Raw genomic sequence first — 230,686 nt, forward strand, 5'->3', positions numbered from 1 at the left:
GCTAAATAGCGTTCGTGTTCAGAGGATAAATCAATCCCCCAAGAAACAGGGAATTCAAAATTTTTGCCTGATTTTAATAAGACGTCAATGGCATCTGTGTAATCAATTTGTGCAAAATCAGAATGAATAAAATTTTCTAAACGGCTGATAACAGAACTATCAACGTGTTTTTCAAAGAATTTAAGATCATCTTTACGCTCATCTAATACGGCACGGAACACATATTTAAGCATTGCTTCGGCGAGTTTTGCGTTATCATTCAGATCTGCAAAAGCAACTTCAGGTTCAACCATCCAGAATTCTGCCAAGTGGCGAGTGGTATTAGAATTTTCCGCACGGAATGTTGGGCCAAAGGTATAGATTTTACTTAATGCACAAGCATAAGTTTCCCCATTTAGCTGACCAGATACGGTTAAAAAGGCTTCTTTACCGAAAAAATCTTGCGAAAAATCCACCGCACCTTGTTCGGTACGTGGTAAATTTTCTAAATCTAGGGTTGAAACACGGAACATTTCCCCCGCACCTTCAGTGTCAGATGCCGTAATCAGTGGCGTTGCTACCCAATAAAAACCTTGTTCGTGAAAGAAGCGGTGAATGGCTTGAGCCAAACAATGACGAACACGTGCGACTGCACCGATGATATTAGTGCGAGGGCGAAGGTGCGCCACTTCACGCAAATATTCAATACTGTGGCGTTTAGCCGCCATTGGATAGGTATCAGGATCTTCCACCCAACCTGTTACTTCCACCTTTTCCGCTTGTAATTCTACTGCTTGTCCCTCTGCTGGGGATTCCACCACTTTACCTGTAACAATCACCGAGCAACCCGTGGTTAAGCGTAGAATTTCTTCTTGATAATTCGCAATATCATTATTGACGATCACTTGGATAGGGTCGAAACAAGAACCATCATACACCGCAAGGAAAGAAAGCCCTGCTTTAGAATCACGACGGGTACGCACCCAACCTCGCACGGTAACCTGATCACCGATTTGAATTTCGCCTTGTAATACCTCTGCAATAGGGGCAATTTGTGTCATATAAACCTCAATCAAAAAATTTAGCGTAAAAACCCGCTTAGTTTACCGCAACTCAGGAAATTTGCCAAAATGAATTATTCAATTGTTTTTGTGAACTTGCCCACAAAATTGAAGTAAATAACTTGTTTTTAGGTGGCAACCTGATATAAAAAAACAATAATTTCATTTCAAAAATTTAATCCGTTGTGGGGCGTTATGATCAAGGAAAGAAAACAAGATAAGTATGTCTTAAAATTACAACAATTAGGGAAAGTGTATCGGCTAATTGAACAATTTGAAGAAATTTCGCGGATTGATCTTTCAAAGCTTTCGCATTTAGCACCAGCGACGATCACCTCTTTAACCCGTCAGCTTATTAATGAACGATTAATTATTGAAAAAGCTGTGCGAAATACAGAAAACCGTGGACGTCCAGCAATTGGTTTATGTGTATCGCCTTTTTTCTGGCAGTCGTTATGTGCGGTGCTGAGTGAAGATCGTTTTGATATATTTCTTTGTGAATTAGATGGTACACCGTTGGCAGAACATTCTTTCCCGCTACGCAGTGAAGAATTTGCACAATTAGATCGCGTTTTAGTAGGGTTCGTGCAAGCGTTTTTAGAAAAAACCAAACTCGAACCTTATAAAGTCATCACCTTTTCCATTGCCGTAACTGGGGAGTTAGATAATGAAGAGCGGTACGTTTATCACCTTGGCAATCGCCAGCTAACACTTGATCTGAAAGCCTTATTTCACCCTTATTTTAAAATGCCTGTTATGGTAACGGATTATTTCCAAACGTGGTTGTTTGCCGAAAGCTCGGTGGGCAGTGTGATTGGTTGTGATCACGTTTTATTTTTACAACTTGATGAACGAGTCAATTTAAGCGTATTATCACAAGGTGATGTGTTACGATGTAACAAACAGCCAAAGATGAATATTGATAAGCTCATTACGCCAACGTTCAACCCCATTCAGCATCAACTCAATCCTCACTTACCTGAAACGGAACGTCATCAAATTATCAATCAGCTCACACACCAAGCTATTTATAAATTGATTGATTTGGCGTATCCCGACAATCAACAAGTGAATAATATTGAAAAAATTCACTTTTTATGCAAAAAAGCACAAGGTAATGAGGCAAAAGCGATTGATATTATTCACCATATCGCGGATTTAACGGCTTATCATTTAATGTGTTTAGTTAATATGTTTTCCTCTAAAAAAGTGATGTTAAACACCTGTTTATTGAGTGCAAAAGAGATTTTCTTAGCGCGCTTAAATCAACGTTTATCCCTTTATCATTGCAATGTGGAAGTGGTAACAAGCCGTTATAAATGGAATAGCCCTGAAGTCTTAACTGCAGCAATTAAGCAAGGGATTTATGATGGCAGTTTGCTGGGTGATCTACTGAAAAATAAAGAAAAATTGTGTTAGCTCAATACTCTCATTATGAAATTCCTTTAGAATTCCAAACAAATGGGATCATAAGGAAAAAATGATGAGCTGCTTTTTTGTTACAGGAACGGATACCAATGTAGGAAAAACGGTATCCAGTCGTGCCATTATCCAAGCCTTGCAAAATCAAGGTATTCAAATTGTAGGTTATAAACCGATTGCGTGTTGCCAAGAGGATTGGGCTTATCGTGAAAGCCCAATAGAAAGCGATTATGGACAAGAAAATAATTCTGATGTCCTAACCTTAATTGACGCCACAAAAGAGAATGTAACCTACCGAGACGTGAATAGTTATAGCTTTTCCCACAGTTTGCCAATGCTAAGTGAAGACGGAGAACGCATTGATATAAAAAAAATTAACGCCGATCTCACCGCACTTACTCAGCGTTATCAATCTGTGCTAGTGGAAGGGGCATTTGGTTGGCTTACCCCAATGAATAAAGAATATAGCTTTGCCAGTTGGGCAATCTCGCACAAAATGCCAGTCGTGCTTGTGGTTGGCATTAAAGAAGGCTGCATTAATCACGCCTTGCTGACGGCGCAATCCATTCAACAATCAGGCTTACCCTTATTAGGCTGGATAGCCAATCGCATTAATCCCGGTTTAGCCCATTATGCAGAAATGATTGAAATGCTCAGCGAAAAAATTGACGCCCCATTACTTGGGCAAATTCCCTATGTTCATCGTCCTGAAGAACAAGAACTAGGGCATTACATCACTAATCTTGAGCGTTTGACTTATCTGCAAACGGAATGGGTGAGGTAAACGAATATATAATTTATAAACATAGGAGAATTTTATGAGTAACAATAGTAAAATATTTATTGATTTAAATATAGATGCTAATAATATCATTAGCAATGATGAAAGCTTTTTGCAATATAAGGCATTAGATAAACTAAAAGGTATACTAATGTCAATAAATAAAAGTTCAGAAAGTAATGAAGCTTTATCAAAAGATAAAAAATATTTAGAAAATATTTATTTACCAAGAAGAAATAACACTATATTTATTGACGGAGAACGAGGTGCAGGAAAAACAACATTTCTAAAATATATTTTTACTACTGTATTTGATATGTTTTCTCAGTCAGATGAACAATTAAAAGGAATTGTTCCATGTGCTTTTATTGATCCTACAACAATAGTAAGCCAACAACATATTTTGACTGATATTATTGCTAAATTACATAAGTTTGTAGACTCATATAATATCATCTCCATTAATCAAGCATGATTTTGATAATGAATGGCTTAAAGGATTACAAGAAATTTCTAATGGAATAGAACAACTTTCTATTATTAATGATAAGAAGGATACATCTTGGTTTTTCTCGAAAGCTTTAAATAGATCAACCAGTGGTCAAGAATTAGAGAAAAAGATTCATGATTTAATAAATCTTATTATAGAAAAATATAATATAAAACTCTTAATGATAGCTATAGATGATATAGATACTAGAACCGATAAAGCCTATGAATTATTAGAAACAATTAGATGCTATCTGACTCATCCTAAATTGGTTGTTTTAGTATCAGGAGATATAAAATTATATAGTTACATAGTTGGAGTAAATAAAGCTAATGAAATAAAAGATAAAACTATAAGTCGCCCATTTGAAGGAAATATGCTTTATCAATTGGAACAACAATATATTATAAAAACACTTCCAATTCATCAAAGAATAAAACTAATGAACTTACATGAAATAAATAAAGAGAACAAGTATAGTATTTACTTAAAAACAAGTATGGAACCCAATAAAGAGGAGCTTCTAGTTTCATTTCTTAAAAATGAATTAAAAAAATATCTTTCAATACATGATGACTATATCGGGGAAATAAATAATTTTATTTTGAGTCAACCTATAAGAACTATTGTACAGTTGATCAAATATCTATTATCAAACAATGATGTTAGTTCTTTTTCAATGGCAATAAAAGATATATTTTTGAGTGACTTACTAAAAGAGAAAATAGGTGTAAATATTTTAGAAAACTTTCCTTCTTCTATTGTAAATATAGCTTCAAATATATTTAGCGTTATATATGAGCATAATGATATGGATACGGGGTTTTATTGTCGAGTTGAAGGAAATGATTCGAGCTATAATATTGCTAAAATTTTCTTGTCATCTTTAGTTTCTTCTTATTCAAAAAGTAATAGTAGAAAAGAGGATAGTGTTTCAATGGCAATAAATTCTATGTTGTTACTAGGTTCTCCTGCAAATATTTATTTATACTTTGTTGAAAGTGAAAATTACACTAAATACTTTGATTACATTGGTTTAAATAACAACTCTAGCACAAGAAACATTATGGAAAAATATAGTGGTATTGTATCACCTAAAATGAAAAGCCATCAAGGAGTTTTAAATGGAATCATCAGACTTAATAGACGAGGAAGTAATCCAGGATTGAAAAGAAAACATCTATCATCTTTAGAGAGATTTTCTGAGCATATACCAGATAATATTATTGATTATATAACAAAAGAAGCATTTTTAATTTCTTCTAATAGGATACGAATTCATACAGAAACTAGAGATTGCGTATCTATATATGCTTTCTTAGCTTCAATAGCTGAATTACTAGAATGTAACGAGGAAAATGAACTAAAAGATAAGCTTGGAAGATTAAGTGCATTTAATACATATTCTGGATTCTTGCCAGAAAGATATAATATAGATGATAGTAATGAAAATGATGATGGAGACAATGAAGATAATGAAAGTAATAATACTCAAAATAATGAATATGAGGACACCCTCATAAAATTATTACTGTCCTGGCGTAAAGATACTAAAACATTAGAATTTAATTATTCATCTTTATGTTTAGGTAAGATATGGGCAAGATTATTCTACTCTATAAATAATATTTCAGATAATGCAAAAAGAGAATACAAAAAAAGAAGGTTATATACAAGTGAAATATTTGCTAGATTTATTTGGGGTGTTTGCAACTCTATATTAATAGAGGAGAGCCGTTATTCTAATAATAGAAGCAATGATATTTTTAATATTATGACCAATGCTAGTAATGTATCAACATCTATCAAGCATTTTATTAATAATTTAAAGTCTATAAAAAACGTACTAAATAACGACAAAAATAGTAGGCTAGAAGATAAATTCAAAGAGTATCTCCCATTAACATATTCTATTGTAAATTGTCCATTAGTTTATCCATTTTTATATATGACAGAAGATAAAATGGCAAATGAAATACTTGAAGGAATCTTGAAGATAGATGAAAATATGAAAAATCATTTAGATAACCTAAAGCTTGATAAACTTGATGAATATGGTTTACCACCAATATCAAAACTGGCAATATCAAAGATAGCACCAGTTTCATTTAAGTATAACGAAAAATAGAGGAAGAAATAAATGTTAATAAATGATTTTATTCTTTCATCACAATTAGTATATAAATCGTTATGTGAAGATCTATTAAGTTATATTTTAGATGAGAGAGGAGTTGAAAGCATTAATATTTTGGATGGGAGAGGAGTTGAAAGCATTAACATCAATAAAATAAAGTTCATCACCTATAACCATTTAAGTATCTACTCCAATTTTAACGATAGAATTTTTTCTAGTTATTGGGATAGTCTATGCTGCAAATATAAAAAGAGAACCTGTTTATCACTAGCTTTACTATATGAAGTAAAAGATTTTTATGTAGAAGAAGATTCTTCCATAAAGTTAAATCTTTTTTCTGATTGGCAAAACTGGATGTCTAACCATTCATTTTTGCCAATATTAGCGCTATGTAATCTATGCAATAATAGGAGTAATATTAGAGGACTTAGAGGAATTTTATCACCTAAGAAACCTATCGTTGAATATTATATTAATAATGTAGGGCTTAATGATCTACATATCCATTTAAATGGAACAACAACAGCAGAATTACTATGGAGTTGGGCATTAGAAACCCCCTCTTCTATAAGAAATTATTTAGAGGAAAACTTTAATAAGGAACATGTTTTTTTACATTATGGTTCAGATTATTTTCTAAAAACCCCAAAGTCATACCATAAGTTATTAGTTATATCTAAGACTATAAAAAAATTAATTATTTTAATTATTAATGAAAATTATAACAAAGAGTATAATCATCTAATTGATCTACTAATTAAAATATTAAAATATGAGGATTATTTCGATGTTTTTTTGAAGATAATTTTAAATACTATGAAGAGGAAGAGTTGTTTTTTAAAGAGTTAGAATTTCATAGGATAACGATAAATTATCTTAAATCCGGAAAAAGTGAGTCTAGGAGAAAGCTTTTAGACATACTTTATTTGATATATATTGTTTCTATGAATTGCTTTAGAAGCATTTCATTACAATCTGTATATAAAAAAGGATTTGATAACTTCCAAAAAATTGCTGATTCTGGAGCTAGAGAAGGATATGAAAAAGATTACTATATTAGATATATTCAATTACATGGACCAGATGTTTTTTCTAAAAATTCTGATTTAGCAACTATAGAAGGTAGATTTTCTCCTAAAAGCAGCATTGAGGAGAATGAGTTTCTAATCTATAATATTTTAAATGGATTTGTAAAATATGCTAGAGGGAAAAATGGTTTATTAAAAAAAGAAGATTTAAATAGTTTAATTGATAATGTATTAAAAATAGATAGACCAAAACTTAGATTAGTATGCCACTTTATAAAAGGAAAATGGAATTATCATAATATATCTAGCATACCTGATATGAATTATCATTTTAAAAATATTAGAGAAAATCTAATAGAAAAAGGGAAAATTTTACAAGAGACTTTTGTTAAATATCCAAAACTGAAAGATATTATTGTTGGAGTTGATGCTGCAGCTAACGAGATGGACACTCCTCCAGAAGTTTTCTCACCTCTATATAGATTTTGTAGAAGAAATTTTATTAAAAAATTTACATACCATGTTGGAGAAGATTTTGAACATTTAATGACAGGCATTAGGGCTATTTATGAGTCAATAGTTTTCTTAAACTTGAAATCAGGTGATAGGATAGGTCATGCTACAGCAATAGGATTGATTCCTAGTGATTGGATTAAAGCAATACCTAGAGAGGTATTTATATCTAAAGGAGTATGGCTAGAGAATTTATTATTTGCTAGAAAAGTAGCTATATATTTGAATATTGATAATATTCAAATATATAAACTTGAGTATGAAATTAATAAGCTTTCTAAAGAAATATTTGGCGATGACTACAGTAAAAAAATAGATCTTTTATTACTAGACTCTTTCTTTGAGCATAGATATCTAAATCCTGAGATTGTTAATAATTTTTTAGAAAATAAAGTTATATTAGATCTATATGAGATTTCATTAGTCAAATCAATCCCAAGAGATACATTATGTTTATTAAGAGATAGATGGTTTAATGTAAAAACATTTACTAAGTATGAAGAAAAAGAAAAAGTATGTTCTGATTTTTTCTCAGAGAATTTTCTTGTTAAATGTCAGCAATATGTTCAAAAATTAATATCGGAAAAATCAATTGTTATTGAAAGTTTAATTACAAGTAATGTTAGAATTAGTATTTATAATTCAATAAAAGATCATCATATATTTCGTTGGCTAAGAATAGCCAATAGAAAAATAGAAGGAGATTACCCGATGATAATTGTTCTTGGTTCAGATGATCCTGGGATATTTTCTACAGATCTTAGGAATGAAATATATCATATATTTTCCATTCTAAAATATGAATTTGATTATTCTGATGAAAAAGCCATATCTGTTATTAAAATGCTAAATAATAATGGATTTATATATCATTTTAATAATGATGAATCCCCAAGGTTAAATATAGAAGAAAAATTTGAAAATGGTTTTTTAACTTAACATCAATTAATACCTTACTAAGGTATAAAAATAATAGGATAATTAGAATATAATTTTAGAGCCGTACTGTATTAGTCTCTTCTTTGGAGTAGGAATATAAAGCATTACAAATGCTCTATGCTATTCACCGTTTCTAATACAAAACGCCCCGCACTTTCGTTTTCAGCTTGTTCATAACGCACAATACTAATAGAGGTATTTGCCAAGCGTGTTACTCGCGGGTTTTCACGGTGGTTTTGCCAAGTTGAGCCGTCAAATAAAGCGAGCAATAAATGTAGTGTATGACCGTGAGAAACCACCAAAATATTGCCTGAATGATGTACTTGAATAATTTCATCAATGGCTTTCATTGCCCGTTTAGCTAATTCACCAAAGGTTTCGCCACGATTGCTTTTAGCCTGAAAACTGGCGGGATCTTTGGTCATTTGTTGATATTCTTCGTTTTGACGAAGGTGGCTCACTAATGCCCCTTCCCAAGAGCCAAAGCTATGCTCATTTAAGCCTTTATGTTGAAAAAAGGGAATATTTCGTTCGCCAATAATGTATTCTGCGGTATCCATCGCGCGTTTTAACACACTTGAATAGGCTGCAACAAAGGGAATATTGGCTAAGTGTTTGCCTGTTTTTATTGCCCCTTCAATGCCTTCGGCGATCAGTGGTGAATCGCCTTGTCCTTGTAATAAACCTTGTTTGTTCCAAACGGTACGTCCGTGGCGGATGAAATAAAAGGTAAGCTGTTTTTTCATTACTATCCTTAAAAACGTTGAAAATTTATACCGCACTTATAAAAGTGGGCTGAATAAGAAAAATAAACGTTCAATTACGCGTTGATAAACAGGACGTTTTACCCAATCTTTATAGGTTAATAATGAAGAACTTTGGCGGTAATTTTCTTGCAAGAGGGTAACTTCATTAGCAAAAGTTTGATCTTCCACTACCATTGTAACTTCAAAATTTAACATAAAACTGCGCATATCCATATTTACCGTTCCGACTAAGACAAGGCGGTTATCAATCAACACACTTTTGGTATGTAATAGCCCTTGTTCAAATTGATAAATTTTTACCCCAGCGGCAAGAAGATCTTCAAAGAAAGTACGGCTCGCCCAGCTAACCATTAAAGAATCATTTTTCTTTGGCAGAATTAGCGTCACATCAATACCGCGTAACGCCGCAATGCGTAATGCTTCGGCAATGCTATGGCTTGGCACAAAATAAGGCGAGGTAATCGTGATGCTTTTACGCGCGGAGAAAATCGCAATAGAAAGGGATTGCGCCATTAAATCATCTGGAAATCCCGGGCCTGTCGCAAGAATCTGTACGGCGTGAGAATTGTTCTTCTCTATGGGCAATAAAGGGCAATTAGGCAACTGCAATGGGATTTCTTTATCACTTTCAATTTGCCAATCCCACGCATACAGCCCATTTAGCACCGCTGACACCGCACCGTTAATACGCACCATAATATCCACCCATTGCCCAACGTGGCTGTCTTGTTTGAAATATTTCGGATCGACCATATTCATACTGCCTGTATAAGCAATCTGATTATCGAGTACTATAATTTTGCGGTGTTGGCGTAAATCAATACGACTAAAAAACATCCGTAGTAAATTAACGTGTAGCGCTTCGGTGATTTCAATGCCACTTTCTTTCATTTCACGGCAATGTTTACTTTTCAAAAATTGACGACTGCCTACACTATCAAGCAATATTCGCACTGTTACGCCGCGCTTTTGTGCGGCAATTAGTGCGTGTTGCACGTCTTCCACTAGGCCACCATTCCACCAAATATAAAACACCATATTGATGCTATGTTTGGCTTGATGAATATCATCAATAATGCTTTTTATGATACTTTCTGGCGTCTCTAAAATATGCAGTTCATTACCCAGCACACAAGGAATGTTTAAGCGACTTTTGGCTAAGTCAAAAATTGGGCGATAAAGCAGAGTATTATGGTGATTGATTAATTGTGGGCATTGTGAAAAATCGCCAAACCATTGATTAAATTTCGGTGCAAGTAAACGAAATGCCTTTGCGCGTTTTGTCCCTAATTTCACTTCGCCAAATACTAAATAGGCGATAATGCCTACCACGGGGACGAGATAAATTATCATCAACCAAGAAAGGGTAGCTGAAACGGATTGTTTTTTTATCACCAATCGCATTGTAATGGAGATCGTTAAAATCCAAATCAGAACAGGGATGAGATATGCTATAATCTGTTGAAAAGTAAAATTCATTTATTTTTAACCGCACTTTTATAAACGTCTAATTATGCCAGAGATCACAACGCCAATGTTTGACATTGTTTTTCAGCACGCTGATTTTATCATTATTCACAAGCCTTGTGGCATTTCCGTACATAAAGATGAGCAAGAGGTTGGTCTAACCACCTTAATGGCTCAACAATTAAATTTACCCCAAGTTTGGCTGGTGCATCGCTTAGATAGGGCAACATCAGGATTGTTGATTTTAGCATTGAATAAGCAAGCTGCGACAACCTTGTCGGGGCTATTTGCTAGTCATCGCATCGCGAAAACCTATCTGGCGCTATCCACTGAAAAGCCGAAGAAAAAACAAGGACGGATCATCGGGGATATGCAAAAATCGCGTAATGGGACGTGGAAATTATGCCAAAGCAAGGAAAATCCTGCCATCACCCGTTTTTCTTCGCTAAGCTGTGAACCCAATTTACGCCTGTTTATGTTATTTCCGCAAACAGGCAGAACCCATCAGCTACGAGTGGCAATGAAAAGTTTAGGAAGTCCCATTTTAGGTGATGAACGCTATGGCGGAAATAAGCAAAAATCCGACCGCACTTATTTACATTGTTATCAGCTTGAATTTACTTATGAAAACCAGCAGATTTGTGTGAAAGCCTTACCAAAAACAGGTGAATTTTTTACCGCACTTTCTGTGCAAGAAAAAATTCAACAATGGGAAAGGCAGAATAATTGCGAAAAGCCACAATAAAAACGTGATTTTTTAAGGCGTTAGTATTATCATTAAGAAATTTTTCAGATGTTATATTGTTATTAGAGGATAGGTATGCAACACCTTAAAGAAATTACCGAACAGGCAAAAGAAGCGATTGAAAAATTGCACGATAAAAGCCTTGAAACGCTAGATGCCATTCGTGTGGAATATTTTGGGAAAAAAGGGCATTTTACCCAATTAATGCAAGGATTGCGTGATGTGGCGGCGGAAGAGCGTCCTGCAATGGGGGCAAAAATCAATGAAGCGAAACAAAAAGTGTTAGATTTATTAAACACCAAAAAAGCACAGTGGGAAGAAGAAGCCCTTAATGCACAGTTAGCGAAAGAAAGTATTGATGTCAGTTTGCCGGGGCGTAAAACAGAATTAGGTGGCTTACACCCTGTTTCAATTACCATTGAGCGTGTTGTAAAATTTTTCTCTAACTTAGGTTTTAGTGTAGAAGTTGGGCCTGAGATTGAAACTGATTATTACAACTTTGATGCGCTAAATATTCCAGCTCATCACCCGGCCCGTGCCGATCACGATACGTTCTGGTTTGATGCAGAGCGTTTATTGCGTACCCAAACCTCTGGCGTACAAATTCGTACAATGGAAAAAATGCGTCCGCCAATTCGTATTATGGCACCGGGACGTGTATACCGTAATGATTATGACCAAACCCACACCCCAATGTTCCACCAAATTGAATTACTTTATGTGGATAAACACGCTAACTTCAGTGAATTAAAAGGCTTATTACACGATTTCTTACGCGCCTTTTTTGAAGAAGACTTACAAGTGCGTTTCCGCCCGTCCTATTTCCCCTTTACAGAACCTTCTGCAGAAGTCGATGTAATGGGTAAAAACGGCAAATGGTTGGAAGTGCTAGGTTGTGGAATGGTTCACCCAAATGTGTTGCGTAATGTTGGTATTGATCCAGAAGAATATTCTGGCTTTGCGGTGGGAATGGGCGTAGAACGTTTAACGATGCTACGTTACAATGTAACAGATTTACGTTCGTTCTTTGAAAATGATCTCCGTTTCTTAAAACAATTTAAATAATTGAAAACCGAATTTAATGTAGAGAAAGAATATGAAATTTAGTGAATTATGGGTGCGTGAATGGGTTAATCCTGAAGTTAGCACAGAACAATTATGTGATCAAATTACAATGCTTGGACTCGAAGTCGATGGCATTGAAGCGGTTGCTGGTGAATTTAATGGCGTTGTTGTTGGGGAAGTGGTGGAATGCGCTCAACACCCTGATGCTGATAAATTGCGTGTAACCAAAGTGAATGTTGGTGGTGAACGTCTATTAGACATTGTATGCGGTGCGCCAAATTGCCGCCAAGGGTTGAAAGTAGCTTGTGCTGTAGATGGTGCTGTATTACCGGGTAATTTTAAAATTAAGAAAACTAAATTGCGCGGTCAGCCTTCTGAAGGAATGCTATGTTCATTTAGTGAATTAGGCATTTCTGACGATCATAACGGTATCATTGAATTACCAGCCGATGCACCGATTGGTACGGATTTACGTGAATATTTACAATTAAATGATAACAGTGTAGAAATCAGCTTAACGCCAAACCGTGCCGACTGTTTAAGTATTGCGGGCATTGCCCGTGAAGTGGGCGTGGTAAATCAGCAAACAGTCAATACGCCTGATATTCAGCCCGTTGTAGCAACTATTACTGATAAAGCACAAATTGATCTGTTAGCGCCAGAGGCTTGCCCACGCTATTTATTGCGTGTGGTAAAAAATGTGAACGTTAAGGCGCAAACGCCTATTTGGATGCAAGAAAAATTACGCCGTTGCGGTATCCGTTCTATTGATCCAGTGGTAGATATTACCAATTACATTTTACTTGAATTAGGACAGCCAATGCACGCCTTTGATGCGGCTAAAGTGAGCCAGCCTGTACAAGTACGTATGGCGAAAGCAGGGGAAGAATTAGTCCTGTTAGACGGTACAACAGCCAAACTTCAACCCAATACACTTCTTATTGCCGATCAAAATGGTCCATTAGCAATGGCTGGCATTTTTGGTGGTGAAGCAAGCGGAGTAAATGGCGAAACAAAAGACGTTATTCTTGAATCCGCATTCTTTGCTCCGTTAGCTATTACAGGGCGTGCAAGACAATATGGCTTGCATACTGATGCTTCTCACCGCTTTGAACGCGGCGTTGATTTTAATTTACAACGCGATGCGATGGAACGAGCAACCGCATTATTATTAGAAATCTGTGGTGGAGAAGCTGGCGAAATTTGTGAGGTGGTCAGTGAAGTGCATTTACCTAAAGTGAAACAGGTTCAATTACGCCGTGAAAAATTAGATCATCTACTAGGGCATTATATTCCAACTGAAACGGTTACTGATATTTTGCAACGCTTAGGGTTACAAGTAAGTTATCAAGACGGTTTATGGACAGCGATTTCACCAAGCTGGCGTTTTGATATTGAAATTGAAGAAGATTTGATCGAAGAAGTCGCCCGTATTTACGGTTATAACAATATTCCGAATAATCCACCGTTAGCACATTTACAAATGAAACCAATGCCTGAACATTTATTAGAATTGGTTCGTGTTCGCACGGCATTTGTAGATAGTGATTATCAAGAAATTGTGTCTTATAGCTTTGTTGATCCTGAAGTTCAGCAATTATTATACCCACAACAAGAGGCATTAATTTTACCAAATCCAATTTCGCGTGAAATGTCTGCTATGCGTGTTTCTTTATTACCGGGCTTACTTACAACCATTGCTTACAACCAAAATCGTCAGCAAAATCGTGTACGTATTTTTGAAGGTGGATTACGCTTTATTCCTGATAGCCAAGCAGAAAGTGGTGTTCGTCAAGAATATGTCATTGGCGCAGCGATTGTAGGGGATAAACGTCCAGTTCATTGGGAGCATAAAGGCGAAAATGTGGATTTCTTTGATCTAAAAGGGGATTTAGAACGTATTTTATCGCTAACAAAGGCTGGAAATCGTTTGCGTTTTGTTGCAAAATCATATCCAGCGTTACACCCAGGACAATCCGCTGCCATTATGTTGGACGATAAAGAAATCGGTTATATTGGTACCGTACATCCAAAAGTCGTACAACAGCTTGGTTTGTCAGGTAAACCAATTGTATTTGAAATTGAATGGGCGGCGATTGCAGAAAAATCTGTGCCAAATGCCAAAGAAATTTCTCGCTTCCCAGCTAATAAACGTGATTTGGCCATTGTCGTGGATAGCGCAATACCGGCTGGCGATGTGTTAGAAGTCTGTCGTGAAGCGGGCGGAAAACAGCTTGTGAACCTGAGTTTATTTGATGTTTACCAAGGGGCAAATTTACCACAAGGTAAGAAAAGTTTAGCGATTAGCTTAACAATTCAAGATACGGAAAAAACCCTTGAAGAGAAAGAAATTAATGCGGTAATTTCAGCAGTATTAGACGCATTAAAACAACGATTTGATGCTTATTTGAGAGATTAATATTATGACATTGACCAAAGTTGAACTAGCTGACAGCTTAATTGAAAAGCATAATCTAAATAAACGTGATGCCAAATTATTGGTAGAAAGTTTTTTTGAGGAAATTCGCGTAGCGTTGGAAAGTGGACAAGATGTGAAATTATCGGGTTTTGGTAATTTTGAATTACGTGATAAAGCCTCACGCCCGGGACGCAACCCTAAAACAGGAGAAAGCGTACCTGTTTCCGCACGTCGCGTTGTGGTGTTCAAACCCGGTCAAAAATTACGTTCTCGAGTAGAAAAATCGAAGCCAAAGGCTTAAATTATTTATGTGATAAGAAAGCTATCTTTTTTTGGATAGCTTTCCTTTTATTTATTTTGTAGGTAAAAAATGCGTTTAGCTAAATTTATTTTAGTTTCCCTTGGTATTGCTGTCTTAGCAGCTTGTTCAGGGTCTCCACATTCAGCAAATCATTCAGATTCTGATGAAAAAATTTCTTATCAGGGACGACTTGATGATCCAATTATGACAATCGCCTTATTAAGTGAACATCAACGAGAATGGGCTGGCACGCCTTATCGTTTAGGCGGGCAAAGTCGCCGTGGTATTGATTGCTCTGGATTTGTGCAAAAAACATTTCGTGATCGTTTTAATATTCAACTTCCACGTACGACAAAAGAGCAAGTGAAATATGGTACAAAAGTGCCAAAATCGCAAATTCAAACAGGAGATTTAGTCTTCTTTAAAACAGGGCGAGGGCCTAATGGCTACCACGTTGGGATTTATGTTAAAGATGGTCAATTTCTACACGCATCAACTAAAGGGGGAGTGATTTATTCTTCCCTCAATAGCCCTTACTGGACGCGCACTTATTGGCAAGCGCGTAGAATGTAAAATTTGCATTTATAAAAATAGAGACATAGAAAAGTGCGGTGGAAAATGTTAATTTTTTTCACCGCACTTAATTTTTTACCCACTTTCTAATTCGCTTTACGTTTAATTCACTTCCTTAAACGCGATCATTTCATTTTGGCTAAAATCGGTTTGTTCTTCTTCATCTTGGTATAATGGGGTAGCAGGTAGATCTTGTTTATCAAAAGCAATATCGCCTTCCACACCGTCTAACTGTTGTCCACGTTGAATATCTTTGAAATTAAATAAATTTTTATCGCATAAGTGAGAAGGTACGATATTTTGCATTGCACTAAACATCGTTTCGATACGCCCCGGATATTGGCGATCCCAAGTCTGTAACATTTCTTTTACCACTTGGCGTTGCAAGTTAGGTTGCGAACCGCATAGATTACAAGGAATAATGGGGAATTGTTTGGCGATAGCATATTTTTCAATATCCTTTTCTTTGCAATAGGCCAGTGGACGAATCACAATTTGTTTGCCATCATCGCTAATTAATTTGGGTGGCATTGATTTCAGTTTGCCACCATAGAACATATTTAAAAATAGGGTTTCCAACATATCATCACGATGATGACCAAGAGCAATTTTGGTTGCGCCAAGCTCTGTGGCAGTGCGGTATAAAATCCCACGTCTTAAGCGTGAGCAAAGAGAGCAAGTGGTTTTGCCTTCTGGAATTTTTTCTTTCACAATGCCGTAGGTGTTTTCTTCTACAATTTTGTAATCTACGCCGATGCGTTCTAAATATTCAGGTAAGACGTGTTCGGGGAAGCCGGGTTGCTTTTGATCTAAATTTACCGCCACAATGTCAAAATGAATCGGTGCGTTAAGGCGTAAATTGAGCAAAATATCAAGCAAAGTGTAGCTATCTTTTCCACCAGACAAGCACACCATTACCTTATCGCCCTCTTCAATCATATTAAAATCAGCAATGGCAGCTCCTACATTACGACGTAGGCGTTTTTGTAACTTATTGAAATTATAGATTTGTTTCTTTGTTTTTTCGTTTTGAGAAGTTAAATTTTCACTCATTGGATTTATTATTCTGTCATATCAATTTAAAAAACTTGCGTATAGTAAGGGGTAATGGAATTTTTTCCAATAGGAATATACAAGATTAATTCTTTTTAGCTAAATAGCTTAAATAAAAAAACATAAAAAAGTACCGCACTTTAACTTTACTCAAATGAAGGTATAAATCGATCTACAAGATCCTTAAAAAATCCTGTATAATCAACTACAATTTTTGTCTAATTTTTATTTGCTTGTGAGAATACACAATGCTTGAAACATCACAAACAATCCCTGAATTGGTCTCTTGGGCAAGAGAGCGAGAATTCTCGCTTAATTTGCCGACTGATCGTTTGGCGTTTTTATTGGCTATTGCGATTTATAACAATGAACGTTTAGACGGTGAGATGTTAGAAACGGATTTAGTGGATATTTTCCGTCATACCGCATCAGCCTTTGAGCAATCCCCCGATAATATTGCTACCCGAGCCAATAATGCGATTAATGAATTAGTGAAACAGCGTTTTCTCAATCGTTTTAGTAGCGAATTCACCGAAGGTTTGGCCATTTATCGTTTAACCCCATTGGGCGTTGGGGTTTCGGACTATTACATTCGCCAACGTGAATTTTCTGCGTTACGCCTTTCTGTCCAGCTTTCTATTGTGGCAGATGAAATTCAACGCGCTTCTGAAGCGGCAGAAGAGGGTGGAGATGAACATCATTGGCGACGCAATGTGTTTGCGCCATTAAAATATTCTGTGGCAGAGATTTTTGACAGCATTGATTTCTCACAACGTGTGATGGATGAAAGTCAGCAAAGCATTAAAGATGAAATTGCAGAGTTATTAACCAAAGATTGGCAAGCAGCGATTTCAAGCTGTGAACGTTTATTAGATGAAACCTCAAGCAATTTACGTGAATTGCAAGATACACTCAATTCCGCTGGAGATAAACTGCAAGCACAATTATTGCGTATTCAAGATTGTGTGATCGGACAGCAGAATCTCTATTTTATCGATCAACTTATTATTGATTTACAAGCAAAATTAGACCGCATTATCAGCTGGGGGCAACAATCTATTGATTTGTGGATTGGTTATGACCGCCACGTACATAAATTTATCCGTACAGCAATTGATATGGATAAAAATCGTGTGTTTTCGCAACGTTTACGCCAATCTATTCAACATTATTTTGAAAATCCTTGGTATTTATGGACGGCACAAGCAGAACGTTTAGTAGATTTGCGTGATGAAGAGCTTGTATTACGCGAAGAAGATGCGCTAGGGGAGTTGCCAGAAGCATTACAATACGAAAGTTTGGCTGATTTGCACGAACAAATTGTTGAACATATGCAAGCTCTATTAATTGCTTATCGCGAAAATCATCGTCCTATTAATCTTAGCCTTGTGTTAAAAGAACAGTTAGATAATTATCCCGTCGAACGACATTTTGATGTAGCAAGAATTATTGTCGATCAAGCTGTACGGCTAGGAATGGCGAGTGGTGATTTAAGTGGCATATATCCACAATGGGAAGAAATAAATCAGGCGGGGGCTGAAGTACAAGCCCATATTATTGATGAATATAATTAAGAGAAAAAATGATGACAGATCAGTTACAAGATATAATTTCAGTAAAACAAGCTCAAGCCATTGCAAATCCTCTTTTTCCTGTTGTGGACAGCCAATTACGAGCGGGAAGACATATTAGTATTGAACAGCTGGATAATCACGCTTTTTTAATGGATTTTCAATATGAGTTGGATCAATTTTATCACCGTTATAACGTAGAATTAATTCGTGCGCCAGAAGGTTTCTTTTATTTACGTCCAAAAGCAACAACATTAATTGCGCGTTCTGTTCTTTCCGAGCTAGAAATGCTTGTGGGAAAAGTATTATGTTACTTGTATTTAAGTCCAGAGCGTCTTGCTCAACAAGGTATTTTTACCACACAAGAAGTTTATGATGAATTATTAAATCTTGCTGATGAAAGCAAACTGTTAAAAACCGTCAATCAGCGTTCTTCAGGATCTGATTTAGATAAACAGAAATTAGCTGAAAAAGTACGAGCAGCACTTAACCGCTTACGCCGTCTAGGAATGATTGCTACCGTAGGGGATCAACATAGTGGTAAATTTGTGATTTCAGAAGCGGTATTTCGTTTTGGTGCTGAAGTGCGTGCAGGTGATGATCCAATGGAAGCACAATTACGCTTAATTCGTGATGGAGAAGCGGCAACACCGCAATCCTTACAAGATGAGAAAAGAGCGGTACAAAATGACGCTGAAAATGTAGATGAAATAGAAGAAATTGATGAGGAAGGGGAAGAATAATGAGCAAAGCATTTGAATTTGAAAATGATAATTTAACCCTTGATAGTGAAGAAATGGAAAATCATCAACCTGAAGAATTAGACATTATTGAAACAGTGCAAGCAGAACAGCAAGATACACCTGTCTCCATTGCTCAAAATGTCGAGCGTGGAAAATTCCGCTCACTGACCCTCATTAACTGGAACGGTTTTTTTGCCCGTACATTTGATTTAGATGAGTTAGTCACGACCTTATCAGGGGGGAATGGCGCGGGGAAATCGACCACAATGGCTGGTTTTGTTACCGCGTTAATTCCTGATTTAACCTTATTACACTTCCGTAATACCACAGAAGCTGGGGCAACCACGGGTTCACGCGACAAAGGGTTGCACGGTAAGCTCAAACCGGGTGTCTGCTATGCAGTATTAGATGCAGTGAATTCTCGTCATCAACGTGTTTTAGTCGGGGCGCGTCTACAACAAGTTGCTGGACGTGATAAAAAAGTTGATATTAAAACCTTTTCTATTCAAGGGCTAAGTCTTGCACAAACACCAACAAGTGTTTTAACTGAAACGGTCAATGAACGTCAAGCAAGGGTACTAACACTTAATGAATTAAAAGAAAAAATAGAAAACCTTGGTGCACAATTTAAACAATATCATTCCATTACAGATTATCACGGAATGATGTTTGATTTAGGGATTATTCCTAAACGTCTGCGTTCTTCTTCAGATCGTAGCAAATTTTATAAACTCATTGAAGCCTCGCTTTACGGAGGAATTTCCAGTGCGATTACTCGCTCCTTGCGTGATTATTTATTACCCGAAAACTTAGGCGTCCGTAAAGCCTTTCAAGATATGGAAAGTGCATTGCGTGAAAACCGTATGACCCTTGAGGCAATTAAAGTTACGCAATCGGATCGTGATTTATTCAAGCATTTAATTACGGAAACCACCAATTATGTGGCGTCAGATTATATGCGTAATGCCAATGAACGTCGAGGCAATGTAGAAAGTGCCTTAACACATCGTAAGGAATGGTATTTAGCAAAATCAGAACGTGATTTATCACAACATCGCTTAGTGGATTTTAGCCGTGAATTGGCGGAACTTAACGAAAATGAGCAAACCCTTGAGGTTGATCACCAAAGCGCACTCGATCATCTTAATTTGGTGCTAAATGCGTTACGTCATCAAGAAAAAATCTCGCGTTATCAAGATGATGTAGAAAGTTTACGAGAAAAATTAGAAGAACAAAAATTTGCGGTAGAAGAAGCATCAGAACAGCACGAAGAAAGCCAAGCGCAGTTAGAACAATATGAACAAGAAGTGGATCAACTACGTAGCCAATTAGCGGATTATCAACAAGCACTAGATGCCCAACAAACCCGTGCGTTGCAATATCAACAGGCTATTCAAGCACTTGAAAAAGCCAAAACCCTTTGTGGATTGGCCGATCTTTCTACTAAAAATGTGGAGGATTATCACGCTGAATTTGTCGCGCAAGCGGAAGATTTGACGAATAATGTTCTAGATTTAGAGCAAAAAATGTCGATTTCCGAAATGGCGAAATCGCAGTTTGATAAAGCCTATCAACTTGTTTGCCAAATCGCAGGCGAAATGCCACGTTCTGCTGCGTGGGAAAGTGCAAAAGCATTATTACGTGAATATCCGAGCCAAAAAGTGCAAGCGCAACAAACACCGCAACTTCGTGCCAAATTACACGAGTTAGAACAGCGTTATCAACAACAGCAAAGTGCGGTGCGTTTATTGAAAGAATTTAATCAGCGAGCCGCATTAGAACTTGAAACCAGCGATGAAATTGAAGACTATTATGCGGAGCAAGAAAGCCTTGTTGATGAGCTAAATGAAGAATTGGCAGAACAGGTGGAACAGCGCTCAACCCTGCGTCAAAAACGTGAGCAGTTGAATATCCGTTACAATGAAAATGCTAATAAAGCCCCTGCGTGGCTTACCGCGCAATCAGCGCTAGAACGTTTACAAGAACAAAGTCATAGTCAGTTTGCTGATAGCCAAGACGTGATGAATTTTATGCAATCACTCTTAGTTAAAGAACGAGAATTAACCATCAAACGTGATCAGTTAGAGCAAAAACGTCAGCAACTTGATGAGCAAATTTCTCGTTTAAGCCAGCCAGATGGTTCTGAAGATCCGCGTTTAAATGTATTAGCAGAACGCTTTGGCGGTGTGTTACTTTCTGAGCTTTATGATGATGTGCCAATTGAAGACGCACCTTATTTCTCCGCGTTATATGGCCCTGCTCGTCACGCGATTGTGGTGCGCGATTTAGACGCTGTGAAAGCGCAATTAGCGCAACTTGAAGATTGCCCAGATGATTTATACCTTATCGAAGGTGATCCAAGTTCTTTTGATGACAGCGTATTGTCCGCCCAAGAGCTAGATTTAGGGGTCGTGGTTCAGGTGTCTAACCGTGAATTACGTTATTCAAAATTCCCTGAAATTCCATTATTTGGCCGTGCAGCACGAGAAAAACATTTAGAAGCCTTACAAATTGAACGTGATGAAGTATCGGAACACTATGCCGAATGTGCTTTTGATGTGCAAAAATGCCAACGCTTACACGAACATTTCAGCCAATTTGTTGGTTTGCATTTAGCTCTCGCATTCCAGCCCAACCCTGAAGAATTAATGGCACAAATTCGCCGTGAACAAGGGGAAATCGAGCGTGAATTAGGGCAGTTTGCTACCACTGAACAACAAATTCGCCTTAAATTAGACAATGCAAAAGAAAAATTACAGTTATTAAATAGACTGATTCCGCAACTTGGCGTCATTGGTGATGAAAGTTTATTAGATCGTATCGAAGAATGTCGTGAGCAATTAGATTTAGCAGAACAAGATGAACGCTTTATTCGCCAATATGGCGTGACATTGTCACAACTTGAACCCATTGCCAATACATTACAAAGCGATCCAGAAAATTATGAGCGATTAAAAGCTGACTATGAACAATCAAAACAACAACAAAAACAAATTCAACTACGTGTTTTTGCTTTAGCCGATGTGGTACAACGTAAAGCCCATTTTGATTACAAAGAAAGCGTTCAATCTGAAACCTCTGAATTAAATGAGCAGCTTCGCAATCGTTTAGAGCAAATTCAGCAACAACGTGAACAACAACGCGAACAAGTTCGTCAAAAACAAATTCGTTTTGCCCAATATAATCAAGTTTATATTGAGCTGCGTAGTTCCTATGAAGAAAAAAATAAAGTACTGAATGAATTGCTTGAGGAAATCAGTCAGCTTGGCGTACGTGCAGATGATGGGGCAGAGCAACGGGCGCAAACACGTCGTGATGAATTATCGCAACAACTTACCACGGTACGTAATCGTCGCCGTTATTTGGAAAAACAATTAACCTTAATTGAAAGCGAAAGTGAAAATCTTAACCGTCGTATTCGTAAAGCAGAACGTGATTACAAAACACAACGTGAATTAGTGGTGGCGATGAAAGCAAGCTGGTGTGTGGTGCTACGATTATCACGCAATAGTGATGTGGAAAAACGTCTAAACCGCCGCGAGTTAGCATATCTTTCTGCTGATGAATTACGTTCAATGTCAGATAAAGCCCTTGGTGCGTTGCGTACTGCCGTAGCCGATAATGAATACCTGCGTGATGCGTTGCGTTTATCTGAAGATAATCGTAAACCAGAAAATAAAGTGCGGTTCTTTATTGCGGTGTATCAACATTTACGTGAGCGTATTCGTCAAGACATCATTAAAACAGATGATCCGATTGATGCGATTGAACAAATGGAGATCGAGTTATCTCGCCTAACTGCAGAATTAACAAATCGTGAGAAAAAACTCGCGATTAGTTCCGAAAGTGTGGCGAATATTATGCGTAAAACCATTCAACGCGAACAAAATCGCATTCGTATGCTCAATCAAGGCTTACAAAATATTGCCTTTGGTCAGGTGAAATCGGTGCGTTTAGTGGTCAATATTCGTGATACTCACGCAATGCTGTTAGATGCATTATCCGATCGCCACAATGATTATCAAGATTTATTTTCAGATAACCGCATTACTTTCTCCGAAGCCATTGCGAAATTGTATCAACGCTTAAACCCACATATTGATATGGGGCAGCGTACCGCCCAAACTATTGGTGAAGAGTTGTTGGATTACCGCAATTACCTTGATTTAGAAGTTGAAGTGTATCGTGGCGCAGATGGTTGGTTACGTGCAGAAAGTGGTGCATTATCAACGGGTGAAGCTATTGGTACTGGGATGTCAATCTTACTAATGGTGGTACAAAGTTGGGAAGAAGAAAGCCGTCGTATTCGAGGTAAGGATATTGTTCCTTGCCGTTTATTATTCCTTGATGAAGCGGCGCGTTTAGATGCGAAATCGATTTCTACCTTATTTGAACTATGTTCTCGTTTAGATATGCAATTATTAATTGCAGCACCTGAAAACATTAGCCCAGAAAAAGGAACCACTTATAAACTGGTACGTAAAATCTCAGGTAATCAAGAACAAGTTCACGTAGTGGGATTACGTGGGTTTGGTGCAACACATTAAGTTATATTAAAGTGCGGTAAAAAATAAGGGTAATTTCTACCGCACTTTAAATTTCTTTCTTTTTACTAAGGATAGCGAATGGCTTATTTATTTCTTGCTATTGCTTGTAGTGTGGCTGTCTCCGTATTATTAAAAGTCGCACGGAAGTTTAATATCGTCATTGAACAGGCAATCGCATTCAATTATCTTATTGCCCAGTTATTAAGTTATTTTTTATTACAGCCGAATTTTCAAGGACAAGGCTTCACCGAGTTTATTGTACAAAATGAAAATAGTGCCATTTTCTTAGCCCTAGGTTTATTGCTACCGAGTGTATTCATTATTATGTCTAAAGCGGTTGAATTTGCTGGCATTGTACGCTCTGATGCAGCGCAACGTTTATCCTTATTTCTGCCTATTTTAGCTGCCTTTATATTATTTGGCGAACAGCTCAGTCAATCACGTATTATCAGTTTAGTTTTGGCTTTTTCTGCGTTATTTTGTTTAATCAATAAACCGTGCGAACAGCAACTTTCTGTCAAAGCGGGATTGAGCTTGCTTGCTGTTTGGTTAGGCTATGGTGTCATTGACATTTTATTCAAACAAATGGCCAAAATGGGGAATGCCTTTCCAACCACCTTGTTTATTGCGTTTGCCTTAGCAATGTGCGTGATGTTTATGTATTTATTGATTAAACGAACCCAATGGAATGGCGCAAGCTTATTAGCTGGAATTGTACTCGGTGGGCTAAATTTTATGAATATTCTATTTTATATTCGCGCCCATCAAAGTTTCAGCCAAAACCCAACGCTCGTTTTTGCTGGAATGAATATTGGTGTGATTTGTCTTGGTACGCTTGTAGGCGCAATAGTATTCAAAGAAAAAATAAGTAAAATTAATGGGGTAGGCGTAGTACTTGGTATTTCTGCCATTCTCAGCCTATTTTATTTAGAACCTTTTTTAACAAGGTAAGGTAATGCAAGATAATTTTAGTTTTTTTGTTTACGATTACGAAAGTTTTGGGGTTAATCCCGCCACGGATCGCCCTGCGCAATTTGCCGGTATTCGTACTGATAAAGATTTTAATATTATTGGTGAGCCTGTGATGTTTTATTGCAAGCAAACTAATGACTATTTACCTTCACCCACTGCGGTAATGGTAACGGGTATTACGCCACAACAATGCAACGAACAAGGTTTATCTGAACCAGAATTTGCCCAGCGAATTTTGCAAGAATTCTCACAGCCAAATACTTGTGTAATGGGGTTTAATAATATCCGTTATGACGATGAAATGACCCGTTATACCTTTTATCGGAATTTTATCGATCCTTACGAATATAGTTGGAAAAATGGTAATTCTCGCTGGGATTTACTGGATTTAGTGCGTGCCTGTTATGCCTTGCGACCAGAAGGCATAAACTGGGTTTATGATGATGAGGGAATGCCCTCGTTCCGCTTAGAAAATTTAACCAAAGCCAATGGGATAGAGCATAGCAATGCCCACGATGCAATGGCTGATGTGTATGCAACTATTGAAATGGCAAAATTAATCAAAGAAAAACAGCCAAGATTATTCCAATTTTTCTTTGAACATCGCGATAAAAAATCCCTTGAAAAAATGATTAACACCGCAGAAATGACACCCTTGGTTCACGTTTCAGGAATGTTAGGAAATTATCGTGGCAACACTACTTGGATTGCCCCTTTAGCCTGGCATCCAACCAATAAAAATGCGGTCATTGTGTGTGATTTAGATAGTAATATTGATGATCTGCTCAATAAAAGCGCAGATCAATTACGCCAGAATTTATACACGAAAAAAGCAGAATTGGAAGAACAAGGCATTTTGCCAGTGCCATTAAAATTGGTGCATATCAATAAATGCCCAATTTTAGCTCCAGCCAAAACCCTATTACCTGAAAATGCACAACGTTTAGGCATTAATCGTCAAGATTGCTTAGCAAACCTTGCTAGATTACGTGCAGATCTCAATATCCGTGAAAAAGTGCTACAAATTTTCACCGATGAACGGACATTTGAGCCAAACGATAATGTGGAAACTGAATTGTATAGCGGATTTTTCAGTCCAAATGATAAAAATAATATGGCTATTTTGCGTGATTTAGCACCTGAAAAATTGGCTGAACATAATTTGACGTTCCAAGATAAACGTATTGATGGCTTGCTATTTCATTATCGCGCACGACATTTCTATAAAACATTAACCAGAGCAGAGCAGTTACATTGGGATAAATATCGCCGCAGAAAGCTAGAACAAAGTGCGGTGCAATTTGAGCAAGAATTACAAACCTTAGCGGAAGAACATCAAAACAACCCTGAAAAATTAGCTTTATTGCAACGGGTTTATGAGTATGGCGTAAAATTACTGGGGTAACTTTGTGATGCTGTCACAATGTGATTGTTTTTCTAACATTACGTAGAATAAAAAATCGAGTAATCTAATTGCTCGATTTTTTTATTTTTCACGTAGCGTAATCATCTCTAATTAAGAAAATGATACTGCTAAATAAATTGGACATACTTATATTTCTTATTTAACTAATCAATATATCTGTTAAGTTCTCGCGAAAATACCTAATTTAGTAAGCTCATTAGCAACAAGAATAAATAACAGAGACAGATGGGATAGCTTCACATCAATTCCAAATTTTATTTATTAAAATTTTACTTAAATTAAAAGTAAAGAAAGATTTTTATCCAGCCTTCATCTTTAATTATTCTTTAATTTTCCTTTACATTTCATTCATTCCAGTGCGTAACATCTAAAATTTTAGTGTTACCGCGTTGCCAATGTGCTTGTTTTTACCTTGCTTAACTAGTAAAAGTGATCTGTGTGTAACTCTGTGATTTTATTTATCCGTAGTTTTCGCTAACCCGATAACCAATTTCGCATAATGTATATTATGTTAAATAATAGAAGTGTAAAAGTAACTTTTTATTACTCTCTTTTATCGGGCTTATGGCATCGCTAATATTTTATGTTGCGCTTTATTTATTGCAGCATTATCTTATTTTTTAGATTGCTGTGCTGTTATGGTGATGTGGTAATTTACCCTTGATTTCTACAATAGATAAAATAAATACTAATAAGATTTAAAATAACTAATATTGTGAAACTTATTAAAGAAAGAGAAAAATTCGAGTGATGCTTTTGTTACAGGGTTACAAAATAATTAAACAAGGTCGATAGAAATGAAAAAAAATAAGGTTTTTATAAATTAGGGATATAAAAAAGTGCCTGGACGATTTGTTTAATACAGGCACTTAAAAGACATTAGAGACAATAATAATTAATCAATAAAACGTAATTTTGGAGAGGATTTATTGCTAGATGATTTTTCTATTGGCTTGGGTTTATCAACAGCTTCAACGAAACTTAACGGCTGCTCATCTTGAATTTCATCTTGTTGGGCAAGATCACCTTCAAATTCCTCTGGTTCAAACATAATGCCATCACCACTTTCTCTTGCATAAAGAGCAATAAGCGCGCCCATAGGAATAAAAATTTCTTGTGGAATACCTTGAAAACGCGCATTAAATTGCACAAAATCATTGGTTAATTGCAAGTTTCCCGTTGCATTCATTGAGATATTTAATACGATTTGCCCATCTTTGACGTATTCAGCTGGTACTTTTACCCCAGCATACGTTGCATCAACCGCCAAATAAGGCGTACAATCATTATCTATAAGCCAATCATAATAAGCTCTTAAGATATAAGGACGTTTCGGTGAGAATTTACGCTCCATAACTCCTCTCTTTTATTTGTCATCCATTAGATTTTTAGGTGCAACTTCACCAACGGATTGCTTGAAAGAATCTCTTTGATACACGCGTTCCATATAATTTTTGATTGCTTTACTTCCCGCTCCTGCAAATTGAATACCTAGCTTCTGCATACGCCATAATAAAGGGGCAATATAGCAATCGACCAAGCTAAATTCTTCACTCATAAAATAAGGTGTTTGATTGAAAATTGGTGCAATAGCCAATAATTCTTCTTTTAATTGCTTTGTAGCCTGCTCTTTCTCAGACTCATCGCCTTGCTCAATTTGGTTTAGTAAAGAATACCAATCTTGCTCAATTCTTAACATTAATAAACGGCTTTTACCACGAGATACAGGATAAACAGGCATTAATGGCGGATGCGGAAAACGCTCATCAAGGTATTCCATAATAATACGAGAATTAAATAGCACTAAATCACGATCTACCAAGGTTGGTAATGTTCCATAAGGGTTTAATTCCATTAAATCTTCAGATACAGAACCTAGAGCCATTTCTTCCATTTCATAAGGCACGCCTTTTTCCGCTAATACAATGCGAACCTGATGGCAATAAATATCTTCTTGATTGGAAAAAAGGGTCATTATTGAACGTTTACTTGATGCACTACTCATTTTATTCCTCTGCTAACCTTTTGCTTATCTGTCATTTTAAATTAAGGGCAATATTTTACCATAAATTATAGGGAAATAGCTAAGTAAATTTATTCAATACTACTCTATCTTATTGATAACAAATTGAATTTTCTTGTAATGATTGGTTTAATAAATTTAGAAAAGAAAAATGGCAAGTGAAAACTTGCCATTTGAACAATATTTGAATAAGAAACGATTAACGTTTTGAGTATTGTGGGCGACGACGTGCTTTGTGTAAACCCACTTTTTTACGTTCAACGCGACGTGCATCACGAGTAACAAAGCCTGCTGCGCGTAATGCTGGACGTAATGTTTCATCATATTCAATTAATGCACGAGTGATACCGTGACGTATTGCACCCGCTTGACCTGAAATACCACCACCTTTAACTGTGATGTATAGGTCTAATTTATCAGTTAATTCAACCAATTCTAATGGCTGACGTACGATCATACGAGAAGTTTCGCGACCAAAATATACGTCTAATTCACGTTGGTTGATAGTAATTTTACCACTGCCCGGTTTGATAAATACACGAGCTGAAGAGCTTTTGCGGCGACCTGTGCCGTAGTTTTGATTCTCTGCCATTTTTCTCACCTCGTGATTAAATATCTAAAACTTGTGGTTGTTGTGCTGCGTGTTCGTGGTTAGGACCAGCGTACACTTTTAATTTACGATACATTGCACGGCCTAATGGACCTTTTGGCAACATACCTTTAACCGCAATTTCAATCACTGCTTCAGGACGGCGAGCAATCATTTCTTTAAATGTCGCTTGTTTGATACCACCTACATAGCCAGTGTGCCAGTAGTAAATTTTATCGCTTTCTTTTTTACCTGTTACGGCAACTTTGTCCGCATTGATAACGATGATATAGTCACCTGTATCAACGTGTGGAGTGTATTCAGCTTTATGTTTACCACGAAGACGACGTGCTAATTCAGTCGCTAAACGACCTAACGTTTTACCTGTCGCATCTACTACATACCAGTCACGTTTAACTGTTTCTGGTTTTGCTACAAAAGTTTTCATTAATTAATTACCAATAAAATAATATTAATACCCAGTGTTCAACATTGAACACAACCATTAATCTCAATCTGCACCCCTTCGAGTGGATCTCGATAAAATAATGTGCGGTGGGAAAGCCAACACATTCACAGGGTCGGGCGATTATACAAGAGCTTTAAGGAAAAAACAAATGAAAAAAGCACCGCACTTTGAAATTCTTAGTCCTTTTTCTTAGCAAGTTCGTTCACTTAATGTTTTAGAATGTTCTAGTTAAGGGGTTACCCTACCCCATTCCAAGAAAAAGCATCGAACAAGCGTTGCCATTGTTCATCTAAAGGTGCGGTGATTTTTAGCCAATTTTTTGCTATAGGGTGAATAAAGGTAAGTGTTTCTGCGTGTAGCATTAACCGATGCACGCCTGTATGTTCAGTTAAAGCGCGATTTTGATGTAAATCGCCATATTGAGTATCCCCTAAAATGGGGTGGAAAATATGCTTTAAGTGACGACGTAACTGATGTTTTCTTCCTGTGTGTGGAATTAACCTCACTAAAGAATAACGACTCGTTTGATAGCGCCCTACCCCATAAGGCATCTCTACTACCTTCAATCCTTCATAATCGGTGATAGCCTCTTGTGGTGCTTTATCTTGCTGAGCAAATTTATCGGCAATTTTATCCAATTGCACTTTCAGCGGATAATCAATCCTTCCCGGCTCTTTGAGATAACCGCGTACCACCGCTAAATAGCTTTTTTCAACCTGCTTCTGCTCAAATTGTTCGCACAGCAATTTGGCTATTTCAGCATTTAAGGCAAAAAGCAACACCCCAGAGGTTGGGCGATCTAAACGATGAATAGGAAAAACGTGCTGCCCAATTTGATCGCGCAAGGTTTGCATTACAAATTGGGTTTCGTGACGATCAAGCCAACTACGATGCACCAACATTCCAGCTGGCTTGTTCACCGCGATCAAATATTCATCTTGGTAAAGAATATCAAGTGCGGTCATTTTGTGCGTTACAAATTTCTTCGATGGCTTTCAACGGCTCAATTAAGCGTTGCACGGCAATAATATCTTGCTCTTTCAAAGCTTCTTCAATGTAAGGTACGATAGCCATTTTATGCGGTAATGGTTCACTGCTTTCGATAACGGCATACATTCTTGGAATAAACACCCATTGTAGCCATTCGTGTGCATTCATTGTATCAATACAAAATGGCTCAACGCTGTCAAAGGCGGTAGCTTCAGGGGGAGCAGCTTGCCAAAGCGCTAATTCTTCCATTGCTTTTTGTAATTGTTGTAACTGATATTTTGTTTGTTCACGCATTGTGGTTTCCTTAATTTGCTTTCTCATCTCATTCTGCCTAAAATGTGGCATTCGCCTTAGTGCAAAACTGAAGGTGTTATGATACCACAAAGCCAAATGCGAAAAAACGCAATCGCTTTCTTGATAAATTAAGGCAGAAAATGTATTTAATTGAGGCTTTTTTTACCCTTACCCAACCTAATAATGTGGCTTACCCATTGATTAATCAAGTGATTGAACAATGGCGCTATAATGGGCAAATTCTTGGGCGAGAAATCCCCCTTTTCCACGCTGAACTAGAAAACCAGCAAGGCATTGCAGTGCGTGTCGTTTGTCCTGAACAGCAAAGCTTGTTACCCGAATTTAATAATGTGGCGGTACAAACAGCGTTAGATAAAGCACAACGTGCCGGGATAAATTTCGATAGTTTCCAAGTTATTGCTGATGATTTAAATTCGGATCTCACCTATCAAGGTAAACGCCCTAGCTGGCAAGTGCTTTATACCACTTATTTACAATCTTGCTCGCCATTACACAGTGGGGAGGATAACTTGCCTATCCCACTATATAAATATTTTAAAAATACCCCGCACTTGAGTTTAGATCTCATTAAATGGCAAGAAAATTGGCAGGCTTGTGATCAACTACAAATGAACGGCACAGCATTAGAACAGCACGCCCTTGCGGAAATTTCCGATCTACATAGTCATTTATCTAAACACGGCTATGCCTTATGCCAAGAAATAGAGCAACACACGGGGATTCCAACCTATTATTATTTATACCGCATTGGTGGCGAAAGTTTACAAGCCGAACAACAACGCCGCTGTCCAAGCTGTAATCAAAATTGGGCATTAAAAACACCGCTCTTTGGTTTGTTTGATTTTAAATGTGATCAGTGCCGATTGGTATCCAACCTTTCTTGGCGCTGGCAATGAGGAAAAATAATGAATTACAATCACGAAAGTTTACACGCCTTAAAACTTGGGCAAGAAACAAAATATGCACAACATTATGACCGCACTTTACTACAAGCCGTACCTCGCCAATTAAACCGTGAGCAGCTTGGGATTGTGGAAAATCAACCTTTTACTTTTGGGGCAGATATTTGGACGGCTTATGAAATCTCTTGGCTTAATGCCAAAGGTGTGCCACAAGTTGCCATTGCTGATGTGGAAATTGATTTCCGCAGTGAAAATTTAATCGAATCAAAAAGTTTTAAACTTTATCTCAACAGTTTTAATCAAAGTCATTTTGATACGGCTGAGCAAGTGCAACAACACTTACAGCAAGATCTAGCAAATTGTGCGAATGGGCAAGTCAAAGTGCAGTTAAATTCTTTGCAAAATTACCACCGCACTTTTATTGACGAATTACAAGGCGACTGTATTGATGATCAGGATATTGAAATTCGTGATTACCAATTCAACCCTAATTATTTAGCAAATTGCACACAAGAGGCGAAACAGGTGGAAGAACAGTTAGTGAGCCATTTGCTCAAATCAAATTGTTTAATCACCCAACAACCTGACTGGGGATCCTTGCAAATTCATTATGTAGGCAAGCAGATTGATCGGGAAAAATTGTTACGTTATTTGATTTCATTCCGTCAGCATAATGAATTTCACGAGCAATGCGTTGAACGAATTTATTGTGATTTAATGCGCTTTGCTCAGCCAGAAAAGCTCACAGTTTATGCTCGTTATACACGCCGTGGTGGGCTTGATATTAATCCATTCCGCTCAAATTTTCAAAGCGTACCGCACAATATACGCTTAGCCAGACAATAGGAGGTTGCAGTGGCAAATATTCATTATGTTAATCCACGAGGGAGTATGGAACAGCTCTCACACCTTGAAGTGGAATTACTCACCAAGCAAGCGAAAAGCGAACTGTATCAACTGTATCGCAACTGCTCTCTTGCCGTGCTAAATTCTGGTGCGGTAACCGATGACAGCCGTAAATTATTAAATCAATATCCTGATTTTGATATTGAATTGGTGGCGACAGAGCGTGGTATCACCCTGAAGCTACATAATCCGCCAGAAAGTGCCTTTGTAGATCAACATATTATCCGCAATATTCAATATCATCTTTTTGCTGTATTGCGTGATATTGTCTTCGTAAATGTGCTAAGCCAACGGATTAATCCTTGTGATATCCAAGATAGCGTACACATCACCAATCAAGTCTTTTCTATTCTGCGTAATGCCAAAGCCTTGATCGTGGGTGAATTACCTAATTTGGTCGTGTGCTGGGGTGGCCATTCCATCAATCAAATTGAATACCAATATTGCCGTGCAGTAGGGCTAGAATTAGGGCATCGCGAATTAAATATCATCACAGGCTGCGGACCGGGTGTAATGGAAGCCCCAATGAAAGGGGCAGCGATTGGCCACGCAAATCAACGCTATAAACATAGTCGTTTTATCGGCATTACAGAGCCTTCAATCATCGCGTCTGAGCCACCTAATCCTATCGTTAATGAATTAATTATTATGCCGGACATCGAAAAACGCCTTGAAGCTTTTGTGCGTATGGGACACGGCATTATTATTTTCCCCGGTGGGCCGGGAACATTTGAAGAATTACTTTACATTCTTGGTATCAAACTCAATCCAGAAAATCAAGCGCAATCTATCCCATTAATCTTAACGGGGCCAAAAGAAAGTGCGGATTATTTTGCTACGATTGATCGTTTTATTGGCGAAACCTTAGGAAAAGAAGCACAATCTTTGTATAAAATCATCATTGATGATCCGGTGGCTGTAGCACGTCATATAAAATCAGCTGTTGAAGATATTCGTCATTTACGCTATGAAAATAATGATTCTTATGGGTTCAATTGGTCATTAAAAATTGATCCTGAATTTCAACAACCATTTATCCCTACTCACGAAAATATGGCAAATTTAGATTTGCATATGAACCAAAGCAAAGTTAGCCTTACCGCTAATCTTCGCCGTGTATTCTCTGGCATCGTAGCGGGTAACATTAAGCCTGATACGCAAGATCGCATTGCGGAATTAGGTAAATTTCAGCTCAAAGGCGATAAAGATTTAATGGAGAAAGTGGACACTGTGCTACAAGATTTCATTACCCAGCATCGAATGAAACTCCCAGACGGCGAGGCTTATGAACCTTGTTATGAAATTATTCGATAACTAGAAGTGCGGTATTAAAATACCGCATTTTTCTTTTTAACTCCGCAATCCTACCCCGCGACTGATCAGAGAATAGGCAATGGCATAAAGTGCGGTGATAAAAATGCCTAAAACGCTGAAGGTGTAAACAAGGCTGACATCTTGAATGCCAAGAAAACCGTAGCGGAAACCACTTATCATATAGACAATGGGATTAAATTTAGACACCACTTGCCAGAAAGGTGGAAGTAAGGAGATAGAATAAAATACACCACCTAAATAAGTTAAAGGGGTTAATACAAAGGTGGGAATAATGCTAATGTCGTCAAATGATCGAGCGAAAACGGCATTAATCAAGCCTCCTAATGCAAAGCTTGCTGTGGTAAGCAATAAGGTCGCAAGAATGACCGTCCAAGAATAAATCTGTAATGGGACGAAAAATAGCGAAACTAAGGTAACCAGAATACCAACACTCAATCCACGCGCCATTCCTCCTGCCATATAGCCTAAAATAATAATATGTGGTGAAGTGGGGGAAATCAGCAGTTCTTCCACATTGCGAGCAAATTTTGTGCTATAAAAAGACGAGGCAACATTGGCGAAAGAATGGGTTAAGGCGGACATCATAATCAGCCCCGGTACGATAAATTGCATATAGCTAAAGCCGTGCATTTCACCAATACGATTGCCAATAAGCTGGCCGAAAATCACAAAATATAACGTCATTGTAATCACTGGTGGCACAAGCGTTTGCACCCAAATTCGGGTAAAACGGCGCACTTCTTTAATAAAAATGGTTTGGAAGGCAACCCAAGCTAAACTCATTATTCCACTCCTTTATTCAGTGCTATTGAAACAAAAAGCTCTTCCAAGCGGTTAGCTTTATTACGCATACTCAATACTTGTACGCCTTGCTTATCAAGCTGTGAAAATAACTGATTTAAGCCCTGCTCTCTTTTTACCTCGATTTCAAGCGTATTATTATCCAGCCAAGTTACGTTGTAACCTATTATTTCTGGTTTATTTACTTGCGTGGCTAAATCAAACACAAAGGTTTCTGTTTCTAGTTTTGCTAATAACGCTTTCATTGGCATATTCACCACCAAACGTCCTTGCTGAATAATGCCAATATGACGACAAAGCATTTCGGCTTCTTCTAAATAATGGGTGGTAAGGATGATTGTTGTGCCTTGCTGATTTAACTCACGTAAGAACGCCCACATTGTACGGCGAAGCTCAATATCTACCCCTGCGGTAGGTTCGTCAAGAATAAGCAATTTAGGGTGATGCATTAAGGCACGGGCAATCATTAAACGACGTTTCATTCCTCCTGAAAGTTGGCGTGATTGCTGCTCGCGTTTATCCCATAAATCTAACTTTTTCAGCCATACTTCCGCGCGAGCCAACGCGTCTTTACGTGGAATACCATAATAACCTGCTTGATTAATTAAAATATCAATCACTCGTTCAAATTGGTTAAAATTAAATTCTTGTGGGACTAAACCGATATTCTGTTTTAGCTGGCTTGGATTATGATCTAAATCTGCACCAAACACCTTCACTTCACCAGCAGTTTTATTAACCAAAGAACAAATAATCCCAATAGTGGTGGATTTTCCCGCCCCATTATGACCAAGTAAGGCGTAAAAATCCCCCGCTTCAACACTGAGATCAATGCCATACAATGCTTTCACGCCGTTTTTATATTCTTTCGTTAATCCTTTGATTTCTAATGCTAACATTCAACGTTCCGTATAAAATTTATTGAAATTTTGCCCCGCACTTTTGAAATAAAAGGTAAACAAAGTGCGGTATACATTTTGCGGATTTCTATCCGTATTTTTAAATTCTACTGACATCAAATAAATCGAGGTTGATATTATCTGGTGTACCATAAAATTTGGCGAGTGCTTTACGCAAAATTTCTGCGCGTTTCGGTAAGCCTTTTTTGGCGTAGGTTTTTACTTGTTCATACACTGCTTGTTTAAATGGTTGTGTATCGCCGGGATCACCGCTTAAATTATCACTGCTGGCAATATAACGAAAACCTGCGGCAGTGGCTAAAATCCATTCTAACGCTTGTGGTTTCACCTCCACTTGCTCGAACTCACGCTGACGTTGTTCAGAACGCCCATCGGGTTCATACCAATAACCAAAATCTTCTAATTTACGTCGTTCTTTGCCAGCAATTAACCAGTGAGAAATTTCGTGCAAAGCGCTACTATAAAAGCCTCGAGCAAAATAAATGGCATTGTAAGGACAATGTTCATTGGCGGGCAGATAAAGTGGCTCATCGCCCCCTTTGACCAATTTGGTATTATATTCTTGCTCAAAGCATTGATTAAAAATGGCAATAATGTCTTCTAAACGATGCTCCATCACAACTCCAAAAAATAATAAGGCACAAAGTCTGTGCCTGAAAATTTGAAAACGCCCTATTTTAACATTTATGGCGGTTTAGTCACATTCATTATTTTAAAGGGCGGACACATCGGTCTGCCCGAAAAAGCGTTTATTTTAAGCCATCACTTCTTTATTGCAACGCTTCAACACGTCTTGCTAATGGTAACAATTTAAAGGGCGAACACATCGGTTCGCCCCTACAACAGTATAAATGAATGGTAACTGATTATAATTAAATGAATTTTCGTAGGGGCAGACCTATGTGTCTGCCCGAAAAAGCGTTTATTTTAAACTATCACTTTTTTGAAGTGCCTCAATACGCTTTTCCAACGGTGGATGGCTTAAAAATAATGAAGCTAATCCACCTCTTTTACCATTAATGGCAAAAGCAGCAAATTGCCCTTCCATTTGTTGTGGCTCGTGAAGTTGCTGTAAGCGGCGTAATGCAGCAATCATTTTTTGTTTTCCGACTAAATGAGCCGAGCCTGCATCTGCGCGATATTCACGGTAACGAGAAAACCACATTGCGATCATACTTGCCAAGAAGCCGAATACCACTTCTAGCACCATTGAAACTAAGAAATAAATACCACTGCTGCTTTCACCGTTGTCGTTACGATTGCTCGCCACCACATTGGCAATAAGGCGAGAAATAAAAATCACAAACGTATTTAACACTCCTTGCAACAAGGTCATTGTGACCATATCGCCATTTTGAATATGGCTGATTTCGTGGGCTAGCACTGCTTCTGCTTCATCTTTGCTCATTGCATTGAGCAATCCCGTACTTACGGCAACCAACGAATTGTTTTTGCTTGCCCCAGTGGCAAAGGCATTGACATCAGCAGAATGATAAATCGCTACCGTTGGCATCGGGATATTCGCATCACGTGCTTGAATAGAAACGGTATTCAATAACCAGCGTTCTTGCTCCGTGCGTGGTTGTTCAATCACCTGCCCATTCACTGATCTTAATGCCATTGTTTTAGATAAAAATAAGGAAATCAATGAGCCACTGAAACCGAATAGCGCTGCCATAATTAATAATCCGCTAGCATCTTGCGCACGGATACCCGTTAGGCTCAAAATAATATTGAAAACAATTAGCACGGCCATATTGGTGGCTAAAAAAAGTAAAATTCGCATCATAGAAAGTTCCTCATTGTAAGTATGTGATTGATTATCCAATAAATGATTAAAGGAATAACCAATATAATTATAAATTTTGTAATTTCAAGATTTAACGGTTCAGTTTTCCCACAAACTCATCTGTTTTTCTTCTTGTTGTTCAGGTAAATGAACGTGCAGACCAATTAATCGAATGGATTTATCCTGACGGCGTTGCCAAATTTGTGCCAATAATCTACGGAAATTTTCTTGATTAAAATCCACCGCACTTTTCTCTAAGGTAGTGATTTGAAAATCATCAAATTTTAACTTTACACCAATTTTACGCAATTTTTGCACAGGTAAATGAGGACAAGCACGTTGCACACGGCTAACTAATTGCTCATACAATTGACTTAGCACCGCTTCCCCTTGTTCTAGCTCCGTTATATTTTTCAACAATGTGGTTTCTACCCCGACGGATTTCCGCAATCGCTCGGGCTGGACTTCCCTTTCATCAATAGCGTGGCTAAAATGCCAAATACGCTGTCCGCTCTTGCCTAATTGATTGAGTAATAAATGCGGCTCAAATTGCTGTACATCAGCACAGGTTTTTAAGCCCATTTCCAATAAGCGTTGTGTGGTTACCTTTCCTACTCCCGGAATGGCACTGAGCGGAAGGTTGCGTACAAATTCCTCTACATCATTCGGTTCGATGACAAATTGTCCATTCGGTTTATTTTTATCAGATGCAATTTTGGCTAAAAATTTTAATGGGGCGATACCTGCTGAAGCCGTTAATCCTGTTTCGGCAAAAATGGCTTGACGAATTTCTTGCGCAATCCACGTTGCCGATCCAGAGCATTGTTCACAATCTGTTACATCTAAATAGGCTTCATCTAAAGATAAGGGCTCAACCAAATGCGTATAACGATGAAATATTTGCTGAATTTGTTGTGATACCTGTTTATATAACGGCATATTTACGGGTAATAAAATTAAATTTGGGCAACGTTTCAAGGCTTGTGCCGTTGGCATTGCACTGTGTAATCCAAATTTTCTTGCTTCATAATTACAGGTGCTAAGTACACCACGTAGCTCTGCCGATCCGCCTACCGCTATAGGCAGGTTTTTAAGATGCGGTTTATCCCGTAATTCAATGGAAGCATAAAAGCAATCCATATCTATATGAATGATTTTTCTTGTTTTTGACATAGTGCGATAAACTTCAGGACGACAGTAATGGATTAAAGTGCGGCAGAAAATAGGCAATATTTTACCTGTTTTTAAGACAAATCTAAAATAATAAAAGTGCGGTAAAAAATTAGGGCGAATTTCTCGCCCTAGTAAAAAGATTTAGCCAACCCAAACGAATTTAGCAATAAAGAGTAATGACACCACGAATACAGGTGCATTCACTTCTTTCCAACGCCCCGTACAGACTTTCATCACGCAGTAGCTGATAAAGCCAAAGGCAATGCCTTCTGTAATGGAATAAGTAAATGGCATCATTGCTGCGGTGATAAAGGCTGGTGTGGCTTCTGTTAAATCTTCCCATTGAACACGAATTAAGCTTGAAGCCATTAAAATTCCTACATAGACTAACGCGCCTGCTGTCGCATAAGCTGGCACAACACTGGCTAATGGCGAGAAGAAAATGGTTAATAAAAACAGCATACCGACCACAACGGCAGTCATTCCTGTACGTCCCCCTACGGAAACGCCCGCACCACTTTCAATATAGGTACTAATGGCAGACGTACCGATGTACGAGCCAGCAACCGCACTCACGCTATCCACATAAAGCGCTTGTTTCATTTTTGGAAAGCGCCCTTTTTCATCGCTGATGCCCGCTTTGTCCGTTACGCCCAGTAACGTGCCTGAAGAATCGAATAAATTCACCAATAAGAAAGAGAAAATGATGCCAAGTAAAGCCGTATCTAATGCCCCCATAATATCTACTTTGCCCACGACTGGCGCAAGACTCGGTGGCATTGAAATAACCCCGTGAAAGACGACACTTTCATCAAAAATTAACGCCAACGTGGTAACCACAGCGATTGAAATGAGTACACCTGAATAAATATTACGCGCGGCTAATACCACAATGATAAAGAAGCCTAAAATGCCCATTAATACTTGTGGATTATGTAACTCGCCCAATGCCACTAAGGTTGCTGGATTTGCGACAACTAACCCCATATTTTTAAAGCCAATGAGCGAAATAAAAAAGCCGATCCCAGCACCAATTCCAACGCGTAAACTCAAAGGAATAGATGCCATTAACCAATAGCGAATTTGGAATAAGGTTAAGATAAACAACCCAACGGAACCCCAAAAGATCGCCCCCATTCCCACTTCCCAAGAATACCCTAATTTCCCTACTACGACATAAGCAAAAAAGGCGTTCAATCCCATTGCGGGGGCAAGTGCGATAGGCAGATTGCTAAATAATCCCATTGCAATCGTACCAAATGCAGCGATTAAACAGGTTGTAACGAAGACCACTTGCTTATCCATCCCCGCATCACCAAGCACAGAAGGATTAACAAACACAATATAAACCATCGTGAAAAAGGTGGTGATCCCTGCGATGATCTCTGTTTTTGCGGTGGTATTTTTTTGATTTAACTTAAAAAGTTTTTGTAGAAAAGACTGATTTTCCATTTTTTAATCCGATTTAGTTGATAAAAAAGATGAAAAACGCAACTTAAAAGAGAGGTGTTTTTCCTGCCAATTCTAGCAGAACGAAAACGATTACGCGATAGTTTTTTTAGGATATAGCTGTCATTTATTTAAAATGAGCATAAGCAAAGTGCGGTAGAAAAAACGTAAATTTTTCCACCGCACTTTATCTTTGAAAGAAAATTAATAACCCGCCTGATAAACTAATTCCGTCAATTTTACCGCCATTAAAGCAAGGTTAAAGCGTTGTTCGTCTGCCACCGACCAAAATTCAATGCCATTTTCCACCGCACTTTGCTGTTGGTTAAGGTTGCTAATGTGCAGTTTTACCTCACTTTCACCATTTTCATTTTCGCCGTTTATCACAGGGGTGATCAAGGTATCAGAATGATAGCTGAGTAATGCATTTTGCTGCCAACTTTGCACTACCCTTTCTGGTTCTACGTCATAATCAAAAAAGGCACTGACTTGTTGTGCTAACCCATAGAAGACGGGAACCTGTACTTGGTGAAAAATCACATTATCAAGTTGAGGGAAAATTTTCTGCACTTGAGCGCTCAAACTAGCACGCTGCACCGGAAAGACGTCAAAAGCGAGGCGTTGTGCTTGTTCCTCTAAAGGAATACCATTTAATAGTCTTGCGGTTTGTCCGGCAAGCTGTGCCACTTTTTCATCTCCCATATAGGAAGCAGGTAATAATGATGTAATAAGTACCTGTTTTAGTGGATATTGTTGCAATAAATCAGCAAGTGGCAAGAGGCTTTGAGTTACTTGTGGATTAGGTAAAGCAACAATATTACGCTGACGTAATTCCATAACTTGCTGATCATTTACGGTAGGAAGAACAAGCGGAACATCAGGTAAACTGGCGCAGATCCCAAACAAATCCATCACCACACAGCCTGCATCTGCTGCTTTTGCTAAATGGCTTGCCGCTGACACTTCGCCTGCGAACAAGACATAATTGAAAGTTGTCCAATCCACCTCATCTGGCACTATTTGCACCACCGCTTTATTGTTAAAACGAATCCCCTGTTCTTCATTAAATGGAAAAATTTCCACGACGGATAGGTGGTCAATTTCAAGCTGGCTTTGTTCTAAACATTCAGCCAGTTTTTCGGCTAATTCAAATTCTGCGGCAATGGCGATCTTTAACATTTTTTCTCCCTTAATTTTAATAATCGGCGTAAAATAAGCCCTGCATTTTACCGAATTCTGATAGGAAAAGAAAATGACACCCGCTATTGATTTATTAAAAAAGCATAAAATCCCTTTTTTATTGCATAGTTATGATCACGATCCAAACAACCTCCATTTTGGTGATGAAGCTGCAGAAAAATTAGGCATTCCACCCGAACAATCTTTCAAAACTTTACTTGTGGCTGAAAATGGCGATCAGAAAAAACTCGCTTGTTTTGTGCTTCCTACGGCGAATAAGCTGAATTTAAAGAAAGCAGCAAAAACTATCGGCGTGAAAAAAGTGGAAATGGCAGATAAAGAGGCTGCCCAAAAAAGCTCGGGGTATTTAGTCGGAGGCATTAGTCCGCTAGGGCAAAAAAGAAAAGTGAAAACAGTGATTGCACAATCTGCGCTAAATTTTGAGCATATCTACGTATCAGGTGGAAAGCGAGGGTTAAGTGTGGAACTGTCTCCCCTGCATTTAGCCAAGATTTTGCAAGCAAATTTTGCTGATATTGTTGATGACATAGAATAAAAAAGGCTCAAATGGGAAAAGGGGTAACATTTGAGCCAATAGGGAAAATTAAGTCATTTATCTAGAAGGCAGAAGTATCTTGGAATAAACCTACTTTTAGATCTGTTGCTGTATAAATCACTCTGCCATCGACTTCAACTTCACCATCAGCTAATCCCATCACTAGCTTACGGTTTACCACACGCTTCATATTAATGCGGTAAATCACTTTTTTCGCCGTTGGTAAAATTTGTCCTGTAAATTTCACTTCACCAACACCTAAGGCCCTGCCTTTACCTTTGCCACCAATCCAGCCAAGATAGAAACCAACAAGCTGCCACATGGCATCTAACCCTAAACACCCCGGCATTACTGGATCACCAATAAAATGGCAAGCAAAGAAAGGCAACTCAGGGTGAATATCTAGCTCCGCTTCAATATATCCCTTACCAAAGGTTCCCCCTGTTTCATTCATTTCTACAATGCGATCCATCATTAACATTGTTGGGGCTGGGAGCTGTGGGCCTTGTTCGCCAAATAATTCACCACGCCCTGATGCCAATAAATCTTCATAGTTGTAGCTACTTTTTTTATTTGGTGTACAAGTGTTTGTCATTTTTATGTCCTCTAATATGTGATGATACTGGATGTATCAATTCGATAGCTATTCTATCAGGCTTTCGATGAAATAGATACAGCTAACACTTGTTCGCTAAACTTGTCCGATCAGTGGGTAAATAAGTGAATTTTAATAAAGAAAAAGGCGAACATTGCTGCTCGCCTAAAAAATTGGAAAAATCTTACCGCTCTTTTAACGAGACTTAATTTTTCCTCAGTTTTGTGAGCTGGTTTGGTAGAAAAGTGCGGTGTAAAAAATGTTAATTTTTTCTCCCCAATAACCAATGCCAAAAACCACTTTTTTGTTGCTCAGAATGGGCGTTTAAACGTTGATTAATAAGCTCGCTGAGTGGCTGATTTTGTTCATTATACGTGCTATCTTCCTCGGCTAATAAATGGCGTTTAAACAAAATCTCACAGGCTTGAAAAACATCATCAACCGCCCAAATTGAAAATTGCTGATTTTTCACCGCATTGATTACCTGTTCCGATAAACTCAGCTGATTTAACACCGCAGAAGGCACAATCACGCCTTGATTCCCCGTTAGCCCCCGTTTTTCACAAATGGCAAAAAAGCCTTCAATTTTTTGATTTACTCCACCGACAGAATGAACAAGTCCAAACTGGTCAATCGCCCCTGTAATTGCGATGGACTGAGGTAACGGTTGCAATGCTAAGGCACTGGCTAACACACAGAAACAGGCAAGCGATGCACTGTCGCCATCAATTTCACTATAAGATTGCTCAAAAACGATAGAGGCAGAAAACGGCAGTTGAGTCGGTAAATCCAAAATATTCGCTAAACAGACTTCAGCAATCATTGTACCTTTACTATGAATATTGCCTGCCAGCTCATTTTTACGTTCAACATCAATCACTTCTCCCTCACCAAGCTGAACAATACAGCTAATTCGTGAAGGTTCACCAAAGGATATTGGGCTACCGGGATACTCAATCACCGAAAGCCCATTAATTTGCCCGACTGCCTCACCTTGAGTGGCAACATAAATTTGTTCGCGCAGAATATCGGCATAGGTTTGCTGTTGTAAAAAGCCTTGTTGCTGTTGTTTTGCTTGAAAATATTGCTCAAATTGCACCGCACTTAATTCATCGGATTGTGCTAAGGTTCGGGTGTTGCTTAGTACTTCTTTTAGCTTTAACGGTGAAATATTAATGCAATGGCGATCTTCACTTTCTCGCACTAAAAGCTGATATAACCTATTTATTCCCTCAATGCTAAGCTGTATGCCAAGCTGTTTGGCATAAGACTGCACATAATTTTGCCATTGCTGCTGTGTTTGCTCATCATCAAGAGAAAAATAGCTTTCAATTTCGCCATAATCGGCAAGTTGGTAAAGATTTTCGTCTAATTCTTCTAATAAAGTGAGTTGCGTGCGATCGCCCAATAAAATCACTTTTAATGCCAGATCGTAACTTGGAATCTCACAAGGCAATGGTTTATAAGGGTGTAAAGACTGCCAATGAAAATGCTGTTCGCTCAAAAGCTGTTTTAATCGTCCCCATAAGCCTACTTGTGTTAATAAAGGTTCTGCGCTTAAAATCAGCACCCCACCATTGAGTTGATGGACCAAGCCACTTTGTAAATCAATCTGTTGTACGTTTTCTCGTACATTACCAAATAATCGCTGGTGATCATAATAGATCGCACTTGCCACTTGTTTTTTTGCTGCAAAATTATCTTCCAAGCTGGTCACATTTTGTAAGGTGATAGTAGGCAATCGTTGCTCAGAACCTTGTTCAATATGATAACGCACACCTTGCAACGGCAAATGTTGTGGTTGGAATTTACTGATGTACTTTTCCAGTAACGCCGCATATTCCCCTTGCTGATCGGCTTTTAACACGAGCAAAGTGCGGTCAGAATTTTGTAAGAATTGCGCAATGCTAGCTCGGGCGCGAGATTGTAAATCAAAAAAATCAATAGATTGTGAAAAATCTGCTCGTCCTGCTAATTCAGGACGCAAATTCTGCCAAGATAAAACTTGATTAAATAACGCAGGCAAAGTATGTGGCTCTCTTTGGGTAATGGTTGAAAAGGTGGATTATCGCATAATCTGCTAAGCTTGAATATCCCACAAGTAGCGGCTAAATTTAAATAAACGAGAAAAATCTCAATAAGAATTATTAGGCGGATTTTTGAATAACTTGAGTAAGAAGCTCTTTGATCGCAGTTATCTCGCTTGAATATGAAATGAGAAAAACAATAAATGCAATAATTGCTGTTGATGCTGCAATGACAAAACCCGCAGCTGCCTTATACCACTTACGCTCTTCAACAACTTTATCAAGTTTATTATTAATTTCAATTAATGTTTTTTCCATTATTTTGAAGTTTGCTTTGAGTTCTCCAATATCTTCTTTTATTTCACTTATTTTTCCCTCAATAGCGACAAGCTCCTCCTGTCTGCCTTTCAATTCAGTATAAGTTGAGGCATAAGTAGTAACAACAGTACCAATAACTGATGATAACTCATAATTCTTTTTCATTGCCTTATTCCTCCATTTTATGAAGTCTATCCTGCAACATCTTTATCATTTCATTCGTGCTTGCAAAAATATCTTTTTGATGTTCAGGTGCAATGCTATCAGAAGTAATCATTTGATTCTTTACATTTTCTAATAACTGAACAATATCCTGTATAACTTGCGTAGAATTTTGTTCAGTAGTAGATAATGGTAAAACGATTCCTCGTAAAACGAGATCTAACCCTAACACTCGGTTAAACAGAGAGATAGCGTTCCTCATTATAACGAGTAAATCGCTCAAACTCCGCTCTAGAAATGTAATCAGACATATGATTCCCCTTGATAATTCATCGCATTTTGCAATAAATAACATAGATTGTAAAGGATAATGAGCTGACCTATTTAACAAAACACATCCCATTAATAGAGGCAAATAAACAAAATGTACTAGCGAAAAAAATCAGAACAGCGTAAACTTATAGAGTTACCCCGTAACGGACTTGAGGAAATACGATGAAATACCAAAAGCTAGAAAATCAAGAAGCGCACTGGAAATGGCTCTATTTAACCAAAAAAGCCCGTGAAGGAGAGCAAATTACACGCTATGAAGAGCGTAGTTTACAGCAAGAAATGGTACGCCGTTTGATCGCTGTGCAAAATAATGCTGTACAAATAGAAGAATGGGTGAAAATGCATCTTTCACCTAATTTAGTCGTGAAATTAGATCAAGCGATTCGCGCGCGGCGTAAACGTTTTTTCAATGCGGAAAAGCAAACCACCAAGAAAAAATCAATTGATTTAGAATATTCTGTATGGTTAAGGCTATCAAGATATGCTAAGAAAATGAAAATGACGCTTTCTGAAACCATCACTTATATGATTGATGAACGGGAAAGTAAAGCGGCTTATGAACACCAAATGTCGGCAATGAAAGAAGGGTTAAAAGATTTATTGAAAAAATAGACCGCACTTTTAAGATAAGATAAGATAAGATAAAGCCTCCAAAAATGGAGGCTATTTTATTCGTTGAGTTAGTCGATAAGCCGGGTTCTGTCGTTGAACAATCATTCATCTAGGCGTTTATTCACACAAACGCTCAAGCAACCTACCCGAACTCTGAGCGGGCCACTCATTGAGTTCCTATTTGGTCTTGCTACGAGTGGAGTTTACCCTGCTGTGAAATGTTACCACTCACACGGTGCGCTCTTACCGCACCCTTTCACCCTTACCTGTGCTAAAAAGCCATCGGCGGTCTGCTCTCTGCTGCACTTGTCGTAGGCTTTCGCCTCCCAGACGTTATCTGGCACTCTGCCCTATGTAGCCCGGACTTTCCTCTCGTCTATTTGTCCCACTAGGTCGTTATAAACGGTTTAGGGCTTCAATAAACCAGCGATTGTTTGGCTAACTCGGAGCAAGAGTATAGCGGAATATCAAGGAAATGCAAGAAAAGCGCAATAAAATATCTTGCTAGAGTTCATAAAAAACTTACGCTAAAATAACCGCACTTTTGCTTAATATGAAAGAGGCAACAATGGATTATCTTAAAATCGCACAAGACACCCTCGCGGTGGAACAAAAGGCCTTGCTACAACTAAGCCAGCGTTTAGATGAGCAATTCAACCAAGTGGTAGAATTAATTCTAAATTGCGAAGGACGCTTAGTTGTCGGTGGAATTGGTAAATCAGGGCTGATCGGTAAAAAAATGGTGGCAACCTTTGCTTCCACAGGGACGCCCAGTTTTTTCCTTCACCCCACGGAAGCCTTTCACGGCGATTTAGGTATGCTCAAGCCCATTGATATTGTGATGCTAATTTCCTACAGTGGTGAAACCGATGATGTGAATAAACTTATTCCAAGTTTAAAAAATTTTGGCAATAAAATCATTGCATTAACCAGCAATAAACAATCCACCTTGGCAAAACACGCAGACTATGTGCTAGATATTACGGTGGAGCGTGAGGTTTGCCCGAATAATCTTGCACCGACCACTTCTGCCTTGGTTACACTCGCCTTGAGTGATGCCCTTGCCGTTGCATTAATTACCGCAAGAAACTTCCAACCTGAAGATTTTGCCAAATATCACCCAGGAGGAAGTTTAGGTAAACGCTTGTTATCCCGAGTGAAAGATCAAATGCAAACGAAATTACCTATTGCACAGCTTTCCACCTCATTTACCGATTGTTTAAGCATTATGAATGAAGGACGTATGGGTGTCGCAATTGTAATGCAAGACAATGAATTAAAAGGTATTATTACCGATGGTGATATTCGCCGAACGCTCACACGCAATGGTGCGGAAGCCTTAAGTAAAACCGCACAAGAACTGATGACCTCACAACCTAAAACCATCAATGCCAATTGCTATTTAGCGGAAGCAGAAAATGTGATGAAAGAACACAAAATTCATTCATTAATTGTGTTAGATGACGCTAAAAACGTGGTAGGTTTAATTGAATTTTCGAGCTAATACTATGATTTCAAACGAACAATTACAAAATATCAAACTTGTGATCACCGATGTGGACGGCGTACTCACAGACGGTTTACTCCACTATGATGCCAACGGTGAAGCCTTTAAAAGTTTCCACGTTCGCGATGGTTTAGGCATTCGTATGTTAATGGAAAATGGCGTACAGGTTGCCGTACTTTCTGGGCGAGACTCCCCTATTTTACGCAAACGCATTGCTGATCTTGGTATTAACCTGTTCTTTTTAGGCAAATTAGAAAAAGAAAGCGCCTGTTTTGAATTAATCAAACAAGCTGGCGTAACCCCAGAAGAAACGGCATTTATTGGCGATGATAGCGTGGATCTCCCAGCTTTTGCAGTATGTGGATTATCCTTTGCGGTAGGTGATGCGATGGATTATGTACAAGATTGTGCCGACTACGTGCTACAACGTCACGGTGGTCAGGGCGCATTTCGTGAAATGTCAGATATGATTATGCGTGCGCAAGGAAAAAGTGATGCTTTTGCTACCGCACAAGGCTTTCTCAAAACCGTAGAAAATATGGCACAGTAAAACAATCAAAAAGAAAAGTGCGATTAAAACGAGTCTATCCAAAAACTTAGATTGATTTAATTCAAGGACTGAGTTCTATACTACGCAGAACTGGGGACTTCTAATTTTGCTTGAATAAGCCCTCTTTTTAGATTTCAATTTCTTTACATTAATTACCTATTTCTTATTGGAAAAATCAGAGTAAAATCACGCTTAAGCAATCCCCTTACTTCATCGTAATAAGAGCAATAACTTCATCGTAATAAGAGCAATATTCACCTTGCTTTATTTTCTGTTTCAATCCTAATTTACGTGATTGTTTGTGCCTTCTTAAAAGATATTGTTATCCATTTTGAGTGTAAGGAAAATACAACGATAACCATAATTTTCTTAATAAATCTCAAAAACCTTCTCTAATCATTGCATTTTTATATTATTTCAATAAAAGAAAGTTCTCCGTGCTAATTTCAATAACATCAACAACCGAAATTAGTTCAACTTCTAAGCAGCTTATTATTTTTCACTACACTTTTTCTTTTCGTAATTATTTAGAAGAATTAGAGTTCATTAATAATACGATATACCCAGTTTTCTAGTGGATCTTTATATTTCAGCATTTCTGCCCGCATTTCTTCTAACATTTCCTTTTTCACTTGCTGATATTTGGGATCAGAAAATAAATTATGTAACTCTTCAGGGTCATTACGAACATCGTACAATTCTCCTACATCACTTGCATTAAAGACCAGTTTGTAATCTTTCCTACGCCACATTCTTTGTTCAAAATAAACAAAATGCCCCGCTAGTTGAGCGAGTAGCCCTTTGCGATCATTGGATTTGCTTTTTCGTAAAATGGGCAATAGGCTTTCTCCTTGAAAAGTTTCTGGAATGGTTTGTCCTGCAACATCAAAAACGGTGGAAGTCAAATCGTGCAAATAAACTAAATTATCATCTACTTCGTTGATACGTTGGGATTGTGGATCTTTAATAATCAGAGGAATATTATAGGTAGTATCAAACATAAACTCCCCTTTTTCGATCATTCTATGTGCGCCCATTGCATCGCCGTGATCTGCGGTGGCGACAATAAAACAATCCTGATAAAGATTGTGTTTTTCAAGGAAGTCAAATAAGTCACCAATGGCATCATCAATTAATGTGATATATCCCCAAAATTTGGTTATTACCTCTTTCCAGCGTTCTTCACTGGCTTCCCACATTCCCCACATTTTAGAAATCGTACGATAATGTCCCGGTTTTCCTTCTAAAGGCTTAAAGAAGCTCTGATCTAACACGACGTCTTTTGGATCATACATTGAATAATAAGGCTCCGGTACAATGCAAGGAGTATGTGGTCCCCAAAAATTAATCCAAGTAAAAAAAGGTTTGTGTTGTATTAGCGATTCTTGGATAAAACTTTTCGCTTCATCAATAATAAAATAAGGTAATGTCTGTTCTTTTGTGCCAGAAAGCAAACCACACAGCTCTTGAACGCGTAGATGAGGATTGTCACCAAAATAAGCTAAACTTACTTCAGGTGTTGGGAAACCTTTTTCTGCAAGCCATTCAGGATAACGATTTGGTTGAGTTGGCGCCTGATCGAAGACTAAATTTTTATAAACGCGACTTCCCGGGTAGCCATACCCGTCAAAATTATGCCCTTTAATACCGTAATCTTTTGGTACAGATCGCGTGCCGACGTGCCATTTTCCTGCTACATAGCAATTGTATCCTGCTAATTTACCGATATGAGGCTGTTCAGGAGGCACTTCCCCTATTCCGCCTTTTTCTCCATTACGAATAATGCCGTGTGTGGACGGCATTTGCCCTGTAAATAATGACGTACGTGCAGGTCCACATACTGAAGCTGGCGTGAAAGCGTTGTTAAAACGCACGCCTTCTCGCGCTAGACGATCTAAATTCGGCGTTTTGACAATCTGATGCCCATACGCACCGAGCATATCTTTTCTAACTTGATCTAAAAGAATATAAATTACATTTTTCATTGATTACACCTTTTTCTTATTTCGACCAATTACCACAAATAAAATCACTTGAAGAATAACGTAAGCCGCAAGCACCCAAAGTGGTTTCCCATTTTCTGAAGCAAGCCCAATAGGTGAAAGCAGTGCATAAAGTGAAACCAAACCTAAAGCAAGGGAGGCTACCGTAATATTAATATATTCCCAATTACTTAAATCGACATTGCTTTGGTTAGAGAGATTATCAGCATAAGGCGTTTTTCTGCGTAAGAATAACCCTAAGACTAGCATTAATATGACATCAAAAACAAATAGTGCTGCCATAACATATACAAAATTTACTTTTACATTAAACACCCAAACAATGAGGAAATACAAAATAATATGCACCAATAAAGCAATACGTGCGGCTAATCCTGATACGGTTTTATTAAATAGCCCGACAGCAAATAAAGCAACAATAGGAATATTGACAAAACCGGCAAAACGTTTAGTAAGCAAGAAAATACCCTCTGTACCAAACATTAATAAAGGACCAATAATGATCGTGATAATTGCCATTATTGCTGAAACCTTTTTCGCATAAACAATTAATTCGGTTTCACTGAAGGTTCTTTGCGTTAGTGAAGGTAATAAATCCTTACAATAAATGGTTGCTGCTGAATTTAAGAAGGAATTGAATGTACTTAAAATTGCACCAAATAATGCCGCAATAAAGAACCCTTGTAATACGGTTGGTAATACTCGATTGACTAATTCTGGATAGGACAAATCGATTGGATTTATTCCTTCCCCCAAAATATGAAAACTCAATAAACCCGGTAAATTTAAAATGGTAGGGAGTAAAAGCAAGAAGAGAGCTGCAATCAAAATCCCTTTCTGACCTGATTTTAAATCTTTTGCCCCTAATGCACGTTGCACAATCGCTTGGTTAGTCGTCCAATAAAAAAAGTTTACAATTAAAATGCCTGTAAACATAGCTGGCCAAGGTACCGCATCCGTTGCACTACCGATTGCATTAAATTTTTCAATATGGGTTGTTCCAACAATACGTAGCCCTTCAATGAAACTCCCATTTCCCAAATAAATTAGCGCAAAAATAGGGACTAATATAGCACCAATAACTAAGATAATCGCATTCGCCGTATCTGATACAGCCACCGCTTTTAAACCACCAAAGATGGCATAAATTGCGCCAATAAAACCAATTGCCATCACGGTATAAACAATAGATTCAGCGTAACTCATTCCAAATACGCTTTCTAAGTTAAAAATTTTATTAAACGCAATTGCTCCAGTATAAAGTGCGGTCGGAATTACGATAAATAAATAAAAAATTAAAAATAATCCAGACATAATCAAGCGAGTTTGGCGATCAAAACGACTTTCAAAAAACTCTGGAATGGTGGTATAGCCATTACGAATATATTTTGGTAATAAATACAGTGCTAAGAAACAAAGTGGAATAACCGATTGAACCGTCCAAGCTATAATGGAAAAATTACCTTTATAGGAATTCGCATTGACGCCGATAATTTGCTCTGTAGATAATGATGTTAATACCATAGAGCAACCAATAACTAAACCACTTAATCCCCGTCCAGCAAGGAAATATCCTTTTGCTGTTGATAAATCATCATTTTTGGTTTTTTGCCAAGCTACCCACGCAACTGCCCCTGTTACAAATAGAAAACTAAAAATCGTCAGCCACATAATAACTTCTCCTCCGTCAATTAACCGTAGATTTAGTTTACTTGGTGGGTAAGAAAGTCAATTATGATGATAGTCATAATTTCACTGTGATGAAGATCACAACTCAGCAAAATAGTTTAATAATAAAAAAGCCTTTCTAATGAAAGGCTTTAAAGAGATAAGAAATTTATTTTTTCTTTTTCGCTTTTGGATTTGGTAAATCTGTAATTGAACCTTCAAATACTTCGGCGGCTAAGCCCACAGATTCATGTAAAGTTGGGTGTGCGTGGATAGTTAATGCAAGATCTTCTGCATCACAGCCCATTTCAATAGCTAAACCAATTTCACCTAGCAACTCACCACCGTTTGTACCGACAATAGCACCACCGATAATGCGGTGAGTATCTTTATCAAAGATCAATTTAGTTAAACCATCTGCACAATCAGAAGCGATCGCACGACCTGATGCTGCCCAAGGGAATTTTGCAACTTCGTAGTTAATACCTTCAGCTTTACATTCTTTTTCTGTTTTACCTACCCAAGCTACTTCTGGCTCAGTATAGGCAATAGAAGGAATGACTTTCGGATCAAAATAGTGTTTTTGTCCTGCAATCACTTCTGCAGCGACATGACCTTCATGTACCCCTTTGTGAGCAAGCATTGGTTGCCCAACAATATCGCCAATCGCAAAGATATGTGGCACATTGGTACGCATTTGCTTATCCGTATGGATAAAGCCACGATCGTCCACTTCTACACCAGCAACATTGGCATCGATCAATTTACCATTTGGTGTACGACCGATTGCAACTAACACGGCGTCATAACGGCGAGTTTCATTCGCTGCTTTGCCTTCCATTGAAACATAAATACCATCTTCTTTTGCTTCAACCGCAGTCACTTTGGTTTCAAGTAATAAGTTGAATTTCTTCTCAATACGTTTTGTGTAGATTTGAACAATATCTTTATCGGCAGCCGGGATCACTTGATCAAACATTTCTACTACGTCAATATTAGAACCAAGTGCGTGATATACTGTACCCATTTCAAGACCGATAATACCACCGCCCATAATCAATAGATTTTGTGGTACTTCTTTTAATTTTAGTGCATCTGTTGAATCCCAAATACGTGGATCTTCGTGTGGGATAAATGGTAATTGGATTGGGCGTGAACCCGCTGCGATAATCGCATTATCAAAATGAATGGTTGTTTCACCTTCTTCACCCGCAACAATAATCGTATTAGGGCCTGAGAATTTACCATAACCATTTACGACTTGTACTTTACGCATTTTAGCCATTCCAGCTAAGCCGCCTGTAAGTTGATTGATAACTTTTTCTTTCCAACCACGGATTTTGTCAATATCGGTTTGTGGCTCACCAAATACGATACCGTGTTCCGCTAAAGATTTTGCTTCTTCAATCACTTTCGCAACGTGTAATAAGGCTTTAGATGGGATACAACCAACGTTTAAACACACTCCACCAAGGGTTGAATAACGTTCAACAATAACGGTATCTAAGCCTAAATCCGCACAGCGGAATGCTGCTGAATAACCAGCTGGGCCTGCACCAAGTACAACAACTTGTGTTTTAATCTCTTTATTCATTTTTTACCTCGTTAAATTCTTGCGATTTTTACACCGCACTTTAACTAAACAGCGTTTCCCATTATTAATGAGAAACGCTCAGGAAATTACATTACTAAACGGCGAAGATCGCTTAATACACCATTAATGAAGGTGATAAATCTTGCGCCATCTGCCCCATCAATCACACGGTGATCGTAAGAAAGTGATAATGGTAACATTAAGCGTGGTGTGAATTCTTTACCGTTCCACACCGGTGTCATTTCAGATTTAGACACACCTAAAATCGCCACTTCTGGGGCATTTACGATTGGCGTAAATTGTGTACCACCAATACCACCTAAGCTTGAAATGGTGAAACAACCACCTTGCATATCCGAAGCCGTTAATTTACCTGCACGTGCTTTTTTCGAGATTTCCGCTAATTCACGTGAAAGTTCGATAATGCCTTTTTTGTTCACATCTTTAAATACTGGTACAACCAAACCATTTGGTGTATCGACTGCGACGCCAATATTAACGTATTTTTTCAAGATCAAGCTTTGTGCATCTTCGGATAACGAGCTATTGAAGCGTGGATAAGCTTCTAAGGCTTTCGCTACCGCTTTCATAATAAATACAAGTGGGGTAATTTTTACATCAAGTTTTTGTTTTTCCGCAAGCACATTTTGCTCTTTACGGAATTGCTCTAAATCGGTGATATCCGCTTTATCCCATTGTGTAACGTGCGGAATCATTACCCAGTTACGGTGTAAGTTTGCACCAGAGATTTTTTGGATACGACCTAATTCCACTTGTTCTACTTCACCAAATTTGCTGAAGTCCACTTTCGGCCAAGGGAGTAAGCCTAAACCCGCACCATTTGCTGCACCTGTTGATGTTGCAGAGACAGAACCGCTTTCTACGGCTTTCACTGCCGCTTTCACATAAGCTTGAACGTCTTCTTTTAGGATACGACCTTTACGACCTGTTCCTTTCACTTTATCTAGGTTTACGCCAAATTCGCGCGCTAAACGGCGAACAACTGGTGTTGCGTGAGCAAAACTTGCACTCGCTGTAACTTCTGCTTGGTTAGCCGATTGCGCAGATTGCGCTGCTGGTGCTGGGCTAGCTGCTTGAGTTTGTACGGGGGCTTGTGCAGCTGGTTGTGCCACTGGCGCAGCAGCTGGTGCTGAACCTGCAACTTCAAAACGCATAATCAATGAACCCGTTGAAACTTTATCACCTGATTTCACTAAAATTTCTTTCACTACACCAGCAAATGGGGCAGGCACTTCCATTGAGGCTTTATCGCCTTCAACCGTGATTAATGATTGCTCTTCAGAAATACTATCACCCACGGCAACCATAATTTCAGTCACGTTGACTTCATCACCACCAATATCTGGAACGTGAACGTCTTGCACGCCACCAGAGACTGCTGCAGGAGCAGTTGTCTCCTCAACCGCTGGTTGAGTTGCTGGCGCTGCGGCAGTCGTTTCAAATTTCATCACTAATGACCCCGTTGAAACTTTATCGCCTACTTTAATAAGAATCTCTTTTACCACACCAGCTACAGGCGCAGGCACTTCCATAGAGGCTTTATCACCTTCTACGTTTAAAATAGATTGTTCTTCTGAAACAGAATCGCCTACGCTCACTAAAATTTCAGTCACGTTTACTTCATCGCCACCAATATCTGGAACGTGAATTTCAATCACAGAACCACCCGCACTTTGTGGAGCAGCTGGCGCAGCTTTTTCTTCCACGGCAGGTGTTGGTGCAGCAGCTGCACCTTCTAAAATAAACATCGGTGTACCTGTTGAAACTTTATCACCAACTTTTACTAATACTTCTTTAATGACACCCGCTTCAGGTGAAGGCACTTCCATAGAGGCTTTATCACCTTCAACATTAATTACTGATTGATCAACTTCAACCGTATCACCGGCTTTTACCATTACTTCGGTAACGGTTACTTCATCGCCACCAATATCTGGAATTTGAATTTCTTTAGCCATTTTCTTTTTTCCTCAAAACTCCCCTCACCAAAGCAAGGGGAGCGATGTTAATTATGCGTAAAGTGGATTAATTTTATCTGCATCAATGCCATATTTTGCAATAGCATCTGCCACAACTTTCTTATCAACTGTACCTTGTTTTGCAAGCTCAGTTAATGCGGCGATCACAACATAATGTGCATTCACTTCAAAATGTTCACGTAAGTTTTCACGGCTGTCTGAACGACCAAAACCGTCTGTACCTAATACACGATAACTTTGTGCTGGCACATAAGCACGTACTTGTTCTGCATAAAGCTTGATGTAATCTGTCGCTGCCACAGCCGGCGCATCATTCATTACTTGTGCAATGTATGGTGTTTTGGCTTCTGCTTCAGGATGTAATAAGTTCCAACGCTCTACATTTGCGCCATCTCGTGCAACTTCGGTAAATGAAGTTACGCTATACACATCAGAAGTAACACCAAAGTCATCTGCAAGCAATTTCGCTGCTTCACGAACGTGGCGTAAAATCGCACCTGAACCTAATAATTGAACTTTGCCTTTACCTTGTCCTGTTACCGTTTCAAATTTATAAATACCTTTACGAATACCCTCTTCTGCACCTTTTGGCATTGCAGGTTGCTCATAGGTTTCATTTAAGGTTGTGATGTAGTAGTACACATCTTCTTGCTCTGGACCATACATCCGGCGAACGCCGTCTTGAATAATCACAGGCACTTCAAACGCAAAAGCAGGATCATAAGAAATACAGTTTGGAATAACTGAAGATTGAATATGGCTATGACCATCTTCGTGCTGTAAGCCTTCACCGTTTAGCGTTGTACGACCTGATGTACCACCAATCATAAAGCCACGCGCACGTTGGTCGCCAGCTAACCACATTAAATCACCAACACGTTGGAAACCAAACATTGAGTAATACACAAAGAATGGAATCATTGGCACGTTGTTTGTGCTATAAGAAGTTGCTGCCGCAATCCAAGATGCAGTTGCACCTTGTTCATTAATCCCTTCTTGTAACACTTGACCATCAATGGCTTCACGATAGTAAGAAACTTGTTCGCGATCTTGTGGCGTATAGTTTTGTCCGTGTGGGTTATAAATACCAATTTGACGGAATAACCCTTCCATACCGAAAGTACGTGCTTCGTCTGCAATAATTGGCACAATGTGTTTACCCACAGATTTATTTTTCAACAATACGTTTAATGAACGAACAAACGCCATTGTGGTTGAAATTGGACGAGATTGGGCTTCAAATAATTGGGCAAACTCCTCTAACGCTGGCACTTCAAGCTCATAGGTAAAGCGTGGCGCACGCGTTGGTAAATAACCATTTAATGCTTGACGGCGCTCGTGAAGATATTTGTATTCTTCTGAATCTTCTTCAAACTTGATATATGGTAATTTTTCAATCTCTTCATCGGATACCGCAATATTGAAACGATCGCGAACGTGTTTAACGCCCGACATATCCATTTTCTTAACTTGGTGAGCAATATTTTTACCTTCCGCTGCATCACCCATACCATAACCTTTAATGGTTTTCACTAATAGCACAACAGGTTTATCTTTAACTTGTTTTGCTTTATTGAATGCGGCAAAGACTTTTAATGGATCGTGACCACCACGGTTCAATGCCCAGATTTCATCATCGGTCATTTCAGCCACTAATGCTTCAGTTTCAGGGTAACGTCCAAAGAAGTGTTTACGAACATAAGCACCATCTTTTGCTTTGAAGGTTTGATAATCGCCATCAACCACTTCCATCATTAATTGCAATAATTTACCTGAAGTATCACGTTGTAATAAACGATCCCAACGGCGACCCCAAACAACTTTAATTACTTCCCAGCCACAACCGTTAAATTGCGCTTCTAATTCTTGAATGATTTTGCCATTACCTGTTACAGGGCCGTCTAAGCGTTGTAAGTTACAGTTGATAACAAAAACAAGGTTATCTAATTTTTCACGAGCGGCAAAAGCAAGCCCACCACGAGATTCTACTTCGTCCATTTCGCCATCACCTAAGAATGCGTAAACAGTTTGATCTGCGGTATCTTTCAAGCCACGATTATGTAAATATTTTAAGAAACGTGCTTGATAAATGGCATTCAATGGACCAAGCCCCATTGATACAGTTGGGAATTGCCAGAATTCAGGCATTAATTTAGGGTGCGGGTAAGAAGAAAGCCCTTTTCCGTGTACTTCTTGACGGAAATTATCTAGTTGTTCTTCAGTTAAACGTCCTTCAACAAAAGCACGCGCATAAATCCCCGGAGAAATATGACCTTGGAAGAAAACTAAGTCGCCACCATTTTTTTCGGTACGCGCTTTAAAGAAATGGTTGAAACAAACTTCATAGATTGTCGCAGAAGATTGGAAAGATGACATATGACCGCCAAGCTCTAGATCTTTTTTAGAGGCTCTTAATACCATCATAATTGCATTCCAACGAATTGCACTACGGATACGGCGTTCAAGATCTAAATTACCCGGGTAGTTTGGCTCTTCCTCAACAGGAATAGTATTAATATAATCAGTGGTAACACCCGTTGGTAAAGAGACTGAATTTGCACGAGCGTGCTGCATTAATTGCTCAATAATAAACTGTGCTCTTTCAACACCTTCTTCACGAATTACTGAGTCGATCGCCAATAACCAATCATTGGTTTCGATCGGATCTACGTCATTTCTTAACATTTCTGACATAGTCTTTTCCTTATTTATTAAGTTGAAGTTAAGTTCAATTTCTATCTGAAACTGAACAACGAATGGATAACTAATACTTATATCTGGGCTATTTTACAACTATTAAAACCCGTTTACAAATATTTAACAAAGATTATAAAAAATATAAGATTTGTTGAAATGAGAAAATATTGCTAAGTCTATAGAAAGACAAAAAATTTATGAAAAAATTCCACCGCACTTTACATAATGGGTAAAGCGCGTAAATGGCTAATCATCTTTTTCTTAACTATTTTACAGATAAACTTGACCGGTGTTTAACCACATTTCTGCATAACAAAAAGCCCATTCACTTAATGGAATGGGCTTGATTATATGAGGTCTTTTATTTTTTCACGACAAGAACAACAGAATCACCCGCAACAACTTCACCTGTTTTTTTCTCAATATGGCTAACTTCATCCATATTAGAAATGACTACTGGGGTAAGTACAGATTTAGCTTTGGCTTCAAGTAATTCTAAATCTAATTCAATAATGGTATCACCACGTTTTACTGTTTGACCTTCTTCGGCAATACGTCTAAACCCTTCCCCTTTTAATTCAACGGTATCAATACCAAAGTGTACGAATAATTCCACACCATCGGTAGATTCCATTGAGAAAGCGTGGTTAGTTTCAAAGATTTTGCCTACAACGCCATCAACAGGGGCAACAAGTTTATTACCGGTTGGGCGAATTGCAATTCCATCACCCACAATTTTTTCTGAAAAAACCACATCAGGCACATCTTCAATATTCACAATATCACCTGAAAGCGGTGCATAAATCTCTACTTCAACGGTTTTATTGCTTTTTGAACCAAATAATTTATCAAAAAAACCCATTTTTAGTCTCCTACTAAGTGAATGTTTGGGCTATTCTAGCCCAAAACTTGAATAATTGGTATCTAGTTTAATGCTTTTTCTGCTAAAAAATCAGCCACCAATTTTTCAATATCTGCGGCAGTTGGTTGCGCTAAGGCTTTCTCTGCCAAGACTTTAGCATCTTGATAATTTACATTACGGATTAATTTTTTGATTCTTGGCACAGAAATGGCACTCATACTAAACTCGTCTAAACCCATACCGAGTAATAATAAAGTGGCTCTCTCATCACCTGCTAGCTCACCACACATTCCCGTCCATTTACCTTCTGCGTGAGAGGCATCAATCACTTGCTTAATTAAGCTCAATACAGATGGTGTCATTGGGTTATATAAATGAGAAATTAACTCGTTACCACGATCCACCGCAAGGGTATATTGTGTTAAATCATTAGTACCGATACTGAAGAAATCAACTTCTTTCGCTAAGAATTTCGCATTTACTGCGGCTGATGGGGTTTCCACCATTACACCAATTTGAATATTTTCATCAAACGCCTTACCTTCATTACGTAACTGCTCTTTTAATCGTGTAATTTCTTCTTTTAAGGTACGAATTTCTTCCACAGAAATAATCATTGGGAACATTACTGCTAATTTACCGAAAGCAGACGCTCTTAATACCGCCCTTAATTGAGCATGTAAAATTTCTTTACGGTCTAACGCAATACGAATCGCACGCCAGCCTAAGAATGGGTTCATTTCTTTTGGTAGGTTCAAATAAGGTAATTCTTTATCTCCACCAATATCCATCGTTCTTAATACAACTAAACGGCCATTCATTGCTTCAACGACTTCTTTATAAGCAATAAATTGTTCTTCTTCTGTTGGAAGTTGATCGCGATCCATAAACAAAAATTCTGTGCGATATAAGCCTACGCCTTCCGCACCATTACGATCAGCTCCTTCTACATCACGAATCGTACCGATATTTGCTACCACATCAACACGATGTCCATCTAAAGTAAGTGCTGGTAAATCTTTTAATTTAGCTAATTCTGCTTTCTCTTCCGCTAATTGGGCTTCTAAGGCTTTTAAGCGTTCAATTTCATCTTGGCTTGGATTCACATAAACACAATTATTCACCGCATCAAGAATTAAGAAATCTCCCGTATTTACTTGCTGCGTAACCGTATTTGTTCCCACAATGGCCGGCAATTCTAATGAACGCGCCATAATAGAAGTATGAGACGTTCTACCGCCAATATCTGTAATAAAACCAAGCACTTTGTCAAGGTTAAGCTGTGCAGTTTCTGATGGCGTTAAATCATAAGCCACAAGAATGGCTTCTTCGTTAATCTCACCCAGATCAACAATGTGCATACCTAAAATATTCTTGATTAAACGATTACCAATATCGCGAATATCTCCTGCACGTTCTTTTAAATACTCGTCATCAATTTCTGATAACATTGCCACTTGCTGATCAATAATTGTGCTTGCGGCAACACCCGCATTCACTTTATTAGAACGTAAATAATCAATGATTTCTTCTTCTAATTCTTCATCTTCCAAAATCATTAAGTGACCTTCAAAGATCGCGGCTTTTTCTTCACCTAATGAAGCATAAGCACGATCTTTAATTGCGGTTAATTGCTCAATGGCTGCATTGCGTCCTTCATAAAAACGTGCAACCTCAGCGTCAACTTGGTCGTCTTGAATTTTTTGCGTATCAAGTACGATTTTTTCTTCTTTTAAAACAAGCGCTTTACCGAAAACAATACCGGGTGATGCTGGAATACCTGAAATCATAATGACCTTCCGAACTAATAATTAAATTTGGCTATAAATAGAACAATAGCCACAAACGAACTTTTTCTAGGAAGTAAAATTTGTGGCTAATGATGTGATTACTCTAAAGTAGGAATTAATGCAACTAAATGATCTACTGCTTTTTGCTCATCTTCACCTTCAGCAGAAATGGTGATCACCGTACCTTGAGTCAAACCTAAAGTTTGTAATTTGAAAAGGCTTTTTGCACTTGCACTTTTGCCCCCAGAAGTTACTGTAATATCTGAAGCAAAGGCTTTTGCTTCTTTTACGAACTGCGCTGCTGGGCGAGTATGTAAACCATTTGGAGCAATAATTTCAACATCTTTTGAGTACATAGTAAAATCCTCTTAATCATTGTTTGAGTATAAATTTTGTTTTGACATCAAACAGCAACAACGGCTGTTCAATTATGTATTTATTTCATCTCTAAAAATAAATCTCGAAATAGTATTCAACTTAACACAACAATAATCAACCCCAATCACCATAAAATTTGAACTAAATCACAAAAAAACACTTAAAGCGACGGTTTTTTATGCGGTTATTAACCTTTATTTAACCATTGCCTTGACTGAAAAGTGTCTATGATCTTTTGTTTCTAACAAACTCTCAATTAAATTATGGTAGTTTTTAAATCTTACTGGATCAATTTTTCCTTGCTCTACAGCCTCACGCAAGGCGCATCCCGGATCATTCAAATGTTTACAATCCCTAAACTTGCAAGTACCTAACACGTATTGGAATTCGCGGTATCCTTTTGTGATTTGATCGGCATCTAAATGCCATAAACCAAACTCTCGAATCCCCGGTGAATCGATCAAATTTCCTCCTTGTGGTAAATGGTACAGGCGAGAAGAGGTTGTGGTATGACGTCCTAATCCCGATCCTTCACTCACAGTTCCAACCTGAGCATTAACATCAGGCAAAATACTGTTGATTAAACTGGATTTCCCTACGCCTGATTGTCCGACAAAAATAGATGATCCGTTAGACAAAAGTGCGGTAAGATTTTGCATATTTTCGCCAGTTTTTGCGGAAATCATCAGCGTTTGATAACCAATTTTTTCATAAATCTTAAGCTGATTTTCTACTGCGCTTCGCTGAGTTTGAGAGAATAAATCAGCTTTATTAATCACGATCACTGCAGGAATTCTCGCATTTTCACACACCACCAAATAGCGATCGACAATATTCCAAGACAAATCTGGCACAACGGCTGACACAATAATAATGCGATCAATATTGGCAGCAATAACCTTTAATCCATCATAATAATCTGGGCGAGCAATCTCGTTACGACGTGGATGAATTGCTTCAATCACGCCACTTACTCCTTGCAATTGCTCATTGCCCTCTCGCCATATGACATTATCCCCAACAACCACATTAGCTAAAGTGCGGCGTAAATTACAACGAAAAATTTGCCCTTGCTCATTTTCTACATCAGCGTGTAAAGAATAGCGCGTTACCACTGTACCTTCTTGCGTTGGACCTAGCATTTCATCTTGCCACTGAATTTCTTTACTTTCCTTCAATTTGTGACGTTGTAATGTTTTTGCGTTGTTAGAACGAATTCTACGTTGCTGATTGTAAGTTAATTTTTGTTTGCTCAAAGATAAATCCTTAAAGTGGAGTTGATTTTCGGTTAAACTATTCCGAACTCATCAAAATAACACTGATATAGGATACCCTAATGCAATTAGATAAACAAAACCTTATTTGGATTGACTTAGAAATGACGGGCTTAGATCCAGAAAAAGAACGCATTATTGAAATCGCCACCATTGTCACAGATAAAAATCTTAATATTCTTGCTGAGGGGCCTGTGCTTGCAATTCATCAGCCCGATAGTCTACTTGCCAAAATGAGTGATTGGTGTCAAAAAACTCATCGTGAAAACGGCTTAATTGAACGTGTAAAACAAAGCAAACTCAGCGAACGTGCTGCGGAATTACAAACTTTAGATTTTCTCAAAAAGTGGGTACCTAAAGGGGCTTCTCCAATTTGTGGCAATAGTGTGGCACAAGATAAACGCTTTCTATTCAAATATATGCCAGAACTGGCCAACTATTTTCATTATCGCCATCTTGACGTTAGCACGCTCAAAGAGCTTGCCTCACGTTGGAACCCAGAAATGTTAAAAGGATTTAGTAAGAAAAATACGCATCTTGCTTTAGATGATATCCGTGAATCTATTGCCGAGCTAGCTTATTATCGAGAGCATTTTATCAAAATGCCTTAGCCTATTTATTATTAAGGAAGAGGAGATTCTTGCTTTCTGATCAATAACTAAACAAGCAATCAACTTTTTTATAATTTTACTTGCGGGCGTAAAAATTTTTCGTATAATACGCCCCGTTCCTTACGGAATATGCGGGAATAGCTCAGTTGGTAGAGCACGACCTTGCCAAGGTCGGGGTCGCGAGTTCGAGCCTCGTTTCCCGCTCCAATTTTCTTATATCTTGCGGGAATAGCTCAGTTGGTAGAGCACAACCTTGCCAAGGTTGGGGTCGCGAGTTCGAGCCTCGTTTCCCGCTCCAAATTTTCTTCCTATTATAATTTAGCAAAATTAACGTAGTATTTTTATTCTATCCTTTCTAATCTGCTCTAATAATTTGACTAACAAAAAACGACAGCCCGAAATCGAACTATCGTCTTTTTATATCAAAATAACCTTTATATTAAACGCTATTTCCCATTCTCAACCCATTTTCCCTCAATATAATCAACACGCCATTTTGTGGCTTTACCATTTTTTTCTGACGTAACATATTGACGTTTTTCTTTTCGGCTAAAACGTACAATCGCTTCATAACCTTCAGGATCTTTCTGTGGTGCATCGGCCAAATATTGTAACTTCTCAGGTAAACGATCGCGATATTGTGCTAATTCAGCCACTTTTGCTGCACGAGTTTCACGTGATTTTGGAAAATTATGCGCAGACATAAACACGCCACTTGCCCCATCACGCAAAACAAAATAAGCATCTGAATTTTCACATTTTAACTCTGGGAAATGTACGGGCTCTTCTTTAGGTGGTGCAACTTCACCATTTTTTAAGATTTTACGCGTGTTATCACATTGGGTACAGGCCATATATTTACCAAAGCGCCCTAATTTTAAGTGCATATCCGCACCGCACTTATCACATTCAACAATCGGACCATCATAGCCTTTAATTTTAAACTCACCTTGCTCCACGAGGTAGCCATCACAATTTGGATTATTCCCACAGACATAAAGTTTACGTTGCGGATCAATAATATAGCTATCCATTGCCGTGCCACATTTCGGGCAACGTTTGCGTTCCATCAGCGCTTTCGTTTCGGAAGCTTCGTCCAGAACGTTTAATAATTCAGCTTCAGGAATTAAATTTATCGTGGTTTTACACCGCTCTTTTACTGGTAAGGCATAGCCTGAACAGCCTAAAAATACCCCTGTACTGGCAGTGCGAATTGCCATTGGGCGGCCACAAGTTGGGCATTTAATATCGGTTAGCACAAGGCTATTTGGCTTCATTCCGCCTTCTAGTTCATCTAATTCGGCTTGACTAAGTTGTGCGGAAAAATCTTTAAAGAATTGATTTAATTCTGTTTTCCAATTTTTTTCTCCGCTAGCAATTTGATCCAGCACATCTTCCATATTCGCGGTAAAATCATAGTTCATTAAATCAGCAAAAGATTGATTAAGCCGATCTGTCACAATTTCGCCCATTTTTTCTGCATAAAAACGACGGTTTTCTACACGTACGTAGCCACGTTCTTGAATGGTTGAAATAATTGCTGCGTAAGTAGAAGGACGACCAATACCACGCTTCTCTAGCTCTTTGACTAATGCTGCTTCGCTAAAACGTGCTGGTGGCTTGGTGAAATGTTGCTGTGGAATTACCTCTTTTAAATTTAGCTGATCGTTCACCGCAACATCAGGTAACACTTGATCTTCGGCGCTTTTACTCATTGCTGGTAACACCTTTGTCCAACCATCAAAACGCAAAATACGCCCTTTTGCTTTCAAGCTATAATCCCCTGCGGTTACCGTGAGTGTTGAGCTATCATATTGCGCTGCTGGCATTTGACAAGCAACAAATTGGCGCCAAATAAGATCATATAAACGCACCGCATCTTTTTCCATTCCTTGTACATCTGCTGCTAATATACGCACATCAGAAGGACGAATGGCTTCGTGTGCTTCTTGGGCATTTTCCTTGCTAGAATAAAAATTTGGCTTGGTCGGTAAATAGGTCTCACCATAATGGGAGCCAATATAATCACGCACCATATTTAACGCATCTTTACTCAAATTTGTGCTATCGGTACGCATATAAGTGATATAACCCGCCTCGTATAAACGTTGCGCTAGCATCATCGTTTTTTTCACACCAAAATTTAGTCGAGTGCTTGCTGTTTGTTGCAAGGTTGAAGTGATAAAGGGCGCTTTCGGTTTGGAGCTGGTTGGTTTGGTTTCTAAATCAGAAACGATATAGTCAGATTTTTGTAAAAAATCCACCGCACTTTGTGCTTGTTGCGCATTCTTCGGCTCAAATTTTTTACCTTTAAAACTGGTTACATCAAGGCGTAAGCCAATTTTCTGTGCGGTTTCCGTTTGCACCGCAACTTCCCAATATTCTTCAGGTTGAAATGCCTTGATTTCTCGTTCACGCTCAACTAACAGCTTTACTGCCACGGACTGCACTCGCCCAGCGGATAAGCCACGGGCGACTTTTTTCCATAACAGTGGCGATACCATAAAGCCCACCACGCGGTCAAGAAAACGACGTGTTTGTTGTGCATTAACACGATCAATATTTAAATGTTCTGGATGCTCAAAGGCTTGCTTAATAGCATTTTTCGTGATTTCATTAAATACCACTCGACTAAAACGCTTATCATCACCACCAATCACTTCACGCAAATGCCACGCAATCGCTTCTCCCTCTCTATCCAAATCGGTAGCAAGGTAAATATGATCCGCTTTTTTAGCGAGAGATTTCAGTTCTGCAACCACTTTTTCTTTGCCCGGTAAAATCTGATAGTTTGCTTTCCAGCCGTGATAAGGATCAATCCCCATTCGTTTGACTAAGGCATTACGTTCTTTTTCTTGCTTAATGGCTTGTTTTTCTTCCGTGCTTAATCCTTTGGTGGAAATTGGTTTAGCTTTCTCTCCCGTACTTCCCGCCGTTGGCAAATCACGAATATGTCCCACACTGGATTTTACAATATAATCTTTTCCTAAATACTTATTAATGGTTTTCGCTTTGGCTGGCGACTCCACTATCACTAAAGATTTACTCATCTTTTTCTTTACCTAATTTCTGCTAACTTGTGTAAAATTGCCCGATATATTGCGGACTATCTTATGTAAGGTCAATCATTTTTTTAAAAAAGGAAGCATAAATGGATAAACTGAATGCAATTTCTGTCTTTTGTAAAGTGGTAGAAACGCAAAGTTTTACCCAAACAGCAATTCAACAAAATATCTCTGTTGCGATGGCAAGTAAGCTGGTTTCCCAGCTGGAAGAACAGCTTAAAACGCGCCTGTTACAACGTACGACAAGAAAGATCGTTCCCACTGAAGCTGGGTTACTTTATTATCAACGTTGTTTGCCGATTCTGGAAGAGTTACAAGATGCGGAAGCAAGTATCAGTAATCTCGCGACTACGTTGCAAGGTAAGTTGCATATTTCTGTGCCACGTGATTTTGGCTTGCGTTTTATTGCCCCCAATTTGGGGTTATTTCTGCACGCCCACCCTAATCTTGAAGTTGATATTGAATTTAACGATCGTTTAGTGGATTTAATTACCGAAGGATTTGATCTCGCCTTACGCATTGGCAATTTGCAAGATAGCTCATTGGTGGCAAAAAAAATTGCTCGTTCAACAATGCATATCGTAGGTTCGCCAGATTATTTCGCAAAAAACGGCGTGCCACAGACCCCGGAAGAATTATATCAGCACAAAATAATGCTATATAAATCCAACAATAATCAAATATTTTGGGAATTTATTAATGGAACAAGAATTGACCGTTTACGCATTCAGTCTGATGTAATGTGTAACAGTGGCTTGGCATTGGCTGAATTAGCGAAATCAGGACTAGGCATTGTGAATTCACCGCGTTTTCTGATTGAAAATGAATTAACTTCGGGAGAATTAGTCGAAGTCCTTGCAGATTACCCACAGCATCAGATTGATTTAAACATTGTCTATCCTCACCGCCGTCATCTTGCGGCTAAAGTAAAAGCGTTTATTGATTTTTTAAGCCGACTTGGTTTATGCCAAGAAGATATTGCAAAATAGAACGCTCTCTCGGTAATAACGAAATAAAAAGTGCGGTATTATTTTTAAAAATTTTCCCCTTCTATTTACATAAAAGGGGAAACACATTTTTAATGCAACGTTCCGCAATTAATACAGTATAAATACTGCCCTTTTGGATCGTTAAATTGACTCAATTGGTTAAGTTGTTGTTTTACTTCACCGAATGGTTTTGCTAAGCCAAGGGAGCTGAATAATTGTTGTTGTACGCCTTTACCAAAGCCTTTCATCAATGTATCGAATAGAGAATCATTACGTTCGATTAACCATTCTACACTAAATTCTTCGGCAGGTTGCTCGCCTTGTTTTGCCTGAGCTAATTCTGTTGCCTTCGCTACCGCACGATCAAAATCGCCCAGTTCGTCCACCAATTTATTTTGCAATGCCTCCGCTCCTAACCACACTTGACCTTGTGCAATTTTATCCACCTCAGGTTTAGCCAACTGGCGACCTTGGCTCACAAGAGAAAGGAATTTATCGTAGCCGTGTTCAATTTCAAGTTGATAAATATCACCTTTTACTTTTGAAATACCACGAAAAGAAGACTGCTGGCTTAAAGGCGAGGTTGCCACGCCATCGGCATTCACGCCAATTTCTGCTACCGCTTTCTCAAAAGTAGGAACAATTGAAAAAATACCGATTGATCCCGTAATGGTATCCGCATCAGCGAAAATATAATCAGCAGTACTCGCAATCCAATAACCGCCTGAAGCAGCCATAGCCCCCATTGATACCACCACTGGCTTCCCAGCTTGTTGTAAATGGACAATTTCCTGACGAATAATTTCCGAAGCAAAGGCGCTTCCACCGGGGCTATTAATGCGTAAAATCACCGCTTTAATTTTTTTATCTTCATAAGCCTGACGCAACAACGTAGCGATAGTATCACCGCCAACGCCATTTTCATCAGTTTCACCATCAATAATAGCCCCTTCAACATTAACTACCGCAATACGATTTTCCCCCTCGCCGTCTATGCGATCAGGTAATGCAGCCAAATAGCGATCAAATGGCAATAGCTTTGCTTCACCCTCTGCATTTTTACCAAAAAGTGCGGTGAGTTTTTTCGCTAACGTAAAACGATCAGCGAGTTGCGTAACGAATTTTTGCTGTTGAGCATACGCGGTGAGATCACCATTTAACGCTTTCAAATGGGCAAAATATTGCTCTGCTTCAGGTAATATGTCAGCGACAGGAATTTGACGATTGTCCGCAATCAGCGTTTTATAATCCGTCCACATCGCACTTAACCAACGCTGCATATTGGCTTTTGCTTCTGGCGACATATCGTTACGCAAAAACGGTTCAACGGCAGATTTATAAGTCCCGACACGAAAAATATGTGGCGTAATTTTTAACTTATCAAGCAAATCTTTGTAATACAGATTGTCCACTGCCAAGCCTTGAATTTCCACCGCACCAATTGGATTGAGATAGATTTCATCCGCATAACTTGCTAGCACATATTGTTTTTGTGAATAACTATCTGCATAAGCAATCACAGGCTTACCACTTTGTTTAAATTCATTAATCGCATTGCCCACATATTTAATCGCGGGTAAATCTGCTCCTTCAAAGCGGTTAAGATCTAACACCAAGCCTTTAATGCGTGGATCATTGATCGCAGATCGAATGCTATATATCAAATCAAATGTTGAAATTTGACGTGGTACATATTGGGAGTCCACTTCTTTCAGCAAATCTTGCAAAGAGTGAATTTCTTCTCGGTTATCCGCTAAATACCCCTCTAAATTAAGTAATAATGCCCCTTCATCTGCACCAAGTGGGGCTTGTGTTTCTTTATTTGCATTTGTCAGCAAACCTACCATTGCAAAAACAAAGAGTACAAAAACAAGGAAGACTAAATTCATCACAACATTACGAATAAAATTTAATCCTCGCCATAGCATTGACCCTAATTTCATCAGCGACTTCATAAATTTCCTTATTATTTAACGTTATTTAAGAAAGCGTATCATAAACAGATTAACCAACAAATGCGACTAATTCTTTATAGCACTGCTATTTTTATCAGCGCTAGTTTATTTTCTCGATCAGGATCGTAAAACTTGCAAAAAAATCACCGCACTTAACATAATTTTGCTATGGTTGTTTTCAATACAAGGAGATGGTAATGCTGAATTTATTTAAACGCCCAATTGAAATAGAAACGGTAGAAGCTTGGGCAAAACTGTTGGAAGATATTGCCAAAGTTGCGATACTTGCTGTGCCTATGATAATATTCGGTCAAAATGGTGTACTCTTTAAGATTGCGAGTAGTTTCACATTAATGTTTGTGAGTTATGCTACACTCGTACTAGGAAAACAGTTACGAAAGCACAAATCTCAACTATCAAAGGAGGATTAAATGGAACTAACGATTGGACTACTTGTTCTATTAGGCATAGTTTTAGCTTTTGGTGCTGGCATTAATCACACCATAAAACAAGCAGAAAAAGAAGATAAAAAAAACTGATTCTATCAGCCCCTAATACGAAGGGGCTTTTTTACTACACGAATATAATACAAAAATTTATGCGATAATCCATCGCATATTGCATAACAAGAATAATCATAAAAGGACTGATTATGGATGCTTTAACCCTACTCACTTCACGCCGTTCTAATAAAAAACTCTTTGCACCGGCACCAAGCAAAGCGCAACTTGAACAGATTTTCCAAGCGGCATTACACGTCCCCGATCACGGAAAGTTACAGCCTTATCGCTTTGTGGTGATCGAAAAAGAGGGATTAACTCAATTAGGCGATTTACTAAAAAATGCGGTACAAGAATTTAATTTAGGTGAAGAGCGGTTGAAAAAAGCAGAAAATTTACCAAATCGTGCGCCAATGATCATTGCAGTGATCGCCAAAATTCAAAAAGATATTGCCAAAGTACCCGCTTGGGAACAAATGCTGACCGCTGGCTGTGCAACTTATGCAATGCAACTAGCGGCTAATGCACAAGGCTTTGACAATGTTTGGGTAACCGGCCCTTGGGTTGATGGTTCAGACTTGCGCCAAGCCTTTCATTGTGAAAATTCAGACAAAATTGTTGCATTCATTATGCTTGGCACTGCTGAAGAAAAAATCAACCGAGAATCCAAACAGATCAATTTGGAACAATTCGTCAGCTATTTATAGCATATGAAAAAGTAACAAAAAATCACCGCACTTAGAAAATGCGGTGATATTACTTATTTTCTAAACACTCTCACATTCCCAAACCCATTTTCTTTCAAATAAAGTGCTTGGAGTTTGCTCATTACGCCTCGTTCACAGTAAAGGACGTAATTTTTATGTTGGTCAAGTTCTGGAAATAGGGAAGAAAGTTTATAGAATGGGATTAAACGCACTTCTTGCCCTTCGAGTTCTAATGGGTTTTCATCTGTCTCTTCAGGGCTACGGATATCAATGACAATATCGTTTTCGCCTAATACAGAAATCGTATCCACTTCAACCACGTCTTTTTCCGTTTGTTCTGCAATTTGACGAATATCTAAATATTGTGCATTTTGCACCGCACTTTCTAACACGCTGAAATCAAAATGATTTTCTTCGCTAAGAATTTTTTCACGCACCGCTTTAACCGTTGGATTTTTTGAAATTACGCCACAAAATTCAGGCATTGATTTAGCAATATCTTCTGTGCCGATGTCTTTTGCCATTGCAATAATTTGTTCTTTATCGTGGGTGATAAGTGGACGTAATACTAAAGCCTCTGCGGCTTCATCAATCAAGCGTAAATTGGTCAGTGTTTGGCTGGAAACTTGGCCAAGCGCCTCCCCAGTAACAATGGCTTGAATCCCGAAACGCTCTGCCACTTTACTTGCGGCACGCACCATCATTCGTTTTAATACCACGCCCATTTGCCCGTTATCAATCTTTTCTAAAATTTCTGCTACCACAGGTTCAAAATTGATTGCGACAAAACGCACTTTGTGCGAGCCACTAAAGCGATGCCAAATGTGATAGGCCATTTGTTTCACACCAATTTCGTGTGCCGCACCGCCAAGATTAAAGAAGCAATAATGAACGCGCGAGCCGCGGCGAATCAGCATATAGCTCGATACCCCTGAGTCAAAACCGCCAGAGATAAGTGAAAGCACATCTTCTTGTGTACCAATAGGATAACCACCTAGCCCCGTATGGCGTGCTTTCACCAACATCATTTTGTCGTCTTCAATATCAATGCGAACAGTCACATCAGGGTTGCTGAGTTTCACTTTTGCACTGGCAATGTGTTGATTTAATCCGCCACCAACATAACGCTCCACATCAAGGGAAGAAAAATCGTGCTTTCCTTTACGTTTTACACGTACACAAAAGGTTTTATTTTCAAGTAGATGTGCAACATCTTGCAAAGTTTGTTGGAAAATATCTTGCACGTTGTTAAATGGTTTTTCTTCCACTTCAAGAAAATGGTGAATGCCCGGAATTCGCCCTAATAATTCAATTAATAATGCGCGATTTTCTGCATTTTTTGACCGCACTTCGATATAATCCCAGTGTTTCACCACGGCGACAGTATCATCATATTTATTCAAAATATTGCGAATATTCCCTGTAAGAATTTTAATAAAGCGTTTACGCACACTTTCACTTTTAATCATAATTTCAGGGAAAAGTTTAATAATAAATTTCATTAGAATACTTCTATTTCAAGCAAAAATTGGGCGATATTGTACAACATCTTTTGCAAATCCCCAATTTTTCTCGCTGTTTTCTCGGCAATGCAAGATAAACAAAAGTGCGGTGCTTTTTCTGTGATTTTTTGTGCAACAATCTCGCTATATGCTTTAACAAGTCCATAAAAATACAGTACAATGTGGCATTTATTCAGGTTGGATTTAGGAAAAACAAATGGCACGCAAACCAACAAAAGATGAACATAGCTTAGATTTTGAAGCCACCTTAACTCAATTAGAGAGCATCGTTGCGCGTTTAGAAAGTGGTGAATTACCCTTAGAACAGGCTTTACAGGATTTTGAAAACGGCATTAAGCTGGCGCAATTAGGTCAAGCGCGCTTACAACAGGCAGAACAACGCATTCAAATTTTGCTTTCAAAAAGCGATAAAGCAGAATTGAGCGACTATCAACATAACGAATAAGCAACCCAATAAATAAGCCACTGCTATGGATCAATTTGCACAGGATTTACAACAAGTTCAACAACGGATCAATCAATTTCTCGAACAACAATTTGAGCAAATTGATACGCATCCCTCCCCCCTTGCTCGCGCAATGAAATATGCCCTTTTGCTAGGTGGAAAGCGTGTGCGTCCATTCTTGGTGTATGCCACAGGTAAAATGTTAGGTGCAGAACTCGTGTATTTAGATTATGCCGCAGCAAGCATTGAAGCAATTCACGCTTATTCCTTAGTCCACGATGATTTGCCTGCAATGGATAACGATACGCTACGTCGCGGTCACCCAACTTGTCATATCGCCTTTGATGAAGCTACCGCTGTTCTTGCAGGTGATGCTTTACAAGCCTTTGCCTTTGAATTACTCAGCCAAACGCCTAATTTGTCAGCCGAACAACGTGTTGCTTTAATCGCAGAATTAGCAAAAGCCTCAGGCGTGCAAGGAATGTGTTTGGGGCAAAGCCTAGATTTACAAGCAGAACATCAGCAAGTCAGCTTAGCTGAATTAGAAAGAATTCATCGCAATAAAACAGGTGCATTATTGCGCTGTGCGTTAAAAATGGGCTTTCTTTGTTCCCCATATTTTGCCGATCAACAACTTTGCCAACAGCTCGAACGCTATGCCGATGCCATTGGGCTAGCCTTCCAAGTACAAGATGATATTTTAGATATTGAAGGGGAAAGCGACGTAATCGGCAAAACCGTAGGCGCTGATTTAGCCGCAGATAAAAGCACTTACCCGAAATTACTAGGCTTACAAGGGGCGAAAGAAAAAGCACAAGAACTGCATCAACAAGCCCTTAATGCTTTAGCGGAATTATCTTTTGATAGCTCACCCTTAAAGGCGTTGAGCGAATTTATTGTAACAAGAAAAAATTAATATATTGGACACCGCCTAAGCCTTATTCAGTTAAAGTGCGGTCGAAATTTAACCCTTTTTGGATTTGATTAACAATGGAAAAATATCCTCTTTTATCACTGATTAATTCACCGGACGATTTGCGTCTTTTAAATAAAGATCAACTTCCCCAACTTTGTAATGAATTACGCGGATATTTGTTAGAAAGTGTTAGTCAAAGTAGCGGACATTTGGCATCAGGTTTAGGCACGGTAGAACTCACGGTTGCCTTGCATTATGTGTTTAATACCCCATTTGATCAGCTTATTTGGGATGTAGGGCATCAGGCCTATCCGCATAAAATTCTCACTGGACGCCGCGATAAAATGTCCACCATTCGTCAAAAAAATGGACTTCATCCTTTTCCTTGGCGTGATGAAAGCGAATTTGATGTGCTAAGCGTGGGGCATTCTTCTACCTCAATCAGCGCTGGGCTTGGTATTGCCGTTGCGGCAGAAAAAGAAAATGCAGGACGTAAAACCGTTTGTGTGATTGGTGATGGGGCAATTACCGCTGGAATGGCCTTTGAAGCACTCAACCACGCCGGTGCATTGCACACCGATATGTTGGTGATTCTCAATGACAATGAAATGTCCATTTCCGAGAACGTGGGGGCGTTGAATAATTATCTTGCTCGCCTATTTTCTGGCTCTTTCTATTCCACCTTGCGTGAAGGCGGTAAAAAAATTCTCTCTGGCGTGCCGCCTATTAAAGAGTTTGTCAAAAAAACGGAAGAACACGTTAAAGGCTTTGTTTCCCCTATCGGCACAATGTTTGAAGAGCTAGGCTTTAACTATATTGGTCCAATTGATGGACATAATGTGGACGAATTAATTAGCACATTAAAGAATATGAGCAGCTTAAAAGGTCCGCAGTTCTTGCATATAAAAACCAAAAAAGGCAAAGGCTATGCCCCCGCGGAAAAAGATCCTATTGGTTTTCACGGTGTGCCAAAATTCGATCCTTCGAGCGGAAAATTGCCTAAATCCACCACTCCAACCTATTCACAAATTTTTGGCAACTGGCTATGTGAAATCGCTGAACAAGATCCAAAATTAATCGGCATCACCCCAGCTATGCGTGAAGGGTCAGGAATGGTGGAGTTTTCCAACCGTTTTCCACAGCAATATTTTGATGTTGCCATTGCCGAACAACACGCGGTTACCTTCGCCGCAGGCTTAGCGATTGCAGGTTTTAAACCTGTCGTCGCCATTTATTCGACGTTCTTACAACGTGCCTACGATCAGGTCATTCACGATGTGGCTATTCAAAATCTTCCCGTGTTATTTGCCATTGACCGTGCAGGCGTAGTTGGTGCAGACGGGCAAACTCATCAAGGGGCATTCGATATCAGCTTTATGCGCTGTATTCCAAATTTAGTGATTATGACCCCTAGCGATGAAAATGAATGTCGCCAAATGCTTTATACAGGCTATCAATGTGGTAAACCTGCTGCTGTACGTTATCCTAGAGGCAACGCTATCGGCGTTTCACTTGAGCCATTAGCAATGCTGCCTATCGGAAAAGGTAAAATTCTGCGTGAAGGGGAAACGATCGCTATTTTAAATTTTGGTACGTTGTTGCCAAATGCCAATGCAGTGGCTGAAAAATTAAACGCGACCCTTGTAGATATGCGATTTGTCAAACCAATTGATGAAACCTTAATTCAACAACTGGCTGACACTCACGCTTTATTGGTTACACTTGAAGAAAACGCGATTCAAGGCGGAGCTGGGAGTGCAGTGGCTGAAGTACTAAATTCTCAGCACAAAACTACCGCACTATTGCAATTAGGCTTGCCCGATTTCTTCATTCCACAAGGTACACAGCAAGAAATTTTGGCAGACTTGAAACTGGACGCACAAGGTATTGAAGCACAAATCACAACATTTTTACAAAAACGTAAAAAAATTTAAAATAGTTGTGAACTATTCCGCGCCTAGTGAGTCTTAGTAAATGCTAGTGCACTGCAAATTGCAGTTGTCTTTTTCAAACTAATTTTCTTATTTAAGACCTCTCCGCCACCTGATTTTCGTGTGGCGGTTTTTTTATATGCAAAACTTGTAAAAAAACCACCGCACCTATTTTTATAGTCAATGATCAGCTCGCGCCACTTTTCTTTTCTTCCAACATTTCCCAACGGGCAAATGCTTGTTCTAACGCCTGCTCTGCTTCAGCGAGTTGTTGGAGTTTGTCTGTGGTGTATTGGTGATCTTGCTGGAAAAAATTGGGATCAGAGACTTCCGCTTGAAGTGCGGTGATTTTTTCTTCCAAATTTTCCAATTTTTGCGGCAATTGTTCTAGCTCTCGTTGCTCGTTGTAAGAAAGTTTCACGGGGCGGTGTTTTACTGGCTTATGTGAAACCTTGTTAATTTCCAGCGTACTTTCTGCTTTTTTCTCTTTCGTTTTTTCCGCTTCTTTCAAGGCAAATACATTCGCTTGTTGCTGTTTCGCATCGTGGAAACCGCCCACATATTTGTTAATAATCCCATTGCCTTCAAAAATGTAGCATTCTGTTGCTGTGTTATCAATAAATTGGCGATCGTGGCTCACAATCAGCAACGTGCCTTGATAATCAGCCAGTAATTCTTCCAATAATTCTAAGGTTTCCACATCCAGATCATTGGTTGGTTCGTCCAAAATCAGTAAATTATTTGGTTTAAGCAATAATTTTGCTAATAATAAGCGGTTACGTTCCCCCCCTGAAAGGGCTTTCACTGGCACCATTGCGCGTTTTGGTGGAAATAAGAAATCTTGCAAATAACCTAAAACGTGGCGTTTTACGCCATTAACTTCAATATCTTGTTTGCCATCTGCAACGTTATCCATTACCGTTTTTTCAGGATCGAGATCAGCACGATACTGATCAAAATAAGCAATTTCTAATTTTGTACCACATTTAATATGCCCAGAAGTTGGCTGGATTTCTCCCAAGAGCAATTTAATTAACGTCGTTTTGCCTATGCCATTTGCTCCTACCAAAGCGATTTTATCACCACGTAAAATCGTCGTTGAAAAATGCGAAACCAGTGTTTTCCCTGCAATTTCATAACTCACATCTTCAACTTCAAAGACGATTTTGCCTGAACGGGTAGAATTATCCACTTGTAACTTGGCACTGCCCTGCACGTCTCTACGCTGACGACGTTCTTCTCGTAAGGCTTTCAACGCTCTCACTCGACCTTCATTACGGGTTCGACGTGCTTTAATCCCTTGCCGAATCCAGATTTCTTCTTGAGCAAGTTTTTTATCAAATAATTCATTTTGTAACGCTTCAACACGAAGGTTTTCTTCTTTTTCAATAAGATATTTAGCGTAATCGCCCGGGTAAGAGACTAATTGTCCACGATCAAGATCCACAATGCGGGTCGCCATTTTGCTGATAAAAGCACGATCGTGAGAAATAAAAATAATTGAACCAGTAAAGCTCAGCAAGAAATTTTCTAGCCATTCAATGGCATCGACATCAAGATGGTTAGTAGGTTCATCGAGCAGTAATACATCAGGATCACACACCAATGCACGAGCTAGCGCTGCTTTACGTAACCAGCCCCCGGATAACTCAGCTAATTGCATATTTGCTTCAAGCCCTAATTTCATTAGGGTTTCACGAATTTTATTTTCAAAACGCCAGCCATCTGCGTATTCAAGCTGAGTTTGAATTTCTGCCAAACGATTTAGCGTGCTTTCGCTATATTGCTGTTCAAGTAAATCAGAAGTGCGGTGATATTCTTTCAATAAATCAGCTAAATGAGCAATACCTTCTGCAACGTAATCAAACACGTTACCCTGTGCATTGCGAGGGGGATCTTGTTCAAGGCGAGAAATGACTAAATCACGCTCAAATTGCAGACGTCCGTCGTCCATCACCATTTCGCCTGCCAAAATTTTCATTAAGGTAGATTTGCCTACTCCATTACGCCCAACTAAACAAACACGCTCACCCGCTTCAATATATAAATCCGTGTGATCTAGCAAGGGATGATCACTAAAAGAAAGATAACCGTTGGTTAGACTAATTAACGCCACATTATGTCCTTATCTCAAAAAATATATTGCGGATTTTAACAGGTTTATGAAAGGGTTTATAGAGGAATAAAAAAGAGAAATCCCCTATTAATTAGTGAATTTCTCAATATAACTTAGCGTGTACTAGTTTAAAAACGGCTCTAACGCTACCACACAACGTTCTACCACTTCATCAAATGTCCCATCAATATCAATATGAATCACATCTGGCTCATCTGCTTGTGGCGTTTCCAGCGTATCGAATTGGCTTTTAAGCATTTCGGTTTTCATATAATGCCCTTTGCGATTTTTCATTCGTTCTAGCACTAGCTCAAAACTTCCCTCTAAGAAAAGGAATTTCACGCTTTCATTACCATCGCGAATTTGATCACGGTATTTTTTCTTCAATGCCGAGCAAACAATGATCCCCTGTTCGCTTTTTTGTTCTAGGCTGAATGCCGCATCGCGGATACGCTCAAGCCAAGGTGCGCGATCTTCATCATTAAGCGGTTGCCCGCTCCCCATTTTAATGATGTTAGCTCTTGGATGAAGATCATCACCATCAATCAATTTTAACCCTAAACGCCGGCAAACTTCCGTTCCTACGGATGTTTTCCCCGTGCTAGACACGCCCATTAAGATAAAACTCTTACCTTTTCCTTTTTCCATTTTCTTTTCCTTAACTATTAAATTTTATTTCTGATGCACTAACCATAGCAAAAAATGGTAAGTTTTAGTTACTGGTAACATCTTATTTTGTGATCTATTTCACAAATATTTAACAAAAATAACGCTTTTTTGCCTAATTATTTGAACTTTGATTAGAATTTCCCTAATAATATGCCTATCTATTTTACCTTACTAGCAAATTTTAATGTTACGGGTAAATTAGCAATTCGTTCCTCGCCCTTGGCGAAAAAATCAATCATCAAATAGTAAGGATTTTATATGTTGATTTTCACGTTGATCGCTTCAGTACTACTGTTGCTTTTATTAATTATGAAATTCAGAGTTCACGCCTTTGTTGCATTAATTATCGTGAGTTTACTCACTGCACTCGCCACTGGCGTTCCTTTCAATGAAATTCTACCCACCTTAACCAAAGGCTTTGGTGGCACATTAGCCTCTGTGGCGTTATTAGTGGGTTTGGGGGCGATGATCGGGCGCTTACTCGAAATCACTGGCGGTGCAAAAGTGCTTGCTGATACACTTATCAATAAATTTGGTGAAAAAAATGCCCCTTTCGCCTTAGGTGTGGCTTCTTTACTTTTCGGCTTTCCAATTTTCTTTGATGCCGGATTAGTCGTGATGTTGCCAATTATCTTTAGCGTAGCAAAACGCTTTGGGGGGTCTGTATTACGCTATGCCTTCCCTGCGGCAGGAGCATTTGCTGTTATGCACGCCTTTGTCCCCCCTCACCCAGGTCCTGTGGCATCGGGGGATTTATTAGGCGCTAATATCGGCTTATTAGTGATCGTTGGCTTAGTATGCGGTATCCCAACGTGGTATATCGCAAGCTACTTATTTAGCCAATATTTAGGTAAAAAAGTGATGGTTGATTTGCCAAAAGCGTTCTTAAATGCAAATGCAATCAACGAAACTGCGGTGTTAAATCCACCAAGTTTTGGCAAAGTATTGACCATTTTATTATTGCCATTAGTTCTCATTTTATGTGATACAGGCTTAAATACCCTTTCTGTCGCCGGTGTGGTTGATGGTTCTCAGGCTTGGGTGCAAGGCTTACGTTTACTCGGAAAAACCCCTGTTGCATTATTGATTACTTTAATCGTTACCATTTTGTTGCTCAAAGATCAGCGTAGCAATGAGCAAATAGAAAAAATTTGTGATAATGCCCTCGGACCAATCTGCTCTATTGTACTCGTAACGGGTGCTGGGGGAATGTTTGGTGGTGTGTTGCGTGCAAGTGGCATTGGTAATGAGCTTTCTGCGATGTTCGCAGATACAGGAATGCCAGTGATTGTTGCCGCCTTTATTATTTCAATGGCATTGCGTGTTGCACAAGGTTCTGCGACGGTAGCCCTTACAACCACATCGGCATTAATCGCCCCAACGGTTGCCGCAGCAGTCGGATTAAGCCAATTCGATCTTTGCTTTATCGTGATTGCAATTGCCTCTGGCGCAACCGTGTTCTCTCACGTTAATGACAGTGGTTTCTGGTTAGTCAGCCGTTTTCTAGAAATGGATACCAAAACCACATTAAAAACCTGGACAGTGCTAGAAACCCTCATCGGCTTTACTGGATTTGCCTTCGCCTTAGTGGGAAGTATTTTGCTCTAAGTAAAGATTTTTACTCAATCTTAAGTGCGGTGTTTTTTTCGGAAGTTTTTTCCCAAAAAGCACCGCACTTTTGTTACAATCAGTGATAATTTTTGTAACTCAAATTGGAGTAAAAATGACGAATTATAGTATTGATGTCAATCAGCAAAATCTCACCGAGATCTTACAGCAAACACAACAAACCCCACTCGCCTTACTTTTTTATGCCCCAAGCTATACAGATTCGGTTGCCTTTGTCAGTGTGCTTGAACGTTATGCGGAAAAATACCAAGGACAATTTTTATTAGGCAAAATTAATTGCGAAGCTGAACAAATGGTGGCAGCACAATTTGGTATTCAAGCACTTCCTACCACTTATCTCTTTAAAGATGGACAAGCGCTTGATGCCTTTCAAGGTGCCTTAGATGAAAAAACATTAGAACAGCACTTAAATCTTATTTTACCCAAAGAGGAAGAAATTAAATTCAACCAAGCATTAGATTTACTTGCTAATCAAGATTATGAACAGGCGATTCCACTACTCAAAGAGGCTTGGGAGCTTTCCGATCACAAAAATAGCGATATTGCCTTACTTTATGCGGAAACCTATATTGCAATGAAACGACTTGAGCCAGCGCAGGAAATTTTAAATCGTATTCCGTTGCAAGATCGTGATAGCCGCTGGCAAGGATTACAAGCACAAATTGAATTATTAATTAAAGCGGCGGACACCCCTGAAATTCAACAATTACAAGCAGAATATGCGAACAATAAAAGCCCTGAGATTGCCTTAAAACTGGCATTACAGCTACACCAAGCCCATCGCAATGAAGAAGCGTTAGACTTATTATTCAGTTTATTAAAACAAGACTTAGGCGCACTCAATGGGGAAATCAAACAAGAATTTTTATCTATTTTAGCGGCGATGGGCAACAATGATCCAATGACCAATAAATATCGCCGATTACTTTATTCGTTACTCTATTAATGTGTTTCCCTTATAATAGCAAACTCTCTTACTCAACGGATTAAATAGGAATTTTTATGTCAGAAATGAAACATTGCAAACTGTTAATTTTAGGTTCAGGGCCTGCAGGCTATACCGCCGCCATTTATGCGGCTCGCGCTAACTTAAGCCCTGTATTGGTAACCGGCTTACAACAAGGCGGACAGCTTACCACCACGACAGAAATCGAAAATTGGCCGGGTGATTTTGGCGATACCACCGGCCCAGAATTAATGCAAAGAATGTTGCAACACGCGGAGAAATTCGATACTGAGATTATTTTCGATCACATTAATCGTGTTGATCTTTCTTCTCGTCCATTTAAACTTTATGGCGATGTACAAAGTTTCAGTTGTGATGCGTTAATCATCGCAACAGGCGCTTCTGCGCGTTATATCGGTTTACCCTCTGAAGAAGCATTTAAAGGCCGCGGGGTTTCCGCTTGTGCTACTTGTGATGGTTTTTTCTATCGTAACAAGCCTGTTGCGGTTATTGGTGGAGGCAACACTGCTGTCGAAGAAGCTCTTTACTTAGCCAACATTGCCTCTGAAGTCCATTTAGTACATCGCCGTGATAGCTTTCGAGCGGAAAAAATCTTAGTTGATCGTCTGTACAAAAAAGTGGAAGAAGGAAAAATTATTCTGCATACCCACCGCACATTAGATGAAGTATTAGGCGACAATATGGGGGTAACAGGCATTCGTTTAAAAGATACCCAAACAGATGAAACCGAAGAACTCAAATTAGACGGTATGTTTGTGGCGATTGGCCACGCCCCAAATACCGAGATTTTTGCCGGTCAGCTAGAATTAAATAATGGCTATATTGTGGTGAAATCTGGCTTGGAAGGTAATGCCACTGCCACTTCGGTTGAAGGCGTATTTGCAGCAGGTGATGTGATGGATCATAATTACCGCCAAGCCATTACTTCTGCGGGTACCGGTTGTATGGCTGCCTTAGATGCAGAACGTTTCTTGGACAGCCAAGAATAAATCTCAGCGGTGTGTTATTGCTGTAATGCACCGCTTTTCTTTTTCATTATGACATCACTCATTAACTCTTTTACGCAGAATTATGGATAAAGCTCGCCAACGATACTTACAAAAATGGCTACGCGCCCAACAAAAACCAATAAAAACCTTACTTAGCCTAAATATTTTATTGGCTAGCCTTTCATCTCTGATTTTAGTGGCTCAAACCTATTTACTTGCTACCCTATTGCATCAGCTAATTATGGAACAAACCGCAAGAGAAAATCTAATCGGTTATTTTATCGCTTTAGTCATAGGCTTTGCCTTACGCGCAATAATTTTATATTGGCGAGAACGCTTAGGATTTAAGTGCGGTCAAAAATTACGTTATTTTATCCGCCAACAAATTTTCACCAAATTACATCAAGTTGGCCCTGCGATGATCAACCAAAAACCCGCAGGCAGTTGGGCAACTATTATGTTAGAACAGGTAGAAAACCTACATAATTTCTATGCTCGCTATTTACCACAACAAGCCCTTTCGGTGATCGTTCCATTGATTATTTTAATTGCTATTTTTCCACTCAATTGGGCGGCTGGATTGATTTTGCTTATTACTGCCCCACTTGTGCCTATTTTTATGATCCTTGTTGGGATCGCTGCTGCAGATAGCAGCCAAAAAAATATGCAAACCTTAGCAAAATTAAGTGGGCAATTTTTGGATCGTCTGCGTGGACTTGAAACCTTACGTCTATTTAATAAAACGGAAGAACAAACCGCCCATATTGAGCAAGCGACGGAAGATTTCCGCGAAACCACTATGGACGTGTTGAAAATGGCATTTTTATCTTCTGCGGTGTTGGAATTTTTTACCTCAATTTCCATTGCGCTGATGGCGGTATATTTTGGTTTTAGCTATTTAGGCGAGCTTGATTTCGGTTCCTATGGCACACCAATCAGCTTATTTATTGGTTTTTTTTGTTTAATTCTTGCCCCTGAGTTTTATCAACCTTTGCGTGATCTCGGCACTTATTACCACGACCGTGCCGCTGCCATTGGCGCAGCTGATGCAATTGTTGAATTTTTAGAACAGCCGATTTTAAATGAGGTAAAAACAAAGCAAAATGGCTCTTCAAATGAAGCCTTGATAAATGAAAATATCGCAATCCACGCCCAAGCTCTGGTGGTGTTATCGCCACAAGGCAAACCACTCACCCAAGCACTTAATTTTCATTTGCCCGCTCAAAGCCATACAGCACTGGTAGGGCAAAGTGGCGCAGGAAAAACCTCATTAATCAATGCGTTACTCGGTTTTTTAGACTATCAAGGTAGCCTAAAAATTAATGGCATTGAGCTTAATCAAATCAATAAAACCCAATGGCGGAACAGGATCGCTTGGGTAGGGCAAAACCCTTTATTATTACAAGGTACGATTCGTGAAAACTTGCTGTTAGGGGGCATTAAAGCCAGTGATGAGGAAATTCAACACGCCTTAGCACAAGCCCAAGCTTCCGTATTTACCGATAAATTAGGGTTAGATGCAGTAATCAAAGAAGGCGGTATTGGGCTTTCTGTCGGGCAAGCACAGCGTTTAGCCATTGCCCGAGCTTTATTACGGCATCGCCGTTTATTGCTCCTTGATGAACCCACAGCCAGCCTTGATGCACAATCAGAAAATCTGGTGCTTTCAGCTTTACAAAAAATTAGTCGTGAACAAACAACCTTGATGATCACCCATCGTATTGAAGATTTGAAACAATGCGATCATATTTTGGTTATGCAGAAAGGACAAATCATTCAGCAAGGTCGCTTTGAACAATTACAAAATGAAGGATTTTTTGCTGAGCTTCTTACCCAGCGTAAAGAGGATATTAATTAATGCGTACACTTTTACCATTTTTACGTTTATTTAAGCACGCCAAATTTGTCTTATTTTTAGGCTTAATCCTGATGATCACAGGACTTGCCGCCAGCATTGGCTTATTAACGGTTTCAGGCTGGTTTTTGGCAGCCACCGCATTGGCTGGCATTGGTACATTATTTAATTTTTTCTATCCATCTGCTAGCGTCCGAGGCTTAGCGATTGGTCGCACTGTTGCCCGTTATTTTGAAAAAATCGTTACCCACGACGCTACATTTAGAATTCTGGCCAAATTACGTGTGCAAGTATTTCAAAAGATCATTCCTCTTAGCCCAGCTGTACTAAATCGCTATCGCAACAGTGATTTATTAAACCGTTTAGTGGCAGATGTAGATACCTTGGATAGCCTTTATCTTCGCCTACTCGCCCCCTTTATCACCGCTTTTGTGGTGATTGGCTTGCTCACTGTGGGACTGAGCTTTTTTAACCTCTCACTTGCGCTATTTTTTGCCACTGTTCTCAGCACACTAGCTCTGCTTGTGCCAACCATTTTTTATTATTTAGGGAAAACATTTGGGCATAAACTCACTCGCGCACGCGCGACTTACCGCACGCGATTTGTGGAATATATCCAATCTCAAGCGGAATTATTGCTGTTTAATGCAGAAAAACCACTCAAACAAAAGCTAGATGAAACAGAACAACAGTGGCAAGGTTTTCAACAGAAAGAAGCAAATTTAAGCGGATTTTCCACCGCACTTATGCTTTTGGCGAATGGGATTTTGCTTACCCTTACCTTATGGTTTGCCGCTAATGCTGATTTTGGCAATGACCGATATAGTCCTGCAATTATTGCTTTATTTGCCCTTGCTGCACTGGCAGCTTTTGAGATTTTAATGCCTTTGGGTTCTGCATTTTTGCATATAGGGCAAATTATCGCTTCTGCTGAACGCGTTACTGAGATCACCGAACAAACGCCACTGGTGCAATTTAGTGGAGAAAAAACGGTGGAAAAACACACCGCACTTGATCTGTCTATTCAGCAAGTGAATTTCACCTATCCTGAACGCCAAGACCCTGCGCTAGAAAACATCACGCTAACTATTCCACAAGGGCAAAAAGTGGCTATTCTGGGTAAAACAGGCAGTGGTAAATCTACCCTGTTACAGCTTCTGGTGCGTAATTATGATCCGAATCAAGGGAATATTTTTCTCGCCAAGCAATCTATTGCAGACTACACAGAGCGCCATTTACGTGAACAAATGTGCTTTCTCACCCAACGTGTACACGTTTTTAGTGATACCTTACGCAATAATCTTCAATTGGCGAATCAACACCCCCTGCAAGATACCACAATGATTGAAGTGCTAAATCAAGTGGGCTTAGGCAAATTAGTCGAGCAAGAACAAGGTTTAGATCTCTGGCTAGGTGATGGAGGACGTCCTCTTTCTGGCGGAGAACAGCGTCGCTTAAGCTTAGCGCGTATTTTGCTTAATCAAGCCCCTATTCTATTACTTGATGAGCCAACAGAAGGGTTAGATCGTGAAACAGAACGTCAAATTCTGCGCTTAATCCTAACCCATTGCCAAAATAAAACCTTGATTATGGTAACCCATCGTCTTACTGCTATTGAGCAGTTTGATCATCTTTGCATTATAGATGAAGGAAAATTAATTGAACAAGGCAATTATCAAACCTTAATGGCAAAAGAAAACGGCTTTTTCAAACAATTAGTGGAAAGAATTTAACTAAGTAGAAAGCTTTAAATAAGGATTGAGAAACTGGAAAATCTCGAAAAAAGAAAAGCTGGGCGGAAACCTTCCCAGCTTGATCTCGGCACACGAACAATCTGACTTTGGCTGCTTTCTTCCGAACCTGACCGAGTAAACCAGACCTCGTTGCGAGGAACCGAGAAGGTTTCCATTACATCTGCCACTAAACCGCGACAGAACGCCCGCATTATGCCCTAAGCCCTATAGAATTGCAAATTTTTCATTATTATTTTTGTATTAACTGGCTAAATAAGCAACTTCTTGTAGTTTGATTTTAACGCATCGCACAGCCAGTTAAAAAACGTGGCATAACCGATTAAAATCAAAATAAGAGAAACTTACTACTCGACAACAACATAGTATTCTTTTAAATTGAAAAACAAAAAGGACTGCCCTACTATGTACGGAATTCAGTCCTTAAAAGCTCAAAACTAAACCACCCAAATTTTGGGATTCAGATCAGTCTTAGTAAAACGATCAAAACATAGGAATTACTTCGGTTGATCAGCTTTTTTACCATATTTTGCTGCCATTTCGTCTTGAAGTTTTTTCAATTCTTCCGTTGCAGCTGTTGTTTTTTCCGTTTTTGCTTGAATCGCTTTTGTCGCTTCTTCTGACGCATTATTCATTAATGCTAAGCCATCTTTTGCAAGCTCTGAGGTTAATGTTAACACAGATTGCATTTTATCTTTTAACTGTTTGATTTCAGCACTTTTAATATCTAACGTATTCAAGCTTTTCTGCACTTCTGCATTTCTTGCACTTAATGCATTCATTGCCTCAGCAATTTGTTTTTCATCGCCAGAAGATAGTTTTTCCATATATTCTTGCTGAAAAGCGACTTGACTTTGTTGATTCGCTAAACTCCATTCCACTAATTTTTGATAATCTGCTGCGGGATCAGCCTTATTACAAGCTGCAATAAAAAGAGCGAAAAGCACTGCTGTACCTAATTTAATGATTTTATTCATTGTATTTTCCTTTACATAATAAATAACTAATATAGCTAAAAAGTTTAACTATAGGATTATTCTCATTGAGAGAACGCTATTCTAATCCCTATACTAAGAAATTGCCAAGCAATATAATTAAAAACTTTGTAAAGATTTGAGCAATGTTTCACCAAATTCTTTACGCCATCCTTTTAATAAATCAGGTAAATCATTCGGATCTTGGTGTTTTATCCAGCACCATTTCATTAAACCTTCTAATCCTCGTTTACTTGAAATAGTCTCTATAGGCAACTCCGCTGGCGTGATTTCGTTTAATTTTTGCTGCAACATTTTTAATCCAGCGCGATAGCGTGGTTCATCAACCAAACGAACAATGGGGGAGGGATACGCTTCTTTAGGCGTGCGTTTTGCTTTCTCAACAAGCTGCAACATTTTTTTACCATTCACTCGCACTTCCATCGGCAATAATCCTAAATCAAGTAATGCCGAAGTGTGCTTAGGAAGATGTTTCGCCACAAGCCACAAATGTTCACTTTTTACAATAAAATTTAACGCCACATCACGTTTAATGGCTTCTTCTAAACGCCATTTTGCAAGAAGTTTTAACGCCATTAACGCTTGTTCATTTAATTTCCACGCATTGGGAATATCAAAATAAGCACGTTCAGGATCCCTTGGTTTACTAATTTTTTCTAACAATAATTCACATTCATTTTGTACCGCACTTTGCCACGGTGTTTGCAATAAATGTTGTTGCATTTTTTCATATAAAGGAAGGAGATACCAAACATCGGCTGCCGCATAGCGTAATTGGACATCGGATAATGGGCGTGCGAGCCAATCTGTGCGTGAAGCACCTTTATCTAGCTCTAACTGAAAATAATGATAGATTAAACTGGCAAATCCCATAGAATGACCAAAACCTAAAAATTGACTTACAACCTGTGTGTCGATTAATGGTGTAGGTAACTGTTTGAAATAGTGGTAAAAAATCTCAAGATCTTCTTTACTCGCGTGTAGAATTTTAATGACATTGATATCTGCAAGCAACGCAATAAAAGCGGAAAAATCATCAATGACTAAAGGATCGATCAGACTTACCTTCTCACCATCATAAAGTTGGATCAACCCCAACTTTGGATAAAAAGTTCTGGTACGAATAAATTCGGTGTCCAATGCAACGTAAGATTTTTCTCTCGCGCGTTGGCAAACTTCCTCCAATGCCAATGTTGAAGTAATTATTTGAAAGTGCGGTGGATTTTTGATTTCTTTTTTTATTGCTGACATAACCTTATTTCATTCATTTTTAATCACATCTCATAAAAAATACTGCAATGGCATTATGCATTGCTTTATTTCAAATGAAGATAAAATGAAGGCGAACTTTTTGTCCGCCCTTGATTTATTTTTATCGCTTAAACCGATTAATGCGATGGACGCTTCGCTAATTCTTCATCGCGTAACACACGGCGGAGAATTTTACCGACATTGGATTTCGGTAACTCATCTCTAAACTCAATATCTTTCGGGATTTTATATCCTGTAAGATGCTGTCTGCAATGTTGGCGTAGCTCATCACGTGTGAGGCTTTCATCTTTTTTCACCACAAACACCTTAATTGTTTCACCTGATACTTCGTGTGGCACGCCAATTGCAACCACTTCTGCGACTTTATAATTGAGCATAATCACATCTTCAATTTCATTTGGATAGACATTAAATCCCGAAACGATGATCATATCTTTTTTACGATCGACAATACGCAAGCTGTAAGAGTCGTCCATCACCACAATATCTCCCGTTGCAAGCCAGCCATCTTTCAGTACTTCAGCGGTTGCTTCTGGGCGTTTCCAATAACCTTGCATCACTTGATCACCTTTCACCCAAAGCTCACCCGGCTCGCCAAGTTGCGCTTGTTCGCCATTGTCTTTGATAATTTTAATGTCCGTATTGGGAACAGGAACCCCAATAGTGCCATTGTGTTTCACCACATTAATTGGGCAAGCAGCAATCAGTGGTGAACATTCTGTCATACCATAACCTTCAATAATGCTACAACCTGTGGTTTCGTGCCAACGTGTTGCGACAGATTGCTGAATTGCCATTCCGCCACCCACAGAAAGTTTAAGTTGTGAAAAATCAATTTCTTTGAAATTCTCATTATTTAATAAGGCATTAAATAAGGTGTTCACCCCTGTAATCGCCACAAAGCGATGTTTTTTCAGCTCTTTTACAAAACCGTCAATATCACGTGGATTGGTGATCAGAATTGCTGTAACACCCAATTCAATAAACAATAAACAGTTCACCGTCAGGGCAAAAACGTGATACAGCGGTAACGCCAAGATCGCTTTTCGTTCACGGGTATGATCGCCAACAAAAGGATAAGCAATCCATTTTGCCTGAAATACATTGGTAATAATATTGTGATGAGAAAGCATTGCCCCTTTCGCAACGCCTGTTGTTCCCCCTGTATATTGTAAAAAGGCAAGATCATTGCGTGTTAAATTAGGACGGACATATTGGCGATATTTGCCAACGGCAAGCACTTCACGGAAAGTAACGGCGTGCGGGAGTTTATATTTTGGCACGAGCTTTTTAATGTATTTCACCACAAAATTCACCAATGTTCGTTTGCCAAAAGAAAGCTGATCGCCCATTCGGGTTAAAATAACGTGTTTAACCGCGGTATTGAACACCACTTTTTCAAGGGTTGAGGCAAAATTCGATACTACCACAATCGCTTTGGCACCGCTGTCTTGCAGCTGATGTTCGAGTTCTCTTGGGGTGTAAAGCGGATTCACATTGACGACAATCATTCCCGCGCGTAGTATGCCGAATAAGGCAATAGGATACTGCAATAAATTAGGCATCATTAACGCCACAGGATCGCCTTGTTGTAACTTCAATTCATTTTGTAAATAAGCAGCAAAGGCACGGCTACGCTCTTCTAATTTACGAAAGGTCAGCACCTGCCCCATATTAATATAAGCGGCACGATCAGGATGTTCTCTCACGGCTTTATCAAACATATCTAAGATGTTTTCATAAGCGGAGGTATCCAGTTCCCTTTCTGCCCCCTCTGGATAATTGATAAACCAAGGCTTTTCCATTTGTTATCCTTATTATTTTTATTAAATCTTGTGGATTTTATCACTCGCTCGCGAATGTGCCAAATCCTGATGCGTTATTCACGCCCCGGCAACTTTTTCCAAGTAACTTCATTGCGTAAATAAACGGGTTCAATTTCCACCGCACTTATCCATTGTTTTTGCCAGTAATAAGGCAATGCCAACGGTAGCATTGCTCTAGCGGAAGGTAAAAGAATGTCTGACGCGGTTGCCCAGTCAAGCTGCGAAAGTGCTTCATAAGCCGCCCAGCCTGTGCCAACTTTACGCCACTCGCCTTGTCCCTGTTGTGCAAGTTCAAGTACCTGTTGTGCAGAACACACCTGTTCAGTAACCACCTCATTCCATTGTAAAAATTGATGAGAATCCAACCGCACTTGTTCTGCATTAAGTTGGCTGAAATACACCTCATTCATTCTTGCATCAATGGCACAGAGGACTTGCGTCGTGCCATATTGTTCATACGCTTGCTGAGCCATTGTCGTCAGATTAGAAATAGGAATCACTGGAAAATCAGCCCCTAATGCCAAGCCTTGTGCAATCCCTGCGCCGACACGCACGCCAGTAAAACTGCCCGGCCCACGCCCGAAAACTAACGCATCCACTTGATTGAGCGTAATACCAGACTGGTTTAAAATTTCATCAATCATTGGCAAAATACGTTTTGTATGGGTGCGTTGTGCCAATTCATCTAAATGCGTTATTTCTCCTTTGTGCCATAAGGCGACAGAACACGCCTCCGTAGAGGTATCTAAAGCGAGTAAAGTTGTCATTATTTTTTCTCTGTTAAAAATTGAATTACGTTGTTTAAATCTCGGGTTCGCGTTGCGTTTGGTAAACTTTTTAAAAAGGTTTCGCCGTAGGTACGCATCACCAAACGGCTATCACAAATAATCACCGCCCCTCGGTCTGTTATATCACGGATCAACCGCCCAACACCTTGTTTTAAGGTGATGACTGCCTCAGGAATTTGAATCTCATTAAAGGGATCTTTACCCTGTAAGCGACAATCTTCCATTCGTGCTTTAAGTAAAGGCTCATCTGGTGCGGTAAAAGGTAATTTATCAATAATCACTAAAGAAAGGGCATCACCACGGACATCTACACCTTCCCAAAAACTTGAGGTTGCCACCAGCACCGCGTGAGATTGGGTAGTAAACTGTGCTAATAATTGACTTTTTGCCGTTTCCCCTTGTAATAAAACTGTTAAATCACTGTGTTCACGAAAAAAATCTGCCAGTCCACGCATCATAGAATAAGAGGTGCAAAGGACAAAACAGCGCCCCTGATTTTTTTCGATGATCGGTAATAACATTCGCCCTAACTGCGTTTGTGTCTGAGATTGGTTCAATGCAGGCAGGAACCGTGGCACGCATAATAGGGCTTGCTCAGGGTAATTAAAGGGGCTAGGCAAAATTTTCTGCACCGCATTTTCAATCCCCAAGCGCTGACAAAAATGCTGAAAATTGCCCCCAACTTCAAGGGTGGCAGAGGTGAAAACCCAAGCCGCCTCTTTTTTACTGATCTGTTCACCAAATTTATCAGCCACAGTGAGCGGTGTGATATGCAAGCCAAAACCACGCCCCATTGTTTCATACCAATAACAATAGCCCACTAAATGGGTTTCTTGCAGGCGTTTTAACACCAACTGAATACTGGCAACACGTTCAAAAATGCTATCTAGAGTTTGTGAACGCCCGAGAGAAAGCTTCACTACTTCGGATAAAAAGGCTAATTTCTCTTGCAATAATTCTACGCATTTTTGCACCGCACTTTTATCTGCTGAATGCATTGAATGTTGTGCATATAACTCTCGCCAATTTCCTCGCCGATTACCTTCGCCCAATAATAGACGAAAATCTTGCACTACTTTAAGTAAAGTATCAGCCGCCACGCCAAGCTGTTTCATATCTTTTAATTCTGTACGATAAACAATATTGGCATCTTTGCATAAATCAAATAATTGACGTGAAGTGAGGGATATGCCGAAATATTGGCTCGCCACATCGGCAATTTGGTGGGCTTCATCAAAAATAATGGCTTGCGCATTAGGAATAAGCTCACCGAAGCCACTTTCTTTTACCGCCATATCCGCAAAAAACAAATGATGGTTCACCACCACTAAATCTGCGTTTAACGCTTTTTTGCGAGCGGCTGCCACATAGCAATCCGCATAATTAGGGCAATCTGAACCTAGGCAACTTTCGGTAGTACTGGTGAGCTGGGGCAAAATCGGGCTATCTTCCGCAATCTCCACACATTCGCTTAAATCCCCCGTTTTGGTGGCATTATTCCATTTTCGCACTTTAGCAAGATCCGCTAATACGGTGCGATCCCCTAACACACCTTGTGCAATAAGCTGATCTAAACGCTCAAGGCAAAGATAATTGGCACGCCCTTTTAATAAGGCGATTTTCCCTGTATAGCGCAACGCTTTTTTTATAGCCGGAAGATCACGATTAAATAATTGATCTTGTAAATTTTTTGAGCCTGTGGAAATAATGGTTTTCTTGCCGGCAAGTAACGCAGGCACTAAATACGCAAAGGTTTTCCCCGTGCCTGTCCCCGCTTCTACCACAAGCGCTTGCTTGTGCGAAATCGCCTCCGACACGGCTTGCGCCATTTCTAATTGTTCGGCACGCGGGCGAAATCCTTTAATGTGCTGACTTAATACTCCATTTTCGGCAAAGGCGTTGATGACAGTTTGGCTATCCATTCATTCAATTCGGGGTTAAGGGTAAATAAATTGGCGGCTATTCTAACAGAAAAATGCTATACAGTGTTGTACTGGATAGCGTTATTGTTCATTTACAAATCAAAAAATATTGAATGCGATATTTTGTGGTAACATAGCAAATCAATTTTTTTAATGGATAATAGAATGCTTTAATGGATAATAGAATGCAATTAAGACATAGTCTCAAACTCGGTTTATTAAGTGCGGTGCTTTTTTTGCTTATTTCTTGTAAAGATCAAACCGCCAATATCGGCAGTCAAGCACCTGATATTGCGGCTTTTGATTTGCAGGGCAATAAGGTGGAATTAAGCCAATTTGCAGGGAAAAAATTGCTGATCAATTTTTGGTCAGAAACCTGTGGCATCTGTATTGTTGAGATGAAATTATTACAGCAATTTTCCCAAAACTATCCCAATACATTACAACTTTTAGCCATTAATATTGATGGGGAACGTGGTAACACACAAGCGGTGGTAGAAAAAAATCAACTGACTCTGCCAATTGTCAAAGATCAGCTTAATATTACCGCTGAACGTTATCAGTTGGTTGGCACACCAACCTCATTCTTGCTTGATCCTAAGGGAAAAATCCTTTATAAATTTGAGGGTTTAATCCCAGAAAACGAATTACGAACATTCTTTGAGGAAAAATAATGAAAGGTTACGCTTCGACTCTACTTTTTATTGCAGGCACGCTATTGGCATTCAATAGCCAAGCCGATGAAAGCCTAGAACATACACAAAAGATTTTTAACCGCACTTGTGCAATGTGCCACGGTAAGCAAGGGGAAAAATCGGCATTAAATCAATCTGCAATGATCAATAACTTAAAAACTGAAGAAATTCTCACCGCACTTGAAAAACGCAAAGCGGGCGAAATTGTCGGTGCGGGGAATGCCGCAAAATCTCGTTTAAGTGAAGAAGAAATCAAAGGATTAGCGGAATATATTCCAACATTGAAAAAATAGTATTAAAAAAATCGGGCTACTTAGAATAGCCCGATTTTTTTACCTCATATTATTCCTTAGGTTTCGTACAGACCTTTAATAAGAAATACCCTCCTACCGCTGAAATCGCTGAGCCTAGCAAAATACCTACACGGGCAAAACTTGCCATTTCACTTGCCCCATCACCACCAAAGGCGAGTCCCGCCAAGAACATTGACATTGTAAATCCAATACCGCAGAGCAAGGCAATGGCAAAAATCTGTTTAAAATTAATTCCTTCAGGCAATTTCGCAATACGAAATAGCACCGATAAATAACTAAATAAAAAGACACCAAGCGGTTTTCCAAGTAATAATCCTAAGATCACGCCTAAAGTGAGCGGTGAGCTTAACGTCTCTATCCCCATTCCTGCTAAGGATACTCCCGCGTTGGAAAAAGCAAACAGGGGCAAAATAAAGAATGAACACCAAGGGGCTAAAATATGTTCCATATCGTGCAACACTTTTCTGCCATTTTTCCCTTTGAGTGGAATACTAAACCCAATGATAACGCCAGCTAAGGTGGCGTGTACGCCCGATTTTAGCACGGATACCCATAACACTAAGCCGACAATCACATAAGGCCCTAAATTGGATACTTTAAAGCGATTAAGCAAAATCAACCCCACAATGGCAATACTCGCTAAAATTAACGCGCGCGTACTCAAATCCTGTGAGAAGAACAAGGCAATCACAATAATCGCGCCTAAATCATCAATAATCGCCAATGCAAGCAAAAACACTTTTAATGCGAAAGGCACACGACTCCCAAGCAAACCTAATACGCCTAGTGCAAAGGCAATGTCTGTTGCCATTGGAATTGCCCAGCCATCTTGATATTGTGGGGTATCCTTGGTGACAAACCAATAAATTGCCGCTGGCACAATCATTCCTCCCAAGGCGGCAATGGCTGGGAAAATGGCTTTTTGATAGCTTGAAATTGCCCCCGTGAGCAATTCTCGTTTTACTTCTAATCCCACAAGGACAAAAAATACCGCCATAAAGCCATCATTCACCCACATCAAGAGTGGTTTGTTGATTTGTACAATGGAACCAAATTGGATCACCACTGGCGCATCAAGAAAGCTAAAATAAAAACGGCTCAAGGGCGTGTTTGCCAATAAAATGGCAAAGGCAGCGAAAAACAGCAATAACATTCCGCTGGCTGCTTCTAATTTCATAAAGTATCGAATGTATCGAACCATTAATCTCTCCTAGTCAAAATAACGGGCTTGAAAATAAACACCCAAATGGATCATTTCTTTGTAATAAGAAAAAGCAATATCATCAGTAAGTTTTTCTAACATATAAGGGAAAAATAGGTCAATAAAAATCGGAAAATTTCTCTTAGTTATTGAAAAATTTGTGATTTTTCACACATTTTTTAACCGCACTTTGCTTTTTAATTCCTGATAAAAATAAGGGGTAAATTCATTTCTATGATTTTTGCTTATTTATAAATAACTTAGTTTATGTCAAGAATTGGACGTAAAATTTAGTGCTTGCAGTTTCGTTAATAACACATTATCTTGTACCGCGTTTTCAATAAACCACTATATCTTGTGTTTTTACGCAACACCAACAAATCGGAATGTCTATGAATAAAGCTATGATGGTCACCAAACGTGACGGAAAACAAGAACCCATCGATTTAGATAAAATTCACCGAGTGATCACTTGGGCAGCAGAGGGATTGGATAACGTTTCTGTTTCTCAAGTAGAATTGCGTTCCCATATTCAATTTTATGAGGGGATTCGCACTTCGGATATTCACGAAACCATTATTAAAGCTGCGGCAGATTTAATCAGCAAAGATACGCCTGATTATCAATATTTAGCTGCGCGCCTTGCGGTTTTCCATTTGCGTAAAAAAGCCTATGGGCATTTTGATCCTCCGCGTTTATATGATCACGTTAAAAAATTGGTGCGTTTAGGCAAGTATGATCAAGCCTTACTGACCGATTATAGCCGTGAAGAATGGGACGAAATGGACGGCTTTTTAGATCACTGGCGTGATATGACATTCTCTTATGCGGCAGTCAAACAGCTTGAAGGCAAATATTTAGTACAAAATCGTGTCACAGGTGAGATTTATGAATCTGCCCAGTTCTTATATATTTTGGTGGCAGCAAGCTTGTTCTCAACCTATCCAAAAGAAACGCGCTTAGATTATGTACGCCGTTTCTATGATGCGACATCGACATTTAAAATTTCTCTGCCTACACCAATTATGGCTGGGGTGCGTACACCAACACGCCAATTCAGTTCTTGTGTGTTAATTGAATGTGGTGATAGTTTAGATTCCATTAATGCGACTGCCTCTGCCATTGTGAAATATGTTTCTCAACGCGCTGGAATTGGCGTAAACGCCGGAGCGATTCGTGCCTTGGGTAGCCAAATCCGTGGCGGGGAAGCATTCCATACAGGCTGTATCCCATTCTATAAATATTTCCAAACTGCGGTGAAATCCTGTTCACAAGGCGGGGTGCGTGGTGGAGCGGCCACCGTTTACTACCCAATTTGGCACTTGGAAGTGGAAAGCCTGTTAGTCTTAAAAAATAACCGTGGTGTGGAAGATAACCGTGTTCGTCATATGGATTACGGTGTTCAGCTTAACAAATTAATGTATCAACGCTTAATCAAAGGTGGCGAAATCACCTTATTTAGCCCTTCTGATGTGCCGGGGTTATATGAAGCATTCTTTGCCGATCAAGATGAGTTTGAACGCCTTTACACCCAATACGAACAAGATCCAGACATTCGTAAACGCAGTGTGAAAGCCGTTGAACTGTTCTCCCTATTAATGCAAGAACGTGCATCCACAGGGCGTATCTATATTCAAAATGTGGATCACTGTAATACCCACTCGCCATTTGATCCTTGCGTTGCGCCAGTGCGCCAATCTAACCTTTGTTTAGAAATCGCATTGCCAACTAAGCCACTTTCTCATATTCACGATGAAGAAGGTGAAATTGCCCTTTGTACCCTTTCAGCTTTCAACTTAGGGGCGATTGCAAACCTTGATGAATTAGATGAACTTGCAGATCTTGCTGTGCGTGCCTTAGATGCCCTATTAGATTATCAAGATTACCCTGTGATCGCGGCAGAACGTAGCTCTCTTGCGCGTCGCTCTTTAGGAATTGGCGTAATCAACTTTGCTTATTATTTAGCTAAAAATGGAGTGCGCTATTCAGACGGCAGTGCCAACGATCTCACCCATCGTACTTTTGAAGCCATCCAATACTATTTATTGAAGGCTTCAATGAACCTTGCGAAAGAAATGGGGGCTTGTGAGTATTTCGATCAAACCACTTACGCTCAAGGTATTTTACCGATTGATACCTATAAAAAAGATGTGGATACACTCACGCAAGAGCCATTACATTACGATTGGGAAAGCCTACGCCAAGACATTAAAATCTTTGGTTTGCGCAACTCAACACTGACCGCACTGATGCCATCAGAAACGTCATCGCAAATTTCCAATGCAACCAACGGCATTGAACCACCGCGTGGACACGTCAGCATCAAAGCGTCAAAAGACGGTATCCTCAAACAAGTTGTACCAGATTATGAAAACTTAAGTGAAAACTACGAGTTATTATGGGATATTCCAAATAATGATGGTTACTTACACCTCGTAGGTATTATGCAAAAATTTGTGGATCAATCCATTTCAGCCAACACCAACTACGATCCACAGCGTTTTGAAGAAGGCAAAGTACCGATGAAAGTGTTGTTAAAAGATTTATTAACCGCTTACAAATATGGCGTAAAAACTCTTTATTACCAAAATACCCGTGATGGCGCAGAAGACAGCCAAGAAGATCTTGATGACGGCTGTTCTGGTGGGGCGTGTAAAATCTAATTTATCAAGAGCGGTAATAAATTTAATTATTTTTCCACACAAAATATAAGCCACCTTTGTAAGGTGGCTTAATTAAGGGGATAATCCTCTTTCTTTTCATTATTGCTAGAAACCATATTATCAACCCAAATATTCATTCTCCTTTATAGATATTCATTGATGATCTCAAAAGGCTTTTTATCTAAGCTTTTTTCTATAAAAACGCAATCACAAAGCGTTTATAATATTTTTCATAAAAAAATCTGCACAAGAAACTCTCGTGCAGATTTTTATTTTTGATCAATTAGTATTAAATATTACTCATCAATACTACGCAATAACTCGTTGATTCCTACTTTACCTAAGGTTTTCGCATCAACTTTTTTCACGATTACTGCACAATAGAGATTATATTTACCGCATTTTGAAGGAAGGCTACCTGAAACGACCACAGAACCTGCTGGTACGCGACCGTAATGGATTTCGCCAGTTTCGCGATCATAGATTTTAGTAGATTGACCGATGAATACGCCCATTGAGATTACACAGCCGTCTTCTACGATAACGCCTTCAACCACTTCAGAACGTGCGCCTATAAAGCAGTTGTCACCGATGATGGTTGGGTTAGCTTGTAATGGCTCTAATACGCCACCGATACCTACACCACCTGAAAGGTGAACATTTTTACCAATTTGCGCACAAGAACCTACGGTTGCCCAAGTATCCACCATTGTGCCTTCGCCAACGTAAGCACCAATGTTTACATAAGATGGCATTAATACGGCATTTTTTGCAATATATGCACCTTTACGCACAGTAGCAGAAGGTACAACACGGAAGCCTTCTTGTTGGAAACGTGCTTCATCATAGTCTGCAAATTTAAGGGCGACCTTGTCGTAATATTTGGTTTCAGCACCATCAATCACTTGGTTATCGTTAATACGGAAAGAAAGCAATACCGCTTTTTTTAACCATTGGTGGGTAACCCATTCACCATCAATTTTTTCTGCAACACGGTATTTACCACTGTCTAAACCTTCAATGACTTCTTCGATAGCAGCACGCGTTTCTGTATCTACTGTTTTAGGAGTGATTTCAGCACGGCGTTCAAACGCTGCTTCAATGATATTTTGCAAATTTGACATATTTTGTTTCCTATTCAAATGTAAAAATTAAAACAAGGCGGTATTTTTATCATATTTCCGCCTAAAACTCACCTGTTATTGTTTGTTTTTCTCTAATACTTAATCTTTAAGTACCTAATTTGAGGTATCTAGCTCTTCAAAAGACTTCACTAAATCATCGACTGCTTTCATCTGGCTTACAAAGGCTTCTAATTTTGCTAATGGTAAAGCAGAAGGCCCATCACATTTGGCATTTTGTGGATCAGGGTGTGCTTCTAGGAATAGCCCCGCCAGCCCCACAGCTAGCCCTGAGCGCGCTAATTCTGTCACCTGTGCGCGGCGACCGCTTGATGCAGCCCCAAAAGGATCGCGACATTGTAAAGAATGGGTTACGTCAAAAATCACTGGGCAACCTTTGGAAACGGTCTTCATAACGCTAAAGCCAAGCATATCTACAATAAGATTATCATAACCAAAGTTTGTCCCGCGATCGCAAAGAATCACTTTATCGTTACCACATTCTTCGATTTTCTCTACGATATTTCCCATTTGTCCGGGACTTAAAAATTGGGGCTTTTTCACATTAATTACCGCACCGGTACGTGCCATTGCTTCAACAAGATCCGTTTGGCGAGCCAAAAATGCGGGCAGCTGAATCACATCAACCACTTCAGCGACAGGTTTACATTGATAGATTTCGTGAACATCAGTAATTAATTTAACCCCAAATGTGTCTTTCAATTCTTGGAAAATTTTCAACCCCTCTTCCATTCCCGGCCCACGGTAAGAATGAATTGATGAGCGGTTAGCCTTATCAAAAGAAGCTTTGAATACATAAGGTACGTTTAGTTTTTGGGTTACCTCAACATATTTTTCACACACTGCCATTGCCATATCACGGCTTTCTAACACATTCATTCCACCAAATAAAACAAATGGTTTATTGTTAGCAACTTCAATGTTCCCAATTTTAATGACTTTATTTTGCATAATGTTCTCTAATAGATAAATTTAGTGAATTAATTCTTTTGCTGCTTTTTCTTGCGCTTCAATATCTTTCTCAATTAGCGGTAATTGTTCTTTAAACATTATTGAGAAAGAATCATCTGGTCTTTTTTCAACAAATTCTTTAAGATCTTTCAATGCCTCTGAAAGACGCCCAAGTTGCATTTTTAGAATACCACGATCACGAATTTCATCTAAGGTATCTGGATAACGTTCCAATACGTTCTCAACGTAAGTCAATGCTGGTTCGTATCGACTTTCTCGCATTAAGGAATTTTTCGCTAATTGCCCATAACGAAATTCTAATTCTTCTTCATCTTGCTCACCGAATAGGGGAACAGAAAATTCCACATCATCACCATAATGAAGCTTACAAATATATTCAATATATTTTTCTGAAGATTCTCTTCCTGTCCAAGGATCAAAATAAAGATGTTTTCCATTAACATCCGCTTTAAGCATAATATTGACTGGAAATTCCATTGCATAAATCGGTAAGGCTAATTTTTCAGCGAGATACAATAAAATACCACCGACAGAAATAGCAACCCCACGGCGATTTGTTAAAACATCGGGTAGATAATAATTAGAATGATCAAAAGAATTATTAGAATCAATCAAAAAGCCCCAATCAACATAAATTAAATCGATCAACTTTCTAATTTTTGCTTCATCGTCTTTCTCTTGCTCAATAGTTTCTCTTGCTTGAGTTAAAAAACCATTCATAATTGAATGAATATTTCCTAGCTCGCGTTGCCCATCATTCCCTGTAAGCACATAAAAATTAAGCATTTCATTATAAATTGCATTGCGATTTGTATTCATCAATCATTCCCTCTTGTATTTAATTGAGCTAATGTTATACGTTCGTGTTGGTGATAATCCTTACGAGAAATAACGTTATGCCACAAATTCTTTTGAAAAAAAGACCGCACTTTTTCTCCTTGCTGCCAACCGTGTTCCAATAATAACCAGCCTTGTGGTTTTAGATGCGTTGGTGCATTAATGATAATGTGCCGTAAATCTGCATACCCCTGTTCTTTAGCGATTAAAGCAGTCAATGGCTCGAATCGCACATCGCCCAACTGCAAATGCGGATCATCTTTATCAATATAAGGCGGATTACTTACAATGATGTCAAAACGCTGATCTTGTAAATTTTCAAACCAATTGCTTTGATAAAAAAGAATATTATCAACATCATTACGTTTTGCATTGTCTTGCGCTAAGTTTACCGCATTATCAATCAGATCAACACCCACAACCGAAACTTTAAATGATTTTTTCGATCTAGATCGCAATTCTTGTGCAAGCGCTATTGCAATTGCCCCTGTACCTGTGCCTAAATCTAATATTTTCAGTTCTTCTCCAAACTGAGCTGATGAAATACGTTCTTCCGCACAAATTAAGGCATTTTCTACTAAAATTTCCGTATCTGCTCTTGGAATAAGCGTATCTTCAGAGACCCTTAGATCAAGCGTCCAAAAAGGCTGCTGACCAAGAATATAAGCCATTGGCTCACAGCTTACACGGCGTTGCAATAGTTTTTCAAGCTGCGCTAATTCTTGTGCTGAAAGTATGGTTTCGGAAAAGGCTAAAAGAGAGGAACGAGAACGCCCTGTGACAAATTGTAATAATAGGTTAGCATCCACCTTGGGGTTGATAAAAGGATCTGTCTTTTTATTCCCCATCAGTTGCGTTTCTGCCCAAACGAGCCAATCTGCATAATTCATTCGGTTATTCTCAATCTCATTGATACAGTAAATTAAAATAAAAAATAAATTGAATTTATTATTTGAATTTACTTTATGTTAAAGCTTAAAAAGGAAAAAAGAAAGGACTGATTTCTTATAAAAATCAGTCCTTTAATAGGATTAAGTGGTTAGTTATGCTCAGATTTGTCTGAATTTTCCACCGCACTTTGATTTTGTGTAGGTGCAGTTTGTTCAGCATTTTTTTCTGAACTTGCTTTACCGCTGTCACTCCAACCTGAAGGTGGGGTAACTGGCTCACGATTCATCAGCTGTTTAATCTGCTCTTCTTCAATGGTCTCATATTTTACTAATGCATCTTTCATTGCGTGTAAAATATCCATATTGTCAATTAATAACTGTCTTGCACGATCGTAGTTTCGAGTAACAATAGCACGAACCTCTTCATCAATAACATGTGCCGTTTCATCTGACATATGTTTTGCTTTTGCCATTGAACGCCCTAAGAACACTTCACCTTCATCTTCAGAATAAAGAATTGGCCCTAATTTATCGGAAAAGCCCCATTGGGTTACCATATTACGCGCAATATTCGTGGCAACTTTAATGTCATTGGATGCGCCAGTAGAAATATTTTCTTCGCCGTAAATTAACTCTTCTGCCAAACGTCCAGCATAAAGGGTTGAAAGTTTACTTTCTAATTGTTTCTGGCTAATGCTGACTTGATCTCCTTCTGGTAAAAAGAAGGTTACCCCTAAAGCACGTCCACGCGGAATAATGGTCACTTTATGCACGGGATCGTGTTCTGGTACAAGATAGCCTACAATGGCGTGTCCAGCTTCGTGATAAGCAGTCGATTCTTTCTGCTTATCCGTCATAATCATTGTGCGACGTTCTGGCCCCATATTGATTTTGTCTTTTGCTTTTTCAAACTCAAGCATTGAAACCAATGGCTTGTTCATTCGCGCAGCAAATAATGCGGCTTCATTAACAAGGTTTGCCAAGTCTGCACCTGAATAACCCGGTGTACCACGCGCGAGCGTCATTGCATTCACATCTGGGGCAACGGGTACTTTACGCATATGCACTTTTAAGATTTGCTCACGCCCTAAAACATCTGGCAAGCCCACCACTACTTGGCGGTCAAAACGCCCCGGGCGAGTTAAAGCGGGATCAAGCACATCAGGACGGTTGGTTGCGGCGATCACAATCACCCCTTCATTACCTTCAAACCCATCCATTTCCACTAACATTTGGTTAAGGGTTTGCTCACGTTCATCGTGTCCGCCACCAAGACCAGCCCCACGTTGGCGACCTACGGCATCAATTTCATCAATAAAGATCAGGCAAGGTGCATTTTTCTTTGCTTGCTCAAACATATCACGCACACGAGAAGCCCCTACCCCCACAAACATTTCTACGAAGTCAGAACCTGAAATAGTAAAAAATGGCACTTTCGCTTCACCAGCAATGGCTTTAGCTAATAAGGTTTTACCTGTTCCCGGTGGGCCAACCATTAAAATCCCTTTTGGAATTTTACCGCCCAACTTTTGGAATTTACTTGGATCACGCAAGAAATCCACAATTTCACCCACTTCTTCTTTGGCTTCATCGCAACCTGCAACATCTGCAAAGGTGGTTTTAATTTGCTCTTTTGTCAGCATTTTGGCACGGCTTTTTCCAAAGCTCATTGCTTTACCGCCACCACCTTGCATTTGTCGCATAAAGAAGAACCACACGCCAACAAGCAGTAGCATTGGGAACCAAGAAATCAAAATTTGTGCTAAAAAGCCACGTTTTTCTGGCAATGTTCCTTCTACTTTTACCTTTTTATTTAATAAATCATTGAGTAATTTATCATCATAAATTGGCATTACTGTTGAATATTTGGAACCATCTGATTTGGTAACCTGCAATTCATTATCATCAAATCTCACTTGACGAACTTGATCATTGCCTACATCAGTAATAAATGTGGTGTAATCAGTCATATTACTGCTTGAACCACCGCTAAAGCCCTGATATGCAGACATCATAACGACTGCAATAACAATCCATAGGACTAAGTTTTTGACCATATCTTTCAAGGTTTGACCTCGTTTTTCTAAGTTAATAATTTGTTACAAGATTACTACATTCATTCCAAAATGAGAAGTTATTGAATTTATAGTTAATATTTGTAACCCGTTGCCACAATATACACCTCGCGAGAGCGTCCACGAGATGCTTCAGGTTTACGTACTTTAACAACACTGAAAAGAGAACGAATCTCTTTTAAGTATTCATCAAAGCCCTCACCTTGGAAAACCTTTACAACGAAACTGCCTTTATGTGCCAACACTTGTTTGCACATATCTAAAGCCAGCTCGACTAAATACATTGCACGCGGAATATCTACTGATGGCATTCCGCTAAAATTAGGTGCCATATCAGACATCACTACATCTACTTTTGCTTCGCCAACTCGTTCAAGCAAGGCATTAAGCACATTCTCTTCACGAAAATCCCCTTGCAAGAAATCAACCCCTACAATAGGATCCATCTCTAAAATATCACAAGCAATGACTCGACCTTTACCGCCAATTTGACTCACCACATACTGAGACCACCCTCCGGGAGCAGCTCCTAAATCCACGACGGTCATTCCGTGCTTAAAAAGACGATCTGTTTGTTGAATTTCATCAAGCTTAAAATAAGCTCGCGAACGCAACTTCTGCTTATGTGCCTTTTGGACAAATGGATCTTTAAAATGCTCATTTAACCAACGCGTTGAACTTGCTGAACGTTTTTTCTTTCCCATAATTTCTTAATTTTTGTGGTAGTTTCGTCAATATAAGGTTAAAATTTCCCAGTTCAAGGTGGTATTAGGAATTTCTCCATAAAAAACACCGCACTTTATAAACATAGGATTAAATTAATGCAGTTATCAACAAAACAAAAACAATTTTTAAAAGGGCTTGCGCACCACTTAAGCCCTGTCGTTATGCTAGGTGGAAATGGTTTAACCGAAGGGGTTATCGCTGAAATTGACAACGCCCTCAATCATCACGAATTAATTAAAGTGAAAATTGCAGGAGCTGATCGCGAAACCAAACAACTTATTATCGATGCGATTGTCAGAGAAACGCAAGCTGCTGCGGTGCAAACTATCGGTCATATCCTTGTGCTTTATCGCCCAAGCGAAGAACATAAAATTTCCTTACCTAAAAAATAAGTAAAATGGGGCGTATTAAAACGCCCTCTTTTTTATTTATATTCCACTTCAATAATATCAAACTCAACCGTTCCACCGGGAGTGGTAATGGTTACGCTATCGTCCACTTCTTTGCCAATTAAGCCACGAGCAATCGGTGAATTTACTGAAATCAAGCCTTGTTTAATATCCGCTTCATCATCCCCCACGATTTGATAGGTTACTTCTTCCTCAGTATTCACATTCACTAACACGACCGTTGCACCAAAGATAACTTTGCCGTTATTTGGCATTTTGGTTACATCAATGATTTGACTATTCGCCAACTTTCCTTCAATTTCTTGAATACGCCCTTCACAAAAACCTTGTTGCTCGCGTGCCGCGTGATATTCCGCGTTTTCTTTTAAATCACCGTGTTCACGCGCTTCTGCAATGGCTTTAATGATTTCGGGACGGCGAGTATTTTTTAAAAAGTCCAATTCTTCTCTTAATTGTGCTGCACCGCGTACAGTCATTGGAATTTGTTGCATTGCTAAATCCTTATTCCTTTTTTAGTCAAAAATAAAACCACGGCAAAGCAATACTTTGCCGTAGCTCAAAAAATAATTTTAATGCAAATCGCATTATTACATCATTTATGCGAGAAATAATTTTACTCTCGCGAGATCCAGCACTATTATTGTGTTTCTGAAAAAAAATAGCAACCATCGCGATTATTTATGTACAAATTATCATCAAAATTATGGACTTTTGCATTAGGAATTTCCTTCGTTTTACACCCCTCACTGAGCGCCGCTAAAGTGGACGTTGAAGAACTTCGTACACAACTTCCTACGGGAACAAGCCTTTCGTTCGTAGCGAAAAACTTAAAAACGCAAGAAATTCTCACCGCACTTAATCCACAAACCTTTATGCTCCCTGCAAGTACACAAAAAGTGTTTACTGCACTTGCTGCCAAACTGAGCCTTGGCGATGAATTTCATTTTGAAACGAGTTTATTACGAGACGGTAATATTGAAAATGGTGAGTTACAAGGTAACTTAATCATTAAATTCACTGGTGACCCTGATTTAACCAGCGATCAACTCTATCAGCTGCTTGCCCAAGTAAAGCAACAAGGTATTCAACGCATCAAAGGGGATCTCATTTTAGATACGGCGGTATTTACTGGACACGACCGTGGCTTAGGTTGGATTTGGAACGACTTATCAATGTGCTTTAATTCACCACCAGCCGCTGTGAACATCAATCATAACTGTTTTTATGTGGATCTTGATGCCAATTTGCCTGTGGGTGAATTGGTGAAATTCAACGTGCCAGCGCAATATCCTGTGCAAGTGTTCGGTCAAGTGCGTGTGGCAAGCAAAGAAGATGCGCCTTATTGCCAGCTTGATGCCGTGTTGCACGACAACAATCGCTATCAAATTAAAGGCTGTCTTGCTCGTCAAAGTAAACCTTTTGCGCTCAGTTTTGCTGTGCAAGATCCCAATGCTTATGCTGCAGCCATTATTCAACGTCAATTAAACCGTCTCGGTATTGCATTTAATGGCAAAATCCAACAACCTCGAACCGCACAAAAAGGGCAGTTTTTAGCGCAACATTTGTCTAAGCCCCTACCAGATTTGATCAAAAAAATGATGAAAAAATCCGATAACCAAATTGCCGACGCCCTCTTTCGTACCATTGGTTATCACTATTACAAACGCCCTGCTTCTTTCCAACTTTCCGCAAAAGCAATGCGCCAAATTCTGCAAAACAAAGCGGGCATAAAATTTGATAATAGCGTTATCGCCGATGGTTCAGGGCTTTCTCGCCACAATTTGATTTCTGCCAATATGATGTTACAATCCCTTGAATACATTGGAACGCACCAAGAACAACTGCATTTATTAGAAACCTTTCCTATTGCAGGGGTTGATGGCACGTTAAGCGGACGCGGTTCAATGATTGCCCCACCTCTTGCGCAAAATATTTCGGCTAAAACAGGCGCATTAAAAGGGGTTTATAATCTGGCTGGCTTTATGCAAAATATCAAAGGACAACGCATTGCATTCGTACAATTTATCAACGGCTATTCCACGGGCGATCTGGAAAATAAAACGAAACGCGCACCCTTAGTGCGTTTTGAAAATGCCCTATACAGCCAACTTTATGAGGATTAGACAATGAAATTACAGCATATTTACCTATACCCCATCAAATCAACACAAAGCTATGAAGTGGCGCAAGCGGTAGTTCAACCGCAAGGGCTTAATTTTGACCGCACCTTTATGCTTACCGAACTAGATGGCACCTTTATCACCGCACGCAAAGAGGCGGAACTTTATTATTTCCACGCGTTGCCGACACCGCTTGGCTTATATATTCAGCATAAAGGCGGTTCAGCAATTCAAGTTCAATATACGGATTTTCAACAAAGCCAAGCCTGTGAAGTGTGGGGGAATGAATTTAACTCGTTACTTGCACCACAAGAAATTAATCAATGGTTTAGCGAAAAAATCGGTCGTGCTGTGCAACTGCGCTGGACAGGCGAACACACGCAACGCACAATCAAACGCTACCCCGATCAACCGCTCTCTTTTGCAGACGGCTACCCACTTTTACTCACGACTACCGCCTCATTTAATGCCTTACAACAAGCTTGCCCAAGCCCAATTTTCCCCCTTCAATTCCGCCCAAATGTAATCATTGATGGCATCATCCCCTTTGAAGAACAACAATGGGCTGAAATTCAAATTGGTGAAGTCAAATTCTTACACAGTAAACCTTGCGAACGCTGTGTGCTTACCACACGCAACCCAATCACTAACCAAACAGATCCTAAAATGGAACCTTTCCGCACGCTGAAAAAACTTAACCACAACGAACAAGGCGCACCACTTTTCGGCATTAATTTAATTCCATTAAATACCGGCGTTATTCGCGTGAATGATCAAGTGAACATTTTGGCATTGAAATAAAAAAGTGCGGTGGTTTTTAGAGAAATTTCTCTTAAAACCACCGCACTTTTATACATAACTCATTTTATTGAGGATCAATAAGATCAACTAATTTCATTACTACTTCGTCTATTAAATGAGGTTCTGCCACCGTAGCAAATTTTGCATTACGAGCGTTCAAATCAAGAGAACGTATTTGGTGACAAAGAATAACGCCAGTTACCGCTCCTGATTTAGTACTCACACCATCTAATACTACGGTAACACTTTGCGAACGAGCCGCCTTTCCACCACTAGAGATAGGGCAACAAATTGCCACACCTAGCGCTTTATTTAATACTTGCTCCGAAATTACAATAAAATAATGAGGCTTGCGTAGCTCTCGCCCTAAGCTAGGATCGGGATCAACATACCAAATTTCTCCCTTTTTTGGCACGCGCATTACCATACTTCTTTACCTTGTGCTGAGCTTTCCATTATTTCTGCGACATCCTTGTTTAACGCTGTTATTTCTTCACTATCAATGCCTTCTAACAACTGAGTAAGATTTTTTCGCCCTTTAGGCTGACGCTTAACAGCACTTAACACGACGGTTTCATTTTTTGTTTCAATATTTAACACATTGCCCGCTTGCCAGCCCATTTGAACAGCAATTGAATTGGGTACCGTTAAAATAATCGCCCCACCTTGTTGTCTTAATCTACCTTGCATCATATTTTCCTTTGTTCGTGTTACTTTGTAACACATCATAAAGAAATTTTACTCACTCCACAATCAAATTCATTCTGAATCAAAATAAAAAGTGCGGTGGTTTTAAGAGAAATTTCTATAAAAACCACCGCACTTATTCAATTATTGAAGATTAATGAATATTACCAAACTCGCCTTTGTTAAACGCGTTGAATTTTTCGATTAATTCTTCGCGGGTGTTCATTACAAACGGGCCATAGGCGGCAATTGGTTCATTAATTGGTACGCCACTGAGTAAAACCATTTTGACGTTTTCCTCACCTGCGGTGATTTTGACTTCACCGCTTTCGTGATTGAAAATCACCAATTCGGTTGGTGCAGCACGATCGCTATCATTAATCAGTGCCGTTCCACGCAATGCTACCAGCATTAAATGGTGGCTTTCTGGTACGTTAATGGTTACGCTGTGGTTCGCATTAATATCTATTTCCCACATATTTAACTCGGTAAAGGTACGGGCAGGCCCTTCTACGCCATCCAGCTCACCTGCAATAATGCGTGCTGTACCCGCATTATCAGCAAAGTGATAAATTGGAATATCTGCCGCTTTAATGCTTTGATAGCCTGCTGGGGCATTTTTATCTTTCGCTGGCAAATTTACCCAAAGTTGTAACATTTCAAAAGTTCCGCCTGTTCGGCTGAAATTTTCGCTATGAAACTCTTGGTGAACAATGCCATTTCCTGCGGTCATCCATTGCACATCACCTGCTCCAATCACGCCACCATTGCCATCGCTATCGCGGTGTTCTACTTCACCTTGCAACGCAATCGTAACGGTTTCAAATCCTGCGTGTGGATGTGCGCCTACGCCTCTTGGCGCGCCGTTATGAGGTTTAAATTCCATTGGCATTGCATAATCTAGCATTAAAAATGGGCTAGTGACTTTGTCTTGTTGGCTATGTGAGAATAATGGTGACACATAAAAACCATCGCCAACCCAGTGTTTTTGTGGTGCGGTATAAACTCGATTTACTGTACGCATAATTTTTTCTCCTAAATTTGATAAATTCTGTTTTCTGTGATGCCCTGAATATTCAGGGCGGTGAGTTCATTAATAAGTCGCTACTTGCATTCCATTACGTTGCGCTTCACGCAATTTAGTTGGGGTAACATCATTGCCTTCTGGATCAACCACACTGACAGTGGATAAAATATTGATCAATTGTCCACGGATTGCAGCTAAATAACGTTGCCGTAACGCACTACGCTCATTTAATTCAGCTTCAGAAAGTGCGGTAATTTTTGCTTTACGGGCTAATTCGTTAATTCTATCTAATTCTAAAATACGCATTTTCTTTCTCCTTGTTGCTAGAAGCTGTTAATAATTCATTTTATATGTGAGTTATCAATAGCCTCTAAATGTTTGCTTATTTCTTGTGGCGTAGTTTATACTTGTTCCATACATCAAACAATAATCAAAAATAAAACCAAAGGTTCTATTTATGCAACAAATTGATCTCAATGATATGCGCTTTTTTGTGAGCGTGATCCAATCTGGTAGCTTGACCCAAGCTGCTGAACAATTAAATGTGCCAAAATCGCGTTTAAGCCGTCGTTTAACGGAGTTAGAAAATCAGCTCGGTAGCAAGCTGCTTGATCGCAATCGCAATGGGGTACGATTAAATGATCTTGGTGAACATTTTTACCAACACGCCTTACTCGCCGTGGAAGCTGCCGAAAGTGCGGTAAATTCTGTAGCAAATTGTTTAGCCACGCCTCGTGGTTTACTACGCATTTCGGTTTCCAGTGAGATTTTACGTTATTGGCTCACCCCACATTTATCACACTATTTACAGCAACACCCTGATGTTGAGCTGAACATTACAATGGAAAATCGCCGTGCTAATTTATTGCAAGAAGGGGTGGATATTGCCTTACGCATTGGGGATCTTGACCTTGATGACGTGGTAGCAAAGCATCTTTTTGATATTTCTTCTGGAATTTATGCCTCGCCAAATTATTTAAGTAAAAATGGCGTCCCTCAAACACCACAAGAATTGAAAAGCCATCGCCTGCTGCATAAAAGTGATGGCAAAAATTGGCTGTTCAAGCAAGGCAATCAACGGGAATTGATACAAGTGAAAAAAGCTTTGCAAGCCAATGATGCGGCGGTATTAGCCCAATTAGTGGAAGATGACTACGGTATTGCCCTGTTGCCTGAATTGCCCGATTTAATTCAACCCAATTGGCAAAAGTTATTACCTGATTGGCAACTCGAATCAGCGCCTTTATATGCAATTTATTATAAAAATCGCGGGCTTGCGCCAACAGTGCGAACATTTGTTAATTTTTTAAGCAAAATCGCAAAAAATTGGCAAAAATAATACCGCACTTTTTATTCAACCATTGAGCAAGAGAAAGAGATAAAGTAAGATTAACGCCTTTTTGAAAACAACCTAACACATAATAAATACAGGAAAACACAATGAAAGTTTCAATTATTGGCGCAGGCGCAGTGGGCGTAGGCATTTGTAATTATCTTCTTACAATGGGTGAATGCCAAGAAGTGGTCTTGGTTGATCTGAATAAAGAACGTACCCGTGGCGAACAATTGGATTTCAGCCATACCAGTGCGTTAACTTTCGCGAAAAATACCAAAATTATTGCGGGAGAATATGAAGACACGCGTGATAGCGATGTGGTGGTGATCACGGCAGGTGCGCAAATTAAAGTGGGACAAGATCGCTTAGAAATCGGTCATATTAATGCCAAAATCGCCGTGGATATTGCCCGCCAATTAGAACACTATACCCCAAACGCGATTCTCATTGTGGTGACCAATCCCTGTGATATTCTGACCCATTTTATTATTCGTAACACCAACTTCCCCGCACACCGTGTGATTAGTGCTGGTTGTGTAGTGGATACGGCGCGAATGATGAAAATTATTGCTGATAAAGTCAAAATCGATCCGAAAAACGTGTTCGGTTATGTAATGGGGGAACACGGTGCAAATAGTTTTATTCCTTGGAGTATCGTGAATATTGCTGGGCAAAAAATTGATGATTTTTGTCAGCAAAATGATGTGCCAATGCTCGACCCTCAAGAACTGCTCAACGCAACCAAAGCCATTGGTTTGGAGGTATTCAGTTTAAAACTCAACACCAACCACGCCATTGCTGCTAGCGTGTTCCGTATTATTCGAGCGATTAGTATTAATGAATATTCTGTGTTGCCCGTTGGCACGATGCTCAATGGTGAATACGGTTTACAGGATGTGGTGATCAATGTGCCGATGGTTATTAGTAATAACGGCGTAGAACACATTTTGAAATACAAACTTCCTGCCAATGAACTTGAGCAACTTCACCAATGTGCCAACGCTTTACGCCAAGTGGTCGAAAAAGTGGCTGAAAGCACAGGGTTGAATTGTTAATGATAGATCAAGAGGATTGATCAAAAAAGTGCGGAAAAAACCACCGCACTTTCTTTTTGTTGCTTTTTACTAGGTTTCCTATAAGCAATTTTTCTCGCCGCGAGATAAGCTAATCAACCCTGAGCGAACAATTTCAATCAATGCACTTTCTTCTTTTAATGCTTTCACGAAAGCATCAAGTTTATCTTTCGTTCCCACAAGTTGAATGGTGTAAGATTTGGTGGTAACGTCCACAATTTGTCCACGGAAGATTTCCGCTAAACGTTTTAACTCATCACGGGAACTGCCTTGCGCACGCACTTTCACCAACATTACTTCACGCTCAACGTGTTCGCAATCACTTAGGCTTATCACTTTAAACACGTCCACCAATTTATGCAGTTGCTTTTCAATTTGCTCCAGCACTTGCTCATCGCCGTAAGCCTCAATGGTCATACGAGAAAGAGTGGGATCATCAGTAGGTGCAACAGTCAAACTTTCAATATTAAAGGCTCGTTGAGAAAACAAGCCAACCACGCGGGATAACGCCCCCGATTCATTTTCTAATAATACTGATAAAATTCTACGCATTAGGCTTTCTCCGGTTTGGTTAAAATCATTTCGTTCATTGCGCCACCACGCACTTGCATTGGATAAACGTGTTCGGTTTCATCGACTTTAATATCAACAAACACTAATTTATCTTTAATGGCAAAGGCTTGTGTCAATTTCTCTTCCAATTCCTCTGGCTGATCAATTTGGATACCGACGTGTCCGTAAGATTCTGCCAACTTCACGAAATCAGGCAACGAGTTCATATAAGATTGTGAATGGCGACCTGAATAAATTAAATCTTGCCATTGTTTCACCATACCTAAAAAGCGATTGTTTAGGCTAATAATTACCACTGGAATGCCATATTGTTGTGCGGTGGAAAGCTCTTGAATATTCATTTGAATACTGCCATCTCCGGTTACGCAAACCACCGTTGCTTCTGGATGAGCCAATTTCACGCCTAATGCCGCAGGTAAGCCAAAGCCCATTGTGCCAAGCCCACCAGAGTTGATCCAATGACGAGGTTCATCAAAAGGATAATGCAGGGCGGCAAACATTTGGTGTTGTCCCACATCAGACGCCACATAAGCCTCCCCCTTAGTTAAGCGATAGACGGTTTCAATCACTTGCTGTGGTTTAATCACGCCACTATGACGATCAAAATCTAAGCACTTCACCGCTTTCCACTCATCAATTTGTTTCCACCAATCAGTTAGATCGGCTTGAGATTTCGCTAAATTATCTTCTTCCAATAAGGCTAATATTTCTTGTAATACATTTTCTGCACTGCCTACAATGGGAATCGCGGCGGGAACATTTTTAGAAATAGACGTTGGATCAATGTCAATATGCACAACTTTTGCATTCGGGCAATATTTCGCCAGATTATTGGTGGTACGGTCATCAAAACGTACACCAATAGCAAAAATCAAATCACTGTGATGCATCGCATTATTCGCTTCGTATGTACCGTGCATTCCTAGCATACCTAAGAATTGTTTATCTGTACTTGGAAATGCGCCTAATCCCATTAAAGAAGAGGTAACCGGCAAATTCAACTGTTTAGCAAATTGAGTAATTTGTTCACTGCAATTTGCGGTGATCGCTCCGCCACCAAGGAAAAGCACTGGTTTTTTTGCAACGAGTAAGGCTTTCAAGGCTTTTTTAATCTGCCCTTTATGCCCTTGTACCGTAGGATTATAAGAACGCAAGTGAATTTCTTGCGGATAAGTATAAGTATATTTATTTGCAGGGTTTACCACATCTTTCGGTAAATCAATCACCACAGGACCGGGGCGACCGGTGGAAGCAATATAAAAGGCTTTTTTAATAATTTCAGGCAAATCTTCTGCACGTTTAACTAAAAAACTATGTTTCACCACAGGGCGCGAGATCCCAACCATATCGCATTCTTGGAAAGCATCACTCCCGATCAAACCTGACATCACTTGTCCTGAGATCACCACCAAAGGCACTGAATCCATATACGCGGTTGCAATGCCCGTAATCGCATTGGTTGCGCCCGGGCCTGATGTTACTAACACGCACCCCACTTCCCCTGTGGAACGTGCATAGCCGTCTGCCATATGTACAGCGGCTTGTTCGTGACGAACCAAAATATGCTCAATGCCACCTAGCGTGTGAATGGCATCATAAATATCTAACACCGAGCCACCGGGGTAGCCAAACACAAATTTTACGCCCTGATCACGCAAGGATTGCACAACCATTTCCGCACCTGATAATTTCTTCATTGTTACCTCGCAAAAATTTACGGAATTTCCACCGCACTTCTGTTTTTCATTAACGATGATTATTTGTAACGGATTGAGGCTAGCTTGTCTAGCAAGATTTTAGTGGATAAGCAGAAACAGAGAAGAATAAAACACCAAAAATTCCAAAATCACAACATTTTATAAAACAAAACCCAATAAAAAATAAAAAAATGCGACAATATGCCGCATTTTATAAAATAGACGAAATAAAATTTTATTTCTTGTTTTGTGATCAAGATCACATTTTAACGTCTTTTAAACAAGAAGATTAATGCCACTAAGGTGATTGCTGTCGCAATAAAGCCAAAGATCCCTGATGCTGTGTAACCCACCACAAGATAGCCCACAATGGTTGCGGCGGCTAAGGTTAAAGCATAAGGTAACTGCGTCGTAACGTGATCCATATGGTTACATTTTGCCCCAGTGGAAGACAAAATTGTGGTATCCGAAACAGGCGAACAGTGATCACCGCAGACTGCACCAGCCATTACGGCTGAAAGACAAGGCAACATTAATTCTGGCGCTGCATTTGCGGCAATCGCGGCAGCAATTGGCAACATAATTCCGAATGTTCCCCAACTTGTTCCCGTTGAAAATGCCATTACAGAACCTAATATGAATAATAATGCGGGCAACACTGCCACAGGTAAGTTACCCGAAACAAGGCTAGATAAATAGGTCCCCGTTTTCATATCGCCAACAACATTGTTGATTGTCCAAGCGAAGAATAAAATTAAAATCGCACCAAGCATTGATTTCACCCCAACGACCCAAGATTTTGCGTATTCCGCAACACTCACTTGGCGATCAATCAAAATGCAAAGCGTCGCAACAATGACCGAAGCACAGCCGCCAACCACAAGAGAAATCCCTACGGTGGTATTTTCAAACGCTCCTAACAAAGAAAACGGTTTTCCTTCTGCGGCAAGGGCTTCATTTCCTGTGTGCAACATCATAAATACTGTTGCGCCAATTAACGTAATAATTGGTAAGATCAAGTTACGAACGTGGCCTTTTACCCCCACTTGCTCATCTTGCTCTTCTTCTACTCTCTCAAGAGCGAGCTTTTCGTGCCTTGCCATTGAGCCAATATCAAAGGAAAAATACGCGACAAAGAACACCATTAAAATGGAGAAAATCGCATAGAAATTCATCGCGCTCATTGCCATAAATGCACCAATTGGGGTGTAATCGGTAATCGCATAGGTCGCCAACAAGCCAGAAATTAAGGTAATGATATAAGCCCCCCAACTGGAAACAGGCATAATCACACACATTGGCGCAGCCGTGGAATCCAAGATATACGCCAATTTCGCACGCGAAACATTAAATTTATCCGTAACAGGACGAGCAATCGCGCCCACCGCAAGGCTATGGAAATAATCGTCAATAAAGGTAACAAACACCAAGGAAGCTGCCATTAATTTTGCGCCTCGACGATTTTTAATCCGCTTTTGCGCCCATTCAGCAAAAGCACGATTACTGCCTGACACCGTTAAGAGTGCGGTTAAAATGCCTAATAGTAATAAGAATAAAATGATGTTGATGGTATCAAAATTCCACCCATCATCACCATACACTAAAGATTGCACCGTATTCTTTAAATAAATGGCTGCGTTTGTAATGTTGAAATCCGCCAACATTAACGAGCCAATTAAGATACCAATGCTTAAAGATAAAATGACTTTACGCGTAAAAATCGCCAATAATAAGGCTAACAGGGGCGGGACAACCGACCAAATTGATGTGGAATAATCTAACAGTTCCATTATTGTTCTACCTAAGAATAAGGGAGAACCACTGAAGTTTACTATTTTAAAGAAAGGTAAAAATTTAAAATAAAAAGGCAGGCACAATTGCCCAACCTAACCAGTAGCGCTCCATAGTGATAAAAAAGACTATGACAGTAACGTTTCTTTCGAAAACGCTCCCAACCAATTAAAACGACTTTTAATTGATTTCGGCAACTATTCCTTTCCTTTTTCCTCATCGTTATCCACTCAGAAAAAATACTTATAATAGTTGCTCCTCTACATAAGTAGGATCTCGCAAAGATTACAATAAGCAACAAAAAATGCAAGCATTATCCATAAAAAAGCGATCACTTTTTCATTAACTCCCACTTAATACGACGCAAAGGATTGCGTTATAAAAAAATGAAATTGAGACAAAAAATTTGGAAAAATAATACCGCACTTTTATAAAGGAAATAAAGCACATTCAATATTAAATAACATTCTCTATTTACCTAGAATAATATTTTCGTTATTATATCGGCGTTCTTATTAATTTAATATTATGATTTAGGAGAAGTAAAATGAGTGATTTATTAAAATCATTAAGAAATATTCGTAGTTTACGCGCTGTTGCAAAAAATCTAAATGTAGAACATTTAGAAGAAATCTTAGAAAAAGTCAAAACAGTTCTTGAAGAAAAACGTCAAGAAGTCGCACAAGCTGCACAGCAAGAAGCAGAAAGACTAAAAGCACTTGCAGAAGTACATCAATTTTTAAAAGAAAAAGGGATTGCGCCTGAAGATTTAATTACAGAGCAAACTGCTACCCCGAAAGCCGTACGTCAAAAACGTCCTACTCGTCCAGCTAAATATCAATATACTGACGAGAATGGCAATGTGAAAACTTGGACGGGTCAAGGCAGAACACCTTCTATTATTCAACGTGCCTTAGATGCTGGAAAATCATTATCTGATTTTGAACTTTAATTTATAAAAAAGTAAAGCTTATTGGCTTTACTTTTTTTTTCATCTCAAAAACCTGATCCCATACAATATTATGATTATGCGAGAAAATAAAATTCTGCTAACTGATTGCCCTGATGATAAAGGGCTTATTTCAAAAATAACCAATATTTGTTATAAACATCAACTCAACATTATTCATAACAATGAGTTCGTGGATTTTGAAACAAAACATTTCTTTATGCGTACCGAATTGGAAGGTATTTTCAATGATGAAACCTTGCTTGCCGATTTAACCTTTAATCTGCCAGCGGGAACAAATTGTCAATTAATAAGTAAAAAAAGAAAACGTATTGTTATTTTAGTGACCAAAGAAGCCCATTGTCTTGGCGATCTTTTAATGAAAAATTACTACGGTGGTTTAGATGTTGAAATTGCCGCTGTAATTGGCAATCACGATAACTTAAAATGTTTAGTAGAACGTTTTGATATTCCTTTCCATTGTATTAGCCACGAAGGATTAACACGCGTTGAACACGATAAATTATTAGCGGAAAAAATCGATCAATATTCGCCAGATTATATTGTGTTAGCAAAATATATGCGGGTATTAAACCCTGAATTTGTCGCCCGTTATCCAAACCGAGTGATTAATATCCACCACTCTTTCTTGCCAGCATTTATTGGCGCAAGACCTTATCATCAAGCTTATGCACGTGGCGTAAAAATCATTGGTGCAACCGCGCATTTCATCAATAATGAATTAGATGAAGGTCCAATTATTATGCAAAATGTCATTAACGTGGATCATACATACAGCGCCGAAGCAATGATGCACGCAGGACGTGATGTAGAAAAAACTGTCCTCACCAAAGCCTTAGAGCTTGCCTTACAAGATCGGATTTTTGTTTATAAAAATAAAACAATTATTCTCTAAAAATAATGCGGTGAGCCATCAGCACCGCATTGATTTGATTAATTAAAAGGTATAAGTCAAACGTAAATTAAAGGAACGCGGATTACCGGGCATTGCATCGGAACGCCAATAAGCTTTATTAAATAAATTCGACACAGCCAAGGTAATATTGACAGGATTCAAATTATACCCCACCATCGCATCAACACGAGTAAAACTTGGTAGAATAGTTTGTTTATTGTTATTGAAATAATAGCGTTTTCCTAAGTGCGTTATCCCTGTTTCTAAATAGAATTTTTCTGTTGGCACATAACGCACAAACAGGTTACTTGTGAAATTGCCGGTATTATTCAAAGTGCGGTTGTTATTTTGCGGATGTTGTTTATCTTCCTTAATTTTTGCTACCATCCAGCCTACTGAAGAACGGATATACCATTTCGGTGCAAGCTGCCCTAATAGGCTTAATTCCACACCTTTAGATTGATCTTTTCCACGCACAGCCCAAACATCAAGAACATCTTTATTAGGACGATAACGAATATTACGGCGTTCTAATTGATAAGCAGATAAGGTTGTACTTAAGGTTTTATCAAACCAATCGCTCTTAATGCCCACCTCATATTGTTGATTATATTCTGGTGAGGCATTAAATACGTCTTTTTGATCCGTGCTAATCCCTAAATAACCACGCCCTCCATAAGGTGAGAAACTGCGATTAAACGATGCGTAAAGCGTATGTTCTGGTGTAACCTCCCATACAACGCCTACATTCGGGCTGAAAGAATGCCCTTTTGTATCACGGCGTTCTTGCTTAATATTTATAGAGTTAAAACGATAAAAATCGTAACGCCCGCCTAGTAGCACTTTTAAGTTATCGGTTAATAAAATTAAATCCTGTACAAAAATACCTGTACTATACGCTTTATGGCGATTATCTACCGTAGCGTTTGGGTGCTGACGAGCCGGCCATTGATGTCGGCTGAGAAAAGGATCAATTTCTTGATTGCGCAAAACAGCCAAAATAGGGTGGCGTTCTTCCTGACTATAATCTAGCCCAATTGTTAGTTTATGTTTAAGACTAGCCATATCAAATTCACCATTAAAGGTAACATTATTGGTGAATGTTTTATTCCGTGTTTTTTGCCATGCATAGCTTTGCTTTAATTTTTTATCTGTTGCCGAATAAGTTCCTGCAAAATAATGATCAAAATCCTGATCTGCTTGACGATAAGCAAGCTGCCAATTTACTAGCCACTGATCATTAATAAAATATTTGAGATCCGAACGCCAAACTTGCAATTTATCATCGACATAATCCCCATCACGGAAAAAGCTATTTCGATAGCCTATTCCCATTTCATCATAAACAGATTTAGCCGGATTGCGATCTGGAATACGCCATTGATAATCGTAGGTATATTGCCCAACCCATTGCAGACGCCCATCATCACTTTGTAGGCTAATGCTTGGGGAAAACATTCTCCCTTTATTTCTTACCTCATAGCGATAAGCCTCTGCGGCAGACAGCTCACTAGTTAAACGCACTGCAACATTTTCGTTAATTTTTTGGTTCACATCTAAATTTAAACTACGACTATTCCAAGAACCATAGGTTACACCAATATTTCTGCGGGTTGTAAAATTAGCAAATTTACTGACCATATTGATCACGCCACCACCATTACTACGTCCATATAAAATTGACGATGGGCCTTTTAAAATCTCAACCCGTTCAATATTAGCAGTACTACGGCGAACTTGCCCGCTCTCACGAATCCCGTCACGATAAATATCACTCGCATCAGCCTGAAAACCACGCAAGTAAATATTTTCACCACGCATATCATAGGTGGCATCAATCCCTGCATTTCCCTCCAAAATAGAACTCAAATCATTAGTTCCATAATTTTTGTTTTTCTGAATGTTAATCACATCAACGGTCTGTGGCATTTCTTTGATCGTAAGAAGATTGCGTGTTGCCTGTGCTTCTTCATACCCCACATATCCCTTTGTGTTGGCAGTTTCCTGTGTGGTAACAACATCAATCGTTGGTAACACGGCCATATACTCTGTCGATGAAAAGATTTGCTCCGCATATAACACCTTGCTAGAACAAACACTTATAACTAAAAGTGCGGTGGTTTTTAAAGGAAAACTTAGAGGGCAAGCTGATTTCATAAATTAGAGCTCCTTATCTATTGAACAACAGCCACCTATTTTATTGATAATAATTATTAATTCAATAAATAATAATTATTTTCATTTACATAGTGAAGAAAATTTCTATATAATCACCGCATCTTTAACTTCCAGCCAACATACAAATGAGTAAAACAACAGCAAAATGGATGCGGATTTTGCACCGCTATTTTGGATTTTTATTATTAGTGATAATGTCGATTTATGCGTTTACTGGTATCGTTTTAATCTATCGAGATACCAACATTTTCAAACGTTCAGTCTATATAGAAAAAACCATTTCCCCTCAACTCAATGCGCAACAGCTTGGGCAGAAATTACGCATAAAAAATTTATCAATAACTGAAAAAAAAGGTGATGTGTTCTATTTTCAGCAAGGGGAATATCACCTCGAAACGGGTGAGGTAAAATATCACTCAATGGAATATCCAAGCTGGCTTGCTGAGCTTAACCGTCTACACTTAAGCAATTCACAATATCCCTATTCTTGGCTCACTACCCTCTTTGGCATTTCCCTACTTTTTTTCTGTGTGAGTTCTCTGTGGCTTATTCCGGGCTCAAGGAAAATGCTAAAACGTAGCTTATGGTTTATTCTGAGCGGGGCAATAATGGCGCTGGTTGTGATTTTGACTGATTAAAAAAGCAGGAAAACAACGTACGGTGCAAAATAAGGCAATGCTTCGCCTTATTTTTGTTTTGCTTGGATTTCTTGAGAAAATGCTTGTAAGCCTTGCGCGTTGCCTGATTTCACCATTGCTTGCATTGCTTGAGTTGGTGTGTGAATGAGTTTATTCGTGAGTTTATAGCTTAATTCTTGCAAAATTTGCTCCGCACTTTCTCCTTGCTGTAACGCACTCAACGCTTTTTCTAGCATTTCTTGGCGAGTTTGCTCCGCTTCTTCACGGTAGCGACGGATTAAATTAGAAAATTGATGCACCTTGAGCCATTCAAAAAAAGCGTGGTTTTCTTCATCAATAATTTGCTCAGCCTCGGCAGAAGCTTGTTCACGCTGGCTGAGATTGCGCTGAATGATATTTTGCAGATCATCCACCGTATAATGATAAACGCTTTCCACTTCCGCTGCGCTTTCCTCTACATCACGTGGCACGGCAATATCCACAATCAACATTGGATTATAACAACGCTTTTTCTGCGCTTGTTGTACCATTGTTTGGCTGATTAAGATCGTTGGGCTACCCGTTGAGCTAATCACAATATCGGCTTGATCTAATCCTACTTGAAGTTCATCTAACGCTAACACACGGATTTTCTGCGCGGACTCAAGTTTTTCCACCAGTTTTTCGGCACGAGCAAGAGTACGGTTGGCAATGGTTAGGCTTTTCACACCGTGGCGTAATAGATGACGGGCGACCAATTCAATGGTTTCCCCTGCCCCCACAAGCAAAATGTTGAGCTGACGTAGGCTATCAAAAATTTGACGGGCTAACGTACAAGCAGTGTATGCCACAGACACGGCATTTTCACCGATACGCGTTTCCGTACGTACACGCTTTGCCGTGGAAAAGGTTTTTTGGAATAAGCGAGAAAGCTGGCCAGAAATCGCCCCTTGATGTTGCTGATAATAATCCTCACTCAGCTGATAGGCTTGCTTCACTTGCCCTAAAATTTGCGGCTCACCCAATACAAGGGAATCCAATCCGCACGCCACACGCATTAAATGTTGCGTAGCAAACTGGTTTTGTTTGACATAAAGGCTGTGGTTGAGTTCTTCTTTGTCGATCTGATGAATTTCGCTCAGCCAGTCAATACATTGGCGCTGCCATTGGGCATCATCTTGTGGAGAAATGGCTTTATTATGAAAATACACTTCCGTGCGGTTGCAGGTGGACAAAATCACAGCGCTGTCTGCCAAAGCAGCTTGCTCGATTTGTTGCAATGCCTGCTGACGTTTCTCATCAGAAAACGCCACCTTTTCACGCAATGCCACAGAAGCGGTTTTATGGTTAATGCCTAAAACAAGAATTGTCATAAATTAATTGAAATTTGACCGCACTTTCGGTCAAGCCCCCACAAAATAAAAAGAAAGAAAATAAAAACTTGCTCATTCTAAGCAATTATTTGCCATTGAGCAAATAGGATTGCCCTTTCGTAGCGAAAAGCAAAATTTTTGTTCAATTTACTGCTGATCTTTTAATTTTCGCCATTGGGTAAATTGCGCCAAATTTTCTGCTTGTAAGAAAGGATTAATCTGTTTTTCTAGCCCCAAGGTGGTGGGTAAGCTTGGTTGGTGCTGTTGGCGTAAAACGGCAATTTTCGCCACATAATCTGTCAAAAATGCCGATTTTGGCAACACTTTCTCAGCAAATTTTAAATTGCTTAAGGTATATTCGTGCGCAGGGCAAACAATGGTGCTATCAGGCAAGGCTTTGAGCCGTTGGAGCGAATCAAACATTTGTGCGTAATTCCCTGTAAACACGCGTCCGCAACCGCCTGAAAATAAGGTATCACCACAGAATAAATGGCCGTCCACCACAAAACTCACGTGATTTTCCGTGTGGCCGCCCGAGGGCAGCACTTGGATTTGATAATGCGTGGTGCGAATTTCCCCTTCATTAATGATTTGCGTTGCACCCAAGTCTGCAGTTTCTTGTGGGCCAAACACAGGGACATTAGGATAATGCTGTTTAAATTCTGCCAAGCCGCCAACGTGATCTTGATGCTTATGGGTAAGTAGCACCGCTTCCACTTCAAGCTGATGTTGCTGTAAATAAGCAAGCAAAGGCGCGCTTTCTGCGATGTCGATCACAATTACAGGTAAATTTTCTCGTGCATACAGCCAAATATAGTTATCATCAAGGGCAGGAATGGGTACTAACATATTGATCCTTATTAAAAATGAAGTGGAATATTCTAAACAATGCGCAAATAGAAACACCGCTAAGCTGGCAACAGGTGCCACAAGGTGCGCGCTATTGTAGCCTAATTCAGCAATATTTAACAAAGCACTTTGCACAAATTTCGGGAGATTATTGTCTCAAATTGGGTGCGTTAAGTGGCGAAGTGGCGTATTATCCTTGCGATCAACAAATTATTGTGAGCGAAAAAATTCCGCAAAATTTGACCGCACTTTCACAATGCCCACACATCGATTTAGTGCAAGCTCAAGCCACGGCGCTACCTTTTATTGATGAATGTTTCTCTGCCTGCTTGCTTGCGCACGGCTTGCATTTCACCGCTGATCCGCACCAAGTGTTACGCGAAATTACGCGCACGCTCAACCAAGAAGGGATCTTATTTCTTTCCTTATTTAATCCGCTCAGTCTGTTTTCCCTTAAACAACATTTGCCTTTTGGCACAAATAAATTGCCGTTTCACCCTTATTTTGCCACTAGGATTGTGGATTGGCTAAGCCTGCTCAATTTCGATCTGCTTGATCAGCAATGCTTATCCTTGCAAGGGAAACCCCATTATTTTGGCGAAATAATGATCATTGTGGCACAAAAGCGCACGTTTCCAATGACCTTAAATCCCCAAACATCGCCCTTTTCCCCTGTTCTCAACCCTGCCAATGCGTTTCGCCAAGCTGCCAAAGCGGAAAGGCTTATCAAAAACAACTCATTGAAATAACAAGCTGGTTTTGCTTTTTAACAGGATTTCCCCTTGCTGAATAGGTGAAACTTGCCTATTATGCACGGCTCAATATGATTAGCCCCTTAGATAATACAAAATAACGGATAATACGAAATAACGGAGAACACGAAATGACCGAACAAACCTTTATTCCCGGCAAAGACGCCGCACTTGAAGATAGCATTGCAAAATTTCAGCAAAAATTGACCGCACTTGGTTTCGATATTGAAGAAGCCTCGTGGCTCAATCCCGTGCCGAATGTTTGGTCTGTGCATATTCGTGATAAAGATTGTCCGCAATGCTTCACTAACGGTAAAGGGGCGAGCAAAAAAGCGGCGCTGGCTTCTGCCTTAGGGGAATATTTTGAACGTCTTTCCACCAACTATTTCTTTGCCGATTATTACCTTGGGCAAGATCTCGCCAATGCGCCTTTTGTGCATTATCCCAATGAAAAATGGTTTGAAATTGAAGATGAAACCGAACTGCCTGAGGGCATTTTAGATGAGCATTTATTGGCTTATTATGATCCCAATGGCGAATTGACGCCAGATTTATTGATCGATCTCCAATCGGGCAATGCAGAACGTGGCATTGTGGCAATGCCTTATGTACGTCAATCAGATAACCAGACGGTGTATATTCCACAAAGCATTATCGCCAACCTTTATGTTTCCAATGGAATGTCCGCAGGCAACAGCTTGTTTGAAGCGCGTGTGCAAGGGCTTTCAGAAGTGTTTGAGCGTTATGTCAAAAATAAAATCATTGCAGAGGCCATTAGCTTGCCGCTTATTCCACAAGATGTAATGCAGCGCTACCCTGCGGTGCAAGAAGCCATTGCAACCCTTGAGCAAGAAGGCTTTCCAATTCTCGCTTATGATGCGTCCTTAGGGGGGAAATATCCTGTAATCTGTGTGGTGTTGCTCAATCCACAAAATGGCACTTGCTTTGCCTCTTTCGGCGCACACCCTAATTTTGGCGTGGCATTGGAGCGCACGGTAACTGAATTATTACAAGGCCGCAGCTTGAAAGATCTTGATGTATTCACGCCGCCTTCTTTCAATAATGATGATGTGGCAGAACACGCCAATTTGGAAACGCATTTTATTGATTCAAGCGGTTTAATTTCTTGGGATTTATTTAAACAGGAGAGCGATTATCCTTTTGTGGACTGGGATTTTTCTGGCACAACGGAGCAAGAATATCAAAATCTGATGGCAATTTTCCAAGCGCTCAATCAGGAAGTCTATATTATGGATTATCAGCATCTCGGCGTTTACGCTTGCCGCATTATTGTGCCGGGAATGTCGGATATTTATCCAGCGGACGATTTAATCTACGCCAATAACAATATGGGAATGGATTGGCGCGAAATCTTGCTTGATCTGCCCCATTTCCATCACGATCAAGATACTTATCAAGAATTACTTGATGAGCTTGATGAACAAGGCATTGACGATGCTACCCGCGTGCGTGAGTTTATTGGCATCGTGCCACCGCCAAAATCAGGCTGGACAACCCTGCGTATTGGTGAACTCAAAGCAATGCTCTATCTTGCTACACAAGATTTAGAAAATGCCTTAGATTGGGCAAACTGGACGCTGAATATGAATCAATCGGTATTCACACCAGAACGCGTGAATTATTACCGCTGTTTAGTCAATAGCCTAGAATTATTCCTTGATGAAAACCGCGATCCCGCTCAATATCGTGCCGTATTTGAGAAAATGTATGGCAAAAGTGCGGTGGAATTAGCTTGGAATGCCATTCAAGGCGACAATCCGTTCTATGATTTATTGGCTGATGATGAGCATTTACAACAATTCCACGCGCATCAAAAATTACTCAACGCCTATCATAAATTGCAAAAAGCCAAAACAGACTACTGGCAAAGTGCGGTTTAAGATAAAATAGAAAATAAGGCGTGCAACCGCCGCCTTATTTATCCAATGTATTTTTTTGTGATCTGTGCCAAAGAAATAAATTGAAATTAAGGTTATGATACAAAAGGTTCTTTTCTTACCATAAGGAGTTTTTTATGCAAAATTGGACACCCGAAATGTGGCAACCTGCCCTAATTGGTTTAGTAGTAGGTTTTGTCCTCGCTTATTTATTATTACGCTTTACTAAGGATTCAGTGAAAAAACAAGTGAAAACGGAAGCTGAATTACAAAAAGTAAAATCCGAATTGGATCAACAAAAACAACATTTGGAAAAACATTTTTCTGAAAGTGCAGATTTATTGAAAACCCTCGCACAGGATTATCAAAAACTGTATCAACATTTAGCAACCTCTTCTGTTCAGCTATTGCCTCAATTAGAAAATAAATCATTATTTGAAAACCAACTCGAACAGAAAAAGCCAGAAGAAATCACCACAGAAACCGAAAACAGCTCTGAAGAAAATGCCCCAAGAGATTATTCTGAAGGATCTTCAGGTATCTTAAAAGCCGAAAAATAGCCCTTAATGATTTCCTAACCCTTTGAAAAACGGTGAGTTTTAAAACAACTCGCCGTTTTTATTGTTCGCTAATTTCAAGAATATATAAAACCCATTAAACGAATCAGATTTTTAGTGTAAAATACGAGCCATTCTCAATTAAAAAGATGTAAGGATAATTCTATGGCATACACCACTTTCTCACAAACCAAAAACGATCAGCTCAAAGAACCAATGTTCTTCGGACAAAATGTCAACGTTGCACGTTATGATCAACAAAAATACGAAACCTTTGAAAAACTGATTGAAAAACAACTTTCTTTCTTCTGGCGTCCAGAAGAAGTGGACGTGTCTCAAGATCGCATTGACTATGCTGCACTGCCTGAACACGAAAAACATATTTTTATCAGTAACTTAAAATATCAAACCCTGCTTGATTCTATTCAAGGTCGTAGCCCAAATGTGGCGTTATTACCATTGGTGTCTATTCCTGAACTCGAAACCTGGATCGAAACTTGGACATTCTCTGAAACCATTCACAGCCGCTCATATACGCATATTATTCGTAATATCGTCAATGATCCGTCCATCGTTTTTGATGATATTGTAACTAACGAAGAAATCATCAAACGCGCAAAAGATATTTCTGCCTATTACGATGATTTAATCCGCGATAGCCAGCTTTACGGCCTTTATGGTGAAGGTACTTACACAGTAGATGGCAAAGAATGCGTGGTTAGCTTGCGTAATTTGAAAAAACAACTTTACCTTTGCCTAATGAGCGTAAATGCCTTAGAAGCGATCCGTTTCTATGTCTCTTTCGCCTGTTCTTTCGCCTTTGCGGAACGCAAACTGATGGAAGGAAATGCCAAAATCATTAAATTTATCGCACGTGATGAGGCCTTACATTTAACAGGCACACAGCACATTCTAAATATTATGGCAGCAGGACAAGATGATCCCGAAATGGCTGAAATCGCTGAGGAATGTAAACAAGAGGCTTATGAATTATTCCTCGCCGCCGCCGAACAAGAAAAAGAATGGGCTGATTATTTATTTAAAGACGGCTCAATGATCGGCTTAAATAAAGATATTCTAGTACAATATGTGGAATATATTACCAATATTCGTATGCAAGCCGTTGGCTTACCCTTACCTTTTGAGGCGCGTTCCAATCCAATCCCTTGGATCAATGCGTGGTTGGTGTCTGACAATGTACAAGTTGCTCCACAAGAAGTGGAAGTAAGCTCTTATCTCGTGGGTCAAATTGATGCTAAGGTTGATACCAGCGATTTTGGTGATTTTGATTTATAAGGATTTTGCAAAAATCTAGGGCTAATCTAGGGTATGTCGCTATTTGCATAATCTGGCTAAACATAGACAGAATCCCCACAAAACAAGACAAATTATACAGAGAATAGCTGGAATATTCTCAAACCAATTAAAAAAGTTTTGTAAGATTTGGGGATTTTGGCTTATTAAACCGTTAGCAACACACCCTAATATAGCCTTTTCTTATGATCTCATTTTAGTGAGTAAATCTTTAGAAATCGGCACTAATCCCAATTCAAATCCAAAAGGTTTGAATACTTGATTAATGGTTTCAACGCTGTAATTTCCTTTATCATTTTCTATGTTAGAAAGGGTTTGTCGTGAAACCTTCACCATCTTCATATATTGTTGTTGATTCACCCCAAGCATTTCTATGCGTAATTTACGCAACGCTTGCCCTTGTGTCATTTCATCTAATAACAATGCCTTGATAATTTCATTTTTAACATTAAGTCTTTTGGCAAATAAATAAGCAAAAAAAACACCGCACTTTATAACTCTAGCTCTAAATCGCTTTCTACTTGGCAGCAGCAAAGTAATACTTCATCTTCATTCACAAAAGCAAGTGGTGGCTCATTATAATGGACGTTACCCTTTTTTATTTTTGTACGACAAGCCCCGCAATAACCAGAACGGCATTGATATTCAGGATAAATGCCATTGATTTCTAGCTTTTGTAAGAGTGGCATTTCATTATGATGTTCAAGAATGATTTTTTGTTTTAATAGGGTAATTTTCATTTCTTATCAAAGAAGAATATTAGAATCATATTTCAAAATCAGCGTGGGCTTTACTGGACGGTATTTTTAACCATTTTTATCGCCATTTAGATAATGACATCAGGATAAAATAAAGTGCGGTATCTTTTTCAAAAATTTGCGGTATTATGTAGCAGTTGCACAAAGTCCGAAAAATAATCTGAACCGCAGTTAAAATTTAATGCCCTTAGCCAGTTAAGGGCATTTTCCTTTCCTAAGTTTAACCGATTTTCCCTAAAATATCTTCAATTTCGACGTGACTAATCCGCTTAACCTTATTTAAGGTAAGCTTTTTTCTAAGATTAGATGTTAAAACTAAGCTGCTAACTCGTACTTCATTATTTCATTCATATTTTTGAAGTACGATTGAGAAATTTCTTCTGGACTAAATGCCGTCATACCGAGTAATTCCGTCATACGATGATTACCTTGCCAGTAGCCCACCCATTCTTTAAGTGGTAACACCCACAAGCAACGTTGCAACACATCTTTGAATAAATCCCCATTAGATTTACGACGATTATCAGACATATAGCCTGCTTGATTAGCATAATGTAGAGCGTATTTATTATCGCATTTGTGATGTACACCACGATGTAAATCACGAAATCGAGCGTTAAAGGATTCAGCGAGATTATTGCTTGCACCGAACAAGCTATAGCATTCCTGATGATTAACCGTCCAACGTGTATAGTGGAAATCTAAATCGTTATACGCAGGATTTTCATCACACATAATGTCACTACCTTGTTTCACAAATTGATGATTTAAGGCTAACACTGTTTCGGCTTTTTCAGTGTAATCCATTGCGACAATGGTTCTGTTTGAACCCCATAAATTATCATCATTAGATGCACGCTGATTTAAGCTAATAATACAGCGTTTAGTTGGGCGGAATTTGGGAAATTTTGTTTTTCGGTCAATTTGTTTTTTACGAGTTTTACGAAAATTAGCTGGGCGTATCGTAAAGTTAATCCACGCACCATCTTCATGCACTTCACCTTGTAGTGGGGATAAATCACGAGTTTTGAATAAGGTTTCTCGTAATTTATGGCAAAGCACAAATGCAGTTTTATAGTTGATGTTGAGATGACGACTCATAGTAATTGCTGAAACGCCTTTCACTTCATTCACAAAAATCATAATGGCGGCAAGTAAATCTACGAATGAAAGCTTATGGAACGCAAATACCGTATTAGTTGTAATGTAGAAATGACGTTGGCAATGCTTACAGCACCAGCGTTTACGAGATACTAAAAAGTAGGCTTTATGACGAATACCACAATGCGGACAGACAACTTCGTCTGAATTGCCCCATCGGTTGATTTTGAGAATTTGAAAGGCTTCATCTTCGCTTAAACGGAAAATATCTTTCAGTGTTAAGGTTCTTGATTTGTTTGAGAGTAAATAATGTTGAGTCATTAGCGTCTTCCTTGTAGTCAAGGTATTCGCTAGGCACGAAAAATCGCCCACTTGTCAGAACAAGTCAGCTCAGAGTGCCTATCTCTGAATACCGTACAAGAAAACGCTGTGTTATTACGTTAATAACTCAGGTGGTAATCACAAAAGAAATTTGTGATTTATAACTAGCCATCTTATTAGCTAGATAATGGTAAACTGATTCATAAGCAATTTAATGGTAAGCCAAAACGTTAAGAGTTTTACTACCCACTATTTTAATTATAATCTATTTTTTAGATTAGTGTACATTATTCATCTTCATTCTGTACGCATCAATCCAATCAATACTATATAAATCCAACTGCTTGGAATTTCATCAAGAAAAAAGCTCGCATTTCTGCGAGCTTTAAAAATATCTTGCTTACATTAACTGACTTTTCTCATTTAGATATATTACCCTAAATAAATTTTCTAATCGTTATCTAGGGCAGCCTCTAAATTAAATTTAATGTCAACTGGTTTATTATCAATGATATTCTCAATAGTTTTGTCTAACAAATTTGTTAACATTTTAGCTGTTTTATCTAATTCATAGATACCAGCTTGACTGTTAAACCCATTATCTAATGCAAGAAAATCATCTAAAGTGGCTTTTTCTACATCATAATCAGTTGGATTATGATACTGTTTGGTGATTTCTTGCTGTTTTTCGATTGAGAAGTTTGGGAAAGGAATTATGTCCCAATACTTTTGTGCTAAACTGCCACCATTACCACCAACTGCATAAAGGTTAATTATTCCTTTATTTCTGAAATAATCTAAAACACATTTTACAAATATTGCCTTATTAGCATCATGCTCTTTTTGCTGTATTGTAATGCCATGAATATTGGTAATCACTTTCTCCTGTTCTTCAATAATTACTATTGATCGCCCTTTTTCAAAACCCTCTGCTCCAAAAATTAAATCTCCTTTCTTAAGCGTTTTCAGACTTTTTGCATTACCTAAATATTCTATGCTATCCACAGTGCCATATTTAGAAATAAATTTGGGAAGTATTAAAGTGTAAAAATTTTTATATTTCTTTTTACTATAAATACTATTTCCTATATTTGATATTTGCAAATTTTGTCCGCGCGAAAGTGAGAACCCTAATTCTTGAATAGTTTTAAAACCTTTTACATAATTTTTTATTAAAAAAACTAGTTTTTTAAAATTTTCACGATAAAGATTAGTATCCAACCTACTTACCCCCTCAATCTCTTTAATTGTTGGTAAATTAAAAGAAAACGGATTGTCTTTTTGATTGTTTAACAACTCGTTTTCAATCAATGTTAAAATGGTTTGGTAACGTTCTTTAATTAATCGCTGTTTATTTACGATTGCTTGGGTTAAATTTTCTACAAATTTAATCACATTATCTACATTATTATTAGGTATAGGAATTTTACAGTCCAAAAATAATGTTTTAGCATGACGAATCGTAGCCCCTTTAGGTACAATAAAATCTAACTGTTCGCGGAATACATTATGTTTAATCATTGCTAATAAATAATATTTATGTTGTTTTATAGGTAATTTATATAAAGCACCTGATAACATATAATTAGGATAATCTTTATCTAAAATTACAATTTCCCCAATATTACTATCTTTAGAAATAATTAAATCTCCTGCCTTTAAATTCATTTTCACAAAACTACTTGGCATAATGGGTAATGCGGTTTCAGAGCTAATTTCAGGCAGATAAGAATGAGATTGCAAGGCTTTTGTACGTAAAAAGTAGTGGCTAGATTGTCCAATATAATTTGCCGAACCGACTTCTACACCCAAATCGTTACGAGATAAATCATGAGCTAAAAAATCTTTAACCAATTTGCAGTTTTGATTGGCAATTTTAAAATTTTTATGCTGTGATGATGATAAGCTAAAGCCACATTTAGCAATATCATTGTAGCTAATGATTTTGGGAGTATGGATATAATTACTCATAATTATTTATCCTTAATAAACATATCTTGTAACGCTTGTTCTTGCGATACACACCACTTTTTAAAATCATCAATTGTTTGAGTAAAGTCTTCATCTAACATTGGATTACCTTCATTATCAATCTGTATTTCAAAGGTTTGGTAATCAATTTTATAAGTCGGTACAAATTGCTTAACACGCTTACTTGTTTTAACTTCATATCCTACTTTTTGAATATCTTTGGCAAATACCTGATAATTTTGCATTTTTAAATTTTCAAGCTCTATACTTGTTGGTTTATATGCAACAATAATAGATGTATTTACACCTGTTTCCGCAAATACATTTGCAGGTAGATCAAAAATAGCAACGATCCGCATTTTTTCCATTAGCCATTGTCTAGCAATTTTATGGCTATCAATGCTTGCAATAGAATTAGATAACACAATTCCCATTCTGCCACCTTCTTTTAAAATACGGTAAGCGTTTTCAAGGAAAACAACCCCTAGATCAATCTTATTAGCTTGTTTTTTAGTTTTTTTATTTTCATCATCATTAATATCTCTTTTGTTGCTATACAAATTCCATAATTCATAGCATTCAATCATTGCTCTATCTTTATCATCTTTTGGTGTAAACGCTCGATCTTCACCAAAAGGAGGATTAGTTAAAACAACATCAAATTTTTTCAATTTGTTTTTATCAGGACGATTATCCCAATTTCCATTTTTATTCATTGATGGAATAAGTTCTAAAATATCTCCTTTATGGTCAAATTTTGATAATAGTGAGCCATAACCTGATTTTGCTTCAATTGTTGCATTACCATCTCCATTTAATAGCATATTTAATGTCGCAAGCATAACCATTTGCTCATCAATATCCATACCGAAGATGTTACCATCGTCTAATTTACTATTGGAATTCACATAAGATACGGATAGAAAATCTGCAATTCCGACTGTTGGATCTATCACCGTTTCACCATTTCTAGGGTTAACAATTTTCACAAGAAAATCAATCAAGGGTAGCGGTGTTACAAATTGAGCATTTTGATCTTTTGAAAATGGTGTAGCAAATTTATAAAAAACTAATTGGTAGAGATCTGTTTTATGTGAGCGCACAAAAGAATAATCTTGAAATTGTGAAACAATTTCAATAAGCACTTTAATATGATTTTCATTTTTATTATCAAAGGCATTATTTTCTAAGATTCGGAAATATTCTCCCGATGCAGATTCTCTTAATTTGTCTATTCTATGGATAAAAGCTTGCAGATTTTCATCTGCTAATGTGCTGTAAGTTTTTTCATTCTTAGAAATATAAAAATCTAAAGAGCGATTTTGGTTCTTTTCGTTACGTTTTTCATCAAAGATTTTCAAAGACAAAATTTGAATCAAAATCTCAAAACCACGTTGGTTTGTTAGTCCTACTTTATCCATTGCCCTTAGAACATTACTCATTACATCATTAATTTGAGTTGAATGAACGCCTGAAATAATATCTAAGTCAAAAATTGTGCGATTTGATAAATCCTTTTCTTTTGCATTTTCAATATCTAATAAATATTGAAAATTAGGAATGTGCAAATAAGAGTCAGGTAATTGTAAGCAAAGATCTTTGGTCTTACTATCCTCTCCTTTTGTGTTATATTCATCACTAAAACGTAAGAATTTACCATTTTGCTTTTTAAACAAATACAATCTACCTGTATCGTATAAGATCCCCAAACAGAATTTTCGATTGCTTTCTCTCAGATAAGCTTTTAGTTGTTTGTCCCACACCTCAGAGATATTTTTACTATGTTCTTTTTTAAACTCTATGGCGACAATTAAATGATCTCTTAACCACTCCAAACTATCCATATTGCTATTTTTATGATAATTTTTATAGTGCTCATACCATTCTTTATCATCAAAAATTGCACCATCAATTTTTATTGGCACAGACGACTTATTTCCTTTTGGAAAATGAATTTCTGTCCCAATATAATCTTTTGCAACAAGACCAGAATTTACCAATGAGTATAAAAACTGCCATTTATAAAACTCTTCATTGCTTGAATGATCAGATTTTTGGAAGGTAGTTTTTTATTATGCGTTAAGTGGACTGGAAGAAAACACTCGTATTCAACAGTATTTTTATTTTCTTCATCAAATTTGGCTTTTAATTCAGAGAAATTCATTAGAAACCTCCCAAAATAAAATTGGAAGGTGTAAATGAAGTAGTTAGCTTGTTTTGTGGGGTCATTTTTTATCCTTATAGTATAGTAACAATTATAATTTTATTTCTTTCCGGAAATTTGTTTAAATGAAATAGAAAAGGCTTCCTTCAGGTTTTCAGGCATTGCACGATAATCAGCTAATAATTCTTCTTCCTGTTGAGATATACCGATAGAGGATAGAAACATTTCCCCTTCACCTGTTAATAACCAATTGATATTCACATTCAAAGAGCGACTCACTTTCAGTAAAGCATCTACATTAGGCTCTCTTTCTTCTCTCAAGTAGTTTTGTACCGAACGATAAGGTATTTCTGATGCTTCCGAGAATGCTTTGATATTCAGATTTTTAGCATCCATTACCTGTTTCAATCTATCGCTTATGTTCATTTGGGTATTTTCCTATTGACAAGTTATGCACAAAAGAGTATATTAAGAAACATCAAGTTACCCTTTTGGGCATATTTTATCGTATTCTCTATTTGATTACAAAGAAATCCCATGGCACAACATTTCCTTCTCACTAGCAAAGCTCGTACGCTTTCGCCGATCAAGATAGCAAGACTATCTGACGACGAGGCGTTCAATTTGCTATGCGAAATTCGTTGGGGAAGCAAAGAAGATGTTGTGTGTCCGAAGTGTGGGGTTAAGCATAAAGCTTATTTCATTTCTACTCGTAAGCAATGGCGGTGTAAGCATTGCAAACATACCTTTAGTGTTACTTCAGGTACGATTTTTGCTAATCATAAATTACCGATTCAAACCTATCTCTATGCCATTGCATTATTTGTGAATGCAGTGAAAGGGATTTCTGCTTGTCAGCTTTCACGTGATACCAATGTAAACTATCGTACTGCTTTTGTGTTAGCACATAAGTTGCGTAAAGCCTTGCTTGAACATCGTGATATGGAAAAGCTCTCAGGTGAAATAGATATGGACGGTACTTACGTTCATCCTGCACCACGCAAAGCAAACAAGAAAACTGACCGTATTGATTACCGCTTGAAAGAAAATCAAAGCCCTGACAAGCGTTGTATCATCGTGGCTCGTGAGCATTACACTGAGCAAGAGAAAGAAGATAATCAACTCTATCGTGGTGCAAAACGCTCTCAAGTATTTATTGCGCTTTCTGAAACGCAATCATCGATTCAAGGTATTGCGAATAATCATATTGAGAAAAACAGTCGTATCAACACCGATGAAAGTAATGCCTACGGCTCATTGATTGCTCATTATGATGTACGTAGCGTAAACCACAAGAATGAATATCGTAGTGATGAAGGGATTACTAACAACCAAGCAGAAAGCCTGTTTGCACGTTTTAAACGCATGTATTACGGACAAGTGCATAAAATGGGAAATACCTATCTACTGAACTATGCGAATGAAATAGCCTACCGTGAAGATAATCGTAGGCAGTCAAATGGTACTCAATTTAATGATGTATTAACTAAATGCTTGAATACATCGAATGAAAATAATGAATGGTGTGGTTACTGGCAACGTAAGCACGTTGTACAAGAGAGGATTTGGCAATAATGGCTTACAATCTTAAAGAAAAACTGAAAGAGCTTGAATTTGAACGAAAACAAGTCCTACAACATCTTGCGCTAGTTGATGAGAAAATTGCAACACTAAACCGAGCAATTGAAATTACATTGGCTGAAAATGACCCATCCGTATTTGATACTGAAAATTTTGTTTATCGTCGTAGGTTCAAATTATTTAAAGGGCAAATCCGTAAACATATTCTGCAGATGATGCGTGATAATCCTGAAACACCTTTTACTATCGCAGAGATTACGCAACGCCTTTTTGTGATAGAAAATAACAACGATACACCCTCTGAGAAACATCGTGATTCCGTTCGTAAACAGCTTAACAAATTTTACGGAGATGGTTTAATTACTCGTACACAAGTTAGCCGTAGAGATGTGTATTGGCTGTGGAAGGGATAATTGTTTTTTTATATTATAAAAACAATAAAAGCCTTGACTTGCGTCTTATATGTGCGTAGAATGTTGCCCCAATCGTGGGGGACCTCTGAAGCAGGGTTTGTATTTTACATTCTACTTGTTAATCAAGTCACCCCCTTACTCTAATACAATTCAACAATTCCTTTTCGGCTTCAATGAGTCTTACAAAACCATTTTGCGAATACAATGAAATGCTTTCTTTATTAAATCAAAGAAAGATGAAATTTAAAGATAAAACATACGCACTAAAAAAATTATCCCAAATTGGATATTATCGTTTGTCGGGATTTTGGTACGTAGCTAGACAGCAATCTGGGAATATCTTAACGGAAGATTTTATATCAGGAACATATTTTGAATCTATTTGTGAATTATATATTTTTGATAAGAAACTACGAATACTATTGTTAGATATTATTGAAAGAATTGAAATTCATATTCGAAATATAATTGCTCACGAATTAGGCAGAATAGATCCTTTAGCTTACCAATATGCTTATTTTATTGATAAAAGCCAACGATCACGCCACCAACAGTGGTTAGCTGATTTAGATAAAAAAGTTAAAAGAAGCCAAGATGACTTTATTTTACATTATGTAAATCAAGGAAAGCCAATTCCATTTTGGGTAATTGTCAATGTTTGGGATTTCGGTAGCTTGTCCAAGTATTATTCATTATTAGATAAAACTCATCAAGATACGATTGTTAAATATTTTAATATAGATAGAGCAACTTTTGGAAATTGGCTTCAACAGCTCAATTATTTAAGAAATTGCGCAGCTCACCACAACAGGGTATGGAATCGGCTATTTAGTTCAGATATAGTAATACCAACAGGTTCTGAATCTAGATTTAAAAGGTATAAAAAAGCTACATCTTATTTTGATAAGTTACCAATATATGATCCAAAAAGAGTGTTTAGTAGAATTGCGGTTTTATGGTTTTTAGTTAGTCAGTTTAGTCAAAATTACAAATGGCTTGATAAATTAGACCGACTTACTAATAAATTTCCTACTATCCCTAACGTAAGAATATCATCTATGGGATTTCATAGTTCTCATACCAATTTTCCTATCACTGACTTCAGCTAGATAGTAAAAATAGCGGTGGAATACCGCTATTTTATTATATTTCATTGATTTTAATGTTTGTTTAATCTTATTTTTTGAGCTACTTATAGTAATTTAATCAATCAAACTAGCTCGAGGATTTAACCGCCATTCTGAACGTTGAAACAAACCACGCTTTTTAATATTGCCATGCAAATGGCAATCCCTTCTTTCTATTATTCCTTTCTTATAAAGCTTACGAATAACATTCCCAACCGCACTGAGATGTTTTCGAGTTACTAAGCTTTGTACGCTTGATAGTAAGCCTTTATCTAATCTTAGAGCATCACTGGTAATCGAGTGTAAATTTCGCCATTGGTTATTACTCTTGAAAATTTGAGAAAGTAAGTAGTGAATACTACCATCGAATGCAGGAATACTTATTTTTACTTTTGTATAATCATTTTTAAGTTGTCGTATATCAAACGTTGGATCGATATAACAAAGTGACTTTTCAAATGATTCTATTTGTTCATCAATCAATTTGGATTGTTGAGTAAGTTGTTCCATCTGATAGCGAATAATTGCTTTTTCTTTATAATTATTCTCAATCAATTTAGACAATTGAGAAACTAAGTGACTTCCAGCCATAAAAAAATCCTCATTTCTGTTAAGATAATGAGGATTTTAAAAATTTTCAGCAGTTAAGTCTTTGTGCAACTGCTACATAATACCGAAAATTTGGAAAATTCTCACCGCACTTTTAAATCAACGAGGGTTAGAGTTCATTCAGACTTAGCACATCTGTCATATCAAACAAGCCCTGTTCTTTACCAGCAAGCCATTTTGCGGCGCGCACTGCTCCATTAGCAAAAGTCATTCGGCTTGAGGCTTTGTGAGAAATTTCTACACGTTCACCAATATCTGCAAACCACACACTATGTTCGCCGACAACATCACTGGCACGAATTGTAGAAAAGCCGATTTCATCACGTTTACGCTCACCTGTAATCCCTTCACGGCAAAATACGCCGTGAGTTTTGAGATCACGCCCCAAGGTTTTCGCAATATGTTCCCCCATTGATAACGCTGTGCCTGATGGTGCGTCCACTTTGTGGCGGTGATGGGCTTCGATAATTTCAATATCACAATAATCACCCATCACTTTGGCGGCTTTTTCAAGTAATTTAAAGACTAAATTAACCCCGACACTATAATTAGAGGCAAAGACAATCGCAATTTGCTCCGCGGCTTTGTTAATAGCCTGTTTCCCTGCATCGTCAAATCCTGTCGTTCCAATCACCATTTTTTTCTGATGAGCAAGGCAAAACGCAAGATGCTCTAAGGTTCCTTCTGGGCGTGTAAAGTCAATCATTACATCAAAATGATCTTTTTCTGCATTTAAATCATCAGATACTTTCACGCCAAGTTGTCCAATTCCCGCCAATTCACCTGCATCTGTTCCGACTAATGATGAACCTTTGCGTTCAAACGCTGCACCTAATTCTACGCCTTCTGCGTTATGTACGGCCTGAATTAATTGGCGTCCCATACGGCCACCAGCCCCTACCACGGCAATTTTTAATGTCATTTTCTACTCCTGTTACAAGGTGAGTTCAATAATGGTGGTTAAGCCCGAATAAATCAGTTCACCACCGAAAAAGAGGAAAACAATTCCCGCAAAATTGTCAATATAACGATTGTAGCGATTATAAAAATCACGAACGATTTTACGCGAAAAGAAAAATGCAATTAAGATAAAATAAAGCACACTTTCCAAGGCTAATAGGAGAATGATCAACATAATTTCTGTATTATTTGATATGCTTGCCATAAAGCCTGACATCACACTACTAAAAAAAACGATCACTTTAGCATTGCTCAGATTGATCAATAATCCTTTCATAATTTCACGTGAAATAGGGTGATGTATTTCTTGATGTGGTTTTAGCGTAGCTAGCTGTGCATTTTTCGTTACTTGCAACATCTTGATACCACAATAAGCTAAATAGCCTCCTCCTAAACACATAATAATATACTGTACGAGGTAATTGGTTCGATTAATTATAGCTAGCCCAAAAATAACTAAAGTCGCCCAAAATAAAATACCGAATCCAATACCTATTGCGCCTGCAATCGCATTACGCTGACTTTCACTGGCCGCTTTGCGACTTACATAAAAGAAATCTGGCCCTGGGCTAAGTAAACCAACAAGATTAACGAATAATACGGTCCACATTAAATAAGACTCTCCATAATAACAGATAAACAAAGATGTATTGCGATAATGCTATAAATTGCTGCCAGTACATCATCAATCATAATGCCAAAGCCGCTTTGCAACTTACGATCAAAATAGCGGATAGGATAAGGTTTTAAAATATCGAAAACACGAAATACGGCAAAACCTATTGTACACCATAGCACATTGATTTCTGGTAACACAGCAAGCACCATAAAAATACCAACAAATTCGTCCCATACTATCGCACCGTGATCGTGTACGCCCATATCATCAGCAGTTTTCTGGCAAATAACGCAACCTGCAATAAAACACAGTGCGGTGAAAAAAAGAAAGATTTTTAACGGCATTACCTGCAAAAGTGCCGCACCGATTAATGTGGCGGCTAAACTTCCCCAAGTTCCGGGGGCGGGACGAAGCAAACCTGAACCAAACCCAACGGCAAGCAAGTGAATTGGGTTTGTTAATCGCAGAGAATGACGTGGATCTTGTTGAATTTTTTGCATAATCTTTTATTTAAAATGATCGAAACCTAAGCTCTGTGGCATTGCCACTTCTACGCCATGGCGTAGAAGTTGAATGGATTTTTTGTTAGCCGGACGCAAAGCACGTAATTGTCCAATGCAAGTGTAATTCACGCCAATATGACTTAAGTGTTGATCTAATTTTGCACGCAAATCATCTGGCACAGTAAAACAGAGTTCATAATCTTCCCCTCCAGTTAAGGCAAATTGCTCCGCTTTAGTTAAACCAAACGTATTAATTAATGCTTCAGACAAAGGAAGTTTATCCACATTGATCACCGCACTACATTGACTACGCGCTAAAATATGCCCAAGATCAGCGATTAAACCGTCGGAAATATCAATGGCTGAACTCGCAAGCGATGATACCGCCAATTCTAACCCAAGTAACACTCTTGGTGTGGGACGAAGATGACGCTTAATTAAATAATCCTGTTCAGAATTAGACAAATTTTGCACCGCACTTTGATTTCTCAGCGCATTAGACGAATTGAGTAATAATGATAACCCACCAGCACTATCACCAAGTGTACCTGATACATAAATCCAATCACCCACATTGGCACTATGGCGACATAATGCTTTCCCTTTGGGAATAATCCCTTGTGCGGTAATGCTAATCACGTGTAAAGCACCTTTGGTGGTATCACCACCGATCAGATCAACATTATAATGATCAAGGATTTCAAAGAAACTTTGGCTAAATGCCTGTAACCACGAATGATTAATATGAGGGAGTGTTAATGCAAGAGAAAACCAAGCTGGTTCAGCGCCCATTGCCGCCAAATCACTCAAATTTGTTGCGACAGCTTTATAGGCAAGATCAGCGGGAGAGATAGAGGGCAGAAAATGGGTATTTTCTACCATCGTATCCGTTGTAATGGCAATACGTTGATTTTGCCGATGTTCAGTAATGGCACAATCATCGCCAATAGCCAGAATGACATCTTTACGAGAAGGGCGCTTAGAGGCTGTAAAATAACGCTTAATTAAGTCAAATTCACCTTCACTCATTACAACCCTTCCATGAAATAATTATTTACGTGATAACGCTGGGGCGACTTTATCCAATACCCCATTCACATAGCGGTGGCTGTCATCCGCACCAAAAACTTTTGCTACTTCAATCGCCTCATTAATCACCACTTTATAAGGCACATCTCGTTCAAATTTCAGCTCATACACGGCTAAACGCAAAATCGCACGCTCAATGGGATCTAATTCCTCAAGGCTACGATCCAAATAAGCCGTCATTGCGGCTTCCACCGTATCAATATTTTCGGCTGTTTGACGTAATAATTTGCGGAAATAAGGCATATCCACGCCTTGCATATCCTGTTCGGTAACAAAAGCTAATTCCACTTCATCAATAGGATTTTGTGAAATATCCCAAGAATATAATGCTTGCACAGCACATTCTCTTGCGCGACGACGTTGGCTTGGTTTCTTTACTTTATCATTCATCACAAATTCAGCCATTATGCGTTATCAATTTGAGCCAATAGATTCACCATCTCTAAAGCAACTAAAGCCGCTTCTGCACCTTTATTACCCGCTTTAGTGCCTGCACGTTCAATGGCTTGTTCAATATTTTCCGTTGTTAAAACACCAAACGCCACAGGGATCTCTGCCTGCATAGCCACTTGTCCTAGCCCACTGCTCGCTTCACCTGCAACATATTCAAAATGCGCTGTACCACCACGAATCACAGTACCTAATGCAACAATCGCATCATATTTTTTGCTTTCTGCTAAGCGACGAGCAACTAAAGGTAATTCATAAGCACCGGGAGCGCGCACTAAAGTGATATTATCATCTTTAACTTGCCCAATACGTTTTAACGCATCTAATGCACCTTCTAATAAACTTTCGTTGATAAAACTGTTAAAACGTGCAATTACCACCGCAACTTTCGCATTTGGTGCGGCAATCGTGCCTTCTAATACTTTCATAATCTATCCTATTGTTTAATGTTATGGGAAATAGGCGCGAATTTTATCATAAAAAATGGGATGCGGGGGTTTTGTTATGCGATATTTTCAGTTTTTAACTTCTTTAAGTACACAAACTTTATACCCAAATTTATATTCTTTTACACATAACTAAAAAGATTTCTTATCAATTCCGTTATATGATTACTTTGCACAAGTTCTCCCCCACTAATTGTCTCTTAATTCATTAAAAAATAAGGAAAACAATTAATTCTAAAGCGCTCTATTTAGTAATCTAGTATAGCTTCATTCCCCTCAAATACCCACATAGCTACTTGTATAAATGCCTTACATTAATCACTAAGTTATCTTCATTTTTATAGCCTAACACAATGATTAATCTAATACAGACCCGAAATATCAATGCGAAAGAAACAACGCTGCCGCCCCCCGTACGCCACCTGAATCGCCGTATTTGGCTTTTTTAATAGTAGGAACTTTTGCACTACGCAGTAGGTGTTTAGGTAGGGCTTTAGGTAGCGCTTCGTAGAGATAATCAAAGTTGGATAAACCACCGCCGAGTACGATTAAATGCGGATCAAGAGCAGTGATAATATTGCCGATAGAAATGGCAGCGAGTTCCACGAACATTTCTACAAATGCTACCGCTCGTTGATCCTTCGCGTAAAAACGTTGGATAATTTCTTTGGCGGATAGGCTTTCTCCTTTTAGATCACGGTAGAGCATCTCAAAGCCTCGCCCTGAAAGATAGGTATCTAAGCAAGCGCGGTTGCCACAGCCACACTCATAAATCGGGGCGTTATCCCAGCCAAGTAATTTTAAGGCGTGATAATTGAGTTGCATATGACCGAGTTCACCCGCCATACCAATTTGCCCTGAGTAAATTTTGCCATCAATCACTAACCCACCGCCAAAGCCCGTGCCTAAGATTAACCCTAACACACTTGGGTAATGCTGATTTTCTTCCGCCCACGCTTCTGACAAGGCAAAACAATTGGCATCATTTTCTGCTCGTACTTCACGCTCTAAACGCTGGCTCAAATCACGTAAAATGGGCTTATTATCTGTCACGCGAATATTGGTGATTTCCGCTAAACCTGTTTCGTGATTTACAAAACCCGGTAAGCCTAGCCCAACCGTGCCTTTTTCACCAAATTTTTCATCGGCTTTTTTCACTAAATTAACAAGGGTATCAAGCCATTGCTCATAACTTTCTTTTGGCGTATCTACCCGTTCGGAGTAGTATTTTTGCAATTTTTCATCGAATACGGCAAGTTCAATTTTTGTGCCACCAATATCAAATCCGTATAACATTTTTTACCTCAACAAAACAATTAAAAATCTGACCGCACTTTATTATTGCAAAGTGCGGTTGAAAATCGGTTTATTTTTGATCCAATCAAATAATCCGCAATGAAATACCCACGCTAGCAACACAGAAGCCAATAAATCAATGGGATAATGCATTCCTAAACGCAAACGGCTTATCAGCATTAATACTGCCCAAATGGTAATGCCAGCAGTGAGCCATTTCATTCCTTTATTCTTCCGCCCTAGCAACTGCCCGAAGCCAACAGCAAGCATTAGCCAAGTGGCAGCAAAAATGCTATGCCCAGACGGGAAGGAGTACCCTGTTTCTTTACTGCGATGATGAACAAGATGAGGATTAATTTGAGGTTTATCTGCGTAATAATCCAATACAATTTGCGCTCGTACGTTACGTGGCTGATCATAAAAATATTCTGGGCTGACGCTTGATTTTTCAGCTAATTGCACAATAAAAGGACGAGGCTCAGCAAAAACCGTTTTTAACGCAGATTTCACCCCTTGCGTAACTGCAACAGAAAGTGCCATTACGCTAATTACCGCAAGGGCTTGCTTTTTGTCTTTGATACAGAAAAAATATGCCAACGCAAACAAGGCACAGGTAATGATTGCATAAGGTATGCTACCTGTTTCGGTTAAAAAATAGAGAAATGTATCAAAAACAGTGTTATGTTCATCCCCTTGCCAGTGCCAGTTTGTTAGCCACGCAAAAAAAGGCACAAGGCAAAGCAATAAGGTATATAATGAAAGACGTTTTAACATTTTAATGACTCATAATAATAAAAACGTCATTTTAACATTATTCAATAAAAAAAGAATGAAGGATTTTGCTATGACAAAAATTCAACGGGTTACTGAAGCGAATTTACCCACCGAGTTTGGTTTATTCCGCATTGTGGGTTTTGAGTTTCCTGATACAAAAAAAGAACACGTTGCCTTAGTGATGGGCGATATTAGCAATCAAGATGAGCCTGTTTTGGCTCGTATTCACTCTGAATGTTTAACGGGCGATGCTCTACACAGTCTAAAATGTGATTGTGGCTTTCAGCTTGCCACTGCATTGCGTCAAATTAGTGAAGCAGGGCGTGGCGTGCTTATTTATCACCGTGAAGAAGGGCGAGGCATTGGCTTAATTAATAAGATTCGCGCTTATTCTTTACAAGATCAAGGAATGGATACCATTGAAGCGAATCTTGCCTTAGGATTTGCCGCAGATGAGCGTAACTTTGAAGTTTGTGCGGATATTTTTGATCTGCTTGGCGTAAAACAAGTCCGCCTACTCACCAATAATCCAAATAAAATTGATACGATGAAAAAAGCGGGAATCAACGTGGTAGAACGTGTACCGCTTAATGTGGGAGAAAATCGTTACAATACAGAATATCTTGACACTAAAGCCAAAAAAATGGGGCATTTTATTATTCACAACCACGAAAAACACTTAATGACCTGCCCACATTGTCAGGAAGAAGTACCACGTAAGGAATAAAATAATGCATCATCTACAAGAACAACAGATTAAACAGCAAGCCTTACAATTTGCGATTGATAATAATCGGCTTGAAGGGCTATACCTTCCCCCAGAAATACTCCATTATTTTCAAAAATGGGTAATTGGTGAAATCACTATTGCAGAATTAAAAGTGAAAACGAATGAAGTATCGTAGCACTGATCCTATGCTAAATAAAAATGGCGTACTCATTAATAAGCTAAAAATCGAAACGCAAGAGGAACTAGATAAAAAAGAAGCTCAAATTACAGCGATTCAAACTGCGATATTATTGATTACACCTATGCAAGGGCAATTTGATATTGCTCACCTAAAAGCCATTCATAAACATTTGTTTAATGAAATCTATTCTTGGGCAGGTGAAATTAGAAATATTGATATTTGCAAAGGCGATACAATGTTTGCAACAAGTTCAAGAATTGTTCCAGAGTTAGAAAAATTGTTTAATCAGCTAAAAAACGAACAATTTTTAAAAAGTACAGCTTCTGAAAAAATCCCAGCAAGATTGGCTTATTATTTAGGGGAAATAAATGCGATACACCCGTTCCGTGAGGGCAATGGTCGAACACAACGATTATTCATTCATCAATTAGCTAAAACCCTAGGCTTTTACTTAAATTTTGAACAAGTAAGTGAAGATGAAATGATTCAAGCGTCTATTTTATCGCATAAATGCGATTACAGTGCTTTAGAAAAAATTATTAAGCAGGGATTAACCCCCATTCCCAAATAATAAAAAAAGATTTTAGCAAGTCGTCTAACCAGCTAACTGCAAAAAACACTACTTTTTTTGCAAAAAACGCATAAAATATTGGGTATATTTGCACGCTAAGTAAAATATTGCTAAAGTGCTTACTAATTTTGCCGAAAAACTAGGAATAACAAATGAGCCAAGAATACTTAGATTTTGAACTCCCGATTGCTGAACTTGAAGCGAAAATTGAATCGTTACGCGCAGTCGCGGGACAAGACAGTGAAATCAATCTTGATGATGAAATTGCTCGCTTACAGAAAAAAAGCGAAGAATTAACCAAAAAAACATTTGCGAATTTAGATGCGTGGCAAGTTTCCCGTATGGCTCGCCACCCGAATCGTCCTTATACATTAGACTACATTGAGCATATTTTCACTGAATTTGAAGAATTAGCAGGCGATCGCGCCTTTGCTGATGATAAAGCAATTGTAGGTGGTTTAGCTCGTTTAGACGGTAAACCGGTTATGGTGATAGGTCATCAGAAAGGTCGTAGCGTAAAAGATAAAGTAAAACGTAATTTTGGTATGCCTGCCCCTGAAGGTTATCGCAAAGCCTTACGTTTAATGGAAATGGCAGAGCGTTTTAAACTCCCTATTATCACGTTTATTGATACACCCGGTGCATACCCCGGCGTAGGTGCAGAAGAACGTGGGCAATCGGAAGCCATTGCTCGCAACTTGCGTGAAATGTCTATGCTAAAAGTGCCGATTATTTGTACTGTCATTGGTGAAGGTGGTTCAGGCGGTGCGTTAGCCATTGGTGTGGGGGATAAAGTAAATATGTTGCAATACAGTACTTATTCCGTGATCTCCCCTGAAGGCTGTGCTTCTATCCTATGGAAAAGTGCCGAAAAAGCCTCTACTGCCGCAGAAGTAATGGGCTTAACTGCGGATCGTCTGCAAAAATTATCACTGATTGATAATATTATCCCTGAACCATTGGGCGGAGCGCATCGCAATTATGAGCAAATGGCACAAAATCTGAAACAACGTTTACTTGATGATTTAGCCGACTTAGAAATTCTTGATTCCGACACCTTGCTAGAGCGTCGTTACCAACGCTTAATGAGTTACGGTTATTGCTAAAATAAAAAATGTGCGGTTTTTTAACCGCACTTTTACTTTCACGCATTTTTAGAAATGCACAATAAGGATAGCAAAATGAAACACCTTCTTTCTATTCAATCTCACGTTGTTTATGGCTATGCTGGCAATAAATCTGCCACCTTCCCGATGCAGTTACTCGGTATTGATGTATGGGCGTTAAACACCGTTCAATTTTCTAATCATACACAATATGGTCAATGGACTGGAATGGTAATGCCACAAGAACAAATTGGTGAAATCGTGCAAGGCATTGATAATATTGGTGAATTACACAAATGCGATGCGGTGATTTCAGGTTATATCGGTGCGGCTGAGCAAGTGGAAGAAATCATTAATGCCGTACAAAAAGTGAAAGCACGCAATCCAAATGCGATTTATTTATGCGATCCCGTGATGGGACATCCTGACAAAGGCTGTATCGTGGCAGATGGGGTGAAAGAAAATCTTATCAATCTGGCTATGGCACAAGCGGATATTATCACCCCAAATTTAGTCGAATTGCGTGAGTTGAGTGGTTTGCCTGTAGAAAATTTTACCCAAGCCATTAATGCAGTAAACCTGATTTTAACGAAAGGGCCAAAAAAAGTCTTGGTAAAACATTTAAGTAAGGTAGGACAAGATCCAAGCCAATTTGAAATGTTATTCGCGAATGAACAAGGTATTTGGCATATTAGTCGCCCACTTCACCAATTCAAAAAAGAGCCTGTTGGTGTTGGTGATTTAACTGCGGGACTATTTATGGCGAATTTACTCAACGGCAAAAGCGATGTGGAAGCCTTTGAGCATACGGCGAATGCCGTCAATGATGTAATGACCGTTACACAACAGCAGGATAATTATGAGCTGCAAATTGTGGCGGCACGTGAACAAATTGTTCGCCCAGTAAGCCAATTTAAAGCGGTTAAACTGGCGTAATACGCAGCCCTGCTATGACGCTAATTGAGCAAGTTCAACAGCAATTACAACGCCAGCCTAACACGCATTTTCTTATTGCGTTAAGCGGTGGGCTGGATTCCACCGTCTTGCTTGCTCTGTTAGCAAAATTACGCGAAAACCAACCGCACTTAGCGTTGCGCGCGATCCATATTCATCACGGATTAAGCCCTAATGCCGATGATTGGGTTCGCCACTGCCACCAGCTTTGCCAACAATTTTCCATTCCACTGATCATAGAAAAAGTGCAACTTGTTCAAGGAATGGGCATTGAAGCAGCCGCCCGCCAAGCACGCTATCAGGCTATTGCGCGTCATATTAAAACACAAGAAATGTTACTCACCGCACATCATCAACAAGATCAAACGGAAACCTTTTTTCTTGCCTTAAAACGTGGCAGTGGTGTAAGTGGTTTATCTGCAATGAAAGCACAAAGTGCGGTATTTAATCTGCGTATTTTTCGCCCTCTACTCGACTTTTCACGCCAACAACTTTGGCAATATGCCATAGAAAATCAGTTATCTTGGATTGAAGATGAAAGCAATCAAAATAACCAGTACGAACGCAATTTCTTACGCAATGAAATCTTACCGAAATTGCGTGAACGCTGGGCAAATTTCGATCAAGCGGTGCAACGCAGTGCCACTCATTGTGCGCAGCAGCAACAACTTTTAACAGAATTATTACAGCCTGAACTAGAAAAATATGCCAATAAAACGCACCGCACTTTTGATTTGACGGATTTCTCCCAATGGTCTGTATTGAAACAAAACGCCCTGCTCCGCTTATGGTTGGAAACCTTACAACAGCCTATGCCTTCTACCAAGCAGTTAGAACAACTGATTCAAGATGTGATTCTGGCTCAATCGGATCGTAATCCACAATTTCAACTGGGAAATAAAATGCTCCGCCGTTATCAACAGCGTCTGTATTTAACGGAAATCTTTGCCGATCTGCGCCAAATTCACATTCCTGTGATCTTAAACCAGCCCCTTGCACTGCCCGATCAATTGGGAACAATTTGTTTTAGCCAAACGGAATCAGCCATTCAAATTCAGTGGCAAGATCAAATTTATTCCCTCCCACTGACAAATTTACCGATCTCCATTCGTTTTGCTTATTCGGGCAAAGTTCGCAATGCACAAGGCATTCATCAGGATATTAAAAAATTGTGGCAAGCGCATAATGTACCTGTTTGGCAACGCCAACGTACCCCACTCATTTTCTATGGGGAAAATTTTCAAAGTGCGGTAGGATTTTTTCAAAATATTGTGTCTGCAAGCACATAAAACTTGTACAAGTTTACCCGACACATTTTCCCGCATAAAGATAAGGTTTGACACACCCCCACCTTATTTCTATTATGCCTGTTATATTTATTAAACGCTAAGCTGTAACAAAATGAAACAACATCCTTCTTTTTCTCTTATTTCACAAGCCCTTAAAGATCGCATTCTTATTTTAGATGGTGCGATGGGAACAATGATTCAACAATATAAACTCACTGAAGCAGATTTTCGTGGTGAACGTTTTAAAGATAGCCCGATCGATTTACGCGGGAATAATGATTTACTTACCCTTACCCAACCTTTGGTGATTCAAGCTATTCACGAAAAATATCTTGCCGCTGGCGCAGATATTATTGAAACCAACACCTTTTCCGCCACCACCATTGCACAAGCGGATTATGCCCTTGAAAGTATCGCTTATGAGCTAAATTTTGCCGGCGCGAAATTGGCTCGTTTAGCGGCGGATAAATATAGCACGCCAGAAAAGCCCCGTTTTGTGGCTGGCGTGCTTGGGCCAACTAACCGCACGGCGTCTATTTCACCGAATGTCAATGATCCGGCTTACCGTAATATCACCTTTATGCAATTAGTGGATGCCTATGCAGAAGCAACCAAAGGCTTAATTGAAGGGGGCGCGGATTTGATTATGATCGAAACGATTTTCGACACCCTCAATGCCAAAGCCGCCGCCTTTGCGATTGATCAAGTGTTTGAAGAACTTGAGATCAAATTACCTATTATGATTTCTGGCACGATTACCGATGCCTCAGGACGTACGCTCTCAGGGCAAACCACCGAAGCATTTTATAACTCGCTTCGCCACGTAAAACCGCTTTCTTTCGGCTTAAACTGTGCATTAGGCCCAAAAGAATTGCGTCAATATGTGGAAGTGATGTCTAAAATCAGTGAAACCTATGTGTCTGTTCACCCTAATGCAGGGCTGCCAAATGCTTTTGGCGGTTATGACTTAGGTGCAGAAGAAATGGCTAGCTATATTCAGGAATGGGCAGAAAATGGTTGGCTTAATATTGTCGGAGGCTGTTGTGGAACAACGCCAGAGCATATCCAATCCATTGCCGATGTTGTCAAAAATGTGCCACCAAGAGCCTTGCCTGATTTACCGGTGGCAATGCGTTTATCTGGCTTAGAGCCGCTAAACATTGATGAAAACAGCCTCTTTGTAAACGTAGGCGAACGCAATAATGTAACGGGTTCTGCAAAATTTAAAAAATTAATTAAAGAAGAACGCTATGCTGAAGCCATTGAGATTGCCATTGACCAAGTGGAAAATGGCGCTCAAGTGATCGATGTCAATATGGATGAAGCATTACTCGACAGTGAAAAATGTATGGTGCAATTCCTTAATATTATGGCGACTGAACCCGATGCAGCCAAAGTGCCAGTGATGATCGATTCGTCCAAATGGGAAGTCATTGAAGCCGGTTTGCAATCTATTCAAGGCAAGGGGATTGTCAATTCCATTTCCCTTAAAGAAGGTAAAGAGAAATTTGTCGCACAAGCCAAACTGATTCGTCGTTATGGCGCAGCAGCGGTGGTGATGGCGTTTGATGAAGTCGGACAAGCAGACACAGAAGAACGTAAAGTGGAAATCTGTACCCGTGCTTACCATATTTTGGTTGATGAAGTGGGCTTTCCTCCTGAAGATATTATTTTTGACCCAAATATCTTCGCAATCGGCACAGGGATTGAAGAACACAACAACTATGGCGTCGATTTTATTAACGCCACAGGGCGAATTAAACGCGCACTTCCCCACGCAAAAATTTCTGGTGGCGTATCCAATGTTTCCTTCTCGTTCCGTGGTAACAATCCGATGCGTGAAGCTATTCACGCGGTTTTCCTTTACCACGCGATCAAACAAGGTATGGATATGGGGATCGTCAATGCGGGTCAATTAGCAATTTATGATGATCTTGATCCCGAATTGCGTGAAATTGTAGAAGATGCCGTACTCAATCGCCGTGCTGATGCCACCGATCGCCTACTAGATATTGCCGACAAATACAAAGGGGTCGCCAGTGAAAATAACGATAATGGTGTGGCTGAATGGCGTACTTGGCCTGTGGAAGAACGCCTAAAACACGCCTTAGTAAAAGGGATCACCAGCCATATTATTGAAGACACGGAAGAAGCGCGTTTGCAATTTAGCTCCCCATTGGAAGTGATCGAAGGCCCATTAATGGCAGGAATGGATGTGGTGGGGGATCTATTCGGAGACGGCAAAATGTTCCTACCACAAGTGGTGAAATCCGCACGCGTGATGAAACAATCCGTCGCTTATTTAGAACCTTTTATTAACGCGACCAAACAGCAAGGTGTCTCAAGCGGAAAAGTCGTCATCGCTACGGTAAAAGGGGATGTCCACGACATCGGCAAAAACATTGTGAGTGTCGTATTGCAATGTAATAATTTTGAAGTGATCGATCTCGGCGTAATGGTGCCGGCGGATAAAATCATTGAAACAGCAATCAACGAAAACGCCGATATTATTGGATTGAGTGGGTTAATCACACCGTCTTTAGATGAAATGGAATACTTCTTAGGCGAAATGAACCGCCTAGGCTTGAGCTTGCCTGTGATTATCGGTGGTGCAACCACCTCCAAAGAACATACTGCAATCAAACTCTATCCAAAATACAAGCACGAAGTGATCTACACCACCAACGCGTCCCGCGCAGTAACGGTTTGTGCTGCCTTGATGAACCCAGAAAGCAAAGCGGAACTTTGGCAACGTACCAAACAAGAATACGAAAAAATTCAGCACAGTTTTGCCAACCGCAAACCATTACGCCAACAGCTCCCAATTGAACAGGCACGCGCTAACGCGTTCCCTGCGTTTTCTGGCGAGTGGGCGGATTATCAAATACCACAACCAAAACAAACTGGCATTATCGAATATAAAAATGTGCCAATTTCAACCTTACGTCAATTTATTGACTGGTCGCCATTTTTCCGTTTATGGGGATTAATGGGCGGCTATCCTGATGCCTTTGATTATCCTGAAGGCGGCGAGGAAGCACGCAAAGTCTATAATGATGCCCAACAAATGCTCGATGAATTTGAACAAAATGGCAAGCTCAAGCCAAGTGGTATTATGGGAATTTTCCCTGCTTATCGTAAAGGCGATGATATTGAAATTTATCAACATTCTGACCGCACTTCTGTCGCAGGTATTGCACACCATTTACGACAACAAAGTGAACGCGGAAAAAATAGCAAAAGCCCCTATAATTTTGCTTTAAGTGATTTTATCGCCGATCGCGAAAGTGGACAGCAAGATTGGCTCGGAATGTTCGCCGTCTGTGCTGGCATTGAAGAACACGACTTAGTGGATAGCTTCAAAGCCGCAGGTGATGATTACAATGCGATTTTACTACAAGCAATAGGTGATCGTTTAGCTGAAGCAATGGCAGAATACTTACACTTTGAGCTTCGCACTAAGGTATGGGGCTATTCCAATGAAACCTTCAATAATGAAAATCTCATTGCAGAAAATTATGTCGGCATTCGCCCCGCCCCGGGTTATCCAAGTTGCCCAGAACATACAGAAAAACAATTGATTTGGGATCTCCTTGAAGTGGAACAACGCATTGGAATGAAGCTCACTGAAAGCTACGCAATGTGGCCTGCTGCCAGTGTCTGTGGTTGGTACTTCACCCACCCTGCCAGCAACTATTTCACCCTAGGTCGCATTGATGAAGATCAAGCGCTAGACTACGCCAAACGCAAAGGCTGGAACGAAAAAGAAATGCACAAATGGCTTGGTGTTTCGATGAAGTAATAAAGGTTTTATTTTTCACATAGCCTTTGACAGCATAGAATAATAAGCTATAATTTATATTATAATTTATAGCTTATGAAAGGTAGGTAAATGACTAAACCACAGCACTGGAACGTTATATTAACGGATAATTTTGTTGCTTGGTTGAAACAGCAAAACAATGCTATTCAAGAAGATGTTACCGCTGCACTTTTACTTTTAAAAACGGTTGGCCCCTAACTTTCTCGTCCTTATGTCGATACGCTGAAAGGTTCGCAATACCCAAATATGAAAGAGCTACGCATTCAACATCAAGGCAAGCCCTTAAGAGCACTTTTTGCTTTTGATCCCTTGCGTCAAGCTATTATTTTATGTGCAGGTGATAAAAGCAACGATAAACAGTTCTATAAGAGAATGATCAAACAAGCTGACGCTGAATTTAGCGCTTATTTAAGAACACTGGAGAAGTGAAATGAAAACTTTAGAACAACTTTTAGATGAGTTTTCTCCTGAAGCTCGCCAAAGAATTGAGCAAAAAGCAGAAGAATTACTGCTTGAATCAGGATTATCTAGCATTCGTCAAGAAATGGAAATCTCTCAAAAACAGCTGGCCGATGCCCTTGGTATTTCACAACCTGCTGTTGCACAAATCGAACAGCGAGGCAATGAATTACGCCTTTCTACGCTTAAACGCTATGTAGAGACAATGGGCGGAAAACTCAGCCTTGCTATTGATATGCCTATGGGAGAAACTCGGATTTTTAAAATTTAATTTTTTATAACAAAAATGCGGTGGAAAATCACCGCACTTTTTCTATTTATTCGTAATGCATTTTAATTCTTCTAAATTTTCATTGGCTTGCTTAATAAAAGGTTCTAATAACTCAAAAATCTCTTCCGCTAATCGACCAGTGATAACTTTCTTCCAAATTTTTCCGTCCCAATTTCTTAAGTTTCCATTGCAATATTGCCATTGTATCCACCATTTAGCTTGTTCAAATCCTTCTAATTTAAACATTTCTTCTAATCTTTGGTAATTTTCCTGTGAGATATTATCTTTATTAGCCCAAACCCCATAATATGCATTATGATAAGTTCTATTATTAAATTCTATCCCAATCCCCCAAGAATATTCTTCACCTTTATCAAGATAAAAACCTGTAGATAAACCTGTTGAATAAAATCTCCAATCATCCTGAATAAGTTCATTATAGTTTTTTTCTAATTTTGTTTGCAGCTGTTCTAATAATATACTTTCTAATTTTTCATAATATTATTTGACAATTCAACCAAGGTTATTGCTGCTTCAATCCAATTAGCTTTTTTAACTAACTCATCTAATAATTGATTATTTTCTTTCTTTTCATTCATAATATCTTCTTTTAAAAATTGTATAAAACTCTGACAAAAAGCCCGAATATTTGGAGCGATTATTGCCGTTTGCTCCAGCCACTTAATCAGATCTTCTGCACCAATAGCTTTTGCTTGATTATCTTGAATTAATTTATTCCATCTATCTGTATCAATAGATTGTTCACTAGGCGGTTTCTTAAACGGGGATAAATAGATCAAACAACAAAAATTAGGGTTATAACTAGTAATATTTTCCCAATAATCTTCTAATTGGTTATTTTGATCGGCTGCATATCTTAACTTATTTTCAATAGAAATAATCCATTGGCGTTTATTATCTAAAAAACCTTCAATAAAAATATCATGTCGTCCTCGTTCTGAAGTTACTTTTTCACAAGTTACCGATACGTTGTTATAAGACAAATATTCTGGCAGGTTTAAATATTTTAATAAACTATTTAAAAATAAGTCTTGTTGTCCGTGATTTTGGCTAGGATCAAGTAAGAACGCAATGATTTCAGATAAACCATTTTCATTAGTTCTTATAAATTGAAAAGGGCTAAAACGGCTCGCATCATATAATTGTTTTTTAGCATTTTCACGCTGAAAAAAAGCAAGTGTTTTATGAATTTCAGATAAGGATTCAAGTATTGTGCTTGTCATTTTCTTTTCTCATATTTGATTAAATATAAATAGTTAATCATAATTTCTGAATAGTTCCAAACATTCTTTTTTCCACATCAATCTCCGCCTTAACGCCAAACGCAGTGGCTAAATTTTCTGCGGTTAGGACATTTTGCGTATTGCCGTGGGCGAGTAAGTTGCCTTGGTGTAGCAAGATAATCTCATCGCAGAAACGGTAAGCCAGATCAAGGTGGTGAATGGCGACAACGCAGGTAGTGCTTGGGGTGAGTGATTTTAATTGTTCTAAAATATCAATTTGATAATAAGGATCAAGAGGGGCAATGGGTTCGTCTGCCAATAAGATTGGTGCGTTTTTTATGCAACAACGGGCAAGCTGAACACGGGCTTTTTCGCCACCTGAAAGCTGTTGGAAAGGTTGTTCTAACAGATGTTGAACCGAAAATTGGCAAGCGATTTGCTGGATCTTTTCTTTCTGCCATTGCTTATTTGATGAGTGAAATAAACGATCAAAAAACGTGTCTTTTTTTGACCGCACTTTTTCACTAAGATTATCCATCGTTTCAGGTAAACCAAGTGCGATGACATCATAGACAGATAAATCCCAATAAATCGCTGTGTTTTGAGCGAAATACGCCAATATTTGGCTTTTTTGAGCTAAACTCATTTCATTGAGCGGTTGTTCATTAAATAAAATCGTGCCTGTTTCAAGTGGTAAGATACCAGCAATGGCTTTCAGCAAGGTAGATTTCCCTGCTCCATTACCGCCCATTATGCCCACCAATTTACCTTGCGGAATGTGGCAAGTGATATTCTGAATGCCGTAGGAAAGGCTAACATTATGCAATTTAATCACGGGCTAATCTCCGTTGTTGGGTAAGCAAGATCCAAATCAAGCAAGGTGCGCCAATAATGGCGGTCAGTGTGCCAATATAAATATGCGAGAAAAATGGGATATATTGAATAGCAAGATCAGCAACTAACAACAGTAATGCGCCCATTAAGCCACTTGTCAAATAAAGTTGTGATGGTTGTTTTTTGATCCAAATGCGGGCAAAGTGCGGCGCAATTAAGCCAATAAATCCGATTGTTCCTGTTTGTGGAATGGTTGCCCCCACCAGCAACGCCACGCCAAGAGTGGTGATAAAAAAGCTACGTTTTGGGTCAATACCCATCGTGCTAGCGGTTTCTTCCCCGAAGGTGAGTAAATCGAGGTAACGGCGTTGGCAATATAAACAAATTGCACCGCCTACCACAATAGGCAATGAAAGCAAGAGCGGTGTTATTTTCGCCCAGATTAATGAACCCTGTAACCAGCGGTATAATTCCGCTAATGCCCAAGGACTTTGCGCATTGGAAAGTAATAATGCAATGGCTGAACCGAGTAACATATTCACTGCAACCCCTGCTAAAATCATCATTGTTGTACCTTTATTTTTAGCGATGAAATAAACCAACAAAAAACTGCCTAACGCTCCTAAAATGCCACCAAACAGTAAAAAAGATAAAGGTAAAGAAAAATAATACAGTAAAAACACGCTTGCGGTGGTTGCCCCATTTGCTGCGCCAAGTAAGCCGGGGCTAGCCAATGGATTTTGAAATAATCCTTGCATTGCATTGCCCGCCACAGCAAGGCTTGCTCCGGTTAAAATAGCCAAACCTAGACGTGGAAAACGAATGTCCCATAACACCAAAGCTCGCATATCCGTAGCAATCCCTTGTGCATTGCGTAAATGCGCAAAATCACCAAGCTGATGAAAAATGGCAAAGGCAATTAACAAAAGTAATAAGACAAAAAGGGAAAGGTTTAATCGTTTCATTCTGGTTATTCTTCCTTATTGAGTTGGCGATAAATCATTTCCGCCCCTTGCCAAACACCGTGATCAAAGCAATAGCCATATTTTAATGGCATTGTTGCCATTCGTTGTGCGGGAAACATATTGGCTAACAAAGGGTGATTAAGCACTTCAGCCTGTTCGTTATAACCTTGTTTATCACGGATAGAAATCAGCCAATTCGGTTGCGCACGCAACAGTTTCTCAAGGGAAAAATTTTGTGCGGTTACTGCATTTTCGAGGGGGGTTAAGCCAAGCAATTTTAGCAACACTTGATATTGCGGAAAAATGGGTTCTACCACCCCAGTATCAGAAAGAATTAAGGTGTGGGTGTGAGCTTGATTAAGCTGAAAATCGCTGTTTTTTAGCTTTGCCACCAGTTGCTGAGCGTGTTTTTCATTATCAAGGCGTTTGCCTAATTGTAGGATTAATGCAAAAAGCTGCTCTGCCGTTTGTGGGCTATCATTAATAGGGAAAATCTTTACGCCAAGTTTTTTGAGATCGGCGACCAGTTGAGGATAAAACTGCTCATTGAGCAAAATGGTTTTATCTAAATAAGGCAACAAATCTGTTAATCGTGCCTCAAGCGCGGGTTTATGTTGATTAACTTTATCCAGCATCATTAAGGGATTGGTTGAATAAATAGATTGTGCGGCAATTTGTTCAGGGCGTGCTAATTCAGCCAAAAGCCTATCACTACACAATGTCAGTGAGACAAATTGCTCTTGTGCCAAAAGTGGGACTGAAAAGAAAAGTGCGGTAAAAAATAAGCGAATTTTTTGCATTAGAAAATGATGTCCAAAACAAAGTGCGGTGAAAATTTTGCTAATTTTACACCGCACTTTTACAAAAGCCTATCTGCTTATCCGTTAGAAGTTGCCTTTTAAGCCCACATATAAAGTGCGACCATATTGACCGTAACCAACGATATTTTCATATTTTTTATTAAACAGGTTATTCAAATTCGCATACACATTTAAGTTTGGCGTAATTTGATAAGTCATTCCAAGGCTAACTAAGGTGTAAGAAGGCATTTTAATTCTTGCAGGATAATTAACAAAACGTTTACCTACATAGTTTACATTCATATTCGCGCCAACGTTTTCTGTGATTTGATAAGCGACGCCAAGGTTTGCCATATGTTTTGGACGACGAACTAATGCTTTACCACGGCTGTCTTTTGTTTGGGTATAAGTATAGTTTGCGTAAGCGGTTAAATCATCGGTGATTTTTCCGTTATAAGCCACTTCAATACCTCTGATTTGAGTTGAACCACTCATATTTACCGCTTGTGAAACGTTATTAGGCAAATAAGCTGTACTAATAAAATTTTTCACATTGCGAGCAAAATAAGTGATATCTAAGCGATGACGTTTATCTGTGGTGTCAAGCAACAAGCCGATATCCCCACCTTTACTTTTTTCTGGTTTAAGGTTTGGATTAGGTAAAAATGTGCCATTGTAACCATAAAACTCTGTAATGGTCGGATTTTGGATCGCCGTACCAAAACTTGCGTGAACTTTCAGATTTTGTAATACGCGATAAGCCCCTGAAATACGTCCAGTAAAGCTGTTATCATAATGATTGCTGTCTGTGTAACGCCCACTCAAACTTAAACTATGATCATTTTCGCTAAATAAACGGTATTCCGCTGCCACGCTTTTTTCTGTTAAATGCTTTTTACTGTTAGCAGAAGAACCAAAATCATAGGTAGAACGTTGATACTCTGTAAGCAAACTCAAGGCTTGTTGCACCTCACCTTCGCGATCAAAATGAATATCTAACTGATAATTTGCATTGAGTTTTTTCGCATCATAACCGCTTGCCCACGAACCTAGCGTATCACTGTCGGTTTTTTGGTGGCTAATGTTTGCTTTATGTTTAAACAAGTCTTTATCCGATCCTACGTAGCCACCTAACTTGAAGGTTGTTTCACGGGTTCGGGTATAATCATCAAAGGTCGTTTCTGCCGCATAGCTATTATCAAAACGTGCCGTTTGGCTAAAATGACTAGCTAACAAATCAATACCTTTTTCGCCGTCATCATAGCCCACACGCAATGACAATGCATCACGGTGGAATTTATCTCGCTCTTTTGCTCCACCTGTACTGACACTGTTGCCATCTTCCGTGGTATAACGAAAACGATTTGAACTATACGCAGAAATACCTTTAGTGCGATGACTATCACCGTGTACGCTATAATAAAATCCATTTTGCTGACCTGAAAGGGTGAGCGAGCCATCATAAGTGCCTTTTGAGCCTGTGCCTAAATCAAAATCCACGTTAAAGGGTTTGTCCTTATAAAGCCCGCTTTTCGTGGTGATATAAACCACACCACCCATTGCATCACTGCCCCATAATGCAGATTGCTCACCACGCAATACTTCAATACGCTCAATGTTGCTTAGGCTTAAGCCGCCGAAATCATAGCCATAGCCTGAAACAGGATTGACTTTCACACCGTCAATAATTACTGCTGTGTGATTTGAATCTGCGCCACGCAAATAAAGATTGGTCAATGTACCGCGTCCCCCTGAGGCACCGATTGCCACACTTGGCACGGTTTTTAATACATCGGAAACATAAGTGGCATCGCGTTCAGCAAAATCTTTTTCAGTTAAAACCGTCACTGATGAGGCAGTTTGATCTTCATTCACGGGGGTGGCATAAGCAGAATACACATAAATAGGTGCAAGTGCTTCGCTTTGTGTTACGTTTTCTGTGGCATAAAGTGCGCTAGAAAACGCAAACAACATTGCTGTGGTAATCATATTTTTTTGCATTGTCTTTCCTTTCTACATAAAAAATGGCGCTATTTTGACACAGCCCCACTTGCTTCGCAAATCCGAATTATTCATTATTACAATGAATGTTATTCATTTTTCTGTCTTTACCCTTATAAAAAATCAGCAAAAACTGACTGCACTTTAGAAATGACTTATTGCGTTAAGATTTCCCTTAACGCTATTCCAATCTCCGTAAGGCTTTTCACGGTGGTTACGCCGGCTTGTTGTAGAGCGTGGATTTTTTCATCGGCAGTGCCTTTCCCACCACTAATAATCGCACCAGCGTGTCCCATTCGTTTCCCTTTTGGCGCAGTGATGCCAGCAATATATGCCACTACGGGTTTAGTGATGTTATGGCGAATAAATTCTGCGGCGTCTTCTTCCGCACTTCCCCCTATTTCACCAATCATCACGATGGCTTCAGTTTCGGGATCTTGTTGAAAGCGTTGCAGAATATCAATAAAACTTGAGCCGGAAATAGGATCGCCCCCAATCCCAACGCAAGTGGATTGCCCAAAACCTTGATCCGTTGTTTGTTTTACCGCTTCATAAGTTAATGTGCCTGAACGAGAGACAATACCAACGCGCCCTTTTTGGTGGATATTCCCCGGCATAATGCCAATTTTGCATTCATCAGGGGTGATAATTCCCGGGCAGTTTGGTCCTATCATCACTACGCCTGTTTCATTGAGTTTTTGTTTTACTTGGAGCATATCTAAGGTTGGAATGCCTTCCGTAATACAAACAATCAGTGATATTCCTGCATCAATAGCTTCAAAAATGGCATCTTTACAAAAAGGGGCAGGAACATAAATTACTGTTGCCGTTGCGCCAGTTTGGTTCACCGCTTCACGCACGGTGTTAAAAACAGGCAAACCTAGATGAGTTGTGCCTCCTTTACCGGGAGAAACACCTCCCACTAATTTTGTGCCATAAGCAAGCGCCTGTTCTGAATGAAATGTACCTTGTCCTCCGGTGAAACCTTGGCAAATCACTTTGGTGTTTTTATTCACTAAAATTGACATTTTATTCTCCTCTTGCCGCTTTCACGACTTCGCTTGCCGCTTGTTGTAAACTTTGTGCAGAAATGATGTTGGTCTTACTTTCTGCGAGCATTGCTCTGCCCAATTCCGCATTTGTCCCTTCTAAACGTACCACCACAGGGACATTCATGCCCACTTCTTTGCTTGCAGCAATAATGCCTTCAGCAATCAAATCACAACGTACAATGCCACCGAAAATATTGACTAAAATCGCTTTTACAGCCGGATCGGTTAAGATGATTTTAAACGCCTCAGCCACACGTTCTTTGGTTGCCCCGCCCCCTACATCGAGGAAATTAGCTGGCTGTCCGCCGTATAATTTAACAATATCCATTGTTCCCATTGCTAATCCTGCCCCATTAACCATACAGCCAATGTTGCCATCTAATGCTACATAATTAAGATTCCATTTTTCTGCTTCGGCTTCACGGGGATCTTCTTGACTGAGATCACGCATCGCAAGTAAATCTGGATGACGATATAGTGCATTGCTGTCCACCACGATTTTGGCATCAAGACAAGTGAGATCATCATTATCCAAAATGACCAATGGATTCACTTCTAATAAGGCGAGATCTTTTTCGATAAATAGGCGACTTAGCTGACAAAATATGTCGGTAAATTGCTTGATTTGTTTGCCCGTTAAGCCAAGTTTGAAAGCCAATTCTCTCCCTTGATATGGCATTCCGCCCACGGATAAATCAATCGAGATACGATGTAATAAGTGCGGTGTTTTTTCCGCCACTTCTTCAATATTCACGCCTCCCGCTGTGGAAACCATAAAGACAATTTGTTGCGAACGACGATCTACAATCGCACTCAGATACAATTCTTTTTTCACCGCCACGCAGTTCGTCACATAAATATGATTAATAGGCTGTCCTTTGCTATCTGTCTGAAAAGTAACAAGACGCTTGCCTAAAAATTTGTCAAAAAATGCCCGCACTTGTTGTTCAGTGCTGACCACTTGCACTCCGCCAGCCTTGCCACGTCCGCCTGCGTGAACTTGGCATTTTAACACCCATTTTGAGCCACCTAATTTTTGAATGGCCTCCAAGCCTTGCTCTAGCGTTTCGCACGCATAACCTTCACCTACGGGTAATCCGTATTGCGCAAAAAGTTGTTTTGCTTGATATTCGTGTAAATTCATCGCGTTGTCTCTCTCCCTTTGTTGTGCTGTGCTTCACAATAAATCCGCTGGTAAACTGATAAAAATAAGGCGATAAGTCTCCTTATCGCCTTAAGTTAAGACTACACTTCTAATAATAAACGTGTTGGATCTTCCAGCATTTCTTTAATAGTCACTAAGAAGCCGACACTTTCACGTCCATCAATTAAACGATGATCGTAAGAAAGCGCTAAATACATCATTGGGCGAATCACGACTTCGCCGTTCACAGCCACTGGACGATCTTTAATGGCGTGCATACCTAAAATGGCACTTTGCGGTGGGTTGATGATCGGCGTGGACATTAATGAGCCAAACACACCGCCATTAGTAATGGTGAAGTTTCCCCCCGTGAGATCTTCCACTGTTAATTTACCATCACGTCCTTTCTCAGCTAAGGTTTTGATTTGCTTTTCAATTTCCGCCATACTCAGCTTATCACAATTGCGTAATACAGGGGTCACTAAGCCACGCGGGGTGGAAACGGCAATACTAATATCAAAATAGTTGTGATACACAATATCATCACCGTCAATAGAGGCATTCACTTCTGGATAGCGTTTTAGTGCTTCTACCACGGCTTTAACGTAGAAAGACATAAACCCTAAGCGAGTATCGTGTAATTTTTCAAATTTTTCTGCGTATTTTTTACGTAGCTGCATAATCGGTTGCATATCGACTTCATTAAACGTTGTCAGCATTGCGGTGCTATTTTTCGCTTCTAATAAACGCTCTGCCACCCGCTTGCGTAAGCGTGTCATCGGCACACGTTTTTCATCACGCCCTGCCACATTCAATGTGGTTGGCGTTGCTTCTTGCTGTGGCTGAGCTTGGCTTGCTCGCTGGGCAACCGTACGTTCAATATCTTCACGAGTAATACGTCCCCCTACGCCCGTTCCCTGTACTTGATCAGCAGTTAAATCATTTTCTGCTAATAACCGACGTGCTGCTGGACTTAACGCATCGCTATTTGTCGGTTCTGATGTTAAATTTGCTAAATGGCGATCAGCAGGGGTTTGCTCGACTTTTTGCACACTTTCTTTTGTATCATTTCCAACTATCGCTTGAGCAGTTACTTTGCCTAGTACTTGGTTGCTGATTACCGTTGCCCCTTCTGCTTGTAAAATACTTTCAAGCACACCATCACCTTGTGCAGGCACTTCTAACACTACTTTATCTGTTTCAATTTCTACAAGGACGTCATCACGTTTTACTTGATCACCCACTTTTTTATGCCAAGTGGCAACCGTTGCATCTGCCACGGATTCAGGTAGCACGGGAGTTAAAATCTCAAAATCGCTCATTTTTTTATTCCTTCTTAGAGTGTCTTATTTGTGTTTGTTTGCATAAAAGTGCGGTATTTTTTGACCGCACTTTTAAGATTAGGCTAATGCCTCATTCACTAAATCACGTTGCTGTTCATTATGTAAAGCTAGATATCCCACTGCTGGCGATGCCGAAGCCGGTCTGCCCACATAGCGTAATTTACCCTGTTCTGGCAATGAACTCACAAAGTTATGCTGGCTACAATACCACGCGCCTTGGTTTTGTGGTTCTTCTTGACACCATACATAATCCGTTACGTGGCGATAAGGCGCAAGTATCGCTTTCATTTCTTCGTGCGGATAAGGATAAAGCTGTTCAATACGAATAATCGCCACATCCGTTTGATTATTCTTGCGACGTTGTTCTAATAAATCGTAATACACTTTACCCGAACACATTACCACACGTTTCACTTGCTTTGGATCGAGACGATCAATTTCGCCAATCACATTCTGATAAATGCCATTCACTAATTCTTCTTTACTGGATACAGCAAGTGGGTGGCGAAGTAAGGATTTTGGCGTAATCACAATAAGTGGACGACGTACTTTGCGGATCATTTGACGGCGTAATAAATGATAAATCTGTGCAGGCGTTGAAGGTACACACACTTGCATATTTTGTTGCGCACAAAGTTGTAAATAACGTTCTAAACGTGCCGATGAATGTTCTGGCCCTTGTCCTTCATAACCGTGTGGTAATAACATCACCAAGCCACACATTCTGCCCCATTTTTGTTCACCTGAGCTAATAAATTGGTCAATTACCACTTGCGCCACGTTAGCAAAATCACCAAATTGCGCTTCCCACAATGTAAGCGTTCTTGGCATTGTGGTGGCATAACCATATTCATAAGCTAGCACGGCTTCTTCTGAAAGCACAGAATCCCAAACTTCAAAATGCCCTTGTTGGTTATGTAGATGCGCTAATGGCGTATAGACAGTACCATCTTTTTGGCTATGCAATACGGAGTGACGATGGAAAAATGTGCCACGTCCCGCATCTTCTCCTGATAGGCGAACATTATAACCTTCATCAAGTAACGTGGCATACGCCATTGTTTCCGCCATTCCCCAATCAAATGGTTTTTCGCCTTTTGCCATTAAGTTACGATCATCATAAATTTTTTTCACTCTGGAATGAATTGGGTGATTTTCTGGGTATTCACACACTTTTAAGGCAAGCGCAGTAAAGCGTTGCTCATCAATACTGCCTTCATAATCTGACCATTCTTGGCTAAGGAATTTCATCCAATCAGAGGCTTCAACATCACGTTCACGCCATTCTGGAACAACACAATCGCCATTATCTAACGCATCACGATACTTATTCATTAATTCTAAACTGTAAGCTTCATCAATCACATTTTCTGCAATTAAGCGATCGGCATACACTTTGCGTGGAGTAGGATGACGTTTAATACGCTCATACATTAACGGTTGCGTGACTGCAGGTTCATCGGCTTCATTATGCCCATGACGGCGGTAAGAAACTAAATCAATAAAAATATCTCGTTTAAATTTATTTCTAAACTCCACTGCCATTCTTGCCGCATAAGCGACAGCTTCTGGATCATCACCATTTACGTGAATAACAGGCGCTTCGATCATTTTACCAATATCGGTGCTGTATTCCGTTGAACGCGTATCGTGTGGATTAGAGGTGGTAAAGCCAATTTGGTTATTGATGACAACTCGGATCGTTCCACCCACGGAATAACCACGCGTGGCAGACATATTTAGGGTTTCTTGCACCACGCCCTGCCCAGCTACCGCAGAATCGCCGTGTACCGTAATAGGCAACACTTTTGAGCGTTCTACATCGTTAAGTCGGGTTTGTCTCGCTCGTACTGAACCAAGCACCACAGGATTGACAATTTCCAAGTGAGAAGGATTAAATGCCAGTGCTAAATGCACCACCCCATCATCGGTCATAAAATCTGAAGAAAAACCTTGGTGATATTTCACATCACCCGTGCCATTGCCGTGATGCTTTCCGGCAAATTCATCAAATAATTCTGCCGGCTTTTTGCCTAGCACATTCACTAATAGGTTGAGTCGCCCACGGTGTGCCATTCCCATTACGATTTCTTTAATGCCTTGTTTCGCCCCTTGACGAATAATTTCTTTCATCAGCAAAATAAACGCATCACTGCCTTCAAGAGAAAAACGTTTTGCACCGGGAAATTTCGCACCAAGGTAACGCTCCAAACCATCTGCGGCCGTTAATTCTTCAAGGAATTTAAGCTGTTCTTGTTTGCTAAATAACGGTTGATTTAACCAATTTTCTAACTTTTTCTGTAACCAAGTTCGTGCCGCAAGGTCATTAACGTGCATAAACTCAAGCCCAATCGTGCCACAGTAAGTGCCTTTCAATGATGAAGAAAGCTCACGCAGGCTAATTCTCTCTTTGTCATACACATAACCACTGATGTCAAATTCTTCATCAAGATCATCATCGGTAAAACCATAGAATTTATAGTCTAAGGTTGGCGAATCCATACGTTGCCAAAGTTTTAATGGATCAAGATCCGCGTGTAAATGCCCACGATTACGGTGCGCATTCACCCATTGCAACACTTTTACCAGTCGTCCGCTAACTTTTGGATCAATGACAGTCACGCCCTCCACCTGAGCATCTCTTGCCAAACGTTTAAAATATTGACGAATAGGCGAATGGGCTTGCTCTACGACGGTGTGTTTGGGTAATTGATCAAAAATTTGCTGCCAGCTTTCATCAACAGAATGAGGATCTTGAAGATAGCTTTCATACAGTTCTTCAATATAAGACTGGTTTGCTCCATTTAACGCACTTGAAGCTAACCATTCACTAATTGGACTTGTTTGTTTCATTAATACCACCTAGCTTGGTTGGGTAGAATTTACAACCTAAAATTCATTAGGTTTATTATACATAGGATTCAATCAGAAACACGCATTGATTTTTCTTTCAGTGCTAGTCGAATAATTTAAAATCAAATTCCCCTAATTCGCAACCAATTAAATTAACAAAACATTAACATTTTCTTGATTTTTTGATCTGTCTCTCATTTTTGAGAAAATAACATTTCCTTAACAAAATTTTTTTGTAAATATTAAAGACAGCTACGCCATAACAGGTTATAGTGAAAATTCATTAGAAAGTATAATAATTCAACAAATACAACATTATCAACGCCAACAAAAGAGGAAGATCTATGACGGAATTAAATGCAAAACTCACCTTAAATGATGGACGTGAACTTGAACTCCCAATGCGTAAAGGTTCACTCGGCTATGATGTCATTGACGTTCAATCTCTAGTAAAAAATAAACTTTTTACCTTTGACCCCGGTTTTATGTCTACCGCCTCTTGTGTGTCTGAAATTACCTATATCGACGGCGATAACGGCATTCTCCTCCACCGTGGTTATCCGATTGCTGATTTAGCACAAAATGCGGATTATTTAGAAGTCGCCCACTTATTATTATTTGGCGAACGCCCAAATGCAGAAGAATACAAAGCGTTCCGCCAATTGGTGCGCAAACATACCCTTGTCCACGAACAAATTTCCCGTTTCTTCCACGGGTTCCGCCGAGATTCTCATCCGATGGCAATTATGTGTGGGGTAAGTGGTGCATTAGCTGCGTTCTATCACGATTCCTTAGATATTAATGACATTGAACACCGTGAACTTACCGCGATTCGCCTACTGGCCAAAATGCCAACACTTGCCGCGATGTGTTACAAATATTCTATCGGGCAGCCTTTTATGTTTCCGCTGAATAAACTCTCTTATTCAGGTAATTTCTTACATATGATGTTCGCAACGCCTTGTGAGCCTTATGAAGTCAATCCCGTACTTGAACGTGCAATGGATCGCATTTTTATCCTACACGCCGATCACGAACAAAACGCCTCGACCTCTACGGTGCGAACTGCCGCTTCATCAGGGGCAAATCCATTTGCTTGTATTGCTGCGGGTATTGCCTCCCTTTGGGGGCCTGCACACGGTGGTGCAAACGAAGCCTGTATCAATATGTTAGAGGAAATTGGTCGTATTGAACGCATTCCAGAATATATCGCGCGCGCCAAAGACAAAAACGATCCATTTCGTTTAATGGGTTTTGGACACCGTGTTTATAAAAACTATGATCCTCGTGCGAAAGTGATGCGTCAAACCTGCCACGAAGTGCTTAAAGAATTGAATATTAATAACCCATTATTCGATGTAGCAATGGAACTAGAGCGTATTGCATTAAGCGATCCCTATTTTATCGACCACAAACTCTATCCAAATGTAGATTTCTATTCAGGTATTATCTTAAAAGCCATAGGCATTCCAACCTCAATGTTTACGGTTATCTTCGCGCTTGCAAGAACAGTAGGTTGGATCGCGCACTGGAAAGAAATGTTTAAACCGGGCAATATGAAGATTGTACGTCCTCGCCAACTTTATACAGGACACACAGAACGTCCGTTTACTCCGTTGGAAGGAAAAGAATAACAAAAAAGGACAAAAAAACCACCGCACTTTTAAAGTGCGGTGGTTTTTTAACAAATTTTTAGAAACTTAAATAAGGAGCGATTTTTTCGATCGTTGCTTCGCCAATCCCCGAAATATTAGATAATTCTTCCACAGATTTAATTTTTCCTACTTTATTGCGGTATTCAACAATGGCATTTGCTTTTGCTTCACCGATACCTGAAAGGTTTTGCAATGTTTTAGCATCTGCTTTGTTGATGTTGATTTTTTCACCTGCATAAGTTTTCGCTTTTTCTGTCAGGGAGTTAGCTTTATCTGATGCTTTTGTTTTCACTTTTTCAGCGGCGGATTTAGCACTTTCTTTGGCTTTAGTTTCAGCTGAGTTTTTGCTATCAGTCATTTTATCCTTCGCTTTTATTGCCCCCGCTTTCATTGACGTCGCTTTTTCTTCTAGCGATTTTTTCGCTGATTTAGCGTTGCTTTTAACGTTTTTTTTACTTTCTGCCAGTTTATCTTTAGCTTTTGTTGCACTTTCTTTCACTAAAGTCGCTTTATCTTCGCCTAGTTTTTTAGCGGATTTTGCTTTATTTTCTACCGCACTTTTCGCATCAAGAACATTGTCTTTTACTTTACTGGCTTTTTCTGTGGTAAACGTTTTACCTTGTTTTATTGCATCTTGTTTCATTGTTTGAACGGTATTTTTTACCGCGTCAGTTGCGCCTACTTTTTCTGTAGAAAAGGCGGTTGATGATACTGCCATTGCTAGGCTTAATGCTAATACCGATTTTAATGTTTTCATTTTAACTCCTTAGGTTAATGAAGATTCCCTTGCGGGGGTAAGATGGGAACGCTTTCCCGTGAATTCTCCTATTAGTTTCCTTTTTTATAAAAAAGTTCCTCACATTTCATTTTTATGGATAAAAATTCGTCAAAACCCTACCGCACTCGTGTAAAAAATGATTGCAACAAGAAGCAATCTAGGGTATATCTTGTTCGTCTGTAAATTTTTTGTAAAAGTTTTAGGGCAATACAACATCTCTTAGGCATAAGCTTTTGTTCTAAAGTGATTAAGCCTTCTATAAATTAAACAGTAAAGGAGTAAAAATGAAAAAATTATTAAAACTCTCGCTTATCGCTGGTGTCGCAGCCACGTCTTTTTCTGTGCAAGCGGAAGATCAGTTTGTTACCATTGGTACAGGTGGTCAAACAGGGGTTTACTATGTGGTGGGGCAATCCATTTGCCAATTAGTAAATCGTGATACCGCAAAAACCCATATCAAATGTAACGCCCCTTCAACAGGTGGTTCTGTGGCAAATTTAAATGCCATTGCGGCAAATCAAATAGAGATGGGAATTGCACAATCAGACTGGCAATATCACGCCTACCACGGCACAAGCTCCTTTGCTGGTAAGAAAAATGATAAATTGCGTGCGGTATTCTCAATTTACCCTGAACCATTCACATTAATGGCACGTGATGATGCCAATATTAACTCTTTTGATGATTTGAAAGGGAAACGTGTGAATGTTGGCGATCCAGGTTCAGGTACTCGTGCAACAATGAATGTTATTTTAGCGGCTAAAGGTTGGACAGATAAAGAATTTAAAGTCGCTTCTGAGTTAAAACCCGCAGAAATGGCATCAGTGATGTGTGATAACAACTTAGATGCGATTACCTATAACGTAGGCCACCCAAATGGCGCTCTAAAAGAAGCAGCGGCTTCTTGTAATGCCCATCTTGTGCCTGTTACAGGTGAAGCCATTGATCGCTTAGTGGCAGCAAATCCTTATTATGCTAAAGCAACAATTCCGGGTGGATTATACCGTGGGACAGATAATCCAGTAGATACATTCGGGGTATATGCTACTTTAGTGACCTCTTCAGACGTACCTGATGACAAAGTTTACGCAGCGGTAAAAGCCGTCTTTGATAACTTTGATCGTTTCAAACGCTTACATCCAGCCTTTGCTAACCTAAAAGAAGAAGAGATGATTAAAAACGCCCTTTCTGCGCCATTACACGATGGTGCAGTACGTTACTATAAAGAACGCGGTTGGTTACAATAATTTCATCTTGATTATTTAGGCAGGCTTAGCCCTGCCTTTTTCTGTTTTCATTATTTTAAAATTTTTCGGGAGATTTTATGTCCGAATCCACAAAAAAAATGGATTATGATGATCTGCAAGATATGGTCGCCTCCAATGATTCAGGCGGACGAAATCCTACTGGTGCAAGCAGGAAACTGATTGTTATTACCGCAATTTTATGGTCATTATTTCAATTATATTACACTTCTCCATTTCCATTTTGGCTACAAGAAGTCATACGAAATTTTGGGGTAGATGTTAATGTGGTGATCGATGATACTAAAGCACGTTCGATCCACCTTGCCTTTGCATTATTTTTAGCCTATTTATCTTTCCCTGCGTTTGCGACTTCGCCAAAACACCGCATTCCGTTATTAGACTGGTTTTTTGCTACGCTTGGCGCATTTTTAGGGGCATATTACATTTTCTTTTATGAAGGCTTAGTAACACGTTTTGGTGCGCCTAATACGCAAGATATTATCGCAGGCTGCCTCGGTGTATTATTACTGTTAGAGGCTTGTCGTCGTAGCCTTGGTTTACCTTTAGTGATTATTGCTAGCGTCTTTTTAGCTTATAACTATTTTGGTCAGTTTTTGCCAACGGATTGGATCATTAGCCACCGTTCAGGCTCACTTTCGCAAATGGTGAACCAGCAATGGGTAACCACTGAAGGGGTGTTTGGTGTTGCATTGGGGGTTTCTACTAAATATGTCTTCCTCTTTGTTTTATTTGGGGCATTATTAGATAAAGCGGGAGCAGGTAACTATTTTATTAAAACCGCTTTTGCTTACTTAGGTCATTTGCGTGGCGGGCCGGCTAAAGCCGCCGTGGTGTCATCAGGCTTAACTGGACTTATTTCAGGTTCATCAATTGCTAACGTCGTAACCACAGGAACGTTCACTATTCCAATGATGAAACGTGTTGGCTTTTCCGCAGAAAAAGCAGGCGCAGTAGAAGTTGCCTCTTCCGTGAATGGGCAAATTATGCCACCAGTAATGGGCGCAGCTGCTTTCTTGATGATTGAATATGTCAATATGCCTTATAGCCAACTTATCACCTATGCGGCACTACCAGCATTAATTTCTTATATTGCCTTGGTTTATATTGTGCATTTAGAAGCATTAAAAATGAACTTGCACGGTTTACCAAGAACAGATCCACCAAATCCATTCTTAATTACCTTACTAAAATTAGTGAGCACAATTCTAGCCGTCATTGTTTTAGTTATTGGGGTCAAATTTACCTTAGGTTGGATCAAAACTATCGCACCTGAACATAGCTTTTTGATTGTTGCTATCGCATTAGCTTTAGTGTACTTGGCATTAATTCGCCGTGTTGCACAATTTCCTGATTTAGAAATTGATGATCCAAACTCGCCCGTGGTAAAACTGCCTTCAGCAAAACCAACGGTAAATGCTGGGTTACATTATTTGATTCCAGTGGTCGTCCTCATTTGGTGTTTAATGGTTGAAATGCTCTCACCGGGTCTTTCTGCTTTCTGGGGAACTGTTACCTTAATGGTTATTCTCGTTACTCAACATCCGTTGCTTAACTTCTTCCGCAATAAACCAATTAGCACAGATCAGTTTAAACAAGGTTTTCATTCGCTTGTTGATGGATTAGAAACCGGTGCGCGAAATATGATCGGGATTGGAATCGCTACTGCAACGGCAGGAATTATCGTTGGGGTGGTTTCTCTGACTGGCTTTGGCGTGCAACTTTCAGGCATTATCGAAATGCTCTCAATGGGTAACATCTTGCTTATGCTTATCCTTGTGGCAATCTTCAGCTTAATTCTTGGAATGGGCTTGCCAACCACTGCCAACTATATCGTCGTGTCATCATTAATGGCACTGGTTATAGTCGAAGTCGGAAAACAAAATGGCTTAATCGTCCCACTGATTGCCGTACATTTATTCGTTTTTTACTTCGGCATTATGGCAGACGTAACCCCGCCAGTAGGCCTTGCTTCTTTTGCAGCCGCTGCGGTATCGGGAGGCAATCCAATAAAAACAGGGTTAGTGGCGTTCTTTTATAGCTTAAGAACCGCAATCTTGCCATTCTTGTTTATCTTTAATACGGATCTGCTATTAATTGATGTGGGCTGGGCAAAAGGCATACTGGTTGCCGTGGTCTCTACCATTGCCATACTCGCCTTTACCTCTGCGACAATGAATTATTTCATCACGAAGAATAAGCTATGGGAAACCTTTGCCTTAATTTTTGCGGCATTTATCATTTTCCGCCCGGGTTTCTTTATGGAATATATTTCCCCAACGTCTTACCATATTGAACCTGTTCACTTGGCACAAGCGTTGGAGAACGTGCCAGTAAATGAAAAAATTACGGTGAAAGTCGCGGGTACCAATCCTTATGGAAAACAAATTGAGTTTTACTCTGAACTCAGTGTGCCAGACGGAAAAACAGGTGAGGAACGCCTTAACAAACTTGGTTTAACCTTACTCAATACCGATGAAACCATTGAAATTGAGGGTAAAACCACGCCAAAAGTGATTATTGATATGGTTGAAATTGATTCCCCTGCTGCCAAAGCGGGATTAAATTGGGATCAAACCTTATTAGATATTTCCTTACCGAAAGTGGCTATCGCCAAAGAATGGATGTTCATCCCCGGCTTGTTGATTATTCTCCTCGTTGGATTTAATCAACGCCGTAGAGCGAAAAAACAATAAAAAAATTGACCGCACTTTGCAATTAAAGTGCGGTCAAAATTTTATAAATTTACCCAATGTAAAAACCGCAACCGAATAAAAGGATCTTATTATGTACAACAAACTGCTTATCGCCATTGATCTCAGCAATCTAAAAAGTGCGAAGTATGTCGTAGATACCGCATTACAGCTTACTAACCATAACCCCGATGCGATTTACCGTGTTGTGACGATTATTGAACCTATTGATGACAGCTTTGTCTCTGCCTTCTTACCGAAAAACTTTGATAAATCCGTGATTGAAGAGGCGAATAAAACGCTGCACGAATTCACTAAAACCCACTTTCCAGCAGGAGCAAAAGTGCAGCATATCGTTGCCCATGGTACGATCTACGAAGAAATTAATCGCATCGCCGATGAAAAAGCAGTAGATCTCATCATTATGCTCGCCAGCAGCAAACCAAACGCCAAAGGATTAAGCAGTAACACAGTAAAAGTAGCACGCTACGGCAAAAAACCGATTTTGGTTTTGAAATAAAAGAGATAAACAAAAAAGGGAGTAAACGCACAATACTCCCTTTCTTGTTATTTAGAACACCACTTTGATTTTTCTACATTCCCTGCAAAAACGGGTTGCTTTTCTTTTCCTTACCAATGGTAGTGTAATTTCCGTGACCTGCGATGATAATCATTTCATCGGGTAACGGATAGAGTTTTTCTTTAATTGAGTTCAGCAAGGTTTGGTGATCGCCACCGGGGAAATCTGTACGCCCAATGCTATTTTGGAATAATACATCACCAGTAAATGCAATATTTTTGCTATGCTCAATAAAACCAATATGCCCCGGTGTATGCCCCGGTAAATGCAACACTTCAAAATTGAAGTCCCCCACTTTAATGATTTCCCCTTCTTCATTTAACCAGCGATCAGGCAAAAAAGCGTTTGTTTCAAATAACATTCCAAAGCGTTCTGCTTGTTGTGGTAAGCCTTCAAACCAATAGCGATCGGCATCGTGAGAACCCCAAATTTCCACATTAAAGTGATTTTTCAGTTTTTCTGCTGCACTGATATGATCTAAATGACCATGAGTAAGCAAAATCAATTTTAGATTTAATCCTAGTTCTTCAATCCGTTTAATGAGCTTTTCGGCTTCGCCACCGGGATCAATAATTGCGGCATTTTTTTCATCGTCCCAAATAATTGAACAATTTTGTTGAAATGCAGTAACTGGGATAATTTCAATATTCATTTTCTTTCCTTTACTAAAACTGTTTAAATTGAAATAAGAAAACCGCAAACTTACTTGCGGTTTTCTATTAAAAATAGTGTAAATCAGCTTCCACGCCAAGTGCGAACAGGACCTGTATCAATATGCACGAAATTACTTCTAGGATAATACCCAACACCACCATTATTAAGGCTTTCTGCAGCTTTTCTAACCTGCGCTAATGGTACACCATCAATACGAAAATCAATTGCTTGTCCACGAATATGGTAGCTATTACTTGCAACACCACGACTTCTTCGGTGCATTGCAGCATTACTCGCAGGCGAACGATAGCCACAAATGATCTGAATTTCTGTATTGCGCAAACCTAAATGACTTTGAATTTGGTAAAACTTATTAAATAATTTAGGATCCATTCGACGGATCTGATTATTACGTTTATCGCGTAATAAGTAATCCAACTTTTTCAGACTTGCCGTAGAAAACCCTTTTGTCGGACTAAATTCCCCTGCGAAACGATCACCCGTATTAATATTTCTAAAGTTAAGAATGCGTGGTTTTGCTGTTGATACCATTGCTAATACAGAGTTTGGTAATAACGAGATACCTAAAGTAATCCCCCCAAGGGAAAGCCATTTGCGGCGTTGCTGATTAATGTCACTCATATTAATAATTCTTTACGCTAAATTTACAATTCTTTACTTTTTGACTATGCACTTTCTAATTAGTTCATAAAAAAGTAAAAAAATTTAATAAAAATCATTTTTCAATGTGCCAGGAACTACATCAAATATTTTTTTACCGCATTCCAGTTTACATAGTTTAGATTTGGTACAACATCATAACCATAAATATCTGGCAAGGTATGTAATTTTCCACCATTCATCCAAGCCGTTACATAATAAAGATAAACAGGATTGTCTGACCCGACATTGGCAGAAGTGGTTTTCTTACTACCCAGCACGTTACGCTTACGCTCATCAGACCAACCGACTTCTTTCAATAAAATGCTGGCTAACTGATCAGATTGTTCAACGCGAATACAGCCTGAACTTAAGGCACGATCTTTTTTGTTAAATAAATTATGGTTTGGTGTATCGTGCAAATAAATCGCATCAGCACTTGGCATATTAAATTTATAATTCCCTAATGCACTATCCCCCGGTGCTTGGCGAATACGATAAGGGAATTTGTTGCCCATTGCTTCCCAGTTAATGGAATGCGGATCAATGATACGCCCAGAACCGTCTGTAATCGTATAACCATTACGAGCCACATAGCCCGGATCGCGTTTGATTTTTGGTACAAGATCTTCATTAATTAAACGCGTTGTGGGTGTCCAAGGTGGATTGACCACAACATTGCTTAACTTGCTGTACATCACAGGGGTTTTACGTGCTTGTTTACCTACGATAACGCGTGAATTCATCACCAGTTTACCATTACGATAATAATTAAGCTGATAACTTGGAATATTTACAAAAAGTCCATTATTAAACTCAGGCAAAATTCTTAAACGCTGCGTGTTGATCGCCAATTTATAGCGTTGATTAGGATCTATTTTTCCTGAAGAAATTAACGCTTCTAGCTGGTATAAAGTTTGACGATATAAGCTATTTTTCCCCGCAAGCTGCGCAACAAATTCAAAATGTTGATTATTTTTCACCGCACTTAACCAACGGTAAATGTCCTGATCAGTCGGTTCGGCACTTTTATACGCTGTTGGAGAATACAACCATTTCTGTGCAGATTTTAAGACATTTTGTGAATAATAAAGATAATCAAGGAAAGCGTCAGTCAGCAAAATATCATAGATCAAACGATCTTTGCCTTCAGCATTGTAAATACGATCTAAATTCTGTGCGGATTGACGAGAAATGCCACTCGCAACTAATGCCGCATACTCGCGTAAAAACTGTTTCTCCGCTTTTTTATCTTCCCATAGCAAAATATAATCATTTTGTGTATAAATTTTGGCAACGGCAGATTTAAACATTAACGGTTGTGTGCCAATAATATCCGTTAAACGCTGTTCTGAACGCTGTTGCTGTTCTGCATTTAGACGATCTTCTTCTGCTTTACGTTCTGCTGAAATTTTCTCAGCAATTGCTTTTCGTTCAAGTAAAAGCTGTTCATTGGTGAGTTTTACCGTTACAGGTATTGAAGATTGCCCAGCATTCACAACAGGAACCGGGTTTGTCGCAATAGCTGTTCCCACATAAGTACAAGACGTCCATAAAGCCGCGCATGTAGCTAACTTAAATGAAGTCGTTTTTAACATTCTAGAGTCCTTAAATATAAAAATCACAATAAAAAGTACCGCACTTATAAAAGTGCGGTGAGAAATTTAGTTATTTTTCGGCGTAACCTCTTTTTCCGAAAGAGGATGTTTTTCATCAAAATTAATGAGATCCACCGCCATTTTTTCTGCTTCTTTTAAGTAGAAATCAGGTGCTTCATAATCTTTCGGCAAATCATCCAGTTTCTTCAATGGCTTTTTGCCTTCACGTTTAAAGCGTGCATTGAGGTCTTTCAAGCGTTTTGCATCATCTTTATCATTTTCTGCTTTACGTTTTGCAAAATTCAATGATAAATATTTACGCTCACGGCGTGCATCCAATACTTTAAGATCTTCATTAAGGGCTATAAATTCAGGATCTTTTGCCATTCGAGCAATATGCGGGGCTTCTAACGCATTAACGGCTTCTCTTGCATTTCCTGCCTCTGAATAAGGAGCGGGTGGTAATTTATCCCAAGGTAATGCATTGTCCTCTTTTTCTTCACCATATTCCTTCAAATCAATGACTGAAGGGAAAGTAATATCTGGCGCAACCCCTTTCAACTGAGTACTTCCGCCATTGATACGGTAGAATTTTTGAATGGTGTATTGAATAAGCCCCATTGGCGTTTCTTCCGAATCAAACACAAAATTCAATGGACGACTTTGTTGAACCGTGCCTTTACCAAAGGTATTCTGCCCAATAATGATAGCTCGGTTATAATCTTGCATTGCAGCGGCAAAAATTTCTGACGCAGAGGCACTAAAACGATTAATCATCACCAATAATGGCCCTGAATACGCTTGCGTATTATCTGGATCTTCGTGAATACGAATGCGTTGATAAGCATCTCTCACCTGAACCACTGGCCCATCGGTAATAAATAAGCCGGTCAATTCAACCACTTCTTTTAATGAACCGCCACCGTTTTCACGCAAATCAATGATCAATGCTTGTGCATTTTTCTGTTTCATTTCCACAAGCAGTTTTTTCACATCTTCCGCTAAGCCCAGATAAAAACTTGGAATTTTAATAACAGCAATTTGCTTACCTTCCACCTTTTCAACGGTTAATTTGGCAGCTTGGTCTTCTAAACGGATTTTATCTCGAATAAGGGTAACAATACGGGATTTGCCACCTTTTTCTGGCTCAATTTCTAAACGAACTTTGCTACCTTTTTTCCCTTTGATCTTATCAATCACGTCATCTAAACGCCAACCGACAACATCTTCAATTTCCCCTTTCGCCTGCCCAACGCCTACGATTTTATCTCCCGGCTTAATTTTTTTACTGCGATCTGCTGGCGCACCAGCGACCAAGGATTTTATAATCGTGTCGCCATCTTCCGACTGTAATGTTGCCCCAATCCCTTCTAAAGAAAGATTCATACTTTCATTAAAACTTTTTGCCGTTCTTGGTGCAAGATAACTGGTATGTGGATCAATTTCGCGCGCAAAGGCATTCAAATACACTTGAAGAATATCATCAGCTTTCGTTTGTGTTAAACGGCGAATCGCTAAATCATAACGTTTGGTTAAGGTTTTCTTGATTTCACGCCAATTCTTGCCTTTGAGCTTCAAGTTAATAATGTCATTTTTAACGCGTTGCGCCCAAAGTGCATTGGCCTCTTCTTCCGTTTTTGGCCAAGCTGCATCCTTGCGTTCAATCTCAATTTGATCATCTGTGCTGAGATTTGGCTCTTTATCTAAAAGAGATAAGGCATATTTATAACGTTCATAACGGCGTTTCATCATTCGATCGTACATCGCAAACGCCATATCTAGCTTACCTTGGTTAAGCTGATCGTCTAGCTTATCGCCATAGTTAGCGCGCATTTCTGCCACATCTGAAGCCAAGAACGTATTCCGGTTAAAATCTAAATTTTTTAAATAGCGATCAAAAATCTTTTGCGAAAAGTCATCATCTAACTGAAACTTACGATAATGAGATTGGGTTAAACGCGTTGCAACGCGCTTTGTTACCAACTGGTTCGTTTCAGTTGGTTCTGGAATGACAATATCTGCCGCCTTCAATTTAGGGGCAACAGCAACGGCAAGATCCGCATTAACAAATAAGGCACTTAGCAGCAAACCGGCTAAGTAGCCTTTTCTTTTATTAAATTTCATTCAAATGTCCTAATCAAAGTAAATATCACAATGATGACTTCTTTACTTAACTCAATAAATAACGAGAATTATGCAAATAAGCGCTCTGCGGTGACAGAGATTGTTAAACCATTTTCAAGTTCAACACGTACATTGTCTTTCACCACTTCTAAAACCACGGCACGCTTTGTGCTATTTCCTGCTTTGACTTTTACTGTCGCCCCTTGCGTTAAAGTAGCAAGATCTACTGCAACTAAATTAGGTCTATTCGTTTTTTTGCCATTCGCTTTGTTACTATTTGGACGCGCTGGCTTTTTATTGGTTTTTGGGTTTGCCGCACGTTCCGCAGCACGTTTTTCCGCCACTTTTGCTTTGCTTTCCGCTAATTTTTGTGCGGCGTGTTCTGCGTGTTCTTTTTCTAATATGCCTGCAGGATTACCTTGCAAATCAACGCGTTCAGCCCCCTCTTTACAAGCATATAAATAACACCAACCTGCTGTATATAAACGCAATGCTTGACGCAATTGGGTTTTGCTCACTTTTTCATCATCAGCAAGGGCTTCGGCTAAATCTTGGAAAATCCCGATTTTTAACGGTCTTGCCTCACCTTCAAGGAAAAAACAGCGCGGAAACTTTTCCGCAAGGTAAGCAATAATTTCTTTGTTATTTGTTAATTTCTGCACTTCTGTCATTGTGTAATCTCACATACCACTAATTTTGAATAAAAAAATCTGCGCTATTCTAGCTTAAATTAGAAGAAAATGGCAATTTTTTGATCGAGTTTTACCTGATACTTCAATAAAAAACAAAGTGCGGTACTTTTTGCATAAATTTTCCGTAAAAAATCACCGCACTTTGAAAACCATTTAAATCCATATAAAATAGCGATTTTATTTTCACTTATCGTATTTAATGACTAAACCGTTAAACAGCACAGATTACGCCAAACAGCATATTGCACGTTGTTCTCATTGCGATGCCACGGTGTCCGTGCCAACATTGAAAGCAAGCGAATATGCAGAATGTCCTCGCTGTGATGAAGTGCTATATTCGGGCAGCCGTTGGAGTTTACATCGTTGCTCAATGATTGCGCTATCTATGTTGATTTTAATGCCTTTTGCCTTGAACTATCCTTTATTGAGTATTGATTTACTGGGTACACGGGTAGAGGCATCAATATGGCAAGGGGTATGGAAAATGGCAACGGAGGGCTATCCATATACGGCATTTTTAATTTTTCTTTGTGCCGTATTTATGCCCATTTCTTTTGCGATTTTGGTTATTTTACTCCGTCTTTCACAAATATTCGGCATTAAGCCGCGTAATATTTTACTCGCGTTGGGATACATTAAACCTTGGGTGATGTTTGATGTGTATTTGGTTGCCTTAGGGGTAACAATGTTTAAAGTGCGAGAATACGCCACGCTTAGTCTTGATATTTATTTAATTGCCTTTATTTTCACCGCACTTTTAACTACTCTGCTCTTTATTAAGCTCAATCTTAATGCATTATGGAATGATTTTTATCCACAAGACAGATTTTTAACAGCAATGCCCAAGAAACCACCTTGCGTGTGTTTGGAATGTCATTATACTTTTACCGAACCTTATCAAGATAGCAAACATCGTAAGCGTTGCCCGCGTTGCCTCACCATCACGGAAGTTTCGGCAAATATTAGGTTGCAACGCACGTGGGCAACCTTAATTGCGGGGATTATTATGCTTTTCCCTGCTAATTTATTGCCTATGTCGGTGGTTTATGTCAATGGCGCACCAAGTGCGGATACCTTGATGTCTGGGGTAATGACGTTTATTGAAATGGGCAGTTACTTTGTGGCGTTCGTTGTCTTTTCAGCCAGTATTTTTATCCCAATCAGTAAAGTTTTTATTTTGCTTTATCTCTTAATTTGTGTACATTTCAATATTCACCAATCTATAAAATGGCAAATGCGTCTGTTTCATCTCGTGCATTTTGTTGGACGTTGGTCGATGTTAGATTTATTCGTACTCGCCTTGATGATGTCCCTTGTTGCTCGTGGACAGATTATTAATTTTTCCGTTGGCCCTGCTACGTTCTATTTTGGTGCAGCCGTATTTTTAACAATGATTTCAGCTTCACAGTTTGACAGTCGTTTACTTTGGAAGATTTATGACAGAAAAAAACAAAAATAGTATTGAAGAAAATTATCAACAGGTACAAGCCACTATTCATAAAAATAAACGGATTTCACCTTTTTGGCTGTTGCCGTTTATTGCCTTATGTATTGGGGCGATTTTGTTCTTTCAAATAATACAAGAACAAGGGATTAGTATCAAAATTACCTTTGATAATGGCGATGGTTTAGTCGCAGGGAAAACGCAAATTCGCTATCAAGGTTTGCAGATCGGGGTGGTAAAAAAGGTGAATTTCACAGATGATCTGAAAAAAGTCGAAGTCGCTGCAAGTATCTACCCCGAAGCTAAAACGGTCTTACGCCAAAACACCAAATTTTGGTTAGTTCGTCCAAGTGCCTCTTTAGCGGGTATTTCAGGTATTGATGCGCTGGTTTCTGGTAACTATATTACCCTGCAACCCGGTGATGGTGAATCAGAAGATGAATTTGTGGCAGAAGATGAAGGGCCGATAGCTCAAGTTACTGAAGGCGATTTGCTTATTCATTTACTTGCTGATGACTTAGGCTCGATCTCTATTGGCGCCTCTGTCTATTTCAAAAAAATGCCCGTAGGGAAAATTTATGATTACCGTTTCACAAAAGATCAAAAGAAAATTGAAATTGATGTTGTGATCGATAAGCCTTATACGCAATTTGTAAAAAAAGACAGCCATTTCTGGAACATCAGTGGGATTAACGCCAATATTGGTATGTCTGGCATTAATGTCAAGGTAGATAGTTTGAATGCGGTTGTTCAAGGTGCGGTGGCATTTGATTCCCCACAAAATAGCCCTCAAGCGGAAAATAATACCAGTTACCGATTATATGCCAACTTACAAGCAGCCAAACGTGGCATTGAAGTTAATATCACTATGCCAAATATAGCGGGATTAAAAGCAGGTAAAACCGCTGTATATTCACAAGATGCACAAATCGGTTTACTTTCTGAGTTAAGTGCGGTGGAAAATAATGAGAAAATTTTACAGGGCAAATTACTTATTGATCCTAGTGCTGAAAATTTATTCAAAACTAACACCGAAATAGTATTACGCAACACAAAATTTAGCTTAAATGAACTCTCAGATCCGCAAAAATTATTACGGGGCGAATATTTTGATGTCGTCAGTGGTAGCGGTGAAAAACAGACGCAATTTAATGTCATCAAAGAGAATGAGCTTTTACTTAAACAACCTGATACGCTGGTGCTAACCTTAACCGCACCAGAAACCTATAATATTAGTGAAGGGCAACAAATTTATTATAATAATTTTGCCATCGGTGAAATTGTGAGCCAATCTATCGAACAAGATAATGTGCATTTTAACATTGCTATTGCAAGTAAATACCGCCATTTAATCCACCCAGATACGCTGTTTATTGCTGCCTCGAATTTTGAAGTGAGCCTTGGTGCTGATGGGATAAAAATGCAAGCAGCTACGCCAGAAAAATGGCTTCAAGGTGGCATTCGTATTGTTGCGGGTCATCAATCTGGAAAATTGCCTGAAAGTTTTCCTTTATATCGTGATCTCAGCAATGCAGAAGCGGGGATTGTGAGCAATGATCTCACCCCAACGATTACCTTAACTACCTCACAACTACCGAGTATTGATAAAGGCTCTCTTGTGCTTTATCGCCAATATGAAGTGGGTAAAATTCTGGCCATTCATCCGAAAAAAGATCATTTTGATGTCGATGTCTTCATTTATCCTAAAAATCGTGATCTACTGACCAATAAAAGCCTATTCTGGGTGGAAAGTGCTGCGCAGGTAGATATTACGCCAAAAGGAATCAGTATCCAAGCAACGCCTATTGCACGCACTCTAAAAGGGGCAATTAGCTTTGATAACAGCGGTTCAGGGAATAAAATTCTTTACCCAAATGAAATGCGAGCCAAATCCGCTGGACAAATCATTAAGCTCACGGCAAGTGATGCCACAAATCTAAGCAAAGGAATGCCATTACGTTATATGGGCTTAACCATTGGTGAAGTGGATCGCATTGAGCTTTCCGCAGATCGCAAAATCATTGCCACCGCATTGATTAATCCCCAATATATGGCAATGATTGCGAAAGAAAACAGTAAATTCCGTCTCATTTCACCACAAATTTCCGCCGGTGGCATTGAAAATTTAGACAGTTTATTACAACCTTATATTGATGTCGAAGCGGGTAGCGGAAAAATACGCAATCAATTTCGTTTAACACAATCCGTGCCAACAACCAATAAATATGGTGATGGTTTCCCATTAATTTTAGAAACCAAAGATGCAATGAATATCACCGTGGGTTCACCTGTTATGTATCGAGGGGTTGAAGTGGGTACAATTCGCAATTTGGAATTGAATTCCATTGGTGATCGAGTATTGGTGCATATTGTCATTGCCAATAAGCATAAATCTCTCGTGCGTCAAAATTCTGAGTTTTGGATCGCCTCAGGCTATGGTATGGAATTAGGTTTCACTGGGCTATCTATTAATACAGGATCAATGCAACAATTGTTAAAAGGTGGCATTGCATTCTCTACCCCATCAGGCACGGTGGTGCAACCACAAGCAAAAGCTAATCAACATTTCTTATTACAAGAAAAACGCCCTAAAGAGGCAATAAACTGGAATTTAGGCGTTTTAGGTAACGAATAAAAAAAGCAAAAAAACCAACCGCACTTTTGTATCAGTTGGTTTTTTTGCTAAACTTTTAGCAATTTTTATTATTAAATTACGGAAACCCCAATGACAACGAATTATTCCGCCAATGAAATTACCGTTTTAAAAGATCTCGAGCCCGTTCAACTGCGCCCCGGAATGTACACGGATACCACACGCCCAAACCACTTAGGGCAAGAAGTCATTGATAATAGTGTTGATGAAGCACTTGCTGGCTATGCCACAAAAATCGAAGTGATTTTACATAAAGACCAATCCCTTGAAGTGATTGATAATGGACGTGGAATGCCGGTGGATATTCACCCTAGCGAAGGGGTTTCTGGTGTTGAAGTAATCCTTACTAAATTGCACGCGGGAGGAAAGTTTTCTAATAAAAACTATACCTTCTCTGGCGGTTTGCACGGCGTGGGAATTTCTGTGGTGAATGCCCTTTCTGACCGTGTGGATATTCAAATTAAACGTAACGGACAGGTCTATAAAATCGCCTTTGAAAATGGTGTAAAAGTCCAAGAATTAGAGGTAATTGGCACTTGTGGACGCCGTACAACTGGCACGACTGTGCATTTCAAGCCTAACCCAAAATATTTTGATAGCAGTAACTTCTCTGTTAGCCGTTTACGCCATTTATTACGTGCCAAAGCGGTTCTCTGTTCGGGATTAGAAATTCGCTTTATTGATAAAATAAACGGCACAGAAGATGTTTGGCTGTATCAAGACGGTTTATCCGATTATTTAACGGAAAACGTAGAAGGCTATACCACACTCCCCGCCTCGCCTTTTGTTGGAAATTTTGAAACAGAAAAAGAAACCGCAAGTTGGGCATTAATCTGGTTACCTGAAGGCGGTGATTTATTAGGTGAAAGTTATGTAAACTTAATTCCCACCATTCAAGGCGGAACGCACGTTAATGGCTTACGCCAAGGGTTGCTCGATGCAATGCGTGAATTTTGCGAATTTCGCAATTTATTACCAAGAGGGCTTAAACTTACCGCCGATGATATTTGGGATCGCTGTGCTTATGTGCTTTCTATCAAAATGCAAGATCCGCAATTTGCAGGACAAACGAAAGAACGTCTATCTTCCCGTCAAAGTGCCGTTTTCGTCAGCGGAGTGGTGAAAGATGCGTTTAGTTTATGGCTCAACCAAAATGTACAAGAAGCGGAAGAACTGGCAAAAATGGCGATTAGCTCTGCTGAACGGCGGTTACGGGCAGCGAAAAAAGTGGTGCGCAAAAAACAAGTGAGCGGTCCAGCCCTTCCGGGGAAATTAGCAGATTGTAGCTCACAAGATTTAGCCTTAACTGAATTATTCTTAGTTGAAGGAGACTCTGCTGGCGGCTCGGCGAAACAAGCACGAGATCGTGAATATCAAGCCATTCTACCGCTTAGGGGGAAAATTCTAAATACTTGGGAAGTCTCCGCCGATCAAGTTCTTGGTTCGCAAGAAGTCCACGATATTGCTGTGGCATTGGGAATTGATCCAGACAATAGCGATCTTTCTCAGTTACGTTATGGCAAGGTTTGTATTCTAGCCGATGCGGATTCTGACGGCTTGCATATTGCTACCCTACTCTGCGCCCTGTTCTTACGCCATTTCCCGAAACTGGTGGCAGAAGGCCACGTTTATGTGGCAATGCCACCACTTTATCGCATTGACATCGGTAATGAAGTTTATTACGCCCTTGATGAAGGGGAAAAAGAAGGGATTTTAGATCGCCTCAAAAATAAGAAAGGGAAAATCAATGTACAGCGTTTTAAAGGGTTAGGGGAAATGAACCCAAGCCAGTTGCGGGAAACCACAATGGATCCCAATACACGTCGCTTAGTACAGCTCACCTTTGATCAAGAGAATGAGCAAAACCAAACAGAAACCTTTGAATTAATGGATATGTTGTTAGCTAAAAAACGCGCAGAAGATCGCAAAAGCTGGCTACAATCCAAAGGTGATCAAGTTGATCTTAGCGTATAAGGAATCGCGATGAAAAAAACCATTTTCGCATTATTATGCACCGCACTTTTTACCAATATTCCGTTTGCATTTGCCGCCAATGAAATCAATACGGCAAGCACATCTTCATCAATCAAGCAAGCACAACAGGCAGAAAAAAATGCAGATGATGCCACAAGCACAGCACAAAACGCACAATTACAGCATTCCCTTACGCAGTTGCAACAGGCAATGCAAGAAGTGGCAAAAAATATGCAAAGTGCGGTAGAAAATTCAGCTGAAAATTTAACCACCACAGTACAAAATGTGGTACAAGAATCTTTGCTTGATTTTACTCAAACTTTAAAGAACAGTATTAAGCAAAATGCCCCTTTATCCGCAGAGCAAAAGCAAGATTCCACCTCATTACCTGTAATTGAAGCAGAACTCACTACCGCACCGAATGTCCCCGCCCCAATTACACGCGATTACCCAGCACGGGTGGTAGTAAAACTAGAAGCGTTAGAAAAAATTATGGAAATTATGCCTAAGGTTCAATTCAAATATTGGACCTATAATGGCTCAACCCCCGCCCCTTTTATCCGTGTGCGTGAGGGCGATACGGTGGAAGTGCATTTATCCAACCCAATCAATGCCAAACTACCACATAGCATTGATTTTCATTCTTCGGCTGCTCCTGAAGGCACCGCATTAGCAAGCAACACGGCACCGGGACATACCAGCATTTATCAGTTCAAAGTGCTATCGCCCGGGCTTTATCTTTATCACTGCGCAGCAATGCCGGGCGCGCCTACACACATTGGTAAAGGAATGTTTGGTTTAATGCTCGTTGAGCCTAAAGCCGGTTTACCCCCTGTCGATAAAGAATTTTATATTGTCCAAAACGAATTTTATACGCAAGGGGAATTTGGCGAAGCGGGCTTACAGGTTTTTAGTATGCAAAAAGCAAGCTATGAACTCCCTGATTATGTGGTCTTTAACGGACATTACGGTTCGATGCTTGGGGATAACGCCTTAAAAGCAAAAGTGGGCGAAAAGCTACGTTTTTATGTAGGTAACGCCGGCCCTAATAAGGTTTCTTCCTTTCATTTGATTGGAAAACCTTTTGATACCGTGTATGTGGAAGGCGGTTCATTACAAAATCACAATGTGCAAACCACCTTGATTCCTGCTGGTGGCGCGATGATGGCAGAAACGACGATTCCCGTACCCGGCCTCTATCCTTTCGTGGATCATTCCATTTTCCGTACAGAAAAAGGGGCAAAAGGGGTATTAATAGTCAGTGGAGAGGAAAATCCACAAATTTTCAGTGGAAAATTAAAAGACGAACCTTATCACGAGCGTAACCCCGATGCGGATGTTTCCACTGGATTTAAACATTAAAAAATAACCCAAAATTACACCGCACTTTAATTTTAACGAATATAAGAGAAAAACAACGTTATGGCAGAAATTAATTACGAAGGCATTGAGCAAATGCCACTGCAAAACTTCACCGAAAGTGCCTATTTAAATTATTCAATGTATGTGATTATGGATCGTGCATTGCCCTTTATTGGTGATGGATTAAAACCTGTGCAACGCCGTATTGTGTATGCGATGTCAGAATTGGGACTCAATGCCACCGCGAAATATAAAAAATCTGCACGCACTGTCGGGGACGTATTAGGTAAATTCCATCCGCACGGCGATACCGCTTGTTATGAAGCAATGGTACTGATGGCACAACCTTTTTCTTATCGTTACCCACTCGTCGATGGACAAGGAAACTGGGGCGCCCCCGATGATCCGAAATCGTTCGCCGCGATGCGTTATACCGAATCACGTCTGTCTAAAATTTCTGAAATCCTGTTAGGTGAACTTGGACAAGGGACAGTGGAATTTCAACCCAATTTTGATGGAACATTAGAAGAACCACAGTATTTACCCGCACGTTTACCGCATATTTTGCTCAATGGCACAACAGGCATTGCGGTGGGAATGGCAACCGATATTCCACCACATAATCTTAATGAAGTTGCCGAAGCCGCAATAATGCTACTTGATAATCCCAACGCGGATTTAGATGAAATAATGACCGTATTACAAGGTCCTGATTATCCAACGGAAGCGGAAATTATTTCCAGCAAAGCAGATATCCGAAAAATTTATGAGCAAGGGCGTGGCTCAATTAAAATGCGTGCCGTGTGGAAAAAAGAAGAGGGCGAGATTGTCATCACAGCGTTACCACATCAAGCCTCTCCATCGAAAATCATTAGCCAAATTGCCGAGCAAATGACCGCTAAAAAATTGCCTATGGTTGAAGATATTCGTGATGAAGCCGATCATAATAACCCAATTCGAATCGTGCTTGTTCCGCGTTCTAATCGAGTAGATTGTGATGTCTTAATGGATCATCTTTTTGCCACAACCGATTTAGAAAAAAGCTATCGTGTTAATATGAATATGATTGGCTTGGACAACAAACCTGCTGTCAAAAATCTGTTACAAATTCTTACTGAATGGCTTAGTTTCCGTCGTAGCACCGTCACAAAACGCTTACAACATCGTTTAGATAAAGTGCTAAATCGCTTACATATTTTACAAGGTTTGATGATTGCCTTTTTAAATATTGATGAGGTGATTGCCATTATCCGTAATGAAGATAAGCCGAAACAAGAACTGATGGCTCGTTTTGATTTAACTGATGAACAAGCCGAAGCCATTTTAAATTTACGCTTACGCCAATTAGCCAAATTGGAAGAACACGAACTACAAGCTGAACAGGATAAATTAGCGCAAGAGCGGTTAAATTTAGAACAGATTTTAGCTTCAGAACGTCGCTTAAATACATTAATTAAAAAAGAAATTCAACAAGATGCCAAAACCTTTGCCAGCCCTCGCCTTTCACCCATTATAGAGCGTGCTGAAGCCAAAGCCATTGCAGAAAATGAAATGATCCCAGCCGAACCTGTTACGGTAATTTTATCGCAAATGGGTTGGGTGCGTTGTGCAAAAGGACACGATATTGACGCCCAGAACCTCAGCTATAAAGCAGGTGATAGCTACCTTGCTCACGCTTATGGGAAAAGTAATCAGCCGGTTGTATTTCTTGATAGCACAGGACGTAGTTATGCGCTTGATCCGCTGTCTTTGCCTTCAGCACGCTCACAAGGCGAACCGCTAACAGGTAAACTGACCTTACCCGCAGGTGCAAGCGTTTGCCAAGTATTAATGGAAAATGAAGAGCAAAAACTCTTAATGGCTTCTGATGCGGGTTATGGATTTATTTGTCAATTTAGTGATTTAGTGGCACGAAATAAAGCAGGGAAAGCATTAATTTCACTTCCTGAAAATGCGCAAGTACTGCCACCTTTAACCTTACAGGCACATCAACAACTACTCGTTGCATTAACTTCAGCAGGACGAATGCTGATTTTCCCAGTGCAAGATTTACCTGAATTATCCAAAGGAAAAGGCAACAAAATTATTTCTATTCCTGCGGCGAATGCGAAAGATCGTTCTGAATTATTGGTGCGATTATTACTCATTTCTGAGCAAGCTAGCTTGGTCTTCCACTCAGGCAAACGTAAAATCACCCTTAAAGCGGAAGATTTACAATGTTTCCGTGCTGAACGTGGACGCAAAGGAAGCCAACTTCCAAGAGGATTACACAGCAATGCTGAAATTGAAGTGCTTGAGCCAAATCAATAAGCTATCATTGTTTATATTTGAGTAACTTAACGCACAGCGTACGGCAAATCAAGCTAATGCAATGTTATTTCAACATCACGCGATCCGCTATTCAGAGCTGAACCTATTTTTTGTTCAGCTCTTTTCTAGTCGTTTAAAATGAAAATAAGACAAGGCAACAGCGACCGCACTGTACAAATGGTACATAAGGGGCTGTCCACACTGTCTTATTTTTATTTGAAATAACGCTATTTTTAACTATCTACATTATTCCTCAAGTCTGTGATCTAAATCACGGTAATGCGTCCTTTCCTTAGATAAAATGATTGCCAACTCGGCATAAATTTTATACAAGGAGCAACCCATGCAAGCCTCACTACAAGATATTCTCGATGTGGTTAAAGCGAAAAACCTCACTTATCATCAAAAATTAATGAGCTTAGGCAATATTACTGAGCGATTATTTAACCCCATTGATTTATTAGGTTACACCGAAGAAGAATGGGAATACATTCAAAATCATATGATTTGTGATTTATGTGAGGGTTATGCTATTTATCGTCCGCGTTATATTTTGCCTGATTATAATGTGTATATTCAAAAAGGCTGTAAATTCCTTGACTTACCTCCCCCCAAAGATCTTGATGAAGTGCTAGATGGATTGCTTATTCTCTATTCCCACGTTCCTTCTATTACCACTTACCCTGTTTATATTGGCCGTTTAGATACGTTGCTCGAGGCATTCATTACTGATGAAAAACAAGATTATATTAAAATTAAACGTTTCTTAAACCATATTGATAAAACCATTGCGGATTCATTCTGCCACGCCAATATTGGTCCTTATGATACTAAAGCGGGGCGTTTAATTTTACAGGCTGTCATTGAGTTAGAAAACACCACGCCAAATATGACGATTCGCTATGACAAACAAAAAACCTCTCGTGAATTTGCAGAACTTGCAGCGAAAGCCTGTTTATTAGTCTCAAAACCGTCTTTTGCCAATGACGCTTACTACATTGAAGATCTAGGTGAACAATATGGTATCGCAAGTTGTTATAATGCCCTGCCTGAATGTGGTGGTGCTTATACACTCACTCGCTTGAGATTAGGCACGATTGGGCGCGCTTGTTCAAGTGTAGATGAAATGGTGAACGAATTGTTACCGAAAGTAGCAAAACTCGCCCTTTCCACAATGGATAAACGGCATAAATTCTTGATCGAAGAAAGCAATTTCTTTGAAAGCAGCTTCTTGGCACAAGAAGAATTTATCAAACGTGAAAACTTCACGAGTATGATTGCGATTGTTGGACTAGCCGATGCGGTGAACCATCTTTTACAACAAGAAGGTATCAATGAAACCTTTGGGCAAAGCCAACGTGGTGATGAAATTGCCACATTAATTATGGATAAATTACAAGCAGTGAATAATGCTCATAAAGGGCTTTATGTGGAACGTACTCATCAGCATTATTTACTACACGCACAAGTCGGGGCAAGCAATCACGAAGAAGATAAAATGAATACCCCTGCACACCGTATTCGCGTGGGTGAAGAGCCTACTTTGCTTGCGCATTTAAAACAATCTGCCCCATTCCATAAATATTTCCCATCGGGAACAGGTGATCTTTTTGCATTCGATCAAACCTATACCGATCATTTAGATGCGGTTGTCGATATCATCGAGGGAGCATTTGCACTAGGCTATCGTTATATTACAACTTATCTGAAAAATACCGATCTCATTCGCGTAACGGGCTACTTAGTGAAGAAAAGCGAGGTTGAACGCTATCGCAAAGGCGAAGCGGTATTACGTGACACCACTTGGTATGGTGCAGGAACAGACGATTGTGCGAACGTCTTTGATCGCCAATTACGTGATGAAGAAAACGTAACATCGAATTCATAATGGTTACACGTGCTACCCTATCAACTATCTATGTGCCTCTGCATCGGATCATTCCCTTTTCCAATGTAGAGGGGCAAGGTAATCGCACCAGTATTTTTTTACAAGGGTGTAAATTAAATTGCCTTTATTGCCACAACCCTGAAACAATTCCAAGAAGGAACACTGAAGCGAAATTAGTTAGCTTGCAATATTTGTATGATCAAGTAATGAATGCAGTGCCTTTTATTCGCGGGGTTACCGTTTCTGGCGGGGAACCAACAATTCATCATAAAAAATTGATTCCCTTATTTCAGGCTTTACGTCAACAAGGTCTAACCTGTTATCTTGATAGTAGTGGCTTCTTTGATTATGACAGCACCCAAGCCTTAATTGCCGTAACGGATAAATTTCTCTTTGACCTAAAAGGTGATGGCTTAGGATTGCAAACACTCTGCTTTGAACGGCGAAATCAGCAAGGCAAGGTGCCAAATCAAATTATCCCCACAACGCAACATATCAAAACAGAAAATCTCACCCGAAATTGGCAAAATCTTGCCAAATTATTACCGCACTCAAAAATTGAAGAAGTGCGGTTGGTTTTTATCAAAGATTTTTTTGATGCCTATCGCTTAGTGGAAAAAGCGGCACAGCTATTGCGAGATTATCCCGATGTATTATTCAAAATCATTCGCGTGCATAGCAAAGGCGCAAGAGATGAAGCTGGTTTAACCCCTTTTATTCCTACGGTAGAAGAAACCGAGGCGCTGGCAGAATTTGCCAAACAATGCGGCATACAAAAAATGACTACGATTATCTAAATTCATTCATCAAGGAGCGTAACTATGGATCTCATTATCAGTATTGTCGGGATTTTCGTCCTGCTTGGCATTGGATTGCTGTTTTCCAACAATCGCAAAGCCATTAATTTTCGCACTATTTTCGGTGCATTAGCCATACAAATTGGCTTTGCTGCACTCATTTTATATGTTCCCGCTGGAAGAAATGCCCTACTTAGCACTGCTGAAGGCGTGAGCAAAGTCATTAATTACGGTAATGAAGGAATTGCGTTCCTTTTTGGTAACCTTGCTGATCCAAGCAATATCGGCTTTATTTTTGCCTTCAAAGTGCTACCGATTATTGTTTTCTTCTCTGCATTAATTTCTGTATTGTACTACATCGGTGTGATGCAATGGGTGATCAAAATTATTGGCGGCGGCTTGCAAAAAGCACTCGGCACCTCCAAAGCAGAATCAATGTCTGCGGCAGCCAATATTTTTGTTGGACAAACGGAAGCCCCACTGGTTGTGAAACCATTTATTGGTCGAATGACGGAATCCGAACTCTTTACTGTGATGGTAGGCGGAACGGCTTCCATCGCTGGATCGGTATTAGCCGGCTATGCAGGAATGGGCGTACCACTTACCTACTTAATCGCCGCCTCATTTATGGCAGCCCCTGCTGGATTATTGTTTGCTAAATTGATATATCCACAAACAGAAAAATTCAGCGATAGATTAGAAGAAAACGTCAAAACAGACAAACCCAATAATATTGTGGAAGCCCTTGCAAATGGTGCAGCATCAGGGGTAACGCTCGCTATTAATGTAGGGGGAATGTTGATTGCTTTTATTGCCTCCATTGCATTATTAAATGGCTTAATCGGCGGTATCGGTAGCTGGTTTGGCTATGGCGATCTGACCTTACAAAGCCTACTCGGTTATTTATTCCAACCTATTGCTTTTATTATTGGTGTACCTTGGCAAGATGCTGAAATCGCAGGGCAAATGATCGGAATGAAATTAGCTGTCAATGAATTTGTTGGTTATTTAGAATTTGCCCAATATCTACAACCTGATGCTGTCGTTCAGCTTAGTGATAAAACCAAAGCCATTATCACCTTTGCCTTATGTGGTTTTGCTAACTTCAGCGCAATTGCCGTGCTAATTGGTGGCATTGGCAGTATGGCACCAACCCGCCGTTCAGATATTGCACGCCTCGGCTTAAAAGCAGTAATTGCAGGCACACTAGCCAATTTAATGAGCGCAACAATTGCAGGAATATTTATTGATTTAAGTGGTGCGGTGTTGGGGTAACGTTGGTACATTGACTAATAATTAAATATTATAATTGTTAGATTTTAAAATGAGTTTTTCTTGGTTCCATTATTTTACTATCTATAGCTATTTATATTAGCTATTTTAAAATTAAACAGCTATCAGTATCTGCTAATTAGTAAATAATGTTGAGCTCTTATATTACTTCATCTAAAATATAAGTATATTTCTTATCACCTTTGTATTTAGGAGAAACAAATGACAAACTCAAAAATTCTTTTTGTTAGTATAGCGAGCCTCGCACTTCTTTCAGGTTGTGCAACCGAATCCTCTCGCAGCCTAGAAGTTTCAAAAGTCAGTACCTACAACACTCAATATCATGGGATAAGAACACCAATTTCAGTGGGGAATTTTGATAATCGCTCTAGTTTCCAACAAGGCGTTTTCTCTGATTCAGAAGATCGCTTAGGCAGTCAAGCCAAAACAATTCTCGTTACTCATCTACAGCAAACTAACCGCTTTAATGTATTAAACCGCACTAACTTAAGCGCCCTGAAGCAAGAAGCAAACATTGCTCGAAAAACACAAAATCTGAAAGGCGCGAAATATGTTATTACAGGTGATGTCACTGAATTCGGACGTAAAGATGTCGGTGATCATCAATTATTCGGTATATTAGGACGTGGCAAATCACAAATTGCTTATGCTAAAGTGGCGTTAAATATTGTTGATGTGAATACTTCCGAAATTGTTTATTCGACACAAGGTGCGGGAGAATATAGCTTATCTAACAGAGAAATCATTGGTTTTGGTGGTACTTCGGGCTATGATGCAACACTTAATGGTAAAGTACTCGATCTTGCTATTCGTGAAGCAGTAAATAATTTGGCCGAATCTATCGACAACGGTGCTTGGAAACCCAATCCATAAAGAGGTAGCAAATGATGCGTAAATTGTCTAAATCATCTTTACTATTTAGTATGGCTATGCTCTTAGTCGCTTGTGGAACACATCAAAAGTCGATGTATTACTGGAAAGATTATAATAATGCTGTATATAACTATCTTAAAAATGATAATACTTCTCTCGGCGAGCAAATTAACCAAATGAAAAGTTATTTTGATAATGCTCAAAAAGAGCAATATGCTGTGGCTCCAGGTGCGCACGCACATATGGGTCTGTTACTGATCAAAACAGAACAGTTCAATGAAGCACGGCAACAATTTTTAGAGGAAAAAAAATTGTTCCCTGAATCTTCTTCATATATTGATTTTTTGATGAAAAATAAAGCTAATGGAGATAAAAAATGAAAATAATCAAATCTTTATTACCATTGCTATCTGTGTTGGTATTAACTGCTTGTCAAACATACAAAGCAGACCCAATTGACTACACTGCATTTAAACAAAGTCGCCCTAGTTCAATCCTTGTTTTACCTCCACTAAATGAGTCGCCTGAAATTAACGCCACTTGGGGAATGTTAACAGCAACAACCTATCCATTATCAGAGGCTGGTTATTATGTTTTTCCTGTTGCCGTCGTTAATGAAACATTTAAGCAAAATGGGCTGACCAATGCAGCAGATATCCATAATATTAAGTTAGATAAGCTACATTCTATTTTTAATAATGATGCAGTACTATACATAACAGTAAAAGACTATGGAACACGTTATCAATTAATTCAGAGTGTAACGACCGTTGAAGCAACTGCGAAGTTAGTTGATGCTAAAAATGGTAAAGAATTATGGTATGGAACAGCTATCGCATCTGATGCTGGTCAGAAAAATAATAACGGTGGATTAATCGGCGCACTTGTTGGGGCTATTGTTGATCAAGTTGCTGGGACATTACTAGATAAAGGCTATGATATCGCTCAATTAGCAGGGTCGCAGTTATTATCACCAACAAAACCAAATGGGATTTTATATGGCCCTCGCTCCCCCAAATATAAAACAGAAATCAATAAATAACTTATGATATTAAAGGGCAGAATTATTATTCTGCTCTTTATTTTAAACCTGCCATACCAACATCACAAAAAACAATAATGATACGCCCATTTCAACCATTCCTACTTGCTTTACTGAAAGTTTATATTTAGGAAGGATTAAGGCGCGGAGAAATGGTGGAAAAAAGGCGAGCGCTAACCCATATTGCTGGCATAAGGCAAAACCTAATATACAAAGCAAATGAAAAAGAATGGAAATTTGTAAATATCGAGGATTTTTGCGTTCACGCATTACAGATTTAACATAAAGGGTTACACCTACAAAAAATAGGCTTGGATATAGCGCCACCCAGTAGATTTTATGATCGAATTGCGAATTGGCGAAATAATACGCTGCCATTCCAGCGATCGCAAAAATAATAATCCCTGCAAAATCATTAAGTAATGCTCGCTCATTTTTTTGTTTTACATAATAAATATTCACTGCCACAAAAGGTAACATTGCGAGTAAAAAATAGAATATATGCCAGTTATGCAACAAGGCAGGTAAGGCAAAAAGTAAGCTAGCTGTCGCGTAAATTAGCGTCCATTTACGATAAAATTCAAGATTTCTGCCTTTAAATAAATTTAAAAAAGGATAGGTCATCAAATAAAGAGAGCACCACGCTAGCAAAAGAAATAAATGGCGTGTTATCGGCGTGGAGAGCAACATTCCGTATAAAAACGGCATTAATGCCATCACGATAGCACCGTGTTGATTGGAAATAAGCAATTTCATAATAAATTTTCTAAGTGCGGTGAAAAATTACCAAGAATTTTAGCTATTTTTACGCACAATCGCTATAATCTTTGCGAATTATTTTTATTTCATAGAAAGGAAAAAAACGATGACAACTATTCAACGTTTTCACACCAATCAACGCCTTGCTGAAATGTGCATTTACAATGGTGTGGCTTATTTGGCGGGGCAAGTGCCAGAAAATACACAAGGCAATGCCTATGAGCAAACCAAAGAAGTGCTAGGTTTGATTGATAAATTGCTGGCGGAAGCGGGTTCAAATAAAAGTAACATCTTAAATGCACAGATTTTCTTGGCTGATATGCAAGATTATACGGAAATGAACCGAGCTTGGGATGAGTGGGTGGATCGTCATAATCCACCGAGCCGTGCGACCGTAGAGGCAAAACTCGCACTGCCTGAGTGGAAAGTGGAAATCGTCATTACGGCTGCGGTTTAAGCAAGGTTAATTCCACCAGTAACGGATTATGATCGGAGCTGGTGGTTTGCATCGTGTGCGCAGACTTCACATTAAAACCGCGTACAAATACCCAATCGAGCGGATTCGCTAAAAAACGTAGCCTGTCATCTGGCTGAAATGAGACAGGAACTAAGCCATAAAGTGCGGTGAGTTTTTTGATTAAATTTATCCGCCCACTATTCCACGCATTGAAATCCCCTGCCAGAATAATTGGCCCTTGATGCGATTTAATCAGTTTAAACATAGCTTCTAACTGCTGTTGATAGCGAACTGGGTTAAGCTCAAAATTGACCAAATGTAAATTAATCGTTAATAAAGATTGCCCATTCGACAGCGGAAACCTCATCGCATTCCCCACTTTAGGAATACGAATCCAAGGCTCGACAGAGGAACCCGCACAGAAAGATTGTGGCTGAAAATGACTCATCAGCATTACCCCAGATTGCTTCCCCAAATAAGCAAAGCTACTGGCATAAAGTGCGGTAGGAAATTGCTGAGAAAATTGCTGTGCTAAATGTTGCTCGCTAGATACCTCTTGCAAAAAAAGGAAATCGGATGCTTTCGCAAAGCGCGAAAGTGCGTTTTGCCAACCTTTATCTTGCCCTTTGTGCATATTCCACACTAACAGACGAAAGTTCTGCTGCTCAATAGGTTTAACCGATTGCTCGGTATAAAAACAGGTCACTGCACTATCCAGTGCTTTACGATGATAAGCCAATGGGCTTTTGGTATGAAATTGAATTCGCGGAACAGGATAAATTTCTAGGCTATACCACAAATAGCCCAAACCAAGCAAAATCATCCCTAACAGGGCAATAAAAAAGGATTTTAGTTTACTCATTTTGATGTATTTTGAAAATTTGTGCTTTCTAAATAATAGCAGTTTACTTATACTACGCCAATTAATTTGGCTTATTCTCCATCCCTTTCCTTTATCAAGTGGAGCAAAATGAGCCACTTTTCTTAGCAAAATTCTTTATTATTTTGATTAAGGCTCTTCAATGAACGTTTATACCTACATTTGCTTTCTCTCTGCCATTTCTATTTTGATTGGTTTTATTACGCAAAAAATTAATGACAAAATTCAATATACCATTGCCATCACTGCCACCTCAATGGTTGCTTCTCTGGTTTTGTTAATAATGGGGCATTTCAATTTATTGCACATTGATTCACTTGCCAGGGGCGTGATGGAACAAATTGATTTTAAAAGCTTTCTGCTCAACGGGATTTTAGGTTTTCTTCTCTTTGCCGGGGCGCTAGGCATAAAACTCCCCGTAATGAAAAGCCAAAAATGTGAAATCACCATTCTCGCCTTATTTTCTACTTTCGCCTCCACATTCCTTATCGGTTCAAGTTTTTATCTTTTAACTTACGTCCTTGGCTGGGAAGTGGATTTTATCTATTGTATGTTGTTTGGTGCATTAATTTCGCCTACTGACCCTATTGCCGTATTGGCGATTATCAAAAATCTCAAAGCACCAAAAAAACTTTCGATGAAAGTAGAGGGAGAATCCTTATTTAATGACGGTGTCGGCTTAGTGATTTTTACCACTATTTTTGCCGTCGCATTTGGGGGCAAACAGCCGACAATCGCCGATGTCAGCGAACTCTTTTTTATGGAAGCAGGCGGCGGATTATTATTTGGCTTAGTCCTTGGATTAATCGCACACTTTCTTATTTCTGCTACTGATGATGGTAGTTTAGAAATTCTCCTTACGCTCACTATTCCTACGGCAGGTTTTATGATTGCCGATTTACTTGAAGTTTCCGGCGCATTAGCAATGGTGGTGTCGGGCATCATTATCGGTAACTGGACAAGACACACAGGATTTTCCAAACAAAGTCAGCACTATTTAGATCATTTTTGGGAAATGATCGATCATTTCCTCAACTCCCTTTTATTCCTGTTAATTGGCGCAGCAATGTTATTAGTAAACTTCACCTATCAAGGCATTATCCTTAGCTTGATTGCTATTCCATTGTGTTTGTTGTGTCGTTATATTAGTGTATGGACGCCCTTTAAATTTCTCAGTATGAAAACCACATACAATCCATATACCTTACGCATTCTCACTTGGGGCGGTTTACGCGGAGGGCTTTCACTGGCAATGGCACTTTCTCTTCCCGTGGGTAGCCTATATATCCCTAAAATTGGTATGAACGTGCGCGATTTGCTCTTAGTGATGACCTATGCCGTGGTAATGTTCTCCATTCTCGTTCAAGGCACAACCATTGAAACAATGGTTCGTAAATCTAAAGAAGCCACCTTACAAGCCAGAGGCTATGTAGGGTTAAAGCCTGAGCATAAAGAAGAAAAAGAGGCATAAAAAGATAAAAAAGAAAGGCTAACTCAAGTTAGCCTTTTTGATAGGCGAGAAAAAAATTCTAAAAAAGCACCGCACTTCTCTTTTTATAAAATTAAGCTTTACGCAAAATTCTGCTTGAAACCACGCCCGCAGTCATTGCCCCGTTTACGTTTAACGCAGTGCGCCCCATATCAATGAGAGGTTCAATGGAAATGAGTAAACCAACTAATGCTAAGGGTAAGCCCATTGTAGAAAGCACGATAATTGCTGCAAACGTTGCGCCTCCACCAACGCCAGCAATGCCGAATGAAGAAAGGGTTACCACTAATACAAGGGTAAGCAAAAATTCTAACGACATTGGATCAATCCCCACGGTTGGCGCAACCATTACGGCGAGCATTGCCGGGTAAATGCCGGCACAGCCGTTTTGCCCGATTGTTGCACCAAAAGATGCGGCGAAATTCGCAATGGCTGACGGCACATTCAATTTTGATACTTGGGTTTCAATATTCATTGGAATTGTTGCAGCACTGGAACGGGAAGTGAAAGCAAAAAGTAACGTTGGGAAAGCCTGTTGATAGTAACGAACTGGATTTACTTTCACCAAAGCAAGTAAAATACCGTGTACCACGAACATTAAGAAAATCGCCAAATAAGATGCAACAATAAAGCCAAGCAAGTTAAGAATATCAGCAAGATTTGAGTTGGCAACCACTTTTGTCATCAAGGCCAAAACGCCATAAGGGGTAAGGCGAATCACCACACGAACAAGGCTCATCACTAATTTATTTAAACTTTCAACACCTTGTGATAATCGTGCCGCTAATTCCTCATCCTCTCGGCGGATACGCAGAATCGCCACGCCTAGAAATGCGGCAAAAATCACCACACTGATAATCGAAGTTGGGTTGGCTCCAGTAAGTTCCGCAAAAGGATTTTTCGGAATAAAAGAAAGCAACATTGTCGGCACATTTAAACCTGCCACCTTTTCTGCGCGTCCCAGAACACGATCTTGTGCCGCAAGCTCACGATCACCTGCCACCAACCCTTCGGCTGAGAGATCAAATAAATTTGCCATAGTAATCCCTATCACTGCTGCAATTGCGGTGGTGAACAGTAATACAGAAAGAACGCTGACACTAATCTTGCCTAAAGAGCTTGCTCCTTGCAAGCGTGCAACCGCAGAGAGAATGGAAATAAAGACCAGTGGCATTACGATCATTTGCAATAATCTCACATAACCGCTGCCCACAATGCCAATCCAATTCAGGGTTTCTTTCATCACTGGCACATTACCGTCATAAAATAAATGCAATGCGCCGCCAAATAATCCCCCTAATACTAACCCTAAAAACACGCTATGCGATAAGGTATTATTTTGATTAAAATACCATTTTATGCCGATCAACAAGGCGATAAAAATTGCTAAATTGAGTGCAAGATAGCTCCACATCATTATAACTCCCTAATTTATATCATCATTAGTATAATATATAAGATAATCTGTGTAGCTCAATGACGTTTTTGGCATATCTTATGCCATTCTGATCTATCAAATTGGTTTGCGTAATCAGGATTATTCGTTATAGGTAGGGCAACCTATTACACGCCGTAAGAAAAGGAATAAAAACAAAAAGTGCGGTATTTTTTACCGCACTTTTTCTTACGCAATAGGCTATCTAGGATAATTGATGCTTTCCACTTTTCCTATTGTGTCTTCACAATGGATGTCCACTTCAACAAGCGTGGCTGGGTAAAAATTGGCAGGATTTCTGCCGCACAATTCACGTACGATATCCCCCACCAAAGGTAAATGAGAAATAATCAGCAAGGTTTTCACACCGTCTTCCAACAGCACATTCAAATAATCTCGCACTAAGCCTGCATCCCCATAGGGTGTGATCCCCTCCCACGTTTCGCACTTAGTTTGCAGCTGATTTTGATACGCCAAATTCACTTGCTCAAAGGTTTGTTGCGCACGCAAATAAGGGCTAACAAGGACTTTATCCAGCTGAATATTCATAGAATGTAGCCATTGCCCTTGTTGATATGCTTGCTGTTTGCCCTTTTCTGTGAGAGGTCTTGCACTATCTGAAGGGGCGATGGTCTGCGCCTCGCCGTGTCGCATTACAAAAATTTTCATACTACTACTCTATTTAATTAGAAGAAAAGAAGCGAAAAACTCGCTTCTTTTACACCACACTGTTAATTGGCACGCACCGCTTCAGCAATTTCTTCAGCACATTGTTGTGCAAGTGTACCATCTTCACATTCAACCATTACACGAATTAACGGCTCTGTGCCTGATTTTCTTAATAAAATACGTCCCTTACCTGCTAAGCGTTTTTCCACTTCAGCGGCAACGGCTTTCACTTGTTCGCTTTCTAATGGATTACTGCCACCTGAGAAACGCACATTAATTAATACTTGTGGGAATAATTGCACCGCACTTGCCAATTCATTGAGTGATAAACGATGTTCTACCATGGCGGCTAATACCGCCAGTGAGGCGATTATGCCATCTCCCGTGGTATTTTTATCTGCAATAATGATATGACCTGAGTTTTCACCACCAAGTAACCAGCCATTTTCTTGCATTTTTTCTAACACATAACGGTCGCCCACATTGGCGCGCACAAATGGGATCGCTAATTCTTTTAAGGCGAGTTCAAGACGCATATTACTCATTAATGTTCCTACCACGCCGCCTTTTAGTTTGCCCGCACGCAAGGCTTCACGTGCAATAATAAATAGGGCTTGGTCGCCGTCCACTTTATTACCAAGGTGATCCACTAAGATTAAGCGGTCGCCATCACCATCATAGGCTAAACCAATATCGGCTTTGGTTTCTAATACTTTGTCCTGCAAGGCTTTAATATCGGTCGCACCACATTTTTCATTGATGTTCATTCCATTTGGTTGCGTCCCCATTTCGATCACCTCCGCCCCCAATTCACGCATTACATTAGGCGCAATGTGGTAAGTTGCGCCATTGGCACAGTCCACCACAATTTTGTAATTTTCTAGGCTTAAATGCGCGGGAAAGGTGCTTTTACAAAATTCAATGTAACGCCCTGCTGCGTCATTAATACGGCTTGCGCGCCCAAGTTGAGCCGATTCAACGCAATCCATTGGCTGTTCTAGCATTGCCTCAATCGCTTCTTCCACGTCATCAGGTAATTTTGTGCCTTGAGTAGAGAAAAATTTGATCCCGTTATCATAATAAGGATTATGAGAAGCTGAAATCACGATGCCCGCTTCAGCTCGGAAAGTGCGCGTTAAATAAGCAATGGCAGGGGTTGGCATTGGACCGGTAAAAGCGGCGGAAAGCCCTGCTGCCGCCAAACCTGCCTCAAGGGCGGATTCCAACATATAGCCTGAAATGCGGGTGTCTTTCCCAATTAATACGGTACCGTAACCCTGCGTTGCTAGCACTTTTCCTGCTGCCCAACCAAGTTTAAGGACAAAATCAGGGGTAATCGGTGAAGTCCCAACTTTTCCACGCACGCCATCAGTACCAAAATATTTGCGTTCTGCCATTTGTATTCCTTTTTATTTTTTATGGTTAAAAATCCGTACATTCATTGTACACTATTATGATTATGCCATTTGCGTCGCTTGCCAAATTTTTAATGCCTCTGAAGTGGGTGCAACATCGTGGACACGCACAATTTTTGCCCCATTTATGACGGCAATTAAGGCGGCGGCAACGCTACCCACAATACGCTCATCAACAGGTTTATCTAATACCGCTCCAATCATTGATTTACGCGAAACGCCGGCTAAGACAGGATAATCTTGGGTAAATTTCGCTAACTGTTGCAACAATTGATAATTATGTTGTACGGTTTTCCCAAACCCAAAGCCCAGATCCCAAATAATGTTTTCTTTTTTCATTCCGGCGGCTAAACAAAGTGCGGTGCGATTTTCCAGAAAATTTAATACCTCTTGCACCACATTTTCATAATACGGATTTTGTTGCATTGTTCGAGGCTGCCCTTGCATATGCATTATGCAGGTGGGTAACCCTAATTGTACGGCGGTTTGCAATGCATTGGGTTCAGTTAATGCACGAATATCATTAATTAAATCCATTCCGACTTTCGCACTTTCTGCCATTACTTGCGCCTTCGATGTATCCACAGAAATCCAACAATCAAAGCGTTTTCTCACTGCTTCCACCATAGGTACAACGCGATCTAATTCTTGCTCAAGACTCACTTCTTCTGCCATTGGGCGGGTGGATTCTCCCCCAATATCAATAATGGTCGCCCCTTCATTAAGCATTTTTTCCACTTGAAATAAGGCTTTGTCGCGGTCAAAAAACAGACCGCTATCTGAAAAAGAATCTGGCGTGAAATTTAAAATCCCCATAATTTGGGGCTGTGATAAGGAAAGGGTTTTATTATTAGCTTGTAACGTCATAATTTTTTATATTGCATCGAAATTCGCTCAATTATAACGAAATATTTATGCAAACAAAATATAAACATTTTGTCGAATAAAACGCATTATTCACTTATACTGACGACAAAACGATCAAGAGGAAACCCCAAATGAACAAAACCATTTTTGCCTTAAGTTTTTGTACGATTTTTTTACTCTCTGCTTGTGATGATAAACAAGTAGCTGAATTACAGCAAAAATTGCAACAAGTGGAAACAGCCCAACAAAGCCAGCAGCAAGAAATCACCCAACTAAAAAATGAACTCAATGCACAGAAATCCTTATTTCCGGCATTGCAGGTAGAAATTTCACCGCTCTTCCAAAAAGAGGAAACATTCAATCTCAAAAACACTGAAAGTGAAGCAAATATCAATGTTTCAGTTACGATGCCAGAAACCCATATTGAATGGCTTGATGCTTTGCTTCGCCAACAATGGGCGCAATATATCCCAAATGAAGAAAATGAAAATTCGCCACCACTGACTACAATCGACAAAGATCAACTCCGTCAAAAATTTGCACAAATTTATCAAGAATATCGTAAAGAAATGTTAGCCGAAGGCTCAATAGGAAAAGAATTCTCTCTTTCCTCCTACTACCTAGGACAACGCCAAAATTGGCTAGGATTTAGAATAGATAGCTATACTTATGAGGGCGGTGCGCACGGGTTTGGTATGACTCATTATCTCAATTTTGATGCTCAGCAAAAAGCCTTGATCACCCTTGAAAAATTAATTTCTCCAGAAAATCAGCCCAAATTACTCGATGCGCTATGGAAAATTTACATACAGGGGCTTGAGCCGGGGGAAATCCCTTTTACTTCTTTAGAGGGTTTCTATATTTCACCTGAATTTTATTTCGATCAAGAAGGAATTCATTTCGTTTATCCGCCTTATGCACTTAATTCTTATGCGGAAGGGGAAAGGACGTTAGATTTATACTGGAAACAAAGCGAAATTAAGTTACTCAATAGTGAATATGTGAAACCTTGGCTTAAGTAAAATAAGAAATAAAAAAAGTGCCTCATTAGAGGCACACTCGGAAAGCAAAATATGACCATTACAGGCTATTAAAATAGCACTTATTATGGTGCAAATAATATGCAAATCATTTCCAATAAGCAAAGAGTAATATTTAAATTTGTGAAGTAATTCACGGTTTTAATAATAAAAAATTGAGATAAAAAAACCGCACTGGTATAAGTGCGGTATAAATTTTATTAATTTTCTTCTTTATGACGCTCAGCCACTTCAGATAATAAGGTTTGTAGTTCACCTTGTTGGTACATTTCCAGAATAATATCACAGCCCCCAATTAATTCACCCTCTACCCATAATTGTGGGAAAGTTGGCCAATTCGCATAGGCAGGAAGTTCTGCACGAATATCTGGATTTTGCAAAATATCTACATAGCCAAAAGGCACTTTGCAATTCATTAAGGCTTCTACCGCTCTTGCTGAAAATCCACAAGATGGGAATTTCGGTGAACCTTTCATATAAATCAGAATTGGGTTCTCGCTAATTTGTTTTTTAATACGTTCTAAGGTTTCCATAATTGTCCTCGTTTTTAATTAAGTTGGCAGATTGTAGCATAAGGGGCTTGAGATACCAATAACCCGAGCAGAATAATCAAGTATTACCAACTTCCGCCAGCACCACCGCCACCAAAACCGCCACCGCCAAAGCCTCCGCCAGAACCGCCACCAAAACCACCAAATCCACCTCCTGAGCCAAAACCGCCTCCAACACCACCGCTACGGCGTCTGCCAAGAGGTGGTTGGCGGAAAATTTGTCCATTGTGATTATTGGTGGGGCTGATATAAGGCGTTCTACGCCAACTTAGTTCGCCAAACAGCACAAATAAGACAAAAATACTGATCATTATGATTGGAATATATTGTGTCCAATCATCCTCTTCCGTCTCAGCAGCATCATATTCCCCTTTACTTGCGGCAATGATGTAATCCAATCCACGATCAATCCCGAGCATATAATGCCCCTGTTTAAAGGCGGGAGTAATGACATTACGTATGACGCGAGAAAGGAAAGCATCAGGCAACGCTCCTTCTAGTCCTTGTCCTGTGGCAATAAAAATCTTACGATCGTTGATGGCAACCAACATTAATACGCCATTATTTAGCTGTTTACGACCAATGCCCCATTTATCGCCCAATTCAAAGCTATATTGTGCAATATCATAATTCCCCGTACTTGGAATTAACACCACCGCAATTTGTGAACTGGTTTCTTTAGAATAAGCAACTAGCTTATTTTCCAAACGTTGTTTTTCTGATGGAGTAAGGGTTTTAGTATAGTCATTGACATAATGAAAAGGATTAGGGGGAGATGGGAAATTGACCGCATTCGCGGTTAAACTCCAAAAAACAAGCAAAAAAACGACCGCACTTTTTATAAGCTTAATCATTAATAATCACCTCATTATCCAGCTCATTACGATCATTTGGCTGAATAGGAAAATGCTGTGCCAAAACTTGAGCAATGTTATCAATCGCATTAACAACGCCTTGAGTATAAACCTTTTGCTTAAAATGCGTTGTCATTTCAGCACATTGTGCTTGCCAAAAGTTTTCTCCTACATACTGATGAATACCTTCATCACCAATAATGGCACATTGATGATCCTTATAAGCAATATAAATCAACACGCCATTACGCGCTTGTGTGGCTGTCATTTCTAATTTTTGAAAAACAGATAAGGCGTGTTCCATTACCGAACTTGATGATTTTGCAATGTGGCGTTCAATATAAACACGCAACTCTGCGGAAGTTTGTTGTTCGAGGCGAACAATTGCCACCTCAATTTGCTTTTTGTTAAAAGGGATTCTTGAAAATAGCGCCATAATAGATCGATCTTAGTTAAAACTGACAACCGGTGCGTTTTCAGATCCCACGGCAGATTTGAAGTAAGGTTTTTCTTTAAAACCAAAAATCATTGCCGCTAATTTCGTTGGGAACTGGCGAATTTTTTGGTTATATTCACGCGCTGCCTCATTAAATTTATCACGTGCAACATTAATGCGGTTTTCTGTCCCTTCTAATTGGGCTTGTAAATTCATAAAGCCTTCGTGAGCTTTAAGATCTGGATATTTCTCTACTGTGACTAATAAACGTGATAATGCCGATCCCACAGAGTTTTGTTGCTGTTGGAATTGCGCTAATTGCTCTTCTGTCATATTACTTGGATCAATTTTAGTTTGGCTCGCTTTTGCACGCGCTTCCATTACTCCCGTTAAGGTTTCTTTCTCAAAGTTAGCCTGACCTTTTACTGTATTCACGATATTGGGAATTAAATCTGCACGGCGTTGATATTGCGATTCAACATTCGCCCATACGGAATCAATTTTTTCTTCTGCTTGCACTAAACCATTGTAGCTGGTCATTAATGTAAAACCGGCGATGACAGCGACAATTAGCACAATAATCCACTTTTTCATTCTCTTTTCCTTAACGATAAAATGATGAGATAACAAAAGACCTAAACTTTCGTTTAGGTCTTTTTTATAAACGTATTAAAGTATTAACAAAAAATTATTCATTACCTTTAACCGCGATTTCTACACGACGGTCATCAGCTAAACAAGCGATTAATGCTTTACGACCTTTAACTGAATCACATTTAGCACCAGTTACAGGGTTTGCTTCACCGTAACCAGTTGCAGAAATAGCTTGTTGAGAAACACCTTTAGATACTAAGTAGTTTGCAACAGTTTCTGCACGACGTTGTGATAATTTTAAGTTCGCAGCTTCTGAACCGATACGGTCAGTGTAACCCGCTACTGCAACGTTTGCAGATTTTAATTGTGCGATTTCACCGTAGATGCCATCTAATGTGCTTTGTGCTTCTGGACGTAAATTAGATTTACCGAATGCAAACGTTACATCAGAGCTTAATGCGAAAGTTTTAGAAACCACTTTAGGCGCTACAACTGGTGCACTTTGACCGAAACGGTAAGATAAACCTGCTGTTACAGAACCAATGCTTGGTGTGTAATCTACACGTTGACCATCTTGCTCTAAACGACCAACACCATTAACCCATTGATATTCAACGCGTAACGCTAATTCTGGTAATGATGGAAGATTATATTCTAAACCACCAGCGAATACAGGAGATACTTTTAAGCTATGCTCATGGAAAGTTCCTACTGATTTAGGAGTTTTATAATCTGAACGAATTAATGCAGCACCAACACGACCATAAACATCTAAACCTTCTAATACTGGATAGCTCGCTTTTAAGCTTAAGTGCGCACCATGGTTAGTGTGTTTGGCAACTGTTTTACCAGCTTGACGAAGTTTAGCACGACCAAAATCATCGTAACCTAACTCAACAGCGAAGTTGTCAGTAATTTGGTAACCACCAAATACACCGTAAGTTACGGAATTACGTAAAACACCATAATCCGTACCATCTAAACGACCATAACCATCGTGGAAAGATGCCCAACCAGCTTTAGCACCAGCATAGAAAGTATTTGCTTGTGGTGCAGCTTGTGCTACTGATGCAGCAGTTAAACCAGCGATAGCTAATGCGATTGCAGTTTTTTTCATTTGGATGATCCTCTATTTAGTCATCAATAAATTTAAAATGAAAGTTTCATTTAGTATCAGTTGCCAAATGAAACCTAAACACATAATGTGTGTACGTTGATCTTAAACTTTTTTTACAAAAAAACAAACTTTTTTATAAAATAGCCCCATAGTGTATGGCTAAGTTTAATCTTATAAGTATTTAGAGAACGATAGCTTCTCTATTTCTACTTCGCTTATGCGTTCAATCTAATTAAGATCGAACCTATTCAAAGCGAATATATTATCAGCTTGAAAAAATAGAAAATCAAACGATTTTTCTCTTTTTAGCTCAAAATTCACACAATCACTTACTATTCAAGATGATTTTTTGAGCAAAAATAAGGCAATTTTATCGCTTTACCTTTCAGAAAAAACAAAATTGATCTCTTTCTTTCGATGAAAGGATCATAACAATATGCTAAACTTCATTTATTATGTTAATCATTATATGAGTAATAAAATGCTACCACGTTTATCTGATGTCCCACAGCTTTCCCCTTTAGTTTCTGATTATTTGGAGGAACTCAAACGCCAACATTTTACTGGCGATATTGCTTCAAACTATGCAGATCGCTTAAGCCTTGCAACGGATAACAGTGTGTATCAGCAACTGCCGCAAGCCATTTTGTTTCCTAAAGATACCGCTGATGTGGTTCGCCTAACCAAATTAGCACAAAAAGAAAAATACCTTTCACTCACTTTTACGCCACGCGGTGGTGGCACTGGCACGAATGGGCAATCCCTAAATAACAATATTATTGTGGATCTTTCACGCTATATGAGCAAAATTCTTGAACTCAATGTGCAAGAACGCTGGGTGAAAGTGCAAGCCGGCGTGGTAAAAGATCAACTCAATCAATTTTTGAAACCTTATGGCTTATTTTTCTCGCCAGAATTGTCAACCAGCAACCGTGCTACGTTAGGCGGAATGATCAACACTGATGCCTCAGGGCAAGGTTCATTGCGTTATGGCAAGACCTCTGATCACGTTTTAGGCTTGCGAGCAGTATTAATAGACGGCGAAGTGATTGATACTCACGCACTCAACACCGCAGATTTTGAGCAATCATTACAGCAACAACCTATTTCTCAGCGTAGTCGCCATCTGCATCAAGAGATTTTCCAGCGCTGTCAGCAAAAGCGTAACGAAATCCTGCGTGATTTACCACAGCTTAATCGCTTTTTAACAGGCTATGATCTCAAGAATGTCTTCAATAATGATGAAACTGAATTTAATTTATCCCGCATTTTAACGGGGTCAGAAGGTTCACTTGCGTTTATTTGTGAAGCCACCTTAGATCTCACCCCTATTCCACAATATCGCACATTAATTAATATTAAGTATCGCTCTTTTGATGCGGCATTACGTAATGCCCCCTTTATGCTAAAAGCCAACGCACTTTCGGTAGAAACCATAGATAGCAAAGTGCTAAACCTTGCTAAGCAAGATATTATTTGGCATTCAGTGAGCGATCTACTTATCGAAGATCAAGAAAATCCCATTCTTGGTTTGAATATCGTAGAATATGCTGGCAATAGCAAATCATTGATAGAAAAACAAGTGGCACAACTTTGCCTACAACTTGATGAAAAAATCTCGCAAAATCAAGATGATATTATCGGTTATCAAGTTTGTAATGATTTACCCTCTATTGAACGCATCTATGCAATGCGCAAAAAAGCCGTCGGTTTATTAGGCAATGCAAAAGGTCAAGCAAAACCGATTCCGTTCGTTGAAGATACCTGCGTTCCGCCAGAACATTTAGCGGATTATATTCGTGAATTTCGTGCGTTATTAGATCGCAACCAGCTTGAATATGGAATGTTCGGCCACGTTGATGCGGGCGTTTTGCACGTTCGCCCAGCCCTTGATTTATGCGATAAAGAACAAGTGAAACTGTTCAAGCAAATTTCCGATCAAGTGGCAGAGCTGACACATAAATATGGTGGATTAATTTGGGGCGAACACGGCAAAGGAATGCGTTCACAATATGGTGAAACCTTCTTCACGCCTGAATTATGGCAAGAATTACGTTATATAAAAACGCTGTTTGATCCGCACAATCGGCTAAATCCGGGCAAAATTTGCACCGCACTTGATAGTACTCAAACACTCTACGCTATCCTATCGCCAATGCGTGCAGATCAAGATCGTCAAATTCCAATACAGATGAAAACGGAATTTGTTGGGGCAATGAATTGCAACGGTAACGGATTATGTTTTAATTTTGATGTACATAGTGCAATGTGTCCTTCAATGAAAGTAAGTAAAAATCGCTTATTTTCGCCGAAAGGACGTGCGGCAATGGTGCGTGAATGGCTACGTTTACTGGCGAACCAAAGCGTTTCCCCTGAGCAATTAGATTTTCGCAAAAACCAAATAAAACTCACCGATTTTGTCGCCAAAATTCGTCATAGCCTTGGAAAATTCCGCGGTGAATATGATTTTTCTCACGAAGTGAAAGCGGCGATGGATACCTGTCTTTCGTGCAAAGCCTGTGCTAGCCAATGTCCGATAAAAATTGACGTGCCAAGTTTCCGTGCGAAATTCTTACATTTTTATCATCAACGTTACACTCGCCCAATTAAAGACTATGTGGTGTCTAATGTGGAGTTCATCGCCCCTTATATGGCAAAAGCACCGACATTTTTTAACTTTTTCACGGCAGCCAAAATCACTCAGCCGCTAGCCAAAAAAGCCTTAGGAATGGTGGATTTACCCTTATTAAGCCAACCAAATTTGCAACAGCAACTGGTTGCCCTCAATTATCAAGGGTTAAGTTTAGAACAATTAGAACACTTAAGTGAAATCGAAAAGCAAAATATGCTGCTTATCGTACAAGATCCTTTCACTTCTTATTATGATGCCAAAGTTGTGGCAGATTTTATGGCACTCACCCAAAAATTGGGCTATCGCCCCATTTTGTTGCCTTTCAAGCCTAATGGCAAAGCCCAGCATATCAAAGGTTTTCTCGCTCGCTTTGCTAAAACAGCCAAAAATCAGGCGGCATTTTTAAATCGAATGGCGCAGTTAAATCTGCCCCTCGTCGGCGTAGATCCCGCTATTGTGCTGTCTTATCGTGATGAATATCGTGAAATTTTAGGTGATGAACGTGGTGATTTCCAAGTGCTTACCGCACATCAATGGCTGAAAAATCAGTTACATTCTGAGCAATTAGCGCAAGGAATAAAAAATTCACAAAAAAACCACCGCACTTTACCTGAAGGGCAACAGTGGCATTTATTCCCCCACTGTACAGAATCCACCGCCTTACCAAATAGCCCGAAAGAATGGCAAGAAATCTTTGCTGCCTTTGGGCAAGCCTTGCAAGTGGAAACGGTTGGCTGCTGCGGAATGGCGGGAACATTTGGGCACGAAACGCAACATTTTGCTATGTCTAAAGCAATTTATGCCAGTTCTTGGAAAGAAAAACTTGTCGATAAAAATCCTGATTATTGCCTTGCCACGGGCTACTCTTGCCGTAGCCAAGTTAAACGTTTTGAAAAATGGCAGCCGAAACACCCTGTACAAGCCTTATTAACCTTACTCAGTTAGAAAACACAATGAAAATTTGGAAAAAATCATTTACTTTAGACCAACTTAATCAATTTAATGCCCATTGTGCCGTGGCACATTTAGGCATTCAATTTCACGCCCAAGGGGACGATTGGTTGGAAGCCACGATGCCTATTGATCAACGTACCACCCAGCCAATGGGCTTTTTACACGGTGGGATTTCTGCCGCATTAGCCGAAACCGTAGGTTCAATGGCTGGGTTTTGCTGTGTCGAAACAAACCAAGCCGTTGTTGGATTAGAAATTAACGCAAGCCACCTTCGCCCAGTTCGAGAAGGTGTGGTAACCGCCAGAGCAACCCCTATCCGTTTAGGAAAAACCACTCAATTTTGGCAAATTGACATTAAAGATCAAGCCGATAAACTATGCTGCTTTGCAAAACTGACATTAAGCGTGGTCAATCAATGAAAAACCCAAAAATCGGCATTATTCTTGCCAATTTAGGCACTCCAGATGCCCCTCAATCCAAGGCTATTTCAAGTTATTTATGGCAATTTCTGACCGATCCTCGCGTCGTCGATTTGCCCCGTTGGAAATGGTATCCTTTACTTCGTGGCATCATCTTACCAATACGTGCTAGACGGGTGGCTGAAACTTACCGTAGTGTATGGACGGAACAAGGCTCTCCCTTATTGGTCATTGCTAAACAGCAGCAACAAAAGTTACAGCAATATTTTACACAACAAGGAATCAATACCATTGTTGAAATAGGAATGACTTATGGCAATCCCTCTATGCAAAGTGCGGTGGAAAATTTACTCAAAAATCAAGTTGATAAAATTATTGTGCTACCGCTTTACCCACAATATAGTAGCACCACAACGGCGGCTGTCTTGGATTGTTTTGCTCACGCATTAAAATCCATTCGAGGGCTTGTGCCGTTTGAATTTATCCATTCTTATCATCTTGATGCGCATTATATTGATGCCTTAGCGCAATCTATTAAAGCAAAAATGAAATCGGATGAATTTTTACTGTTTTCCTATCACGGTATTCCATTGCGTTATGAACAAGAGGGCGACTATTATCGTGAACACTGTAAACAAACCACCCTCGCTGTGGTCGATCGCCTAGGTTTAACAGAAAATCAATGGCAACTCTGCTTTCAGTCTCGTTTTGGACGTGAAGAATGGTTACAGCCTTATACGAATCATTTCTTACAAAATGCAACTCGCCAGCAAGGTATCGAAAAAGTTGCGGTTATTTGCCCCGGTTTTTCTGCAGATTGTTTAGAAACATTGGAAGAAATTGAAGTAGAAAATCGCGAAATTTTTCTTCAGAATGGGGGAAAATCCTTCCAATATATCCCTGCTCTTAACGCAGAACCTGCCCATATCGAAATGATGGCGAAATTAATTAAAGAGAAAATATAGAAAAAATGCCTAGATGAACATCTAGGCATTTTACTAAATTTTTCTAAAAATTAGACCGCACTTTAGTTCTGCGACTAAACATAAATTATGCCCAATTTTTCTTTTTAGAGGTTTTACCAATCCCCGGGTTGAAGCTGTTGGTTGGATCTAATTTTTGGTAAAAGGCTTTTAATTCAGGTTTCGCTTCATATAAATGTCCGACATTATGTTCCGCTGGATATTGCGCTCCACGCTGATCAAGCAATGCTAACATTTCGTGTTCGATTTCTTGCCAATCATAGCCTTTTTTCACCAAATAATCTTGATGGAATACATAGCACATAAAATGTCCGTAATACAGTTTATGGATCAATTTATTTTCCAACTCTGCAGGAAGTTTCTCGAACCAATCTTGATCATTACGACGCAAGGCAATATCCAATGCCACGATTTCTTCCACCTCTGGCTCGTGAATTGCACGATAACGAATTGCCGCTGATGCCACAGCAAAACGATGTAACATCGCGGCTTGTGTTTCTTCTGCACTGCATTCAAAATATGCCCCTTTGGACTTATCGGCAAAGCGTGTCTGCAAATATTCTCTGGCTTCTTGCACGCCATTCCCGCCCATTTTTAGGATTAAATGATGTTCATATTGATCGCGATAATCTCTCAAGCGTTGTGGCAAATGCTGTGGCAACAATTTAGAAACAAATTGCAACATTTTGTCGCTGATATGATTTGGTAAAAAAGTCAATTTTTTCATTAGGCGATCAGCTTTGGCTTTGAGCGCAAATAATTTTGGCAAACGGTGCGTGCCAAAACGTTTAATCACCCAGAACGTATCTTTTCCATACTCTGCCGCAATATCAAAAGCATCACGATGAATATATTCGCCCGATACAGGTAAGGTACTAAATTCTGCCAAAATATGACGGCGAATATCCGTTAAAACTTGCGTGTCATTTGTGCCAATATAAAACACCGCACTTTCTTTATCTTGTGGGAACGTATCCAAACGTACAGCAAACACCCCCAACTTTCCCGCACTACCAGAGGCTTCATAATGACGGTTAGGATCGGCATTAAAACGTGCTGGCGTGTCGGCATCAATTTGGCGAACGTGATTGCAATAATCGTGATCGTGTCCTTTTCCGCAGTCAAGATGAATATCTTTACGCTGATAACGTCCTGCTTGTAAGTTGGTAAGAATTTCTTCTGGCGTCTCGCCTAAATCAATACCAAGATTATTGATCAGATGTAATTCACCATTCTCATCTAACTGTGCATACAACGCCATTTCCGTATAAGCTGGACCACGTTGAACCAATGCACCACCAGAATTATTACAAATTCCACCAATCACCGAAGCACCAATACAAGATGAACCAATAACAGAATGCGGTTCACGTTTATATTCTTTCAGCAACATCTCCAGATCATTTAAACGCGAACCTGCAAAGCACACCACTTGCTCGGCATTATTAATGGGTTGAATGCCTGTCATTCGCATAGTATTTATCAAAACAATATCACGCTCGTAATCATTTCCTGCCGGCGTTGAACCTCCTGTAAGCCCCGTATTTGCTGCTTGTGAAATCACGATCACATCGGCTGCCACACAGGCTTTTAACACCTTCCAATATTCCAATAATGAACCAGGACGAACAACCGCAAGCACCTTGCCTTGCCCAAAGCGATAACCCGTGCTGTACTCTTCAGCTTTTAATGGATCGGTAATCAGATATTTAGGTGTAACAATTTGCGCTAATGTATCAATTAAATGCGTTGCAGACATACAATACCTCTTTAATAGAATGTAACAGGAATTTAACATTTACTATAAAATGAATATACTTGCATTTCAATGTAACTAATAAAATTATTTTGCTTTTCTTTTGATAGCAAAATAAAGGTTTTCTACCATAGAAAATAAACAATTCAGACGGGAAGATTATGGCTTATCACAAATCTCAATTTTGTGATGTAGTTCAAAGTTTTTAAAATTTTGTTAAAAAATTTAAAAATTTTATTTACCGCACTTTTCATTTTGTTTAACAATAGAGAAGATTTGATCTAACCCAAAATCAAATATGACAACGCAAAAAATCCTTATTCACAACAAGACGAGGTTTCTACTAAAGGAAAAGCAATGGTTAGCAAGTTATTGTATAATGTCGCAATGATTTTTTACTGGAAATAAAGAATGAACATTAATTTTACTCAAATTTTTCAAGATTGTTGGAATTTTATGCGTAATCAAAGGACGATTACCCAGCAATTTATCTTTTTCTTTTTTATTAATGCACTAATTTTCTATTTTCTTTTAACGACGATCGTACCGATGCCCGAAATCAGTCAGGCAAATGGACAAAGTTTACCCTTACCGAATAATATCAGTGCTGAATTTTTACTGTTAGGCATCGCACAACAATTAGTCAGCCTATTTCTTTCTTCTTGGGGTATTCTCACTTTTCACCACATTAGTATTCAACAACAAAATCCATTAAATCAAAGTGCGGTGCTAACTTTACAACGTTTTATTGGCGTAGTAGTCATTAGCTTGATTGGATTTATTCCGCTGATGATTGGCGTGGTAGAAAGCCTGTTCGCTATTTTACAAGGGCAATCGCCTTCAATGCTTTCTTTGGTTGCGATTTTGCTTGGCTTTTTTATTTTTGTGCGCTTAAGCCTTGCTTCTACGGAATATCTCATTAACCCTGTAAGCATTATGCAAGCATTGAAAAATAGCTGGTTAAGCGGCGTAAAACGCATTGCGCCGTTATTGATTTATTGTTTGTTAATTTATCTCGTACTGCCTTTTGTACTGAGACGTATCACGGCATTAAGCGACAATCTTATTTTCGATGTCCTAATGCTCTTTTTAACTGCCGTAGTGAGCGTATTTTCTTTACTTTTCACCTACCGCTTTTACAGCTTATTTATGCGCAAGGATCAACAATAATGAAACAGATTTTAGAATTTATTCCCCTACTCGTCTTTTTTATTGTGTATAAACTAGTGGGGATTCGTGAAGCCGCAATTGCCCTAATTATTGCCACCGTCATTCAGCTGGTGGTGCTAAAAGTCAAATACGGTAAAATTGAAAAACAGCAACTCATTATGGGAAGTGCGGTGGTTTTTTTTGGTGCATTATCCGCCTATTTCAACGAATTAGCATTTTTAAAATGGAAAGTGACGGTGATTTATGCCTTGTTCGCTTTGGCATTAATCATTAGTCAAGTGATATTTAACAAACCGCTCATTCAGCAATTATTAGGTAAAGAAATTCAGCTACCTGATGCGGTTTGGTATAAATTAAATATGGGCTGGGCGTGCTTCTTTCTATTTTGTATGGTGATTAATATTATCATTAGCCAATATTTCTCTGACGATATTTGGGTCGATTTCAAAACGTTTGGAATTATTGGGCTTAGCCTTATTGCAACAGTAGCAACGGGCGTTTATATTTATCGTTATCTTCCACAAACGGATAATAAAGAACAACAATAGGAAAAATTATGTCTGTTTTTATTGAAACCAAAACGGGGCGACAATCCCAAGGTAGTTTATTACTTCGTACATTAGCGATGCCTTCTGATACCAACGCCAACGGCGATATTTTCGGCGGTTGGATTATGTCGCAAATGGATATGGGCGGTGCTATTTTAGCGAAAGAAATCGCACACGGGCGTGTCGTTACCGTTGCCGTTGATAGTATGACCTTTATCCGCCCAATCTCCGTTGGCGATGTGGTATGCTGTTATGGGCAATGTGTTAAAGTCGGCCGTTCTTCTATTCAAATAAAAATTGAAGTATGGGCTAAAAAAGTGTCCAGTGAACCCATTGGTGAACGTTATTGTGTGACGGAAGCGATCTTTACCTTCGTTGCAGTAGATAATAAAGGAAAATCTCGTGCCATTCCGCGAGAAAACAACCCAGAATTAGAAAAAGCATTAGCATTAATGGCAAAACCCTAATCAAGGAGAACAACAAAATGTATTATGTTATCTTCGCACAAGATAAACCCAACACACTCGCTCAGCGTCTTGCTGTGCGTGAGCAACACCTCGCTCGTTTAAAACAATTACAAGCAGAAAATCGTCTATTAACCGCGGGGCCAAATCCAGCCATTGATGATGAAAACCCCGGCGAGGCAGGCTTTACCGGTTCAACGGTTATTGCTCAATTTGACAGTCTTGAAGCTGCTCAACAATGGGCAAACCAAGATCCTTATGTGGAAGCAGGGGTTTATGGCGAAGTCATCATCAAACCATTTAAGAAAGTTTTCTAAATAAAAACACTCAAAAAAAGCACCGCACTTTTCTTTTAGTTAACTCAAGTGAGAAAAAAGAAAAGTGCTATCCCTAACGATAAAAACAATAAGAGGAAACACAATGTCAAACTTTCTACACGATTACCAAAAACATATTGATGAACGTGCCGCACAGGGTGTTGTGCCAAAACCATTAGATGCCGAACAAACCGCACAGCTTATTGAATTATTAAAACATCCCCCAGCAGAGCAAACGGAATATCTTCTTGAGCTTTTTAAAACCCGCGTACCTGCTGGGGTGGATGAAGCCGCTTATGTGAAAGCCTCTTTTCTTGCCGCCATCGTCAATGGTAGCGCCCACTCCCCCTTAATTAGTCCTGAAAGTGCGGTACAAATTTTAGGTACAATGCAAGGTGGTTATAATATTGAACCACTGCTCCAAGCCCTTGATAATGACACCCTTGCCCCTTATGCCGTCCTCGCCCTTTCTTCCACGTTATTAATGTTCGATAATTTCTACGATGTAGAACAACGTGCCAAACAAGGCAACGCTTACGCACAACAAATTCTTCAATCTTGGGCAAAGGCAGAATGGTTTTTATCACGTCCAAAATTAGACGAAAAACTCACTGTTACCGTATTTAAAGTATCGGGTGAAACCAACACAGATGATCTTTCTCCTGCTCAAGATGCGTGGTCACGTCCAGATATTCCTTTGCACGCTCTAGCAATGCTAAAAAATGAACGAGAAGGTATCCAACCAGATGAAGCTGGCAATATTGGGCCAATTCAACAAATTAATGCCTTAAAAGAAAAAGGCTATCCACTGGCTTATGTGGGCGACGTTGTAGGCACAGGTTCATCTCGCAAATCTGCGACGAATTCGGTGCTATGGTTTATGGGAGAGGATATTCCTTATATTCCGAATAAACGCGCGGGTGGCGTGGTATTAGGCGGAAAAATTGCCCCTATTTTCTTTAATACGTTAGAAGATGCGGGGGCATTACCGATTGAGGTCGATGTAAGTAAACTCAATATGGGGGATGTGATTGATATTTACCCTTATCAAGGCAAAATTTGCCAGCATAATAGCGATCAAGTATTAGCCGAATTTCAGTTAAAAACCAATGTACTATTAGATGAAGTACGCGCTGGCGGACGTATTCCATTAATTATCGGACGAGGCTTAACACATAAAGCACGCCAAAGTTTAGGTTTAGCTGAAAATGATATTTTTGCCAAACCACAAGCAATAGCAGATAACCATAAAGGTTTTACCCTCGCACAAAAAATGGTCGGGCGCGCCTGCGGTGTAGAAGGTATTCGTCCGGGACAATATTGCGAACCAAGAATGACCTCTGTCGGCTCACAAGATACCACCGGCCCAATGACCCGTGATGAACTGAAAGATCTCGCCTGTTTAGGATTTTCCTCAGATCTTGTGATGCAATCTTTCTGCCATACCGCCGCCTACCCTAAACCAGTGGATGTGGTCACCCATCACACGTTGCCTGATTTTATTATGAACCGAGGCGGTATATCGCTTCGTCCCGGAGATGGCGTTATCCACTCTTGGCTAAATCGTATGTTATTGCCTGATACCGTAGGAACTGGTGGAGATTCACACACTCGCTTCCCGATTGGCATTTCTTTCCCTGCTGGTTCAGGCTTGGTGGCGTTTGCTGCTGCCACAGGTGTAATGCCACTGGATATGCCGGAAAGTGTGCTTGTTCGCTTCAAAGGTGAAATGCAGCCGGGCATCACCTTGCGTGATTTAGTCCACGCCATTCCTTATTATGCCATTCAACAAGGCCTGCTCACGGTAGAAAAACAAGGCAAGAAAAATATTTTCTCTGGTCGCATTTTAGAAATTGAAGGATTAGAGCATCTTAAAGTGGAGCAAGCCTTTGAGCTTTCCGATGCTTCAGCAGAACGCTCTGCCGCCGCTTGTACCATAAAATTAGACAAAGCACCAATCATTGAATACCTGAATTCCAACATTGTATTACTCAAATGGATGATTGCAGAAGGTTATGGCGACGCTCGTACGCTAGAACGCCGTATCAACGCAATGGAAAAATGGTTAGAAAATCCTCAATTACTCAGCGCGGAGCCTGATGCAGAATATGCTGCCGTGATTGAAATCGATCTCAATGAAATCAAAGAACCGATTTTATGTGCGCCAAATGATCCTGATGACGCTCGCCTTCTTTCTGAGGTGCAAGGGGATAACATTGACGAAGTGTTTATCGGCTCTTGTATGACGAATATTGGCCATTTCCGTGCTGCTGGAAAATTATTAGCCAAGTTTAAAGAGGTCATTCCAACTCGCTTATGGCTCGCCCCACCAACTAAAATGGATGCCAGCCTACTGACAGAAGAAGGCTATTACAGCATTTATGGTAAAAGTGGCGCACGGATTGAAATCCCCGGTTGTTCACTTTGTATGGGCAATCAAGCCCGTGTCGCCAATAATGCCACAGTGGTTTCCACTTCAACCCGCAATTTCCCGAACCGCTTAGGGCAAGGGGCAAATGTGTATTTGGCATCAGCAGAACTCGCCGCTGTGGCTGCATTGCTCGGCAAACTGCCAACGCCAGAAGAATATCAAGCCTATGTGGCGGATTTGCAGCAAGACAAGGAAGACACCTATCGCTATATGAATTTTGATCAACTTAATCAATATACGCAAAAAGCACAGGAAGTGATCTTCCAAGCCCCTGCTTAGTAAAACCTCAATCACAAAAGTGCGGTGAAAAAATCAGGAAAATTTCACTGCACTTTTCTTTCTATGAAACCCCAAACGCCTTTATTTTGTTATTTCTTTGCGGATAAGAAGTGCGGTTATTTTTTTGCTTATTTTTATTTCCTTTTTTCATCATTAATTATAGCCATTTAGTCTTTTCTATTTGACAGCAATATCCTGCCCTTTCTATACTAAACGGGAATTAGTCGGGGTGCTTTTTAAGCTGAGATGATACCCGTGAACCTGATTCAGTTAATGCTGACGTAGGAAACTAATTAGATCATATTCTTGCAAATAGCTATGTTGCAGAATATTCTTTTTTACCTTTCTAATTTCTTCCTTGCTCGTCAATATGACTTTTTAATCATTTAATTAATAAGGAAATGACAATGCAATTTAAACCTTTTTTCTCATCATTTTTATCAAAATGTGGCTTAATTTTTATTGTGCTAGGTGGATTCTTTTTATTTAGCCACAATGCTAACGCGGAAGGACGACTCAATATTTATTGTAGCGTGCAACATTCTGTGTGCGAAAAAATGGCTCAAATTTTTGCTAAAAAATATCACGTGGACACCAAATTTGTGCGTAATAGCACAGGAGCAACCTTAGCTAAAATCAAAGCAGAACAAGCCTTGCCACAAGCGGATATTTGGTATGGCGGCACCATTGAGCCTCATTTTCAAGCTGCGCAATTAGGATTACTCGAACCTTATCGTTCGCCCCTACAAGCGGAAACAATGCCACAATTTAAAGCATTGCTCGACAAGCACGGTGATGTAACCGCAATTGGCTATATTATTGTGTTAGGCATTGGTGTAAACACAGAAAAGTTCAAACAATTAGGCATTAAGGACTACCCAAAATGTTGGAAAGATTTAACCGATCCCAAATTTAAAGATCAAATTCAAATGCCAGATCCACGCAATACAGGTACCGGCTACACCTTTATCGCAACACTCGTGCAATTATTCGGTGAAGAAGAAGCCTTTCGTTATCTTAAAGCTTTAGATAAAAACATTTCCCAATATGCAAAAAGTGGCACAGAGAAATCCAATCTCTCGCGTGGGGATGCAGCGGTAACCATCGGTTTTATTAATGGTTATCAAACAGAAAAAGAAAATGGCGCGCCAGTGGAAGCAATTTTACCTTGTGAGGGGGATAGCTATTCGCTTGGTGGTATCAGTATTTTGAAAGGGGCGAGAAATTTAGACAATGCGAAATTATTTATGGACTGGGCATTAACCCCAGAAGCACAAGAAATTGCGTGGCGTGAAGAAAAAATGTACCAAATTCCAACCAATATTCACGCCAAAGCCTCGCCAAATTCAACCGATCCAAAAACCTTAAAACTCATTGACTTTGATTTTGATCGCTTTGGTTCAGACGAAGAAGGGAAACGATTAATAAAACGTTGGATAGAAGAAGTGAAACTAAAGTAAGTTTACATTGACAAAGAATAAAAGTGCGGTTAAAAATAACCGCACTTTATGATTTTTTACGTTAGGAAAGCTGTTCATAATGCGATACCAGATTATTTTCGCAATTTGTATTATTTTCTTACAATGTTTTATTTATATTTTTAACCGCACCCTCTCTTGGCTTTATTTGCAAAATGCCAGTCCTGTTTGTCGTAAAATTTTCACCCTGAGTACTTATCTCGCTGCAAACAGTATTATTTTGCTCACTGTCTCGCGTATTTACCCGATGTTTCGCACTAGTGCTTTTATTTTGGCATTTCTGCTTTTTGCCAGCTTTGTCAGCTTAGCCTGTGTAGCTATTTACTTTATTTTTAGAAAACAAAAATTTAAGCCAAAATTGCACCGCACCTTAGCTTGGCTTTATCCTGTTGGTTTAATCAGTTTGATTGGATTGAGCGTCTATAATGCTTACACGCCACAAGTCATTCATTATCAAATTACCTTGGATAAACCTTTCAAACCCTTGCGTATTGGAATGGCGAGTGATTTTCACCTTGGACGATTATTTGGTGGCAAACAGTTGGATAAGCTGGCTGAAATAATGAACGAGCAAAAAGTCGATATTATTTTACTCCCGGGCGATATTATGGATGATAATATTCGCGCTTATGTCGCAGAAAAAATGCGACCGCATCTTGCTAAATTACACGCCCCACTTGGCGTTTATGCCACCTTAGGTAACCACGATTTCTTTGGGCAACAGCAGGCGATTGCCAACGAAATTCGTCAAGCTGGCATTACGGTTCTGATGGATCAAGCAGTGCAAGTAGATAATCGTTTTGTGCTGATTGGGCGTAATGATGATTTATTTAAAGCGCGTCCAAAAACCAAAGATATAATTAATCGCTTAAATACCCATTTACCTATTTTTCTATTGGATCACCGTCCAACAGAAATTATGGCACATTCAACCTTACCTATTGATATTCAGGTTTCAGGCCACGCACATAAAGGACAAATCTTTCCAGCAAATTTAATCACAAAGGTGTTATATCGTTTAGATTACGGTTATGAGAAAATTGGCAACGGGCATTTTTTCGTTACTTCAGGTTATGGATTTTGGGGAATTCCAATGCGATTGGGATCGCAATCGGAAGTGTTTATTATTGATGTAAAAGGAAAAGAATAGGGCGTGAGAATGAACTTTCTAAATAAAAATTTAAGTAAAATTTACACCGCACTTTGTTTAGGCTCGGCAACGCTGTTTTCTAATGCTGTTCAGGCTGAAGGCAAGCTCACCGTCTATTGTAGTGTGCAAAGTACGACTTGTGAGAAAATCACGCAAGCTTTTAGTAAGAAGTATCATGTGCAAACTCAATTTGTGCGTAATAGTACAGGAGCAACCTTATCCAAGTTAAAAGCAGAACAACACAATCCGCAAGCGGATGTTTGGTACGGCGGTACGATTGAATTACATTATCAAGCTGGCGATCTGGGTTTGCTCAGCCCTTATCGTTCACCAATACAAGCTGAAACAATGCCACAGTTTAAAGCATTGTTAGATAAAAAAGGCGATCTGACGTCTATTTTATATATGCTCGTACTTGGTTTTGGTGTAAATACTGAAAAATTTGCTGAGCTAGGCATTAAAGACTATCCGAAATGTTGGAAAGATTTGCTTGATCCCCGCTTAAAAGGACAAATTCAAGTGCCAGATCCTCAACTTTCTGGCACGACTTATACAGCGATTGTTACGCTGATTGAATTACTCGGTGAAGAAAAAGCCTTTGCCTATCTAAAACAGTTAGATAAAAATGTTTCTCAATATATGAAGAGCAATCAAGTTACTAGTAATTTAGCACGCGGTGAAAGTGCAGTCAGTGTTGGGTTCGTGCATAGTTATGCCACCGAGAAAGAAAATGGCGCACCAGTGGAAGCCATTTTGCCTTGTGAGGGGGATAGTTATTCCCTTGGTGGATTGAGCATTATTAAAGGCGCAAGAAACTTGGATAACGCAAAATTATTTGTGGATTGGGCATTATCTAAAGAGGCACAAGAAATTCCTTGGCGTGAGGCTGGTGTGTATCAAATTCCAACCAATGTGAATGCGCAAGCCTCACCCAAATCGGTTGATCCTAAAACCTTGAAGCTGATCAATATTGATTTTGACCGTTTTGGTTCGGCAGAAGAAGGCAAACGCTTAGTCAATAAATGGGTGCAAGAAATCAAATTGAAAAAAGAAAATTAACTTTTCGCAAAAAAATGACCCCACTTTTAATGTGGGGTCAGGCATTTTAACCTTTCAAACGTTCAAAGCCCGCTTTCAAATCAGCGATTAAATCTTCAACTTCTTCAAAACCAATATGCACACGGATTAATGTGCCAGTCAGTTTTCTATCAATATTAGGGCGAATTTTAGCAATCTCTTCTGGTTGATTATATAAAATTAATGACTCAAATCCTCCCCAAGAATACGCCATTGAAAACAGTTCAAAATGATCCATAAAGCGTTCTAATTGTTCTTGTGTTAATTTCTCTTTTAGCTCAAAAGAAAATAACCCGCTGGCACCCGTGAAATCACGCTTAAAGTTTTCGTGTCCCGGACAGCTTGCTAAAGCTGGGTGATAGACCGCTTTTACTTCAGGCTGTTGAGCTAACCATTGCGCAACTTTTATGCTGTTTTCTTGATGTTGTTTTAGGCGAACCGCTAAGGTACGAATACCCCGTGCGGTAACATAGGCGGTATCTGCATCCACCATTTGCCCCATTAAATAAGAATGTTCACGCAATTTATCCCAACAACGGGCGTTAGATACTGCAGTGCCGATCATTGCATCAGAATGCCCTACTAAATATTTCGTCCCCGCTTGGATAGAAATATCAATATCGTGTTCCAGCGCCTTAAATAACACGCCCGCTGCCCAAGTATTATCAATCATAATCACGACATCAGGATTAACCGCACGCACAGCTTTTACAATCGCAGGAATATCAGGCACTTCCATTGTCAGTGAGCTTGGTGATTCTAAGAACACCACTTTAGTATTTGGCTGCATTAAATTGGCAATTTCAGCCCCCATCAGCGGATCATAATAGGTGGTACTTACCCCCATTTTTTGCAAAATCACGTTGCAGAACACTTGAGTTGGCTCATAAGCCGCACCTGTCATCAAAATATGATCACCAGTTGCCACAAAAGAAAGAATGGTATTGGTTACCGCAGCAGCCCCACAAGGGTAAAGATAACAGCCTGCCCCGCCTTCTAATTCACACATTAAATCTTGTAAGGCAAAATGAGTGAGCGTACCGCGACGTCCATAATATAATGCGCCTTTAGTGAGGTTTTTGCCGGCTTCTTTTTTATCTGCTAAGCAATCAAAAACTAAAGAAGAGGCACGCTGAATCACAGGATTCACACTGCCTTGCGTCATTCTCTTTTTGCGTCCAACGTGGACAAAGGTGGTGTTCGATGTAGTATTTGCTTTCATACATTTTCCTTACTTTTATTAAATTTAGGTAAAAATAATCAATTTAATAGATAAAAACAGTTATTCAAGTGCGGTGCTTTTCTTTAGAATATTTCCCGATTTACGCTTATTGTTGTTTAAGCATATCTATCATTAATTTTTTATAGGAGATTTTTACTATGGTATTAGTAACTCGTCAAGCACCAGATTTTACTGCATCCGCTGTATTAGGCAACGGTGAAATTGTTGATAATTTTAACTTAAAAAAACACATCGAAGGTAAACCAGCAGTTATCTTCTTCTGGCCTTTAGATTTCACTTTCGTATGTCCATCTGAAATCATCGCATTCGATCACCGTTATCAAGAATTCAAAAACCGTGGTGTTGAAGTGGTTGGTGTTTCTATTGACTCTCAATTCACTCACAATGCGTGGCGTAAAACCTCTGTTGATGCAGGCGGTATCGGTGAAGTTCAATTTGCAATGGTTGCAGACGTTAAACACGAGATTGCTCAAGCATACGGTATTGAACACCCTGAAGCAGGCGTTGCACTTCGTGCTTCATTCTTAATTGACAAAGATGGCGTTGTTCGTCACCAAGTTGTAAACGATCTTCCACTTGGTCGTAACATTGATGAAATGATCCGTATGGTTGATGCGTTACAATTCCACGAAGAACACGGTGAAGTTTGCCCAGCACAATGGGAAAAAGGCAAAGAAGGAATGACCGGCAGCCCTGAAGGCGTTGCAAAATACTTAAAACAAAACGCAGATAAACTTTAATTTATTACTTGTTTAGCTTTATTTTCAATTTAATTTAGGAACTGGAAACTCACTAAGGTGAGTTCTCTTTACCTAAGGAACTTTTATAAAAACAATGCGTTATAAAAAAAGCTAAGTTTTCTAAACTTAGCTTTTTCTTTTAAATCAACTCATTAAAAAATTGATGAGGCAAGCGTTAGGATCACGCCTAAAGATAGCACAACCATCATCATTGCATAACCAAATGTACCCATAATTTACTCCTAAAAGTTGATAAAACTTGTCGGGATTATAGCAAAATTGTGAAAAAAAGAAACTTTCTTAAGTAAACAGGAAAAAGCTGTGATGAAGTGCAAATTTTTTCGCAATAACCCTTAACAATTCGATTTCGCCCTTTATAATAGCCAAAATTTTTTCGGAGGAATTATGGCAACAATTAAAGATGTGGCAAAAATGGCGGGCGTGTCCACCACGACGGTATCCCACGTAATTAATAAAACGCGCTTTGTTGCACCTGAAACAGAAAAGCAAGTACGTGAGGCGATTCAAGCACTCAATTATTCACCCAGTGCGGTAGCGAGAAGTTTGAAAGTCAATACCACAAAATCAATTGGTATGATCGTAACCACCAGTGAAGCCCCTTATTTTGCTGAAATTATTCACGCCGTTGAAGAGCATTGCTATCGCCAAGGCTATTCATTATTTTTATGCAATACCCAAAATGAGCCAGAAAAAATTAAAAATCACCTTGAAATGCTTGCTAAAAAACGCGTAGATGGGGTGTTAGTGATGTGTGCAGAATACACGCAAGATTCCCTCGATCTGCTGGCAAATTTCACCGATATTCCAATGGTAGTAATGGATTGGGGACCAAATAATCAAAATACAGATATTATTCAAGACAACAGCTTTGAAGGTGGCTATATGGCAACCAAATATCTGATTGATAATGGGCATAAAGCCATTGGTATCATTGCAGGTGAATTAATTAAAACCACGGCTAAAACACGTTATGAAGGTTTTGTTAAAGCAATGACAGAGGCTAATTTGCCAATTAATCCCGATTGGGTAATGGAAGGTTTTTTTGAGCCAGAAGATGGCTATGAATGTATGAATAAAATCTTAAAGCAAGAACACTTACCTAGCGCGGTATTCTGTTGCAATGATGTAATGGCATTAGGTGCAATCTCTGCCATTGGAGAAAAAGGACTGAAAGTGCCTGATGATATTTCTATTATTGGCTATGACAATATTCACGCCTCGCGTTTTTATTCACCGCCACTTACCACAATACATCAGTCTAAATCTCGTTTAGGCGCACAAGCGGTGAATTTATTATTCCAACGCATTAGTGATAAATCAGGTCAGCACCAAATTATAGAAATGCACCCTGAATTAGTCGTTCGCAGTTCAGTTAAACAATTATAATTCATTTCCTGCCCGTTACTATAACGGGCAATTTTTTAGACTAAATTTTAACAAATTACTAACATTATTAGATTTCATATAAAAAAAGATAAAAAATTCATAAAAAAACCACCGCACTTTTGATTTATATTATTTTTTATCTTTTAAATAATTGACCTTTCTCCCTATTTTTGATTATATCTATCACAGAAAACGAATTTATTTTTTTGTGAGGTGCTTATGATCCAACAATACACAACACTGCGTAACAACATCAATATGCTTGGGCATTTCTTGGGCGAAACCATTAGTGATGCACAAGGTAGTGATATTCTTGACTTAATTGAAAATATTCGTGTGTTATCACGCAATTCCCGTGCAGGTGATGAAAAAGCACGCCAGCAGCTACTTGATACCCTTGCGACAATTTCTGACGAAAACATTATTCCTGTCGCGAGAGCCTTCAGCCATTTTTTGAACTTAACCAATATTGCTGAACAATACCAAACAATTTCTCGTCAGCATATTGACCAAGAATCTTCCGATCGCACGTTAGAAGCCTTATTTCAACGTTTAAAAGCACAAAATGTTCCTGTTGAGAAAGTCCTTGATGCGGTACAAAAACTGATTATTGAATTGGTGCTTACCGCTCACCCAACCGAGGTAACACGCCGCTCACTTGGGCATAAACACGTCGAAATCAACCGCTGCTTAAGCCGTTTAGAACACGATGATTTAACCGAAGCCGAAACAACCAAACTTAAACGCCGTTTAATGCAGCTGATTGCCCTCGCTTGGCATACGAATGAAATTCGTACCCAACGCCCAACCCCTGTTGATGAAGCCAAAGCAGGAATGGCGGTGATTGAAAATAGCCTATGGAAAGCGGTGCCAGAATTTTGTCGCCTATTTAATTTTCATTTAGAAAAAAACTTTGCGGTGCAATTACCGGTGGATCTTGCTCCAGTGCGTTTTTCTTCTTGGATGGGTGGGGATCGTGATGGTAACCCATTTGTGACTGCCCAAACGACTCGCCAAGTGTTACTAATGAATCGCTGGAAAGCAGCTGAATTATTTTTAGAAGATATCAAAGCCTTAGCCGATGAACTTTCTGTAATTCAATGTACGCCTGAATTTCGCGCTAAATATGGCGATCACTTAGAACCCTATCGCTTTGTCATCAAACAATTGCGTAGCAAACTGATCAAAACCGTTGCCTATTATGGCGAGCAACTAGAAGGCAAAATCCCTGCTGTTGCGTCAGAAGAATGTTTAACTGATGATGAACAGCTTTGGGAACCACTTTATGACTGCTATCAATCCCTCCATCAATGCGGTATGCGAATTATTGCAAATGGGGCATTACTTGATTGCTTACGCCGTATTCGTTGCTTTGGCTTATCGCTTTCTCGCCTTGATATTCGCCAAGAAAGCACAAGACATAGCGATGCCATTGCGGAAATCACCCGTTATATTGGTTTAGGTGATTATTCACAATGGACAGAAGATGACAAACAAGCTTTCTTAATTCGTGAACTCAGTTCACGCCGTCCACTCTTACCGCGCGATTGGCAACCTTCTGCAGAAACGCAAGAAGTGCTAGATACCTGTAAAGTGATTGCAGAACAGTCCGAAGGCGTGATTTCTTGCTATATTATTTCAATGGCGCGCACCGCTTCCGATGTACTTGCCGTGCATTTATTGCTAAAAGAAGCTGGCGTACCTTACCACTTACCTGTTGTACCGTTATTTGAAACATTAGACGATTTAGACGCCTCCGAAGAGGTGATGCGTCAATTATTCAATATCGGCTGGTATCGTGGAGTCATCAATAATAAACAAATGGTGATGATTGGCTATTCCGACAGTGCAAAAGATGCGGGAATGATGGCCGCTTCTTGGGCGCAATATCGTGCGCAAGAACAACTCGTCAATTTATGTGAAGAATTAGGCATCGAACTCACCCTATTCCACGGGCGTGGTGGTACCATTGGACGAGGGGGCGCACCTGCACACGCTGCGCTTCTTTCTCAACCGCCGCGTTCCTTAAAAAATGGTTTACGTGTCACCGAACAAGGAGAAATGATCCGCTTTAAACTTGGTCTCTCTGCGGTGGCAGTAGGCAGTTTAGATCTTTACGCAAGTGCTATTTTAGAAGCCAATTTATTACCCCCACCAGAACCAAAAACGGCTTGGCGTGAAGTAATGGATGAGCTTTCTCGCACATCTTGCGATATTTATCGTCGCGTGGTGCGTGGCGATAAAGATTTTGTGCCATATTTCCGCTCTGCGACACCAGAACAAGAACTATCAAAATTACCATTGGGTTCACGCCCGGCGAAACGCAATCCTAATGGTGGCGTGGAAAGTCTGCGTGCGATTCCTTGGATTTTTGCTTGGATGCAAAACCGCTTAATGCTACCTGCTTGGCTTGGTGCAGGGGCTTCAGTACGGCTTGCTATTGAGCAAGGTAAAGGCAATATTATTGAAGAAATGTGTAAACAATGGCCATTTTTCTCAACACGGATTGGTATGTTAGAAATGGTGTTCAGTAAAACCGATACTTGGCTTTCTGAACACTATGATCAACATCTTGTGAAACCTGAATTATGGTATTTAGGGCAATCTTTACGCGAACAATTAAACGCTGATATTCAAACAATTCTCTCTTTATCGCACGAAGATCAATTAATGTCCGATCTCCCTTGGATTGCAGAATCTATCGCTTTGCGTAATATTTACACTGATCCACTCAACTTATTACAAGTGGAATTATTACGCCGTTTGCGTGAAAACCCTGAAAACCCAAATCCTGATGTTGAGCAAGCCTTGATGATCACCATTACAGGTATTGCCGCTGGAATGCGTAATACTGGTTAAACGCGAGTATCGCCCAAAAGATAAAAGGCAAAGTGCGGTAAAAAATTACCGCACTTTTTCTTTCCTGATTATTCTTATGCTATGATACGCACTCTTTTCAAACAAATAAAAAAACCAATGACAGAACAAATAAAAAAACTCAATCCTGATACTGCTATTGATATTGCCTATGACATCTTCCTTGAAATGGCCGGAGAAAACCTTGATCCTGCGGATATTGTTCTCTTCAATTTACAATTTGAAGAACGCGGTGCGGTTGAATTTGTCGAAACGGCAGAAGATTGGGAAGAAGAAATCGGCGTATTGATTGATCCTGATGAATATGCTGAAGTTTGGATCGGCTTAGTTAATTCGCAAGATGAAATGGACGATATTTTTGCCAAGTTCCTCATTTCCCACCAAGAAGAAGATCGTCAATATCATATTATTTGGAAAAAATAATCCCGATAAAAAGTGCGGTGAAAAATCACCGCACTTTTACTATTTAACCACAGTCTGATCTGTACTCGAAAAACTGGATACCTAATTTAAGGTACAGATTAGCCATTATTGCCCTATATATTCAAAGACAATAATTGAACCAGGATTTGCCATTTTTGAGGTTGGTGTGTCATCTAATTGACGGCCATTTCCCATATTATCTGTTACCACATAAATTTTACGGGTATCTGGGCTAACTAAAGCATTGCGATAACGGTTTGCACTGGTGAAATATTTTGCCGTATCCCCTTGCACATTACTCGCATCTTCATTCATTTTGACTTGATAGATTGCCCCACTCTTATAGGTTGCTAATAATAATGAATTACGGAACTCTGGAATAACGCCATCTTTCGGATAATATACCGCATTACCCGGTGCAATTGTTGGCCAGCAAATATAAGCCAGTTTTCCACAAGTGGCGTTAGTGTAATTGTAGTCATTATTCACCGTGAAGAACGTTTTGACAGGATCAATCACAGGTTCTTTGTAATCCGTTTCTTTTTGTGTTGGCACGCCTTCAGGAATCACATTGGGATCATATTTCACGCTCGGGCAATTTACCGCAGCAGAATAATTCGCATAAACATAAGCTAAATCATCTTTAAATCCCGCAACGTGTGGCCAGCCATAATTTCCACCTGCTTCAAGTTTGTTCAATTCATCATCACTTGAAGGGCCTTGCTCTGTGCTATAAAGATGATTTCCTACCCATACTAAACCTTGTGGATTGCGGTGTCCGTAGGTATAAACGTGGCTTTTCACCCCTTTAATGACAGGGTTATCATCAGGAATTAAGCCATCTTTGTTAAGACGCAAGGTTTTTCCGTTATAAGCTTGGTAGTCGTGATTTTTCACCTGTTCTGCTGTTGGCAATTTTTGTGAAGTAATTTCATCGCAAACGTGTTTACCTTGGTTATAACCTAGATCGCCTGTGGTGTAATAAAGTTTGCCATCTGGACCAAATTTAATACGTCCAGCATTGTGATCGACACCAGCAATAATATGGTCAATGACAATTTTCTCATCACCTAATTTGTTGGCTTTCCCATCATAGGTTAAACGGACAATACGGGCGAATTTTTTCTCGCCGTCCACATAAGTATAGGCCGCATAAGCATAAGGTTCACCTGCATCAAAATTTGGATCTAAGGCTAACCCTAACACGCCTTGATGTGGGAATTTTTCATAGGCATTGGCAAAATGGTACAACACGGTTTTCTCGCCCGTTTTGGGATCAATGCTCACGATATTTCTGCCTGCACGTTCTGTTAGCCAAAGTTGCTCTTTCGGCCCCCAGATCATCTCCCAACCGCCATCAACCTTATCAGTTAATACTGTTGCTTCAAAATGTGAACCAAAATCCACCTTCCCATCTTTACTCACCACATCAATGGCATTTGCGCTAGTTGTCGCAAATACAAATAATGCACCAGCAAATGCTAGTTTTTTCATTCTATTCTCCTATTGTTCTTCTTGATGTTAAAAAGCGAGCGGATTATATAAAACGAGGAAAAATAGCGATACCTATTATTAGAAAAGGTGTTTTTACCATTAAGAAAATTTATAGTATGGGCATAGATTCACAAGTGATTCTCATAAGAAATGAAGATAAAAAACAGCCTATTCCTGGTTTGTAAGAAATAGGCTGTTTATTTTGATAAACCGAGAGGGATATCAATATTTTATTCTAGTAAAGGCTAGCCTTGAGGTTTGTTTGCCATAATCTCAATAATTTGCACATCTGTGTGTTGCATACTCTTACAAGCAATCGCACATAAATTTTCTATACTTTCATCAACACAATGTTCCACAATCCCTTCATTACCGGTTACACCTGTTTGATTCATTGCCATCAACACCGATTTATATGCTGATGTAACACTTGTCGATACTTTCATTGCACAACTATTTGCAGCGCCATCACAAATAATCCCACTAATATCACCGATCATACTACTTATCGCCATTGCTGCCGTATCAAATTTATCTGTTAATAAATAAGAAATCCCAGCACAACTTCCCATTGCCGCAGTAGTTACCGCACAAAGGGCAGAAAGTTTTGGTAGCTTACTATGAATAAAAATTGCCATTAAATGTGATAAAAATAATGCGCGTGTACGTTTTTCTTCATCAACCTTGAGATGATCCGCCACGACAACAACAGGCATTGTCGCAGTGATACCTTGATTACCCGAACCAGAATTACTCATTGCCGGTAAACTAGCGCCGCCCATTCTGGCATCTGATGCCGCTGTTGTATTAATCATAATACGTGAAAGCAAATCATCTGATATAAGCCCATCACCAATATGTTTCTGTAATGTACGGCCTATACGTAATCCATAATCACTACGTAATCCTTCATTAGATAAAGCTTTATTCAATTTTTCAGCTTGATTAATAAATGCAATTTTATCCAAAGGCACTGTCATTGAAAAATCAAAAATATCTTTTGCCTTTAGCTGCTCAAAAATTGCATAAGGATCAAGGTCTTGATGTTGGTTATCTTCTACTTGATAGATAACCTCCCCTTTTTTCTCAATAAGAATAATATTCGTATGCTGTCCTTGAATAACCACCCTTACCCAATCATCGCCAGCATATAGCGTTGATTCTGCATACAAAATTTGATCCGTTTGCTGAATACAAACACTCACTTTGTGTTGCGCTAAAAGCTGTTTAGCCTGCTCTACCTGCTCTGGTGTAATTTTATTTAATACCTCTAATCCGGCTTTTGCATCTCCGCCAATCGCACCTACCGCGGCGGCAATAGGCAATCCAACCATTCCCGTACCAGGAACCGCGACTCCCAAGCCGTTTTTCATTAGATTTGGTGAAACTTTTGCCACAATTTTATCTGGGAATTGCCCTAAATATGATGCGGCAGTCGCGGAGGCTAGTGCTAGAGAAATCGGTTCTGTACACCCTAATGCAGGCACAACATCCTGCTTTACAATATTTATCAATGCTGACTCAAAAGCCAATAAATGTGCGTTCATCATAAGCTCCTACATTAATGCTAAAAATGGTGAAATACATAATAAAATGCCAGTAATAATAATGATATAAAGTGCGATGCCTTTATATTTATGTAACATTGGTACTTTATAAACTAAATAAGCTGGAATCAAGCAACCAACTAAACCAAAAATCGGGCTACAAATAGACGTGAAGCTTAATACTGGCGCATTTAATACAATAGCACTCCAAGCAAGCAGAATAGCGGCTAACATAATTCCTTTAGCAACCCATTTCTGATTAATTTTATCTGCCGGCATAAAGCGTTGTAACATATTCAATACAATCCCTTGCGTTGCTTCATGGAAACCTAAATATACACCAAAGAAAGCTGTCATCACCGCAAAAATATTTAAAATCATACCAACATAGGTTGCCCAAGAACCTGGGAAAAATTGTGCAACAATCGCTAAAGCGGAAATATTTTGCTCATAGGCTTTTAAGGCTTCTTCTCTTCCCATTGCTAAGGTAAAAGAGACAGCATAGAAAAAGACAGAAGTAAATAAAACTAAAAACGCAATATTCATTGCTCTTAATGCTTTGCGTCGTGCGATCTCCCTATTTTGTTCACGAGAACGATAAGAAATAACCATTGGACTTAAAGTCTGAATAAATAAAATAGAGGTTAATGTGAAAGGTAAAGTAATAATAGCATTTTTAATCAGCAAACCTGTTTCAGGTAATGCGCCTATATTATATAAATGCCACATTCCAATCATTGAAAATCCTAGTGCAATGACAACAAATAGCTTAGTAAGCACCATAAAACTAGACAACTTAAATAATAGTTGTTCACCACGGGAAGCTATTGCGACTAAAATACAGATAATCACTAATCCATAAAATGGATTTTTTGATAATAATTCATCGGTTAACCCAAAGGTATGTAAATAAGAGGCACTGTCATTTGTAATTGCAGTAGAATAAACAAACATCCAAATAATCAGCATAATAAAATAAAG

General features: G+C 39.3%; 200 protein-coding genes, 2 tRNA genes, 2 other RNA genes, 1 pseudogene and 2 riboswitches (2 of these 207 cut by a window edge). Of the genes and pseudogenes, 97 read left to right on the top strand and 108 right to left on the bottom strand.

What is annotated here, in order from left to right; translation table 11 throughout:
* Positions 1 to 1,040, bottom strand: the 5' portion of a protein-coding gene (gene asnS / locus L4F91_RS05030; RefSeq protein ID WP_395897680.1) for an asparagine--tRNA ligase. Its footprint begins 364 nt before the window's first position; 1,040 of the gene's 1,404 nt are visible here — the first part of the coding sequence; it begins with the start codon at positions 1,038 to 1,040; its stop codon lies off the left edge, out of view.
* Positions 1,041 to 1,235: 195 nt separating this feature from the next.
* Between asnS and L4F91_RS05035 the strand changes: the two genes are divergently transcribed.
* The 6 genes from L4F91_RS05035 (at position 1,236) to L4F91_RS05060 (ending at position 8,347) form a co-directional block, all read left to right on the top strand.
* Positions 1,236 to 2,459: an ROK family protein gene (locus L4F91_RS05035; RefSeq protein ID WP_250350264.1), complete on the top strand. Its 1,224-nt coding sequence runs from the start codon at positions 1,236 to 1,238 to the stop codon at positions 2,457 to 2,459.
* Between the two features lie 64 nt (positions 2,460 to 2,523).
* On the top strand, positions 2,524 to 3,246 hold the full coding sequence (gene bioD / locus L4F91_RS05040) for a dethiobiotin synthase (RefSeq protein ID WP_250351689.1): 723 nt from the start codon (positions 2,524 to 2,526) through the stop codon (positions 3,244 to 3,246).
* A 34-nt stretch (positions 3,247 to 3,280) separates the two neighbouring features.
* Complete coding sequence (locus L4F91_RS05045) at positions 3,281 to 3,718, top strand: hypothetical protein (protein ID WP_395897683.1); 438 nt, start codon at positions 3,281 to 3,283, stop codon at positions 3,716 to 3,718.
* Positions 3,719 to 3,914: 196 nt separating this feature from the next.
* Positions 3,915 to 5,861, top strand: coding sequence for a hypothetical protein (locus L4F91_RS05050; RefSeq protein WP_395897685.1), 1,947 nt, complete (start codon positions 3,915 to 3,917; stop codon positions 5,859 to 5,861).
* A gap of 12 nt (positions 5,862 to 5,873) precedes the next feature.
* A complete protein-coding gene (locus L4F91_RS05055; RefSeq protein WP_395897686.1) occupies positions 5,874 to 6,716 on the top strand; it encodes a hypothetical protein in 843 nt (280 codons plus the stop codon).
* A complete protein-coding gene (locus tag L4F91_RS05060; RefSeq protein ID WP_395897687.1) occupies positions 6,698 to 8,347 on the top strand; it encodes a hypothetical protein in 1,650 nt (549 codons plus the stop codon). The genes L4F91_RS05055 and L4F91_RS05060 overlap by 19 nt, the downstream gene beginning before the upstream one ends.
* A gap of 104 nt (positions 8,348 to 8,451) precedes the next feature.
* Here L4F91_RS05060 and L4F91_RS05065 read toward each other — a convergent pair whose 3' ends face one another.
* Positions 8,452 to 9,093, bottom strand: a complete 642-nt coding sequence (locus tag L4F91_RS05065) for a histidine phosphatase family protein (protein ID WP_395897688.1) — start codon at positions 9,091 to 9,093, stop codon at positions 8,452 to 8,454.
* A gap of 36 nt (positions 9,094 to 9,129) precedes the next feature.
* Entirely contained in the window at positions 9,130 to 10,593 is a 1,464-nt protein-coding gene (cls, locus tag L4F91_RS05070) for a cardiolipin synthase (protein ID WP_395897689.1), read from the bottom strand.
* A 34-nt stretch (positions 10,594 to 10,627) separates the two neighbouring features.
* Between cls and L4F91_RS05075 the strand changes: the two genes are divergently transcribed.
* The 5 genes from L4F91_RS05075 (at position 10,628) to L4F91_RS05095 (ending at position 15,684) form a co-directional block, all read left to right on the top strand.
* Positions 10,628 to 11,326, top strand: coding sequence for a TIGR01621 family pseudouridine synthase (locus tag L4F91_RS05075; RefSeq protein ID WP_395897690.1), 699 nt, complete (start codon positions 10,628 to 10,630; stop codon positions 11,324 to 11,326).
* 75 nt (positions 11,327 to 11,401) lie between these two features.
* Entirely contained in the window at positions 11,402 to 12,391 is a 990-nt protein-coding gene (pheS, locus tag L4F91_RS05080; RefSeq protein ID WP_250350258.1) for a phenylalanine--tRNA ligase subunit alpha, read from the top strand.
* A 31-nt stretch (positions 12,392 to 12,422) separates the two neighbouring features.
* Positions 12,423 to 14,810, top strand: a complete 2,388-nt coding sequence (gene pheT, locus L4F91_RS05085; RefSeq protein WP_395897691.1) for a phenylalanine--tRNA ligase subunit beta — start codon at positions 12,423 to 12,425, stop codon at positions 14,808 to 14,810.
* A 4-nt stretch (positions 14,811 to 14,814) separates the two neighbouring features.
* Positions 14,815 to 15,111 carry an integration host factor subunit alpha gene (locus L4F91_RS05090; RefSeq protein ID WP_103855875.1) on the top strand — a complete coding sequence of 99 codons (297 nt, stop codon included), beginning with the start codon at positions 14,815 to 14,817 and terminating at the stop codon, positions 15,109 to 15,111.
* A gap of 69 nt (positions 15,112 to 15,180) precedes the next feature.
* The gene (locus L4F91_RS05095; RefSeq protein WP_250363005.1) at positions 15,181 to 15,684 is read left to right on the top strand and encodes a C40 family peptidase; all 504 of its coding nucleotides are present in this window, start codon (positions 15,181 to 15,183) and stop codon (positions 15,682 to 15,684) included.
* Positions 15,685 to 15,786: 102 nt separating this feature from the next.
* Here the strand turns inward: L4F91_RS05095 and ttcA are convergent, their stop codons facing one another.
* A complete protein-coding gene (gene ttcA, locus L4F91_RS05100; RefSeq protein ID WP_265778101.1) occupies positions 15,787 to 16,737 on the bottom strand; it encodes a tRNA 2-thiocytidine(32) synthetase TtcA in 951 nt (316 codons plus the stop codon).
* Between the two features lie 248 nt (positions 16,738 to 16,985).
* On the opposite strand from ttcA, the gene mukF reads away from it, so the two are divergent.
* The 5 genes from mukF (at position 16,986) to sbcB (ending at position 25,975) form a co-directional block, all read left to right on the top strand.
* Entirely contained in the window at positions 16,986 to 18,311 is a 1,326-nt protein-coding gene (mukF, locus tag L4F91_RS05105) for a chromosome partition protein MukF (RefSeq protein WP_395897694.1), read from the top strand.
* 11 nt (positions 18,312 to 18,322) lie between these two features.
* Positions 18,323 to 19,051, top strand: coding sequence for a chromosome partition protein MukE (gene mukE / locus L4F91_RS05110; RefSeq protein WP_395897826.1), 729 nt, complete (start codon positions 18,323 to 18,325; stop codon positions 19,049 to 19,051).
* On the top strand, positions 19,051 to 23,598 hold the full coding sequence (gene mukB, locus L4F91_RS05115) for a chromosome partition protein MukB (protein WP_395897696.1): 4,548 nt from the start codon (positions 19,051 to 19,053) through the stop codon (positions 23,596 to 23,598). Before mukE ends, mukB begins: the two co-directional genes overlap by 1 nt.
* Before the next feature lie 78 nt (positions 23,599 to 23,676).
* Positions 23,677 to 24,549, top strand: coding sequence for an EamA/RhaT family transporter (locus tag L4F91_RS05120; RefSeq protein WP_395897698.1), 873 nt, complete (start codon positions 23,677 to 23,679; stop codon positions 24,547 to 24,549).
* 4 nt (positions 24,550 to 24,553) lie between these two features.
* Positions 24,554 to 25,975: an exodeoxyribonuclease I gene (sbcB, locus tag L4F91_RS05125; protein ID WP_395897700.1), complete on the top strand. Its 1,422-nt coding sequence runs from the start codon at positions 24,554 to 24,556 to the stop codon at positions 25,973 to 25,975.
* Between the two features lie 916 nt (positions 25,976 to 26,891).
* Here sbcB and L4F91_RS05130 read toward each other — a convergent pair.
* The 6 genes from L4F91_RS05130 to L4F91_RS05155 all read right to left on the bottom strand — a co-directional run bounded on the left by L4F91_RS05130 (position 26,892) and on the right by L4F91_RS05155 (position 30,361).
* On the bottom strand, positions 26,892 to 27,350 hold the full coding sequence (locus tag L4F91_RS05130; RefSeq protein ID WP_250350248.1) for a ClpXP protease specificity-enhancing factor: 459 nt from the start codon (positions 27,348 to 27,350) through the stop codon (positions 26,892 to 26,894).
* A 12-nt stretch (positions 27,351 to 27,362) separates the two neighbouring features.
* The gene (gene sspA / locus L4F91_RS05135; protein WP_250350247.1) at positions 27,363 to 28,001 is read right to left on the bottom strand and encodes a stringent starvation protein SspA; all 639 of its coding nucleotides are present in this window, start codon (positions 27,999 to 28,001) and stop codon (positions 27,363 to 27,365) included.
* A gap of 217 nt (positions 28,002 to 28,218) precedes the next feature.
* A complete protein-coding gene (gene rpsI, locus L4F91_RS05140; RefSeq protein ID WP_017806615.1) occupies positions 28,219 to 28,611 on the bottom strand; it encodes a 30S ribosomal protein S9 in 393 nt (130 codons plus the stop codon).
* 16 nt (positions 28,612 to 28,627) lie between these two features.
* The gene (gene rplM / locus L4F91_RS05145; protein ID WP_017806616.1) at positions 28,628 to 29,056 is read right to left on the bottom strand and encodes a 50S ribosomal protein L13; all 429 of its coding nucleotides are present in this window, start codon (positions 29,054 to 29,056) and stop codon (positions 28,628 to 28,630) included.
* 257 nt (positions 29,057 to 29,313) lie between these two features.
* Complete coding sequence (gene truC / locus L4F91_RS05150; protein ID WP_265778088.1) at positions 29,314 to 30,042, bottom strand: tRNA pseudouridine(65) synthase TruC; 729 nt, start codon at positions 30,040 to 30,042, stop codon at positions 29,314 to 29,316.
* Positions 30,029 to 30,361 carry a YqcC family protein gene (locus L4F91_RS05155; protein WP_395897704.1) on the bottom strand — a complete coding sequence of 111 codons (333 nt, stop codon included), beginning with the start codon at positions 30,359 to 30,361 and terminating at the stop codon, positions 30,029 to 30,031. Before L4F91_RS05155 ends, truC begins: the two co-directional genes overlap by 14 nt.
* Before the next feature lie 140 nt (positions 30,362 to 30,501).
* Here L4F91_RS05155 and L4F91_RS05160 point away from each other — a divergent pair, with 140 nt between their 5' ends.
* Genes L4F91_RS05160 through ppnN form a run of 3 tightly spaced genes read left to right on the top strand, consistent with a single transcriptional unit; the run spans position 30,502 to position 33,504 of the window.
* Positions 30,502 to 31,278: a Zn-ribbon-containing protein gene (locus tag L4F91_RS05160; protein ID WP_395897706.1), complete on the top strand. Its 777-nt coding sequence runs from the start codon at positions 30,502 to 30,504 to the stop codon at positions 31,276 to 31,278.
* Between the two features lie 9 nt (positions 31,279 to 31,287).
* On the top strand, positions 31,288 to 32,130 hold the full coding sequence (queF, locus tag L4F91_RS05165) for an NADPH-dependent 7-cyano-7-deazaguanine reductase QueF (protein ID WP_395897708.1): 843 nt from the start codon (positions 31,288 to 31,290) through the stop codon (positions 32,128 to 32,130).
* 9 nt (positions 32,131 to 32,139) lie between these two features.
* On the top strand, positions 32,140 to 33,504 hold the full coding sequence (gene ppnN, locus L4F91_RS05170; RefSeq protein ID WP_395897710.1) for a nucleotide 5'-monophosphate nucleosidase PpnN: 1,365 nt from the start codon (positions 32,140 to 32,142) through the stop codon (positions 33,502 to 33,504).
* 36 nt (positions 33,505 to 33,540) lie between these two features.
* Here the strand turns inward: ppnN and L4F91_RS05175 are convergent, their stop codons facing one another.
* The 7 genes from L4F91_RS05175 to L4F91_RS05205 form a co-directional block, all read right to left on the bottom strand.
* Positions 33,541 to 34,308 (bottom strand): ABC transporter permease, encoded by a 768-nt coding sequence (locus L4F91_RS05175; RefSeq protein WP_395897711.1) that lies wholly within the window; start codon positions 34,306 to 34,308, stop codon positions 33,541 to 33,543.
* Complete coding sequence (locus L4F91_RS05180) at positions 34,308 to 35,225, bottom strand: ABC transporter ATP-binding protein (protein WP_395897713.1); 918 nt, start codon at positions 35,223 to 35,225, stop codon at positions 34,308 to 34,310. The genes L4F91_RS05175 and L4F91_RS05180 overlap by 1 nt, the downstream gene beginning before the upstream one ends.
* A 100-nt stretch (positions 35,226 to 35,325) precedes the next feature.
* Complete coding sequence (locus tag L4F91_RS05185) at positions 35,326 to 35,862, bottom strand: elongation factor P hydroxylase (RefSeq protein WP_395897715.1); 537 nt, start codon at positions 35,860 to 35,862, stop codon at positions 35,326 to 35,328.
* 306 nt (positions 35,863 to 36,168) lie between these two features.
* Positions 36,169 to 37,035: a protease HtpX gene (htpX, locus tag L4F91_RS05190; protein ID WP_395897717.1), complete on the bottom strand. Its 867-nt coding sequence runs from the start codon at positions 37,033 to 37,035 to the stop codon at positions 36,169 to 36,171.
* A gap of 99 nt (positions 37,036 to 37,134) precedes the next feature.
* On the bottom strand, positions 37,135 to 38,208 hold the full coding sequence (dinB, locus tag L4F91_RS05195; protein ID WP_395897718.1) for a DNA polymerase IV: 1,074 nt from the start codon (positions 38,206 to 38,208) through the stop codon (positions 37,135 to 37,137).
* 141 nt (positions 38,209 to 38,349) lie between these two features.
* Positions 38,350 to 39,660 (bottom strand): NCS2 family permease, encoded by a 1,311-nt coding sequence (locus L4F91_RS05200; RefSeq protein WP_395897720.1) that lies wholly within the window; start codon positions 39,658 to 39,660, stop codon positions 38,350 to 38,352.
* A gap of 201 nt (positions 39,661 to 39,861) precedes the next feature.
* Complete coding sequence (locus L4F91_RS05205) at positions 39,862 to 40,836, bottom strand: oxidoreductase (RefSeq protein WP_395897722.1); 975 nt, start codon at positions 40,834 to 40,836, stop codon at positions 39,862 to 39,864.
* A gap of 73 nt (positions 40,837 to 40,909) precedes the next feature.
* On the opposite strand from L4F91_RS05205, the gene ybaK reads away from it, so the two are divergent.
* Positions 40,910 to 41,392 (top strand): Cys-tRNA(Pro) deacylase, encoded by a 483-nt coding sequence (gene ybaK / locus L4F91_RS05210; protein ID WP_395897724.1) that lies wholly within the window; start codon positions 40,910 to 40,912, stop codon positions 41,390 to 41,392.
* Between the two features lie 61 nt (positions 41,393 to 41,453).
* Here ybaK and fabA read toward each other — a convergent pair whose 3' ends face one another.
* From fabA to L4F91_RS05230, 4 genes are all read right to left on the bottom strand, one after another.
* On the bottom strand, positions 41,454 to 41,987 hold the full coding sequence (fabA, locus tag L4F91_RS05215; protein ID WP_250363030.1) for a bifunctional 3-hydroxydecanoyl-ACP dehydratase/trans-2-decenoyl-ACP isomerase: 534 nt from the start codon (positions 41,985 to 41,987) through the stop codon (positions 41,454 to 41,456).
* 262 nt (positions 41,988 to 42,249) lie between these two features.
* Positions 42,250 to 44,013 carry an AAA family ATPase gene (locus L4F91_RS05220; protein WP_395897726.1) on the bottom strand — a complete coding sequence of 588 codons (1,764 nt, stop codon included), beginning with the start codon at positions 44,011 to 44,013 and terminating at the stop codon, positions 42,250 to 42,252.
* 121 nt (positions 44,014 to 44,134) lie between these two features.
* Positions 44,135 to 44,497, bottom strand: coding sequence for a hypothetical protein (locus L4F91_RS05225; protein ID WP_395897728.1), 363 nt, complete (start codon positions 44,495 to 44,497; stop codon positions 44,135 to 44,137).
* A gap of 4 nt (positions 44,498 to 44,501) precedes the next feature.
* Positions 44,502 to 44,777 (bottom strand): hypothetical protein, encoded by a 276-nt coding sequence (locus tag L4F91_RS05230; protein ID WP_395897730.1) that lies wholly within the window; start codon positions 44,775 to 44,777, stop codon positions 44,502 to 44,504.
* A 212-nt stretch (positions 44,778 to 44,989) separates the two neighbouring features.
* Here L4F91_RS05230 and matP point away from each other — a divergent pair, with 212 nt between their 5' ends.
* Complete coding sequence (gene matP / locus L4F91_RS05235; RefSeq protein ID WP_250350231.1) at positions 44,990 to 45,439, top strand: macrodomain Ter protein MatP; 450 nt, start codon at positions 44,990 to 44,992, stop codon at positions 45,437 to 45,439.
* A gap of 60 nt (positions 45,440 to 45,499) precedes the next feature.
* On the opposite strand, the gene rnpB is transcribed toward matP, so the two are convergent.
* Positions 45,500 to 45,885: RNase P RNA component class A (rnpB, locus tag L4F91_RS05240), an RNA gene on the bottom strand.
* 122 nt (positions 45,886 to 46,007) lie between these two features.
* On the opposite strand from rnpB, the gene L4F91_RS05245 reads away from it, so the two are divergent.
* Positions 46,008 to 46,943, top strand: coding sequence for a KpsF/GutQ family sugar isomerase (locus tag L4F91_RS05245; protein WP_395897732.1), 936 nt, complete (start codon positions 46,008 to 46,010; stop codon positions 46,941 to 46,943).
* A 4-nt stretch (positions 46,944 to 46,947) separates the two neighbouring features.
* Positions 46,948 to 47,496: an HAD family hydrolase gene (locus L4F91_RS05250; RefSeq protein WP_250350229.1), complete on the top strand. Its 549-nt coding sequence runs from the start codon at positions 46,948 to 46,950 to the stop codon at positions 47,494 to 47,496.
* Between the two features lie 536 nt (positions 47,497 to 48,032).
* Here L4F91_RS05250 and L4F91_RS05255 read toward each other — a convergent pair.
* From L4F91_RS05255 to rsgA, 9 genes are all read right to left on the bottom strand, one after another.
* Complete coding sequence (locus L4F91_RS05255) at positions 48,033 to 49,481, bottom strand: sulfatase-like hydrolase/transferase (RefSeq protein WP_250350228.1); 1,449 nt, start codon at positions 49,479 to 49,481, stop codon at positions 48,033 to 48,035.
* 3 nt (positions 49,482 to 49,484) lie between these two features.
* A complete protein-coding gene (locus L4F91_RS05260) occupies positions 49,485 to 51,170 on the bottom strand; it encodes a solute:sodium symporter family transporter (RefSeq protein ID WP_250350227.1) in 1,686 nt (561 codons plus the stop codon).
* 166 nt (positions 51,171 to 51,336) lie between these two features.
* Entirely contained in the window at positions 51,337 to 52,761 is a 1,425-nt protein-coding gene (lpdA, locus tag L4F91_RS05265) for a dihydrolipoyl dehydrogenase (RefSeq protein ID WP_250350226.1), read from the bottom strand.
* Positions 52,762 to 52,847: 86 nt separating this feature from the next.
* A complete protein-coding gene (gene aceF, locus L4F91_RS05270) occupies positions 52,848 to 54,740 on the bottom strand; it encodes a pyruvate dehydrogenase complex dihydrolipoyllysine-residue acetyltransferase (protein ID WP_395897735.1) in 1,893 nt (630 codons plus the stop codon).
* A 51-nt stretch (positions 54,741 to 54,791) separates the two neighbouring features.
* Entirely contained in the window at positions 54,792 to 57,455 is a 2,664-nt protein-coding gene (gene aceE, locus L4F91_RS05275; RefSeq protein ID WP_395897737.1) for a pyruvate dehydrogenase (acetyl-transferring), homodimeric type, read from the bottom strand.
* Positions 57,456 to 57,819: 364 nt separating this feature from the next.
* Positions 57,820 to 58,320 (bottom strand): PTS glucose transporter subunit IIA, encoded by a 501-nt coding sequence (crr, locus tag L4F91_RS05280; protein WP_250350223.1) that lies wholly within the window; start codon positions 58,318 to 58,320, stop codon positions 57,820 to 57,822.
* A 62-nt stretch (positions 58,321 to 58,382) separates the two neighbouring features.
* Positions 58,383 to 60,110 (bottom strand): phosphoenolpyruvate-protein phosphotransferase PtsI, encoded by a 1,728-nt coding sequence (gene ptsI, locus L4F91_RS05285; RefSeq protein ID WP_250350222.1) that lies wholly within the window; start codon positions 60,108 to 60,110, stop codon positions 58,383 to 58,385.
* Positions 60,111 to 60,208: 98 nt separating this feature from the next.
* Positions 60,209 to 60,466: a phosphocarrier protein Hpr gene (ptsH, locus tag L4F91_RS05290; RefSeq protein WP_100295592.1), complete on the bottom strand. Its 258-nt coding sequence runs from the start codon at positions 60,464 to 60,466 to the stop codon at positions 60,209 to 60,211.
* Positions 60,467 to 60,682: 216 nt separating this feature from the next.
* On the bottom strand, positions 60,683 to 61,744 hold the full coding sequence (rsgA, locus tag L4F91_RS05295; RefSeq protein ID WP_395897740.1) for a small ribosomal subunit biogenesis GTPase RsgA: 1,062 nt from the start codon (positions 61,742 to 61,744) through the stop codon (positions 60,683 to 60,685).
* Positions 61,745 to 61,824: 80 nt separating this feature from the next.
* On the opposite strand from rsgA, the gene orn reads away from it, so the two are divergent.
* From orn to L4F91_RS05310, 3 genes are all read left to right on the top strand, one after another.
* The gene (gene orn / locus L4F91_RS05300; RefSeq protein WP_250350220.1) at positions 61,825 to 62,373 is read left to right on the top strand and encodes an oligoribonuclease; all 549 of its coding nucleotides are present in this window, start codon (positions 61,825 to 61,827) and stop codon (positions 62,371 to 62,373) included.
* A 131-nt stretch (positions 62,374 to 62,504) separates the two neighbouring features.
* Positions 62,505 to 62,580 (top strand) — tRNA-Gly (locus L4F91_RS05305).
* A gap of 15 nt (positions 62,581 to 62,595) precedes the next feature.
* Positions 62,596 to 62,671, top strand: a tRNA-Gly gene (locus L4F91_RS05310).
* Positions 62,672 to 62,819: 148 nt separating this feature from the next.
* Here the strand turns inward: L4F91_RS05310 and topA are convergent.
* Positions 62,820 to 65,423: a type I DNA topoisomerase gene (gene topA, locus L4F91_RS05315; protein WP_395897742.1), complete on the bottom strand. Its 2,604-nt coding sequence runs from the start codon at positions 65,421 to 65,423 to the stop codon at positions 62,820 to 62,822.
* A 101-nt stretch (positions 65,424 to 65,524) separates the two neighbouring features.
* On the opposite strand from topA, the gene L4F91_RS05320 reads away from it, so the two are divergent.
* Positions 65,525 to 66,427 (top strand): LysR family transcriptional regulator, encoded by a 903-nt coding sequence (locus tag L4F91_RS05320; RefSeq protein ID WP_395897744.1) that lies wholly within the window; start codon positions 65,525 to 65,527, stop codon positions 66,425 to 66,427.
* A gap of 89 nt (positions 66,428 to 66,516) precedes the next feature.
* Here L4F91_RS05320 and sppA read toward each other — a convergent pair whose 3' ends face one another.
* Positions 66,517 to 68,382, bottom strand: coding sequence for a signal peptide peptidase SppA (gene sppA, locus L4F91_RS05325; protein WP_395897746.1), 1,866 nt, complete (start codon positions 68,380 to 68,382; stop codon positions 66,517 to 66,519).
* Positions 68,383 to 68,579: 197 nt separating this feature from the next.
* Here sppA and L4F91_RS05330 point away from each other — a divergent pair, with 197 nt between their 5' ends.
* Positions 68,580 to 68,813 carry a hypothetical protein gene (locus L4F91_RS05330; protein WP_395897748.1) on the top strand — a complete coding sequence of 78 codons (234 nt, stop codon included), beginning with the start codon at positions 68,580 to 68,582 and terminating at the stop codon, positions 68,811 to 68,813.
* Between the two features lie 221 nt (positions 68,814 to 69,034).
* On the top strand, positions 69,035 to 69,589 hold the full coding sequence (locus L4F91_RS05335) for an NAD(P)H nitroreductase (protein ID WP_265761895.1): 555 nt from the start codon (positions 69,035 to 69,037) through the stop codon (positions 69,587 to 69,589).
* A 53-nt stretch (positions 69,590 to 69,642) separates the two neighbouring features.
* Here the strand turns inward: L4F91_RS05335 and thiI are convergent, their stop codons facing one another.
* Positions 69,643 to 71,091, bottom strand: a complete 1,449-nt coding sequence (gene thiI / locus L4F91_RS05340; RefSeq protein WP_395897750.1) for a tRNA uracil 4-sulfurtransferase ThiI — start codon at positions 71,089 to 71,091, stop codon at positions 69,643 to 69,645.
* Between the two features lie 217 nt (positions 71,092 to 71,308).
* Here thiI and xseB point away from each other — a divergent pair, with 217 nt between their 5' ends.
* From xseB to dxs, 3 genes are all read left to right on the top strand, one after another.
* A complete protein-coding gene (gene xseB, locus L4F91_RS05345; RefSeq protein ID WP_250350213.1) occupies positions 71,309 to 71,557 on the top strand; it encodes an exodeoxyribonuclease VII small subunit in 249 nt (82 codons plus the stop codon).
* A gap of 25 nt (positions 71,558 to 71,582) precedes the next feature.
* Positions 71,583 to 72,473, top strand: coding sequence for a (2E,6E)-farnesyl diphosphate synthase (gene ispA / locus L4F91_RS05350; protein WP_250363049.1), 891 nt, complete (start codon positions 71,583 to 71,585; stop codon positions 72,471 to 72,473).
* A 74-nt stretch (positions 72,474 to 72,547) separates the two neighbouring features.
* Positions 72,548 to 74,407, top strand: a complete 1,860-nt coding sequence (gene dxs, locus L4F91_RS05355) for a 1-deoxy-D-xylulose-5-phosphate synthase (protein WP_250350211.1) — start codon at positions 72,548 to 72,550, stop codon at positions 74,405 to 74,407.
* Between the two features lie 184 nt (positions 74,408 to 74,591).
* On the opposite strand, the gene L4F91_RS05360 is transcribed toward dxs, so the two are convergent.
* Positions 74,592 to 76,520: an ABC transporter ATP-binding protein gene (locus tag L4F91_RS05360; RefSeq protein WP_395897753.1), complete on the bottom strand. Its 1,929-nt coding sequence runs from the start codon at positions 76,518 to 76,520 to the stop codon at positions 74,592 to 74,594.
* 123 nt (positions 76,521 to 76,643) lie between these two features.
* Positions 76,644 to 77,168 carry a gluconokinase gene (locus L4F91_RS05365; RefSeq protein ID WP_395897755.1) on the bottom strand — a complete coding sequence of 175 codons (525 nt, stop codon included), beginning with the start codon at positions 77,166 to 77,168 and terminating at the stop codon, positions 76,644 to 76,646.
* Between the two features lie 279 nt (positions 77,169 to 77,447).
* Here L4F91_RS05365 and L4F91_RS05370 point away from each other — a divergent pair, with 279 nt between their 5' ends.
* From L4F91_RS05370 to cydC, 5 genes are all read left to right on the top strand, one after another.
* Entirely contained in the window at positions 77,448 to 78,797 is a 1,350-nt protein-coding gene (locus tag L4F91_RS05370) for a GntP family permease (protein WP_395897756.1), read from the top strand.
* 115 nt (positions 78,798 to 78,912) lie between these two features.
* Complete coding sequence (locus L4F91_RS05375; RefSeq protein ID WP_395897758.1) at positions 78,913 to 79,764, top strand: co-chaperone YbbN; 852 nt, start codon at positions 78,913 to 78,915, stop codon at positions 79,762 to 79,764.
* Between the two features lie 56 nt (positions 79,765 to 79,820).
* On the top strand, positions 79,821 to 80,774 hold the full coding sequence (gene trxB / locus L4F91_RS05380) for a thioredoxin-disulfide reductase (RefSeq protein WP_250350204.1): 954 nt from the start codon (positions 79,821 to 79,823) through the stop codon (positions 80,772 to 80,774).
* Positions 80,775 to 80,856: 82 nt separating this feature from the next.
* On the top strand, positions 80,857 to 82,632 hold the full coding sequence (gene cydD / locus L4F91_RS05385; RefSeq protein ID WP_395897760.1) for a cysteine/glutathione ABC transporter permease/ATP-binding protein CydD: 1,776 nt from the start codon (positions 80,857 to 80,859) through the stop codon (positions 82,630 to 82,632).
* On the top strand, positions 82,632 to 84,362 hold the full coding sequence (gene cydC / locus L4F91_RS05390) for a cysteine/glutathione ABC transporter ATP-binding protein/permease CydC (RefSeq protein WP_395897762.1): 1,731 nt from the start codon (positions 82,632 to 82,634) through the stop codon (positions 84,360 to 84,362). The genes cydD and cydC overlap by 1 nt, the downstream gene beginning before the upstream one ends.
* 68 nt (positions 84,363 to 84,430) lie before the next feature.
* Here cydC and ffs read toward each other — a convergent pair.
* From ffs to L4F91_RS05420, 6 genes are all read right to left on the bottom strand, one after another.
* Positions 84,431 to 84,529: signal recognition particle sRNA small type (ffs, locus tag L4F91_RS05395), an RNA gene on the bottom strand.
* A 348-nt stretch (positions 84,530 to 84,877) separates the two neighbouring features.
* The gene (locus tag L4F91_RS05400; protein WP_395897764.1) at positions 84,878 to 85,357 is read right to left on the bottom strand and encodes a hypothetical protein; all 480 of its coding nucleotides are present in this window, start codon (positions 85,355 to 85,357) and stop codon (positions 84,878 to 84,880) included.
* A gap of 117 nt (positions 85,358 to 85,474) precedes the next feature.
* Positions 85,475 to 86,626, bottom strand: coding sequence for a ribonuclease D (gene rnd / locus L4F91_RS05405; protein ID WP_395897766.1), 1,152 nt, complete (start codon positions 86,624 to 86,626; stop codon positions 85,475 to 85,477).
* Between the two features lie 137 nt (positions 86,627 to 86,763).
* Positions 86,764 to 88,452, bottom strand: a complete 1,689-nt coding sequence (gene fadD, locus L4F91_RS05410) for a long-chain-fatty-acid--CoA ligase FadD (RefSeq protein ID WP_265761887.1) — start codon at positions 88,450 to 88,452, stop codon at positions 86,764 to 86,766.
* 74 nt (positions 88,453 to 88,526) lie between these two features.
* Positions 88,527 to 89,240, bottom strand: a complete 714-nt coding sequence (gene tsaB / locus L4F91_RS05415; protein ID WP_265778017.1) for a tRNA (adenosine(37)-N6)-threonylcarbamoyltransferase complex dimerization subunit type 1 TsaB — start codon at positions 89,238 to 89,240, stop codon at positions 88,527 to 88,529.
* Positions 89,240 to 91,183, bottom strand: a complete 1,944-nt coding sequence (locus L4F91_RS05420; RefSeq protein ID WP_265778016.1) for an ATP-dependent DNA helicase — start codon at positions 91,181 to 91,183, stop codon at positions 89,240 to 89,242. The genes tsaB and L4F91_RS05420 overlap by 1 nt, the downstream gene beginning before the upstream one ends.
* A 185-nt stretch (positions 91,184 to 91,368) precedes the next feature.
* Here L4F91_RS05420 and L4F91_RS05425 point away from each other — a divergent pair, with 185 nt between their 5' ends.
* Both L4F91_RS05425 and L4F91_RS05430 read left to right on the top strand, forming a co-directional pair.
* On the top strand, positions 91,369 to 91,857 hold the full coding sequence (locus L4F91_RS05425) for a TlpA disulfide reductase family protein (RefSeq protein WP_265761884.1): 489 nt from the start codon (positions 91,369 to 91,371) through the stop codon (positions 91,855 to 91,857).
* Positions 91,857 to 92,171, top strand: coding sequence for a c-type cytochrome (locus L4F91_RS05430; RefSeq protein ID WP_250363063.1), 315 nt, complete (start codon positions 91,857 to 91,859; stop codon positions 92,169 to 92,171). Before L4F91_RS05425 ends, L4F91_RS05430 begins: the two co-directional genes overlap by 1 nt.
* Positions 92,172 to 92,220: 49 nt before the next feature.
* On the opposite strand, the gene nhaA is transcribed toward L4F91_RS05430, so the two are convergent.
* Positions 92,221 to 93,393 carry a Na+/H+ antiporter NhaA gene (gene nhaA, locus L4F91_RS05435; protein ID WP_265761883.1) on the bottom strand — a complete coding sequence of 391 codons (1,173 nt, stop codon included), beginning with the start codon at positions 93,391 to 93,393 and terminating at the stop codon, positions 92,221 to 92,223.
* Between the two features lie 392 nt (positions 93,394 to 93,785).
* Here nhaA and nrdA point away from each other — a divergent pair, with 392 nt between their 5' ends.
* Complete coding sequence (gene nrdA, locus L4F91_RS05440) at positions 93,786 to 96,056, top strand: class 1a ribonucleoside-diphosphate reductase subunit alpha (RefSeq protein WP_395897770.1); 2,271 nt, start codon at positions 93,786 to 93,788, stop codon at positions 96,054 to 96,056.
* A gap of 296 nt (positions 96,057 to 96,352) precedes the next feature.
* Here the strand turns inward: nrdA and dapD are convergent, their stop codons facing one another.
* From dapD to rlmE, 6 genes are all read right to left on the bottom strand, one after another.
* Complete coding sequence (gene dapD / locus L4F91_RS05445; RefSeq protein WP_395897772.1) at positions 96,353 to 97,180, bottom strand: 2,3,4,5-tetrahydropyridine-2,6-dicarboxylate N-succinyltransferase; 828 nt, start codon at positions 97,178 to 97,180, stop codon at positions 96,353 to 96,355.
* A gap of 114 nt (positions 97,181 to 97,294) precedes the next feature.
* A complete protein-coding gene (gene kdsA, locus L4F91_RS05450) occupies positions 97,295 to 98,149 on the bottom strand; it encodes a 3-deoxy-8-phosphooctulonate synthase (protein WP_250350191.1) in 855 nt (284 codons plus the stop codon).
* A 21-nt stretch (positions 98,150 to 98,170) separates the two neighbouring features.
* A complete protein-coding gene (locus L4F91_RS05455) occupies positions 98,171 to 98,989 on the bottom strand; it encodes a SirB1 family protein (protein ID WP_250350190.1) in 819 nt (272 codons plus the stop codon).
* Positions 98,989 to 99,897: a peptide chain release factor N(5)-glutamine methyltransferase gene (prmC, locus tag L4F91_RS05460; RefSeq protein ID WP_395895237.1), complete on the bottom strand. Its 909-nt coding sequence runs from the start codon at positions 99,895 to 99,897 to the stop codon at positions 98,989 to 98,991. The genes L4F91_RS05455 and prmC overlap by 1 nt, the downstream gene beginning before the upstream one ends.
* Positions 99,898 to 100,046: 149 nt before the next feature.
* Positions 100,047 to 101,954 carry an ATP-dependent zinc metalloprotease FtsH gene (gene ftsH / locus L4F91_RS05465; protein ID WP_265778407.1) on the bottom strand — a complete coding sequence of 636 codons (1,908 nt, stop codon included), beginning with the start codon at positions 101,952 to 101,954 and terminating at the stop codon, positions 100,047 to 100,049.
* A 92-nt stretch (positions 101,955 to 102,046) separates the two neighbouring features.
* Positions 102,047 to 102,676 carry a 23S rRNA (uridine(2552)-2'-O)-methyltransferase RlmE gene (gene rlmE, locus L4F91_RS05470; RefSeq protein ID WP_250350188.1) on the bottom strand — a complete coding sequence of 210 codons (630 nt, stop codon included), beginning with the start codon at positions 102,674 to 102,676 and terminating at the stop codon, positions 102,047 to 102,049.
* Positions 102,677 to 102,793: 117 nt separating this feature from the next.
* On the opposite strand from rlmE, the gene yhbY reads away from it, so the two are divergent.
* Positions 102,794 to 103,090 (top strand): ribosome assembly RNA-binding protein YhbY, encoded by a 297-nt coding sequence (yhbY, locus tag L4F91_RS05475; protein ID WP_103852935.1) that lies wholly within the window; start codon positions 102,794 to 102,796, stop codon positions 103,088 to 103,090.
* A gap of 32 nt (positions 103,091 to 103,122) precedes the next feature.
* Here the strand turns inward: yhbY and greA are convergent, their stop codons facing one another.
* Positions 103,123 to 103,599, bottom strand: coding sequence for a transcription elongation factor GreA (greA, locus tag L4F91_RS05480; RefSeq protein WP_265761879.1), 477 nt, complete (start codon positions 103,597 to 103,599; stop codon positions 103,123 to 103,125).
* 189 nt (positions 103,600 to 103,788) lie between these two features.
* Here greA and dacB point away from each other — a divergent pair, with 189 nt between their 5' ends.
* Positions 103,789 to 105,231: a serine-type D-Ala-D-Ala carboxypeptidase gene (dacB, locus tag L4F91_RS05485; protein ID WP_395895240.1), complete on the top strand. Its 1,443-nt coding sequence runs from the start codon at positions 103,789 to 103,791 to the stop codon at positions 105,229 to 105,231.
* 3 nt (positions 105,232 to 105,234) lie between these two features.
* On the top strand, positions 105,235 to 106,029 hold the full coding sequence (locus L4F91_RS05490; protein ID WP_395895242.1) for an MOSC domain-containing protein: 795 nt from the start codon (positions 105,235 to 105,237) through the stop codon (positions 106,027 to 106,029).
* Positions 106,030 to 106,093: 64 nt separating this feature from the next.
* On the opposite strand, the gene L4F91_RS05495 is transcribed toward L4F91_RS05490, so the two are convergent.
* The 4 genes from L4F91_RS05495 to L4F91_RS05510 form a co-directional block, all read right to left on the bottom strand.
* Positions 106,094 to 106,450 (bottom strand): type II toxin-antitoxin system PemK/MazF family toxin, encoded by a 357-nt coding sequence (locus L4F91_RS05495; RefSeq protein ID WP_395895243.1) that lies wholly within the window; start codon positions 106,448 to 106,450, stop codon positions 106,094 to 106,096.
* Positions 106,450 to 106,722, bottom strand: coding sequence for an antitoxin (locus tag L4F91_RS05500; RefSeq protein ID WP_250350182.1), 273 nt, complete (start codon positions 106,720 to 106,722; stop codon positions 106,450 to 106,452). Before L4F91_RS05500 ends, L4F91_RS05495 begins: the two co-directional genes overlap by 1 nt.
* A gap of 148 nt (positions 106,723 to 106,870) precedes the next feature.
* Positions 106,871 to 107,740: a pirin family protein gene (locus tag L4F91_RS05505; RefSeq protein ID WP_395895245.1), complete on the bottom strand. Its 870-nt coding sequence runs from the start codon at positions 107,738 to 107,740 to the stop codon at positions 106,871 to 106,873.
* A gap of 69 nt (positions 107,741 to 107,809) precedes the next feature.
* Entirely contained in the window at positions 107,810 to 108,049 is a 240-nt protein-coding gene (locus tag L4F91_RS05510) for a DUF896 domain-containing protein (RefSeq protein WP_250363068.1), read from the bottom strand.
* A 151-nt stretch (positions 108,050 to 108,200) separates the two neighbouring features.
* Between L4F91_RS05510 and L4F91_RS05515 the strand changes: the two genes are divergently transcribed.
* Positions 108,201 to 109,082: a LysR family transcriptional regulator gene (locus tag L4F91_RS05515; RefSeq protein ID WP_250363069.1), complete on the top strand. Its 882-nt coding sequence runs from the start codon at positions 108,201 to 108,203 to the stop codon at positions 109,080 to 109,082.
* 101 nt (positions 109,083 to 109,183) lie between these two features.
* Positions 109,184 to 110,134, top strand: coding sequence for an L-lactate dehydrogenase (locus L4F91_RS05520; protein ID WP_250350178.1), 951 nt, complete (start codon positions 109,184 to 109,186; stop codon positions 110,132 to 110,134).
* A 78-nt stretch (positions 110,135 to 110,212) separates the two neighbouring features.
* Here the strand turns inward: L4F91_RS05520 and ilvN are convergent, their stop codons facing one another.
* The 3 genes from ilvN to L4F91_RS05535 form a co-directional block, all read right to left on the bottom strand.
* Positions 110,213 to 110,704 carry an acetolactate synthase small subunit gene (ilvN, locus tag L4F91_RS05525; RefSeq protein ID WP_250350177.1) on the bottom strand — a complete coding sequence of 164 codons (492 nt, stop codon included), beginning with the start codon at positions 110,702 to 110,704 and terminating at the stop codon, positions 110,213 to 110,215.
* Positions 110,704 to 112,422 (bottom strand): acetolactate synthase 3 large subunit, encoded by a 1,719-nt coding sequence (locus L4F91_RS05530; protein WP_265761872.1) that lies wholly within the window; start codon positions 112,420 to 112,422, stop codon positions 110,704 to 110,706. Before L4F91_RS05530 ends, ilvN begins: the two co-directional genes overlap by 1 nt.
* 266 nt (positions 112,423 to 112,688) lie before the next feature.
* Entirely contained in the window at positions 112,689 to 114,212 is a 1,524-nt protein-coding gene (locus tag L4F91_RS05535; protein WP_265761871.1) for a Na+/H+ antiporter NhaC family protein, read from the bottom strand.
* 96 nt (positions 114,213 to 114,308) lie between these two features.
* A riboswitch (Lysine riboswitch) is annotated at positions 114,309 to 114,484 on the bottom strand.
* A 276-nt stretch (positions 114,485 to 114,760) separates the two neighbouring features.
* Here L4F91_RS05535 and L4F91_RS05540 point away from each other — a divergent pair.
* Together L4F91_RS05540 and purU are read left to right on the top strand one after the other, a co-directional pair.
* The gene (locus tag L4F91_RS05540; RefSeq protein WP_395895250.1) at positions 114,761 to 115,165 is read left to right on the top strand and encodes an H-NS family nucleoid-associated regulatory protein; all 405 of its coding nucleotides are present in this window, start codon (positions 114,761 to 114,763) and stop codon (positions 115,163 to 115,165) included.
* Positions 115,166 to 115,241: 76 nt separating this feature from the next.
* Positions 115,242 to 116,078, top strand: coding sequence for a formyltetrahydrofolate deformylase (gene purU, locus L4F91_RS05545; protein WP_250350173.1), 837 nt, complete (start codon positions 115,242 to 115,244; stop codon positions 116,076 to 116,078).
* A 42-nt stretch (positions 116,079 to 116,120) separates the two neighbouring features.
* Here the strand turns inward: purU and L4F91_RS05550 are convergent, their stop codons facing one another.
* Complete coding sequence (locus L4F91_RS05550) at positions 116,121 to 118,235, bottom strand: TonB-dependent siderophore receptor (RefSeq protein WP_250350172.1); 2,115 nt, start codon at positions 118,233 to 118,235, stop codon at positions 116,121 to 116,123.
* Positions 118,236 to 118,381: 146 nt separating this feature from the next.
* Here L4F91_RS05550 and L4F91_RS05555 point away from each other — a divergent pair, with 146 nt between their 5' ends.
* Positions 118,382 to 118,894 carry a PepSY-associated TM helix domain-containing protein gene (locus tag L4F91_RS05555; RefSeq protein WP_250350171.1) on the top strand — a complete coding sequence of 171 codons (513 nt, stop codon included), beginning with the start codon at positions 118,382 to 118,384 and terminating at the stop codon, positions 118,892 to 118,894.
* A gap of 47 nt (positions 118,895 to 118,941) precedes the next feature.
* Here the strand turns inward: L4F91_RS05555 and hemA are convergent, their stop codons facing one another.
* Both hemA and gloB read right to left on the bottom strand, forming a co-directional pair.
* A complete protein-coding gene (gene hemA, locus L4F91_RS05560) occupies positions 118,942 to 120,246 on the bottom strand; it encodes a glutamyl-tRNA reductase (protein ID WP_250350170.1) in 1,305 nt (434 codons plus the stop codon).
* 147 nt (positions 120,247 to 120,393) lie between these two features.
* Positions 120,394 to 121,095, bottom strand: a complete 702-nt coding sequence (gene gloB / locus L4F91_RS05565) for a hydroxyacylglutathione hydrolase (protein WP_250350169.1) — start codon at positions 121,093 to 121,095, stop codon at positions 120,394 to 120,396.
* Positions 121,096 to 121,112: 17 nt separating this feature from the next.
* On the opposite strand from gloB, the gene L4F91_RS05570 reads away from it, so the two are divergent.
* The 4 genes from L4F91_RS05570 to nrdB all read left to right on the top strand — a co-directional run bounded on the left by L4F91_RS05570 (position 121,113) and on the right by nrdB (position 125,598).
* Positions 121,113 to 121,844 (top strand): class I SAM-dependent methyltransferase, encoded by a 732-nt coding sequence (locus L4F91_RS05570; RefSeq protein ID WP_250350168.1) that lies wholly within the window; start codon positions 121,113 to 121,115, stop codon positions 121,842 to 121,844.
* 134 nt (positions 121,845 to 121,978) lie between these two features.
* Positions 121,979 to 123,748 (top strand): 30S ribosomal protein S12 methylthiotransferase accessory factor YcaO, encoded by a 1,770-nt coding sequence (ycaO, locus tag L4F91_RS05575; protein WP_250350167.1) that lies wholly within the window; start codon positions 121,979 to 121,981, stop codon positions 123,746 to 123,748.
* A 134-nt stretch (positions 123,749 to 123,882) separates the two neighbouring features.
* Positions 123,883 to 124,305 (top strand): YhcB family protein, encoded by a 423-nt coding sequence (locus L4F91_RS05580; protein ID WP_250350166.1) that lies wholly within the window; start codon positions 123,883 to 123,885, stop codon positions 124,303 to 124,305.
* Positions 124,306 to 124,467: 162 nt separating this feature from the next.
* A complete protein-coding gene (gene nrdB, locus L4F91_RS05585; protein WP_250350165.1) occupies positions 124,468 to 125,598 on the top strand; it encodes a class Ia ribonucleoside-diphosphate reductase subunit beta in 1,131 nt (376 codons plus the stop codon).
* Between the two features lie 201 nt (positions 125,599 to 125,799).
* Here the strand turns inward: nrdB and L4F91_RS05590 are convergent, their stop codons facing one another.
* From L4F91_RS05590 to L4F91_RS05620, 7 genes are all read right to left on the bottom strand, one after another.
* The gene (locus L4F91_RS05590) at positions 125,800 to 126,111 is read right to left on the bottom strand and encodes a helix-turn-helix domain-containing protein (RefSeq protein ID WP_395897829.1); all 312 of its coding nucleotides are present in this window, start codon (positions 126,109 to 126,111) and stop codon (positions 125,800 to 125,802) included.
* Positions 126,108 to 126,356, bottom strand: a complete 249-nt coding sequence (gene yfaE / locus L4F91_RS05595) for a class I ribonucleotide reductase maintenance protein YfaE (RefSeq protein ID WP_250350163.1) — start codon at positions 126,354 to 126,356, stop codon at positions 126,108 to 126,110. Before yfaE ends, L4F91_RS05590 begins: the two co-directional genes overlap by 4 nt.
* Before the next feature lie 333 nt (positions 126,357 to 126,689).
* Complete coding sequence (locus L4F91_RS05600; protein WP_395895256.1) at positions 126,690 to 127,796, bottom strand: IS1595 family transposase; 1,107 nt, start codon at positions 127,794 to 127,796, stop codon at positions 126,690 to 126,692.
* Between the two features lie 450 nt (positions 127,797 to 128,246).
* On the bottom strand, positions 128,247 to 129,767 hold the full coding sequence (locus tag L4F91_RS05605; protein ID WP_395895258.1) for a hypothetical protein: 1,521 nt from the start codon (positions 129,765 to 129,767) through the stop codon (positions 128,247 to 128,249).
* Between the two features lie 2 nt (positions 129,768 to 129,769).
* Positions 129,770 to 131,767 (bottom strand): class I SAM-dependent DNA methyltransferase, encoded by a 1,998-nt coding sequence (locus tag L4F91_RS05610; protein ID WP_395895260.1) that lies wholly within the window; start codon positions 131,765 to 131,767, stop codon positions 129,770 to 129,772.
* Entirely contained in the window at positions 131,761 to 131,931 is a 171-nt protein-coding gene (locus L4F91_RS05615) for a hypothetical protein (protein ID WP_395895262.1), read from the bottom strand. Before L4F91_RS05615 ends, L4F91_RS05610 begins: the two co-directional genes overlap by 7 nt.
* A 99-nt stretch (positions 131,932 to 132,030) precedes the next feature.
* Positions 132,031 to 132,357 (bottom strand): helix-turn-helix domain-containing protein, encoded by a 327-nt coding sequence (locus L4F91_RS05620; RefSeq protein WP_395895264.1) that lies wholly within the window; start codon positions 132,355 to 132,357, stop codon positions 132,031 to 132,033.
* A 111-nt stretch (positions 132,358 to 132,468) separates the two neighbouring features.
* On the opposite strand from L4F91_RS05620, the gene L4F91_RS05625 reads away from it, so the two are divergent.
* The 3 genes from L4F91_RS05625 to L4F91_RS05635 all read left to right on the top strand — a co-directional run bounded on the left by L4F91_RS05625 (position 132,469) and on the right by L4F91_RS05635 (position 135,034).
* Positions 132,469 to 133,506, top strand: a complete 1,038-nt coding sequence (locus L4F91_RS05625) for an IS1595 family transposase (RefSeq protein WP_395895266.1) — start codon at positions 132,469 to 132,471, stop codon at positions 133,504 to 133,506.
* A complete protein-coding gene (locus tag L4F91_RS05630) occupies positions 133,506 to 133,925 on the top strand; it encodes a hypothetical protein (RefSeq protein WP_395895268.1) in 420 nt (139 codons plus the stop codon). The genes L4F91_RS05625 and L4F91_RS05630 overlap by 1 nt, the downstream gene beginning before the upstream one ends.
* 173 nt (positions 133,926 to 134,098) lie before the next feature.
* The gene (locus tag L4F91_RS05635) at positions 134,099 to 135,034 is read left to right on the top strand and encodes an Abi family protein (RefSeq protein ID WP_395895270.1); all 936 of its coding nucleotides are present in this window, start codon (positions 134,099 to 134,101) and stop codon (positions 135,032 to 135,034) included.
* Positions 135,035 to 135,127: 93 nt separating this feature from the next.
* Here the strand turns inward: L4F91_RS05635 and L4F91_RS05640 are convergent, their stop codons facing one another.
* From L4F91_RS05640 to L4F91_RS05680, 9 genes are all read right to left on the bottom strand, one after another.
* Entirely contained in the window at positions 135,128 to 135,643 is a 516-nt protein-coding gene (locus tag L4F91_RS05640; protein ID WP_395895272.1) for a hypothetical protein, read from the bottom strand.
* Between the two features lie 127 nt (positions 135,644 to 135,770).
* Positions 135,771 to 136,583, bottom strand: a complete 813-nt coding sequence (gene dapB / locus L4F91_RS05645; protein ID WP_250363083.1) for a 4-hydroxy-tetrahydrodipicolinate reductase — start codon at positions 136,581 to 136,583, stop codon at positions 135,771 to 135,773.
* A gap of 12 nt (positions 136,584 to 136,595) precedes the next feature.
* Positions 136,596 to 137,231, bottom strand: coding sequence for a LysE family transporter (locus L4F91_RS05650; RefSeq protein ID WP_395895274.1), 636 nt, complete (start codon positions 137,229 to 137,231; stop codon positions 136,596 to 136,598).
* Positions 137,231 to 137,740: a phosphatidylglycerophosphatase A gene (locus L4F91_RS05655; protein ID WP_395895276.1), complete on the bottom strand. Its 510-nt coding sequence runs from the start codon at positions 137,738 to 137,740 to the stop codon at positions 137,231 to 137,233. Before L4F91_RS05655 ends, L4F91_RS05650 begins: the two co-directional genes overlap by 1 nt.
* 6 nt (positions 137,741 to 137,746) lie before the next feature.
* Positions 137,747 to 138,772 carry a thiamine-phosphate kinase gene (thiL, locus tag L4F91_RS05660; protein WP_395895278.1) on the bottom strand — a complete coding sequence of 342 codons (1,026 nt, stop codon included), beginning with the start codon at positions 138,770 to 138,772 and terminating at the stop codon, positions 137,747 to 137,749.
* A 21-nt stretch (positions 138,773 to 138,793) separates the two neighbouring features.
* A complete protein-coding gene (gene nusB / locus L4F91_RS05665; protein ID WP_250351684.1) occupies positions 138,794 to 139,222 on the bottom strand; it encodes a transcription antitermination factor NusB in 429 nt (142 codons plus the stop codon).
* A 14-nt stretch (positions 139,223 to 139,236) separates the two neighbouring features.
* Positions 139,237 to 139,710 (bottom strand): 6,7-dimethyl-8-ribityllumazine synthase, encoded by a 474-nt coding sequence (gene ribE / locus L4F91_RS05670; RefSeq protein ID WP_250350158.1) that lies wholly within the window; start codon positions 139,708 to 139,710, stop codon positions 139,237 to 139,239.
* A 399-nt stretch (positions 139,711 to 140,109) separates the two neighbouring features.
* Positions 140,110 to 141,024, bottom strand: a complete 915-nt coding sequence (gene nagK, locus L4F91_RS05675; protein WP_395895280.1) for an N-acetylglucosamine kinase — start codon at positions 141,022 to 141,024, stop codon at positions 140,110 to 140,112.
* A 42-nt stretch (positions 141,025 to 141,066) separates the two neighbouring features.
* Complete coding sequence (locus tag L4F91_RS05680) at positions 141,067 to 141,798, bottom strand: phosphatase PAP2 family protein (RefSeq protein ID WP_395895282.1); 732 nt, start codon at positions 141,796 to 141,798, stop codon at positions 141,067 to 141,069.
* 70 nt (positions 141,799 to 141,868) lie between these two features.
* On the opposite strand from L4F91_RS05680, the gene ribA reads away from it, so the two are divergent.
* From ribA to L4F91_RS05725, 9 genes and pseudogenes are all read left to right on the top strand, one after another.
* Complete coding sequence (ribA, locus tag L4F91_RS05685) at positions 141,869 to 142,525, top strand: GTP cyclohydrolase II (RefSeq protein WP_250350155.1); 657 nt, start codon at positions 141,869 to 141,871, stop codon at positions 142,523 to 142,525.
* A gap of 4 nt (positions 142,526 to 142,529) precedes the next feature.
* Positions 142,530 to 142,703 carry an antitoxin VbhA family protein gene (locus tag L4F91_RS05690; protein WP_250350154.1) on the top strand — a complete coding sequence of 58 codons (174 nt, stop codon included), beginning with the start codon at positions 142,530 to 142,532 and terminating at the stop codon, positions 142,701 to 142,703.
* The gene (locus tag L4F91_RS05695; protein WP_250363089.1) at positions 142,690 to 143,280 is read left to right on the top strand and encodes a Fic family protein; all 591 of its coding nucleotides are present in this window, start codon (positions 142,690 to 142,692) and stop codon (positions 143,278 to 143,280) included. Before L4F91_RS05690 ends, L4F91_RS05695 begins: the two co-directional genes overlap by 14 nt.
* A gap of 152 nt (positions 143,281 to 143,432) precedes the next feature.
* Positions 143,433 to 144,386 carry an acetyl-CoA carboxylase carboxyl transferase subunit alpha gene (gene accA / locus L4F91_RS05700; protein WP_250363090.1) on the top strand — a complete coding sequence of 318 codons (954 nt, stop codon included), beginning with the start codon at positions 143,433 to 143,435 and terminating at the stop codon, positions 144,384 to 144,386.
* 75 nt (positions 144,387 to 144,461) lie between these two features.
* The gene (gene pdxY, locus L4F91_RS05705; RefSeq protein WP_250363091.1) at positions 144,462 to 145,322 is read left to right on the top strand and encodes a pyridoxal kinase PdxY; all 861 of its coding nucleotides are present in this window, start codon (positions 144,462 to 144,464) and stop codon (positions 145,320 to 145,322) included.
* A gap of 14 nt (positions 145,323 to 145,336) precedes the next feature.
* On the top strand, positions 145,337 to 146,629 hold the full coding sequence (gene tilS, locus L4F91_RS05710) for a tRNA lysidine(34) synthetase TilS (RefSeq protein WP_395895286.1): 1,293 nt from the start codon (positions 145,337 to 145,339) through the stop codon (positions 146,627 to 146,629).
* A 112-nt stretch (positions 146,630 to 146,741) separates the two neighbouring features.
* Entirely contained in the window at positions 146,742 to 150,431 is a 3,690-nt protein-coding gene (gene metH / locus L4F91_RS05715; RefSeq protein WP_395895289.1) for a methionine synthase, read from the top strand.
* Positions 150,432 to 150,521: 90 nt separating this feature from the next.
* Positions 150,522 to 150,881 (top strand): annotated as a pseudogene (locus L4F91_RS05720) (type II toxin-antitoxin system RelE/ParE family toxin).
* A 1-nt stretch (position 150,882) separates the two neighbouring features.
* Positions 150,883 to 151,182, top strand: a complete 300-nt coding sequence (locus L4F91_RS05725) for a helix-turn-helix domain-containing protein (protein ID WP_250350147.1) — start codon at positions 150,883 to 150,885, stop codon at positions 151,180 to 151,182.
* Between the two features lie 42 nt (positions 151,183 to 151,224).
* On the opposite strand, the gene L4F91_RS05730 is transcribed toward L4F91_RS05725, so the two are convergent.
* The 10 genes from L4F91_RS05730 to sucA form a co-directional block, all read right to left on the bottom strand.
* A complete protein-coding gene (locus L4F91_RS05730; RefSeq protein WP_395895291.1) occupies positions 151,225 to 151,428 on the bottom strand; it encodes a hypothetical protein in 204 nt (67 codons plus the stop codon).
* 239 nt (positions 151,429 to 151,667) lie between these two features.
* Positions 151,668 to 152,426, bottom strand: coding sequence for a PD-(D/E)XK nuclease family protein (locus L4F91_RS05735; RefSeq protein ID WP_395895293.1), 759 nt, complete (start codon positions 152,424 to 152,426; stop codon positions 151,668 to 151,670).
* A 37-nt stretch (positions 152,427 to 152,463) separates the two neighbouring features.
* Positions 152,464 to 153,261, bottom strand: coding sequence for an ABC transporter ATP-binding protein (locus L4F91_RS05740; protein WP_395895295.1), 798 nt, complete (start codon positions 153,259 to 153,261; stop codon positions 152,464 to 152,466).
* Positions 153,254 to 154,225, bottom strand: coding sequence for a FecCD family ABC transporter permease (locus L4F91_RS05745; protein WP_395895297.1), 972 nt, complete (start codon positions 154,223 to 154,225; stop codon positions 153,254 to 153,256). The genes L4F91_RS05740 and L4F91_RS05745 overlap by 8 nt, the downstream gene beginning before the upstream one ends.
* 5 nt (positions 154,226 to 154,230) lie before the next feature.
* On the bottom strand, positions 154,231 to 155,025 hold the full coding sequence (locus L4F91_RS05750) for a helical backbone metal receptor (protein WP_395895298.1): 795 nt from the start codon (positions 155,023 to 155,025) through the stop codon (positions 154,231 to 154,233).
* Between the two features lie 84 nt (positions 155,026 to 155,109).
* Positions 155,110 to 157,026, bottom strand: coding sequence for a TonB-dependent receptor plug domain-containing protein (locus L4F91_RS05755; protein WP_395895300.1), 1,917 nt, complete (start codon positions 157,024 to 157,026; stop codon positions 155,110 to 155,112).
* A gap of 155 nt (positions 157,027 to 157,181) precedes the next feature.
* Entirely contained in the window at positions 157,182 to 158,054 is an 873-nt protein-coding gene (sucD, locus tag L4F91_RS05760) for a succinate--CoA ligase subunit alpha (protein ID WP_395895302.1), read from the bottom strand.
* 1 nt (position 158,055) lies between these two features.
* Positions 158,056 to 159,222, bottom strand: a complete 1,167-nt coding sequence (sucC, locus tag L4F91_RS05765; RefSeq protein ID WP_395895304.1) for an ADP-forming succinate--CoA ligase subunit beta — start codon at positions 159,220 to 159,222, stop codon at positions 158,056 to 158,058.
* A gap of 101 nt (positions 159,223 to 159,323) precedes the next feature.
* Positions 159,324 to 160,544, bottom strand: coding sequence for a 2-oxoglutarate dehydrogenase complex dihydrolipoyllysine-residue succinyltransferase (gene odhB / locus L4F91_RS05770; protein ID WP_250363101.1), 1,221 nt, complete (start codon positions 160,542 to 160,544; stop codon positions 159,324 to 159,326).
* Positions 160,545 to 160,622: 78 nt separating this feature from the next.
* The gene (gene sucA / locus L4F91_RS05775) at positions 160,623 to 163,418 is read right to left on the bottom strand and encodes a 2-oxoglutarate dehydrogenase E1 component (RefSeq protein WP_395895307.1); all 2,796 of its coding nucleotides are present in this window, start codon (positions 163,416 to 163,418) and stop codon (positions 160,623 to 160,625) included.
* A gap of 344 nt (positions 163,419 to 163,762) precedes the next feature.
* On the opposite strand from sucA, the gene L4F91_RS05780 reads away from it, so the two are divergent.
* The gene (locus L4F91_RS05780; protein WP_250363103.1) at positions 163,763 to 165,052 is read left to right on the top strand and encodes a citrate synthase; all 1,290 of its coding nucleotides are present in this window, start codon (positions 163,763 to 163,765) and stop codon (positions 165,050 to 165,052) included.
* 58 nt (positions 165,053 to 165,110) lie between these two features.
* On the opposite strand, the gene L4F91_RS05785 is transcribed toward L4F91_RS05780, so the two are convergent.
* A complete protein-coding gene (locus L4F91_RS05785) occupies positions 165,111 to 165,830 on the bottom strand; it encodes a helix-hairpin-helix domain-containing protein (RefSeq protein WP_395895309.1) in 720 nt (239 codons plus the stop codon).
* Between the two features lie 305 nt (positions 165,831 to 166,135).
* Between L4F91_RS05785 and L4F91_RS05790 the strand changes: the two genes are divergently transcribed.
* The 3 genes from L4F91_RS05790 to L4F91_RS05800 all read left to right on the top strand — a co-directional run bounded on the left by L4F91_RS05790 (position 166,136) and on the right by L4F91_RS05800 (position 170,329).
* Positions 166,136 to 167,098, top strand: a complete 963-nt coding sequence (locus L4F91_RS05790) for a TAXI family TRAP transporter solute-binding subunit (protein WP_395895311.1) — start codon at positions 166,136 to 166,138, stop codon at positions 167,096 to 167,098.
* 77 nt (positions 167,099 to 167,175) lie between these two features.
* A complete protein-coding gene (locus L4F91_RS05795; protein WP_395895313.1) occupies positions 167,176 to 169,812 on the top strand; it encodes a TRAP transporter permease in 2,637 nt (878 codons plus the stop codon).
* A gap of 91 nt (positions 169,813 to 169,903) precedes the next feature.
* A complete protein-coding gene (locus L4F91_RS05800; protein WP_265777970.1) occupies positions 169,904 to 170,329 on the top strand; it encodes a universal stress protein in 426 nt (141 codons plus the stop codon).
* 73 nt (positions 170,330 to 170,402) lie between these two features.
* Here the strand turns inward: L4F91_RS05800 and L4F91_RS05805 are convergent, their stop codons facing one another.
* From L4F91_RS05805 to proQ, 5 genes are all read right to left on the bottom strand, one after another.
* Positions 170,403 to 171,041 carry an MBL fold metallo-hydrolase gene (locus tag L4F91_RS05805; protein ID WP_265761847.1) on the bottom strand — a complete coding sequence of 213 codons (639 nt, stop codon included), beginning with the start codon at positions 171,039 to 171,041 and terminating at the stop codon, positions 170,403 to 170,405.
* Between the two features lie 83 nt (positions 171,042 to 171,124).
* Positions 171,125 to 171,685 carry a DUF882 domain-containing protein gene (locus L4F91_RS05810; RefSeq protein WP_395895316.1) on the bottom strand — a complete coding sequence of 187 codons (561 nt, stop codon included), beginning with the start codon at positions 171,683 to 171,685 and terminating at the stop codon, positions 171,125 to 171,127.
* Between the two features lie 116 nt (positions 171,686 to 171,801).
* Positions 171,802 to 173,301 carry a L,D-transpeptidase family protein gene (locus L4F91_RS05815; protein ID WP_395895318.1) on the bottom strand — a complete coding sequence of 500 codons (1,500 nt, stop codon included), beginning with the start codon at positions 173,299 to 173,301 and terminating at the stop codon, positions 171,802 to 171,804.
* A 66-nt stretch (positions 173,302 to 173,367) separates the two neighbouring features.
* Positions 173,368 to 175,425, bottom strand: a complete 2,058-nt coding sequence (gene prc, locus L4F91_RS05820) for a carboxy terminal-processing peptidase (RefSeq protein ID WP_250350127.1) — start codon at positions 175,423 to 175,425, stop codon at positions 173,368 to 173,370.
* Between the two features lie 68 nt (positions 175,426 to 175,493).
* Entirely contained in the window at positions 175,494 to 176,096 is a 603-nt protein-coding gene (gene proQ / locus L4F91_RS05825) for an RNA chaperone ProQ (RefSeq protein WP_395895320.1), read from the bottom strand.
* A 220-nt stretch (positions 176,097 to 176,316) separates the two neighbouring features.
* Between proQ and L4F91_RS05830 the strand changes: the two genes are divergently transcribed.
* From L4F91_RS05830 to L4F91_RS05880, 11 genes are all read left to right on the top strand, one after another.
* Entirely contained in the window at positions 176,317 to 177,576 is a 1,260-nt protein-coding gene (locus tag L4F91_RS05830) for a PqiA/YebS family transporter subunit (protein ID WP_395895322.1), read from the top strand.
* Positions 177,554 to 180,196, top strand: a complete 2,643-nt coding sequence (locus tag L4F91_RS05835) for an MlaD family protein (RefSeq protein WP_395895324.1) — start codon at positions 177,554 to 177,556, stop codon at positions 180,194 to 180,196. Before L4F91_RS05830 ends, L4F91_RS05835 begins: the two co-directional genes overlap by 23 nt.
* Positions 180,197 to 180,286: 90 nt before the next feature.
* Positions 180,287 to 182,188: a DNA topoisomerase IV subunit B gene (gene parE, locus L4F91_RS05840; RefSeq protein ID WP_250363114.1), complete on the top strand. Its 1,902-nt coding sequence runs from the start codon at positions 180,287 to 180,289 to the stop codon at positions 182,186 to 182,188.
* 333 nt (positions 182,189 to 182,521) lie between these two features.
* Positions 182,522 to 183,550, top strand: a complete 1,029-nt coding sequence (gene nirK, locus L4F91_RS05845) for a copper-containing nitrite reductase (RefSeq protein WP_395897831.1) — start codon at positions 182,522 to 182,524, stop codon at positions 183,548 to 183,550.
* 60 nt (positions 183,551 to 183,610) lie between these two features.
* The gene (gene parC / locus L4F91_RS05850) at positions 183,611 to 185,860 is read left to right on the top strand and encodes a DNA topoisomerase IV subunit A (RefSeq protein WP_395895326.1); all 2,250 of its coding nucleotides are present in this window, start codon (positions 183,611 to 183,613) and stop codon (positions 185,858 to 185,860) included.
* Positions 185,861 to 186,203: 343 nt separating this feature from the next.
* Positions 186,204 to 187,748 (top strand): YjjI family glycine radical enzyme, encoded by a 1,545-nt coding sequence (locus tag L4F91_RS05855; protein ID WP_395895328.1) that lies wholly within the window; start codon positions 186,204 to 186,206, stop codon positions 187,746 to 187,748.
* Positions 187,748 to 188,545 carry a 4Fe-4S cluster-binding domain-containing protein gene (locus L4F91_RS05860; protein WP_395895330.1) on the top strand — a complete coding sequence of 266 codons (798 nt, stop codon included), beginning with the start codon at positions 187,748 to 187,750 and terminating at the stop codon, positions 188,543 to 188,545. Before L4F91_RS05855 ends, L4F91_RS05860 begins: the two co-directional genes overlap by 1 nt.
* Before the next feature lie 24 nt (positions 188,546 to 188,569).
* Positions 188,570 to 189,820 (top strand): NupC/NupG family nucleoside CNT transporter, encoded by a 1,251-nt coding sequence (locus L4F91_RS05865; protein WP_395895332.1) that lies wholly within the window; start codon positions 188,570 to 188,572, stop codon positions 189,818 to 189,820.
* A gap of 219 nt (positions 189,821 to 190,039) precedes the next feature.
* Positions 190,040 to 190,711, top strand: coding sequence for a CsgG/HfaB family protein (locus L4F91_RS05870; RefSeq protein ID WP_395895334.1), 672 nt, complete (start codon positions 190,040 to 190,042; stop codon positions 190,709 to 190,711).
* An 11-nt stretch (positions 190,712 to 190,722) separates the two neighbouring features.
* Complete coding sequence (locus L4F91_RS05875) at positions 190,723 to 191,091, top strand: DUF4810 domain-containing protein (protein WP_395895336.1); 369 nt, start codon at positions 190,723 to 190,725, stop codon at positions 191,089 to 191,091.
* The gene (locus L4F91_RS05880) at positions 191,088 to 191,753 is read left to right on the top strand and encodes a DUF799 domain-containing protein (protein WP_395895338.1); all 666 of its coding nucleotides are present in this window, start codon (positions 191,088 to 191,090) and stop codon (positions 191,751 to 191,753) included. Before L4F91_RS05875 ends, L4F91_RS05880 begins: the two co-directional genes overlap by 4 nt.
* 42 nt (positions 191,754 to 191,795) lie before the next feature.
* On the opposite strand, the gene L4F91_RS05885 is transcribed toward L4F91_RS05880, so the two are convergent.
* Positions 191,796 to 192,509, bottom strand: a complete 714-nt coding sequence (locus tag L4F91_RS05885) for a YwiC-like family protein (RefSeq protein WP_395895340.1) — start codon at positions 192,507 to 192,509, stop codon at positions 191,796 to 191,798.
* 109 nt (positions 192,510 to 192,618) lie between these two features.
* On the opposite strand from L4F91_RS05885, the gene L4F91_RS05890 reads away from it, so the two are divergent.
* A complete protein-coding gene (locus L4F91_RS05890; protein WP_250350115.1) occupies positions 192,619 to 192,969 on the top strand; it encodes a RidA family protein in 351 nt (116 codons plus the stop codon).
* Here L4F91_RS05890 and L4F91_RS05895 read toward each other — a convergent pair.
* The gene (locus L4F91_RS05895) at positions 192,953 to 193,831 is read right to left on the bottom strand and encodes an endonuclease/exonuclease/phosphatase family protein (RefSeq protein WP_395895343.1); all 879 of its coding nucleotides are present in this window, start codon (positions 193,829 to 193,831) and stop codon (positions 192,953 to 192,955) included. The genes L4F91_RS05890 and L4F91_RS05895 overlap by 17 nt on opposite strands.
* 160 nt (positions 193,832 to 193,991) lie before the next feature.
* On the opposite strand from L4F91_RS05895, the gene L4F91_RS05900 reads away from it, so the two are divergent.
* Complete coding sequence (locus L4F91_RS05900; RefSeq protein ID WP_395895345.1) at positions 193,992 to 195,320, top strand: cation:proton antiporter; 1,329 nt, start codon at positions 193,992 to 193,994, stop codon at positions 195,318 to 195,320.
* Positions 195,321 to 195,411: 91 nt separating this feature from the next.
* Here L4F91_RS05900 and L4F91_RS05905 read toward each other — a convergent pair whose 3' ends face one another.
* The 4 genes from L4F91_RS05905 to folP form a co-directional block, all read right to left on the bottom strand.
* A complete protein-coding gene (locus L4F91_RS05905; protein WP_395897833.1) occupies positions 195,412 to 196,752 on the bottom strand; it encodes an L-cystine transporter in 1,341 nt (446 codons plus the stop codon).
* 222 nt (positions 196,753 to 196,974) lie between these two features.
* Complete coding sequence (sixA, locus tag L4F91_RS05910) at positions 196,975 to 197,442, bottom strand: phosphohistidine phosphatase SixA (RefSeq protein ID WP_250350111.1); 468 nt, start codon at positions 197,440 to 197,442, stop codon at positions 196,975 to 196,977.
* A gap of 62 nt (positions 197,443 to 197,504) precedes the next feature.
* Positions 197,505 to 198,839, bottom strand: a complete 1,335-nt coding sequence (gene glmM, locus L4F91_RS05915; RefSeq protein ID WP_250350110.1) for a phosphoglucosamine mutase — start codon at positions 198,837 to 198,839, stop codon at positions 197,505 to 197,507.
* 60 nt (positions 198,840 to 198,899) lie between these two features.
* Positions 198,900 to 199,724 carry a dihydropteroate synthase gene (gene folP, locus L4F91_RS05920; protein WP_395895348.1) on the bottom strand — a complete coding sequence of 275 codons (825 nt, stop codon included), beginning with the start codon at positions 199,722 to 199,724 and terminating at the stop codon, positions 198,900 to 198,902.
* A gap of 131 nt (positions 199,725 to 199,855) precedes the next feature.
* Here folP and L4F91_RS05925 point away from each other — a divergent pair, with 131 nt between their 5' ends.
* Positions 199,856 to 200,746, top strand: coding sequence for a DUF3298 domain-containing protein (locus L4F91_RS05925; RefSeq protein ID WP_395895350.1), 891 nt, complete (start codon positions 199,856 to 199,858; stop codon positions 200,744 to 200,746).
* Positions 200,747 to 200,964: 218 nt separating this feature from the next.
* Here L4F91_RS05925 and grxD read toward each other — a convergent pair whose 3' ends face one another.
* The 5 genes from grxD to ompA form a co-directional block, all read right to left on the bottom strand.
* Positions 200,965 to 201,297 carry a Grx4 family monothiol glutaredoxin gene (gene grxD, locus L4F91_RS05930; protein ID WP_250350107.1) on the bottom strand — a complete coding sequence of 111 codons (333 nt, stop codon included), beginning with the start codon at positions 201,295 to 201,297 and terminating at the stop codon, positions 200,965 to 200,967.
* Between the two features lie 83 nt (positions 201,298 to 201,380).
* Positions 201,381 to 202,169 (bottom strand): TPM domain-containing protein, encoded by a 789-nt coding sequence (locus L4F91_RS05935; RefSeq protein WP_395895352.1) that lies wholly within the window; start codon positions 202,167 to 202,169, stop codon positions 201,381 to 201,383.
* On the bottom strand, positions 202,162 to 202,605 hold the full coding sequence (locus L4F91_RS05940) for a TPM domain-containing protein (RefSeq protein WP_395895354.1): 444 nt from the start codon (positions 202,603 to 202,605) through the stop codon (positions 202,162 to 202,164). The genes L4F91_RS05935 and L4F91_RS05940 overlap by 8 nt, the downstream gene beginning before the upstream one ends.
* Positions 202,606 to 202,617: 12 nt before the next feature.
* Positions 202,618 to 203,199 carry a LemA family protein gene (locus L4F91_RS05945; protein WP_103853020.1) on the bottom strand — a complete coding sequence of 194 codons (582 nt, stop codon included), beginning with the start codon at positions 203,197 to 203,199 and terminating at the stop codon, positions 202,618 to 202,620.
* A 94-nt stretch (positions 203,200 to 203,293) separates the two neighbouring features.
* Positions 203,294 to 204,316 (bottom strand): porin OmpA, encoded by a 1,023-nt coding sequence (gene ompA / locus L4F91_RS05950; RefSeq protein WP_250350104.1) that lies wholly within the window; start codon positions 204,314 to 204,316, stop codon positions 203,294 to 203,296.
* Between the two features lie 481 nt (positions 204,317 to 204,797).
* Between ompA and L4F91_RS05955 the strand changes: the two genes are divergently transcribed.
* Genes L4F91_RS05955 through hemH form a run of 3 tightly spaced genes read left to right on the top strand, consistent with a single transcriptional unit; the run spans position 204,798 to position 209,286 of the window.
* Positions 204,798 to 207,893, top strand: coding sequence for an FAD-binding and (Fe-S)-binding domain-containing protein (locus L4F91_RS05955; protein WP_395897835.1), 3,096 nt, complete (start codon positions 204,798 to 204,800; stop codon positions 207,891 to 207,893).
* An 8-nt stretch (positions 207,894 to 207,901) separates the two neighbouring features.
* Positions 207,902 to 208,321, top strand: coding sequence for a hotdog fold thioesterase (locus tag L4F91_RS05960; RefSeq protein WP_250364439.1), 420 nt, complete (start codon positions 207,902 to 207,904; stop codon positions 208,319 to 208,321).
* Positions 208,318 to 209,286 (top strand): ferrochelatase, encoded by a 969-nt coding sequence (gene hemH / locus L4F91_RS05965; RefSeq protein ID WP_395895357.1) that lies wholly within the window; start codon positions 208,318 to 208,320, stop codon positions 209,284 to 209,286. Before L4F91_RS05960 ends, hemH begins: the two co-directional genes overlap by 4 nt.
* 85 nt (positions 209,287 to 209,371) lie before the next feature.
* Here hemH and dld read toward each other — a convergent pair whose 3' ends face one another.
* Positions 209,372 to 211,063, bottom strand: coding sequence for a D-lactate dehydrogenase (gene dld, locus L4F91_RS05970; protein WP_395895359.1), 1,692 nt, complete (start codon positions 211,061 to 211,063; stop codon positions 209,372 to 209,374).
* 453 nt (positions 211,064 to 211,516) lie between these two features.
* Here dld and L4F91_RS05975 point away from each other — a divergent pair, with 453 nt between their 5' ends.
* From L4F91_RS05975 to L4F91_RS06010, 8 genes are all read left to right on the top strand, one after another.
* Positions 211,517 to 212,230 carry a hypothetical protein gene (locus L4F91_RS05975; protein ID WP_395895361.1) on the top strand — a complete coding sequence of 238 codons (714 nt, stop codon included), beginning with the start codon at positions 211,517 to 211,519 and terminating at the stop codon, positions 212,228 to 212,230.
* Positions 212,230 to 212,778 (top strand): septation protein A, encoded by a 549-nt coding sequence (locus L4F91_RS05980; protein ID WP_395895364.1) that lies wholly within the window; start codon positions 212,230 to 212,232, stop codon positions 212,776 to 212,778. Before L4F91_RS05975 ends, L4F91_RS05980 begins: the two co-directional genes overlap by 1 nt.
* 8 nt (positions 212,779 to 212,786) lie before the next feature.
* Positions 212,787 to 213,245 carry an acyl-CoA thioester hydrolase YciA gene (gene yciA, locus L4F91_RS05985; RefSeq protein ID WP_250350084.1) on the top strand — a complete coding sequence of 153 codons (459 nt, stop codon included), beginning with the start codon at positions 212,787 to 212,789 and terminating at the stop codon, positions 213,243 to 213,245.
* 17 nt (positions 213,246 to 213,262) lie between these two features.
* Positions 213,263 to 213,559 (top strand): YciI family protein, encoded by a 297-nt coding sequence (locus L4F91_RS05990; RefSeq protein WP_395895366.1) that lies wholly within the window; start codon positions 213,263 to 213,265, stop codon positions 213,557 to 213,559.
* Between the two features lie 103 nt (positions 213,560 to 213,662).
* Positions 213,663 to 216,269 carry a bifunctional aconitate hydratase 2/2-methylisocitrate dehydratase gene (gene acnB, locus L4F91_RS05995; protein WP_395895368.1) on the top strand — a complete coding sequence of 869 codons (2,607 nt, stop codon included), beginning with the start codon at positions 213,663 to 213,665 and terminating at the stop codon, positions 216,267 to 216,269.
* 215 nt (positions 216,270 to 216,484) lie between these two features.
* Positions 216,485 to 216,574, top strand: a riboswitch (TPP riboswitch).
* A 102-nt stretch (positions 216,575 to 216,676) separates the two neighbouring features.
* Complete coding sequence (locus L4F91_RS06000; RefSeq protein WP_395895370.1) at positions 216,677 to 217,729, top strand: ABC transporter substrate-binding protein; 1,053 nt, start codon at positions 216,677 to 216,679, stop codon at positions 217,727 to 217,729.
* 79 nt (positions 217,730 to 217,808) lie between these two features.
* Positions 217,809 to 218,897 (top strand): metallophosphoesterase, encoded by a 1,089-nt coding sequence (locus tag L4F91_RS06005; RefSeq protein ID WP_395895372.1) that lies wholly within the window; start codon positions 217,809 to 217,811, stop codon positions 218,895 to 218,897.
* A 9-nt stretch (positions 218,898 to 218,906) separates the two neighbouring features.
* Positions 218,907 to 219,956 carry an ABC transporter substrate-binding protein gene (locus L4F91_RS06010; RefSeq protein ID WP_395895374.1) on the top strand — a complete coding sequence of 350 codons (1,050 nt, stop codon included), beginning with the start codon at positions 218,907 to 218,909 and terminating at the stop codon, positions 219,954 to 219,956.
* A 46-nt stretch (positions 219,957 to 220,002) separates the two neighbouring features.
* Here L4F91_RS06010 and metC read toward each other — a convergent pair whose 3' ends face one another.
* Positions 220,003 to 221,196, bottom strand: a complete 1,194-nt coding sequence (gene metC / locus L4F91_RS06015) for a cystathionine beta-lyase (RefSeq protein WP_395895376.1) — start codon at positions 221,194 to 221,196, stop codon at positions 220,003 to 220,005.
* A 158-nt stretch (positions 221,197 to 221,354) separates the two neighbouring features.
* Here metC and L4F91_RS06020 point away from each other — a divergent pair, with 158 nt between their 5' ends.
* From L4F91_RS06020 to L4F91_RS06035, 4 genes are all read left to right on the top strand, one after another.
* Complete coding sequence (locus L4F91_RS06020) at positions 221,355 to 221,957, top strand: peroxiredoxin C (protein ID WP_250350077.1); 603 nt, start codon at positions 221,355 to 221,357, stop codon at positions 221,955 to 221,957.
* Between the two features lie 405 nt (positions 221,958 to 222,362).
* A complete protein-coding gene (purR, locus tag L4F91_RS06025) occupies positions 222,363 to 223,364 on the top strand; it encodes an HTH-type transcriptional repressor PurR (RefSeq protein ID WP_395895378.1) in 1,002 nt (333 codons plus the stop codon).
* Positions 223,365 to 223,583: 219 nt separating this feature from the next.
* The gene (ppc, locus tag L4F91_RS06030) at positions 223,584 to 226,223 is read left to right on the top strand and encodes a phosphoenolpyruvate carboxylase (RefSeq protein WP_395895380.1); all 2,640 of its coding nucleotides are present in this window, start codon (positions 223,584 to 223,586) and stop codon (positions 226,221 to 226,223) included.
* Between the two features lie 117 nt (positions 226,224 to 226,340).
* Entirely contained in the window at positions 226,341 to 226,664 is a 324-nt protein-coding gene (locus tag L4F91_RS06035; protein WP_395895382.1) for an HI1450 family dsDNA-mimic protein, read from the top strand.
* Between the two features lie 105 nt (positions 226,665 to 226,769).
* Here the strand turns inward: L4F91_RS06035 and L4F91_RS06040 are convergent, their stop codons facing one another.
* From L4F91_RS06040 to L4F91_RS06050, 3 genes are all read right to left on the bottom strand, one after another.
* On the bottom strand, positions 226,770 to 228,158 hold the full coding sequence (locus L4F91_RS06040) for a glucose/sorbosone family PQQ-dependent dehydrogenase (protein ID WP_395895385.1): 1,389 nt from the start codon (positions 228,156 to 228,158) through the stop codon (positions 226,770 to 226,772).
* Positions 228,159 to 228,403: 245 nt separating this feature from the next.
* Complete coding sequence (locus tag L4F91_RS06045) at positions 228,404 to 229,705, bottom strand: serine dehydratase subunit alpha family protein (protein WP_395897837.1); 1,302 nt, start codon at positions 229,703 to 229,705, stop codon at positions 228,404 to 228,406.
* 9 nt (positions 229,706 to 229,714) lie between these two features.
* On the bottom strand, positions 229,715 to 230,686 hold the 3' portion of the coding sequence (locus tag L4F91_RS06050; RefSeq protein ID WP_250350071.1) for an amino acid permease. 300 nt of this gene lie beyond the right edge of the window; the window shows 972 of its 1,272 coding nt (coding positions 301–1,272); the start codon falls outside the window, past its right edge; it ends in the stop codon at positions 229,715 to 229,717.

It is taken from the genome of Avibacterium sp. 20-126, from assembly GCF_044358625.1.
Classification (GTDB): domain Bacteria; phylum Pseudomonadota; class Gammaproteobacteria; order Enterobacterales; family Pasteurellaceae; genus Avibacterium.

Bases quoted from the DNA above. Each gene is read 5' to 3' on its own strand.
- L4F91_RS05400 (WP_395897764.1), bottom strand. From the start codon at position 85,357: ATGAATAAAATCATTAAATTAGGTACAGCAGTGCTTTTCGCTCTTTTT.
- L4F91_RS05430 (WP_250363063.1), top strand. From the start codon at position 91,857: ATGAAAGGTTACGCTTCGACTCTACTTTTTATTGCAGGCACGCTATTG.
- L4F91_RS05130 (WP_250350248.1), bottom strand. From the start codon at position 27,350: ATGGAGCGTAAATTCTCACCGAAACGTCCTTATATCTTAAGAGCTTAT.
- L4F91_RS05510 (WP_250363068.1), bottom strand. From the start codon at position 108,049: ATGCGTATTTTAGAATTAGATAGAATTAACGAATTAGCCCGTAAAGCA.
- L4F91_RS05805 (WP_265761847.1), bottom strand. From the start codon at position 171,041: ATGAATATTGAAATTATCCCAGTTACTGCATTTCAACAAAATTGTTCA.
- L4F91_RS05730 (WP_395895291.1), bottom strand. From the start codon at position 151,428: ATGTTTAAATTAGAAGGATTTGAACAAGCTAAATGGTGGATACAATGG.
- dinB (WP_395897718.1), bottom strand. From the start codon at position 38,208: ATGTCAAAAACAAGAAAAATCATTCATATAGATATGGATTGCTTTTAT.
- L4F91_RS05855 (WP_395895328.1), top strand. From the start codon at position 186,204: ATGCAAGCCTCACTACAAGATATTCTCGATGTGGTTAAAGCGAAAAAC.
- L4F91_RS05250 (WP_250350229.1), top strand. From the start codon at position 46,948: ATGATTTCAAACGAACAATTACAAAATATCAAACTTGTGATCACCGAT.
- xseB (WP_250350213.1), top strand. From the start codon at position 71,309: ATGGCACGCAAACCAACAAAAGATGAACATAGCTTAGATTTTGAAGCC.
- L4F91_RS05755 (WP_395895300.1), bottom strand. From the start codon at position 157,026: ATGCAAAAAAATATGATTACCACAGCAATGTTGTTTGCGTTTTCTAGC.
- L4F91_RS05535 (WP_265761871.1), bottom strand. From the start codon at position 114,212: ATGGAACTGTTAGATTATTCCACATCAATTTGGTCGGTTGTCCCGCCC.
- nrdB (WP_250350165.1), top strand. From the start codon at position 124,468: ATGGCATACACCACTTTCTCACAAACCAAAAACGATCAGCTCAAAGAA.
- L4F91_RS05895 (WP_395895343.1), bottom strand. From the start codon at position 193,831: ATGAGTAAACTAAAATCCTTTTTTATTGCCCTGTTAGGGATGATTTTG.
- glmM (WP_250350110.1), bottom strand. From the start codon at position 198,839: ATGGCAGAACGCAAATATTTTGGTACTGATGGCGTGCGTGGAAAAGTT.
- L4F91_RS05975 (WP_395895361.1), top strand. From the start codon at position 211,517: ATGCGTAATCAAAGGACGATTACCCAGCAATTTATCTTTTTCTTTTTT.
- L4F91_RS05090 (WP_103855875.1), top strand. From the start codon at position 14,815: ATGACATTGACCAAAGTTGAACTAGCTGACAGCTTAATTGAAAAGCAT.
- ppc (WP_395895380.1), top strand. From the start codon at position 223,584: ATGATCCAACAATACACAACACTGCGTAACAACATCAATATGCTTGGG.
- L4F91_RS06020 (WP_250350077.1), top strand. From the start codon at position 221,355: ATGGTATTAGTAACTCGTCAAGCACCAGATTTTACTGCATCCGCTGTA.
- prc (WP_250350127.1), bottom strand. From the start codon at position 175,425: ATGAAATTTAATAAAAGAAAAGGCTACTTAGCCGGTTTGCTGCTAAGT.
- L4F91_RS05960 (WP_250364439.1), top strand. From the start codon at position 207,902: ATGAAAATTTGGAAAAAATCATTTACTTTAGACCAACTTAATCAATTT.
- purR (WP_395895378.1), top strand. From the start codon at position 222,363: ATGGCAACAATTAAAGATGTGGCAAAAATGGCGGGCGTGTCCACCACG.
- L4F91_RS05375 (WP_395897758.1), top strand. From the start codon at position 78,913: ATGACGAATTATAGTATTGATGTCAATCAGCAAAATCTCACCGAGATC.
- sbcB (WP_395897700.1), top strand. From the start codon at position 24,554: ATGCAAGATAATTTTAGTTTTTTTGTTTACGATTACGAAAGTTTTGGG.
- ilvN (WP_250350177.1), bottom strand. From the start codon at position 110,704: ATGCGTAGAATTTTATCAGTATTATTAGAAAATGAATCGGGGGCGTTA.
- rlmE (WP_250350188.1), bottom strand. From the start codon at position 102,676: ATGGGAAAGAAAAAACGTTCAGCAAGTTCAACGCGTTGGTTAAATGAG.
- L4F91_RS05815 (WP_395895318.1), bottom strand. From the start codon at position 173,301: ATGTTAAAAACGACTTCATTTAAGTTAGCTACATGCGCGGCTTTATGG.
- L4F91_RS06040 (WP_395895385.1), bottom strand. From the start codon at position 228,158: ATGAAAAAACTAGCATTTGCTGGTGCATTATTTGTATTTGCGACAACT.
- L4F91_RS05420 (WP_265778016.1), bottom strand. From the start codon at position 91,183: ATGGATAGCCAAACTGTCATCAACGCCTTTGCCGAAAATGGAGTATTA.
- rplM (WP_017806616.1), bottom strand. From the start codon at position 29,056: ATGAAAACTTTTGTAGCAAAACCAGAAACAGTTAAACGTGACTGGTAT.
- L4F91_RS05865 (WP_395895332.1), top strand. From the start codon at position 188,570: ATGGATCTCATTATCAGTATTGTCGGGATTTTCGTCCTGCTTGGCATT.
- nusB (WP_250351684.1), bottom strand. From the start codon at position 139,222: ATGAATGATAAAGTAAAGAAACCAAGCCAACGTCGTCGCGCAAGAGAA.
- fadD (WP_265761887.1), bottom strand. From the start codon at position 88,452: ATGGAAAAGCCTTGGTTTATCAATTATCCAGAGGGGGCAGAAAGGGAA.
- L4F91_RS05620 (WP_395895264.1), bottom strand. From the start codon at position 132,357: ATGAACATAAGCGATAGATTGAAACAGGTAATGGATGCTAAAAATCTG.
- L4F91_RS05630 (WP_395895268.1), top strand. From the start codon at position 133,506: ATGGCTTACAATCTTAAAGAAAAACTGAAAGAGCTTGAATTTGAACGA.
- nrdA (WP_395897770.1), top strand. From the start codon at position 93,786: ATGAATAAAGCTATGATGGTCACCAAACGTGACGGAAAACAAGAACCC.
- L4F91_RS05690 (WP_250350154.1), top strand. From the start codon at position 142,530: ATGCATCATCTACAAGAACAACAGATTAAACAGCAAGCCTTACAATTT.
- L4F91_RS05980 (WP_395895364.1), top strand. From the start codon at position 212,230: ATGAAACAGATTTTAGAATTTATTCCCCTACTCGTCTTTTTTATTGTG.
- gloB (WP_250350169.1), bottom strand. From the start codon at position 121,095: ATGTTAGTACCCATTCCTGCCCTTGATGATAACTATATTTGGCTGTAT.
- dapB (WP_250363083.1), bottom strand. From the start codon at position 136,583: ATGACATTAAAAATTGCCGTGGTAGGGGCTGGTGGCCGTATGGGACGC.
- L4F91_RS05745 (WP_395895297.1), bottom strand. From the start codon at position 154,225: ATGAAACGATTAAACCTTTCCCTTTTTGTCTTATTACTTTTGTTAATT.
- L4F91_RS05320 (WP_395897744.1), top strand. From the start codon at position 65,525: ATGGATAAACTGAATGCAATTTCTGTCTTTTGTAAAGTGGTAGAAACG.
- L4F91_RS05885 (WP_395895340.1), bottom strand. From the start codon at position 192,509: ATGAAATTGCTTATTTCCAATCAACACGGTGCTATCGTGATGGCATTA.
- L4F91_RS05065 (WP_395897688.1), bottom strand. From the start codon at position 9,093: ATGAAAAAACAGCTTACCTTTTATTTCATCCGCCACGGACGTACCGTT.
- aceF (WP_395897735.1), bottom strand. From the start codon at position 54,740: ATGGCTAAAGAAATTCAAATTCCAGATATTGGTGGCGATGAAGTAACC.
- L4F91_RS05045 (WP_395897683.1), top strand. From the start codon at position 3,281: ATGAGTAACAATAGTAAAATATTTATTGATTTAAATATAGATGCTAAT.
- grxD (WP_250350107.1), bottom strand. From the start codon at position 201,297: ATGGAAACCTTAGAACGTATTAAAAAACAAATTAGCGAGAACCCAATT.
- L4F91_RS05795 (WP_395895313.1), top strand. From the start codon at position 167,176: ATGTCCGAATCCACAAAAAAAATGGATTATGATGATCTGCAAGATATG.
- L4F91_RS05185 (WP_395897715.1), bottom strand. From the start codon at position 35,862: ATGGAGCATCGTTTAGAAGACATTATTGCCATTTTTAATCAATGCTTT.
- L4F91_RS05990 (WP_395895366.1), top strand. From the start codon at position 213,263: ATGTATTATGTTATCTTCGCACAAGATAAACCCAACACACTCGCTCAG.
- folP (WP_395895348.1), bottom strand. From the start codon at position 199,724: ATGACGTTACAAGCTAATAATAAAACCCTTTCCTTATCACAGCCCCAA.
- L4F91_RS05615 (WP_395895262.1), bottom strand. From the start codon at position 131,931: ATGAATTTCTCTGAATTAAAAGCCAAATTTGATGAAGAAAATAAAAAT.
- L4F91_RS05890 (WP_250350115.1), top strand. From the start codon at position 192,619: ATGACAACTATTCAACGTTTTCACACCAATCAACGCCTTGCTGAAATG.
- yfaE (WP_250350163.1), bottom strand. From the start codon at position 126,356: ATGAAAATTACCCTATTAAAACAAAAAATCATTCTTGAACATCATAAT.
- L4F91_RS06035 (WP_395895382.1), top strand. From the start codon at position 226,341: ATGACAGAACAAATAAAAAAACTCAATCCTGATACTGCTATTGATATT.
- sucA (WP_395895307.1), bottom strand. From the start codon at position 163,418: ATGAAACAAACAAGTCCAATTAGTGAATGGTTAGCTTCAAGTGCGTTA.
- mukB (WP_395897696.1), top strand. From the start codon at position 19,051: ATGAGCAAAGCATTTGAATTTGAAAATGATAATTTAACCCTTGATAGT.
- L4F91_RS05655 (WP_395895276.1), bottom strand. From the start codon at position 137,740: ATGCAAAAAATTCAACAAGATCCACGTCATTCTCTGCGATTAACAAAC.
- L4F91_RS05935 (WP_395895352.1), bottom strand. From the start codon at position 202,169: ATGATTAAGCTTATAAAAAGTGCGGTCGTTTTTTTGCTTGTTTTTTGG.
- L4F91_RS05780 (WP_250363103.1), top strand. From the start codon at position 163,763: ATGACGGAATTAAATGCAAAACTCACCTTAAATGATGGACGTGAACTT.
- thiI (WP_395897750.1), bottom strand. From the start codon at position 71,091: ATGAAATTTATTATTAAACTTTTCCCTGAAATTATGATTAAAAGTGAA.
- L4F91_RS05035 (WP_250350264.1), top strand. From the start codon at position 1,236: ATGATCAAGGAAAGAAAACAAGATAAGTATGTCTTAAAATTACAACAA.
- queF (WP_395897708.1), top strand. From the start codon at position 31,288: ATGAATTACAATCACGAAAGTTTACACGCCTTAAAACTTGGGCAAGAA.
- kdsA (WP_250350191.1), bottom strand. From the start codon at position 98,149: ATGCAAAATAAAGTCATTAAAATTGGGAACATTGAAGTTGCTAACAAT.
- bioD (WP_250351689.1), top strand. From the start codon at position 2,524: ATGAGCTGCTTTTTTGTTACAGGAACGGATACCAATGTAGGAAAAACG.
- L4F91_RS05900 (WP_395895345.1), top strand. From the start codon at position 193,992: ATGAACGTTTATACCTACATTTGCTTTCTCTCTGCCATTTCTATTTTG.
- proQ (WP_395895320.1), bottom strand. From the start codon at position 176,096: ATGACAGAAGTGCAGAAATTAACAAATAACAAAGAAATTATTGCTTAC.
- L4F91_RS05605 (WP_395895258.1), bottom strand. From the start codon at position 129,767: ATGAGTAATTATATCCATACTCCCAAAATCATTAGCTACAATGATATT.
- ptsI (WP_250350222.1), bottom strand. From the start codon at position 60,110: ATGATTTCAGGTATTCCAGCATCACCCGGTATTGTTTTCGGTAAAGCG.
- sixA (WP_250350111.1), bottom strand. From the start codon at position 197,442: ATGAAAATTTTTGTAATGCGACACGGCGAGGCGCAGACCATCGCCCCT.
- cydD (WP_395897760.1), top strand. From the start codon at position 80,857: ATGGATAAAGCTCGCCAACGATACTTACAAAAATGGCTACGCGCCCAA.
- L4F91_RS05245 (WP_395897732.1), top strand. From the start codon at position 46,008: ATGGATTATCTTAAAATCGCACAAGACACCCTCGCGGTGGAACAAAAG.
- L4F91_RS05365 (WP_395897755.1), bottom strand. From the start codon at position 77,168: ATGGAAAAAGGAAAAGGTAAGAGTTTTATCTTAATGGGCGTGTCTAGC.
- nhaA (WP_265761883.1), bottom strand. From the start codon at position 93,393: ATGGTTCGATACATTCGATACTTTATGAAATTAGAAGCAGCCAGCGGA.
- L4F91_RS05500 (WP_250350182.1), bottom strand. From the start codon at position 106,722: ATGATGCAAGGTAGATTAAGACAACAAGGTGGGGCGATTATTTTAACG.
- mukE (WP_395897826.1), top strand. From the start codon at position 18,323: ATGACAGATCAGTTACAAGATATAATTTCAGTAAAACAAGCTCAAGCC.
- L4F91_RS05940 (WP_395895354.1), bottom strand. From the start codon at position 202,605: ATGGCGCTATTTTCAAGAATCCCTTTTAACAAAAAGCAAATTGAGGTG.
- hemH (WP_395895357.1), top strand. From the start codon at position 208,318: ATGAAAAACCCAAAAATCGGCATTATTCTTGCCAATTTAGGCACTCCA.
- L4F91_RS06045 (WP_395897837.1), bottom strand. From the start codon at position 229,705: ATGAACGCACATTTATTGGCTTTTGAGTCAGCATTGATAAATATTGTA.
- mukF (WP_395897694.1), top strand. From the start codon at position 16,986: ATGCTTGAAACATCACAAACAATCCCTGAATTGGTCTCTTGGGCAAGA.
- dld (WP_395895359.1), bottom strand. From the start codon at position 211,063: ATGTCTGCAACGCATTTAATTGATACATTAGCGCAAATTGTTACACCT.
- greA (WP_265761879.1), bottom strand. From the start codon at position 103,599: ATGCAACAAATTCCAATGACTGTACGCGGTGCAGCACAATTAAGAGAA.
- sspA (WP_250350247.1), bottom strand. From the start codon at position 28,001: ATGAGTAGTGCATCAAGTAAACGTTCAATAATGACCCTTTTTTCCAAT.
- L4F91_RS05225 (WP_395897728.1), bottom strand. From the start codon at position 44,497: ATGAAAAAGAATTATGAGTTATCATCAGTTATTGGTACTGTTGTTACT.
- L4F91_RS05095 (WP_250363005.1), top strand. From the start codon at position 15,181: ATGCGTTTAGCTAAATTTATTTTAGTTTCCCTTGGTATTGCTGTCTTA.
- L4F91_RS05695 (WP_250363089.1), top strand. From the start codon at position 142,690: ATGAAGTATCGTAGCACTGATCCTATGCTAAATAAAAATGGCGTACTC.
- L4F91_RS05925 (WP_395895350.1), top strand. From the start codon at position 199,856: ATGAACAAAACCATTTTTGCCTTAAGTTTTTGTACGATTTTTTTACTC.
- L4F91_RS05505 (WP_395895245.1), bottom strand. From the start codon at position 107,740: ATGCGTACAGTAAATCGAGTTTATACCGCACCACAAAAACACTGGGTT.
- ttcA (WP_265778101.1), bottom strand. From the start codon at position 16,737: ATGAGTGAAAATTTAACTTCTCAAAACGAAAAAACAAAGAAACAAATC.
- cls (WP_395897689.1), bottom strand. From the start codon at position 10,593: ATGAATTTTACTTTTCAACAGATTATAGCATATCTCATCCCTGTTCTG.
- dapD (WP_395897772.1), bottom strand. From the start codon at position 97,180: ATGTCAAATTTGCAAAATATCATTGAAGCAGCGTTTGAACGCCGTGCT.
- L4F91_RS05555 (WP_250350171.1), top strand. From the start codon at position 118,382: ATGAGTAAAACAACAGCAAAATGGATGCGGATTTTGCACCGCTATTTT.
- ribE (WP_250350158.1), bottom strand. From the start codon at position 139,710: ATGAAAGTATTAGAAGGCACGATTGCCGCACCAAATGCGAAAGTTGCG.
- L4F91_RS05530 (WP_265761872.1), bottom strand. From the start codon at position 112,422: ATGAAGAAATTATCAGGTGCGGAAATGGTTGTGCAATCCTTGCGTGAT.
- L4F91_RS05810 (WP_395895316.1), bottom strand. From the start codon at position 171,685: ATGAGTGACATTAATCAGCAACGCCGCAAATGGCTTTCCCTTGGGGGG.
- L4F91_RS05830 (WP_395895322.1), top strand. From the start codon at position 176,317: ATGACTAAACCGTTAAACAGCACAGATTACGCCAAACAGCATATTGCA.
- L4F91_RS05175 (WP_395897711.1), bottom strand. From the start codon at position 34,308: ATGAGTTTAGCTTGGGTTGCCTTCCAAACCATTTTTATTAAAGAAGTG.
- sppA (WP_395897746.1), bottom strand. From the start codon at position 68,382: ATGAAGTCGCTGATGAAATTAGGGTCAATGCTATGGCGAGGATTAAAT.
- topA (WP_395897742.1), bottom strand. From the start codon at position 65,423: ATGAGTAAATCTTTAGTGATAGTGGAGTCGCCAGCCAAAGCGAAAACC.
- hemA (WP_250350170.1), bottom strand. From the start codon at position 120,246: ATGACAATTCTTGTTTTAGGCATTAACCATAAAACCGCTTCTGTGGCA.
- L4F91_RS05050 (WP_395897685.1), top strand. From the start codon at position 3,915: ATGATAGCTATAGATGATATAGATACTAGAACCGATAAAGCCTATGAA.
- ycaO (WP_250350167.1), top strand. From the start codon at position 121,979: ATGACCGAACAAACCTTTATTCCCGGCAAAGACGCCGCACTTGAAGAT.
- L4F91_RS05625 (WP_395895266.1), top strand. From the start codon at position 132,469: ATGGCACAACATTTCCTTCTCACTAGCAAAGCTCGTACGCTTTCGCCG.
- dacB (WP_395895240.1), top strand. From the start codon at position 103,789: ATGTACAAATTATCATCAAAATTATGGACTTTTGCATTAGGAATTTCC.
- L4F91_RS05790 (WP_395895311.1), top strand. From the start codon at position 166,136: ATGAAAAAATTATTAAAACTCTCGCTTATCGCTGGTGTCGCAGCCACG.
- ftsH (WP_265778407.1), bottom strand. From the start codon at position 101,954: ATGGTCAAAAACTTAGTCCTATGGATTGTTATTGCAGTCGTTATGATG.
- L4F91_RS05200 (WP_395897720.1), bottom strand. From the start codon at position 39,660: ATGGAAAATCAGTCTTTTCTACAAAAACTTTTTAAGTTAAATCAAAAA.
- L4F91_RS05260 (WP_250350227.1), bottom strand. From the start codon at position 51,170: ATGTGGCTGACGATTTTTAGTTTTCTATTTGTAACAGGGGCAGTTGCG.
- truC (WP_265778088.1), bottom strand. From the start codon at position 30,042: ATGACCGCACTTGATATTCTTTACCAAGATGAATATTTGATCGCGGTG.
- L4F91_RS05680 (WP_395895282.1), bottom strand. From the start codon at position 141,798: ATGTTAAAACGTCTTTCATTATATACCTTATTGCTTTGCCTTGTGCCT.
- aceE (WP_395897737.1), bottom strand. From the start codon at position 57,455: ATGTCAGAAATGTTAAGAAATGACGTAGATCCGATCGAAACCAATGAT.
- L4F91_RS05580 (WP_250350166.1), top strand. From the start codon at position 123,883: ATGCAAAATTGGACACCCGAAATGTGGCAACCTGCCCTAATTGGTTTA.
- tilS (WP_395895286.1), top strand. From the start codon at position 145,337: ATGACGCTAATTGAGCAAGTTCAACAGCAATTACAACGCCAGCCTAAC.
- L4F91_RS05455 (WP_250350190.1), bottom strand. From the start codon at position 98,989: ATGAATACAAATCGCAATGCAATTTATAATGAAATGCTTAATTTTTAT.
- L4F91_RS05155 (WP_395897704.1), bottom strand. From the start codon at position 30,361: ATGCGTGAACAAACAAAATATCAGTTACAACAATTACAAAAAGCAATG.
- ptsH (WP_100295592.1), bottom strand. From the start codon at position 60,466: ATGTACTCAAAAGATGTTGAAATTATTGCTCCAAATGGTTTACATACT.
- L4F91_RS05835 (WP_395895324.1), top strand. From the start codon at position 177,554: ATGACAGAAAAAAACAAAAATAGTATTGAAGAAAATTATCAACAGGTA.
- acnB (WP_395895368.1), top strand. From the start codon at position 213,663: ATGTCAAACTTTCTACACGATTACCAAAAACATATTGATGAACGTGCC.
- L4F91_RS05335 (WP_265761895.1), top strand. From the start codon at position 69,035: ATGGATGCTTTAACCCTACTCACTTCACGCCGTTCTAATAAAAAACTC.
- L4F91_RS05870 (WP_395895334.1), top strand. From the start codon at position 190,040: ATGACAAACTCAAAAATTCTTTTTGTTAGTATAGCGAGCCTCGCACTT.
- ompA (WP_250350104.1), bottom strand. From the start codon at position 204,316: ATGAAAAAAACTGCAATCGCATTAGCTATCGCTGGTTTAACTGCTGCA.
- L4F91_RS05600 (WP_395895256.1), bottom strand. From the start codon at position 127,796: ATGACTCAACATTATTTACTCTCAAACAAATCAAGAACCTTAACACTG.
- L4F91_RS05800 (WP_265777970.1), top strand. From the start codon at position 169,904: ATGTACAACAAACTGCTTATCGCCATTGATCTCAGCAATCTAAAAAGT.
- L4F91_RS05330 (WP_395897748.1), top strand. From the start codon at position 68,580: ATGCTGAATTTATTTAAACGCCCAATTGAAATAGAAACGGTAGAAGCT.
- metH (WP_395895289.1), top strand. From the start codon at position 146,742: ATGAAACAACATCCTTCTTTTTCTCTTATTTCACAAGCCCTTAAAGAT.
- lpdA (WP_250350226.1), bottom strand. From the start codon at position 52,761: ATGAATAAAGAGATTAAAACACAAGTTGTTGTACTTGGTGCAGGCCCA.
- L4F91_RS05785 (WP_395895309.1), bottom strand. From the start codon at position 165,830: ATGAAAACATTAAAATCGGTATTAGCATTAAGCCTAGCAATGGCAGTA.
- L4F91_RS05955 (WP_395897835.1), top strand. From the start codon at position 204,798: ATGCTACCACGTTTATCTGATGTCCCACAGCTTTCCCCTTTAGTTTCT.
- L4F91_RS05425 (WP_265761884.1), top strand. From the start codon at position 91,369: ATGCAATTAAGACATAGTCTCAAACTCGGTTTATTAAGTGCGGTGCTT.
- crr (WP_250350223.1), bottom strand. From the start codon at position 58,320: ATGGGTTTTTTTGATAAATTATTTGGTTCAAAAAGCAATAAAACCGTT.
- L4F91_RS05635 (WP_395895270.1), top strand. From the start codon at position 134,099: ATGAGTCTTACAAAACCATTTTGCGAATACAATGAAATGCTTTCTTTA.
- L4F91_RS05875 (WP_395895336.1), top strand. From the start codon at position 190,723: ATGATGCGTAAATTGTCTAAATCATCTTTACTATTTAGTATGGCTATG.
- cydC (WP_395897762.1), top strand. From the start codon at position 82,632: ATGCGTACACTTTTACCATTTTTACGTTTATTTAAGCACGCCAAATTT.
- L4F91_RS05750 (WP_395895298.1), bottom strand. From the start codon at position 155,025: ATGCAAAAAATTCGCTTATTTTTTACCGCACTTTTCTTTTCAGTCCCA.
- parC (WP_395895326.1), top strand. From the start codon at position 183,611: ATGGCAGAAATTAATTACGAAGGCATTGAGCAAATGCCACTGCAAAAC.
- L4F91_RS06005 (WP_395895372.1), top strand. From the start codon at position 217,809: ATGCGATACCAGATTATTTTCGCAATTTGTATTATTTTCTTACAATGT.
- sucC (WP_395895304.1), bottom strand. From the start codon at position 159,222: ATGAATTTACACGAATATCAAGCAAAACAACTTTTTGCGCAATACGGA.
- htpX (WP_395897717.1), bottom strand. From the start codon at position 37,035: ATGATGCGAATTTTACTTTTTTTAGCCACCAATATGGCCGTGCTAATT.
- rpsI (WP_017806615.1), bottom strand. From the start codon at position 28,611: ATGGCAGAGAATCAAAACTACGGCACAGGTCGCCGCAAAAGCTCTTCA.
- fabA (WP_250363030.1), bottom strand. From the start codon at position 41,987: ATGACAAACACTTGTACACCAAATAAAAAAAGTAGCTACAACTATGAA.
- L4F91_RS05725 (WP_250350147.1), top strand. From the start codon at position 150,883: ATGAAAACTTTAGAACAACTTTTAGATGAGTTTTCTCCTGAAGCTCGC.
- ybaK (WP_395897724.1), top strand. From the start codon at position 40,910: ATGACACCCGCTATTGATTTATTAAAAAAGCATAAAATCCCTTTTTTA.
- L4F91_RS05550 (WP_250350172.1), bottom strand. From the start codon at position 118,235: ATGAAATCAGCTTGCCCTCTAAGTTTTCCTTTAAAAACCACCGCACTT.
- L4F91_RS05515 (WP_250363069.1), top strand. From the start codon at position 108,201: ATGCAACAAATTGATCTCAATGATATGCGCTTTTTTGTGAGCGTGATC.
- matP (WP_250350231.1), top strand. From the start codon at position 44,990: ATGAAATACCAAAAGCTAGAAAATCAAGAAGCGCACTGGAAATGGCTC.
- L4F91_RS05735 (WP_395895293.1), bottom strand. From the start codon at position 152,426: ATGACAAGCACAATACTTGAATCCTTATCTGAAATTCATAAAACACTT.
- odhB (WP_250363101.1), bottom strand. From the start codon at position 160,544: ATGAGCGATTTTGAGATTTTAACTCCCGTGCTACCTGAATCCGTGGCA.
- L4F91_RS05520 (WP_250350178.1), top strand. From the start codon at position 109,184: ATGAAAGTTTCAATTATTGGCGCAGGCGCAGTGGGCGTAGGCATTTGT.
- dxs (WP_250350211.1), top strand. From the start codon at position 72,548: ATGGAAAAATATCCTCTTTTATCACTGATTAATTCACCGGACGATTTG.
- pdxY (WP_250363091.1), top strand. From the start codon at position 144,462: ATGAAACACCTTCTTTCTATTCAATCTCACGTTGTTTATGGCTATGCT.
- pheS (WP_250350258.1), top strand. From the start codon at position 11,402: ATGCAACACCTTAAAGAAATTACCGAACAGGCAAAAGAAGCGATTGAA.
- L4F91_RS05055 (WP_395897686.1), top strand. From the start codon at position 5,874: ATGTTAATAAATGATTTTATTCTTTCATCACAATTAGTATATAAATCG.
- L4F91_RS05495 (WP_395895243.1), bottom strand. From the start codon at position 106,450: ATGCGCGTGCCAAAAAAGGGAGAAATTTGGTATGTTGATCCCGATCCT.
- nagK (WP_395895280.1), bottom strand. From the start codon at position 141,024: ATGTTATACGGATTTGATATTGGTGGCACAAAAATTGAACTTGCCGTA.
- L4F91_RS05945 (WP_103853020.1), bottom strand. From the start codon at position 203,199: ATGAAAAAGTGGATTATTGTGCTAATTGTCGCTGTCATCGCCGGTTTT.
- L4F91_RS05160 (WP_395897706.1), top strand. From the start codon at position 30,502: ATGTATTTAATTGAGGCTTTTTTTACCCTTACCCAACCTAATAATGTG.
- L4F91_RS05180 (WP_395897713.1), bottom strand. From the start codon at position 35,225: ATGTTAGCATTAGAAATCAAAGGATTAACGAAAGAATATAAAAACGGC.
- yhbY (WP_103852935.1), top strand. From the start codon at position 102,794: ATGCAGTTATCAACAAAACAAAAACAATTTTTAAAAGGGCTTGCGCAC.
- L4F91_RS05205 (WP_395897722.1), bottom strand. From the start codon at position 40,836: ATGTTAAAGATCGCCATTGCCGCAGAATTTGAATTAGCCGAAAAACTG.
- L4F91_RS05075 (WP_395897690.1), top strand. From the start codon at position 10,628: ATGCCAGAGATCACAACGCCAATGTTTGACATTGTTTTTCAGCACGCT.
- L4F91_RS05570 (WP_250350168.1), top strand. From the start codon at position 121,113: ATGAAGTGGAATATTCTAAACAATGCGCAAATAGAAACACCGCTAAGC.
- tsaB (WP_265778017.1), bottom strand. From the start codon at position 89,240: ATGACAACTTTACTCGCTTTAGATACCTCTACGGAGGCGTGTTCTGTC.
- yciA (WP_250350084.1), top strand. From the start codon at position 212,787: ATGTCTGTTTTTATTGAAACCAAAACGGGGCGACAATCCCAAGGTAGT.
- rnd (WP_395897766.1), bottom strand. From the start codon at position 86,626: ATGTCAGCAATAAAAAAAGAAATCAAAAATCCACCGCACTTTCAAATA.
- L4F91_RS06010 (WP_395895374.1), top strand. From the start codon at position 218,907: ATGAACTTTCTAAATAAAAATTTAAGTAAAATTTACACCGCACTTTGT.
- L4F91_RS06000 (WP_395895370.1), top strand. From the start codon at position 216,677: ATGCAATTTAAACCTTTTTTCTCATCATTTTTATCAAAATGTGGCTTA.
- ribA (WP_250350155.1), top strand. From the start codon at position 141,869: ATGACAAAAATTCAACGGGTTACTGAAGCGAATTTACCCACCGAGTTT.
- parE (WP_250363114.1), top strand. From the start codon at position 180,287: ATGACAACGAATTATTCCGCCAATGAAATTACCGTTTTAAAAGATCTC.
- L4F91_RS05370 (WP_395897756.1), top strand. From the start codon at position 77,448: ATGTTGATTTTCACGTTGATCGCTTCAGTACTACTGTTGCTTTTATTA.
- pheT (WP_395897691.1), top strand. From the start codon at position 12,423: ATGAAATTTAGTGAATTATGGGTGCGTGAATGGGTTAATCCTGAAGTT.
- L4F91_RS05650 (WP_395895274.1), bottom strand. From the start codon at position 137,231: ATGTGGACCGTATTATTCGTTAATCTTGTTGGTTTACTTAGCCCAGGG.
- accA (WP_250363090.1), top strand. From the start codon at position 143,433: ATGAGCCAAGAATACTTAGATTTTGAACTCCCGATTGCTGAACTTGAA.
- purU (WP_250350173.1), top strand. From the start codon at position 115,242: ATGCGAGAAAATAAAATTCTGCTAACTGATTGCCCTGATGATAAAGGG.
- L4F91_RS05860 (WP_395895330.1), top strand. From the start codon at position 187,748: ATGGTTACACGTGCTACCCTATCAACTATCTATGTGCCTCTGCATCGG.
- metC (WP_395895376.1), bottom strand. From the start codon at position 221,196: ATGAAAGCAAATACTACATCGAACACCACCTTTGTCCACGTTGGACGC.
- orn (WP_250350220.1), top strand. From the start codon at position 61,825: ATGCAATTAGATAAACAAAACCTTATTTGGATTGACTTAGAAATGACG.
- prmC (WP_395895237.1), bottom strand. From the start codon at position 99,897: ATGAATTATGCAGATTGGCTCGTTTGGGCAGAAACGCAACTGATGGGG.
- L4F91_RS05490 (WP_395895242.1), top strand. From the start codon at position 105,235: ATGAAATTACAGCATATTTACCTATACCCCATCAAATCAACACAAAGC.
- L4F91_RS05640 (WP_395895272.1), bottom strand. From the start codon at position 135,643: ATGGCTGGAAGTCACTTAGTTTCTCAATTGTCTAAATTGATTGAGAAT.
- L4F91_RS05905 (WP_395897833.1), bottom strand. From the start codon at position 196,752: ATGTGGAGCTATCTTGCACTCAATTTAGCAATTTTTATCGCCTTGTTG.
- trxB (WP_250350204.1), top strand. From the start codon at position 79,821: ATGTCAGAAATGAAACATTGCAAACTGTTAATTTTAGGTTCAGGGCCT.
- sucD (WP_395895302.1), bottom strand. From the start codon at position 158,054: ATGTCAATTTTAGTGAATAAAAACACCAAAGTGATTTGCCAAGGTTTC.
- L4F91_RS05255 (WP_250350228.1), bottom strand. From the start codon at position 49,481: ATGAAAAATGTAATTTATATTCTTTTAGATCAAGTTAGAAAAGATATG.
- L4F91_RS05540 (WP_395895250.1), top strand. From the start codon at position 114,761: ATGAGTGATTTATTAAAATCATTAAGAAATATTCGTAGTTTACGCGCT.
- L4F91_RS05880 (WP_395895338.1), top strand. From the start codon at position 191,088: ATGAAAATAATCAAATCTTTATTACCATTGCTATCTGTGTTGGTATTA.
- ispA (WP_250363049.1), top strand. From the start codon at position 71,583: ATGGATCAATTTGCACAGGATTTACAACAAGTTCAACAACGGATCAAT.
- thiL (WP_395895278.1), bottom strand. From the start codon at position 138,772: ATGAGTGAAGGTGAATTTGACTTAATTAAGCGTTATTTTACAGCCTCT.
- L4F91_RS05120 (WP_395897698.1), top strand. From the start codon at position 23,677: ATGGCTTATTTATTTCTTGCTATTGCTTGTAGTGTGGCTGTCTCCGTA.